The sequence below is a fragment of the Nonomuraea sp. NPDC049725 genome (assembly GCF_040674795.1).
Lineage (GTDB): Bacteria > Actinomycetota > Actinomycetes > Streptosporangiales > Streptosporangiaceae > Nonomuraea > Nonomuraea ceibae.
On the sequence record NZ_JBFANJ010000007.1, the window covers coordinates 109,137 to 332,982 of the forward strand.

The 223,846-nt window shown below is 73.3% G+C and carries 212 protein-coding genes, 1 tRNA gene and 1 riboswitch (2 of these 214 only partly in view); of the genes, 107 read left to right on the top strand and 106 right to left on the bottom strand.

Features of this window, described 5'->3' with window-relative positions:
* The 5 genes in view from AB0J53_RS19900 to AB0J53_RS19920 are tightly spaced (at most 53 nt apart) and all read right to left on the bottom strand, a layout consistent with a single transcriptional unit that may run on beyond the window.
* Window positions 1–195: the 5' portion of a hypothetical protein gene (locus AB0J53_RS19900; protein ID WP_364174107.1), read on the bottom strand. It extends 1,026 nt beyond the left edge of the window; the window shows 195 of its 1,221 coding nt (coding positions 1–195); it begins with the start codon at window positions 193–195; its stop codon lies beyond the left edge, outside the window.
* Complete coding sequence (locus tag AB0J53_RS19905) at window positions 192–695, bottom strand: SigE family RNA polymerase sigma factor (protein ID WP_364174110.1); 504 nt, start codon at window positions 693–695, stop codon at window positions 192–194. The genes AB0J53_RS19900 and AB0J53_RS19905 overlap by 4 nt, the downstream gene beginning before the upstream one ends.
* A gap of 42 nt (window positions 696–737) precedes the next feature.
* Window positions 738–2,306, bottom strand: coding sequence for a heparinase II/III family protein (locus AB0J53_RS19910; protein WP_364174112.1), 1,569 nt, complete (start codon window positions 2,304–2,306; stop codon window positions 738–740).
* Between the two features lie 53 nt (window positions 2,307–2,359).
* A complete protein-coding gene (locus AB0J53_RS19915) occupies window positions 2,360–3,121 on the bottom strand; it encodes a CU044_5270 family protein (protein ID WP_364174115.1) in 762 nt (253 codons plus the stop codon).
* Window positions 3,114–3,686, bottom strand: coding sequence for an RNA polymerase sigma factor (locus AB0J53_RS19920; RefSeq protein ID WP_219502770.1), 573 nt, complete (start codon window positions 3,684–3,686; stop codon window positions 3,114–3,116). Before AB0J53_RS19920 ends, AB0J53_RS19915 begins: the two co-directional genes overlap by 8 nt.
* Before the next feature lie 123 nt (window positions 3,687–3,809).
* Between AB0J53_RS19920 and AB0J53_RS19925 the strand changes: the two genes are divergently transcribed.
* Window positions 3,810–4,766, top strand: coding sequence for a cyclase family protein (locus tag AB0J53_RS19925; protein WP_364174118.1), 957 nt, complete (start codon window positions 3,810–3,812; stop codon window positions 4,764–4,766).
* 160 nt (window positions 4,767–4,926) lie between these two features.
* Here the strand turns inward: AB0J53_RS19925 and AB0J53_RS19930 are convergent, their stop codons facing one another.
* The 3 genes from AB0J53_RS19930 to AB0J53_RS19940 all read right to left on the bottom strand — a co-directional run bounded on the left by AB0J53_RS19930 (window position 4,927) and on the right by AB0J53_RS19940 (window position 7,698).
* Complete coding sequence (locus AB0J53_RS19930) at window positions 4,927–6,180, bottom strand: alpha/beta hydrolase (RefSeq protein ID WP_364174121.1); 1,254 nt, start codon at window positions 6,178–6,180, stop codon at window positions 4,927–4,929.
* A gap of 46 nt (window positions 6,181–6,226) precedes the next feature.
* Window positions 6,227–6,598: a hypothetical protein gene (locus AB0J53_RS19935; protein WP_364174123.1), complete on the bottom strand. Its 372-nt coding sequence runs from the start codon at window positions 6,596–6,598 to the stop codon at window positions 6,227–6,229.
* 104 nt (window positions 6,599–6,702) lie between these two features.
* Window positions 6,703–7,698 carry a hypothetical protein gene (locus tag AB0J53_RS19940; protein ID WP_364174126.1) on the bottom strand — a complete coding sequence of 332 codons (996 nt, stop codon included), beginning with the start codon at window positions 7,696–7,698 and terminating at the stop codon, window positions 6,703–6,705.
* A gap of 151 nt (window positions 7,699–7,849) precedes the next feature.
* On the opposite strand from AB0J53_RS19940, the gene AB0J53_RS19945 reads away from it, so the two are divergent.
* From AB0J53_RS19945 to AB0J53_RS19955, 3 genes are all read left to right on the top strand, one after another.
* On the top strand, window positions 7,850–8,347 hold the full coding sequence (locus tag AB0J53_RS19945; protein ID WP_364174129.1) for a pyridoxamine 5'-phosphate oxidase family protein: 498 nt from the start codon (window positions 7,850–7,852) through the stop codon (window positions 8,345–8,347).
* 90 nt (window positions 8,348–8,437) lie between these two features.
* Window positions 8,438–9,700, top strand: a complete 1,263-nt coding sequence (locus AB0J53_RS19950) for an FAD-dependent monooxygenase (protein WP_364174132.1) — start codon at window positions 8,438–8,440, stop codon at window positions 9,698–9,700.
* A gap of 78 nt (window positions 9,701–9,778) precedes the next feature.
* Window positions 9,779–10,501 (top strand): helix-turn-helix domain-containing protein, encoded by a 723-nt coding sequence (locus AB0J53_RS19955; RefSeq protein WP_364174135.1) that lies wholly within the window; start codon window positions 9,779–9,781, stop codon window positions 10,499–10,501.
* Here the strand turns inward: AB0J53_RS19955 and AB0J53_RS19960 are convergent.
* From AB0J53_RS19960 to AB0J53_RS19970, 3 genes are read right to left on the bottom strand one after another with little or no spacing between them, the layout of a single operon-like run.
* On the bottom strand, window positions 10,488–11,750 hold the full coding sequence (locus AB0J53_RS19960) for a SpoIIE family protein phosphatase (protein WP_364174138.1): 1,263 nt from the start codon (window positions 11,748–11,750) through the stop codon (window positions 10,488–10,490). The genes AB0J53_RS19955 and AB0J53_RS19960 overlap by 14 nt on opposite strands.
* A 15-nt stretch (window positions 11,751–11,765) precedes the next feature.
* The gene (locus AB0J53_RS19965; protein WP_364174141.1) at window positions 11,766–12,569 is read right to left on the bottom strand and encodes an alpha/beta hydrolase; all 804 of its coding nucleotides are present in this window, start codon (window positions 12,567–12,569) and stop codon (window positions 11,766–11,768) included.
* A gap of 26 nt (window positions 12,570–12,595) precedes the next feature.
* Window positions 12,596–13,546 (bottom strand): helix-turn-helix domain-containing protein, encoded by a 951-nt coding sequence (locus AB0J53_RS19970; protein WP_364174143.1) that lies wholly within the window; start codon window positions 13,544–13,546, stop codon window positions 12,596–12,598.
* 71 nt (window positions 13,547–13,617) lie between these two features.
* Between AB0J53_RS19970 and AB0J53_RS19975 the strand changes: the two genes are divergently transcribed.
* The gene (locus tag AB0J53_RS19975) at window positions 13,618–13,998 is read left to right on the top strand and encodes a cupin domain-containing protein (RefSeq protein WP_364174146.1); all 381 of its coding nucleotides are present in this window, start codon (window positions 13,618–13,620) and stop codon (window positions 13,996–13,998) included.
* Here AB0J53_RS19975 and AB0J53_RS19980 read toward each other — a convergent pair.
* The 3 genes from AB0J53_RS19980 to AB0J53_RS19990 all read right to left on the bottom strand — a co-directional run bounded on the left by AB0J53_RS19980 (window position 13,947) and on the right by AB0J53_RS19990 (window position 16,725).
* Entirely contained in the window at window positions 13,947–15,107 is a 1,161-nt protein-coding gene (locus AB0J53_RS19980) for a hypothetical protein (protein WP_364174149.1), read from the bottom strand. The genes AB0J53_RS19975 and AB0J53_RS19980 overlap by 52 nt on opposite strands.
* An 88-nt stretch (window positions 15,108–15,195) precedes the next feature.
* Window positions 15,196–16,290: a serine hydrolase domain-containing protein gene (locus AB0J53_RS19985; RefSeq protein WP_364174151.1), complete on the bottom strand. Its 1,095-nt coding sequence runs from the start codon at window positions 16,288–16,290 to the stop codon at window positions 15,196–15,198.
* 30 nt (window positions 16,291–16,320) lie between these two features.
* The gene (locus AB0J53_RS19990; RefSeq protein ID WP_364174154.1) at window positions 16,321–16,725 is read right to left on the bottom strand and encodes a hypothetical protein; all 405 of its coding nucleotides are present in this window, start codon (window positions 16,723–16,725) and stop codon (window positions 16,321–16,323) included.
* A gap of 134 nt (window positions 16,726–16,859) precedes the next feature.
* On the opposite strand from AB0J53_RS19990, the gene AB0J53_RS19995 reads away from it, so the two are divergent.
* Together AB0J53_RS19995 and AB0J53_RS20000 are read left to right on the top strand one after the other, a co-directional pair.
* Complete coding sequence (locus tag AB0J53_RS19995) at window positions 16,860–17,339, top strand: ATP-binding protein (protein ID WP_364174821.1); 480 nt, start codon at window positions 16,860–16,862, stop codon at window positions 17,337–17,339.
* A 109-nt stretch (window positions 17,340–17,448) separates the two neighbouring features.
* On the top strand, window positions 17,449–17,907 hold the full coding sequence (locus AB0J53_RS20000) for a hypothetical protein (protein ID WP_364174156.1): 459 nt from the start codon (window positions 17,449–17,451) through the stop codon (window positions 17,905–17,907).
* A 5-nt stretch (window positions 17,908–17,912) separates the two neighbouring features.
* Here the strand turns inward: AB0J53_RS20000 and AB0J53_RS20005 are convergent, their stop codons facing one another.
* Entirely contained in the window at window positions 17,913–18,302 is a 390-nt protein-coding gene (locus AB0J53_RS20005) for a helix-turn-helix domain-containing protein (RefSeq protein ID WP_364174159.1), read from the bottom strand.
* A gap of 78 nt (window positions 18,303–18,380) precedes the next feature.
* On the opposite strand from AB0J53_RS20005, the gene AB0J53_RS20010 reads away from it, so the two are divergent.
* On the top strand, window positions 18,381–18,755 hold the full coding sequence (locus AB0J53_RS20010) for an STAS domain-containing protein (RefSeq protein WP_364174162.1): 375 nt from the start codon (window positions 18,381–18,383) through the stop codon (window positions 18,753–18,755).
* Here AB0J53_RS20010 and AB0J53_RS20015 read toward each other — a convergent pair.
* The gene (locus AB0J53_RS20015) at window positions 18,733–20,874 is read right to left on the bottom strand and encodes a GAF domain-containing SpoIIE family protein phosphatase (protein WP_364174165.1); all 2,142 of its coding nucleotides are present in this window, start codon (window positions 20,872–20,874) and stop codon (window positions 18,733–18,735) included. The two genes, AB0J53_RS20010 and AB0J53_RS20015, sit on opposite strands and share 23 nt — an antisense overlap.
* A gap of 201 nt (window positions 20,875–21,075) precedes the next feature.
* Between AB0J53_RS20015 and AB0J53_RS20020 the strand changes: the two genes are divergently transcribed.
* Window positions 21,076–22,320, top strand: coding sequence for a cellulose binding domain-containing protein (locus AB0J53_RS20020; RefSeq protein WP_364174168.1), 1,245 nt, complete (start codon window positions 21,076–21,078; stop codon window positions 22,318–22,320).
* 37 nt (window positions 22,321–22,357) lie between these two features.
* Here the strand turns inward: AB0J53_RS20020 and AB0J53_RS20025 are convergent, their stop codons facing one another.
* The 5 genes from AB0J53_RS20025 to AB0J53_RS20045 form a co-directional block, all read right to left on the bottom strand.
* A complete protein-coding gene (locus AB0J53_RS20025; protein ID WP_364174170.1) occupies window positions 22,358–26,404 on the bottom strand; it encodes a S8 family serine peptidase in 4,047 nt (1,348 codons plus the stop codon).
* A 210-nt stretch (window positions 26,405–26,614) separates the two neighbouring features.
* Window positions 26,615–29,449, bottom strand: coding sequence for an AAA family ATPase (locus tag AB0J53_RS20030; RefSeq protein WP_364174173.1), 2,835 nt, complete (start codon window positions 29,447–29,449; stop codon window positions 26,615–26,617).
* A gap of 101 nt (window positions 29,450–29,550) precedes the next feature.
* Window positions 29,551–30,033: a CoA-binding protein gene (locus AB0J53_RS20035; RefSeq protein ID WP_364174176.1), complete on the bottom strand. Its 483-nt coding sequence runs from the start codon at window positions 30,031–30,033 to the stop codon at window positions 29,551–29,553.
* Window positions 30,030–31,367: an O-acetylhomoserine aminocarboxypropyltransferase/cysteine synthase family protein gene (locus AB0J53_RS20040; RefSeq protein ID WP_364174179.1), complete on the bottom strand. Its 1,338-nt coding sequence runs from the start codon at window positions 31,365–31,367 to the stop codon at window positions 30,030–30,032. Before AB0J53_RS20040 ends, AB0J53_RS20035 begins: the two co-directional genes overlap by 4 nt.
* Before the next feature lie 19 nt (window positions 31,368–31,386).
* Complete coding sequence (locus AB0J53_RS20045) at window positions 31,387–32,604, bottom strand: homoserine O-acetyltransferase (protein ID WP_364174182.1); 1,218 nt, start codon at window positions 32,602–32,604, stop codon at window positions 31,387–31,389.
* Between the two features lie 72 nt (window positions 32,605–32,676).
* Here AB0J53_RS20045 and AB0J53_RS20050 point away from each other — a divergent pair, with 72 nt between their 5' ends.
* From AB0J53_RS20050 to AB0J53_RS20065, 4 genes are all read left to right on the top strand, one after another.
* A complete protein-coding gene (locus AB0J53_RS20050; RefSeq protein WP_219517866.1) occupies window positions 32,677–33,228 on the top strand; it encodes an OsmC family protein in 552 nt (183 codons plus the stop codon).
* A 36-nt stretch (window positions 33,229–33,264) separates the two neighbouring features.
* A complete protein-coding gene (locus AB0J53_RS20055) occupies window positions 33,265–34,482 on the top strand; it encodes an NAD(P)-binding domain-containing protein (RefSeq protein WP_364174824.1) in 1,218 nt (405 codons plus the stop codon).
* A 76-nt stretch (window positions 34,483–34,558) separates the two neighbouring features.
* The gene (locus AB0J53_RS20060) at window positions 34,559–37,564 is read left to right on the top strand and encodes a BTAD domain-containing putative transcriptional regulator (protein WP_364174185.1); all 3,006 of its coding nucleotides are present in this window, start codon (window positions 34,559–34,561) and stop codon (window positions 37,562–37,564) included.
* Between the two features lie 80 nt (window positions 37,565–37,644).
* Window positions 37,645–38,202, top strand: a complete 558-nt coding sequence (locus AB0J53_RS20065) for a hypothetical protein (protein WP_364174188.1) — start codon at window positions 37,645–37,647, stop codon at window positions 38,200–38,202.
* On the opposite strand, the gene AB0J53_RS20070 is transcribed toward AB0J53_RS20065, so the two are convergent.
* The 5 genes from AB0J53_RS20070 to AB0J53_RS20090 form a co-directional block, all read right to left on the bottom strand.
* Window positions 38,144–39,751: a thiopeptide-type bacteriocin biosynthesis protein gene (locus tag AB0J53_RS20070; RefSeq protein WP_364174191.1), complete on the bottom strand. Its 1,608-nt coding sequence runs from the start codon at window positions 39,749–39,751 to the stop codon at window positions 38,144–38,146. The genes AB0J53_RS20065 and AB0J53_RS20070 overlap by 59 nt on opposite strands.
* 18 nt (window positions 39,752–39,769) lie before the next feature.
* Complete coding sequence (locus AB0J53_RS20075) at window positions 39,770–41,653, bottom strand: TOMM precursor leader peptide-binding protein (protein ID WP_364174194.1); 1,884 nt, start codon at window positions 41,651–41,653, stop codon at window positions 39,770–39,772.
* Complete coding sequence (locus AB0J53_RS20080) at window positions 41,650–43,236, bottom strand: hypothetical protein (RefSeq protein WP_364174197.1); 1,587 nt, start codon at window positions 43,234–43,236, stop codon at window positions 41,650–41,652. Before AB0J53_RS20080 ends, AB0J53_RS20075 begins: the two co-directional genes overlap by 4 nt.
* On the bottom strand, window positions 43,233–44,423 hold the full coding sequence (locus tag AB0J53_RS20085; protein WP_364174200.1) for a hypothetical protein: 1,191 nt from the start codon (window positions 44,421–44,423) through the stop codon (window positions 43,233–43,235). The genes AB0J53_RS20080 and AB0J53_RS20085 overlap by 4 nt, the downstream gene beginning before the upstream one ends.
* Window positions 44,424–44,513: 90 nt before the next feature.
* Window positions 44,514–44,690 (bottom strand): thiazolylpeptide-type bacteriocin, encoded by a 177-nt coding sequence (locus tag AB0J53_RS20090; RefSeq protein ID WP_219519431.1) that lies wholly within the window; start codon window positions 44,688–44,690, stop codon window positions 44,514–44,516.
* 220 nt (window positions 44,691–44,910) lie between these two features.
* Here AB0J53_RS20090 and AB0J53_RS20095 point away from each other — a divergent pair, with 220 nt between their 5' ends.
* From AB0J53_RS20095 to AB0J53_RS20135, 9 genes are all read left to right on the top strand, one after another.
* A complete protein-coding gene (locus AB0J53_RS20095) occupies window positions 44,911–45,864 on the top strand; it encodes an ABC transporter ATP-binding protein (protein ID WP_364174204.1) in 954 nt (317 codons plus the stop codon).
* Complete coding sequence (locus tag AB0J53_RS20100; protein WP_364174207.1) at window positions 45,861–46,652, top strand: ABC transporter permease; 792 nt, start codon at window positions 45,861–45,863, stop codon at window positions 46,650–46,652. Before AB0J53_RS20095 ends, AB0J53_RS20100 begins: the two co-directional genes overlap by 4 nt.
* 74 nt (window positions 46,653–46,726) lie before the next feature.
* On the top strand, window positions 46,727–46,888 hold the full coding sequence (locus AB0J53_RS20105) for a thiazolylpeptide-type bacteriocin (RefSeq protein ID WP_219519441.1): 162 nt from the start codon (window positions 46,727–46,729) through the stop codon (window positions 46,886–46,888).
* 23 nt (window positions 46,889–46,911) lie between these two features.
* Entirely contained in the window at window positions 46,912–47,073 is a 162-nt protein-coding gene (locus tag AB0J53_RS20110; protein WP_219519446.1) for a thiazolylpeptide-type bacteriocin, read from the top strand.
* 59 nt (window positions 47,074–47,132) lie between these two features.
* A complete protein-coding gene (locus AB0J53_RS20115) occupies window positions 47,133–49,706 on the top strand; it encodes a lantibiotic dehydratase (protein ID WP_364174212.1) in 2,574 nt (857 codons plus the stop codon).
* Window positions 49,703–50,815: a hypothetical protein gene (locus AB0J53_RS20120; protein ID WP_364174215.1), complete on the top strand. Its 1,113-nt coding sequence runs from the start codon at window positions 49,703–49,705 to the stop codon at window positions 50,813–50,815. The genes AB0J53_RS20115 and AB0J53_RS20120 overlap by 4 nt, the downstream gene beginning before the upstream one ends.
* Window positions 50,816–50,820: 5 nt before the next feature.
* A complete protein-coding gene (locus AB0J53_RS20125; protein ID WP_364174218.1) occupies window positions 50,821–52,710 on the top strand; it encodes a hypothetical protein in 1,890 nt (629 codons plus the stop codon).
* The gene (locus tag AB0J53_RS20130; protein ID WP_364174221.1) at window positions 52,707–54,527 is read left to right on the top strand and encodes a TOMM precursor leader peptide-binding protein; all 1,821 of its coding nucleotides are present in this window, start codon (window positions 52,707–52,709) and stop codon (window positions 54,525–54,527) included. The genes AB0J53_RS20125 and AB0J53_RS20130 overlap by 4 nt, the downstream gene beginning before the upstream one ends.
* A gap of 11 nt (window positions 54,528–54,538) precedes the next feature.
* Window positions 54,539–55,711, top strand: coding sequence for a hypothetical protein (locus tag AB0J53_RS20135; RefSeq protein ID WP_364174224.1), 1,173 nt, complete (start codon window positions 54,539–54,541; stop codon window positions 55,709–55,711).
* Window positions 55,712–55,753: 42 nt separating this feature from the next.
* On the opposite strand, the gene AB0J53_RS20140 is transcribed toward AB0J53_RS20135, so the two are convergent.
* The 5 genes from AB0J53_RS20140 to AB0J53_RS20160 all read right to left on the bottom strand — a co-directional run bounded on the left by AB0J53_RS20140 (window position 55,754) and on the right by AB0J53_RS20160 (window position 59,115).
* Entirely contained in the window at window positions 55,754–56,194 is a 441-nt protein-coding gene (locus tag AB0J53_RS20140; protein ID WP_364174226.1) for a VOC family protein, read from the bottom strand.
* 111 nt (window positions 56,195–56,305) lie between these two features.
* A complete protein-coding gene (locus tag AB0J53_RS20145) occupies window positions 56,306–57,604 on the bottom strand; it encodes an MFS transporter (protein WP_364174228.1) in 1,299 nt (432 codons plus the stop codon).
* Window positions 57,601–58,173, bottom strand: coding sequence for a helix-turn-helix domain-containing protein (locus AB0J53_RS20150; protein WP_364174230.1), 573 nt, complete (start codon window positions 58,171–58,173; stop codon window positions 57,601–57,603). The genes AB0J53_RS20145 and AB0J53_RS20150 overlap by 4 nt, the downstream gene beginning before the upstream one ends.
* A 64-nt stretch (window positions 58,174–58,237) precedes the next feature.
* On the bottom strand, window positions 58,238–58,636 hold the full coding sequence (locus AB0J53_RS20155) for an ATP-binding protein (protein ID WP_364174233.1): 399 nt from the start codon (window positions 58,634–58,636) through the stop codon (window positions 58,238–58,240).
* 113 nt (window positions 58,637–58,749) lie between these two features.
* The gene (locus AB0J53_RS20160; RefSeq protein WP_364174236.1) at window positions 58,750–59,115 is read right to left on the bottom strand and encodes a DUF4267 domain-containing protein; all 366 of its coding nucleotides are present in this window, start codon (window positions 59,113–59,115) and stop codon (window positions 58,750–58,752) included.
* 91 nt (window positions 59,116–59,206) lie between these two features.
* Between AB0J53_RS20160 and AB0J53_RS20165 the strand changes: the two genes are divergently transcribed.
* From AB0J53_RS20165 to AB0J53_RS20185, 5 genes are all read left to right on the top strand, one after another.
* Complete coding sequence (locus tag AB0J53_RS20165; protein WP_219516712.1) at window positions 59,207–59,785, top strand: TetR/AcrR family transcriptional regulator; 579 nt, start codon at window positions 59,207–59,209, stop codon at window positions 59,783–59,785.
* 153 nt (window positions 59,786–59,938) lie between these two features.
* Window positions 59,939–60,853, top strand: a complete 915-nt coding sequence (locus tag AB0J53_RS20170; protein ID WP_364174238.1) for an RNA polymerase sigma-70 factor — start codon at window positions 59,939–59,941, stop codon at window positions 60,851–60,853.
* Window positions 60,854–60,864: 11 nt separating this feature from the next.
* Complete coding sequence (locus tag AB0J53_RS20175; protein ID WP_364174240.1) at window positions 60,865–61,236, top strand: hypothetical protein; 372 nt, start codon at window positions 60,865–60,867, stop codon at window positions 61,234–61,236.
* 76 nt (window positions 61,237–61,312) lie between these two features.
* Window positions 61,313–61,681, top strand: a complete 369-nt coding sequence (locus tag AB0J53_RS20180; RefSeq protein ID WP_219516725.1) for a nuclear transport factor 2 family protein — start codon at window positions 61,313–61,315, stop codon at window positions 61,679–61,681.
* A 37-nt stretch (window positions 61,682–61,718) separates the two neighbouring features.
* Window positions 61,719–62,075 (top strand): DUF1330 domain-containing protein, encoded by a 357-nt coding sequence (locus AB0J53_RS20185; protein ID WP_364174242.1) that lies wholly within the window; start codon window positions 61,719–61,721, stop codon window positions 62,073–62,075.
* 8 nt (window positions 62,076–62,083) lie between these two features.
* Here AB0J53_RS20185 and AB0J53_RS20190 read toward each other — a convergent pair whose 3' ends face one another.
* Window positions 62,084–62,644 (bottom strand): CGNR zinc finger domain-containing protein, encoded by a 561-nt coding sequence (locus AB0J53_RS20190; RefSeq protein ID WP_364174245.1) that lies wholly within the window; start codon window positions 62,642–62,644, stop codon window positions 62,084–62,086.
* A gap of 132 nt (window positions 62,645–62,776) precedes the next feature.
* On the opposite strand from AB0J53_RS20190, the gene AB0J53_RS20195 reads away from it, so the two are divergent.
* A complete protein-coding gene (locus AB0J53_RS20195; RefSeq protein WP_364174248.1) occupies window positions 62,777–64,003 on the top strand; it encodes an MFS transporter in 1,227 nt (408 codons plus the stop codon).
* A gap of 31 nt (window positions 64,004–64,034) precedes the next feature.
* Here AB0J53_RS20195 and AB0J53_RS20200 read toward each other — a convergent pair whose 3' ends face one another.
* Window positions 64,035–64,679, bottom strand: a complete 645-nt coding sequence (locus tag AB0J53_RS20200; protein WP_219516749.1) for a response regulator transcription factor — start codon at window positions 64,677–64,679, stop codon at window positions 64,035–64,037.
* Window positions 64,676–65,776: a histidine kinase gene (locus AB0J53_RS20205; RefSeq protein WP_364174251.1), complete on the bottom strand. Its 1,101-nt coding sequence runs from the start codon at window positions 65,774–65,776 to the stop codon at window positions 64,676–64,678. The genes AB0J53_RS20200 and AB0J53_RS20205 overlap by 4 nt, the downstream gene beginning before the upstream one ends.
* Window positions 65,777–65,997: 221 nt before the next feature.
* On the opposite strand from AB0J53_RS20205, the gene AB0J53_RS20210 reads away from it, so the two are divergent.
* From AB0J53_RS20210 to AB0J53_RS20260, 11 genes are all read left to right on the top strand, one after another.
* The gene (locus AB0J53_RS20210) at window positions 65,998–67,089 is read left to right on the top strand and encodes a hypothetical protein (RefSeq protein ID WP_364174254.1); all 1,092 of its coding nucleotides are present in this window, start codon (window positions 65,998–66,000) and stop codon (window positions 67,087–67,089) included.
* Complete coding sequence (locus tag AB0J53_RS20215) at window positions 67,076–67,786, top strand: ubiquinone/menaquinone biosynthesis methyltransferase (protein WP_364174257.1); 711 nt, start codon at window positions 67,076–67,078, stop codon at window positions 67,784–67,786. The genes AB0J53_RS20210 and AB0J53_RS20215 overlap by 14 nt, the downstream gene beginning before the upstream one ends.
* A gap of 34 nt (window positions 67,787–67,820) precedes the next feature.
* Complete coding sequence (locus AB0J53_RS20220; protein ID WP_364174260.1) at window positions 67,821–68,819, top strand: hypothetical protein; 999 nt, start codon at window positions 67,821–67,823, stop codon at window positions 68,817–68,819.
* 9 nt (window positions 68,820–68,828) lie between these two features.
* The gene (locus AB0J53_RS20225; protein WP_364174263.1) at window positions 68,829–69,065 is read left to right on the top strand and encodes a hypothetical protein; all 237 of its coding nucleotides are present in this window, start codon (window positions 68,829–68,831) and stop codon (window positions 69,063–69,065) included.
* 121 nt (window positions 69,066–69,186) lie between these two features.
* Window positions 69,187–70,323, top strand: coding sequence for a hypothetical protein (locus AB0J53_RS20230; protein WP_364174266.1), 1,137 nt, complete (start codon window positions 69,187–69,189; stop codon window positions 70,321–70,323).
* Window positions 70,320–71,591 carry a hypothetical protein gene (locus AB0J53_RS20235; RefSeq protein WP_364174269.1) on the top strand — a complete coding sequence of 424 codons (1,272 nt, stop codon included), beginning with the start codon at window positions 70,320–70,322 and terminating at the stop codon, window positions 71,589–71,591. The genes AB0J53_RS20230 and AB0J53_RS20235 overlap by 4 nt, the downstream gene beginning before the upstream one ends.
* A complete protein-coding gene (locus AB0J53_RS20240; protein WP_219516789.1) occupies window positions 71,588–71,974 on the top strand; it encodes a hypothetical protein in 387 nt (128 codons plus the stop codon). The genes AB0J53_RS20235 and AB0J53_RS20240 overlap by 4 nt, the downstream gene beginning before the upstream one ends.
* Before the next feature lie 72 nt (window positions 71,975–72,046).
* Window positions 72,047–73,834 (top strand): ATP-binding protein, encoded by a 1,788-nt coding sequence (locus AB0J53_RS20245; protein ID WP_357585545.1) that lies wholly within the window; start codon window positions 72,047–72,049, stop codon window positions 73,832–73,834.
* A gap of 15 nt (window positions 73,835–73,849) precedes the next feature.
* A complete protein-coding gene (locus AB0J53_RS20250) occupies window positions 73,850–74,989 on the top strand; it encodes an exonuclease SbcCD subunit D (protein WP_357585547.1) in 1,140 nt (379 codons plus the stop codon).
* Complete coding sequence (locus AB0J53_RS20255) at window positions 74,989–77,841, top strand: AAA family ATPase (protein ID WP_364174274.1); 2,853 nt, start codon at window positions 74,989–74,991, stop codon at window positions 77,839–77,841. Before AB0J53_RS20250 ends, AB0J53_RS20255 begins: the two co-directional genes overlap by 1 nt.
* Window positions 77,838–78,782, top strand: a complete 945-nt coding sequence (locus AB0J53_RS20260; RefSeq protein ID WP_364174277.1) for a hypothetical protein — start codon at window positions 77,838–77,840, stop codon at window positions 78,780–78,782. The genes AB0J53_RS20255 and AB0J53_RS20260 overlap by 4 nt, the downstream gene beginning before the upstream one ends.
* A 5-nt stretch (window positions 78,783–78,787) precedes the next feature.
* Here the strand turns inward: AB0J53_RS20260 and AB0J53_RS20265 are convergent, their stop codons facing one another.
* Window positions 78,788–79,756, bottom strand: a complete 969-nt coding sequence (locus AB0J53_RS20265; protein ID WP_364174280.1) for a rod shape-determining protein — start codon at window positions 79,754–79,756, stop codon at window positions 78,788–78,790.
* A 43-nt stretch (window positions 79,757–79,799) separates the two neighbouring features.
* On the bottom strand, window positions 79,800–80,243 hold the full coding sequence (locus AB0J53_RS20270) for a CBS domain-containing protein (RefSeq protein ID WP_219513741.1): 444 nt from the start codon (window positions 80,241–80,243) through the stop codon (window positions 79,800–79,802).
* A 95-nt stretch (window positions 80,244–80,338) separates the two neighbouring features.
* On the opposite strand from AB0J53_RS20270, the gene AB0J53_RS20275 reads away from it, so the two are divergent.
* The 3 genes from AB0J53_RS20275 to AB0J53_RS20285 all read left to right on the top strand — a co-directional run bounded on the left by AB0J53_RS20275 (window position 80,339) and on the right by AB0J53_RS20285 (window position 82,780).
* Window positions 80,339–80,539, top strand: a complete 201-nt coding sequence (locus tag AB0J53_RS20275; RefSeq protein ID WP_219513739.1) for a DUF5302 domain-containing protein — start codon at window positions 80,339–80,341, stop codon at window positions 80,537–80,539.
* Between the two features lie 167 nt (window positions 80,540–80,706).
* Window positions 80,707–80,838: riboswitch (cyclic di-AMP (ydaO/yuaA leader) on the top strand.
* Window positions 80,839–81,006: 168 nt separating this feature from the next.
* The gene (locus AB0J53_RS20280; protein ID WP_364174284.1) at window positions 81,007–81,801 is read left to right on the top strand and encodes a hypothetical protein; all 795 of its coding nucleotides are present in this window, start codon (window positions 81,007–81,009) and stop codon (window positions 81,799–81,801) included.
* 130 nt (window positions 81,802–81,931) lie between these two features.
* Window positions 81,932–82,780, top strand: a complete 849-nt coding sequence (locus AB0J53_RS20285) for an alpha/beta hydrolase (RefSeq protein ID WP_364174287.1) — start codon at window positions 81,932–81,934, stop codon at window positions 82,778–82,780.
* Between the two features lie 45 nt (window positions 82,781–82,825).
* Here AB0J53_RS20285 and AB0J53_RS20290 read toward each other — a convergent pair whose 3' ends face one another.
* The 4 genes from AB0J53_RS20290 to AB0J53_RS20305 all read right to left on the bottom strand — a co-directional run bounded on the left by AB0J53_RS20290 (window position 82,826) and on the right by AB0J53_RS20305 (window position 85,727).
* On the bottom strand, window positions 82,826–83,197 hold the full coding sequence (locus AB0J53_RS20290; protein ID WP_357585559.1) for a hypothetical protein: 372 nt from the start codon (window positions 83,195–83,197) through the stop codon (window positions 82,826–82,828).
* 42 nt (window positions 83,198–83,239) lie between these two features.
* A complete protein-coding gene (locus AB0J53_RS20295) occupies window positions 83,240–84,019 on the bottom strand; it encodes a hypothetical protein (protein WP_364174290.1) in 780 nt (259 codons plus the stop codon).
* Window positions 84,020–84,023: 4 nt separating this feature from the next.
* Complete coding sequence (locus AB0J53_RS20300) at window positions 84,024–84,401, bottom strand: roadblock/LC7 domain-containing protein (protein ID WP_219513725.1); 378 nt, start codon at window positions 84,399–84,401, stop codon at window positions 84,024–84,026.
* A gap of 111 nt (window positions 84,402–84,512) precedes the next feature.
* Entirely contained in the window at window positions 84,513–85,727 is a 1,215-nt protein-coding gene (locus AB0J53_RS20305; protein ID WP_219513719.1) for a DUF4032 domain-containing protein, read from the bottom strand.
* A gap of 22 nt (window positions 85,728–85,749) precedes the next feature.
* On the opposite strand from AB0J53_RS20305, the gene AB0J53_RS20310 reads away from it, so the two are divergent.
* Window positions 85,750–87,336 (top strand): DUF885 domain-containing protein, encoded by a 1,587-nt coding sequence (locus AB0J53_RS20310; protein WP_364174294.1) that lies wholly within the window; start codon window positions 85,750–85,752, stop codon window positions 87,334–87,336.
* Here the strand turns inward: AB0J53_RS20310 and AB0J53_RS20315 are convergent.
* Together AB0J53_RS20315 and AB0J53_RS20320 are read right to left on the bottom strand one after the other, a co-directional pair.
* Complete coding sequence (locus AB0J53_RS20315; protein ID WP_364174297.1) at window positions 87,308–87,940, bottom strand: class II aldolase/adducin family protein; 633 nt, start codon at window positions 87,938–87,940, stop codon at window positions 87,308–87,310. The genes AB0J53_RS20310 and AB0J53_RS20315 overlap by 29 nt on opposite strands.
* 33 nt (window positions 87,941–87,973) lie before the next feature.
* Window positions 87,974–88,558 (bottom strand): TetR/AcrR family transcriptional regulator, encoded by a 585-nt coding sequence (locus tag AB0J53_RS20320; RefSeq protein ID WP_364174300.1) that lies wholly within the window; start codon window positions 88,556–88,558, stop codon window positions 87,974–87,976.
* 65 nt (window positions 88,559–88,623) lie between these two features.
* Between AB0J53_RS20320 and AB0J53_RS20325 the strand changes: the two genes are divergently transcribed.
* Together AB0J53_RS20325 and AB0J53_RS20330 are read left to right on the top strand one after the other, a co-directional pair.
* Window positions 88,624–89,541 carry a carbohydrate kinase family protein gene (locus AB0J53_RS20325; protein ID WP_219513710.1) on the top strand — a complete coding sequence of 306 codons (918 nt, stop codon included), beginning with the start codon at window positions 88,624–88,626 and terminating at the stop codon, window positions 89,539–89,541.
* A gap of 10 nt (window positions 89,542–89,551) precedes the next feature.
* Window positions 89,552–90,781: an aminotransferase class III-fold pyridoxal phosphate-dependent enzyme gene (locus AB0J53_RS20330; protein ID WP_364174303.1), complete on the top strand. Its 1,230-nt coding sequence runs from the start codon at window positions 89,552–89,554 to the stop codon at window positions 90,779–90,781.
* Here AB0J53_RS20330 and AB0J53_RS20335 read toward each other — a convergent pair.
* Window positions 90,758–91,990 (bottom strand): alkyl sulfatase dimerization domain-containing protein, encoded by a 1,233-nt coding sequence (locus tag AB0J53_RS20335; RefSeq protein ID WP_364174305.1) that lies wholly within the window; start codon window positions 91,988–91,990, stop codon window positions 90,758–90,760. The genes AB0J53_RS20330 and AB0J53_RS20335 overlap by 24 nt on opposite strands.
* A gap of 159 nt (window positions 91,991–92,149) precedes the next feature.
* Between AB0J53_RS20335 and ngcE the strand changes: the two genes are divergently transcribed.
* The 5 genes from ngcE (at window position 92,150) to AB0J53_RS20360 (ending at window position 96,269) form a co-directional block, all read left to right on the top strand.
* The gene (ngcE, locus tag AB0J53_RS20340) at window positions 92,150–93,598 is read left to right on the top strand and encodes an N-acetylglucosamine/diacetylchitobiose ABC transporter substrate-binding protein (protein ID WP_364174308.1); all 1,449 of its coding nucleotides are present in this window, start codon (window positions 92,150–92,152) and stop codon (window positions 93,596–93,598) included.
* Window positions 93,599–93,602: 4 nt separating this feature from the next.
* Window positions 93,603–94,517, top strand: coding sequence for a sugar ABC transporter permease (locus AB0J53_RS20345; RefSeq protein WP_219513690.1), 915 nt, complete (start codon window positions 93,603–93,605; stop codon window positions 94,515–94,517).
* A complete protein-coding gene (locus AB0J53_RS20350) occupies window positions 94,517–95,377 on the top strand; it encodes a carbohydrate ABC transporter permease (RefSeq protein ID WP_364174312.1) in 861 nt (286 codons plus the stop codon). Before AB0J53_RS20345 ends, AB0J53_RS20350 begins: the two co-directional genes overlap by 1 nt.
* A gap of 9 nt (window positions 95,378–95,386) precedes the next feature.
* Window positions 95,387–95,662, top strand: coding sequence for a 4a-hydroxytetrahydrobiopterin dehydratase (locus AB0J53_RS20355; RefSeq protein WP_219513680.1), 276 nt, complete (start codon window positions 95,387–95,389; stop codon window positions 95,660–95,662).
* Between the two features lie 73 nt (window positions 95,663–95,735).
* A complete protein-coding gene (locus tag AB0J53_RS20360) occupies window positions 95,736–96,269 on the top strand; it encodes a superoxide dismutase (RefSeq protein WP_364174315.1) in 534 nt (177 codons plus the stop codon).
* Here AB0J53_RS20360 and AB0J53_RS20365 read toward each other — a convergent pair.
* From AB0J53_RS20365 to AB0J53_RS20375, 3 genes are all read right to left on the bottom strand, one after another.
* Window positions 96,262–96,729, bottom strand: a complete 468-nt coding sequence (locus AB0J53_RS20365) for a hypothetical protein (RefSeq protein WP_364174318.1) — start codon at window positions 96,727–96,729, stop codon at window positions 96,262–96,264. The genes AB0J53_RS20360 and AB0J53_RS20365 overlap by 8 nt on opposite strands.
* Before the next feature lie 66 nt (window positions 96,730–96,795).
* On the bottom strand, window positions 96,796–97,761 hold the full coding sequence (locus tag AB0J53_RS20370) for a pirin family protein (protein ID WP_219513668.1): 966 nt from the start codon (window positions 97,759–97,761) through the stop codon (window positions 96,796–96,798).
* 55 nt (window positions 97,762–97,816) lie between these two features.
* Window positions 97,817–99,172, bottom strand: a complete 1,356-nt coding sequence (locus AB0J53_RS20375; RefSeq protein WP_364174321.1) for a serine hydrolase — start codon at window positions 99,170–99,172, stop codon at window positions 97,817–97,819.
* A gap of 157 nt (window positions 99,173–99,329) precedes the next feature.
* On the opposite strand from AB0J53_RS20375, the gene AB0J53_RS20380 reads away from it, so the two are divergent.
* On the top strand, window positions 99,330–101,042 hold the full coding sequence (locus AB0J53_RS20380; RefSeq protein ID WP_364174324.1) for a histidine kinase: 1,713 nt from the start codon (window positions 99,330–99,332) through the stop codon (window positions 101,040–101,042).
* Window positions 101,035–101,703, top strand: a complete 669-nt coding sequence (locus tag AB0J53_RS20385; RefSeq protein ID WP_364174327.1) for a response regulator transcription factor — start codon at window positions 101,035–101,037, stop codon at window positions 101,701–101,703. Before AB0J53_RS20380 ends, AB0J53_RS20385 begins: the two co-directional genes overlap by 8 nt.
* On the opposite strand, the gene AB0J53_RS20390 is transcribed toward AB0J53_RS20385, so the two are convergent.
* Window positions 101,700–102,548, bottom strand: coding sequence for a fused MFS/spermidine synthase (locus AB0J53_RS20390; RefSeq protein ID WP_364174330.1), 849 nt, complete (start codon window positions 102,546–102,548; stop codon window positions 101,700–101,702). The two genes, AB0J53_RS20385 and AB0J53_RS20390, sit on opposite strands and share 4 nt — an antisense overlap.
* Window positions 102,549–102,573: 25 nt before the next feature.
* Between AB0J53_RS20390 and AB0J53_RS20395 the strand changes: the two genes are divergently transcribed.
* The 4 genes from AB0J53_RS20395 (at window position 102,574) to lat (ending at window position 106,718) form a co-directional block, all read left to right on the top strand.
* Window positions 102,574–104,106, top strand: a complete 1,533-nt coding sequence (locus AB0J53_RS20395) for a penicillin-binding transpeptidase domain-containing protein (RefSeq protein WP_364174332.1) — start codon at window positions 102,574–102,576, stop codon at window positions 104,104–104,106.
* Between the two features lie 20 nt (window positions 104,107–104,126).
* Window positions 104,127–104,771, top strand: coding sequence for a hemolysin III family protein (locus AB0J53_RS20400; RefSeq protein ID WP_219513640.1), 645 nt, complete (start codon window positions 104,127–104,129; stop codon window positions 104,769–104,771).
* Window positions 104,772–104,822: 51 nt separating this feature from the next.
* Window positions 104,823–105,365 carry an HdeD family acid-resistance protein gene (locus tag AB0J53_RS20405; RefSeq protein WP_219513632.1) on the top strand — a complete coding sequence of 181 codons (543 nt, stop codon included), beginning with the start codon at window positions 104,823–104,825 and terminating at the stop codon, window positions 105,363–105,365.
* A gap of 66 nt (window positions 105,366–105,431) precedes the next feature.
* Window positions 105,432–106,718, top strand: a complete 1,287-nt coding sequence (gene lat, locus AB0J53_RS20410) for an L-lysine 6-transaminase (protein WP_364174337.1) — start codon at window positions 105,432–105,434, stop codon at window positions 106,716–106,718.
* Here lat and AB0J53_RS20415 read toward each other — a convergent pair.
* The 8 genes from AB0J53_RS20415 to AB0J53_RS20450 form a co-directional block, all read right to left on the bottom strand.
* On the bottom strand, window positions 106,704–106,925 hold the full coding sequence (locus tag AB0J53_RS20415; protein ID WP_049556178.1) for a LuxR C-terminal-related transcriptional regulator: 222 nt from the start codon (window positions 106,923–106,925) through the stop codon (window positions 106,704–106,706). The genes lat and AB0J53_RS20415 overlap by 15 nt on opposite strands.
* A 158-nt stretch (window positions 106,926–107,083) precedes the next feature.
* Window positions 107,084–107,156 (bottom strand) — tRNA-His (locus AB0J53_RS20420).
* Between the two features lie 67 nt (window positions 107,157–107,223).
* Entirely contained in the window at window positions 107,224–107,817 is a 594-nt protein-coding gene (gene orn / locus AB0J53_RS20425; RefSeq protein ID WP_219513622.1) for an oligoribonuclease, read from the bottom strand.
* A 71-nt stretch (window positions 107,818–107,888) separates the two neighbouring features.
* Window positions 107,889–108,995, bottom strand: a complete 1,107-nt coding sequence (locus AB0J53_RS20430; RefSeq protein ID WP_364174341.1) for a DUF2510 domain-containing protein — start codon at window positions 108,993–108,995, stop codon at window positions 107,889–107,891.
* 61 nt (window positions 108,996–109,056) lie between these two features.
* Entirely contained in the window at window positions 109,057–110,703 is a 1,647-nt protein-coding gene (locus tag AB0J53_RS20435) for a hypothetical protein (protein WP_364174344.1), read from the bottom strand.
* A gap of 24 nt (window positions 110,704–110,727) precedes the next feature.
* Complete coding sequence (locus tag AB0J53_RS20440) at window positions 110,728–112,410, bottom strand: serine/threonine-protein kinase (protein ID WP_364174347.1); 1,683 nt, start codon at window positions 112,408–112,410, stop codon at window positions 110,728–110,730.
* A gap of 113 nt (window positions 112,411–112,523) precedes the next feature.
* Complete coding sequence (locus tag AB0J53_RS20445; protein ID WP_364174349.1) at window positions 112,524–114,851, bottom strand: serine/threonine-protein kinase; 2,328 nt, start codon at window positions 114,849–114,851, stop codon at window positions 112,524–112,526.
* Window positions 114,852–114,937: 86 nt separating this feature from the next.
* Window positions 114,938–115,576: a pyridoxamine 5'-phosphate oxidase family protein gene (locus AB0J53_RS20450; protein WP_364174352.1), complete on the bottom strand. Its 639-nt coding sequence runs from the start codon at window positions 115,574–115,576 to the stop codon at window positions 114,938–114,940.
* Window positions 115,577–115,647: 71 nt separating this feature from the next.
* Here AB0J53_RS20450 and AB0J53_RS20455 point away from each other — a divergent pair, with 71 nt between their 5' ends.
* Window positions 115,648–117,027 carry a PLP-dependent aminotransferase family protein gene (locus tag AB0J53_RS20455; RefSeq protein ID WP_219517421.1) on the top strand — a complete coding sequence of 460 codons (1,380 nt, stop codon included), beginning with the start codon at window positions 115,648–115,650 and terminating at the stop codon, window positions 117,025–117,027.
* Here the strand turns inward: AB0J53_RS20455 and AB0J53_RS20460 are convergent.
* Window positions 117,014–118,120 carry a DegT/DnrJ/EryC1/StrS family aminotransferase gene (locus tag AB0J53_RS20460; protein ID WP_364174355.1) on the bottom strand — a complete coding sequence of 369 codons (1,107 nt, stop codon included), beginning with the start codon at window positions 118,118–118,120 and terminating at the stop codon, window positions 117,014–117,016. The two genes, AB0J53_RS20455 and AB0J53_RS20460, sit on opposite strands and share 14 nt — an antisense overlap.
* On the bottom strand, window positions 118,117–119,199 hold the full coding sequence (locus AB0J53_RS20465; protein ID WP_364174358.1) for a GNAT family N-acetyltransferase: 1,083 nt from the start codon (window positions 119,197–119,199) through the stop codon (window positions 118,117–118,119). Before AB0J53_RS20465 ends, AB0J53_RS20460 begins: the two co-directional genes overlap by 4 nt.
* A gap of 144 nt (window positions 119,200–119,343) precedes the next feature.
* Here AB0J53_RS20465 and AB0J53_RS20470 point away from each other — a divergent pair, with 144 nt between their 5' ends.
* The 3 genes from AB0J53_RS20470 to AB0J53_RS20480 all read left to right on the top strand — a co-directional run bounded on the left by AB0J53_RS20470 (window position 119,344) and on the right by AB0J53_RS20480 (window position 122,611).
* On the top strand, window positions 119,344–120,375 hold the full coding sequence (locus tag AB0J53_RS20470; protein WP_219517416.1) for a phosphotransferase family protein: 1,032 nt from the start codon (window positions 119,344–119,346) through the stop codon (window positions 120,373–120,375).
* 7 nt (window positions 120,376–120,382) lie between these two features.
* On the top strand, window positions 120,383–121,132 hold the full coding sequence (locus tag AB0J53_RS20475) for an SDR family oxidoreductase (protein WP_357585595.1): 750 nt from the start codon (window positions 120,383–120,385) through the stop codon (window positions 121,130–121,132).
* Between the two features lie 87 nt (window positions 121,133–121,219).
* Window positions 121,220–122,611 carry a xylan 1,4-beta-xylosidase gene (locus AB0J53_RS20480; RefSeq protein WP_308126174.1) on the top strand — a complete coding sequence of 464 codons (1,392 nt, stop codon included), beginning with the start codon at window positions 121,220–121,222 and terminating at the stop codon, window positions 122,609–122,611.
* On the opposite strand, the gene AB0J53_RS20485 is transcribed toward AB0J53_RS20480, so the two are convergent.
* From AB0J53_RS20485 to AB0J53_RS20535, 11 genes are all read right to left on the bottom strand, one after another.
* Complete coding sequence (locus tag AB0J53_RS20485) at window positions 122,568–123,692, bottom strand: DUF418 domain-containing protein (RefSeq protein ID WP_364174362.1); 1,125 nt, start codon at window positions 123,690–123,692, stop codon at window positions 122,568–122,570. The two genes, AB0J53_RS20480 and AB0J53_RS20485, sit on opposite strands and share 44 nt — an antisense overlap.
* Before the next feature lie 138 nt (window positions 123,693–123,830).
* The gene (locus tag AB0J53_RS20490) at window positions 123,831–126,569 is read right to left on the bottom strand and encodes a hypothetical protein (protein ID WP_364174364.1); all 2,739 of its coding nucleotides are present in this window, start codon (window positions 126,567–126,569) and stop codon (window positions 123,831–123,833) included.
* Window positions 126,570–126,661: 92 nt separating this feature from the next.
* On the bottom strand, window positions 126,662–127,981 hold the full coding sequence (locus tag AB0J53_RS20495) for a hypothetical protein (protein WP_364174367.1): 1,320 nt from the start codon (window positions 127,979–127,981) through the stop codon (window positions 126,662–126,664).
* Entirely contained in the window at window positions 127,974–128,777 is an 804-nt protein-coding gene (locus AB0J53_RS20500) for a polysaccharide deacetylase family protein (protein ID WP_364174370.1), read from the bottom strand. The genes AB0J53_RS20495 and AB0J53_RS20500 overlap by 8 nt, the downstream gene beginning before the upstream one ends.
* Entirely contained in the window at window positions 128,774–129,715 is a 942-nt protein-coding gene (locus tag AB0J53_RS20505; protein ID WP_364174373.1) for a glycosyltransferase family 2 protein, read from the bottom strand. Before AB0J53_RS20505 ends, AB0J53_RS20500 begins: the two co-directional genes overlap by 4 nt.
* Window positions 129,716–129,739: 24 nt before the next feature.
* Window positions 129,740–130,573, bottom strand: a complete 834-nt coding sequence (locus AB0J53_RS20510; protein ID WP_364174376.1) for a glycosyltransferase family 2 protein — start codon at window positions 130,571–130,573, stop codon at window positions 129,740–129,742.
* A 166-nt stretch (window positions 130,574–130,739) separates the two neighbouring features.
* Window positions 130,740–131,852, bottom strand: a complete 1,113-nt coding sequence (locus AB0J53_RS20515) for a GNAT family N-acetyltransferase (protein ID WP_364174378.1) — start codon at window positions 131,850–131,852, stop codon at window positions 130,740–130,742.
* Entirely contained in the window at window positions 131,849–132,217 is a 369-nt protein-coding gene (locus tag AB0J53_RS20520) for a hypothetical protein (RefSeq protein ID WP_219517401.1), read from the bottom strand. The genes AB0J53_RS20515 and AB0J53_RS20520 overlap by 4 nt, the downstream gene beginning before the upstream one ends.
* 226 nt (window positions 132,218–132,443) lie before the next feature.
* A complete protein-coding gene (locus tag AB0J53_RS20525) occupies window positions 132,444–134,000 on the bottom strand; it encodes a sigma-70 family RNA polymerase sigma factor (protein ID WP_364174381.1) in 1,557 nt (518 codons plus the stop codon).
* A gap of 101 nt (window positions 134,001–134,101) precedes the next feature.
* Window positions 134,102–135,781 carry a substrate-binding domain-containing protein gene (locus AB0J53_RS20530; RefSeq protein ID WP_364174384.1) on the bottom strand — a complete coding sequence of 560 codons (1,680 nt, stop codon included), beginning with the start codon at window positions 135,779–135,781 and terminating at the stop codon, window positions 134,102–134,104.
* A gap of 233 nt (window positions 135,782–136,014) precedes the next feature.
* Complete coding sequence (locus AB0J53_RS20535) at window positions 136,015–136,569, bottom strand: cation transporter (RefSeq protein ID WP_308126271.1); 555 nt, start codon at window positions 136,567–136,569, stop codon at window positions 136,015–136,017.
* A 227-nt stretch (window positions 136,570–136,796) separates the two neighbouring features.
* On the opposite strand from AB0J53_RS20535, the gene AB0J53_RS20540 reads away from it, so the two are divergent.
* The 3 genes from AB0J53_RS20540 to AB0J53_RS20550 are packed head-to-tail and all read left to right on the top strand — an operon-like array spanning window position 136,797 to window position 138,667.
* A complete protein-coding gene (locus AB0J53_RS20540) occupies window positions 136,797–137,579 on the top strand; it encodes a DUF4184 family protein (protein WP_364174387.1) in 783 nt (260 codons plus the stop codon).
* On the top strand, window positions 137,572–138,381 hold the full coding sequence (locus AB0J53_RS20545) for an RNA methyltransferase (RefSeq protein WP_364174390.1): 810 nt from the start codon (window positions 137,572–137,574) through the stop codon (window positions 138,379–138,381). Before AB0J53_RS20540 ends, AB0J53_RS20545 begins: the two co-directional genes overlap by 8 nt.
* 28 nt (window positions 138,382–138,409) lie before the next feature.
* Entirely contained in the window at window positions 138,410–138,667 is a 258-nt protein-coding gene (locus tag AB0J53_RS20550) for a DUF4235 domain-containing protein (RefSeq protein ID WP_219510249.1), read from the top strand.
* Between the two features lie 9 nt (window positions 138,668–138,676).
* Here AB0J53_RS20550 and AB0J53_RS20555 read toward each other — a convergent pair whose 3' ends face one another.
* The 5 genes from AB0J53_RS20555 to AB0J53_RS20575 all read right to left on the bottom strand — a co-directional run bounded on the left by AB0J53_RS20555 (window position 138,677) and on the right by AB0J53_RS20575 (window position 143,321).
* A complete protein-coding gene (locus AB0J53_RS20555; RefSeq protein WP_364174394.1) occupies window positions 138,677–139,459 on the bottom strand; it encodes a neutral zinc metallopeptidase in 783 nt (260 codons plus the stop codon).
* Window positions 139,460–139,502: 43 nt separating this feature from the next.
* Window positions 139,503–140,228 (bottom strand): ThuA domain-containing protein, encoded by a 726-nt coding sequence (locus AB0J53_RS20560; protein ID WP_364174397.1) that lies wholly within the window; start codon window positions 140,226–140,228, stop codon window positions 139,503–139,505.
* Between the two features lie 19 nt (window positions 140,229–140,247).
* The gene (locus AB0J53_RS20565) at window positions 140,248–141,330 is read right to left on the bottom strand and encodes a Gfo/Idh/MocA family oxidoreductase (RefSeq protein WP_364174400.1); all 1,083 of its coding nucleotides are present in this window, start codon (window positions 141,328–141,330) and stop codon (window positions 140,248–140,250) included.
* Window positions 141,331–141,332: 2 nt separating this feature from the next.
* Window positions 141,333–142,139, bottom strand: a complete 807-nt coding sequence (locus AB0J53_RS20570; RefSeq protein WP_364174403.1) for a sugar phosphate isomerase/epimerase — start codon at window positions 142,137–142,139, stop codon at window positions 141,333–141,335.
* A 135-nt stretch (window positions 142,140–142,274) separates the two neighbouring features.
* Complete coding sequence (locus AB0J53_RS20575) at window positions 142,275–143,321, bottom strand: LacI family DNA-binding transcriptional regulator (RefSeq protein ID WP_364174406.1); 1,047 nt, start codon at window positions 143,319–143,321, stop codon at window positions 142,275–142,277.
* 74 nt (window positions 143,322–143,395) lie between these two features.
* On the opposite strand from AB0J53_RS20575, the gene AB0J53_RS20580 reads away from it, so the two are divergent.
* Window positions 143,396–143,584, top strand: coding sequence for a hypothetical protein (locus AB0J53_RS20580; protein ID WP_364174409.1), 189 nt, complete (start codon window positions 143,396–143,398; stop codon window positions 143,582–143,584).
* Here AB0J53_RS20580 and AB0J53_RS20585 read toward each other — a convergent pair.
* Both AB0J53_RS20585 and AB0J53_RS20590 read right to left on the bottom strand, forming a co-directional pair.
* Window positions 143,577–144,416, bottom strand: coding sequence for a serine hydrolase (locus tag AB0J53_RS20585; RefSeq protein ID WP_364174412.1), 840 nt, complete (start codon window positions 144,414–144,416; stop codon window positions 143,577–143,579). The genes AB0J53_RS20580 and AB0J53_RS20585 overlap by 8 nt on opposite strands.
* A 75-nt stretch (window positions 144,417–144,491) precedes the next feature.
* Window positions 144,492–145,001, bottom strand: coding sequence for a VTT domain-containing protein (locus tag AB0J53_RS20590; RefSeq protein ID WP_246646103.1), 510 nt, complete (start codon window positions 144,999–145,001; stop codon window positions 144,492–144,494).
* A gap of 149 nt (window positions 145,002–145,150) precedes the next feature.
* Between AB0J53_RS20590 and AB0J53_RS20595 the strand changes: the two genes are divergently transcribed.
* Window positions 145,151–145,693: a hypothetical protein gene (locus AB0J53_RS20595; RefSeq protein WP_364174417.1), complete on the top strand. Its 543-nt coding sequence runs from the start codon at window positions 145,151–145,153 to the stop codon at window positions 145,691–145,693.
* Here AB0J53_RS20595 and AB0J53_RS20600 read toward each other — a convergent pair.
* The 3 genes from AB0J53_RS20600 to AB0J53_RS20610 all read right to left on the bottom strand — a co-directional run bounded on the left by AB0J53_RS20600 (window position 145,662) and on the right by AB0J53_RS20610 (window position 151,002).
* Complete coding sequence (locus AB0J53_RS20600; RefSeq protein ID WP_219510238.1) at window positions 145,662–149,024, bottom strand: BTAD domain-containing putative transcriptional regulator; 3,363 nt, start codon at window positions 149,022–149,024, stop codon at window positions 145,662–145,664. The two genes, AB0J53_RS20595 and AB0J53_RS20600, sit on opposite strands and share 32 nt — an antisense overlap.
* A gap of 75 nt (window positions 149,025–149,099) precedes the next feature.
* Window positions 149,100–150,158 carry a lysylphosphatidylglycerol synthase domain-containing protein gene (locus tag AB0J53_RS20605; RefSeq protein ID WP_364174420.1) on the bottom strand — a complete coding sequence of 353 codons (1,059 nt, stop codon included), beginning with the start codon at window positions 150,156–150,158 and terminating at the stop codon, window positions 149,100–149,102.
* A gap of 25 nt (window positions 150,159–150,183) precedes the next feature.
* Window positions 150,184–151,002 carry a PIG-L family deacetylase gene (locus AB0J53_RS20610; protein ID WP_308126012.1) on the bottom strand — a complete coding sequence of 273 codons (819 nt, stop codon included), beginning with the start codon at window positions 151,000–151,002 and terminating at the stop codon, window positions 150,184–150,186.
* A gap of 38 nt (window positions 151,003–151,040) precedes the next feature.
* Here AB0J53_RS20610 and AB0J53_RS20615 point away from each other — a divergent pair, with 38 nt between their 5' ends.
* From AB0J53_RS20615 to AB0J53_RS20625, 3 genes are read left to right on the top strand one after another with little or no spacing between them, the layout of a single operon-like run.
* Window positions 151,041–152,147 carry a glycosyltransferase family 4 protein gene (locus AB0J53_RS20615; RefSeq protein ID WP_364174424.1) on the top strand — a complete coding sequence of 369 codons (1,107 nt, stop codon included), beginning with the start codon at window positions 151,041–151,043 and terminating at the stop codon, window positions 152,145–152,147.
* Window positions 152,148–152,170: 23 nt separating this feature from the next.
* Window positions 152,171–152,404 (top strand): hypothetical protein, encoded by a 234-nt coding sequence (locus AB0J53_RS20620; RefSeq protein ID WP_364174427.1) that lies wholly within the window; start codon window positions 152,171–152,173, stop codon window positions 152,402–152,404.
* Window positions 152,401–152,862: a hypothetical protein gene (locus AB0J53_RS20625; RefSeq protein ID WP_364174429.1), complete on the top strand. Its 462-nt coding sequence runs from the start codon at window positions 152,401–152,403 to the stop codon at window positions 152,860–152,862. The genes AB0J53_RS20620 and AB0J53_RS20625 overlap by 4 nt, the downstream gene beginning before the upstream one ends.
* A 2-nt stretch (window positions 152,863–152,864) precedes the next feature.
* Here AB0J53_RS20625 and AB0J53_RS20630 read toward each other — a convergent pair whose 3' ends face one another.
* Window positions 152,865–154,355, bottom strand: a complete 1,491-nt coding sequence (locus AB0J53_RS20630) for a DUF2079 domain-containing protein (protein WP_308126010.1) — start codon at window positions 154,353–154,355, stop codon at window positions 152,865–152,867.
* Window positions 154,356–154,392: 37 nt separating this feature from the next.
* Window positions 154,393–154,770 (bottom strand): hypothetical protein, encoded by a 378-nt coding sequence (locus tag AB0J53_RS20635; RefSeq protein ID WP_219510233.1) that lies wholly within the window; start codon window positions 154,768–154,770, stop codon window positions 154,393–154,395.
* A gap of 120 nt (window positions 154,771–154,890) precedes the next feature.
* Between AB0J53_RS20635 and AB0J53_RS20640 the strand changes: the two genes are divergently transcribed.
* Both AB0J53_RS20640 and AB0J53_RS20645 read left to right on the top strand, forming a co-directional pair.
* Window positions 154,891–155,985, top strand: coding sequence for an NAD(P)/FAD-dependent oxidoreductase (locus tag AB0J53_RS20640; protein WP_364174434.1), 1,095 nt, complete (start codon window positions 154,891–154,893; stop codon window positions 155,983–155,985).
* Window positions 155,986–156,046: 61 nt separating this feature from the next.
* A complete protein-coding gene (locus AB0J53_RS20645) occupies window positions 156,047–157,159 on the top strand; it encodes an aromatic ring-hydroxylating dioxygenase subunit alpha (protein ID WP_364174437.1) in 1,113 nt (370 codons plus the stop codon).
* On the opposite strand, the gene AB0J53_RS20650 is transcribed toward AB0J53_RS20645, so the two are convergent.
* On the bottom strand, window positions 157,126–157,683 hold the full coding sequence (locus tag AB0J53_RS20650) for a DUF1707 domain-containing protein (RefSeq protein ID WP_246646102.1): 558 nt from the start codon (window positions 157,681–157,683) through the stop codon (window positions 157,126–157,128). The genes AB0J53_RS20645 and AB0J53_RS20650 overlap by 34 nt on opposite strands.
* 180 nt (window positions 157,684–157,863) lie before the next feature.
* Here AB0J53_RS20650 and AB0J53_RS20655 point away from each other — a divergent pair, with 180 nt between their 5' ends.
* On the top strand, window positions 157,864–158,817 hold the full coding sequence (locus tag AB0J53_RS20655; protein WP_364174440.1) for an anti-sigma factor RsbA family regulatory protein: 954 nt from the start codon (window positions 157,864–157,866) through the stop codon (window positions 158,815–158,817).
* On the opposite strand, the gene AB0J53_RS20660 is transcribed toward AB0J53_RS20655, so the two are convergent.
* Window positions 158,802–159,776 (bottom strand): aldo/keto reductase, encoded by a 975-nt coding sequence (locus AB0J53_RS20660; protein WP_364174443.1) that lies wholly within the window; start codon window positions 159,774–159,776, stop codon window positions 158,802–158,804. The two genes, AB0J53_RS20655 and AB0J53_RS20660, sit on opposite strands and share 16 nt — an antisense overlap.
* A 279-nt stretch (window positions 159,777–160,055) precedes the next feature.
* On the opposite strand from AB0J53_RS20660, the gene AB0J53_RS20665 reads away from it, so the two are divergent.
* The 9 genes from AB0J53_RS20665 to AB0J53_RS20705 all read left to right on the top strand — a co-directional run bounded on the left by AB0J53_RS20665 (window position 160,056) and on the right by AB0J53_RS20705 (window position 166,949).
* Window positions 160,056–160,682, top strand: coding sequence for a DUF998 domain-containing protein (locus AB0J53_RS20665; protein WP_364174446.1), 627 nt, complete (start codon window positions 160,056–160,058; stop codon window positions 160,680–160,682).
* Between the two features lie 81 nt (window positions 160,683–160,763).
* Window positions 160,764–161,222 (top strand): universal stress protein, encoded by a 459-nt coding sequence (locus AB0J53_RS20670; protein ID WP_219510226.1) that lies wholly within the window; start codon window positions 160,764–160,766, stop codon window positions 161,220–161,222.
* 176 nt (window positions 161,223–161,398) lie between these two features.
* A complete protein-coding gene (locus tag AB0J53_RS20675) occupies window positions 161,399–162,676 on the top strand; it encodes an APC family permease (protein ID WP_364174449.1) in 1,278 nt (425 codons plus the stop codon).
* 119 nt (window positions 162,677–162,795) lie between these two features.
* Entirely contained in the window at window positions 162,796–163,308 is a 513-nt protein-coding gene (locus AB0J53_RS20680; RefSeq protein ID WP_219510224.1) for a TrmH family RNA methyltransferase, read from the top strand.
* Between the two features lie 44 nt (window positions 163,309–163,352).
* Window positions 163,353–163,976, top strand: coding sequence for a DsbA family oxidoreductase (locus tag AB0J53_RS20685; RefSeq protein WP_364174453.1), 624 nt, complete (start codon window positions 163,353–163,355; stop codon window positions 163,974–163,976).
* 104 nt (window positions 163,977–164,080) lie between these two features.
* Window positions 164,081–165,058: a phosphotriesterase-related protein gene (locus AB0J53_RS20690; RefSeq protein WP_364174456.1), complete on the top strand. Its 978-nt coding sequence runs from the start codon at window positions 164,081–164,083 to the stop codon at window positions 165,056–165,058.
* 41 nt (window positions 165,059–165,099) lie between these two features.
* Window positions 165,100–165,486 carry an STAS domain-containing protein gene (locus tag AB0J53_RS20695; protein ID WP_219510221.1) on the top strand — a complete coding sequence of 129 codons (387 nt, stop codon included), beginning with the start codon at window positions 165,100–165,102 and terminating at the stop codon, window positions 165,484–165,486.
* Window positions 165,487–165,496: 10 nt separating this feature from the next.
* Window positions 165,497–166,390 carry a sigma-70 family RNA polymerase sigma factor gene (locus tag AB0J53_RS20700; RefSeq protein ID WP_364174459.1) on the top strand — a complete coding sequence of 298 codons (894 nt, stop codon included), beginning with the start codon at window positions 165,497–165,499 and terminating at the stop codon, window positions 166,388–166,390.
* A 97-nt stretch (window positions 166,391–166,487) separates the two neighbouring features.
* Window positions 166,488–166,949, top strand: a complete 462-nt coding sequence (locus AB0J53_RS20705; protein ID WP_364174462.1) for a hypothetical protein — start codon at window positions 166,488–166,490, stop codon at window positions 166,947–166,949.
* A 643-nt stretch (window positions 166,950–167,592) separates the two neighbouring features.
* Here the strand turns inward: AB0J53_RS20705 and AB0J53_RS20710 are convergent.
* The 5 genes from AB0J53_RS20710 to AB0J53_RS20730 form a co-directional block, all read right to left on the bottom strand.
* On the bottom strand, window positions 167,593–168,651 hold the full coding sequence (locus tag AB0J53_RS20710; protein ID WP_364174465.1) for a hypothetical protein: 1,059 nt from the start codon (window positions 168,649–168,651) through the stop codon (window positions 167,593–167,595).
* 114 nt (window positions 168,652–168,765) lie between these two features.
* A complete protein-coding gene (locus AB0J53_RS20715) occupies window positions 168,766–171,372 on the bottom strand; it encodes a Tex family protein (RefSeq protein WP_364174468.1) in 2,607 nt (868 codons plus the stop codon).
* Window positions 171,373–171,399: 27 nt separating this feature from the next.
* Window positions 171,400–171,549 carry a hypothetical protein gene (locus tag AB0J53_RS20720; RefSeq protein WP_364174471.1) on the bottom strand — a complete coding sequence of 50 codons (150 nt, stop codon included), beginning with the start codon at window positions 171,547–171,549 and terminating at the stop codon, window positions 171,400–171,402.
* Window positions 171,550–171,588: 39 nt separating this feature from the next.
* A complete protein-coding gene (locus tag AB0J53_RS20725) occupies window positions 171,589–171,813 on the bottom strand; it encodes a hypothetical protein (RefSeq protein WP_219510217.1) in 225 nt (74 codons plus the stop codon).
* Window positions 171,806–172,261 carry an RpiB/LacA/LacB family sugar-phosphate isomerase gene (locus AB0J53_RS20730; protein ID WP_364174474.1) on the bottom strand — a complete coding sequence of 152 codons (456 nt, stop codon included), beginning with the start codon at window positions 172,259–172,261 and terminating at the stop codon, window positions 171,806–171,808. The genes AB0J53_RS20725 and AB0J53_RS20730 overlap by 8 nt, the downstream gene beginning before the upstream one ends.
* Before the next feature lie 122 nt (window positions 172,262–172,383).
* Between AB0J53_RS20730 and AB0J53_RS20735 the strand changes: the two genes are divergently transcribed.
* From AB0J53_RS20735 to AB0J53_RS20765, 7 genes are read left to right on the top strand one after another with little or no spacing between them, the layout of a single operon-like run.
* Window positions 172,384–173,457, top strand: a complete 1,074-nt coding sequence (locus tag AB0J53_RS20735) for a DUF917 domain-containing protein (RefSeq protein WP_364174477.1) — start codon at window positions 172,384–172,386, stop codon at window positions 173,455–173,457.
* Window positions 173,450–174,997 carry a hydantoinase/oxoprolinase family protein gene (locus AB0J53_RS20740; protein ID WP_364174479.1) on the top strand — a complete coding sequence of 516 codons (1,548 nt, stop codon included), beginning with the start codon at window positions 173,450–173,452 and terminating at the stop codon, window positions 174,995–174,997. Before AB0J53_RS20735 ends, AB0J53_RS20740 begins: the two co-directional genes overlap by 8 nt.
* A gap of 18 nt (window positions 174,998–175,015) precedes the next feature.
* A complete protein-coding gene (locus AB0J53_RS20745; protein WP_364174482.1) occupies window positions 175,016–176,653 on the top strand; it encodes an ABC transporter substrate-binding protein in 1,638 nt (545 codons plus the stop codon).
* Between the two features lie 3 nt (window positions 176,654–176,656).
* Window positions 176,657–177,673, top strand: a complete 1,017-nt coding sequence (locus tag AB0J53_RS20750; RefSeq protein WP_364174485.1) for an ABC transporter permease — start codon at window positions 176,657–176,659, stop codon at window positions 177,671–177,673.
* Window positions 177,670–178,515, top strand: a complete 846-nt coding sequence (locus AB0J53_RS20755; protein WP_364174488.1) for an ABC transporter permease — start codon at window positions 177,670–177,672, stop codon at window positions 178,513–178,515. The genes AB0J53_RS20750 and AB0J53_RS20755 overlap by 4 nt, the downstream gene beginning before the upstream one ends.
* Window positions 178,512–179,249, top strand: a complete 738-nt coding sequence (locus AB0J53_RS20760) for an ATP-binding cassette domain-containing protein (RefSeq protein ID WP_364174491.1) — start codon at window positions 178,512–178,514, stop codon at window positions 179,247–179,249. The genes AB0J53_RS20755 and AB0J53_RS20760 overlap by 4 nt, the downstream gene beginning before the upstream one ends.
* Window positions 179,246–180,121, top strand: a complete 876-nt coding sequence (locus AB0J53_RS20765; protein ID WP_364174494.1) for an ABC transporter ATP-binding protein — start codon at window positions 179,246–179,248, stop codon at window positions 180,119–180,121. The genes AB0J53_RS20760 and AB0J53_RS20765 overlap by 4 nt, the downstream gene beginning before the upstream one ends.
* A gap of 55 nt (window positions 180,122–180,176) precedes the next feature.
* Here the strand turns inward: AB0J53_RS20765 and AB0J53_RS20770 are convergent, their stop codons facing one another.
* Window positions 180,177–180,533, bottom strand: coding sequence for a DUF742 domain-containing protein (locus tag AB0J53_RS20770; RefSeq protein ID WP_219510209.1), 357 nt, complete (start codon window positions 180,531–180,533; stop codon window positions 180,177–180,179).
* Window positions 180,526–182,424, bottom strand: a complete 1,899-nt coding sequence (locus AB0J53_RS20775; protein WP_364174497.1) for a nitrate- and nitrite sensing domain-containing protein — start codon at window positions 182,422–182,424, stop codon at window positions 180,526–180,528. Before AB0J53_RS20775 ends, AB0J53_RS20770 begins: the two co-directional genes overlap by 8 nt.
* A gap of 162 nt (window positions 182,425–182,586) precedes the next feature.
* Between AB0J53_RS20775 and AB0J53_RS20780 the strand changes: the two genes are divergently transcribed.
* Window positions 182,587–184,149 (top strand): ABC transporter substrate-binding protein, encoded by a 1,563-nt coding sequence (locus AB0J53_RS20780; RefSeq protein ID WP_364174500.1) that lies wholly within the window; start codon window positions 182,587–182,589, stop codon window positions 184,147–184,149.
* Here AB0J53_RS20780 and AB0J53_RS20785 read toward each other — a convergent pair.
* On the bottom strand, window positions 184,125–184,289 hold the full coding sequence (locus AB0J53_RS20785; RefSeq protein ID WP_219510205.1) for a hypothetical protein: 165 nt from the start codon (window positions 184,287–184,289) through the stop codon (window positions 184,125–184,127). The two genes, AB0J53_RS20780 and AB0J53_RS20785, sit on opposite strands and share 25 nt — an antisense overlap.
* 20 nt (window positions 184,290–184,309) lie before the next feature.
* Here AB0J53_RS20785 and AB0J53_RS20790 point away from each other — a divergent pair, with 20 nt between their 5' ends.
* Complete coding sequence (locus AB0J53_RS20790; protein WP_364174827.1) at window positions 184,310–184,954, top strand: hypothetical protein; 645 nt, start codon at window positions 184,310–184,312, stop codon at window positions 184,952–184,954.
* Here the strand turns inward: AB0J53_RS20790 and AB0J53_RS20795 are convergent.
* Window positions 184,908–186,248: an NAD(P)/FAD-dependent oxidoreductase gene (locus tag AB0J53_RS20795; protein ID WP_219510204.1), complete on the bottom strand. Its 1,341-nt coding sequence runs from the start codon at window positions 186,246–186,248 to the stop codon at window positions 184,908–184,910. The genes AB0J53_RS20790 and AB0J53_RS20795 overlap by 47 nt on opposite strands.
* A gap of 59 nt (window positions 186,249–186,307) precedes the next feature.
* On the opposite strand from AB0J53_RS20795, the gene AB0J53_RS20800 reads away from it, so the two are divergent.
* Window positions 186,308–187,210 (top strand): inositol-3-phosphate synthase, encoded by a 903-nt coding sequence (locus AB0J53_RS20800; RefSeq protein WP_364174504.1) that lies wholly within the window; start codon window positions 186,308–186,310, stop codon window positions 187,208–187,210.
* A 41-nt stretch (window positions 187,211–187,251) separates the two neighbouring features.
* The gene (locus AB0J53_RS20805) at window positions 187,252–190,617 is read left to right on the top strand and encodes a BTAD domain-containing putative transcriptional regulator (protein ID WP_364174507.1); all 3,366 of its coding nucleotides are present in this window, start codon (window positions 187,252–187,254) and stop codon (window positions 190,615–190,617) included.
* A 262-nt stretch (window positions 190,618–190,879) separates the two neighbouring features.
* Here the strand turns inward: AB0J53_RS20805 and AB0J53_RS20810 are convergent, their stop codons facing one another.
* Window positions 190,880–191,593, bottom strand: a complete 714-nt coding sequence (locus AB0J53_RS20810) for an AfsR/SARP family transcriptional regulator (protein ID WP_357585662.1) — start codon at window positions 191,591–191,593, stop codon at window positions 190,880–190,882.
* A 132-nt stretch (window positions 191,594–191,725) separates the two neighbouring features.
* Here AB0J53_RS20810 and AB0J53_RS20815 point away from each other — a divergent pair, with 132 nt between their 5' ends.
* Both AB0J53_RS20815 and AB0J53_RS20820 read left to right on the top strand, forming a co-directional pair.
* A complete protein-coding gene (locus tag AB0J53_RS20815) occupies window positions 191,726–192,523 on the top strand; it encodes a hypothetical protein (RefSeq protein ID WP_364174511.1) in 798 nt (265 codons plus the stop codon).
* Between the two features lie 124 nt (window positions 192,524–192,647).
* Window positions 192,648–194,054 (top strand): DHA2 family efflux MFS transporter permease subunit, encoded by a 1,407-nt coding sequence (locus AB0J53_RS20820; protein WP_364174514.1) that lies wholly within the window; start codon window positions 192,648–192,650, stop codon window positions 194,052–194,054.
* A 1-nt stretch (window position 194,055) separates the two neighbouring features.
* Here AB0J53_RS20820 and AB0J53_RS20825 read toward each other — a convergent pair whose 3' ends face one another.
* Window positions 194,056–195,069, bottom strand: a complete 1,014-nt coding sequence (locus tag AB0J53_RS20825) for a LacI family DNA-binding transcriptional regulator (protein WP_364174517.1) — start codon at window positions 195,067–195,069, stop codon at window positions 194,056–194,058.
* Between the two features lie 197 nt (window positions 195,070–195,266).
* Here AB0J53_RS20825 and AB0J53_RS20830 point away from each other — a divergent pair, with 197 nt between their 5' ends.
* From AB0J53_RS20830 to AB0J53_RS20850, 5 genes are read left to right on the top strand one after another with little or no spacing between them, the layout of a single operon-like run.
* The gene (locus AB0J53_RS20830) at window positions 195,267–197,588 is read left to right on the top strand and encodes a glycoside hydrolase family 3 N-terminal domain-containing protein (protein WP_364174520.1); all 2,322 of its coding nucleotides are present in this window, start codon (window positions 195,267–195,269) and stop codon (window positions 197,586–197,588) included.
* Window positions 197,585–198,499, top strand: coding sequence for an ABC transporter permease subunit (locus AB0J53_RS20835; RefSeq protein ID WP_364174523.1), 915 nt, complete (start codon window positions 197,585–197,587; stop codon window positions 198,497–198,499). The genes AB0J53_RS20830 and AB0J53_RS20835 overlap by 4 nt, the downstream gene beginning before the upstream one ends.
* Window positions 198,496–199,371, top strand: coding sequence for a carbohydrate ABC transporter permease (locus AB0J53_RS20840; RefSeq protein ID WP_364174526.1), 876 nt, complete (start codon window positions 198,496–198,498; stop codon window positions 199,369–199,371). The genes AB0J53_RS20835 and AB0J53_RS20840 overlap by 4 nt, the downstream gene beginning before the upstream one ends.
* Window positions 199,372–199,406: 35 nt before the next feature.
* The gene (locus tag AB0J53_RS20845) at window positions 199,407–201,050 is read left to right on the top strand and encodes an extracellular solute-binding protein (protein ID WP_364174529.1); all 1,644 of its coding nucleotides are present in this window, start codon (window positions 199,407–199,409) and stop codon (window positions 201,048–201,050) included.
* A 2-nt stretch (window positions 201,051–201,052) separates the two neighbouring features.
* A complete protein-coding gene (locus AB0J53_RS20850; RefSeq protein ID WP_364174531.1) occupies window positions 201,053–201,742 on the top strand; it encodes a hypothetical protein in 690 nt (229 codons plus the stop codon).
* A gap of 48 nt (window positions 201,743–201,790) precedes the next feature.
* On the opposite strand, the gene AB0J53_RS20855 is transcribed toward AB0J53_RS20850, so the two are convergent.
* From AB0J53_RS20855 to AB0J53_RS20875, 5 genes are all read right to left on the bottom strand, one after another.
* Window positions 201,791–203,770, bottom strand: coding sequence for an alpha-glucuronidase (locus AB0J53_RS20855; protein ID WP_364174533.1), 1,980 nt, complete (start codon window positions 203,768–203,770; stop codon window positions 201,791–201,793).
* A 64-nt stretch (window positions 203,771–203,834) separates the two neighbouring features.
* A complete protein-coding gene (locus tag AB0J53_RS20860; protein ID WP_219518246.1) occupies window positions 203,835–205,109 on the bottom strand; it encodes a cytochrome P450 in 1,275 nt (424 codons plus the stop codon).
* Between the two features lies 1 nt (window position 205,110).
* The gene (locus AB0J53_RS20865) at window positions 205,111–205,302 is read right to left on the bottom strand and encodes a ferredoxin (protein ID WP_364174537.1); all 192 of its coding nucleotides are present in this window, start codon (window positions 205,300–205,302) and stop codon (window positions 205,111–205,113) included.
* A complete protein-coding gene (locus AB0J53_RS20870; protein ID WP_219518249.1) occupies window positions 205,299–205,916 on the bottom strand; it encodes a TetR/AcrR family transcriptional regulator in 618 nt (205 codons plus the stop codon). The genes AB0J53_RS20865 and AB0J53_RS20870 overlap by 4 nt, the downstream gene beginning before the upstream one ends.
* Window positions 205,917–206,005: 89 nt before the next feature.
* The gene (locus AB0J53_RS20875; RefSeq protein ID WP_364174540.1) at window positions 206,006–207,049 is read right to left on the bottom strand and encodes a DUF5937 family protein; all 1,044 of its coding nucleotides are present in this window, start codon (window positions 207,047–207,049) and stop codon (window positions 206,006–206,008) included.
* A 60-nt stretch (window positions 207,050–207,109) separates the two neighbouring features.
* Here AB0J53_RS20875 and AB0J53_RS20880 point away from each other — a divergent pair, with 60 nt between their 5' ends.
* Window positions 207,110–208,327, top strand: a complete 1,218-nt coding sequence (locus AB0J53_RS20880; protein WP_364174543.1) for an MFS transporter — start codon at window positions 207,110–207,112, stop codon at window positions 208,325–208,327.
* Window positions 208,328–208,550: 223 nt separating this feature from the next.
* Window positions 208,551–210,194, top strand: a complete 1,644-nt coding sequence (locus AB0J53_RS20885) for a GMC family oxidoreductase N-terminal domain-containing protein (RefSeq protein WP_364174546.1) — start codon at window positions 208,551–208,553, stop codon at window positions 210,192–210,194.
* Between the two features lie 9 nt (window positions 210,195–210,203).
* Here the strand turns inward: AB0J53_RS20885 and AB0J53_RS20890 are convergent, their stop codons facing one another.
* The 3 genes from AB0J53_RS20890 to AB0J53_RS20900 are packed head-to-tail and all read right to left on the bottom strand — an operon-like array spanning window position 210,204 to window position 212,859.
* The gene (locus AB0J53_RS20890; protein ID WP_364174549.1) at window positions 210,204–210,692 is read right to left on the bottom strand and encodes a hypothetical protein; all 489 of its coding nucleotides are present in this window, start codon (window positions 210,690–210,692) and stop codon (window positions 210,204–210,206) included.
* Window positions 210,689–212,188 carry a HAMP domain-containing sensor histidine kinase gene (locus AB0J53_RS20895; RefSeq protein WP_364174552.1) on the bottom strand — a complete coding sequence of 500 codons (1,500 nt, stop codon included), beginning with the start codon at window positions 212,186–212,188 and terminating at the stop codon, window positions 210,689–210,691. Before AB0J53_RS20895 ends, AB0J53_RS20890 begins: the two co-directional genes overlap by 4 nt.
* Window positions 212,185–212,859, bottom strand: coding sequence for a response regulator transcription factor (locus AB0J53_RS20900; RefSeq protein WP_219518256.1), 675 nt, complete (start codon window positions 212,857–212,859; stop codon window positions 212,185–212,187). Before AB0J53_RS20900 ends, AB0J53_RS20895 begins: the two co-directional genes overlap by 4 nt.
* 212 nt (window positions 212,860–213,071) lie before the next feature.
* On the opposite strand from AB0J53_RS20900, the gene vanY-N reads away from it, so the two are divergent.
* Together vanY-N and AB0J53_RS20910 are read left to right on the top strand one after the other, a co-directional pair.
* Window positions 213,072–213,635, top strand: a complete 564-nt coding sequence (vanY-N, locus tag AB0J53_RS20905) for a D,D-peptidase/D,D-carboxypeptidase VanY-N (RefSeq protein WP_364174555.1) — start codon at window positions 213,072–213,074, stop codon at window positions 213,633–213,635.
* Between the two features lie 128 nt (window positions 213,636–213,763).
* Window positions 213,764–214,426: a hypothetical protein gene (locus tag AB0J53_RS20910; RefSeq protein WP_364174558.1), complete on the top strand. Its 663-nt coding sequence runs from the start codon at window positions 213,764–213,766 to the stop codon at window positions 214,424–214,426.
* Here AB0J53_RS20910 and AB0J53_RS20915 read toward each other — a convergent pair.
* A complete protein-coding gene (locus AB0J53_RS20915; RefSeq protein WP_364174561.1) occupies window positions 214,349–214,999 on the bottom strand; it encodes a DedA family protein in 651 nt (216 codons plus the stop codon). The two genes, AB0J53_RS20910 and AB0J53_RS20915, sit on opposite strands and share 78 nt — an antisense overlap.
* Before the next feature lie 134 nt (window positions 215,000–215,133).
* On the opposite strand from AB0J53_RS20915, the gene AB0J53_RS20920 reads away from it, so the two are divergent.
* Complete coding sequence (locus tag AB0J53_RS20920) at window positions 215,134–215,421, top strand: hypothetical protein (protein WP_364174564.1); 288 nt, start codon at window positions 215,134–215,136, stop codon at window positions 215,419–215,421.
* A 26-nt stretch (window positions 215,422–215,447) separates the two neighbouring features.
* Here AB0J53_RS20920 and AB0J53_RS20925 read toward each other — a convergent pair whose 3' ends face one another.
* Entirely contained in the window at window positions 215,448–218,741 is a 3,294-nt protein-coding gene (locus AB0J53_RS20925; protein WP_364174567.1) for a BTAD domain-containing putative transcriptional regulator, read from the bottom strand.
* Between the two features lie 134 nt (window positions 218,742–218,875).
* Between AB0J53_RS20925 and AB0J53_RS20930 the strand changes: the two genes are divergently transcribed.
* Both AB0J53_RS20930 and AB0J53_RS20935 read left to right on the top strand, forming a co-directional pair.
* On the top strand, window positions 218,876–219,754 hold the full coding sequence (locus AB0J53_RS20930; protein WP_364174570.1) for an alpha/beta hydrolase: 879 nt from the start codon (window positions 218,876–218,878) through the stop codon (window positions 219,752–219,754).
* Window positions 219,755–219,785: 31 nt separating this feature from the next.
* Window positions 219,786–220,676, top strand: coding sequence for a hypothetical protein (locus tag AB0J53_RS20935; protein WP_364174573.1), 891 nt, complete (start codon window positions 219,786–219,788; stop codon window positions 220,674–220,676).
* Window positions 220,677–220,691: 15 nt separating this feature from the next.
* Here the strand turns inward: AB0J53_RS20935 and AB0J53_RS20940 are convergent, their stop codons facing one another.
* From AB0J53_RS20940 to AB0J53_RS20950, 3 genes are all read right to left on the bottom strand, one after another.
* Complete coding sequence (locus AB0J53_RS20940; RefSeq protein WP_364174576.1) at window positions 220,692–221,618, bottom strand: hypothetical protein; 927 nt, start codon at window positions 221,616–221,618, stop codon at window positions 220,692–220,694.
* Window positions 221,615–222,391 carry a hypothetical protein gene (locus AB0J53_RS20945; RefSeq protein ID WP_364174578.1) on the bottom strand — a complete coding sequence of 259 codons (777 nt, stop codon included), beginning with the start codon at window positions 222,389–222,391 and terminating at the stop codon, window positions 221,615–221,617. Before AB0J53_RS20945 ends, AB0J53_RS20940 begins: the two co-directional genes overlap by 4 nt.
* 78 nt (window positions 222,392–222,469) lie before the next feature.
* Window positions 222,470–223,213: an SDR family oxidoreductase gene (locus AB0J53_RS20950; protein ID WP_364174580.1), complete on the bottom strand. Its 744-nt coding sequence runs from the start codon at window positions 223,211–223,213 to the stop codon at window positions 222,470–222,472.
* Between the two features lie 81 nt (window positions 223,214–223,294).
* On the opposite strand from AB0J53_RS20950, the gene AB0J53_RS20955 reads away from it, so the two are divergent.
* Both AB0J53_RS20955 and AB0J53_RS20960 read left to right on the top strand, forming a co-directional pair.
* Window positions 223,295–223,765 (top strand): Rrf2 family transcriptional regulator, encoded by a 471-nt coding sequence (locus AB0J53_RS20955; RefSeq protein ID WP_364174583.1) that lies wholly within the window; start codon window positions 223,295–223,297, stop codon window positions 223,763–223,765.
* A gap of 46 nt (window positions 223,766–223,811) precedes the next feature.
* Window positions 223,812–223,846, top strand: the 5' portion of a protein-coding gene (locus AB0J53_RS20960; protein WP_364174586.1) for a molybdopterin-dependent oxidoreductase. It continues 2,053 nt past the right edge of the window; only the first 35 of its 2,088 coding nucleotides appear in the window; its start codon is at window positions 223,812–223,814; the stop codon falls past the right edge of the window.

Genomic DNA, 223,846 nt, shown 5'->3' on the forward strand with positions numbered 1-223,846 from the left:
GATCCCGCCTCCTCCCGCGACGACCACCACGGCGACGGCCGCGAGGATGGCCTGGGTCCGGGCCCTGCGGCGGCGGGAGCGGGTCAGGACCTGGGCGGCGTATCCGCCCGGCGCGCGGGGGGCGCGCCGCGCGGCACCCCCGATGACCTGGGCGAGCTCACGTTCGTACGCTGTTCTCGTCGCGTCGTCGCTCATCGGGGCGTCCTCCTCCGGGCGGGCATGAGGTGCGGCATGGCGGTGCGGAGCCTGCTCAGCCCGAGTGAGGCATGGCTGCGCACGGTTCCCTGGGAGATCCCCAGGAGCGCGGCGATCTCGGCGTCGGTGAGCTGCTCGTAGAAGCGCAGGACGAGCACGGTGCGCTGCTTGCGCGGCAGGCCGCAGAGCGCCTGCCACAGCTCCTGGTCGCCCTCGTACGGCAGCGCGTCCTCCAGCGGGATCTCCGGCACGGCCCACGTGAGGTGCTCGCGGCGCCGGCGCCGCCAGACGCTGATGTGCAGCCGGGCCATGATCATTTTGGTGTAGCTCTCCGGGTCGTCCTTCTTGCGCACCCGTGACCAGGCCCGGTGCAGCCTGACGAGGGCCTCCTGCGTCAGGTCGGCCGCGTCGTGCGCGTTGCCGCTCAGCGCGTAGCCGTAACGCAGCAGCGCGTCGGCACGCTCAGTGACAAACTCGACGAAACGCGAGTCGTCTTCCACTTTGGGTTCGCCTTTCCGTGGTCCTTCACCACGTAGACGGCCTCACCCTCCGATTCGTTGAATCGCCCTCCCGCCGTCGATCGTGACCGGGCCGCCGGGCGTCCCGACGGTCAGCTCGGAGCCCGCGATCGCGACTTCGGGGGCGGCGGTGCCCGGCACGATCAGGGTCAGGACGTCGGACGCCTCCGCCGACTCCACGGTGACGGTCCCGGCGGTGCGCAGGTAGCCGGGCGAGACCGTACCGGGGCGCAGCCGCAGGCCATCGGCGGGGAACTGCAGGAGCGTCACCCGCCAGTCCCCGTCGCCCAGCACCACCGCGCCGCCGGTCCGGGAGACGACCGTGAGCGCGGGATCGAAGTGCCACAGGCTGCGCAGGGACCCGGCGGGCACGCTGTCGTGCACGGCCAGCAGGTCCGGCGCGTGGCTGACCAGGACCCGCCTGGTCCTGGGCACCCCGTAGGCGTCGTCGGACAGCTCGAAGCACTGGCGGGCGGGCCCGATCGACGACTCCAGCAGGCGGGTGCGTGTGCCCGGCCGGAAGACACCGGTGACGACGGGCACGTTGTGCGCCTCCGGCGAGCGCGTCCAGTCCACGTACGGAGTCCGCTCGTAGGAGTGGAAACCGGCCTCCACCAGGATCCGGCGCCCCTGGGCGCTGTAGGTGACGCCGAGGTGGTCCTCGTGCCCGTGCAACGCGCGTCCCGGCCCGAACCGGATCGAGTAGTAGGCCGAGTCTGGATCGTTCCAGGCCGTGCGGCCGAAGACGTACCCGGCGTCGAACACCCGCACCACCGGCCCCTCCTGCGCGAACCCGGTCGCGCGGGCGTCGGCCGGGCTGTCCCCGATGGGGACGAGGCGGCCGTCGGGCTGGGTGGCGTGGGCCACGTACGCCTCCAGCGCGGACCTCCTGGCCACCAGCCGCGGGGGCGGTTCGGCGCCGCTCTCCCTGATGGCCCGCAGCGCCACGCCGAGCCGCCGGTGCACGTACAGGCCGTAGCGGGGAGCCTGCTCGTGCAGCGCGCCCTGGTCGTCGACGGCGAGCTCGGCGGAGACGGTCATCCTGTGTATGGCGAGGTCCCGCCACTTCACCCGGCCGAGGCGGCAGCCGACGACCAGGAGCGCGATGTCCTGGTCGAGGCCGTGGTTGTGGCCCGCGCGGTAGAGCGCCGGATCGGCCAGGACCTCGCCGTGCTCGGCCAGGCAGTCCAGGAGCCACCGGGCCCGGACGTGCTCGCTCAGGCAGACGAGCACCGGGGCGCGCAACGCCACCGGGTGCTCGGCCCAGGCCCACGGGCTGACGCCGCGGCCGCCGCGCGGGTTCGCCCGCGCCCACTGCCCGGCCAGGTCGGTGGCCCGTCGCAGGTACGCCGCTTCCCCCGAACGCTCGTACTCGGCGACCAGGCGGCCCGCCCAGCGCAACGCGTGCAGGTTCAGCGCCCAGGAGCGGTTGCCGTGCGGGTTCGCCGTCCAGTCGACGACCGCGCCGAGGTCGACCGGCGGCTGCCCGGCGAACGTGACGCGCCCGAGCATCACCTCCTCCACGTTGCTCAGCGGGAACTGGTCGCTCAGGCAGATGGCCTTGCCTGAGGTCGTGCGGGCATGCCAGAACACGTCATGGCTCCTGATTTCGGGCACGCGGCAGCCACGCGCCGCGCGGGGATGAGTCAGCGGGGGCCTTGGTCCGTCCAGCCGGCCACCAGGACGATCTCGGAACGTCCCGCCCGGTCGTCCGTGCTCGACAGCACCTGCGAGGTGGCCGGGTCGATGATCAGCGTGCGCCGGGCGCCCGACGGCAGCCCGAAGGAGAACGCCGCACCGCGACGCCCGCGCGCGTCCGCACGCTCGCCCAGGTAGCGGACGCCGGGCAGGTCGGCGAGCGCGCGGTAGGCGGCGGCGCGGACCTGCGGCGGCGACGGCTTGGTCCAGAGCAGCCCGCCGAGCGCGTCGGCGAGCAGCCCCGCGTCCGGCAGCATCGCGGCCACCCGCTCCCGCAGCGCCGCCGGGTCGGCCGGCAGGTCCCGGATCTGCGCGTACGTCATGGCCCGCCCCGCCATGCTGAACGGCGACCCGCCCTCGACCCGGGTCACCCGGCCGTCCTCGGAGATCCACGCCCGGCCGTCCCTGGTCGCCCAGAGCTCGGTCTCCTTCGTGCCGTCGCGCAGCTTCCTGACGTGCCAGTACGTGCCCTCCGCCGACGTGGACGCCGCCGTGGTGGCCGCCGCGAGCAGGATCGACCGGCCGGGCAGCGGCTGCTCGGGCGCGCCGGGGACGATCAGGAACAGCGCGAGCGCCGCCGCCACGACCGGGACCGCCAGCCACGGCAGCCGCCTGCGCCTGCGCCGGGCCGCCAGCTGCCGCCACACCCTGGCCTGGGCCTGCGGGTCCGGGCGAGGCTCGCCGTACAGATCGCGTACGAGGTCATCCACGGTCGGCCACCCCGCCCAGCCGGGCCCGCAGCTTCTTTCTCGCCCGGTTCAGGCGGGAACCGACGGTGCCGTACGGGATGCCGAGCGCGTTGGCGACCTCCTCGTGGCTCAGCCCGGCCAGGGCGACCAGCAGCAGCGCGTCGCGGTCACGCAGAGCCAGCTCGGCCAGGGCGGCGGCCAGCTCCGGGCGCAGGCTCTGGGCGCTGACGCGGACGGCCACGGAGTCCTCGTGCCCCGGGGAGTCGGCCTCGGGACCGAGCCGGCCCAGGGCGCGCAGGGTGCGGGCCTCCAGGCGGCGGTGCTTGCCGATGAGGTTCGTGGCGATGCCGTACAGCCAGGCCCGGACGCTCGCGCGGTCCGGGTCGTACTGCGCGCGCTTGCGGTACGCGGTGAAGAACGTCTCCGCGACGATGTCCTCGGCGTGGTCCTGGCCGAGCCGCTGGGCGACGTACGTGTGGATCTCCCCGTAGTACGTGCCGAACACCTCCTCGAACCGTTCAGCGTCGAGCGCCCCTCGCGCGCGGGCCGCCCAGGGCACAGGGGTCAGGATGGCCTCCGCCGTCATGTGCTGCCTTCCGATGCATCAATGGTCATCGTTTATCACCCGATGCCCCGGATTCCTTTCACACGGGTCGCTTCATGTGCCGATCACCGGGACTCGGGAGGACGGGCGGGATAGCCTGCCGGGATGACGGCAGAGCGACCGATGCCCACACAGGACGACGTGCTCGGCTACTTCGACACGCTGTCGAACTGGGGCCGGTGGGGCGACGACGACGAGCTCGGCACCCTGAACCACATCACCGACGACGTCCGGCTGGCGGCGGCCCGGGCCGTGCGCCACGGCAGGAGCGTGTCATGCGCATGGGACGTCGCCGTGCCCGAGGACATGGAGCGGGCGACGACCGCGTGCCCGTGCGCCGCCGACATGCCGGGCGCCGAGAACATGCCGGCGCCCGGATTCCGCAACGACCGGCGCTGGGGCTTCTCCACCGAGCGGCTCGGCCTCATGTTCCACGGCAACACCATCACCCACATCGACTCGCCGTGCCACATCCTCTGGGACGGCACGATGTACAACGGGCGCCCGCACGCGCTGGTCGACGCCGCGACCGGATCGGCGTGGGCGTCCGTCACCGCGGCGGCGAACGGGATCGTCACCCGCGGCGTCCTGCTGGACGTCGCCGCCGTCCGCGACGTGCCCTGGCTCGAACCCGGCCAGGGCGTCTTCCCCGACGACCTCGAGGCGGCCGAGCGTCGCCAGGGCGTGCGCGTACGAGCCGGCGACGCGGTGCTCCTGCGGACCGGCTACGGCCGCTTCCGCCACGAGAGCGGCGCGGCCGGCGGCTTCACGCAGGCCGGATGGCACGCCGCCAGCCTGCCGTGGCTGCACGAACGGCAGGTCGCGCTGATCGGCGCCGACACCCCCCAGGACGTGCAGCCGTCGGGGTACGACGACGTGCTGATGCCGGTCCACGCCGTGAGCCTGGTCGCGATGGGGCTGTGGATGCTCGACAACTGCGACCTGGAGGCGTGCGCGGCCACGGCCGCCGAACTCGGCCAGTGGGACTTCCACCTCGCCGTCGCCCCGGTCCGCTTCGCCGGCACCTCCGGCAGCCCGGTCAACCCGATCGCCACCTTCTGACGCGGCCCTCCCACAGCCCGACGACCTCCCGTGGATGGGCACCTACGTCGTCAGCCTCCTGGAACACCCGGTCTACTTCGACGTGCACACCGAGACTTCGGGGACGGGGGATGGTCGCCGCGCGGGGTTCTCGTGCGGGGACGTTCGGCTGTCGCCGGGGTTAGGCGCAGGTCTTCTTCTCCGGGGTGCAGAACGTGACCTCGGGGTAGCTCGCCGAGGGCTTGTCCAGCAAGGGCTGCGGCTTCTTGCGCAGGTGCTGGTCGAAGAAGGCCGCCACGTACTGACGGGTGATGGCCAGGGCACGGACGCCGGAGATGTCGGAGCCGTCGTCGAACCCGATCTGGTCCGCCAGCACGCCGAGGTCGGTGAAGGACGTGTGGGCGGCCCCGGTCACGAGCAGCCAGCGCTTCCAGCCGTGCAGCCCCGCCCAGACGCGCTCCCAGCTCGCGGCGGAGCCGGGCTGTCCGGGCGTGAACGTGGCGGGCTTGCCCAGCAGGAGGAACGGCCGGGACAGCCCATCCTTGGGGAGCACGGTCTCCACGCTGCCGTCGACGTCGATGCCGGCGCGCAGCCGGCGGTCGGCGGCCAGGGCCGCGAGTGCGCTCGCGCCGCCTGCGGACTGGCCGGACATGGCGATCCTGGCGGTGTCGATCAGGCGCGCCCCCTTCCACTTCGGGCGCGCCCCGGTCAGTTCGTCGAGGACGAAGGAGACGTCGGCGGCCCGTCCCTTCTCCAGCTTCTGCCAGACGGTCGGGTCCTTCTTCATCTCGCAGGTGACGCAGGTGGTGACCCGCCCGTCGGGGAAGGTCTGGGCGACGTTCTCGTACGTGTGGTCGATGGCTGCCACCATGTACCCCCGGCTGGCCAGGTCCTCGGCCAGGGCCGTCAGCTCGGACCTGGGCTTGCTGTGCCCGGGGGACAGCACGACGAGGGGCAGGCTGCGGGCGCGTCCCGCGGGGCGGGCGTCGGTGAAGGCGTTGGTGCGCACCTTGCTCAGCGTGTCGGCGGGGATGCTGGTGAGGCCCCCGTCCTTGAGGAGCAGTTCGGACTCCTTGGGCGTCATGTACTGCGCGCGATGGCGGCCCGGCGCCTTGGCCGGGTACCACAGCGAGACCATGAGCTCGCGGGCCTTGGCGCTGGGGACCCAGGGGTCGGCGCGCGAGGTGTCCTTGAGGTGCAGGGACGTGGTGCCGACCGGCAGGGAGCCGGTGGGCGCGGGCAGGTGCGGCTCGGCGGCGCTCGCGGCGCTGCCGGTGAAGGCGGGGCCGGTTAGGGCGAAGGCGGGGGCGGCCGGGCCGACTCCGAGACCGGTGGCGGTGATGGCGAGGACGAGCCCGGCGGCAGCGGTGAGCCGCCAGGGCCGGCGCGTCGCGCGGGGGGTGGCCCGGGTCTGGCGGTCGATCATCTGACTCATGCCGAGCGACTATACCTCAGGGCTATACACTCGATGTATAGCCCCGCTAGTTGGGCCAGCGGCCGGTGGCCTTGGCGGCCTCGATCGCGGCGCGGCCCGCCGGGCGCATCCGGCCGGCGGCCGTCAGCGCCTCGGCCTTCGCGACGTTGATGCGGGACCACGGGCTCCGGCGGGCGCGCGGCGAGTAGCGCTGCAGGTAGTAGTCGCCGTCGTAGGCCCGGCGGTGGCTGTCGATCCAGCCGTGGCACAGCGCCTCGTCCAGCGCCTCGTCGAGGGTGACGGTCCTGGCGCGGCTGTTCTTCTTGGCGATCAGCAGCCAGACGTCGCGGGCGCTGTCGTGGTGCTCGGCGAGCCAGGCCCGCCAGGCGTCGGCGTCGTCCAGGATCAGGGCGTTCAGCGTCGGGGCGGTGTCGGTCATCGTGCTCAGCCCTTCCGTCCCGTGAGGACGTCCGTTCGGCGGCTTGTGAGATCCATGCTTCCAGGCAAAGTGCTCAACGAGTGAGCACTTTGCCTGGGCGAATCTCAGGAGCAGCGCCAGACGGCCGCGGCCGGCAGGTGGTTCGGGCCGGTCGTCGCGCCGCCGATGGTGTCGTCGTCCCCGACCGTCGTGACGGAGGCCGCGCCGGGCAGCTCGCCCACCGGCGTCCCGAACCGCCAGACCTGGTACGGCGTGGCCGTCAGCGCGCTGACGACGAGCCCGTTCCTGTTGATCTGCTCGGCCCGCGCGCCCTCGGGCATCAGGTGCGGCTGCCCGTCCCGGTCCCAGTACGCCGGGCGGTTCGGCTCGGAGCCCACCCGGAGCGATCCGGCCACGAGCCCGTCGGAGATCGCCAGGGCGTACCCGAACTGCAGGTCCGGCGGCTCCGACAGGCGGATGAGCCGGCCGTCACGCCACAGGTGCGGCCACGGATCGGCCGAGCTGCGCTCCATCAGCAGGGTGCCGTCGCGGTCCACGCCGACCACCCTCATGTCCTCGGGCAGGCCCGTCACCTCCTCGACGACGCCGGGCCGGTCGTACGGCCAGCGCACCACCACGTGGGTCATGGTCCTGCCCTCCCAGACCACGGCGCGGCCGTACACGTCGCCGTTGCCGGTGATCCCGAAGGCCCGGCTGTTCAGCTCCGCGCCGGGCAGCGGGGTCAGCCGCTCCCGCCGGCCGTCGCGGATGCGGAAGGAGATCGCCGAGGCCTGCCACAGGCCCGTCACGGACAGTCCCGCGATGGTGCCGTCGCCGTTCTGGGCCACGACCCGGTCGGCGCCGTGGCCGGACGACCCGTAGTCGATGACCTGGCCGTTCTTCCAGGAGATGATGTGCCAGCCGGAGTCGGGGAAGTAGGCGCTGCCGGAGTAGCCGCCGTGGTGGTCGGTGGCCTGGACCTGGTGCTGCGTCGAGCCCGCGGGCGCCGGGAGGGCCTGCATCCGCCAGGTGCACGCCGATCCGGACGCCGCCGCTGCCTGGGGCGTGGCGACGAACGCGGCGACGACCAGCATCGCCGCCATCACGATTCTGCCTGTCATGACACCAGTCGATCGCGATCGGCGGGGGCGGGCATCTCCCTGAATGCGCCGGTATCGGCCCGCCGGAGATTTTTCGTGGCCGGATGTCGAGAACCCGGCGCCGGCTCCGTCCCTGGAGTGAAGTGACGACGACGACACCGGAGGAACCGCCATGCGAGCGAACGAGATCACCGAGATCCTGAACCGGCCCATCAGCCAGGAGCTGCTGGCACGCGACGTGACCCGGCTGGCGTACGTGGCCAAGGACGGCACGCCGCGCAACGTCCCGATCGCGTTCGTCTGGAACGGCTCGGAGATCGTCCTCTGCACCGCGACGAACGCCCCGAAGCTTCCGGCCCTGCGCGCCAACCCGATGGTCGCGCTGACCATCGACACCGAGGTGCACCCGCCCAAGATCCTGCTCATCCGGGGCCGGGCCGAGCTGGAGGTGGTCGACGGCATCCCGGACGAGTACCTGCAGATCAACGGCTCGTACGAGATGACGCCCGAGCAGCGGGTCGAGTGGGAGGCCGAGGTGCGGGCGCTCTACGACCGGATGGTCCGGATCGTGGTGACCCCGACCTGGGTGAAGCTGATCGACTTCGAGACGACCCTGCCGAGCGCGGTCGAGGAGCTGATCCGGCAGCGGGCCGAGCGCCAGAGCGCCTGACGGCGCGGGCTTCGCGGCACCGGTGGGGAGTGTCGCACATCACGTTCTGACCGAATGAGCGAAATGGTCAGTCGGTCGTACCGTGGAATCATGGACATCACGAAGCAAGATCGCCGGGTCCTGGTCGTCGGGCTGGGCATCAGCGGGATCGCGACCGCGCTGCGGCTGCGGCAGATCGGCTGGAAGCCGGTCATCGTCGAGCGCGCCCGGGAAAGGCGGCAGGGCGGGCACTTCATCGCGCTGTTCGGCGCGGGCCGGGCCGCCGCCGGCCGCCTGGGCGTCCTGGACGCGATGACCGATCGCGGCGCCGACGGCGCCAGCTACGACATCGACCGCTCCGGCAGGCGGCGGCCCGGGCTGAGCTTCAAGGACTTCCCCGGCCGGCCGTGGGTGATGACGCGCGGCGACGTGGAGGAGGCCGCGTTCGCCGCGCTGCCGCCGGACGTGGAGATCCGCTACTCCACCGTCCCGGCGCGGATCGAGCAGGACGCCGGCGGGGTGGACGTGACGCTGACCGACACCGTCACGGACACCTCGACCGTCGAGCGCTTCGACCTGGTCGTCGGCGCGGACGGGCTGCGCTCCACCGTGCGCCGGCTGGTGTTCGGGCCGCCCGAGGCGTACCTGCGCCGGATGAACTACATGGCCGTCGCCTTCCAGCTGACCGGCCCGCTCCCGGGGTTCGGCCAGGGCGACTCCGTGGTCCTGACCGAGCCGGGGCGATCCATGTGGATCTTCCCGTTCCGGCACCGGCCGCCGATGGTGCTGCTGAGCTACCGTACCGACGACGTGGACGCCGAGTTCACCTCGACGGTCGCCGAGCGCGTACGCGCGGCGTTCGGCCCGGAGCCCGCCGGCCCCGCGCTGGGGGCGGCCCTCGACAGGCTGGAGTCGGCCGATCAGGTGCTGTTCGACTCGGTCGAGCAGGTGCGCATGGACCGCTGGCACCGCGGCCGGGTGGTGCTCGTCGGCGACGCGGCCTGGTGCGTGAGCCTGTACGCGGGGATGGGGGCGTCGGCCGGGATGGCCGGGGCCGACCTGCTGGGCACCATGCTGGCCCGCCACCCCGGCAGCGTCACCGAGGCGCTGACCCGCTGGGAACGGCGGCTGCGTCCCACGATCGAGTACTTCCAGGGCAACGGGATGCAGATGCGCAGCCTGTTCGTCCCCGCCACCCGGTACGAGCTGGCGCTGCGCCGCGTGATGCTGCGGGCGAGCAAGCTGCCGGTGACCTCCTCGCTGTTCGTCCTGTGGCAGTCCAGGGGCAAGGCCGCCCGGACGAAGGAGACGGACTTCGCCCACCCCGGCCTCGTCCGGCAGCCCTTCGCCGGGCCACGACCCGCGCGGGTGTGACGCCGATGGCGTGCGAGCGCGTGCCGGCACGGCACAATCGTTCGCACACCCCTTCGGCAGCGGCAACGGGAGCGAACGATGAAACGCCCGGCGGACCACGACTCGGACAAGGCCCCGGACAAGGCCGCCCGGATCCTGGCCGTCACCCGGGACCTGGTGCTCCGGCGCGGCGTCAAGGGCGTGACCGTGGCCGAGATCGCGGAGAAGGCGCACGTCGGCAAGGGCACCGCGTACCTGTACTGGGCGACCAAGGAAGACCTGCTCATCGACCTGTTCGCCCGGGAGTTCCTGGAGGTGCTGGAGGCCGACATCGCGGCCCTGAGCGCCGATCCGGACCTGGCCCGGCCGCAGCGGTTCTGCCCCCGCCTGATCCGCAACGCTGTCGAACGCCCGTTCATGCGGGCCCTCCAGGCGAACGACGGCGACCTGCTCGGCGTGCTGGCCGGGCATCCGCGCACCAAGGAGCTGCTCGTCCACGTGGGCCCGGCCGCGCTGATGTACACGGTGCTGCCGGTGTGGCGCGAGCACCGCCTGGCCCGCGCCGACTGGGCGCTGGACGCGCAGGCGTACGCGCTGCGGGCGGTCATGGCCGGGTTCCTGGACTCGGCCACCAGCGGGGGCGCCCCGGGCGGCATCACGGTCGCCGACGCCGACGCCGTCATGGCCGCGACGGTGACGGCCCTGCTGGGGGGCGAGCGGGCGAGCGCGGCCGACGTCCACGCGACCGCCGCGGAAGGGCTGCGGCTGCTGCGCGAGAAGCGCGAGATCCTGCTCTCCCTGCTCGCCGTCAAGCGCGAGTAGGCGCGTCCCGGTCCGGCGCCACGCCCAGGGCCAGCAGCGCGGTGTCGTCGTCGACGCCCTCGCCCAGCTCTTCCAGCAGCCCGCTCATCGCGGCGATCGCGGCGGCGGGCGTGGCCGGGGCGATGCGCCCGGCGAAGGCGAGCAGGGCCTGGTCGCCGTAGCGGCCGTCGTCGCCGGAGCCGTCGGCGGTGCGCGCCTCGATCAGCCCGTCGGTGTAGAACAGCAGCGTGTCGCCGGGCCGGAGCTCGGCGTGCACGGTGACCGAGGGCGCCTCGGGCAGCAGGCCGATGAGCACGCCGCCGGTCGTCGGCAGGTAGTCGGCCCCGCCCCCGGCACGCAGCAGGATCGGCGACGGGTGACCGCCGCCCGCGAACGTCACCGCGAACCCGTCGCCGGTGCGCGTGAGCACGCCCGCGATGACCGTGCAGTAGTACGTCTCCTCGTCGACCTGGCGGTCGTACATGGCGGTGTTGAGGATGGCCAGGAGGCTCGTGGGGTCGGGGTCGTGCATGGCGGAGGCCCGCAGCGTGTAGCGGGCCAGCGACGCGACGGCCGCGGCGCCGGGGCCGTGACCGCTCACGTCGCCGAGGAAGAACCCCCAGCGCCCGTCCCCCAGCGGGTAGAGGTCGTAGAAGTCGCCGCCCAGGTCGTCGGGCGAGGCCGTGTGGTAGTGGGCGACGGCCTCCAGCCCCGGCACGTCCGGCAGCGCCGGCGGCACCAGGCTGCGCCGGAGCGTGGCGAGCACGTCCTGCAGCCGCCGCCGCTCGGCCTGGGCGGCCTCGCGCGCCCGGTCGGCGAGGGCGCGGGCGGTCTCGGCCTCCTCGCGGGCGCGCAACAGCTCGATCTCGTACGCGCGCCGGTCGCCCCCGTCGAAGACGGTGCTGCGGATCAGCAACGGCCTGCCGTCGGGGCCCGCCCTGACCTTGGAGGTCACCAGGACCGGCAGCCGCTCCCCGCCCGCGGTCCTGAGCTCCAGCGCGATGCCGCCGATCTCCCCCTGCATGCGCAGCAGCGGGGCGAAATGGGTCTCGTGGTAGAGCTTGCCGCCGACGGTGAGCAGGTCGGCGAAGCGCATCCGGCCGACGACCTCGTCACGGGCGCGGCCGAGCCACGTCAGCAGCGTTTGGTTGATCTTGACGATCCGGCCGTCCATCAGCGTGGACACGTAGCCGCAGGGCGCGTTCTCGTACAGGTCCACGGGGCTGTCCTCCAGCAGCGCCGCGAACTCCGGTTCCGCAGGTCGGTCCATCTCCGTCACACCGCGTCACACGCTTTCACGGGCGAAGGCGGCGATGGCGGCGGCCGTGGCGTCGGGGGCGCTGAGCTGGGGGCAGTGCCCGGTGGCCGACAGCGTGACGATCCGGCTGCCGGTGATCGCCCGGTGCACGTACGCGCCCACCTCGCGCGGGGCGATCAGGTCCTCGGCGCAGTCCAGGATGAGCGTCGGCACCCGGACGCCGGCGAGGTCGGCGCGGCTGTCGCTGAGGAAGGTGGCGCGCGCGAACGTCCGGGCGATGTTCGGGTCGGTGCGGCAGAAGCTGTTGGTCAGCTCTTCCCCCAGCTCCGGCCGGTCCGGGTTGCCCATGATCAGCGGCGCCATCGTGGCCGACCAGCCCAGGTAGTTGGCCTCCAGGGAGGCGAGCAGCTCGTCGATGTCCTCGGCGCTGAACCCGCCCCGGTAGCCCTCGTCGTCGACGTAGCGGGGCGAGGGGACGAGCAGCACCAGGCCCGCGAACCGGCCGGGCTCGCGCGCCGCGCTCATCACGCCGACCATGGCGCTGACCGAGTGGCCGACGAACACCAGGTCGCGCAGGTCGAGATCGCGGCAGATGTCGAGCACGTCGGCGGCGTAACCGTCGAGGGTGGCGTACCGCTCCTCGCTCCAGGCGGACAGGTCGGAGCGGCCGGAGCCCACGTAGTCGAACAGCACCACCCGGAACTCCTGGGCGAGGACGGGCGCGACCAGCCGCCACAGATTCTGGTCGCAGCCGAATCCGTGGGCGAGCATGACGACCCGCCCGTCCTGCGGTCCGATGACCCGGACGTTGTTCCTGCTCCGCACGTCCATAACCCGAATTATCACATCCGCGCACGTCAGAGCCCGCGGAAGGAGCGCCGGTAGGCGGCCGGGGTGGTGCGGACCAGGGCGTGGAAGCGCCTGCGGAGGTTGGCGGCCGAGGAGAGGCCGACGCGGGCGGCGATCGTCTCCACGGGCAGGTCGGTCTCCTCCAGCAGCGTCCGGGCGGCCGTGACGCGCTGCTGGAGCAGCCAGCGGCCGGGGCTGACGCCGAGCTGGCCGGCGAACCTGCGGGCCAGCGTCCGGGGCGCGATCCCGGCCTGTCCGGCCAGGTCGTCGAGGGTGAGGGGCTCGTGCAGGCGTTCGGCGGCCCAGTCGAGGACGGGGGCCAGCGACTGCGACGGGGGAGCGGCGGGCGGCACGGTGCTGTACTGGAGCTGCCCGCCTTCGCGGTGCGGGGGCATGACCATGTGCCGGGCGACGTGCGTCGCGTAGGCGGCGCCGTGGTCGGCCCGCGCCAGGTGCAGGCACAGGTCGATGCCCGCCGCGGTGCCGGCGCTGGTGGCGACGTCGCCCAGGTCGACGTAGAGCGTGTCGGGCTCGACCCGCACGTCGGGGAAGCGGGCGGCGAGCGCGCCGGCGAGCCTCCAGTGCGTGGTCGCCCTGCGGTGGTCCAGCAGCCCGGCCTCGGCCAGGAGGAAGGCGCCCGAGCAGATCGCTACGATCCGGGCGCCACGCCGGTGCGCGCCGCGCAGCGCGTCGAGCACGGCGGGCGGGGCGGCCTCCCGGTGGCGGTGCCAGCCCGGGACCACCACCGTGTCCGCCGCGCCGAGTGCCGACAGGTCCTGGCCGACGACCATGTCGTAGCCCGCCAGGGTCGGCACGGCCCCGGGCCGTTCGGCGCACACGGTGAACGCGTATCGTCCCGGCAGGCCGGGGCGCGACAGGCCGAACACCTCCGCCGCGCACGCCAGCTCGAACGTGGACTGCGGCGGCAGGACCAGCGCCACCACCCGATGCATTCGCATGGCAAGAAAATACCTGTAGGAGACAATCGTGACACTGGCCCCTAGGCGGTTGCCTTCACCACGATGGGGACATGACGCACGACGCCCCTGACATGCAGGTCCTGAACGTCGACGAGGTCGAACCCGTCGAGGTCGTCCCCGGCATCATCCGGCGGCGGCTCCCGGCGACCGCCTGGGCCCGCGGCTGGATGTACGACTTCGCCCCCGGCGCCGAGTGGCCCGAGGTCGACGTCCACGAGAGCGAGGAACGCTACTACGTGATCTCGGGAGAGTTCGTCGACCGGGGCCGGCGGCTCGGGCCGGGCAGCTACGTGGTGTTCGCGCCGGGCAGCACGCACCGCCCGCGCACCGAGACCGGCGCCCGCATGCTGGGCATCAGCATCCTCGCCGGCCCCCTGGATCAGGCGGGCGTGAGCGGCCTCGACTCCGGCGCCGGCCGGCCACCCGCGTAGCGGGCGGGCAGGATCAGCAGCGGGTTGTCGTCGAGGAGCACGTCCGGCGGGCCGAACCGGGCGGCGACCTCCCGCAGGTCCGGATCGTCGAGGAGGAGCAGGCGTCCCCGGTCCACGAACAGCTCGCCGTCGAGGTGGACCGTCGGCCGGTCGATCTGGCAGTCGCAGTGCGCGAACCCCGGAGCGGTGGTCTCCGCCACGCCGCCGGTCAGGGCGTCGAGCCCGCAGTAGAACGCGCCAGCGTGCTTCTCGCGCTCGAACTGGGTGCCGCCGGCGATCCGGACCTTCGGGTTGAGGCCGATGAGCGCGTGCCGCATGTAGTAGCCGCCCGGCGCGCGGCGGCGGATCTGCTCGGCCGCCGCCCCGCCCTCGATCGCGCTGACCCGGTTGTCCCGCAGCGTCACCCGTACGGGCTCGTCCGGGACCCCGGTGAAGGTGGAGTCCTCGACGACGAGCACGCCCTCGGTGTGGGTCGGCCAGAAGTTGGCGCCGCCGTACGGGAAGGGCTGCCAGGTGCCCGTCTGGATCGGGCCGCCGTCGGGGGCGAAGGTGAGCCCCGACATGGTCAGGTCCGTGCCCGAGGCGGAGGTCACCCGGATCGTCGCCGCCTCGGTGAGTCGGCTCAGCGCGCGCTGCTTGAGCGCGTAGAAGAGCTCGTTGGGGAACCGGGCCCCGGTGAGGAACGCCCCCGCGGTGGCGGCCATGTGCAGCGACGCGAAGCGCACGGGCATGGCCATGACCTGGTCGAAGAAGAGCGGCGCGGTGTGCACCTCGGCCCACCAGGTGGCGCTGACGACCACGTCGGCCTGGCCGACCGCGGCCACCTCGACCTGCAGCGAGGGCTCGGCGTCCCACCCGCCGGGGCTGAACGGCGGCACCGACAGGATGCGCACGTCCGCGCCCTCGTAGGCGGCGCCGGCGGCGACGGCCTGGATCACGACCGGGTCGGCGGTGTGCTCGGTCAGGATCAGGACCCGGTCGTCCGGCCGGAGCTGGACGTGCCGCAGCAGGTTGCGGACCCCCGGCATCAGCTCCGCGATCGCGTTGGGGGCGGCGGGCGGCTCGGAGACATAGCTGAACGGCGACGATGCGTACGGAGTCGTGGTCACCCGGGTTTCCCCTCTTCGCGGCCGGTCCGGTGGTGGCGGGGGAAGCCCGGCGAAACTACTCTTCGTGGTTGTCATCTTACGGTACGCGTTAGGGAGCCGGGGTGCCGAAGACCTCGGTGACCAGGCGCTGGGTCGCCTGCTGGAAGGCCGGGCCGAGCGACAGGGCGGCGTCGTCGACGTAGTTGAGGGCGGCGGTGAGGGTCGTGCCGCCGTCGGGGGTGCTGTACATCAGCGCCGCGTGCCCGGCCATGCCGCCGTTGTGGGTGATGACGGTGCCGCCGCCCGGCACCTCCTGGACGAACACGCCCAGGCCGTAGCCGGCCTTGGACTCCGGCGTCAGCATCTCGGCCAGCAGCTCGGCGGGCAGGAGCCTGCCGCCGACCAGCGCGGAGATGAACGTGTGCAGGTCGGCGGTGGTGGAGATCATGTCGCCGCCGCTGGAGATCCACGACGGGTTCTGCGCGGTGACGTCGACGGTCCGGGCCTGGCCGTCCTCCTCGTAGCGGTAGTAGGCGTGGGCGTGCGGGGCGGGGACGCCGGTCTCGGCGGTCGGCTGGAGGGTGCCGGTCAGGCCGAGCGGGTCCAGGATCAGCCGCCGCATCTCCTCGGCCACTGGGCGGCCGGTGACCTGCTCGATCAGCAGCCTGGCCAGCACGTAGTTGGTGTTGGAGTAGCTCCAGTCGGCGCCCGGCTCGAACCGGGCGGGCTTGGCCAGCGCCACCCGTACCAGCTCCTCGGGCGCGTAGGTGGTGAACCGGCCCTCCACCCACTCCTGGCCCGCGGTGGTGGCGGGGATGCCGGGCACGTACGTGCCGTCGGGGTCGAAGTCGCCGGTGAAGTTGAAGATCCCGCTGGTGTGCTGGAGCAGCATCCGCACCGTGATGCGCCGGTCGAGCCCGAACTCCGGCAGGTGGTCGTCGACCGGGGTGTCGAGGGCGATGCGGCCCTCGGCCACCAGTCCCAGCACCACGGTGGCGGTGAAGGTCTTGGTGTTGCTGCCGATCCGCACGTGTCCGCCGGCGGGCGGCCGGGCGGCGCCGCCCAGCTCGCTCGCTCCGGCGCTGCCGGTCCACGTGCCCCGCTCGTCGTGTACGCGCAGCGACACTCCGACGAATCCGGAATCGACCATCTCCTGGATGGCCTTCCGCAGCTCCGGGCGGTCCTGCTGGATGGGGGAAGACATGGCGGTGTGGCTCCTTCGCGTGGGGTGAAGTCAGGCGGCGTCGAGGGCTTCGGTGATCTTGCGGGCCATGTCCGCCAGGGCGGGGCTGGGCTCGCCCTTGTGGATCTGGGCCGCCGCGTCCACGGCGACGAGGACGGTGCCGCGGAAGTTGGCCGCCTCGGCCGGGTCCTGCTGGTTGAGCAGGCGCATCGACTCCGTCAGCGCGGGCAGCACCTGGTCGGCCAGCTCGGCGACGGTCCTGCCGTACTTGACGCCCTTGGGGGCCTTGGCGAGCACGTGCCCGACCGGGCCGGTCGCCGAGGTCAGCGCGATGGACCCCTCGGTGGCGACCCTGTGGGCCGAACCGGCGGCGCCGGCGGCGGACATCAGGGAGACGGCGCCCCAGGCGGCGACGCGGAGGGTGAGCTGGTCCTGGTCGGTGAGGGTGATCGACATGGTGGCGGGTTCCTTTTCCTGGGTGGTTCCGGGTGATGGCTCAACCATCGCGGGCCGCCCTGACAGCGGGCCGCCTTCGCGCTGACGCGGCCGCTGACACCCGGGATCGCTGCCATGCTGTCTGTGTGGTGCCGATGGAGACGGGCCCGGGGCCCAGGCTGATCCTGCTGTGCGGGCTGCCCGGCGCGGGGAAGACGACGCTGGCCAGGCGGCTGGAGCGGGAGATCCCGGCGGTGCGGCTGTGCCCGGACGAATGGCTGGCCGATCTCGGCGTCGACCTGTTCGACGAGGACGTGCGCGAACGGCTGGAGCGGCGGTTCTCGCGGCACGCCGAGGAGCTGCTGAGGCTCGGGCAGACCGTAGTTCTGGAGTTCGGCTTCTGGACGCGGGCCGAACGCGAGGAGAAGCGGCTGCGCGCGCGTGCGCTCGGCGTCCCCGTCGAGCTGCGCTACCTCGCCGCGCCGCTCGACGAGCTGTGCCGCCGCCTGGAGGCCCGCGTCAGGGAGGGCGCGCCGGGGACGGTTGCGATCGGCCGGGAGCTGCTGGAGGCGTACGCGAAGCTCTTCCAGGCCCCCGACGCTGACGAGCTCGCCCTCTACGACCCGGGCGCCTGACGCTTCAGGCGGGCTGCAGGCGCCGCGCAAGCGACGGCTGGTCCACTGCCGGTGTCGGATCGGACAGGGCCGGCCCCCGTGCCCCGCCCTTCAACGTGAGGGATGAACGATGGCGTCGACCGTCTTCGGGCTGTTCGCCGTGATCGCGGTGATCGTCGCGGTGGTGATGTTCCTCGTGCTGAGGCGGCGTCCGCAGACCCGGGTCGGCGCGTACGTCACGGCCCTGTTCTCGCTGCTGGCCGCGGGGATCCTCGCCCTGGGGCACTTCTCGTTCGCGAGCCTGGAGTCGGCCGCGCTGAGCACCTTCACGGCGGAGGAGCGCGTGGCGGCGCTGCCGTGCGAGGCGGCGGTGCTGCGGGCCGACCAGACCGACAACAAGCTCAACGGGCGCTACATCTGGTGGCTGCGGCTGCGGGTCACCCCTCGGAACGGCAGCCCGTACGAGATCGACCGGACGGCCCGGCTCACCTCGTCGACGGGGGAGCGCCTGGAACGGGGGAACGTCGTGCTGCCGTGCCTGACGGCGCCCGCCGACCGCACCCGGATCGAGATCGCCGCCCTCGCCTGACCCCGTCAGGCGGCGCCGGGGGAGAGCGGGGCGGCGACCTGGCGCAGCTCGGACCGCATCGTCCGCTGGTCGTCGTCGCGCATCGCCCGCTGGTGGTCGTCGCGCTGGGTGAACATGTCGATCAGCGCCTGGACGGGCATGCCTGCCTCGGTGGGGTGCCGGAACTGCCGCTCGGGCCTGAGCCGGTAGTGGTTGCGGCGGCCGACCCGGATGCGCTCCAGGTAGCCGCCGTCCTCCAGGTCGCTCACGATGCCCTGCGCGGCCCGTTCGGTGATGCCGATCCGGGCGGCGATGTCGCGCATGCGAAGCTCTGGGTCCGCCGCTATCGCCAACAGCACGCGGGCGTGGTTGGTGAGGAACGTCCAGGAGGAACGCCTGCCAGCATCGTGGTCCATCGCCAGAACATGGTACAGGAGGAAGCTTCAACGACAGAAGGATGTCTACGGAAAATTTTTTCCGGTAAACTTCTCCCTATGACGGTGAACGGAATCGGCGAGCCAACGCGGTCTGGCGAGTGCGTTGCCGTCCGTTCCCTGGTCCCGCCCGAGCAGGTGCTGTACGTCGACCACCAGTTGCGCATCACGTGCACCCTGACGCCCGAGTCGACGGTGATCCGGCTCGCCGGCGAGATCGACGTCACCAACAGGCGCGAGGCGATGTCCACGCTGACCCAGGCCCGGCGCATCGACGACCAGCTCATCGTCGACCTCGGCCGGGTGACGTTCGCCGACATCTCGGTCGTCAGGGCCCTGACCGCCTTCGCCGCCGACGGCGCGGCCCACATCCGCAACGTCCCCGCCCAGATAGCCAGACTGCTGGACCTGCTCAACCTCCCCGCCTTCGACTGACCCCCTCCGGCGTGCTGCGGAGCAGGAGGAGGGCGGTGTCGTCCATGCGGTGTCTCGTGACCTGGCCGATGAGCGATTCGGCCAGGCTGTGCAGGGGCCGGCCGGGCGCCGGGGTGAAGCGGGCGGCCAGGGCGGCGATGGCGTCGCCGAGGTCCTGGCCGGGCTCCTCGACGAGGCCGTCGGTGTAGAGGGTCAGCGTGGAGCCCGGCGGCACGTGCAGGTTCAGGGTCGTGTACTCGGCGTCGGGGTCGATGCCGAGCAGCAGGCCGGGCGGGGCGTCGATCACCTGGGTGGGGGCGCCGGGGCGGCTGATCAGGGGCGGCGGGTGCCCGGCGCTGGCCAGGCAGGCGATGTGGCGGTCGAGGTCGAGCGTGAGGTAGAGGCAGCTGGTGAAGCGGTCGGGGGCGAGCTCGGTCATCATGCGGTTGGTGTAGGCGAGCACGTCGCCGCAGGTGGCGCCGGCGGTGCCGTGGGTGCGGATGGCGGTGCGCACCTGGCCCATGAGGGCGGCGGCGGTCATGTCGTGGCCCTGGACGTCGCCGATGACGGCGGCGGCCTGGGAGTCGCCGAGCCGGATGAGGTCGTAGAAGTCGCCGCCGATGTCCATGCCGGGGGTGGCGGGCACGTACCGGGCGGCCACGTCCAGCCCGGGGATCCTGGGCAGCGCGTGCGGCAGCAGGCTGGCCTGCATCGACTGGGCGAGCTGATGCTTGTTGTCGTAGAGCCAGGCGCGCTCGAACGCCTGGGCGATCAGCCCGCCGAGCGCGGTGAACGCCGCCCGCTCCTCCTCGCTGAACCGGTGCGGGCGGTCGAAGGCCAGCACGCAGGTGCCGATGGGGCGGCCCGAGGTGACCAGCGGGAGCACCGCCCAGGCTTCCATGACGGCGGACTCGGGCAGGTCCGGGTACGTCTGGAAGAGCTCGTCCCTGGTCGCGTAGAAGGACGGCCTGCCCGGGTCGGAGCCGCCGGGCGGGCTGACGCGGCGCAGCGCCGGGCGGCCGTCGAACTCCTCGATGAGCTGCCGGGTGTAGCCGCGCGCGGCGACCACGCGCATGCGGCCGCTCTCCCAGGTGATGATGGCCAGGCCCTGCGCCCCGTAGACGGGCACGACGTGGTCGGCGACGAGGTCGATCACGTCCTGGGCGCTCGTCGCCTGGGCCAGGCTGGTCGCCAGGTGCAGCAGCTCGTGCAGCCCGGCCGTGCGCAGCGGCTGCCCGCCGCCGGCGGCCGGCGGCAGCGCGGCCGCCGCGGTCGGCGTGATGCGCAGGGTCATGCCCGGCACGCTCGGGAACCACTGCAGCAGCAGTTGCCTGCCGTCGGGGCGGCGGGCGGTGACCCGGGTGGGCTGGTGGCTGACGACCGCGAGCCGGTACTGCTCCTCGTAGACCGGATCTCCCAGCCAGGGCACGGCCACGCCCAGCCGCCGGCCCACCAGCTCCGACGGGGTCGCGTCGAGCAGCTGCGCGCCCTGCGCGGTGACGAACGCCACGCGCGCCTGGGCGTCCAGGTGGCAGTAGCCCTCCGGCAGGGCGTCGAAGGCCCGCAGCGCGGCCTGCGCGGCACGCGGTTCGCGCTGGTGGGCGCGTACCGGGTCGAGGATCCGGGGATGATCCTCCGCGGTGATCGGACGGCCGCGCTCGCTGGCCCGGCGCAGCAGGTCGCCCATCGCGCCGCAGCAGTCGTCGACGACCTTGAGCTGGCGTACGGTGAGGTCGGCCGGGTGACCGGCGGGCCAGGCGAGGACGATCCCGCCCCACACGGCGCCCCCCGAGCCGAGCGGCGCGGTCGCCATCGCGAACGGGTACGGCAGCGTCAGCGCCACCCCGGGGAACTCCCTGGCCAGCGCCTCCCGGTCGCCGAACCACAGCAGCCGCCGGTCGCGCACCGACACCGAGACCGGCGCCGCGTCGTTGAGCCTGATGCTCGCCCACACGCGGGCGATGGAGACCGGCAGCCCCATGGCCGACACCATCCGCAGGACCTGGCCGTCCTCGTCGAGGACGTACGCGATGCCGATGTGGGCTCCCGCGCCGAAGACCGTCTCGATCAGCACCTCGTCCAGGCGGGACGCCTCGGTCGCCGCACCCGGAGCCGGGCCGTCGCCATCGTGCCGCGTCACGGCCAGCCGGGTTCATTCCACCGCATACCGCCAGGTTAGGAGGATGTGGGCATTGGGCTCTTTAACGCCGGGTTCGGATTCCCCCACGAGCCGGACGGCGAGCACCAACCACACGTCCGCTATCCCCGAAATCGTATCTATGCCCGATGCCGGAAATGCCGCAGAATCACCGCGGGGGGACACGATGCGATAGGGGAAGTCATGCGCACCGGAAGCCGGTCTGCGGGAGCGGTCCTCCTCACCCTCGGGTTCGTCACGCTGGCGCTGCTCGTCGCCTCCCTGGCGATCGGCCCGGCAGGCCAGGCGGCCGCCGCCCCGCCCCACCTGGCCGCCGCCGCACCGGCGCCCACAGGCCCGCCGCCCGGCCCGGCCGCCGGGGAGGCCGCTGACGGGGAGGCCACTGGAGGGGAAGCCGCTGGCGGGGAAGCCGCTGGCGGGGAGGCCGCTGGCGGGGAGGCCGTGGACACGACGCCGCCGACCCGGCCGGCCGGGGAGCGGCCGTGCCCGGTGCCGCTGGCGCCGTCCCCCACCGGCTACGCCTCCATCTGCTGGAACGCCTCCTCCGACGACACCGGCGTCGTCGCGTACGACCTCTACCGGCTGGACCCCGACGGGTTCACCCGCGCCGCCACCACGACCGGCACGGTCGGCGGCTTCTCCGGCGAGCTCGGCCGCGCCTACACGATGTACGTCGTCGCCAGGGACGCCGCGGGCAACGTCAGCCGCCCCTCCGGCCTGATCACGGTGACCGCGGTGACCGGCATGTCGCCCACCTCGACGCCCACCCCGCCGCCCGGCGACCGCCTGCCGCCGAGCAAGCCGACCGGCCTGCGTGACGCCTGCCTCCAGGACTACCACGGCGTCACCTTCTGCTGGCAGCCGTCGGCCGACAACGTGGCGGTGACCGCGTACGACGTCTACCGCGAGAGCGCCACCGGGTACGTCAAGGCCGGCACGCTCGCCGCCTCGACGTTCCCGAACTTCGCCGAATCCGGCCTTGTCACCGGGCAGCGCTACACGTACGTGGTGGTCGCGAGGGACGCGGCCGGCAACCTCAGCGCGCCGTCGGACCCGCTGTCGGCGCTGGCCAGGCCGGGCCTGCCCTCGCCCACCTCGTCACCCGGCCTGGAGTGCGCGGTGTCCTACCGGGCGGCGACGTGGGGCCCGACGCTGAGCGCCGAGATCACCGTGCGCAACACCGGCACGGCGGTGATCGACGGCTGGACGCTGACCCTGGACTACCCGGAGCCCGCCCCGCGCCTGGTCGCCGGCTGGTCGGCCGACTGGACCCAGAGCGGAGCGCGGTTCTCCGGCGCCGCGCGGTCGTGGAACAAGGTGCTGCGCCCGGGCTCGTCCACCCAGGTCGGCTTCACCGCCTCCCACACCGCCCCGGCCCCGGCCCCGGTGAGCTTCACCCTCAACGGCAGGCCCTGCACCGCGGCCTGACCGCGGCCGCCCGGTCAGGCGGCCGCGGCTGGGCTGGTCAGCGCAGGGCGAAGGCGCGGAGGGTGGTCTGCTTGACGCGGTTGCCCGCCGCGTCCCACGCCTCCGCCTTCAGGCTCACCGCGCCCTTGGTGGCGTGGTGGGCCGGGTACCTCACCCGGGCGGTGTGGACGCCGTCCCGGCCCCGCCTGAGGTCGGCCGGCTGCCAGGTGGCGCCGTCGTCGGTGCTGGTCCACAGCCGCACGCCCGCGATCGCCGGCATCTTCGCCGCCGACGGCCCGTGGTAGGCCTCCAGCTCGAACGTGTGCCTGCGCCCGGACGCCACCGTGTTGTCAGCGGACAGGCTGTCGCCGAGGTCGTAGCTGACGTAGACCGCCGGGGTGGTGCGGCACTGCTCGAGCGGCCCGTCGACGAACCAGGCGTAGCAGTTGGAGCCCGGCAGCACCTGGTCCCTGGCCGGCGGGGCGGTGAACGTCCACTCGATGTCCTGCAGCTCGTTCTTGGCCGTCAGCCGGTAGACGCCCTGCCCCTCGGGCAGCGGGTAGCGCGGCAGCTTGTCGAACCCGGCCACCGGGGCGTTCGGGATCTCCTTGCCGTCGCGGTAGAGGTGCAGGTCGTACCGGGGCGCCAGGTCGCCGAACGCGACGCCGTCGTCGCGCCGCTCCCCGACCCCGTTGACCATGGACGGGGTCACCCACAGGTTGCCGTCGTGCACGCAGATCGCGCACGGCAGCCCGATCACGAGCTTCTCCAGCGGGACGTCGTCCGGGCCGCCGCCGAGCGCGTACAGCTTGCCGGAGGCGGTCGCGGCCCCCGGCGTGCTCGGGGTGGCGAACCACTGCTGGCGGGTGCTGCCCGGCCGGTCGAACACGTCGGTGCGGTAGCGGGTCTCCTCCACCTCCGCGCCCGGCTCGGACGGCAGGAGCGCGGAGATCCCGGCCTGGCTCACGATCGTGGGGTCCAGCGGCCAGACCCACTGCGGCCTGCGCTCGGGCATCGGGGACGACCAGTGCAGCATGTTGGTGCCGGTGCCCGTGTAGGTGATGTCGTCGGTCCGCCACGTGCTGCGCCAGTTCATGTACTTCGTGTACGGCCCGGCGTGCACGTCGAGGTCGACCCGGTGGAGCTGGCGCTCGGTCACCTTGTAGCGCATCGACGCCGGGATGCGCCCGTCGGCGTACGGCTTGAAGACGTACGAGTACGGGGTGTTCGGCGTGCCCTCGGCCCGTACGGTCACCTCGCCGCGGCCGGCCGCCTCGCGGATCTTCTGGCCTTCGGCGTTGGAGACGTACGCGACGGGGATGTTGACCGGCTTGAACGGGCCGCTGAACGGCTTCTGCGTGATCGGCAGCGGGATCGGGCAGATGGACGCCCGCTCGTTGAAGGCGAGGACGCCGGCGGCGCCCGCGTCCCTGATCGGGCCCACGCGCTCGATCTGGAGTCCGCACGCCGTGCCGAAGATGCCCTCGGCGGGCTCCGCGTCGATCAGCACGAGCGCGCCGCGCAGGTCCTTGCCCGCGAGGTCCTCGGGACGGCCCTTGCCGGCGTCGACCACCCGCAGGTCCTTGACGCCGTCGAACGGGACGTACCCTCCGTGCACCTCGCCCGCGTCGATCATGTGGACCCGGGAGACCGGGTGCAGGGTGGTGCGCTTCGCCGCCCGTCCGGAGGCGCGCATGGTCATGGTGACCTCGGGGACGCCGAGCTCCCACTGGCCGGTGAACCGGAAGCCGCCCTTGGTGACCTTCTTCGTGGGCAGCGCCCACACCTTCTCCCATCCGCCGAGCGGGCGGCTCGACAGGAGTGAGCCGCCGAAGACCTCGCCGTTCGGCAGCGTGCGCTGGAAGAAGAGGTCGTAGGTGTTGTTCAGCGGCTGCGCGGTCTTGGGAGCGCTGAAGCCGATCTCGGTGGCCTTGCGGGCGTCGAGGGTGACCTCGGTGTCGCCGGTGATGGTCAGCTCGGGCTCGAACAGCCAGGCCCGGTTGGCGCGGTCGTCGCCGTCCACCCAGTCGAGCACCTGCAGCAGGCTGACGGTGCCCGCCGGGACGCGGGTGACGACCAGGCCGACGTCGTCGATGCGGTGCGGGCCGAGCTCGCCCTTGGCGCCGTCGACGTCCACGACGCTCATGGCCGTCGGCGTGCGCGGCTTGCCGTCCCGGTCGAGCGTGCGGATGGTCAGGTCGTACTTGGGGACGTCGCGGACCGCGCCGAGCGGTGTGGTGAGCCGGACGCCGTCGGCCTCGGCCGTCACCGCGCCGCTGTAGGTGCCGATGGGGAGCTCGGCCGGGTCGAGCGTGACGGTGGTGCCGGCCGTGCCTCCGGCGGGGACGGTCAGCGTCGTGTCGGCGAGCACCGGCTCGGCGTCGCCGCTCATCGCCGCCTTGAGCGTGAGCGTGACGGGCGCGTCGCCCAGGTTGCGGTAGGAGATCTGGCCGGTCTTCGGCGCGCTGCCGGTCTCCAGCAGGCCGAAGTCCACGCCGCCGCTGTCGGCGAACACCTGCTGCCGGGTCGCGCGGTCCAGGTCCACCCGGCCGGCGCCCTGCTCGTAGACGGTGAAGCCGTCGTCCTTGGCGGTGGACATCAGCGCGGCCTTGAGCTGCCGCGCCGTCCAGTCCGGGTGCCGCTGCGCCATGATCGCGACGGCGCCGGCGACGTGCGGCGTGGCCATCGAGGTGCCGGAGGAGCCGGTGTAGTGCTCGTCCACCGGGGTGCCCATGGCGGTGCCGGCCGCCCGCGCGGCCACGATGTCGACGCCCGGCGCGGCGATGTCGGGCTTGAGCCCGCCGCCGGGACGCGGGCCGCGGCTGGAGAACCCGGCGAGCTGGTCCTGCTTGTCCACCGCGCCCACGGTCAGCGCGGCGTCGGCGGCGCCGGGCGTGCTGATCGTCTCGGCCTCGTACAGATTGCCCGCGGCGATCACGAACAGCGCGCCGGTCTCGGCGGTCAGGTCGTTCACGGCCTGGCTGAGCGGGTCGGTGCCGTCGCTGGGCAAACCGCCGAGGCTCATGCTGACGGCCTTGGCGCCGCTGCGCGCCGCCCACTCCATGCCCTCGATGATCCACGACTCCTGGCCGGAGCCGCTGTCGTCGAGGACCTTGCCGACGACGAGCTGCGCGCCGGGGGCGACGCCCTTGTGCTTGCCGCCCGAGGCCGCGCCGGTGCCGGCGATGGTCGAGGCGACGTGCGTGCCATGCCCGTGCCCGTCCTGCACGGCCTGATCGGGGACGAACGACCGGCTGTCGGCGATCTTCCCGGCCAGGTCGGGGTGTCCGGTGTCGGCGCCGGTGTCGAGAACGGCGATCTTCACGCCGGTCCCGTCCTGGCCGCGCTCCCACGCCTGGTGGGCGCCGATCATCGGGACGCTCACGTCCAGGTCGGCCTTGACCTTGGCGTCCAGCCAGAGTTTGGCGATGCCGCCGCCCAGCGTGGCGGGAGCCTTGGCCAGGCCCTGCCCGGAGTCCTGCCCGGCGCGTACGGCCTGCCAGAACGTGCCCGCCTCGGCCTTGGCGACGTCGAGGGCGGAGGCGTGGATGCTCTCCAGCGTGCGGGTGGGCTCGGCGGCGGGGACGGCGGCGGCCGAGCGCTTGACCTCGGCCTCGGCCTGGGTGCCGGGGTACTGCACGATCACCGGCAGCCGCTTGGCCACGTCGTCGGCGTAGCCGTTCTCGGCCAGGTACTTGACGTCGAACAGCCGCCGGTCGACCAGCCCCGCCTGGACGGCGGCGACCGCGTCGTCCGGCAGCACGAAGACGCCGTCCGGGGTGAACTGGGTGAACAGGTTGATCCGGCGGCCGTCCTGGCGGGTGCCGGGGGCCGGCTCGACGCGGTAGCGGCCGGCGGGGGAGCGGGTGAGCTGGACCTTGTCGCCGGTGATCAGCGTGACGACGAGCTTCCGGGCGCGCACCCCGGACAGGGCGACGTCCTTGGCGGGCTGCATATCAGAGGCCGGCGAGCCGGCGGGGGATGCGGCGGGGGTGTCCGGCGGCGTGGCGGTCGCCGGGCCGGCGGTCAGCACGCCGGCGAGCGTGGTGACCGCGGTCAGCAGGACCGCTGTCCGGCGCGCCAGCGGGGGGCGGGGCAGTGCCATGGTGGCCTTTCTGGCGGGGGAAGTGAGGGGTCAGACGGGTTCGAAGCCGTCCGGCGGGCGGGGCGGCTCCTGGGGCTCGCCGGTGTCGGAGGGGTCGTCCGGGTCCGGCTGCCCGGGTTCGTCGATGGTTTCGGACATGCCGAAAGTGTCGTGCAGCGGGATGGGGTGGGGTATGGGGTGCCCTATGGGGAAAAATCCCCAATTGGTGGGTCAGTCGCTGGGGAGGAGGTGGCGGGCCAGCTCGGTCCGCGACCGCGCCCCGACCTTCCGCATGGCCGCGCTCACGTGCTTGTCCACCGTCTTCGGCGACAGGAAGAGCTGCCTGGCGATCTGCTGGTTCGTCAGCCCCTCCGCCGCCAGCCGGGCCACCTGCTCCTGCCTGGCCGACAGCGCGTGGTCGCCGCCGCCCGGAGCGGGCGCGCCCTGCGCCGCCGCCCGGACGCCCCACCTGCGGCCCAGGCCGGTCGCGCGGTCCAGGTCCCAGCGCGCCCCGAGATCCGCGTACGCCGCGACGGCCCGGCCGAGCCGGACGGCGGCCTCGGGGGCGTCGAGGGCGAACAGGCAGGCAGCCGCCTTCTCGTGGGCCTGCGCGGCCTCGTAGCGGGCCGGGACCAGCTCGAAGGCGTCGGCGGCGGCGGCGAACTCCACGGCGGCCCGCCCCCACTCCTCGCCCGCCTCGGCCAGCAGCCCGCGGGCGTGCGCGAGCGCGGGCGCGGCCAGCGGCGCGTCGAGCCCGGCCAGCCGGGCGGCGTGCCGGGCGACGACGCCGCCCGCCTCGTCCGGACGGCCCGCCGCCAGCAGCGCCTCGGTCAGCGCGGGTAGCGCCCGGACCGCCACCGGCCACAGCTCGCTCGCCTCCCAGTGGTGGCCCGCCTCGACGGCCGCCTCGATCGCCGGCTCCGGCTCGCCCCGCGCGGCGGCCAGCCTGAGCAGCATCGCCAGCGGCACCACGAGGTCGTCGAACTGCCCCCGGGCCCGGGCCTCGGCCGCGGCGTCGAGCAGCGGCGCCAGCGCGGCCTCCTGGCGGCCCTGCACCGCGGCCAGGCAGGCGGTCACGATGTCGACGAGGATGCGCTCGTGCGGCTCGTCGCCGAACTGGTCGCGCAGCTCCTGCATCCGGTCCGGCAGCCCGCGCCAGGAGCCCTCGAAGTAGTCGGCCGCGGCCAGGTTGACCAGGCAGCGCAGTTCGAGCCGCCCGCGCAGGTCGGGCTCGGCGCCCTCCTCGACCGCCGCGGTCAGCAGCTGGCGGCCCTCCCGGTGGTGCCCGCTGAACAGGGCGGCGCCGCCGATCGAGCGGTACGCGTTCACCTCGCGGCGCAGCAGCCGCCGCCCGCCGGTCTCCCGCAGCAGGTCACCGGCCAGCGCGGCCCAGCGCGGGTCGCCCATCACCACGAAGATCATCGCGATCTTGCCGAGCACCAGCATGCGCATCGCCGGATCGGCCACGGCGGGCAGGGTCGCGAGCGCCCGCTCCAGCCACGACCGGCTCTCCTCGGGCGGCAGGCCGCTCGGCGGGCGGCCCACCCCGGCCATCGCCCACGCGGCCAGCCCCGGCTCCCCGGCCAGGTCCTCGGCGGCCCGGGCGAACGCCTCGCCGATGCGGGCGCTGTCGGTGCGGGTCCGCTCCAGGTGCAGCGCCAGCAGCATCCGCAACTGGCCGCGCAGCGGGGGCGGCACGTCCTGCTCCAGCGCGCCGGTGACCAGGTCGGCGACCGGCGGCGGGCGCAGCAGTTCCAGGGCGGCCCAGCCGAGCTTCACCGTCAGCTCCGCCCGCCGCGCCGCCGGCAGGTCGGCGTCGCGCAGCACCTCCTCCAGCAGGCGCGCGGCCTCGGCGTCGTCGCCCAGCCGCGATGCCTGCTCGGCCGCCTCGATGGCGGCCTCGACCCACTGCCCGGCCCGGCCCGCCCGGCGCAGGTGGTGGGCCAGCCGGCCCAGCGGCACCGGCCGCAGCCCCCGTACGGTGTCGGCGGCGGCGGCGTGCAGCGCCTGACGGCGGCCCAGCGGGATCGCCCCGTAGACCGCCTGCGCCGCCAGCACGTGACGGAACCCGACCAGCCCGCCGGTGTCGGCGAACAGCCCGGAGCCGAGCACCTCGTCGATCGCCCCGACGTCGTCCGGCCCCGACAGCAGCGCGAGCGGCACCGGGAGCTGCAGTACGGCGGCGCGCTCGGCCACCTCCTTGGCGCCGGGGGACAGCCGGGCCACCCGCTCGCGCACCGAGGCGCGCACGCCGCTCGGCACGTCCAGCTCCTCCAGCGCCCGCCGCGCCCAGCCGCCCTCCCAGCGGATGAGCGTGCCGCGGTCGCGCAGCAGCGCCAGCAACTCCTGCACGGCCAGCGGCAGGCCGGAGGCCCGCAGGCACAGATGCTCGGCGAACTCGGCCGTCACCTCCTCGGCCCCGAGGATCGCCGAGGCCATCACCCGCGTCTGGGCGGCGTCGAGCGGCGGCAGCACCAGATGCTCGGCCCTGATCGTGTCGGGGGCGCGCGCCGTGATCGCCCGCACCGCCTCGGACGCCTCCTCGCCCCGGTACGTCAGCACCACCCGCAACGTGCCGGGCAGCACGGACATCAGGTACGTCAGGAACTCCACCGTCTGCCCGTCGGCCCAGTGCAGGTCCTCCACCACGAGGACGGCCGGGCCCAGCGCGGTCAGCACCTCGGCCAGCCCCCGGAACACCCGGTGCCGCTCGGCCGCCCGGTCGTCGAGCGGCGGCGGCGTCGGCGGCAGCTCGGCGGCCAGCTCCGGCAGCAGCTCGCGCAGCGCCCCGGCGACCGGCGACAGCGCCGCCCCGGCCAGCTCGGACGCGCGCCCGCGCAGAGCCTCCACGACGGGACCCAGCGGGAACGGCTCCCTGATCTGCACGCAGGCCCCGGCCAGCACCCGCAGGCCCGCCACCGCGGGACCGCCCAGCAGCTCGGCCGTCAGCCGCGACTTCCCGATGCCGGCCTCGCCCTCGACGACGGCGACGGCGGGAGCCCCCTCGACCAGCGCGACGAGCCGGGCGAGCTCCTTCTCCCGCGCCACCAGAACAGGGGAGACCACCCGCCCACCACGCACCCGCTCATTCAACTGCACGCCCAGTCATAGATCAATGTCACCCCGGCCGCCCGGCTGCTTCCACGGCGGCCGGGCGGGGGCGTGGACTACTGGAGGCCGCCGCGCACGGAGGTGATGCGCCGGGTGTTGAAGCCGAGCCAGTGCATCCGGCCCGCGTAACGCGCGTGCTCGACCTTGAGGCAGCGGTCCATGATCACGGTGACGCCGCCGTCCTCGGCGATCCGCGCGGCCTCCTCGTTGACGACGCCGAACTGGCCCCAGAGGGCCGCGGCGCCGATCTCCACCGTGTCGCGGGCGATCTCCGGCAGGGCGTCCGGCGCGCGGAAGACGTTGACCAGGTCGACCGGGACGGGCACGTCGAGCAGGCTCGGGTAGCTGGGCTCGCCGAGGATCTCCGTCTCGCGCGGGTTCACCGGGACGATCCGGTAGCCGTGCCGCTTGAGGTAGTAGCCGACGAAGTGGCTGGCCCGCAGCTCGTTGCCCGACAGGCCGACGATCGCGATCGTCCGGGTGGCGTGCAGGACGCGCTGGATCGTCAGGGCGTCCTGGTAACGGTCGGGCGCGGTCATGCCGAGGCCGCCTTCACGCCGATCGTGGCCGCCACCTGGGCCAGGCCCTGTTCCAGGTCCCAGATCAGGTCGTCGACCGACTCGGTGCCGACCGACAGCCGCACGGTGCCGGGGCCGACGCCGGCCGCCCGCAGCTCCTCGTCGCCGAGCTGGCGGTGTGTCGTGCTGGCGGGGTGGATGACGAGGCTCTTGGCGTCGCCGACGTTCGCCAGGTGGGACCAGAGCGTCAGGCCGCGGATGAGGCCCTGCCCGCCCTCCCGGCCGCCGGCGCAGTCGAACGAGAACACCGCGCCGGCGCCGCGCGGCAGGTACTTGTCCGCCAGCGGCCGGTAGCGGCTCTCCGGCAGGCCGGGGTAGGTCACGCCGGAGGCCAGCTCGTGCGACTGCAGGAACGCCGCGACCGCCCGCGCGTTGCCGACGTGGCGGTCCATCCGCAGCGACAGCGTCTCCAGGCCCTGCAGCAGCAGGAAGGCGTTGAACGGCGACAGCGCCGCGCCCAGGTCGCGCAGGGTCTCGGCGCGCAGCTTCATCAGGAAGCCGTACTCGCCGAACGTCTCGTGGAAGCGCAGCCCGTGGTAGGCGGGCGACGGCTCCGCGATCACCGGGAAGCGCCCGTTCGACCAGTCGAACGTGCCCGCCTCGACGACGACGCCGCCCATGCTGGTGCCGTGGCCGCCGATGAACTTGGTCGCCGAGTGGATGACGACGTCGGCGCCCCACTCGATCGGCCGGCACAGGTACGGGGTGGCGAACGTGTTGTCCACGATCAGCGGCAGCCCGTGCTCGTGCGCGATGCCGGCCAGCGTCTCGATGTCGAGCACGTTCCCTGCGGGGTTGCCGATCGTCTCGCCGAAGAACGCCTTCGTCGCCGGCCGCACCGCCCGTCGCCAGGCGTCCGGGTCGTCGGGGTCGGCCCAGGTCAGGTCCACGTTCATCTTGCGCAGCAGGTGCTTGAGCTGGTTCACCGTCCCGCCGTAGAGGGCCGAGGACGACACGACGTGGTCGCCCGGCTGGAGCAGCGTGAACAGCGTCGCCGCCTGCGCGGCGATCCCGCTGGCGAACGCCACCGCGCCGGACCCGCCCTCCAGGTTCGCCACCCGCTCCTCGAACACGGCGACGGTCGGGTTCATGATGCGCGAGTACGTGTTGCCGTACTCCTGGAGGTTGAAGTACGCCGCCGCGGACTCGGGGTCCTCGAAGACGTAGCTGGTCGTCTGGAAGATCGGCACCGCGCGGGCGCCGGTGTTGGGGTCCGGCCGCTGCCCGGCGTGCAGCTGCCGGGTCTCGAAGCCGAACTCGCGGTCGTGTTCCGTACGGGGGATCCGGTCGTTCACCTGGGCCTCTTCCTCGACATCAAGCGGCCCCTCCGGGGGCCAGGAACCGGCGGATGACGGGCGTCTGCCGCGCCTCCTCCAGCAGGAAGCAGTCGTGGCCGTACGGCGCGTCGATGACCTCGAGCTCGACCGGCTTGCCGAGCGCGCGCAGCGCCTGCTCGATCTCCTGCGACGCCGACGGCGGGTAGAGCCAGTCGGAGCTGAAGGCGATCAGCAGCGTGCGCGCCGACACCCCGTCGAGCGCCCGCGTGAGCTGCCCGCCGTGCTGCCTGGCCAGGTCGAAGTACGTCAGCGCGCGCGAGGTGTAGAGGTAGGTGTTGGCGTCGAAGCGCTTGACGAACGCGTCGGCCTGGTGGCGCAGGTAGCTCTCCACCTCGAACTCCGGCTCGCTGATCGTGTAGCGCAGGTCGTCGGCGAACTGCAGCCGCCGGCCGAACTTGGTCTCCAGCGCGGGCGCGGACAGGTAGGTGACGTGGCCGACCATCCGCGCCACGCCCATGCCGGCGTCGGGCGCGCGGCCGGTGCCGTAGTAGCGGCCGCCCTGCCAGGCCGGGTCGCGCATGATCGAGTCGCGGGCGATCGCGTTCCAGGCGACGCCCTGCGGGTGCAGCGCGTGCGTGCTGGCGATCACCACGACGGCGTCGACCTGGCCGGGGTAGCGGACGGCCCACTCCAGCGCCTGCATGCCGCCGAGCGAGCCCCCGGCCACCGCCGCGAGCCGTTCGACGCCCAGGGCGTCGAGGAACGCGCGCTGCGTGCGCACCATGTCCGCGACCGTGATCACGGGGAAGTCCGGTCCGTACGGCCGTCCGGTCGCCGGGTCGATCGACGACGGCCCGGTCGTCCCCCGGCAGCCGCCGAGCAGGTTCGTGCAGACGACGAAGAAGCGGTCGGTGTCGAACGCCTTGCCGGGGCCGATCATGCCGTCCCACCAGCCGAGCCCCTTGCCGCCCGCGCTGTCGCGGTCCTGGGCGCCGAACCCGTCGCGCGTGCTCTCCGGCGGCGGCGCCTTGGCCCGGCCCGCCGCGTGGGCGTCACCGCTGAGGGCGTGGCACACGAGGATCACGTTGTCACGCCGGGGCGACAGCACGCCATAGGTCTCGTACGCGACCCGTACGGGATGCAGCTCCCGGCCGCAGTCGAGGGGCACCGGTCGCGGCAGGTCGAGGTATCGGGTCTCCACGGTGCCGACGCTGCCGGCCTGGTCGGCCGCGAACGTCGTGGCTGGCTGCGACATGGGGCTTATCCAACCGCCACCGGGGGTGTATGGTCAAATCCCTACCAGTAATACAGGGAGTGAGGGCGGGACATGACGACCACGGTCGCCAACGGAGTGAACGTGCAGGCACTGCTGGACGCGCGCGAGGCGCTGAAGGACGCGCCCGAGGCCGCGCAGTTCGTCTGGCGGGCCTCGTCCACCTGGCGCAACGGCGTCCACAGCACCACGACCGTCAAGGAGTTCTACGGTCTCGGGGAGGAGCGCGCCCACAAGAGCGAGGCGGTCTTCGACGCCGACCACCCCGAGGTCTTCGCCGCCGAGGACAACGGCGTCACGCCCATCGAATACCTCCTCGTCGGCCTGGCGAGCTGCCTGACGGCCGGCGTCGCGTCCGTCGCGCAGAACCGCGGCATCCAGCTCCGCTCGGTCGAGGCGACGCTCGAAGGCGCGCACGACATCCGCGGCATCCTCGGCGTCGACCCCGACGTCCGCAACGGCTTCAACGACATCAAGGTGACGTTCCACATCGACGCGGACGCCTCGAAGCAGGACATCGAGGCGCTGGTGGCCCAGTCCCAGAAGCGCTCGGCCGTGTTCGACGCCCTGACGAACCCGACGAACGTCACCGTCGACGTCGCCTGAGAGGGCCGAGCCATCGAGCACGTCACCACCGTCGTCATCGGCGCGGGGCACGCGGGCCTCGCGGCGAGCCACTTCCTCGGCGCGAGGTCGATCGACCACCTGGTGATCGAGCGCGGCGAGGTGGCCAACTCCTGGCGGCGCGAACGCTGGGACTCCTTCCGGCTGCTCACCCCCAACTGGCAGAGCCGCCTGCCCGGCCTCGCCTACGAAGGCCCGGACCCCGACGGCTACATGACCGCGAAGGAGGTGACGCAGTTCGTCGAGGGCTTCGCCGCGCTCACCCGGGCTCCCGTGCGGACCGGGACGGAGGTCACGTCCGTGCGGCAGGCCGGTGACGGCTACCGGGTGACGACCAGTCACGGCGAGATCGCCTGCCGGACGGTGGTCATCGCCAGCGGCGCGTGCAACCTGCCGTCGGTGCCGCCGTTCGCCGAGGCGGTGCCGCCGTCCGTCGAGCAGCTCACGCCGTACGACTACCGCGAGCCCGGCCGGCTCCCCGACGGCGGCGTGCTCGTCGTGGGCGCGTCGGCGACCGGCGTGCAGCTCGCCGCCGAGCTGCGCCGGTCGGGCCGGCCGGTGATCCTCTCGGTGGGCGAGCACGTACGGCTGCCCCGCACCTACCGGGGGCGCGACGTGCTGTGGTGGATGGACGCCTCGGGCGTGTGGGACCAGCGGCACGACGAGGTGCCGGACCTCGCGCGGGCCAGGCGGCTGCCCTCGCCCCAGCTCGTCGGCGCCCCCGGCCGCACGACGCTCGACCTCAACGCGCTCACCTCGATGGGCGTCGAGCTGGTGGGCCGCTGGGCCGCCGTCCGCGACGGCCACGCGCTGTTCTCCGGCGGGCTGCGGAACGTGTTCTCGCTCGCCGACCTCAAGATGGAACGCCTGCTCGACACGTTCGACGCCTGGGCCGGCGCCCACGGGCCCGACGTCGGCCCGCCCGAACGGTTCGAGCCGACGCGGGTGCCCGAGTCGGCGCGCCTGCGGCTGGACCTGCGCGGCGGCGAGATCGGCACGATCGTGTGGGCGACCGGCTTCCGCCCCGACTACCGGTGGCTCGACGTCGCGGTGCTCGACGGGAAGGGGCGGCTGCGGCACGACGGCGGCGTCGCCGACAGCCCCGGGCTGTACGCGCTCGGGCTGCCGCTGCTGCGGCGGCGCAAATCCACGTTCATCCACGGGATCGAGGCCGACGCCCGCGAGGTGATCGACCACCTGGCCGGTCACCTGGCCGGACGGGAGGCGGGCCGCTGAACCCCGGCCTTGGCGGGGCGGACCGATAGGGCCCAGGCATTGGATCTCCGGTGCCGGGCCGCCATACTTGCCTGGCGTGACTCTACGGATGGCGATCCTCGGACCCCTCGTCGCCTCGAGAGCGGGGGTCCCCGTCGATCTGGGCTCCACCCGGCAGCGCTGCGTGCTCGCCAGCCTCGTCCTCGCCGAGGGCAGGCCGGTGCGGATCCAGGAGCTGGCGGGCACCCTGTGGGGCGAGGAGGTCCCGGCCAGCGCCGTCAACGTCGTCCAGACCTACGTGAAACGATTACGCCACGCGCTGGAGCCCGATCGGGCCAGCCGCGCGTCCAGCCCGCTGCTGCCCCGGGTCGGCGACGGCTACGCCCTGGACCCGGGCCTGGTCGAGGTCGACGTGGCGCGGTTCCGTGAGCTCGCCGCGCACCCGGCCGGCTACGACCAGGTGGCGCGGGCGCTGGCGCTCTGGCGGGGCGAACCCCTCGCCGAGCTGCCCCTGCTGGCCGGGCATCCCCGGCTGACCAGCCTGGCGGGGGAGCTGGTCGACGCGCTCGGCCGCTTCGCCGGCGTGGCCGTTCGCGAGGGCAGAGCGGCCGACCTCCTGCCGTTCGCCGAGGACATCGCCCGCATGCTCCCGCTGGACGAGCGCGTCCACAGCGTCCTCATCCGGCTCTGCCTCGAAGGCGGCCGGCGCACCGACGCCCTGCTGCACTACCGGGAGATCAGCCGGCGCCTGGAGCGGGAGCTCGGCGTCCGCCCCGGCCCCGAGCTGAGCGCGGTCCACGCCACGGCGCTCCACGACGAGCCGGCCGCCCCGCCGGGCCCCGCCCGGCTCCCCGCGCCCGCCCAGCTTCCTCCCGACATCAGCGACTTCAGCGGCCGGCTCGAACAGGTGTCGGCGCTGACCCGCATGCTCGGCCCGGGGGAGCGGACCGCGATGCCGCTGGTCGTCATCACCGGCATGGGCGGGGTCGGCAAGACCACGCTCGCCGTGCACGCCGGTCACCGGCTGCGCGAGAGCCACCCCGACGGCCAGCTGTACGTGGACCTGCACGGGACCGACGGCAACGCGGTGGACCCCGCGTCCGTGCTGAACCGCATGCTGCTCGCGCTGGGCGTGGACGGCTCGGTGATCCCCGCCGAGCTGGACGAGCGCGCGACGCTCTACCGCAGCCGCCTGGCGGGCCGCCGGGTGCTCGTCGTGCTGGACAACGCCCTCGACGAGGCGCAGGTGCGCCCGCTCCTGCCCGGCGCGCCCACCTGCGCGACGGTCGTCACCAGCAGATCCAGGCTGCGCGGGCTGAGCGGCGGCCACCACGTCGACCTGGACGTCTTCCACCCCCAGGAGGCGCTCGACCTGCTCATCCACCTGGTCGGCGAGTCCAGGGTGCGGACCGACCAGGCGACCGCCAGGGCGATCGTGGAGGCGTGCGGCCACATCCCGCTCGCGGTCCGGGTGACCGGCGCCCGGATCGCCGCCCAGCCCCGGCTCAGCCTGGGCCGGTTCCACCGGGAACTGGGCGACGAGCGGCGCCGGCTCGACCAGCTCGCCGCCGGCGACCTGGCCGTGCGCGCGTCCTTCCGGCTCAGCTACGCCTCCCTGCCGGCCGCCGCGCGGCGCGGGTTCCGGCTGCTCGGGCTGCTGGACGTGCCCGACTTCGCCGACTGGGTGCTCGCGACCCTCCTCGACGCGCCGCAGGGCGAGACGGCGAAGATCCTCGACCTGCTCGTGGACGCCCACCTGGTGACCGTGGCCGGTGAGGACGAGACGGGCGAGTCGCGCTACCGCATGCACGACCTGATCCGCCTGTACGCCAGGGAGCGCACCGAGGCGGAGGACAGCGCCGAGGACCGCCGGGCCGCGCGGCGGCGCGCCTTCGCCACCTGGCTCGCGCTCGCCGAGGACGCCGACCGGCTGCTCGCCTACCGGACGCTGCTCCCGCTCCAGGGTGAGGCGCCGCGCAGGCGGCTGCCGGGAGGCAGGGCGGAGGCCATGCTCGCCGACCCCGTGCGCTGGTTCCAGAGCGAACGCGCCAACCTGGCGGCGGCGATCGCGCAGTGCGCCGACGACGGCCACCCCGACCTCTGCTGGAACCTCGCCGAAGCCTGCGTCGGCTTCTACGAGATGCGCGACCTGCTCACCGAGTGGCGCGCCGTGCACACCGTGGCGCTGTCCGCGTGCGAGCCGGAGCCGCGCGGGCGGGCGGTCCTGGCCCGCAGCCTCGCCTACCTGTCGTGCCTGCCCGTGGTGCGCCCGCAGGTCATGCGCGAGCACGCCGAGCTGTCCTTGCGGCTGTTCAGGGAGGTGGGCGACCGGCACGGGGAGGTCGACGCGCAGGTGCTGCTCGGCACCGCCCTGGTCGCCGGCGGGCTGGGCGAGGAGGGGCTGGAGCAGCTCCGGCGGGCCGAGGCGCTGGCCGTGACCCTCGGGCACGACGCCGAGCTGGACTTCCTCCACTCCGCGCTCGGCTTCATCTACCGCGAGCAGGGCAAGCTGGAGCTCGCCTCCCACCACCTGGAGCGCGTGCTGGAGCGGACCGAGGGCCGGCGGCTCAGCCGGTTGCGGCTGATGGCGCTGCGCTCGCTCGGGATGGTCCGCTTCTACCAGGGCCGGACCGAGGAGTCCCGGCACCTGCTGCTGGAGATGCTGAGGCTCGCCCGGCTGCTCGGCGTGCGGGTGAAGGAGCTGCTGGCCCTGCTCGTGCTCGGCGAGAGCGGGGTGCTGCTCGGCAGGCCCGACGCCGCGGGCTACCTCGACCAGGCGGAGGTGCTCGCCACGGACATGGGCGGCGAGTTCGCGCTCGCCCTGGTGCGGCGCGGCAAGGCCACCCGCGACCTGCTGGAGGGGCACGCCGGGCAGGCTCGGGACGCGCTGCTGGTCGCGCTGGAGGTCTTCCGCGGCCACGGGGTGCTGCACCTTCAGGCGATGGTGCTGAAGGCGCTCGGGCACGCGCACGCCCTGCTCGGGGAGTCCGGCGCGGCCCTGGCGGCCTGGCGGGAGGCGGAGAGCCTGTTCCGGCGCATGGGCAACGTCAGCGAGGCGGGCGAGCTGGCGAAGCTCGGCGAGAGCGTGTCCGGGCCGGGGTGATCCATTCGCCGTCCAGTCCCCGTCCAATCCGGGCTCCTACCGTGTGACAAGGATTTGTCAGGACACGTATGGAGCTTCGTATGATCTCGGTGTCTCTTGTGATCGACGATCCCGGCACGCTCGTCGCGGCCATGACCTCGCTGGCGGCCGATCCCGGCCTGTGCCTGCTGACCCGCGCCGGCTCCCTGGAGGAGCTGCGCCGCGCCGAGAGCGTCCCGGCCCACGTCGTCGTGGTCCACGCCGCGGTGAGCGGCCCGCCCGGCGGCGCGGAGACCGTACGCCTGCTCCGGGAGGAGGGACGGCTGGTCCTGTCCCTGGGGGACGGCGGGCCGCCGGGTGGCCGGCTCGCCGCCGCCATCCGCGCGATGGCGTCCGCCGGGCCGAGGCTGTCCGGCCAGGAGCGGGCGGTGCTGCTCGGCTACGCCTCCGGGCTGACCCTCGCCGCCGCCGCCCGGCGGGCCGGCATCCGGCCCGCGACGGCCAAGAAGTACCTGGAGAGGATCAAGCAGAAGTACGCCGACTGCGGCCGGAACGCCTACACCAAGCTGGACCTCGCCACCCGGGCCAGGGAGGACGGGCTCATCGGCTGGCCTCGTCCGGGACGCCCAGCGGGAGCAGGTAGAGCGCGACCTCGGTGACCCCGTCCACCGCGAACAGCTCGTGCGCCAGATCGTCGTAGAAGCCGCCGACGGGGATCGTGGCCAGCCCGAGGCCGGTCGCGGCCAGGGCCAGGTTCTGGGCGACGTGCCCGGCCTCCAGCAGCGCGAAGCGCAGGGCGCGCAGCCCGTACTTCGCCCGGAGCGCGTCGGTGTGCACGGTGAGCGCCAGCAGGGCGGGCACCCGGGTCAGGTCGACCAGCAGCGGGTGCCGCTCGGGGTGGCCGGTGGTGAACCACATGGACGTGGCCGCCGCCTCCGCCTGGCCGGGCGCGTCCGCGTACCGGTGCAGGCGGTCCCCCTGCCCGCCCACGCCGTACGTGCCCGGCGCCAGGCCGTCGACGGACCAGGCGATGAGCCGCAGCCGCACGGCGTACTTGCTGCCCGCGCTGGGGAAGGTGCGCGTGGCCCAGCCGCCGGCGCCGGGCCGCGCCGGCCCGCCGAACGCCTCGCGCAGGAGGGCGCCCAGCGTGGCGGCGGCGACCGGGCCGGTGTAGTGGCGGCAGGAGCGGCGCTCCCGCAGCGCCCGGCCGAGCGGCATGTCCAGGGCGGGGCCCGGGGGCAGCGCCACCGTGGTGGCCCGCCAGCCCGGATGGCCGGCGGCCGGCTCGCCGCGCTCGTCGTCGCCCAGCTCGGGCAGTTGCCCGGGCGGGTACTTCGAGGCTTCCAGGTAGCGCTGGTCCAGCCCGGCCTCGGGGGCCAGCGCGCCGGCGACCACCCAGCACAGCGCCCGTTCCTCGTCCGGTTGCACGCCCAGCCGGTTGCACAGCATGTGCAGCTGCGAGGCCCACACCGCCAGGCGGCGCCCGGCCGCGACGCCCCGGTCCGCCAGCTCGGCGTCCGCCCGCGCGACCACCTGAGCCCAGCGGGCGGCGAGCCCGTCGCCGTCGCGCACCGCGGCGCGGGTGCCGGTCAGCACGCCCAGCACCTTGTCCCGCTGCCGGGCGAGCATGGCCTCGGCGCGGGCCAGCGGGACGGCCGGGGGCAGCTTGGGCGTGTCGACGGCCAGCCGCCAGGCCGCGGCGTGCCTTCTCAGCCATGCCGCGCAGGCGCGCTCGTCCAGGCCCAGGCCGAGCGCGGTCGCGTACATCAGCGGGAGCGCGGTGTTCATCCGCGAGGCCGGGGAGCCCCGCAGCGCCTCCAGGACGATCTCGCTGGAGCGGCAGAAGACCTCCTCGGCCACGGAGATCGCCTCCGCCCCGCCGTAGCGCTCGGTCTCGGGCTCGTAGGCGATCTCGGCCACCGTCCCGTGCGGGGTCCAGCCCTCAGCAGCCGGGAACTCGGCGTCGCCGACGAGCGAGGCGAGCGCCTGCCGCAGCCCCTCGGGGTCGGCGACGGCGCGGGCGCGCACGCGCAGGTGCGGGCCGCCCTCCCCGTACCTGATGAAGAACCAGTCCTCCAGCAGGCCGTCGGCGCGCAGGCCGTCGAGCAGCGGGCCGGCCGAGCCGGTGAGGAAGGCGTCGTTGCGCTCCGCGTCCCAGTGCAGGAAGCAGTGCAGGCTCGTCCAGAGGTCGACAGCGGGCGTGGTCATCGGCGGGTCCACCTCGGCTCAGGGGAAGGGGTGCGGATGGAACGGCAGGTCCTCGTAACGGGCGGGCGCGGGCAGCCGGCCCAGCCGGGCGGGCACCTCCAGGAGCCGGGGCAGGTTCCTGGTGCGCCGGTAGACGTGACCGAACGTCATGGGCAGGGAGCCCGGCACGATCACCTTGGCGGCGTGCAGCCCGAGCCGGTCGCGCGTGACCGGCTCCGACTGGTCCGCGGCGATCACCTCCAGGCCCGCCGAGGCCAGCCGGTCCACCCACTCCTCCAGGTAGGCGCCCAGATCGCGGCAGGGCGGGGGCTCGGGCCACAGCTCGCGCCACGGCGCGGCAGAGTCGCCGCCGAGCAGGAACTCGTACCGGTCGCGCGCCTCGTCGAGCGCGTTCATGAAGACGTGGTCGTCGAGGGTGCGCACGAGGAACGGATCGTCGATCATGGGCAGCAGCCGGTCCCGGTCGAACGCGGCGATCCGGCTGTCGGCCTTGTTCCGGACGTTGATGTACACCTCGGTCGCGGCCGAGCGCATGGCCTGGACCGGGTGCCGGTTCGCCCCGGCCGCGAACAGCGCGTCGGGCAGGCGCGGGTCGGGGACGCGGCGGCGCGTCATGCTGAGCACCACGGGCACGCCGAAGTCGTTGGAGGCGTCGAACAGCAGCAGGTCGTGGCCCATGCTGCCCAGCCGGTCGATGAGACGGCCGAGCTCCGGGTCGTCCGCGGGCGGCGCGATGCGGCGCAGCGGCGTGCGCGCGTGCCAGGCCATCAGGAAGGCGTCGCGCTCGGCCACCTCGAACAGGCCGTGCAGCACGGCCTCGGCCTGGCTGGAGCCGAGCCCGCAGCCGTTGGAGGAGTCGTAGAGCATCCGCTGCCTGCGGCCGTCGAACCAGCCGCGTGAGTCCCAGTAGACGAGCTGCTCGGGGACGAGCCTGTCGCGGGAGTGCGTCAGCGACCAGCCGTACACCCAGTGCACCGGGTTGTCCGGCGAGTAGGGCTCCAGGAGGAAGTCCGGGTGGCGTTCCAGCTCGGGCTCGTGCAGGCCCAGCAGGGCCGGGTCCAGCGCTACGGCCGGGTCGAGCTCGGCGCGGGTGGCGTACACGTGGGGGCGGACGCCGCGCGGGCGCATGCCGGTCAGGCGCTCGACGGCCTCGAACAGCGCCACCCGCTCGGCCTCGGCGAAGTCCTCCGCCCTGCCGTAGCCGGTGCCGATCAGGCCCGCGCTGCCCGCCAGCTGGGCGCTGGCCAGCGGCAGGGTGCGGGCCTCCCAGCGATACAGCCGCAGGACGGGGCCGAGCCGCCAGTCCACCAGGGCGTCACGGAGCTGGGCGGCCGTCTCGGTGCGCGGATTGTCCTCACGCAGCGAGGATCCGGAGACCGGATGGCGCCCGGCGCCGACCGGCCTGGGGGCGTCCGCCTGCAGCGGGGCGCACACCGCGCAGCCGCCGAACGGCAGCACCCGATGCGCCGAGACCTCCAGGTCCTCCCCGCGCAGCGCCCACAGCACGCCGGTCGTCCCCGCCGTGACGACGTCCGAGGCCAGCGCCGCCACCAGCCCGGCGGCCTGCGGGGGCACCGTGCCGCCCATCGTCTGCGGCACGCCCGCCGGGACGCGGCCCGGAAGCGCGTCCAGCCGCGCGCGTTCGGCGCAGGCCAGGCAGCCCGTGGCGGCCGGCCCGGCCAGCGGACCGACGAGCACCAGGCCGCCGTCGCAGCGCACCGGCAGCACGGTCGCGCCCGCCGCCCTGGCCCGTGCCGCCAGCTCCGTGACGGAAGCGAGGGTCCAGGAGTCCAGCACCACGACGGCGGTCTCCCCGGCGGACAGGCCGTCGCCGTCGCGGACGGTCAGCGCGGCCCCGGCCAGCGCCTCCCGGAGCAGCCGCGCCGCTTCGTTCACGTTCATCCCTCTCCTCGCCAGATCTGGAACCCCGCCGCCGCCAGGTCGGTGTCGGAGTCGTCGAGGCGGGGGCGGCAGCCGGTCACCCGGCTCAGCACCTCCTGCAGCGCCTCCTCGTCCCGGGAGATCGGGGCCGGCCACAGCCAGCGGCCCAGGTCCTCGTCCATCTCCTCGCCGGTGATGTCGGGCGGGGGCAGGGCGCCGCAGACGGCCGCCGCCCGCATCGACGGGCCCGCGTACGACGCGCCGGCCGCGGCGAGCGCCGCCATCGCCACCGCGCTGTCGCGCTCCAGCTCCACCGCCCACGCCAGGCGGTCGCCGCCGGTGTCGTGGATCTCCGCGTGCCAGGCGCCGCCGAGGTCGCGGACCTGGAGCCGGACGGGCTCGCGCAGCCGTTCCGCCAGCGTCCGCCACCAGTGCGCGGCGATCGGGTCGTGCGTCACGCAGTCACCCGGCCGCACGCGCCCGGCCGCCCGGTCCGCGCGGTGCCTGAGCAGGACGCCCCGGGCGTGCAGCTCGTCGGCGCCCACCGCAGCCACGGCCGGGTCGGCGCCGAGACGCGCCTGCGCCGCCGCCCGGACCGCCTCCAGGCGCGCGGCCTCCACGGTCGGGCCGATCCCGGCGACCGGCAGCCCGGGCACGTCGCAGACGGCCATCGAGACCGGCAACTGCGCCAGGCCGTCGACGCGGACCTCCGGGAGCAGGCCGAGCTCGGGGTCCGTGACCAGCCCGGCGCGGCGCAGCGCCTCCTCCAGCGTGATCCGCCGGGCGCGGGGCGCGGGATCGGCGGGCGGCCAGGGGCGGTACGCGGCGGTGAGCTGCCCGGGACGTACCAGGAGGATCTCCCCGGGCCTGCCGGGCAGGCCCGCGCAGGCACGCAGCAGCCGGTCGACGGCCGCCGCCGCGAGCAGCTCCGCCGCCGCGGGCGTCCAGGGCCGCGCCGGCAGCCGCCCCAGCCGCTCGGCCACCACCCCCGCCGGCCCGCCGACCGTCCCCGCCTCTGCGGCGCCGTCCGTCTGTGCGGGCTCGCCGGATTCGATCGGGTACGTGATGAAGCCGGCGCCGGGCAGGTGACCGGCGTGGACCACGAGACCGGCGGCCCGCAGCCGCAGGTGGCCCGGTGGGACGCCGGGGCGGGCGGTCCGGTGCGCCGACATGCGGCAGCGGGCGAGCGCGGCCAGGGCGGCGTCGGCGACGGGGCCCTCGCCGTCCACGCTCACCCACAGGTCGCGCAGGGCGGCCCAGGCGGCGTCGGGATCGGGCGCCGCCGACTCCAGCCAGGACCGCACGGCAGGGGGCGCCGGCTCGCCGGGCGCGACCCGTACCAGCAGGTCGTTCTCCTGGAGCTGACCGACGAGCACGCCGGCGGCGCGGCGGGTGCCCGGGTCCGGGCAGAGGGCGTCCAGGCCCGCATCCGTCACCCCCGCCTCCAGGAGCGGGCGCAGGTGCTCCCACAGCGGCCACAGGCCCGCCGCGCCCTCCAGGCTCACCGACGTGCCCCAGGCCCGCAGATGGATGCCGTCCGGCAGGCGGCTGGCCCGCACGACCGGCCTGAGCCGCAGCACGGCGGCGTCCGGCGAGCCGTTCACCGGGACCTCACCACGGGCTCCAGGAGCTCACGCCAGCTCATCCCGTTGATCTCCTCCACGGCCCGGCTGAACAGGTAGGCCGCCAGGTAGCGCTCCACGGGCCGCAGCTCGCACAGGGCGAGCAGCCGGTAGAGCACGTTCGTGGCGAACCGGTACAGGCCGAACTCCCGGCTGACCGCGATCCGGGGGAAGTTCGACCGGTTGAGCAGCTCGTGGTAGTCGCTGAAGCGGCGGCGGGAGAAGTCCCAGCGGATCTCCGTCTCGCCGCCGAACCCGGCCGCGACCGCCGCGTGCCCGTTGCGGCTGCCGATCAGCGCCCCGGTGTCCAGCGTGGCGTCCGCGTGCCGCCAGGCGGCCGCCGACCAGTCCCGCCAGCCCGCCGCCAGCGCCCGCAGGTCGTCGGGCACAGGCTCGGCGGGGTCGGCGGCGGGGGCGGGGTCGAGGGCGGGGTCGGGGGTGGGTTCAGCGTGGTCAAGGGCGGCCACGGCGGGGTCATGGGCGGCGGCGGCGCGGACGATGGCGCTCACGCCGGGCCCGTGCGCCGACCAGTGGCGGTCGAAGGCGGCCCGCAGCGTCCCGCCCGGGTCGTCGTGGGCGAGGAAGTCCTCGACGTGCGACAGGAACGACTGGTAGCCCCGGCCGAGCCCGGCCGGATAGTTCGCGCTGTGGGCGGTCATCGCGGCCAGGGCGACCGTGATCCTGGCGCCGGCGGTGTCGCCCCGGTCGGCGAGGTAGCTCAGGGAGCCGGCCACGGCGTCGAGCCCCAGCGCGAGCAGCGCACAGCGCCCGGCCACCGCCTGCGGCGAGCCCAGCAGCGCCGTCAGCGCGCCGAGATCGGCCTCACGCACCAGGACGGTGTTGTCCGGCCGGATCGGCGTGTAGGGCCCGGGGACGAGCTCGGCCCGACCGGCCGCCTCCGCCTCCGCGAGCAGCGCCGCCTCGTCCACGGCCACGGTGGAGGGATGCTCCGCCAGGTGGCGGCGGCACGCGTCGGCCGCCCGCTCCGCCGCCGCCTCGGCCCCCGCCCCGGGCTCGAACCGCAGCAGGACGTGCGGCCCGTGCAGCCAGTGGCGGTCGAGGTGGACGGCGAATCCCTCGGCGGACAGCGAACGCGCCAGCGGAATGAAATGGCGGCGCAGCAACGGCGCCTTTTCCGGGTCGAAATAATGGCACACGACGTCGATCATGTGTGCGCTCCACTGAGTCGTTGCGAACAATGGCGCCCGTGCGGCCAGGCGCCGATGGAAAAGCGCCCGGCCGCAGGACGATGCGGAAAACTACTGCTGCTCGACGGACGAGCAGCACGACGACGACCCGCAGGTCGAGCTGGAGTCGCTGCTCGACGAGCCGGACGTGGCCCCGCCCTCGGGCACGGCCACGGCGTCACGCATCACCGTCACCTGGAGCCCGCTCAGGTCCAGGTCGGCGAGGTCGAACCGGGTGGTCACGGACATGTTCTTCACCTCCTCCGCGTCACGGTGGGCCGAAACGACATCCGCAGTATGGGCGGGCCCGGCCGGCCGCCGCCTGACAGGAGAAAGGCGGTATTGACACGGCCCGGCCGCGCGAAGTAAAGGCCGATAAATCGCCGGAATTGCCGTCTTGACGCTGCGAATTGACCGTGAATACGCTGCAGCCGTTTTCATCGGGAACCTGACTGGCATGGGCGGGCACATGAATGCCGTAGAGGTCGAGAATCTCACCAAGAAATACCCGGGCGCGCCGCAGCCCGCGGTCGACTCGCTCAGCTTCCGCGTGAATTCCGGCGAGGTGTTCGGCGTGCTCGGGCCCAACGGCGCGGGCAAGACCACGACCGTCGGCGTACTGACCACCCGGATGCGCCCGACGGGCGGCCTGGCGAGAGTCGGCGGCGTGGACGTGGCGAAGGAGCCCACCCGGGTCCGGCGGCTGCTCGGCGTCGTCCCCCAGCGCAACAACCTGGACCGGTCGCTCAGCATCCGCCAGAACCTGCTCTTCCACGCCGCCTACCACGGCGTGCGGCGGGCCGAGCGGCGGCGGCGCGCCGGGGAGCTGCTGGAGCGCATGGGGCTCGCGGAGCGCGGCGACGACCGGCTCGACAACGTGTCGGGCGGCCAGGCCCAGCGCGTCATGATCGCGCGGGCGCTGATGCACGAGCCGCGGGTGCTCTTCCTGGACGAGCCGTCCACCGGGCTGGACCCGCAGTCGCGCATCTTCGTCCACGCCTGCGTACGGGAGCTCAAGGAGCGGGGCGTCACCGTCGTCCTCACCACCCACCAGATGGAGGAGGCGGCCAAGCTCTGCGACCGGGTCGCCATCGTGGACCGGGGCCGGCTGCTGGCCCTGGACGCCCCCGCCGCCCTGGTCCGCGAGCTGCCGGGCAGCACCACGCTCACGCTCTCGTTCGAGCCCGGCCGGGCCCCGGCCGAGGACGTGGACGCGGCGCTGACGGCCGTCGAGACCGTCGAACGGGTCGAGGCGATGCCCGGCGGGCGCGTCAGGCTCTACACCTCCCGCGAGCCGGGCGAGGTCCTGCCCGCCGTGCTCAAGGCGCTCGCCGGGAACGGCATCGCGCTGACCGGCCTGGACGTGGCCCAGCTCGGCCTGGAGGACGTCTTCCTCCGCCTGACCGGACGGGAGCTGCGATGAGCGTCCTCGACGAGCGCCCGCCCACCGCGCGCGCCTTCGCCGCCGTGCTCGGCCGCGACCTCGTGGTCACCGGCCGGGAGCTGCCGGCCTTCCTGGCGCAGGTCCTGCTCCAGCCGCTGTTCATCCTGTTCGTCTTCGGCAAGGTGCTGGCCGACCTCGGCTACGTCGGCGGCGGGTTCGGCGACGTCCTGCTGCCTGGCGTCATCGCCCTGAACGCCTTCGTCGGCGGGCTGCAGAACACCGCTCTGCCGCTCACCCTCGACTTCTCCTTCAGCAGGGAGATCGAGGACCGGCTCCTGTCGCCCCTGCCGACCCGGCTGGTGGCGATGGAGAAGATCGTGTTCGGCACGATCCGCGGCGTCGTGGCCGGCGCCGTGATGATCCCGCTCGGCCTGCTGATCCTGCCGGACGCCACACTGGCGCCCGCGTCCCTCCTGCCCGCGCTCGCCGTGATGGCGCTCGGCGCCTTCGTCGGCTCGGCCGTCGGCATGGTCGTGGGCACGGCGGTCTCCCCGCGCGGGATCAACGTCGTCTTCACGGTGGTGCTCACACCGCTGATGTTCACCGGCGCCACCCAGTTCCCGTGGCCCGGCCTGGACCGCCTGCCGTGGTTCCAGATCGTGTGCGCGGTCAACCCGCTCACGTACGTCAGCGAGGGGATGCGCGCGGTGATGGTGCCGCGGATCCCGCACATCCCGCTGTGGCTCTGCCTTCTGGTCCTGGCCGTCGCCGGCGCGGTGGCGGCCGAGGCGGGCATGCGCGGCTTCGGCCGCCGTGCCGTCGATTGAGAAGGGAGGCCCGTCCCACACCGCAGAACCGCATCGAACAGCACGAACCACTGATGAAAAGGGAGAAACCCCCCATGAACGCACTGGCCTTCGATGTCGAAGACCTGGCCCTGGACGAGCTCTCGGTGACGACCGTGCGTGACGGCGTCGCGCTGCCCGACACCGGCGCGTCCTCGTCGAGCTGCATCTCCTGGATGTCCTCGTCCTCGTGCTGCTGCTGCACCGAGCCCCAGTGACCGCCCAGAAGGGAACCCCGCCCATGTCCAGCCTCTCCTTCCAGGTCGAGGACCTCGACCTGAACGAGCTGTCCGTCACCACCATGCGCGACGGCTTCGCGGTGCCCGACACCGGCGCATCGGCCGTGAGCTGCTCCTACCTGACGGACTCGTGCAGCTCCTGCTGCTCGATCAACCCGAGGTAGGTCATCCTCCCGGCCGTCTCACGGCGGCCGGGAGGTCACCCGCGAACGAGGAAACATCGATGACCAGCACTGTCGAGAACCCCGTAGCAGTGGGCGCGGGACAGTTCGAGGCCGCGCCCTTCGCCGTGGTCAGGCGCGCCGCCCTGCCCTACCCCGAACGGCCCGCGGCGGCCGAGCCCTTCCGCGCCGCGGTGCGCGCGCTGACCGAGGCGCTGCGAACCGCCGCCTCCGCCGCGCCCGCCCTGGCCGACGCGCTGGCCGCCAGCCTGCCCGGCCACCCGGCCGCCTTCCACCGCGGCGTCGTCCTGCCGCTGCGCCGCGACGTGCACAACGGCCGCGTCCCGCGCGAGTCGCTGCTGCGTGAGCTCGGCGACCTGCCCGGCCGGGTCGCCGGGCTGGCGGCCTGGCTGGACGCCGTCCGCGACCGCAAGGCCCTGAGTGACCTGCTCGCCGCGCCGGACGGCCCCTGGGAGGACGCGCTGGCCGCCGAACGCGCCGTGCTCGCGGACCTGTGCCGGGCCGAACCGCTCCGACTGGCCGTCACGCTCACCGGCCGGGACCTGCTCCACGGCGTGGACAGGACGGCCGCCCGCCAAGGCCGGCCCGACAAGCGGGCGCGCAAGGCCGAGCCGACCGTCCTGCGGTACGCCCTCCGCGCCACCTCCAAGACCAGCCCGCTCTCCTGGTACACGCTGGTCGGCCTGGGCTGGTGGGACGCGGCCCCGGACCCACGCCCCGCTGGGCCCGCCGCCGGCCCCGCCGTTGGGCCCGCCGTTGGGCCCGCCGCCGCCGTGCAGGCCAACCGGGTGCTCGTCACCAGGCTGATGGCCGCCCTGCTCGGGCAGGCGCAGTGCCCGCACCGCCTCGCGCCCGGCCTGCGGGAGGACGGCGACCGGGTGCTCTTCCACCGCGACGTGCCGCTCCCCGACTCCAGCCACCTCTACGGCACCACGGAAGAGCTCGTCGACGTGGGCCTGACCGGGCCCATCCGCTTCCTGATCGAACGGCTAGGCGACACGCCGGACGGCCTGACCCCCCGGGAGCTGGCCGCCGCGCTGGCCGTCCACATCCAGAGCGCCGACGCCGACGCCATCGCCACCCGCTACGTGCGGAAGATGACCGAGATGGGACTCCTCGTCCCGGTCTGGCCCGTACACGTCCAGGACCCCGACATCCTGCGCTCCCTCGCCCGCTGGTGCCGCGAGCAGGACCTGACGGATGTGGCCGCGCGCCTCACCGCCATCCGGGACGCCACCCGCTCCTTCACCGGCCTGCCCCCCGCGAGCAGGCGCGACCGGCTCGAAGCCCTCGCCGACGACTGGCGGCTCCTCGGGGAGCGGGCCGGCGCCGACCTGACCGGGGCGCCCGTGCTCACCGAGGACGTCACGCTGCCCGGCCCGCTGAGCCTGCGCGCCCGCCACGGGCGCGACCAGGTCCCGGCCCTCACCCGGCTCACCCCGCTCGTCATGCTGTACGACCACCACCTGGCCATCCGGCGGCTGGTCGCCGACACGTTCACCGCCCGCCACGGCGCCGGCGGGCGCGCCCCGATGATCGCCGGCGCGGCCATGATGTCGGAGGTCTGGCGCGACCTGCTCCAAGGAGACCCCCGCGAGCGGCGCGTGCCGGAGGACCTGCGGAGCGCCCGCGAGATCGTGGCCGAGATCATCGCCGCCGCCAACGGCCCGGACGCGGCCGACGTCGTCATCCCCGAGGAAGCCGTCACGGCCGCGCGCGACCTGCTGCCCGGCTGGGCGCGGGCCCGCCCCGCCTCCTACTCCTTCTTCGCGCAGCCCCTCCCCGGCGGCCTGGCGATCAACCACGTCTACGCGGGATTCGCCCGCTTCACCAGCCGGTTCCTGCCCCACCTGGACCCCTCCGCGGCCACCGCCGTGGCCGGCTGGCTGCGCCACCTCCTCGGCGAGGACGTCGCCCAGTTCCGGCCGCTGATGGGGTTCAACGCCAACCTGCACCCGATGGTGCTGCCCGAGGAGGTGGGCGAGGACCCGCGCTGGGCCGGCCTCACCCTCGACGACCTGGAGATGGTCCACGACGAGCACACCGGCCTGGTCCGCATCCGGCATCGCGGCACCGGCCGCGAGGTGAGCGTCCTCTACCTGGGCTTCCTCGTCCCGTTCGTGCTCCCGTACCGGACTGCTCCGCTGACCGGCGACCTGAGCTGCGGGTTCCCCTCGCTGACCAGGTTCGTCACCAAACGCACCGTGGACGGCGTGACCGCGAGCGGACGCCTCACCTACGACGGCATCGTGCTCAACCGCCGCCGCTGGGCCTTCGACGACGACGCGGCGGCGCGGCTGCGCGAGCAGTGGGCGGCCGAGCACCCCGCCGTCGCCGCCGCGCACCTGCGAGCCCGGCACGACCTGCCCGAACACGTCTTCCTCGAAGCCGGGGGGAGCGCCGCCTCCCTGGAGGGCTTCCTGCGCCGGCTGCGCGCCGCCAAGCCGCAGTACGTCGACCTCGGCAACGCCCTGCACCTGCGGTGCCTGCCCACCTACCTGGCCCGATACCCCCACGAGCCGGCCTTCGTCGAGGCGCTGCCCGTCCCGGGCGCGGCGGGCGACGGCGAGCCGGTGACCGAGCTCATCATCGAGACCTGCTGGAGACCACAGTGACCGAGCTCGACGTCGTCTGCTACTACCACGACCCGGTCAAGGCGCCGCTGGTCAGGGCGGCGGTCATCCCCGGGCTGCGCGCCGCCCTCGCCGCCCGCCCCGGCGTGCGCGGCCACCTGGAACGCCACTGGCTGCACGGCCCCCACGTACGGGTCCGGCTGCGCGGCCCCGACGGGCCCGTCGCCGCCGCGGCGGACCAGCTCGCCGCACGGCTGCGCGAACACCTGCGCCTGCACCCCTCCACCGGCTCGCCCGGCACCCCCGAACTCCTCGCCCACGCGCGCAAGGCCGGGCTCCTGGAGCTGGTCCCCCCGCCGTACGAGCCCATCCACGCCGACAACACCGTCACCGTCGGCCCCGCCGAGACCGGCCGCGTCGCCGCCCTGCTCGGCTCGGCCGCATCGGTACGGCTGCGCGCCGACTCCCTCGAAGCCGGGCTCCCGGCGCTGGAACACTCCCTCGACCGGCTGGCCGGAACCGGCGACAGCGCGGCGGGACGCATCGAGCTCGCGGTGACCGCCATGGCCGTGCACGCCGCCCGCTACCCCCGCGGCCAGGCGCTCGGCTACCACTCCTTCCTCTCCCACGTCGAGGACTTCCTGTTCCACCACGACCCCGACGGGCGGCTGCGCCGAACGTTCGAGGCGGGCTGGACGCGCAACCGTACCCAGTTGCTCGAACTCGTCGGCCGCGTGGCCGACGGTCACCCGACCGACCAGGTGGAAGCCGCCTGGCAGCACTGGACCATCACCGCCCGCCTCCTGGCCGAACCCGCCTTCGACGGCGGCAGCCTGGCCGTCGAGCTCGGCCGCGGCTACACCGAGCAGGCGGCCAGGCTCGGCGACCCCGACACCGCGCGGCGCTGGAACCCCGCCGAACGCACCGCCCTCAGCGACTACCACCGCGCCCTGCGGGTCGTCGACTTCTCCCGGCCGGAGCTCGCCCGCGCGTTCGCCGTCTACCGGTTCGGCACCAACGTGCTGTACCAGCTCCTGGCCGTGTGCGACGTCACGCCCGTCGAGCGCTACCTGGCGGCGAGCATGGTCGCCGCCGCCGTGCAGGAGCTCAACGGCACCACGTGGCGCGCCCAGCTCGGCGAGACGGGATGAGGCCGATGCTGCTCCGCCTGCGCCCCGTCGTCCACGCCACCCCCACCCCCACCGGCCTGCACGTACGCGGCTGGACCTCCAGCTTCACCGCCGAAGGCGGCGCCGGGCTGTGGCGGCTGTGGGAACGCCTGTCCGTCCTGCTCGCCGACGGGGTGCCCGCCGCCGAGCTGACCGCCCCCGCCGGGCTGCCCGAACCGGTCGCCAAGGCGCTGGAGCTCATCATCGCCCAGCTCCGCGAGCACGACATGCTCGTCGAGGTGCCGCCCGGCTGGGGGAGCCCGGGGCCCGGGCTGCCGCCCGCCCGGGTGGCCGCCTGGCTGGAGTCCGCCGCCGCCGACCCGGCGCACGCCTGGGAGCGCCTGTCGGGGGCCGCCTACGCGGTCCGCGGCGGCGGCCCCCTGGCCGAGGCCGCCGCCCGCGCCCTCGCCGCCGCCGGCTGCCACCCGGCCACCCTCCCGGGCGCGACCCCCACCGACCTCGAACTCACCGCCACCCCACCCTCCGGCCCCCCGGTGACCGTACGGGCCGGCTGCCTCCCGGAAGCCGGCTACGCCCTGCCGCCGACCACCCCCGGCACCCCGGCTCCCGACCCCACCGCCATTCGCCACCGCCTCCTCCACGGCCCCACCTCCCTCCTGACCACCCAAACCCCACCGCCCCCGACCACGCCGACCCCGTGCGGGTCGACGGCGAGCGTGCCGGTGCCGGGCGCGCCGACCCCGGGCGCTCAGACCCCGGGCGCGTCGGCCCCGGGCGGGGCGACCGCGCCCCCAGCGACCCCGAGCACCCCGGCTCCAGCGGGCACGCCGGCTGCGGGGTTCGGTGGGGCGCGGGTGCCGGAGGTTCTGTGGGCGCTGGTGGGCGGGGCGGCGGCGCATCGGCTGCTGTGTGCCGTGGCGGGTATGCCGGATCCGGTGGAGGAGGCGGCGGCCCGTTCGCCCGAGGGCGTGGGGCGGGGGCTTTCGGTCATGGTGGCGAAAGCCGAGCCGCTGGGGGTCACGCATCACCGGTGGCCCGTCGGCGAGCCGGCCGGTGCGGACCCGTGGGAGCGGGCGGCGGCGATGCTCGAAGTGCTGGGCGATCCGGAGCTGGGCATGGTGGCGCCTCCGGAGGCGGGGGAGCTGCCGCAGGTGCCGGTGAGCCTGGCGGCGTGCGGCGAGGCGGTGGGGTTCGGCACCGGCCTGGAGTCGGCGCGGCTGCACGCGGCGCTGTCCGCCGTGCGGTCCGCGCTTCCGGCCGGGACCGTCGTGGGCGCCGATCGGCTGCACGCGCGCGGCCTCGGCCTGCGCGAGGCCGTGCACCGCGATCTCGCTGATCTCCCGGGCACCGCGGTGGGCGAGGGCGAGTGGGCGGCGGACCCGGCCGCGCGGCGCTGGTGGAAGGCGCTCACGCTGCGGTTCGCCGTACCGGCCGAGGTCGAGGTGGTACGCGTCGCCGAGGGAGTCGCGCACGCCCGGGTCAGCGCGGCGGGCCGTACCCTCGCCTGGGCGGTGGAGCCGGAGGCGGGCACGGCGGCGGCGTTCGCGCTGCTGGCGGCCACGGCGGCGGCGCAGGCGCGGGCAGCGGGCCGGGAGTTCGGCGACCCGGTGGTGCCCTGCGGGGCGGCTCCGGTCTGGTCGCCGCCGGAGGAGCCGCCGGTGCCGTGGGAGACGCGCTTCTGGTTCTGGCCCGCCGGGACGCGGGACGGCGAGGAGCGGTTCCAGGCGGCGATGGAGGCGCTGGTGCCGGGCCCGGAGCCGGCGCCGCTGGGCCCGCTGCTCGCGGCGGCCGGCCTGGCCGCAGTGACGGTGCCGCCCGCAGCGAGGGCGCCGGCCGCCGTAGCAGTGCCCGCCGCCGCGACGGTGCCGCCCGCCGCGACGGTGCCCGCCACCGTCCGGGCCGGGAGCGTCGCATGAGGAACGGCATCGGTGAGCTGCGCGACGACCGGCCCGAGGCCGTGCTGATCAGCGGGTACGGGCTCGCGGACCTGGAAGAGGTCGGCCGCCTCGCGCGCGGACGCCGCCACCCGCTGCTCCCCGTGCTCCTCGACGGCGCGCTCGCCCTGGCCGGCCCGGTGCAGGGGCCGGGGGAGGGCGTCTGCGTGGCCTGCGCGGAGTCGCAGCGGCTGGCGGCGTTCGGCGCGGCGGTGCCCGTGCGGCTGCCGGAGCTGCGGGTGGGCGGGCTCGCGGCTCCGGCCTTCCATGACACGCTGTCCGCGCTGGCCGCGCTGCTGCTGGCCGAGCCGGAGCGGCACGGGGACGTCGTTCTCGCGCTCCGTACCGACCACGGCTCGCTCACCCGGCACCGCGTGATGCCGCGGCCGCAGGGCTGCCGGGTGTGCGGGCCTGCCGAGCCGTACGCGCCGGCTGCCCGGGAGCCCGTGGCCGTGCAGCCAGGGTCGCTGCGCTCGCCGAACCCGCGCACCGACGGAGCCCGGCTGCGCGAGGCCCTGGTGGACTCGCGCTACGGCCCGGTGACCACGGTGCGCCGGAGCGGCCACCTGCCGCTGGCCACCGTCGCCGCCGTCCTGGCGGGCGACCCGGACGGGAACGCGGCAGGCTACGGCCGCACCCCCGCCTTCGCCCAGTCCGAACGCGTCGCGCTCTTCGAGGCGGTGGAGCGGCTCGGCGGGATCGCGGCGAGTGGCCGGCCGGTGACCGAGGCCGCGTTCGAGGCGCTGGGCCCGGACCGGGCGCTCGATCCGGCACGACTGGGCCCGCACGAGCCGGAGTGCTACGCCGATCCGGGCAGCGGCCTCACCGCCTACGCCCCGGGCGTGCCCACCACCTGGGTGGACGGCTGGTCCTGCACGCGCACGGCCCCGATCCTGGTGCCGGAGCACGTCGCGTACTGGGGGGTCCGCAAGCCGGGCACGCCCCGATTCGTGGCGGAGACCTCCAGCGGGTGCGGTCTGGGCAACAGCCTGGCCGAGGCGGTGCTGCACGGCCTGTTCGAGGTGGCCGAGCGGGACGCGTTCCTGATGGCCTGGTACGCGGGCACGCCGCTGCGCCGCGTCGCCGTGCCGCCGGACGATCCCGTGCTGCCCCACCTGTCCGACCGGCTGGAGTGCCTGGGCTACGAGCTGCTGTTCTTCGACGCGACCAACGACCTGGGCATCCCGGTCGTGCTCACGCTCGCGTGGCGGGACGACGGCGCGGCCCCGGCGGCCTTCTTCGCGGCGGGGGCGCACCCGGACCCGGTCGCCGCGATGCGGTCGGCCGCCGCCGAGCTGGCCGTGGACGTCGAGTCGTCGGCCGACCGCGCCCGCCGCTCTCCCGCTGGCCACCGCCGCGAACGCCTCCTGCGCCTGCTGGCGGACCCGGATTCCGTACGGGCCATGCACGATCACGTCGCCCTGTACAGCCTGCCCGAGGCCGCGGCGGGCTACCGCTTCCTGCTGTCGGGGCAGGCGGGGACCGTGGACCCGGCGGAGCTCGGCGGCGACCTCCCGGGGACGGCCACGGACCTGTGGACCGTCCTCGACCACCACGTGGACCGCCTGCGCGGGCAGGGGCTGGAGGTGATCGCGGTCGACCAGAGTGATCGGCGGATCCGCGACCGTCTCGGCCTGCACGCGGCGAAGGTCGTCGTGCCCGGCACGCTCCCCATGACGTTCGGGCACCGCAACCGCCGCGTCCGCGGCCTGCCCCGGCTGTGGGAGGTGCCGCACCGCCTGGGCCGGAGCCCCACGCGTTCCGCCGGCGATCCCGTGCTTCCCCATCCCTTCCCGTGACTGGAGTCGCCGTGGCGCATCACGACGAGGTTGCCCTGGCGCTGGCCGCCGCCTACGCGCACGGGCCGGGCAAGGCCCCGATCCCGGGCGCGGCCGTCCACCGTGAGCCCGCCCGTGCCGGGGAGGGGACGCGTACCCCGCTGCGCGACCTGGCGGCGTGGGGGGAGTTCGGCGCGGCCGTGGCGGAGCTGCTGGTCTCCGCCCTGACCCCGCAGCGCTGGGAGCCGTACAACCCGTACAACGACCACCGCGCCTACCCGTCACCGCGCGCCGCGTACCTGGTGGACGTGGGGGTGCGGACGGAGCGGGGGCGGTGGCGTCTCGACCCGGTCCGGCGCGAGCTGGTGGGGGCGGCGCCGCCGGCACCGGCCGGTACCGTGTGGCTGGACCTGGCGCAGCGGCCGGAACGGCTCCGTCCCGGTTACGGCGAGCTCGCCGACGCGCTGGCGGAGCTGGAGACCGGCCACCTGGCCGCCGCGGTGGCCGAGCACGCCGCGGCGCTGCCGCTCACCGTGGCGTACGGGCCGGCCGGCGTCACCCTGGCTCCCGGCGTGCCGTCCAGGCCGGGACAGGCGGTCGCGGGCGGGGAACGGCGCAGCGCCGGGCTCGGTCCCCGGGGTCTTTCCGCCGATCCGCGCCCCCTGCCCGGGGAGGCGGCGCGGGCGTTCGCCGCCGCGGTCGCCGATCCGCCCCCGGGCTCCCCGGCGGCCGGTGGCGGGGTGTGGTGCCGCCTGGCGGTCCGCAACGTGACGGGGCTGGCGGACGGCTGGTACGTCCCGGCCCCGCTGAGCCCCGTGGCCGGGCGGGCCGGGGCGGCGATGGCCGCCGTGCAGGCCGCCTACAGCTACCCCCGCACCCAGTTCGACGTCGGCGGGACCAACCTCGCGCTGCTCGTCGCCGCCGACGTCGGCTCGGCGGTGCGGGCGAGCGGCGCGGCCGGCTACCGCGCCCTCCTGCGGACGGCCGGCGCGGTCGCCCAGCACGTCTGCTCGGCCGCGGCGGGGGCCGGCCTGTTCTGCCGCCCGGTCCGGGCCATCAGGGAGGGGCTGCTGGAGGCCGCCGCCGGTGCCCCCGCCTCGCACGACGCCCTCTACCTGGTCCTGGCCGGACGCCCCCGCTTCACCTGGTTCGACTACGACCTGACCCCCGTCACAGCAGACCCGGCAGGAGAGGAACGGCGTTGAGCGCGCCGGCGCGACCTGCCCGCACCCTTCATGCCCGGGAGCTCAGCTGAGTTGCTGGGCCAGGCCGACGATGATGCCCTCGGGGCCGCGGACGTAGCAGAGCCGGTAGCTGTCCTCGAACTGCGCCATCTCGCCGACGAGCTCGGCGCCGTGGGCGCGCAGCCGGGACAGGACGTCCTCGATGTCGTCGACGGCGAACATGATGCGGCGGATGCCCAGCGTGTTCGCCGGGGCGATCTTCGGCTCGGCGCTGATCGCCTTCGGCGTGAAGAACATCCCCAGCTCGATCCGCCCGTGACCGTCCGGCGTGCGGAGCATCGCGATCTCCTGCTGGACGTCGTCGAGGCCGAGCACGTTCTCCACCCACGCGCCCCCGATCGGCCCCCTGCCCTCCAGTTCCATGCCGAGTTCGACGAAGAACGCGACGGCGGCGTCGAGATCGTCGACGATGATGAGGACGTTGTCCATCCGCTGGATCGTCATGCTGGGTCTCCTTGGTGGGATACGGGCCGCGGTGGCCGTATGCGCCCCTGGGACGGAGCTGCCAGGCCGTTCTCGACATCGTCTGCGAGCTTTTGACCTGGGAGTGCCCCGTCACGCGCCGGTCGTAACGCTTCCCGCGCAGGTCGGCGCTCCTCCGGCCCAGGTCAGGCGGCCTGTGGGCAGGTCGCGGCGGCGGCCCAGCGTGAGGAGCAGGATCACACCGCTCGCCACGAACACGGCCAGCATCGCCCACAGCGCGGCCCGTACGCCCGCCAGTTCCGCCAGTGCGCCGGCCAGCAGCGCGCCGAGCGGGATGGCGCCGTAGTTGACGACCTGGACGCTGGTCGTGACCCGGCCCATCAGCTCGCCGGGCACGTAGCTCTGGACGAATCCGGAGAAGATCACGTTGCCCGCCACGATGCCGCCGACGATGACGATGCTGCCGGTGAGGAACAGGGCCATCCCCAGCTCCCGGTCGGCGAGCGGGATGAGCAGCCCGAACGGCGCGAGCCCGGCCTTGGCCGCCAGCACCGCCCTGGCGCTGCCCAGCCTGGCGGCCAGCGGTCTGGCCAGTGCCGCTCCGGCGATCCCGCCCACGCCGGTGGCGGCCATCAGGACGCCGGTCTGTGCCGGGGCGAGCCCGAGGTCGGTGACGAGGAAGACGACGATCAGCGACTGGTAGCCGGTGAGCGCCAGGTTGGCGGCGCAGCCGTACAGGGTGTTGCCGCGCAGCAGCCGGTCGCGGGCGACCAGGCGCAGGCCCTCGCGGATGTCGTTGCGCAGCCGCCGCCGCGGCGGGCGGGTCACGGTCTCGGCGCGTCTGATCCGCATGAGGCAGATCGCGGAGACGGCGAAGCTGGCCGCGTCCACGAGCAGGCCGCCGATCGCGGAGAACGCCTGGGCGAGCAGTCCGGCGACGCCGGGGCCGGCCAGGTTCGCCACCTGCTCGCTGCCCTGGAGCTTGGCGTTGGCCTCCAGCAGGTCGGGGGCGTCGACCAGGGTGGGCAGGTAGGCGCGGTAGGCGGTGGCGAAGAACACCTTGGCGGTGCCGGCGGCCAGCGCCACGGCGATCAGGTGGCCGACCGTCAGCACGCCGAGCAGCGCCGCGGCCGGGATGCTGAGGAAGGCGGCCAGCGACGCCCAGTCGGCGGCCAGCATGACCCGGCGGCGGGAGAGCCGGTCCACCCAGACCCCGGCGGGCAGGCCGATGAGCAGCCACGGAAGCCAGGCGGCGGCGGCCAGCAGGCTGACCGCGAGCGGGGAGGCGTCCAGGACGGTGACCGCTACCAGCGGCAGCGCGACGGAGGTGACGGAGCTGCCCAGGCTGCTGGCGCTCTCCCCGATCCACAGCAGCCGGAAGTCGCGCTGCGCCAGCAACCCGAGGCGGGGCCGGCGCGGGCGGAGGTTCACGGGCGGGCGGGGACGGCGCGGGCGAAGGTGAACACGGTGGCGCGCTCGCGGCCGTCGTCGGGCACGTTTCGCTCGGACCACCTGGTGATCACTTCGGTGATCTCGGCCGCGAACTCGGCCAGTTCCTCGTCCGTCACCCGCAGCCATCCCTCGGCCGAGAAGGGGCCGAGCGGCCAGCGGGCCTGCACGTCCTGCGGCTGGTCGGCCCAGCGCCGGACGTGGCCGGTCTGGCGGTCGAGGTTGAGCGAGTCGGCGGCCCGCGCGATCGCCTCGCCCGACGCGTCGCCGTCGAAGTCGGCCGAGGACCAGGACAGGGTGGGCACGATGCGGCGCCACCAGCGTTCGCGGCGGTCGCGGGCGAGCTCGGGGGCCTCCTCGATGAGGCCGGCGGCGGCCAGGGCGCGCAGGTGGTGGCTGACGTTGCCGACGGCCTCCCCGGTCTGTTCGGCCAGCACGCTGGCGGTGCTGGGGCCGTCGAGCTTGAGCAGGTCGAGGAGGCGGCGGCGGACGGGGTGCGTCATGGCGGCGAGGACCCGGGCATCCGTGATCGCACGCTGGAATTCGGACATGCCGGTCAAGCTATATGCACAACAGCTCTTGTGCAACAGCTCTTGTGCATCTCGCCCGTGCTGGTCAGTGGGGCTGGGGGGTGGTGCGCATGCGCAGGTGCAGCCGGGCGCTGCCCGCCTCGTGCTCCACGCGGACCTCGTCGCACAGGGTGCGCACCAGCAGCAACCCGACGCCGCCGCCCCGGTCGGGGTCGGGCCTGGCGTTCCTCAGGTGGGCCTCGGTCAGGGTGCCGGCCGCGTCGACCACGTCCAGGCTGACTCCGTGGGCGTCGCGCCACGCGATCAGTGAGCCACGGCCGCCGCCGTGCCGCAGCACGTTGACGGCGGCCTCGTGGGCGGCGATCACCAGGTCCTGCAAGCGCTGCCCGTACAGCCCGGCGCTGGTCCCGAAGGCGTGCACCCGTTCGCGCAGCACGGCGAGCTCTGAGGTGATCGGCCACTGCATCCGGAATCCGGGAATCATGTCGGGCCTGCCTTTCGCCGCGTGATCTTCCCATGCCCGAAACGGCGGCCGGCATGCCCGGTGGCGTGCCGGCCCGCCCCGTTCAGCCCGATTCAGCACGGAAGAAGGCGTCATCAGACGGCGAACAGCAGGCCCGCGCAGAGCAGTATGAGCACGGCGGTGGCGAAGTGGATGCCGAACGCGACCGCCTTGGTGCCGCCGTTGCGCAGCACGATGAGGGTGTCGCCGAGCGGCAACAGGGCGACGACCAGCATGAACCAGGCCTCGGCCTGGGGCCCGGCGAAGGCCAGCAGGGCCAGGCCGACCAGCCCGTACGTGCCGTCGCGCAGGCCCTTGATCGTCAGGTAGGCGCGGTCGGTCGTGGCGGGCACCCCGTAGCCCGTGGCGGCGGCGTGCGGCGTGAGCAGGAACCGGGCCCCGATGAGCAGGCACAGCAGGTTGAGAACGATGGCCAGGCCGTACGCGACGGTGGTGAGCATGTCGTGACTCCAGAAAAACTAGCAGCGCTAGGAACGAGGACGACGCTAGCAGAGCATCGACACAAGTGCTAGCGGTGCTAGATTCAGGAGCATGTCCATCCAGAGCCGCAAGGAACGCGAACGCGCCCACCGGGAGCAACTCATCGTCACCGCAGCCCGGGAGCTGGCCGAGGCCGAAGGCTGGGAGGCCGTCACCACCCGGCGGCTCGCCGAGCAGGTCGAATACAGCCAGCCGGTCCTCTACAGCCACTTCAAGGGCAAGGACGCGATCGTGACCGCCGTCGCGCTCGAAGGCATCACCGAGATGGCCGCCGACCTGCGCGCCGCCCGCCTCGCCGCCTCCGGCCCCGAGGCCGCCGTCGCCGCGCTCGCCGCCGCGTACGTGACCTTCGCCGAGGAGCGGCCGGCCCTCTACGACGCCATGTTCAGCCAGCGCGTCGACCTGCCCTTCGCCACCCCCGAGGCCCCGCCCGCCCTGCACGCCGCGTTCGGCGAGTTCGCCGAGGCCGTCCGCCCGTACGCGCACGGCGACGAACCCGCGCTGCTGGCGGAGACCCTCTGGGCGGCACTCCACGGCCTGGTGACGCTGATGCGCGGCGGCCGCATCCCCCGCGAGTTCCACGAGCACCGTCTCGCCCTCCTCCTGGCCCGGTTCACGGCGAGCCCGTGACGCCGTCCTCGACGGTCATGAGGCACCGGCGATCCTGGCTGTGTGACAGCGGGGTCCTGTGACGTACGCCACCGGGCCGGGGTGTCACACGGCCGGGAGGAGCGGTGTCCTGTGCGCGGAGCAGGACGAGAGACGAACCGGCGGGAGCGAGCGATGAACGAGCACGACGAGGCGACGACGGACCCGGTGGACGCCGCCACCGCGGCCTTCGTCGCCCACCGCAACCTGCTGTTCACGGTCGCGTACGAGATGCTCGGGTCGGCGGCCGACGCCGAGGACGTCCTCCAGGAGACCTGGCTGCGCTGGATCAAGGTGGACCTCGGGCAGGTGTCGGACCGGCGCGCCTACCTCGTCCGGATCGTCACCCGGCAGTCGCTCAACCGGTTGCGCACGATGAAACGCCGCAAGGAGACGTACATCGGCTCGTGGCTGCCCGAGCCGCTGCTCACCACGCCGGACGTGGCCGAGGACGCCGATCTCGCCGAGAGCCTGTCGATGGCGCTGATGCTCGTCCTGGAGAGCCTCTCGCCGACCGAGCGCGCCGTCTTCGTGCTGCGCGAGGTCTTCGACGTCGGCTACGACGAGATCGCCGCCGCCGTCGGCAAGAACGCCGCGGCCGTCCGCCAGATCGCGCACCGGGCCCGCAAGCACGTCGAGGCCCGCCGCCCGCGCGAGACCGTCTCCCCGGGCCAGGCCCGGGCGGTCCTGGAGACGTTCAAGCGGGCGCTCGAGACCCGGGACCTGCGGATCCTCCTGGACGTGCTCGCCCCCGACGTCGTCCTGGTCAGCGACGGCGGCGGCGTGAAACTGGCCGCGCCCCGGCCGGTCGTCGGCGCGGAGAAGGTGGTCCGCTTCTACCTGGGCGAGGCCGCCGTGGTGCGCGCGGCGATCACCTGCGAGGCCACCGTGGTCAACGGCAACCCGGCGCTGCTCGTCCACCTGGACGGCGCGTTCGACGGCGTGCTCGCGACCCGCGTCGAGGACGGCCGCATCACCGGCCTCTACTACGTCCGCAACCCGCACAAGCTGACCCGCGTCGCCTCCGAGACCCCGCTCACCCTCCGATGAAAGGCCCCGGCATGACCGTGCACGGCCCCGCCATCCTCAAGATCGCAGTCGCGCTGCAGACCCTGAGCATCTTCTTCCAGGCGGCCACCGCCGGGATCCTCATGTCCTCCCGCGGCTCGGAGCTGCACCACATCGGATCACCCGTGATGTACGGCGCGACCGTGCTGTACGTGATCGCCGCGATCCTGGCCTGGCGTCCGGGCGGTGGCACGCCACGCCCCATCCTGTACGCGGCCGGCTTCCTCGTCCTCGCGTCGGCGCAGGTCGCGCTGGGCATCGCGGGCATGACCCCGCTCCACGTCCCGCTGGGCGTCCTGATGTTCGGGCTCAGCCTGCTGACCCTGGCCCGGATGCGTACCGAAAGCAGGGGAGAAACTACCTAAGCACGTCAGATTCCGCGTCGTCGCCGTCTCCCTAACGTGGTGGTCACAAGAGAGCACGACCACTGAGGAGACGAACATGAGCGACACGAACGAGCTGGTCCAGCGCTACCTCGCCGCCTGGAACGAGACCGACGCCGCCGCCCGCCGGGCCGCCCTGGAGGAGGTCTTCGCCGAGGACGCCGGCTACACCGACCCGCTGGTCTCCGTACGCGGCATCGACGGGCTGGACGCCACCATCGCCGCGGTGCAGGCGCAGTTCGGCGGGCTCGTCTTCAGCCTCGGCGGCGCCGTGGACGCCCACCACGACATCGCCCGGTTCACCTGGCACCTGGGCCCGGAGGGCGCCGAGCCGGTCGCCGTCGGCTTCGACGTCGCGGTGTTCGGCGCGGACGGGCGGATCAGCCAGGTGCTCGGCTTCCTGGACAAGGTGCCGGCCCAGGCCTGACCCGCTCCCGTCTGAACCGGACAACACAGGAGGAATCATGACCGCGTACGTCATCGCCCACCTTCAGGACGCCGCCCCGCACCCGGAGATCGCCGAGTACATGGAGCGCCTGCCCGGCACCTTCGAGCCGTACGGCGGCCGCTACCTGGTGCACGCAACCCAGCACGAGGTGCTGGACGGCCGGTGGCCGGGAGCGGTCGTGATGCTCGCCTTCCCCGACGCGGCCCGGGCGCGGGCGTGGTGGGACTCGCCCGAGTACCGGGAGATCGCGCCGATGCGCTCGCGGCACATCGAGGGCGACATCATCGTGGTCGAGGGCGTCCCCGACGGCTACCGGCCGGTCGCCGCCGCGAGCGCGGTGCGCGAGGCGGCGGCCGGGGGCGCGGCCACCTGAAGCCCTGCTCAGGGGCGCTGGGGGCGCTGGGGGCGCTGCCGGGCGGCGTAGCGGCGGGCCTTGGTGCGGTTGCCGCACAGGCGCATCGAGCACCAGCGGCGGCTGTGGTTCCTGGAGGAGTCCCAGAAGGCGCCCTGGCAGGTGTGCTCGGCGCACCGTTTGAGCCGGTGGATCTGGCCGGTCAGCACCAGCTCGGCCCACGCCACGGCCAGCCGCGCCAGGGCCGTACGGGCCTCGGGCAGGCCGGGGGCGGGCGCGAGCGGCCGCTCCGGCCCGGCCCGGGTCACGGTGACCAGGACAGGCGCGTCGGCCAGGATCGCGTCGGCCCGCGCCAGGTGGTGCGGGAACACGGGATGGCCGGGGTCGAGCGCCTCCCGGAACCCGGCACGCAGCTCCAGGAAGACGGCGTGCTGCTCGTCGGTGAGCCGCAGCGACGCCGGGCCGAGCTGACGGGCCGCCAGCCAGCGGGCCAGCTCGTCCGGGCTCGCCACGTCGTCCTGCCCGTTCTCCAGGTCGACGGTGTTGACGAACGCCTTGATCAGCTGGGCGGCCGGAGTGGGCTCGATCACGCCGCATCACCTTCCGGGTCCCTGCCTGGGTAACCTGCTAACCGAATTTACCAGTTATCACCCCTGGTGCCGCCGCCCCTTTCCGGGCAAGATAACCACCTATAGCTGATAGGGGGTTACATGGTGGACGGCGTGCTGAAGGCGGATCGCAGCGGGCGCAACACCGCGGTGCTGGTGAGTTTCACGGCGATCACGAACCTGGCCGACGGCGTGACCAAGATGGCGCTGCCGCTGATGGCGGCCCGGCTGACCGACTCCCCGGCGCAGGTCGCCGGGGTCGGGCTCACCCTCACCCTGCCGTGGCTGCTGATCGCCCTGCACGTCGGCGTCCTCGTCGACCGCTTCGACCGGCGCCTGCTGCTGTGGCTGGCCGACGCCGCCCGCATCCTGGTCGTCGCCGGGCTGCTCGCCCTCACCCTCACCGGCGGCGTCACCCTGCCCGCCCTCTACGCCGGAGGTCTCGCGCTCGGGATCGCCGAGGTCGTCGCCCTCACCTCGGCCGCGACCCTCGTCCCGGCCGCCGTGGCCCCCGCCGGACGCGAACGCGCCAACGCCTGGGTCGCCGGGGCCGAGACCGTGTGCAACGAGTTCTGCGGACCCTTCGTCGGCGGCCTCCTCATCGCCGCCGGGTCCGCCGCCGCCCTCGGCTGGACCGGCGCCGGCTACCTGATCGGCACCGCCGTCCTGGTCTTCCTGGCCGGCCGCTTCAGGCCGCGACCGGCCGGCGAGCGCCCGGACGCCACCGTCAACCAGCGCATCGCCGAAGGGCTCCGCTGCCTGTGGCAGCAGCCGCTGCTCCGCCTGATGGCGCTCGCCCTGAGCGTGCTGTCCGCCTGCTGGGGCGCCTGGCTGGCGCTCATCCCGCTGGTCGCCACCCGGCTCATGGGCCTGGACGCGAGCGAGTACGGCTTCCTGCTGAGCGCACTCGGCGCGGGCGGGCTCGTCGGCGCGCTCACCGTGACCACCGTCAACCGCCTGCTGGGCCGCCGCTGGGCCATGCTCGCCGACCTCATCGGCACCGCCGCGATGGTCGCCGCCCCCGTCCTCACCACCAACCTGTGGATCGTCGGCCTCGGCGCCTTCCTCGGCGGGATGGGCGGCACCCTGTGGACCGTCAACTCCCGCACCCTCAGCCAGCGTCTCGTCGACCCCGGCGTGCTCGGCCGCTACAACGCGGCCGCCCGCCTGTTCAGCTGGGGCGCCATGCCGCTGGGTGCCGGGCTCGTGGGGCTCCTCGCCGAATGGCTCGGCATCCGCGCCGCCTTCGCCCTCTTCGCCGTCGCCGCCCTGCTCGTCGTCGTGCCCTTCCTCAAGATCGCCACCCCCGCCGCCCTCGACCCACCCCCGCACCCGGCCTGAACCCCGGGCGGCGGATCGGAGGTCAACCGGGTCACGGGGGATCGACGCCGTGGAGGATCAGGCCGAGTTCGTAGGCCAGGACGGCGGCGTGGGTGCGGTCGCGGGCGCCGAGCTTGTCCAGGACGTTGGTCACGTGGGTCTTGATCGTCTCGCGGGACACGTGCAGGGCGGCGGCGATCTCCGGGTTGGCCTGGCCGAGCGTGATGTGCCGCAGCACCTCCAGCTCGCGGGGCGTCAGCGTGACGGGGCGGCGCGGCCGGGCGCTGCCGTGGTGCGGGGAGGCGATGCGGCGCAGCGCGTCGGGGAAGAGCACCGCGCGCCGCGAGTGCACGAGCCGGACGGCTTCCACGAGCTCGCCGGCCGGGGCGCGTTTGAGCACGTACCCGGCGGCTCCGGCGCGCAGGGCGGCCCACACGAGCTGGTCGTTCTCGAAGGTGGTGACGACGACGACGCGGGTGGCGGGGGAGCGGCGGGTCAGCTCGACGGTGGCGGCGAGGCCGTCCATGCGGGGCATGCGGATGTCCATCAGCACGACGTCGGCGCCCGCGCCGGCCTCGACGGCCTCCTGCCCGTCGGCGGCCTGGCCGACGACCGTGAGGTCGTCGTGGAGGGAGAGCATGGCGGCCCAGCCCTCGCGGATCAGCGGCTCGTCGTCGGCCAGGACGACGCGGATCACAGCGGCAGCCTCGCCTCGACGCGCCAGGTCGTCCCGGCCTGCCCGGTGGTGCACGTCCCGCCGGCGAGGCGGGCGCGCATGCGCATGCCCGTCAGGCCGCGCCGGGGCCCGGCAGGGGGCCCGGTGGTGCCGGTGGTGCCGGGGGCGCCGGTGGTGGCGTTCTCGACGGTCAGCACCAGCTCGCCGGTGGCGTCGGTGCCGACGTCGAGCGTGACGGGGCCGGAGCCGTGGCGCAGGGCGTTGGTGAGCGCCTCGCGGGCGATGGCGTAGGCGGTGCGGGAGGTGGCCGGAGGGACGCGGCCGAGGGGGCCGGTCGTGACCTGTACGTCGAGCCCGCGGGTGAGGGTGCCGAGCGAGTCGAGCGTGGGCGTGCGGGCCGCCTCGCCGTCGCCGAGGACGCCGAGCAGCACGTCGAGGTCCTCCTGGGCGGCACGGGCGGTGTCGAGCAGGTGGTCCAGCGAGCGGGTGGCGTGCTCGGCGCGCGGGCTGGGCCGCTGGAGCGCGGCCTGCGCGGCCATGCCCTGCACCAGGACGACGCTGAGCGCGTGCCCGACGGCGTCGTGCAGCTCCAGCGCGAGGGCCTGGCGGCGGCCGAGCTCCTCCAGCTTGCGGGACGGCTCGGCGCGCAGCAGGCGGCGTGCCGCCCACCGCTGCCCGAACCCGGCCGCGACCATGGCGGCGGCCAGCGCGAGCAGGGCGGCCAGCGGTTCGGCCTGGACGGCGGGGCTGTCGCGCCACAGCGCCGGATCGCCCAGCCGGACCAGTCCCGGCGACAGCATGAGCACGCCCGCGCCCAGCGTCGCGCCCCCGTACAGGTGCAGGCTCGTCAGCGCCACCAGGTAGACCCGGTCGGCCCGGTCGGAGACCCGGACGTCGAGCAGCTCGGCCAGGGCGGCGATCTCGATGCGCCGCACCAGCGGGGCGAGGGCGAGCAGCACCGAGGCGGGCAGGCACGCCGCCCACAGCACCAGGACGCGCGCCGGCGTCGGCTCGCCCAGGACGAGCAGGCCGAGCACCACGGCGACCGGGGTCAGCAGCGCCGCGCCCAGCACCTGGTAGAGGAGCGCCCGCACGGCGCGTCCGGCATGTCGGGTCACGTCGGCGATGCTAGCCCGGGAGGCCGGGCCGGCCCTTCCCCCACCTGGGGGAGGTTCGCCGGCCGCCGGGCTGTGAGGCTCACAGTCATGAAGAGCGCAACCACGAGACCGCACGATCCGCGTCCCGGGCTCACCCGGACAGATCCCCCCGGCGGGGGATCCGCCGGGCCGGGCCGGTGGACAGACTCGGCGGGTGAGTCCGGGATCGGGGGGAGTTGAGCATGCGTCGTCTCACGGCATCGGCGATCTCCGCGGCGACGCTCGCGGTGGCCGCCCTGTGGTGCTTCGTCCCCGGCAGCTATCCGTACGGCTCGGCGGCCAAGGTCACGGTGGGCGTCAACCACTGGATCGAACGCGGGCCGGGTGTGGGCCTGATGGCGGCCGCCGGCGTGCTGGGGGTGCTGGTGGCGCTCGGCGTCCGGTCCTGGCCCAGGGCCGCCGGCGCGGTCGCCGGGGTCATGAGCGCCTTCTTCCTCCTGGTGATGTCCGACGCCTCCGTGCTGTCGTCCATCGGGTACGCCCTGATCCCCGCCGCCCTGCTGGGGATCGCCGGGCTGGTGGCGCTGGGCTGCGTCCGCCGCAGGCCCGTCGCGTACGTGCTGGCGGTGCTGCTCCCGGCCGGGCTCGTCGCGTCGCTCACCATGACCGACGCGGTCGCCCGCTACCTGGTCAACGTGGCCTCCGGGTTCGGCGAGTTCGGCGGGCGGATCGCCTGGTCGTGGGCGATGGCGATCGCCGCGGTCGGCTGGGCGTGGCTGGCCTACGGTTCGTTCGCGCGCGAGCGGAAGGCGGCGGTCCCGGGGTGGGGGAAGGCGGTCACGATCGCGGCCGCCCTCTGTCCCGTGCCGTACGGGGTGACGCGGCTGACGTGGGCGACGCCGTGGCCGCTCGGCGGCTACGACCCGCGCACCGGCCACATCACGCTGTTCGCCGTGGAGGCCGGCGACGCGGCCACCCGCATCCAGGGGTTCCTGATCGGCCTGAGCGCCGTCCTGGCCCTCGTGCTGACGCTCGGCCTGATCAGCCGGTGGGGCGAGACCGTGCCGCGCTGGGTGCCCCGGCTGGGCGGGCGGCCCGTCCCGGTGATGCTGGCCGTCGGGCCGGGCGTGTTCGGCGCGGTCGCGCTGTCCGTCTCGGCCCCCGGGGTGCTGGCCGGGGCCGTCCAGATGGGCTCGTGGCTGGACGGCGTCCTGTTCGTCGTGATGTTCCCGTGCCCGATCTGGGGTCCGTTGCTGGGGGCCGCGGTGTTCGCCTACTGGGCGCGCCGCAGAACCGCCGAGAAACCGAGGAGTGCCGCAGTTGCCATCGCATGAAACGCCGTCGCCCAAGGGCCTGGAGGTCCAGCGGACGTTCGACAGGATCACCGGCTACTACGACCGGATGAACCGGATCATGACGCTTGGGCGGCACGCCGCGTGGTGCCGCGAGGTGGCGGCGGGCGCGCACCTCCCGCCTGGGGGAAGCCTGCTCGACATCGCCACCGGCACCGGCGTCATCGCGCTCGCCGTACGGGACCGGCATCCGGACGCGACCGTCCACGCCGTGGACTTCTCCGGGCGGATGCTCCAGGAGGCGGCCCGCAAACCGGGCGCCGAGAGCGTCACCTGGCAGTACGCGGACGCCAACGACCTGCCGTTCGGCGACGCGAGCTTCGACGCCGTCACGCACGGCTACCTGCTGCGCAACGTGGAGGACGCCGAGCGGGTGCTGAGGGAGCAGCACCGGGTGCTGAAGCCGGGCGGCCGGGTCGTCATCCTGGAGACCTGCCCGCCGCGCGGGCCGCTGCGCTATCCGGTGGAGCTGGGCGTCCGGATGATGATCCCCCTGCTCGGGCAGGCGGTCGCCGGGGACCGCGAGTCGTACACGTATCTGAAGGAGTCGACGCTCGGCTTCATGCCGCCGCAGCAGGTCGCCGCCGTGCTCCGCCGGGCCGGCTTCGAGTCGGTCGCGTGGAGGAAGAAGTTCTTCGGGACCAACATGATCATCACTGCCCGGAAGCCGCCGGCTTGAGGCTGACACCGTGTCAGGCGCCAAGGTGGCCGGCATGTCGATTCCTTATGTGGGTTCCGGCCCCTACTGCTACGCCAATTCGCTGGCCATGATCCTCGGCGACGAGGCTCCCTCCGCCTCGGTCGTCGAGGTGCTGACCGGCTCCCCGTACGGGATGGAGCTGATCAGCGGGCGGCTGCCGCTGTTCGACCCGTTCGGCTGGGATCCCGAGCAGGGGCTCGACGCCGCGATCGAGCTGCTGGGCTGGTCGTGCGCGCGCGAGGACGGCGGCTCGGCGGACGAGGCCGTCGAACGCCTGCGCCGGGCCTGCGCGGCAGGGCCGGTGCTGGCCGGGCCGCTGGAGCTGGGGCTGCTGCGCTACCAGCCCGGCTCCGGGCAGGCGGTCGGCGCCGACCACTACCTGGTGGTGCTGGAGGTCACGGACGACACCGTGCTCGTGCACGACCCGCAGGGCTACCCGTACGCCACCCTCCCGGTCGCGGAGTTCGCCGAGTCGTGGCGGGGCGAGCTGATCAGTTACCTGCCCCGCCCGTTCACCATGCGCTCCGCCTTCGTACGGGAGGCCCGGGTGAGCCCCGAGGAGGCGTTGCGCCGCTCGCTGCCCGCGGCGCTCGCCTGGCTGGGCGGCCGGACGGACGTGCCCGTCGCCCCCGGCACGCTGGGCCAGGCGGAGGCCGCGGAACGGACCGCCGAGCTGGTGGCCGAGGGGCGGCTCGACCCGCAGGCGCGGGAGCTCCTGCGGGCGTTCGCCGTCCGCGTCGGCGCTCGCCGGGCGAACGACCTGGCCGCCTGCCTGGCCTCGCTGGGCCTGGCGGAGGGCGCCGCCGTCGCCGCCGAACAGGCCCGCCTCGTGGGCGCGCTCCAACTCCCCGTCGTGACCGGGGACGACGCCGCGCTCGCGGCCGGTCTGCGCGCGCTGGCCCCGACCTACGAACGGCTGCGCGCGGCCCTGGCCGATGAGCCTTCGAGGGCATTGCCCGGACCCCGCACCCACGCCCCGGAGAGCATTGCCCGGACCCCGGTAATTAGTTAACTTTCTTTCATGAAGTCGCGTCTGTTAGCCGCGCTCGTCCTGACCGCGGCCGCCCTCGTCGCCACGTCCGCCCCCGCCCAGGCCGCCTCCTACGTCAAGCACGCCTCCTACGGCTGGCCCGACCAGTGCCAGTGGTTCGGCAACCAGGGCACGGTCTACCACACCTGGAGCTCGTACTACTGCGAGACCGTCATCCCCACCAACTGGATGGCGCCCGGCCTCTACAACCTGTGGGTCCAGTACTGACGAACGGACGGCCCGGTGTTCCGGCCGGGCCGTAAACAGGCAGCTCACCGGGCTTTATGCGCGGCTGACCTCCCGTCTGACACGATCTCCGCGCTCGGTGGACGGGAGAAGGGGGCAACAGATGGCCACGACGAACGCCGGCATAAGGCGATTACTGGCGGACTCCGGAGAGGCCCGCACCTGGGTCTCGCCCCGGACGGACCTGGTCACGGCGCTGCTCGGCGTCTGGTTCGGCGTCGGGCTGATGATCGACGCCTGGGCCCACACCCAGCTCTCGGCCGAGCTGGAGACGTTCTTCACCCCCTGGCACGCGGTGTTCTACTCGGGGTTCGCGGCGGTGTCCGCCTGGCTCATCTGGCAGGTGCTCCGCAACACCCGCACCGGGCGGCAAGGAGTGGCCGCGGTGCCGATGGGCTACCTGGCCGGGCTGGTGGCGGTGCCCGCGTTCGCCGCGTTCGGGTTCGCCGACATGATGTGGCACACGGTGCTCGGCATCGAGACCTCGCTCGACATCCTGTTCAGCCCCTCGCATCTCGGGCTCATCCTGACGATGCTGCTCATCATCACCACCCCGCTCCGCTCGGCCTGGAAGGCGCCGGACGTGGGGGACCGGCCGTCGCTCGGGCGGCTGCTGCCCGCGCTGATCGGGCTGGCGTTCGCGACCACGCTCGTGTCGCTGTTCCTGTCGTACGGCGACGCGATGCAGTGGGACGGCGACAGCGTCGTGGCCGCCTTCTCCAACGAGGAGATGCCCGGCCACCTGGCCGCGTCGATGGTCATGACCAACGTGATCATGTTGGCTCCGGTGCTGCTGCTCGTGCGCCGCTGGGAGCTGCCGTTCGGCAGCATGACCGTGATGTACGGGATCGCCGTCCTGATGCCGGGCGCGCAGACGGCGTTCGGCAACGTGCCGATCCTGCTCTCGTTCGTGGCGGCCGGGCTGGCCGGCGACGTGCTGATCCGGTTGCTGCGTCCCTCGGCGCGGCGGCGGGGCGCCTACTGGGCGTTCGCCGGGCTGTCGGCGTTCGTGACCTGGTCGCTGTACATGGGGGTGGCCTCGGCGGTGGCCGGGCGGCTGCCCACGGTGCCCGAGCTGTGGACCGGCTCGCCCATCGTCGCCGGGCTGGTCGGCCTGGCGCTCGGCGCGCTGTTCCTGCCCAACGCCGCCGGCGACGACCCCGCCGGCCACAATCCCGCCGGCCACAATGCCGCCGGTGACAGCTCCGCCGCGTCCCGTCCCGGCGTCGCGCGAGGATGATCAGGGCGTTCCTGCTCGCCGCCGTCCTGGTGGTGGTGTTCGCCGCTCCGGCCGCCGCGCACAACGTCACGGCCGGGGCGGACCTGCGGATCGCGCAGACGATCGCGGGCGCCGAGGTCACGCTGGTGATCAAGGGGACGTCGCGCGTGCCCGGCCCGCTGCGCATCGGCGTCGTCGCCTACGAACGCGCCGACGGGCTGCCGGTGAGCCTGGAGGTCCGCTCGCTGACCGGTGGCCACACGGTCACGGGCACGGCGCGGGCGGCGGCGGAGCCCGCGTACACCGAGCTCAGGGTCGAGGAGACGGGCCCGCACCAGCTCACGCTGCGCGCCGGGAGCGAGGTCGCGGTGGTGCCGTTCCGCGTCCTGGTGGAGCGCGGGTCGGCGGGGGACTTCCTCGTCTACGGCGGGCTGTTCGCGGCCGGGCTGCTGCTGGTGGGCGGCCTGCTCACAGGCGCGACCTCGCGGCGCGGCCCGGCGATGCTGCTGTCCGCCGGAGCCGCGGCCGGGGTGACGGTGGCGGCCATGGTCGTCGTCTTCGAGCCGATGCTGCCGCCCGGCCCGCCCGACGGCGCCGCCCCGACCGCCACCGCCCAGCCGGCGGGCGGCCGCCCGTTCGCGCAGGCGCGGATGGAGACCGCCCCGGCCCGCCCGGCCCCGGGTCAGGAGTTCACGCTGCGCGTCGACCTCACCGACGGCTCCACCGGCAGGCCGGTCGACGACCTCGTCTCCCACCACGAGGCGCTCGCTCACGTGGTGGTGACCAGCGAGGACGGCCGCTACTTCCGCCACGTCCACCCGCTGCGCACCGCCCCGGGCCGTCTGGAGGTCAGGCTGCGCGCCGACCGCCCCGGCCGCTACCTCGCCTACGCCGAGCTGGAACGCGAGGACTCCGGCGGCCAGCTCCTCACCGGCAGCTTTGCTGTCGAGGGGGAACCGGCGGTCGCCGCCGTCGAGGAGGCCGTCGCCCCCACGCTGCGGCCCGCCGCCCCGGTCGCGGGCCGCCCGGCGACGATCGAGCTGCCCGCCGAGGGCCGGGTGCGGCCCTGGCTCGGCATGGCCGGCCACCTGATCGTACGGAACCAGGACGGATCATTCCTCGGCCACGTCCACGAGATGGGCACGGCCGGGGACCGCCTCCGCTTCACCTTCAGCTTCCCCCGCCCGGGACGGTACCTGGCCTGGGCCCAGCACGCCACGGACGGCCGCATCGTGACCATGCCCTTCACCGTCGACGTGACCGGACCCGGATCGGCGTCCGCCGGATGAGACGCCTGATCGCCCTCGCCGCCCTCCTGGTGGCCGCCGCCGCGCTCTTCGTCGCCGGCCGGGCCCTGGGCGCCGAGCCGCTGACCCTGACCATCGCCGGCTCCCGCTACACCGCCACCGTCGTGATCGACCCGCCCAGGACCGGGGCCGTCGTCGTCGAGACGCGCGTGACCTCGGGCGACGCGGACGGCCTCGCCTTTTCGGCGGTCATGCCCGACATGGGCCACGCCATGCCCGAGCTCAGCGCGGCGGAACGGGAGCCGGGCCGGTTCGTCGCCGAGGGCGAGCTGTTCACCATGTCCGGCGTGTGGGACGTGTCCATCCGCCTGACCGGCCCGGCAGGAGAAGAGACCCTCACCGCCAAGGCCCTCATCAGCGGCTAGCCCGGCCGTCCCGGCCAGGCCGGACGCCGAAGCTGTCCGTCATAGTCGGTGGCGCCGGTTACGCTGCGGTGGATGACGACGGTGGGGGTGGAGAGACACGTGACGGTCAACGGGGTGACGAGCGCCGCGGTGGCGGTCCCGGCAGGCGAAGCGGTCGGCCGGGTGCTCGGCACGCAGTCGGCCTCACCGCTGTCGTTCTGGATCGGGCTGGAGCCCGGCAAGGTCGTCCAGCTCGACGACGTGGTCGTGACCAGGCGCGAGGTGCCCGGCCACGGGCCGGTCCTGATGGCGGGCGTGGTCAGCACCGTCGAGGCCCGCCACGAGGGCGCCGCCTACGACTCCGACGTGTTCCTCATCGCCGACGGCGCGCTGCCCGCCGCCGTCGTCGAGGTCGCCGAGGTGCGCGTCACCCGGGTCGAGCCCGAGGTGTTCGTGCCGCCGCTGCCCGGCGCGCAGGTCTACCTGGCCGGCGCCGGCGACCGCGACCAGGCGCTCTACTTCGACGTGATGGACCGCCGCATCCCCATCGGCACCGGCCGCGACGGCCAGCCGCTGTACGTGAACTTCGACTTCCTCGACGGCACCCGCGGCGCCCACGTGTCGATCTCCGGCGTGTCCGGCGTGGCGACCAAGACCTCGTTCGCCACGTTCATGCTCTACTCGATCTTCAACTCGGGCGTGCTCGGCGGCGAGGCGGCCAACACCAAGGCGCTGATCTTCTCCGTCAAGGGCGAGGACCTGCTCTTCCTCGACCACGACAACAGTCGCCTCGACGAGGCCGCCCGCAGCGTCTACGGGCGGCTCGGGCTGCCCGCCAGGCCCTTCTCCAGCGTCCACGTCTTCGCCCCGCCCCGGCCCGGCGACCCCAACGGCGTCCCCCACGTCTCCGCCCGCACCCAGGGGGTCAGCTCGTTCTTCTGGACCCTGGTGGAGTTCTGCCAGGAGGAGCTGCTGCGGTTCGTCTTCGCCGACGCCGACGACGAGCGCGCCGGCTACTCGCTGCTCGTCGGCCAGGTCGCCGCCCGGCTGCACTCCTGGGCCGAGCCCGTCGGCGACGGCGGCGCCGTCCGCATCAGGGGCACCGCCTGCCGCACCTTCTCCGACCTGGTCGAGCTGCTGTCCGACCAGCTCCAGGACGAGGCCTCCCGCCACGAGTGGACCGGCGCGACCACGCCCCTCGGCACCGTCAACGCCTTCCTGCGCCGCCTGCGCAGCGCCGTACGCCCCCTGTCGCCCATCGTCCGCGGCGACCTGCCGTTCTTCCGCGCCCACACCATCCGCACCTCCGACGCCCAGGTGTCCATCGTCGACCTGCACAACCTGCCCGAGCGGGCGCAGCGGTTCGTGGTCGGCGTGGTGCTGCGCGGCGAGTTCCACCGCAAGGAGTCGTCCGGCACCGCCAAGCCGCTGCTGTTCGTGGTGCTCGACGAGCTCAACAAGTACGCCCCGCGCGAGGGCGAGTCGCCCATCAAGGAGATCCTGCTCGACGTCGCCGAACGCGGCCGCAGCCTCGGCGTCATCCTCATCGGAGCCCAGCAGACCGCCTCCGAGGTCGAACGCCGCATCGTCGCCAACAGCGCCGTGCGCGTCGCCGGCCGCCTCGACTCCGCCGAGGCCACCAGGTCCGAGTACGGCTGGCTGCCCCCGGCCGTGCGCGAGCGCGCCACGATCGCCAAGCCCGGCACCATGTTCGTGGCCCAGCCGGAGATCCCGGTGCCGCTCGCCGTCGCGTTCCCCTTCCCCGCCTGGGCCACCCGGCCGTCCGAGGCGGTGGCCGTGACGAGACCCGGGGCCCCCGCGACCCCGGCGGACCCGTTCCAGGGGCTGCCCGGCCCCGAAGACGACATCCCGCCGTTCTGACGAGGAGGTGACCACGTGAAGATCCTGCACACCGCCGACTGGCACGTGGGCAAGGTGCTCAAAGGCCGCTCGCGCGCCGACGAGCACCGGCAGGTGCTGCGCGAGCTGGTCGCCACCGCCCGCGCCGAGGACGTCGACGCCGTCATCGTCGCCGGCGACCTGTTCGACACCTCCGCGCCCACCCCCGAGGCGCAGTCCCTGGTGCTGCCCGCCCTCATGGCGCTGCGCGAGGACGGCCGCGACGTGGTGGTGCTGGCCGGAAACCACGACAGCGCGCCGCTGTTCGAGGTCTACCGGCCGGTGCTCGGCGCGCTCGGCCTGCACGTCGTGGGCGCCTTCCGCCGCCCCGACGCCGGGGGCACGCTCTCCTTCACCGCGCGCTCCGGCGAGCCGGTGCGGCTGGCCGTGCTGCCCTTCCTGTCCCACCGCTACGTGGTGCGCGCCGCCGAGGTGCTCACCGGCACCGCCGCCGAGCACAACCGCGACTACGCCGCCCGCATCGGCGAGCTCATCGGCGCGCTCACCGCGAGCTTCACCGGCGACACCGTCAACCTGATCACCACCCACGGCACCCTGCCCGGCGGCCGGTTCGGCGGCGGCGAACGCGAAGCCCAGTCGATCTTCTCCTACTACTTCGAGCCGACCGCCTTCCCGCCCGCCACCCAGTACGCCGCCCTCGGCCACCTGCACCGCCGCCAGCAGATCCCCGGCCCCTGCCCGATCTGGTACAGCGGCTCGCCCATCGCCGTCGACTTCGGCGAGGAGGGCAACGAGCCCGGCGCGCTGCTCGTCGACGTCGCCCCCGGCCGCCCCGCCGTGGTCCGCGAGGTCGCCTTCCCCGGCGCCCGCCGGCTCCGCACCGTACGGGGCACGCTGGAACAGCTGGAGACCGTCGAGGCGGGCGACGACTGGCTCAAGGTGGTCGTCGAGGAGAAACCCCGCGTCGGCCTCGCCGACCAGGTGCGCGAACTGCTGCCCGGCGCCGTCGACGTGGTGATCGACGAACGGTTCCGGCCCGTGCACGCCGTACGCAGGCCGGGCTCCGCCGCCCGCAGCCCGCGCGAGCTGTTCCGCGCCTACCTAGCCGACTCCGGGCGCGAGGACGAGCGCGTGGCCACCCTGTTCGACCGCCTGCACGACGAGGTGACCGGCTGATGCGACCCCTGCTGCTGCACGTCGAAGGCTTCGGCAGCTTCCGCGGCGCGACCGAGATCTCCTTCGCCGACACCGACTACTTCGCCCTCGTCGGCCCCACCGGCGCGGGCAAGAGCACGATCATCGACGCCCTCTGCTTCGCCCTGTACGGGACGGTCCCGCGCTGGGGCAAGGAGAACGTGATCGCCCACGCGCTCGCCCCCTCCGCCGCCGCCGGCAAGGTCGGCCTCGTCTTCGAAAGCGGCGGACGCCGCTACGGCGTCGTGCGCGCCCTGGTCCGCGACAGCAAGGGCACCGTGCGCACCAAGGAGGCCAGGCTCGACGAGCTGACCCCCGGCGCCACCGGCTTCGACGAGGTCGCCAGGCCCGTCGCCGAAGGCGAGAACGTCACCACCGAGGTCCAGCGCGTCACCGGGCTCGAATACCGGTTCTTCACCCAGTGCGTGGTGCTGCCCCAGGGCCGCTTCGCCGAGTTCCTGCACGCCGCCCCCCGCGAGCGCCAGGACCTGCTCGTCCAGCTGCTCGACGCCGACGTCTACGACCGCATCCGGCAGCGCGCGGCGGCCGAGGAGGAGCAGGCCAGGCAGGCGGCCACCTTCGCCCGCAACCAGCTCGCCAAGCTGTCCGGCGCCACCGACGAGGCCGAGCGCGAGGCGCGGGAGCGCGCCGGCTCGCTGCGCGCGCTAGCCGACGGCATCGGCGCCGACCTGGAGCTGCTGCGCGCCAGGGACGCCGAACACCAGCGCACCCGCGAGGCGCTCGCCGCGCTCACCGACCGCATCACCGCGCTCCGCTCGCTCACCATGCCGCCCGAGGTGCCCACCCTCGCCGCCACCGCCCGCGAGGCCGCCGACGCCGTCACCGCGCTGGAGGCCGAGGCCGCCACGCTCGCCGCCGACGAGCAGGCCGCCGAGGCGGCGCTCGCCGGCCTGGGCGACCGCGCCGCGTTCGTTGCCGCGCTGGCCGCCCTCGACGCCCTCGACCGCGCCGAACGGGCCGCCGCCGCCGCGCACGCCACCGCCGCCGAGACGGCCGCCCGCGTCCCCGCGCTCGCCGCCCGCCTCGCCGAGGCCCGCGACCGGCTCGCCGCCGCCGAGACCGCCCGCGACCGGCTCCGCGACGCCCAGGCGGGCGCCGGGCTCGCCGCCCGCCTGACCGCCGGTGACCCCTGCCCCGTCTGCCTGCGCCCCGTCACCGACCCGCCCAGCCACGGCGCCCTGTCCGACCTCGGTACGGCCGAGCGCGCCGTGTCCGTCGCCCGCGGCGACGCCGACCAGGCGCGGGCCGAGCACGGCAAGGCCGAGACGTCCGCCGCGATGCTCGCCGACCAGGCCGCCCGCCTCGACGCCGACCTCGCCCACCACCGCGCCGCCTGCGCCGCCGCCCTCCACCCCCTCCACCCCTACGGCCTCCCCACCCCCACCAACCCCGACGGAACCACCGCATCCGACGGGGCCTCCGCGCCCGGCGGGGCCTCCGCGCCCGGCGGGGCCTCCGCGCCCGGCGGGGTGGCCTCCCCGGAGGGCGCCCGCCCCGTAAGCGGCGCCGCCCCTTCGGACGGGGCTGGTCCTGGACTCGACGCCGCCACCCCAGAGGACGCTGCCCCTTCGGGTGGGGCTTCCGCGTCCGGCGGGGCCTCTGCGTCTGGCGGGGTCGGCGCTCCGGAGGGGGACCGCTCCGTAGACGGGGTCGCCCCTTCGGGTGGTGCCGTCCTGGGCGCCGCCCCTTCCGGTGGGGCGGTCTCTTCCGGGGGTGGCCGGTCCGTACGGGGTGCCGTCCCTGTGGAGGGCTCGCGGGGGTCGCGTGGCGACGTGGTCCGGGGGTTCATCGAAACGCGGCTGGCCGACATGGGGAAGGCGGAGAAGGTGGCCGCGGAGGCGCGGGCGGCGGCGCGGGGCTGCCGGACCCGGCTGGAGCAGGCACGGACGCGCGCGGTGCGGGCGGCGCGGCAGGGCGAGGACGCCTGGCGCGCCCTGGAGGCCGCCCGGGACCGGCTGCTCACGCTGGGCGGGCACGCGGAGGCGCCGCCACCGGTGGACCGGGCCGATCTGCATCACGCCTGGAGCGACCTGATCGAGTGGCGCAACCAGGCGGGCATCGCCACCCGGGTGGTCGTCGACGAGACGGAGCGGGCCCTGGCCGAGCTGGCGGCCAGGCGTGACGCCGAACGGGCCGCGCTCCTCGACCGCCTCACCGCCCACGGCGTCCCCGTACCGGGAGGTGGGGCCGGGGGGCCGGACCAGCTCGCCGCCGCGGTGGCGGCGGCCGTGACCAGGTCGGAGGCGGCGCTGGAGCGCATCCGCGAGGATCGCGCGAAGGTGGCCGAGCTGACCGCGGAGGTGACCGAGCACGACCAGGCGGCCCAGGTGGCGCACGAGCTGGACCTGCGGTTGCGCGCCAACGCGTTCGAGCGCTGGCTGTGCGCCGAGGCGCTGGCGCTGCTGGTCGCCACCGCGTCCGACACGTTGCGGGAGCTGTCCGACGGGCAGTACGAGCTCGTTCTGGGCAGCCGCAGCGAGATCGAGGTGATCGACCACGCGGAGGCGGGGATGCGGCGCAGCGCCCGCACGCTGTCGGGCGGCGAGACGTTCCAGGCGGCGCTGGCGCTGGCCCTGGCGCTGTCGGGCACGGTCGCCCGCGGGCTGGAGTCGATCTTCCTGGACGAGGGCTTCGGCACCCTGGACCCTGCCACGCTCGACACGGTGGCCACCACGCTCGAACGGCTCGCCTCGGGCCAGGAGCGCATGGTGGGCGTCGTCACGCACGTCCCGGCGCTGGCGGAGCGCGTGCCCGTACGGTTCGAGGTCAGCCGTGACACCGAGGGCTCGCACGTGCGCCGGGTGGGCCCATGACCGGGTTCACCGTCGACCCGTGGGATCCGGGCTACGCGGCGGCGCTGGCCGTGGAGGCCCTGTCGGAGCTGGGCACGACGAGCGCCGAGCTGATCCTGGACGTCGAGCGCCCGGCGGCCGACTGGAAGCCCGTCCGGCCGGGCCCCGGCGTGGACGCGCCCGACACGCTGCTGGTGGCCGACGGGGTGCGGCGGATCGACGCCCGCGTGTGGGTGTCGGACGCCGACGCGCCGATGCCGCTGCCGGGCATCGCGGCCTCGTTCGCGGCGGGCATCGTCCGCTGCGGGCCGGGTGGCGCGGATCTGGCGGCGATCGAGATCGGCCGTTCGCTGATCAGCGCGTCGCCGTACGCGCCGGAGGTCAAGACGGCGCACGCCGTCTACCGGCCCGGGCGGGCGGCCGACTCCAGCATGGAGGAGCTGTCGCTGGCGCTCCAGCGCCAGGTGACCCAGCTGGAGGTGGACCTGGCCGTCAGGCACCGGGCCGGCACGAGTGACCTGCTGCTGGTCGACGGCCCGCTGCGCGGGCGCACCCATCTGCCCAACACGGTCGGCTACATCAAGACCCACCACACCGCCTACCTGCCGCCGCCGCAGTCGGCGGTCGTGTCGGCGCTCGCGCCGGGGGAGCGCACGCCGGTGTTCCTCATGGGGACGAGCTGGCGGCGGCACGCCTGGTACGTCCGGCTTCCGGTACGGTCCTCGACCCCGTGGGCGGGGATCGCGCGGTGCGAGGCGAGCGCCGAGCTGGAGCCCGCCCAGGTGACGCGGCTGGCCGACGAGCTCACGCTGGCGCTGCCGCCGCTGGCGGGCGTCGACTACAAGGACCCGCGCGCCCCGCAGAACCTCGTCCCGATCGGCGGCCTGGAGAAGCTGCTGCGCCACCATCTGGGCGACCCGCGCCTGCTCTACCGGGCGTTGCGCACGGCCTCCCAGGAGTAGACCGGCTAGGGCGTGCGTCCGGGCCGTCGGCGGTCGACGTAGCGGGCCAGGCCCAGGGCGACGGTCTCGACCGGCTGGTCGGCGCGGCGGACCGGGATGGCCAGGGCGGTGCGCAGCCGCCGGGCCAGGCCGCGCAGCAGGGAGCCGCCACCCGCGAGCGTGGCGCCGCGCTCGCCGAGGTCCGCGGCCAGCTCGGGCGGGCAGTGCTCCACGGCGCGGCTGGCGGCCCGGACGATCGCGTCGACCGGCTGCCTGGTCGCCTCGTAGAGATCGTGCACCGGGACCGCGACCACGCGCTCGCACCCGGTCTCCGGGTCGCGGCCGTGGACGAGGACCTGGCGGTGCAGCGGCTTCCAGGCGGTTCCGGCGTCGCGTTTGACCGCCTCGGCCTCGCTCTCGCTGATGAGGATGCCGTGCCGGTGTTCGACGAGGCGGGCGATGGCGCGGTTCATGTCGTCGCCGCCGACGCCGGTGGACGCGGCCGTCACCACGTCGCCGCCCGCCAGGACGGCGATCCTGGTGAGGCCGGGGCCGATGTCGACGACCATCGCGCCGGCGGGCTCGTCCAGCGCCACTCCGGCCCCGAGGGCCACCGCCAGCGCGTGCGGCACGAGGACCACGCCGCGCGCGTCGGCCTCGTACGCCAGGTCGCCGAGCGTCCGCGCGACGATCGGCGAGCAGCCGTCGGGCAGGGCCATGACCAGGCGCGGCCTGGTGAACTTGTGCACCCTGTGCACGAAGTGGCGGATGAGGAGCCGGGCCAGCTCGGGGTCTCCCGGCATGCCGCCGCGCACCGGCCAGCAGGTGTCGCCGCAGCAGACGGCCTGGGCGCCGAACCTGACAGCCCGGCCCGTCTCGGGACTTCGCGCGACGGCCGTGGGCTCGTTGAGCACGATGCCCCGGCCTCGTGCGTGGATCTGGGTGCTGACACTGCCGAGATCGATCGCGAGATCCCGGCCGAGCGGGCTCACCATGACCGGAATCTGCCCGCCATCGGGTCAAGGCAACACCAAGGAGCTAGTGCGGCAGCGACTGGCCCATCAGCGCCTGGAGCGTGACGCCGCCCAGCAGGGCGCCGTCGTCGACGACGGCGACGAGCGGGCTGTGCGTGCGGGCCATGAGCGCGGCCAGCTCCAGCAGGGTGGCGTCGCCGTCGGCGATGGGCAGCTCGCGCGGCTGCTCGGGCAGGGTCTCGCGGACCGTGCGCTCGCCGAGGCCGCGCATGAACGCGTCGGCGTGCTCCTCGTCGACGACCCTGGCCAGGGCGGGGTCGTCGAGGCAGTAGCGGGGGACGGCCAGGCGCAGCACCTGGGTGCCGGGCAGGATCGTGCGCGGACGGCCGTCGTCGTCGAGCACGATGAGCCCCGGCAGCCCGTGCTCGGCCAGCAGCCGGGCGGCGTCGGCCGCGCGGGTGTCGAGCGTCACGGTCGGGAAGTCGCTGACGAGATCGCGTGCGCGCACAGGCTCACCCTAACCGCTGGGCGGCCGTCCCGGTTTCGCGCCGTGTGGGCGATCGTGCGAAGCTGTGTACGTCCCTCAACACCAGGAGGTCCTCCATGGCGGAAACACCGGAGCCGGAAGTCAGCGAGACTCCCGAGGACGAGATGAAGCGCAAGTTCCGCGAGGCGCTGGAGCGCAAGCGCAACCAGGCCGCGGGCACGAGCGCGGGTGGCAGGGGCGCCGACGCCGCGAAGATTCACGGGGCACACGGGCCGGCTGCCAGCAAGCGATCTTTCAGGCGCAAGAGCGGCGGCTGAGATCCTGGCGTTTCAGGGGGGTACGGCAATGCCGTGCCCCCCCTTTTCTTGACCCTCCTAGGTAGATCTTCGCCTGATTCATGGTGTTACCTTTGCGTTTGTCCGGTTTGGCATATACATTGGGTGGCGTTACCAGGTGGTGACCTAGCCCTTCACCAGGAAGAGGCGGCCACCTGGCGCCGAATCCCTCACGGGAACCGGGGACCCAACTTCTGGGGTGAATCCGGCCCTCGCGGCCGGTAGGGCATCTCCACGCCCGAACCCGTCAGCTAACCCGGTAGGCGAGATGGAGAGGACACCCTACCTGTGATGTACCGCTGCGTCGTACCCCCAGCCCGCGCCCGCTGAGCGGCACCACTTCCCCGAACTTCTCGCGCTCCGCGTAGCGACCGTTTGGCGTTCTGCCCGGCTACGCCCTTCTGAGTGAGCGCTTTTCCCCATTGCCTAACAAAGGACTTTACTTTTTCATGTCTGCTCGTATCGGCATGCGTTCCTTCGCCCTGCTCACCGCCACCGCCGCCGGCGCCCTCGCCTTCGGGGCCGGCGCCGCCCACGCCGACGTCGACGAGAGCCAGAAGGTGCTGCTGAAGGGCGCGACCACCGCGTCCTACTTCTGGGACGACTCCTCCGGCCGCGCCGGTGACACGGGTCTGCCCGCCAGTGGCAAGCCCATGCAGAAGGGCCTGGCCGCCAGCCCGAGCTGGCCGCTGATGACCGAGGGCTACGTCGTCTACAAGGGCAAGAAGATGCCCTTCTTCGTGGGTGACCGCGGTCCCGGCAACCCGTCCAACAACGGCGTCATGCTCGACCTGGACGCCAAGACGTTCGCCGAGCTGACCGGCGGCAAGTTCAACTCCAACACGCTGATGGTCGACGGCAACGGCGGCAAGGGCCACATCGAGGTCCAGTACGTCATCACCAAGTGGGGCGACGGCGTGGGCAAGAAGAACCACCCCGTGGCCTTCTCGACCGGCGCCTGGTCGCGCGTGGACCGCAACCCGGCCCAGCCGCCGACCATCCTGGCCGAGAAGAAGACCGAGGAGAACAAGCCCCGCGTCGAGGCTCCCGGCAGCGGCGGCGTCGCCCCGGCCGCGTACACCGCGAGCGAGCGCCCCGCGGGCGGCGGCTCCAAGCCCGCCGCCGCGGCGGCCGGCGAGGAGACCGGTGGCGTCGGCGGCGCCGTGCTGGCCGGCGGTCTCGCCCTGGCCGGTGGCGGCGTGATCCTGGGCCGTGACCGTCTCCGCAAGCTGATGGGCCGCTGACCCTGACGGGCAGCTGACCCAGCCAGGAGCTCAGGCGTCCGAGCCGTCCCCCGGCCGGGCGCCTGAGCCTTCCGCAGGGGAGGCCGGGCGCGCTTTACGCGGGACGAATTAGAAGGTAATTCTAGTATCCGTGACCACCCACGCCTCGGCGAACGGCATCGACCTCGCCTACGAGAGCTTCGGCTCACCTGACGGGCGCCCGCTCCTGCTCATCATGGGGCTGGGCGCCCAGCTCATCCACTGGGACGACGACCTCTGCACGGCCCTGGCCGACCAGGGGCATCACGTCGTCCGGTTCGACAACCGCGACGCCGGTCTGTCCACGCACTTCCACGAGGCGGGCGTGCCCGACTTCCGGGGCGCCGCCCCGTACCTGCTGGACGACATGGCCGACGACGCCGCCGGGCTCATGGACGCGCTCGGCTGGCCCGCGGCGCACGTCATGGGCGCGTCGATGGGCGGCATGATCGCCCAGACGCTGGCCATCCGCCACCCGGAACGGGTGCTCACCCTCACCTCGATCATGTCGACCACCGGCCCCGCGGTCGCCCCGCCGACCGAGGCCGCGGGCGCGGTGCTGTTCGGCGCGCCGCCGGCCGACCGGGAGGCGGTCCTGGAGCAGGCGCTCAAGACCTGGTCGGTGATCGGCTCGCCGGGCTACGAGATGGACCGCGAGCGCGTCCTGCGGCTGGCCGGCCTGGCCTTCGACCGCTGCTTCGACCCGCCGGGCACGGCCCGCCAGCTCGCCGCGATCATGGCCTCCGGCGACCGCACCGAGGGCCTGGCGGCCGTCAAGGTGCCGACGCTGGTCGTGCACGGCGAGGACGACCAGCTCGTCCCGGTCGAGGGCGGGCGCGCCACGGCGGCGGCCATCGAGGGGGCCGAGCTGCTGACGTTCCCCGGCATGGGGCACGACCTTCCCCGCGCGCTCTGGCCCGGGATCGTCGCCGCCGTGACGCGGCTCACCTCCCGCGTGTGACGGTGGCTCGTGCCCGCCGACGCCCCGGGCACGAGCCACCGGGTCTCAGACCTCCAGCTTCTCCTCGATGGCCCGGAGCTGGTGCCTGGCCAGGGCCAGATTGGCCCGGCTCCGGTCGAGGGCCAGGTAGAGGAACAGGCCCTTGCCGCCGCGCCCGGTCAGCGGCCGGATGATGTGATACTGGCCGCTGAGCGAGATGAGGATGTCCTCGATCGCGTCCTTGAGCCCGAGCGAGTCCATCGTGCGCAGCTTGGCCTTGACGACCTCGGTGTTGCCGGCCGCCGCCACCTGGAGGTCCAGGTCCTTGGAGCCGCCGAGCGTGCCCAGCGCCATGCCGCTGCCGTGGTCGACGATCGCCGCGCCGATCGAGCCGTCGATCGTCATCATCTCCTTGAGCGAGATGTCCATGCCGGCCATGTCGTCCTCCGTTCGTTGTGATCGTCCCGGCGTGAGCGATCCTCACGCCAGTTCTTCCAGCGCCTTCCTCAGCCGCAGCAGCAGGGCCACGTCCACCTGCTGCCTGGGCTCCGCGGGCTCCCCGGCGTCCTGCGGGCCCGGCTTCGGCTGCCGCTTGGCGCGTCTGGGCAGGGCGGCCCGCTCGTCGGGGAGCAGCAGCCCGGCCGCGGCCAGCCGCCGCACCGCGAGCATGACCGCGTAGCCCGTCCGGCCCAGCCGCCTGGCCAGGTCGAGCGGCGTGGCCTCCTGGTCGGCGGCGACCACGACCTCCCACTGCACGTCGGTGAGCGTCACGCCCTGCCCGCGCAGCCGGGGCGAGACCCGTACCGGTGAGGTGTCGACGGCGGCGTCGGGCCAGACGCTCGCCAGGTGGGCGCGGCGGCGCGCGCACTCGCGGACCAGCCCCGCCACGTCGAAGTACCAGCGCCCGCCCAGCCAGTGCCGCTCGCCCGGCCGGAACTTCGGCCGCGGCCCCGCCGCGGGCAGCAGGAAGAACGCCGCGTCCAGCACCGCGCCGAGCACGCAGTACTGCAGCTCGCCGAGCGTGACCGGCCCCTCCCGCAGCAGCCGCTCGCACCCGCCGTCGGCCTGCGTGCGCCGCAGCGCGGCCTCCGACACGCGCCCCCGGGAGGCGAGCAGCCGCTCGGCGCCCGGCGTGCGGGCGCACTCCATGTACGTGATCCGCCCGGCGTCGAGGTAGATCGTGCCGGCCCGGCCGACCCGCAGCGCGCCCGTGGAGCGTTCGCGGGCCAGCCCGGCCAGGTGCGTGTCCAGGGGTGGCATGCCGTCACGCCAGCAGTTCGGCGGAGATAGCGCGCAGCCGGTGCCGCGCCAGGGCGATGTTCGCGCGTTCCAGGTCCAGCCGGACGTAGATCACCAGCGGCCCGTCGAAGAGCGTGTCCAGCGGACGCAGCAGGTGGTGGCCCTTGTCCGTGGTGATGAGCACGTCCTCGACGCGCACGGTGTCGCCCGGGCAGGCGCGCGCCAGCCCGTCGACGGTGGCGCGCAGCGTCTCCGTCAGCGCGGCGGCGGACTTCTCCGCGTCCGCGCCGGGCGGGAAGGCGCTGGCGGCCACCGCCATGCCGCTCGTGTGGTCCACGAGCATCGCGTCCAGCGCTCCCGGTATCGCCATGACCTCGGTCAGGCAGCCGTCCAGTCCCAGCACGCGATCAGCTTAGGGAGAGCGGACTGACAGCAATTTCCACAAGATAAGGATCTATATGGCCCGGAGTAAGAAAAACCCAACCGCGACGGATTTATCGTGCCATTGTGGAATTTAATTCATATTCGGAGTCTCGTCCGGCAGTAAAGCCTTCTCGTCAGGCTTGAACACCAGCACGTTGTCCACGTACGACTTGACCGCCGCCGCCAGCCCGACGTCGCCCCCCTCGGCCTCCGACAGGTACCACCGGTGGTCGAGGATCTCGTGGAAGAGCTGGGCGGTCTCCAGCTTGCCGCGCAGCTCGGCGGGGATGGCCGCGAGCGTGGGCTGGAACACCTCGGCCAGCCACCGGTGCGCCACGATGGCCTCGTCCTCGTGCCGCAGCCCCTTGGCCACGCGGAACCCGTCGAGGTCGTTGAGCAGCCGCCGCGCCTGGTTCTCCTCGGCGTCCAGGCCGGTCAGCCGGAGCAGCCGCCGCTGGTGGTGACCGGCGTCGACGACCTTGGGGCGGACGATGAGGCGCCCGGTGCCGACCTTGCGCCGGACCATCATCTCGGCCACGTCGAAGCCGAGCAGGTTGAGCCGCCGGATGCGCTGCTCGACGCGGTGCCAGTCGACCTCCTCGATGATCTCGTCCTGGGTGATCTCCGCCCACAGCCGGTGATAGCGGTTGACCACGTCCTCGGCGGTCTCCATCGGGTCGATCGACGGGTGCAGCAGCCCGCCGGCCTCCAGGTCGAGCATCTCCCCGAAGATGTTCGTGTGCGCCGCGTCGATGTCGCCGAGCCGCTGGCCCTCACTGATCATCGGGTGCATCTCGCCGGTCTCCGCGTCGACCAGGTAGGCGGCGAACGCGCCCGCGTCCCGGCGGAACAGCGTGTTGGACAGCGAGCAGTCCCCCCAGAAGAACCCGTTCAGGTGCAGCCGCACCAGCAGCACCGCGAGCGCGTCCAGCAGCCGGGTGAGCGTGTCGGGCCGCAGCGTGCCGGACATGACGGCCCGGTAGGGGAGCGAGAACTGCAGGTGCCGGGTGATCAGCGCCGCGTCCAGCCCCTCGTCGCGGCCGGTGACGTACGCGACGGGCTCGACGGCGGGGGCGTCGAGCCGGGCCAGGTCCCACAGGAGCTGGTACTCGCGCTTGGCGTAGCGCTCGCTGATCTCCTTGATCGCGTACACCTTGCCGGAGAGCCGGGCGAAGCGCACCACGTGCCGCGAGATGCCGCGCGGGAGGTCGACGAGATGGTGCTGGGGCCACTGTTCGAGGGGAAGCTCCCAGGGGAGCCTGATCAGGTCGGGATCGCCTAGCGCGCCGGTGATCTGAAGGGGCATTTGCTCAGGATATTGTGCGTTGGTGGACGACTTTCTCAATTGGTACTTTTCCGGACGTCCGGTCATCGCCAGCACCCTCGGGGCCGACGGCTACGACCACACGCTCGGCGACTTCACCGCCGAGGGCTTCACCGCCCGCGAACGCGAGCAGGTGCTCTGGCTGCAGCGCCTGCGCACCCGCGAGGCGGCCACCCTGGACGACGCGATCGACCGCGACCTGGTCCTGTCCCACCTGAGAGGGTCCATCGCCCTGGCCAACTGGGCCGAGTGGCGCCGCGACCCCGCCGCCTACCTGGCGCCGGTCTTCTCCTCCTTCTTCACGCCCTTCCAGCAGCGGCTCAAGCCCGAGCCCGAGCTGGTGGCCGCCGCGATCTCCCGGCTGGCCGAGGTGCCCGGCGTGCTCGCCGCCTGCCGCGCCAACCTCGACCCCGTCCTGGCCGCGCCCCTGCTCGTCGAGCGCGGGCTCAAGCAGGCGCGCACCGGCCGCGCGTTCCTCACCGAGACCGTCCCCGGCATGGTCGCCGACCCCGACCTGCGCGCCAAGCTGGCCGACGCCGCCGCCCCGGCCGCCGACGCCTTCGACGACCTCGTCGCCTTCCTCGACGGCTTCTCCTGCGGCGGCACCTGGCGGATGGGCGAGCACCTCTACAGCACGCTGCTGCGCGAGCGCGAACTGCTCGGCTACGGCGCCGCCGAGCTGCACGAGAAGGGCAAGGCCGCCTGGGACTCCCTCGACGAGCGGATGCGCGAGGTGTCGGTGCGCGTCAACGGCTCCCAGGACTGGCGGGCCGCCATGGAGACGCTGATGGACGACCACCCGGCGACCCTGGAGGAGATGCGCGCCGAGTACGAGGCCGAGACGCTGCGCGCCCGCGACTTCGTCCGCGACCGCGACCTCGTCACCTTCCCCGAGGGCGAGGAGTGCCTGGTCCTGCCGTCGGCCGTCTACAGCCGCCCCGTCCTGTCGGTGGCCCACTACCTGGCCCCGCCGCCCCTCACCTGCTCACGCACCGGCGTCTTCTTCGTCCCGTACACGCCCGACGGGTTCACCCCCGAGCAGGTACGCCAGCGCCTGCGGACCAACAGCCGGGCCCAGATGCCCTCGATCGCCGTGCACGAGGCGTACCCGGGGCACCACTGGCACCTGTCGCACATGGCGGCCAACCCGCGCGCGGTGCGCAAGGTGTTCAGGACGCCGTACTTCAGCGAGGGGTGGGCGCTCTACGTCGAGAAGCTGCTGCACGAGCAGGGCTACTTCGACACGCCCGCGACCGAGCTGGCCCACCTCGACTGCCGGATCTTCCGCGCCGCCCGCATCGTCGTCGACACCGCGCTGCACTGCGACGACATGACGATCGAGCAGGCCGAGACGTTCATGGCCACCAAGGCGTCGCTGTCGCCCGGCACCGCCCAGGGCGAGGTCAACCGCTACTGCGCCTGGCCCACGCAGGCGCCGTCCTACCTGACCGGGGCGATCGAGATCGACCGCATCCGGGAGTCGTACCAGGGGTCGCTGAAGTCCTTCCACGACCGGATCGCGGGGTCCGGCGGGCTGCCGCTGGGGCTGGCGGAGATCGCGGCTAACGGCGCGGGAACCGCGGCGGGTTGAGCGCGCGCTCGACCACGGCGGCGAGCTGGTCCTCGGTGAGGACGGCGGGCCTGCCCACGCCGAGGCCGCGCACGTAGAGCTCGCACAGCCACTCCAGCAGGCGGGCCGCCTCGAACGCCTCCTCCAGGGTCGCGCCGATGGTCACGCCGCCGTGGTTGGCCATCAGCGCGGCCCGCTTGCCCGCCAGCGCCTCGCGCACGCCGGCGGCCAGCTCGGGCGTGCCGTAGGTGGCGTACGGGGCGACCCTGACCGTGCCGCCGAGCGTCAGGGCGTTGTAGTGCACCGGCGGCAGCTCGGTCATCGTCGTGGCCACCACGGCGCCGAACATCGAGTGGGTGTGGACGACGGCCCGAGCGTCGGTGGCCTCGTAGATCGCCAGGTGCATGGGCGTCTCGGAGGACGGCTGCAGCTCGCCCTCCAGCAGGTGCCCCTCGACGTCGACGACCGGGCACATGTCGGGGGTGAGCCGGTCGAGCGCCGCCCCGGACGGCGTCACCGCGACCCGGTCGCCGTCGCGCACGCTCAGGTTGCCCGACGTGCCGATGACCAGGCCGAGCTCGACGGCCCTGCGGCCGTAGGCGCACAGCTCCTCGCGCAGGTTCATGCCCGGCAACCTAGTCGGTCGTCCGACTTACGGCTAGAGCTGGTCGACGAACTGCAGGAGCAGCCGCTCCAGGTCCACCCGGCGCAGCCGCTCGGGGTAGAGCAGCAGATGCAGGCTGAGCCCGTCGACCAGGGCGAGCAACTGCTCGGCCACGTCGTCGAGGTTGGCCTCGGTGGTCAGCTCGCCCGCGAGCCTGGCCTGGGCGAGCAGGGCGCGCACGGCGGTGCGCAGCTCGGCGGCCTCGGCCCGCTGCACGTCGGCCAGGAGCTCGGAGGCCAGGCTGCGGCTCCAGAAGCTCACCTCCAGGCGCGTCTCCTGGGTGCGCTCGGCGTCCAGCGGCAGGTTGTCGAGCAGCAGCTCGCGCAGCGCGGCCAGCCCGGACACGCCCTCGACCTTGCGCGCCAGGCGCTCGCGGATGCGCTGGTGCGACTGGCGCAGCGCCGAGAGCAGGATCTCGTCCTTGTCGGTGAAGTAGTGCGCCAGGACGCCGTTGGAATAGCCGGCCTCCTTGGCGATCGCGCGGGTGGTGGCGGCGTCGATGCCGTCCCTGACGATCACCCGGCGGGCCGCCGACAGCACCTCGCGGCGGCGCTGCTCATGGTCGACGATCTTCGGCATGGGCCCCTCCTTCGTCCCGTCCCCAGCATATTGACTTTTTATTCGGACGTCTGTCTATTTAGTCCATGACCGTCGTCACGGTCGGCGTGCACATCGTCGACATCCTCGCCAGGCCCGTCGAGCGCATCCCCGACGGGCAGGACACCGTCCTGGTCGACCAGATCAGGCTAACCGCCGCGGGCGCCGCCGCCGGGACCGCCGTCGACCTGGTCAAGCTGGGCCACGAGGTCGTCTCGATGGGCGCCGTCGGCGACGACGAGCTCGGCGACTTCCTGATCGCCACCATGACCAGGCGCGGCGTGGACGTCACCCGGCTGGCGCGCCGGCCCGGCGAGCAGACGGCCGCCTCCATCCTGCCGATCAGGCCCGACGGCGGCCGGCCCAGCTTCCACGTGCCCGGCGCCAACCTCGGCCTCACGCCCGCCGACCTCGACACCGAGGCGCTGCGCGCCGCCCGCGCGATCCATCTCGGCGGCGTGGACGTGACGTTCGGCCTGGGCGACCCGGCGTTCTTCGCGCTGCTCGACGAGGTGCGCGCCGGCGGCACGATCGTCACGATGGACCCGCTGTCGGAGATGGCCGACCTGCTCGGCCCGGCGCGGGCCTTCCTGCCGCACGTCGACTACGTGCTGCCCAACGACGCCCAGGCGCTGCTCATGACCGGCGAGCGCGACGTGCGGGCCGCCGCCGCCGCGCTGCTGGCCGACGGGCCGCGCGGCGTCCTGGTGACGCTGGGGGCGGGCGGCAGCCTCGTCGTCACCGCCGAGGCCGACGAGCTCGTCCCGGCGCTCGACACGCCGGTGGCCGACACCACGGGCTGCGGCGACGCGTACTGCGCGGGCTTCATCACCGGCCTGCTGCACGGGCGGGACGTGCGCACGGCGGCCCGCTGGGGCACCGCGGCGGCGGGCCGCGTGGCCACCGGGCTCGGCTCCGACGCCGGCCTGAAGGACCTCGACTCGACCCTGGCCCTCCTCACCTGAAGGAAGCTCCATGACTGACGCCGAACTCCGGCAGCGGGCGCTGAAGGTCGTCCCCGGAGGCATGTACGGGCACCTCAACGCGGCCATCTTCGCCCCGGGCTACCCGCAGTTCTTCGAGCGCGGCGAGGGCTGCCGGCAGTGGGACGCGGACGGGCGCGAGTACATCGACTTCATGTGCAGCTGGGGCCCCGTCGTGCTGGGCCACCGGCACCCGCGCGTGGAGGAGGCCGCGGCGAGGCAGCTCGCCCGCGGCGACTGCCTCAACGGGCCGGGGCCGATCATGGTGGAGCTGGCGGAGCTGCTGGTCGACACCGTGCCGAGCGCCGACTGGGCGATGTTCTCCAAGAACGGCACCGACGCCACCACCCAGGCGCTCATGGTCGCCAGGGCCGCCACCGGGCGCGCCAAGGTGCTCATGGCGCACGGCGCCTACCACGGCGCCGACCCGTGGTGCACGCCCTCCACCGCGGGCACGACCCCGAACGAGCGGGCCGACCTCGTCGAGTTCGCCTACAACTCGCTGGAGTCGCTGGAGGCCGCCGCGGCCACCGTCGAGGGCGACGTGGCGGCGATCATCGTGACGCCGTTCAAGCACGACTCGTTCGAGGACCAGGAGCTGGTGGAGCCCGCGTTCGCGCGCGGCGCGCGGGCGCTGGCCGACCGGCTCGGGGCGGCGCTGGTGATCGACGACGTGCGGGCCGGGTTCCGGATCGACCTGCGCGGGTCGTGGGAGCCGTACGGGGTGAGGCCCGACCTGACGGCCTGGTCGAAGGCGATGGCCAACGGCTACCCGATCGCCGCCGTGACCGGGACCGACGCGCTGCGCGGCGCGGCGCAGTCGCTGTACTCGACGGGGTCGTTCTGGTTCTCGGCGGTGGCCATGGCGGCGGCCAAGGCCACGATCGAGACGCTGCGCGACACCTCCGGCATCGCCCACATGGAACGGACCGGGACCCTGCTGCGCGAGGGCCTGTACGCGCAGGCCACGGCGCACGGGTTCGCCGTGAGGCAGACCGGGCCGGTGACGATCCCGTGGCTGAGCTTCGACGGCGACGCCGACCTGTCCACGGCCCTGTACTGGAGCGACGCCTGCCTGCGCCACGGGGTCTACGTGCACCCGTGGCACAACTGGTTCATGTCGGCCGCCCACACCGACGAGGACGTGGCCCGCGCCCTGGAGGGCACCGACCTGGCCTTCGCCGAGACCCGCGCGCACCTAGAGGCGGCCGCGCGACTCTGAGGCGGCCCACTCGAACACGCCCCTGGCCATCAGCGACGCCTCCCGCGCGGCTCTGGCGGCGAAGACCTCGGCGCGCACCCGGTGCACGCCCGTGTCGTCCGGAGCGGCCTGCGCGGCCATCTCGGCCAGATGGCCCGCCAGGCGGTCGTCGCCGTCCGAGAGGGCCTTCAGAGCCGCGTCCGCGAGCACCTGGGGGCCGCCGGACAGCTTCGCCACCGCCTTGGCCAGGACGGCGTCCGGGGCGGGCTTGAGCCGGGCCGGGTTGCCGTCGTACCAGCCGCCGTAGAGCCGCCACAGGTTGCGCACCACGAACTCGGGCTCGTCGTAGCGGGCCCGCAGGTACGGCCGGTCGGCCAGGTGGGCGGGCGGCCGTACGGCGTGGACGATGTCGTCGAGCCGGACGCCCGCGTTGAGCAGGTCGAGCGTCTGGGCGACCAGCGACTCCAGCCACTCGGCGGTCTCCAGCAGCGCCTGCCGGACGCGGTCGCGGCCGAAGACCGGCGCGCCGTGGCCGGGCAGCATGATCTCGGCGTCCAGGGCGGCCATCCGGCGCAGCGCTTGCGCCCACTCGCGCGGGTAGCGCTGCGCCTTCTGCGGGTTGCCGCAGTTGGGCGTCACCCAGACGAACAGGTCGCCGGGCAGCAGCAGCCGGTGTTCGGGCACGTAGGCGACGGTGGCGTCGTCGGTCTCGCCCTTGGCGTGGAACAGCTCGAAGGTGAGCCCGCCGAGCCGCACGGTGAGGGCGTCACGGTAGGTGACGTCGGGGTGGCGGTAGGCGGTGGGCCAGCGCAGGTTGCTTGCCTGGAACTGCCGCTGATTGATGACCGCATTGTAACCATTAGTGAGCAAATATCGTTGGAATCGGTCCAGCACCGCCTCGTGGGCGTACACCGTCGCCCTGGGGCCCGACTCCTCGAAAGGCCCGGTTCCGAAGACGTGGTCGATGTGCCCGTGGGAGTAGAACACCGCGGACAGCGGCGCCCGGCTCCACGCCCGGACGTCCTCGTGCAGCCTGCCCGCAGAGAACGGGCTGCCGGTGTCGAACAGCGCCAGCGAGCCCTCGGTCTCGAAGGCGGTCACGTTGCCGAAGCCGGACCACCACCCCAGGCCATCGCCTATATTGACGACACCCCGGCCACCCTGTCCCATGTCCACGATGCTGTCGTCGGCGTCGCCGCGCCAGACCCTGTCCGCGTACTCCTCGATCATGCGGACCACTCTGCTTCTAGAATCCGGTTCTAGGCAAGGGATCACGGCAAGGTCACGTCTCGATTGCACCCTCTTGACGCGTATCCAGGTGCGTTCGTACGTTCGGGCGCACGTTTAGGAAACTTTCCTAATTCGGTCCCTTCTCTTCAGGAGCCCCCCATGACCCACCCGGGAGAGATCACGCGGCGCCAGCTTCTGCGCCGGATCGGCCTCACCGCGTTCGTCGCAGGTCCCGGCGCGGGACTGCTGAGCGCTTGCGCGACGGCCGGCGGGGGCGGTACCCCGTCTTCTGCGGCCCCCGCCACGACGCTGGCGGCCTCGGCCGACCCGAAGAACCCCTTCGGCGTCGACCCGAACAAGCCGCTCGAGGTAACGATCTTCAGCGGCGGCTACACCGACGCCTACGCCAAGGAGATCCACGAGCCGCTGTACAAGAAGGCGTTCCCCGGTGCCACGATCAAGCACAACGCCACCCAGCAGATCGGCATCCAGCTCCGCCCGCGCTTCGTCAGCGGCGACGCGCCGGACGTGATCAACAACTCCGGCCCCGAGTCGATGGACCTCGTGGCGCTCGCCGGCCAGGGCCACCTGGCCGACCTCACGGTGCTGTTCGACGCGCCCTCCTACGACGACCCGAGCAAGAAGGTCCGCGACACGGTCACCCCGGCCGTGATCACCAACGCCAAGATCGACGGCAAGGACCTGGTGCTCAACTACACCGTGTCCCACCGGGCCCTGTGGTACAACGCCCGGCTCTTCGAGCAGAAGGGCTGGACCGTGCCGAAGACCTGGGCCGAGTTCACCGCCCTGGGCGAGCAGGCGAAGAAGGAGGGCATCGTCCTGTTCGCCTACCCCGGACAGGTCGGCCCGTACTACCAGACGTGGAACATGCTCTACACGGCCGCCAAGATCGGCGGCAACCAGGTCATCATCGACATCGACAACCTCGTCGACAACGCCTGGCTCGCCGACCCGGTCAAGAAGGCCGTCGCCGCCTGGGTCGACATCCAGGCGAAGTACGGCGACAAGGCGTACTTCGGCCTCGACCACACGCAGACGCAGGTCAAGCAGCTCCAGAACAAGGTGCTGTTCTACCCGACCGGCTCGTGGATCGAGAACGAGATGGTCAAGGACATCCCGGACGACTTCGAGTACGCCATCGCCCCCATCCCCGACGTGACCCCCAGCGACGTCATGCCGTACGGCGCCATCCAGGTCGGCGTGGGCGAGAACTTCGTCGTCGGCGCCAAGGGCAAGAACCCCCAGGGCGGCCTCGAGTACCTGCGCCTCATGCTGTCGAAGGAAGGCGCCAAGGGCTTCACCCAGAAGACCCAGAACCTCACCGTCGTCAACGGCGCCGCCGAGGGCGTCGACCTGCCCGCCGCGCTCCGGAGCGCCGCCAAGGCCCAGGACGCCGCCGGTCAGAACATCATCACCGACGCCCGGTTCGAAGGCTGGTACAAGGAGCTCTTCGACTACGCCACCGAGCAGATGAACGTGGTCATGGCCGGGCGCAGCACCCCCGAGGAGTTCTGCGTCAACGTGCAGAAGAAGGCCGACGAGATCAAGAAGGATTCGAAGGTCTCCAAGCAGACGCGGAGCGAATAGTTCGATGGAGCGGCTGCGCAAGTACGGATTCATCGCCGGGTTCCTGATCGTCCCCGTCGTCCTCTACTCGGTCTTCGTGATCAGCCCGTACATCCAGGCATTCCAGATCTCGCTGACCGACTGGGACGGGTACGCGGCGAGCCCGGCCTACGTGGGACTGGAGAACTTCGCCAAGCTCTTTGACGACGACGCGTTCTGGCAGGCGTTGCGCAACCACGGGATCCTGCTGCTGGTGCTGCCGCTCGCGACCATCGTCATCGCGCTGTTCTTCTCCTTCCTCATCAACCTGGGCGGAGGGTCGCACGGCGCGGGGATGCGCGGCATCTGGGGGTCGAAGTTCTACCGCGTCGTGTTCTTCTTCCCCCAGGTGCTGGCCGTGGCCGTGGTCGGCGTGCTCTTCAGGGCCATCTACCGGCCCGACGAGTACGGCGTCGTCAACGGGGTGCTGATCAAGCTGGGCTTCGACCCGGTGGGCTGGCTCGTCGAGCCGAGCATCGCCCTGTGGGCGGTCATCGCGGTGATGGTCTGGCAGGCCGTCGGCTTCTACGTGGTGCTGTTCTCGGCGGGCATGGCGGCCATCCCGAAGGACTACTTCGAGGCGGCCGCCCTCGACGGGGCCGGCCGGTTCCGGCTGTTCTTCTCCATCACGCTGCCCCTGCTGCGCGACACCGTCCAGGTCGGCTGGGTCTACCTGGGCATCGCCGCGTTCGACGGCTTCGCCCTGATCCAGGTGCTCACCGGTGACAAGGGCGAGCCCGACGGCACCACGCACGTGCTGCCCGTGCAGATCTGGAAGACCGCCTTCAACTACAGCGAGTACGGATACGCCTCCGCGATGGGCGTGGCGCTGTTCTTCCTCACGGTCACGTTCGCGGTGCTGACGCTGCGCACCACCCGGCGCGAAAGGATCGAGTTCTGATGGCCACGCGTCGTCGCCGCCTGTCGAGGCCCCGGCCGAGCCTGCTCAGCGGGCTGTCCCACGTCGCGCTGGTCATCTGGGCGCTGCTGATCATCCTGCCGCTGCTGTGGACGTTCCTGGCCTCGTTCAAGAACAACGCCGAGATCTTCGGCGACGCGCTGCAGCTCCCGGGCGCGCTGCGGTGGGAGGCGTGGGGGCGGGCCTGGGACAAGGCCCACGTCGGGCGCTACCTGCTGAACACGGTGATCGTGGTCTTCTTCAGCACGCTGGGCACGATGGTGTTCGGGTCGATGGCCGCCTACGTGCTGGCGCGCTACCGGTTCCCCGGCAACCGGCTGATCTACTACTTCTTCGTGGCGGGCATGGCGTTCCCGGTGTTCCTGGCGCTCGGGCCGCTGTTCTTCGTCGTGCAGCAGGTCGGCCTGCTCTACACGCACACGGGCCTGGTGCTGGTCTACATCGCCTACTCGCTGCCGTTCACGGTCTTCTTCCTGGCCGCCTTCTTCCGGGGGCTGCCGGAGTCGGTGGCCGAGGCGGCCAGGATCGACGGGGCCTCCCATACGCGGACGTTCTTCCAGATCATGGTGCCGATGGCCAAGCCCGGCCTGATCAGCATCACCATCTTCAACGTGCTCGGCCAGTGGAACCAGTATCTGCTGCCGCTCGTGCTCGTCGCCCGCGACGAGGAGGACTGGGTCATCACCCAGGGCATCGCCAGCATCTCCACGCTGGCGGGCGCCGACGCCGACTGGCCGAGCCTGTTCGCCGCGCTCAGCATGACGATCCTGCCGGTGCTCGTCGTGTACGTCATCTTCCAGCGCCAGATCCAGTCGGGGCTCGGCGCGGGGGCGCTGAAGTAACGTGGCCTCATGGACGTCGAGCAGAAGCTGCGCGAGCTGCCCCGGTGGCGGCGCGAGGGTGACGAGATCAGGCGCACGGTCAGCGCTCCCGACTTCCCCACGGCCATCCGGATCGTCGACGAGATCGCGGTCCGGGCCGAGGAGCTCAACCACCATCCCGACATCGACATCCGCTGGCGCGACCTGCACCTCGCGCTGACCACCCACGATCAGGGCGGCCTCACCGAGCTCGACTTCACCCTGGCCGCCCTGATCGACGACATCGCCGCGAAACACGGTGCGTAGCCGAGCGGCTACTGGTTAGAGTGGTGCCCTCGCCGAGCCCGGACCGTACGGGCTCCCGGACCGGGGGATCTCCATGCGCGTGCCCGCACTCCTGCTCGTCCTGCTCGCGGCCGGTTGCGCGGGCTCCCCGCCGCAGCTCGCGCACGCCCCCGACCCCGGCGACGTGCGCCTGACCGGCGGCGGCGAGCTCACCGACGGCGACACCGCCGCCATCGCCTACGACCGCAAGCTCGTCCCGGCCGGCGCGCAGGCCAGCGTCACCGCCGAGTCCACCGGCGGGCAGACGCTCACCTCCCTCGTCGTCGAGGGGCTGCTGCCGACCCGCCCCTACGGCGCCCACCTGCACACCAAGCCCTGCGGCAAGACCGGCGAGGACGCCGGCCCGCACTACCAGCACGAGCCCGGCCAGGCCAGCGTGCGCAACGAGGTGTGGCTCGACTTCACCACCGACAGCTCGGGGGCAGGCCGCGCCACGGCGCGCAACGCCTGGTCGCTCGACTCCGGCAGGCTGCCCGGCTCCCTGGTGATCCACACCCGCCACACCACGTCCTCGGGCCCCGACGCGGGCGCGGCGGGCGACCGGCTGGCCTGCGTGACGCTCAAGTGAGCGCGTGACGGCGCCTGATCACGACCGTGACCACGGCGATGAGCGCCACGCCGAGCGGGAGTGCGCCCAGCACCAGCGCCTGACGCCACACGCCGCGCGCCCCGGTCGGCAGCACCCGGTCACCGGCCGGCGTCAGCGCGGCGGGGAAGACCTCGCCCGCCTCGGCGTCCGGCACGGTGGCGACGACGATCGGCGCCTTCGACCGGTCGTCGAACACGAAGGACGCCCGGCAGTCGTAGCGCCCCTGGCCCAGGGCCTGGCAGGACACGACCGTCGCGGTGCCGGGCGTCCCGGCGTGGCCGAGCGCCACCTTCAGCTCCGGCAGGGCGACCAGGACGACGGTGGCCGCCAGCCAGATCAGCAGGGCTCCCGGGATCAGCAGCCCCAGCAGCCGCCCGGCGACCGCCGGGGCGGTGGTGGGTTCCGTGGTGAATTCCGTGGTGAGTTCCGTACGTGACACGCCGCCCACCCTGCCGCCGGGCGCTTGGAAGTCACCTGCATACCGCTGACCTCGTCGCGGCCCCGGTCAGGAGTGGCCGGCGGGGATGGTGCCGAGCCGGCCCGCCTGGAAGTCCTCGAAGGCCTGGACGAGCTCGGCGCGGGTGTTCATGACGAACGGGCCGTAGTGGGCCACCGGCTCGCCGATCGGCGCGCCGCCCAGCACGATCACCTCCAGCGTGTCCTTGGCGGTCAGCGTGATGCTCTCGCCGTCGGTGGTCAGGCCGGGCCGGTTGCCGAAGCCGTTGAACACCGCGAGCTGGCCGCCGTGCAGGGGCCGCCGGTCGGCGCCCGCCGTGCCGCGCCCCGACAGGGCGTAGGCCAGCGCGTTGAAGTCCTTGCGCCACGGCAGCGTGAGCCGGCCGCCGGGGCTGATCGTGGCGTGCAGCAGCGTGATCGGCGTCTGCGTGCTGCCGGGCCCGGAGTGACCGGCCAGGTCGCCGGCGATCAGGCGCACCAGCGCGCTGCCGTCGTGGCTGCTGAGCAGCACCACGGACGAGCGCCCGATGTCCTGATATTTCGGCGCGGTCATCTTCTTGGCGCCGGGCAGGTTGACCCACAGCTGGATGCCGTGGAACAGCCCGCCCTGCTGCACCAGCCACTCCGGCGGCGCCTCCTTGTGCAGGATGCCGGCCCCGGCGGTCATCCACTGGGTGTCGCCGTTGGTGATCGAGCCGCCGCCTCCGTTGGAGTCGAGGTGGTCCATCACCCCGTCGATCATGTACGTGACCGTCTCGAAGCCCCGGTGCGGATGCCAGGGGGTGCCCTTGGGCTCCCCGGCCGCGTAGTCGACCTCGCCCATCTGGTCCATCATCACGAACGGGTCCAGGTAGGCGGGCTTGATCGCGGCCAGCGCCCGGCGCACCGGGAAGCCCTCGCCCTCGAAGCCGCTGGGCGCCGTCTCGACGGCCAGCACCTTGCGCTGCGGCGTCCCGGCCACCGGCTCGGGCAGGCGGGGGAGGGTGAGGAGGTTGTCGACGGTCACGGCGGGCATCTCGGGCTCCTTACGGCCGGGGATCGTGCTCCGGTCAACCCAGTTTAGTTTTCAACTATTCCACCATGAGCCCGAACGCCCCCCGCGCCAGCGCCAGGAGCTCCTGGCCCGTCCGGTCGTCGTCGAACGGCGCGCCCGGGTTCACCGCCATGAGCGTCACGACGTACGTCCTGCCGTCCCTGGTGGTGGCGCTGAAGCTCATGTCGAGCAGCCCCGGCTCCGAGCCGCCCTTGTACCAGGCCGCCCGCCACCGGTCCGCCGGCAGCCCGAGCCCGGCGTCGTTCGCCGACATGATCTCGCCGATCCGGCCGTCGTCCAGCTTCGCCAGCCCCGCGTGGGCGCGGCAGACGTCCATCGGCGAGGCGAACCACTCGATCGTGTCCAGCTCGCGCGGCCGCGGCCACCCGGCGATCTCCCGCAGCGGCACCTTCGCCACCACGTCCGCCAGGAACGCGCGCCTGCCCCGGGTGTCCTCGGCCAGATAGCGCTCGGCCAGCTCCGGATAGCGGGCGCCCTTGAGCGCGAACAGCTCCCTGGTGGTCAGCAGCGGCTCGTTGCGCCGCTCGTGCCCCTTCGTCCAGGCGCGCATCGTCCGCTCGACCGCCCGCCGGCCCGCCCGGTGCACGAGCAGGTCCGTGGCGGTGTTGTCGCTGATCGAGATCATCAGCTTGGCGGCCTCCAGGACCGTCACCTTGCTGCCGTCGGGCAGGTCCTGCAACCGGCCGGTCGGCAGGCTCTTCAGCTCCGGCGTGATCGTCAGCTTCGTGTCCCAGCGGTAGGCGCCCTTCTTGATCTGCGCGGCGACCGTGCCGAGCACGAACAGCTTGACCATCGACCCCAGCGGCCGGCGCACGCCCGCCGCGGCGCCCCGCACCGGGCGGCAGGACCGGCCGGTGACCTCGGCCGCGACGAACCCGGTGCGCGGCGCGACCGCGCGCAGCCGCCGCTCCAGCTCGCCCCAGCTCGCCGGCGTGGGCCGCGGCTCGGGCGGCTCGGCCAGCAGCAGCCCGCTGATCAGCCCGGCGCCGTTCACGCCGAGCGTCAGCAGGTAGCGCCTGCCGCCCAGGTCCACGGCGGCCACGAGCGCGCCCGCGTGCTGGACGTGCACCGAACGCACCTGGATGCCCTTGTAGGCGGCCAGCGCCTCGTTGATCCGCTCGGCGGGGACCGCGGCGAGGAACCCGGGGGCGAAGCGCGCCTCCAGCTCGGCCTGCCCGATCGGCGTCCGCGTGGCGGCGTCCAGCACCCAGCGCAGCGCGTCGCCCAGCGGCGTGTCCGGGATCTCGGCGCCCGCGACCCGGACGGTATCGGTGGAGGAGACAGGCGTGGCCTGGGCGGGGACGGTCAGGGCGGGGACGGCCAGGGCGACGGCGCAGGCGACGGCAGCCAGGCTTCGTGTCCGGTGGTTCATGAGGAAGATCCCTTCCGCTCGACGGATCTCCAGCAAAGCCCGGACCGGCCCGCCCGGCCCACCGTGCGGGCCACCGTCCCGGCGGTGCGGACGGCCGTACGAAGTGTGCGGTCAACCGGATGGACGCCGTCCGGAAGGCTTGTGACGATGGTCGGATATGCGTACCAACCTGGCGGCGGTCCTGGCGGCCGCGACCGCGGCCGTGACGCTGGTGGCGGCCACCGTCGCGACGGGCGGGCCCCTCGCCTCGCAGGCGGCGTTCGTCGCCGTCGGCCTGATCCTCCCGGCGCTCGGCCTGCTGCTGGCCGTCCGGCGGCCCGACGTGCCCTACGGCAGGCTGCTGCTGGCCGCCGCCGTCTGCTTCGGCGTCGGCCTGTCCGGGGTCGCCCTGGCGGACGTCGCGCCGGGGCTCGCCCGGGCGGCCCTCGCCGCGATGGCCGTCTTCTACGGGCTGAGCTGGGTGTACGTGCCGCTGCTGTTCCCGGAGGGCCGGCTGCCGTCGCGGCGCTGGCGGCCCGTCGCCTGGCTCGCCGGGGTCGCGATCGCCCTGCACGCCGCCGGCAACCTGACGGTGTCGTTCCTGCCCGGCCGGCCCGTCGACGTGCACGGCCCCGTCCAGTGGGCCGGCGTCTTCGCCTCCGCGGCCGGGCAGTTCACGGTCTGGGTCCTCGGCCACGTGGTCCTCGCCGGGCTCGTGCTCCGCTGGTGGCGCAGCCGCCCGCCCGAGCGGGCCCAGTACGGCTGGATGGCCGCCGGCGCCGCCGCCAACCAGATCGGGATCGTGCTCGGCTACCTGTTCCTCAGCGGCGGCCAGGCTCCGGCGGTCGGCCTGGTCGGCATGCTGGCCGTGCTCGGCGCGCTGCCCGGCGCGATCGTCGTCGCGGTCGCCCGCCACCACCTGCTCGACATCCGCATCGGCCTGCGCGGCTCGCGCCTGCTCCTGGTGTTCGACGTACGGCCGACCGTGGGGGAGGTGCTGTCCGGCCTCGCCCCCGACCTGGAGGACAGCCCGGAACCCGTGGAGCAGCTCGGCAGGCTGGCCGAGGCCGTACGGACCGGCCTGGAGACGCGCTGGGCGGCCGTCACGCTCGCCGACGGCAGGCGGGTGGTGTCCGGGGCCGAGGACGGTCCCGCGGCCCTCACGCTGCCCGTACGGGGCGGCCAGGGGCGGCTCGAATGCGGCCCCCGCGTCTCCGGCCGCCTGACCCGCGAGGACCGGCGCTTCCTGGAAGCGCTCGCCGTGCCCGCCGGGCTCGCCATCCAGAGCGCCGGGCTGGCCACCCGCCTGGTCAACGCCCAGGAGGCCGAGCGGCGGCGCATCGAGCGCAACATCCACGACGGCGTCCAGCAGCAGCTCGTCGCCCTCATCGCCGGGATCGAGCTGGCCCGAGCCACCGGGGCCGGCGCCGCGACCCTCGCCGGCCTGCGCGAACAGGCCCGCCAGACCCTCGCCGACCTGCGCGAGCTGGCCGCCGGCATCCACCCGTCGGCGCTGAGCCAGGGCGGCCTCGTCGAGGCCGTCGAGGAGCGCTGCGCCCGGCTGCCCGTGCCCGTCCACGTCCACGCCGGGCGCGACCTGCGGGCCGAGCGCTTCCCCGACGAGGTCGAGGGCGCGATGTACTTCACGGTGAGCGAGGCCGTGGCCAACGCGCTCAAGCACGCCGCGGCGGCCAGGATAGAAGTGCGGCTGTCCAGGGACGACGGACGGCTCGGCGTGACCGTGGGCGACGACGGCGCCGGCTTCGAGGCCCGGCCCGGCGTGCTCGGCACGCTGACCGACCGGCTCACCGCGCTGGGCGGCGGGCTGCGGGTCGACAGCGAGCGGGGAAAGGGGACACGGGTGCACGCCTGGGTGCCGGTCGATGGGTGAGCCGATCAGGGCCGTCCTGGCCGACGACCACTACCTGGTGCGCGAGGGCACCCGGCGGCTGCTGGAGACCTCCAGCGAGGTCACCGTCGCCGCCGCCGTCGGCGACGCCGACCAGCTCCTCGACGCCGTCCGCAGGCTCCGGCCCGACGTGGTGGTCACCGACATCCGGATGCCCGGAGGGCGGTGGCGGCAGGGCTTCGAGGGCATCGACGCCGCCCACCGCGTGCGCGCCGCCCACCCGGGCGTCGGCATCGTCGTGCTGTCGCAGTACTCCGACGCGCTGTTCGCCCTGGAGCTGTTCAAGCACGGCACCGAGGGGCTGGCCTACCTGCTGAAGGACCGCGTCGGCGACCTCGACGAGCTGCTGGGCGCGATCAGGGCGGTCGCCTCCGGCGGCTCCGTCATCGACCCGAAGGTGGTCGAGGGCCTGATGGCCAGGCACGACGTGCGCGGCGAGCCGGAGTCGCTCACCCCGCGCGAGCGCGACGTGCTGCGCGAGATGGCCCACGGCAGGTCCAACGGCGCCATCGCCAGGGCGCTGCACCTGTCGGTGTCGTCGGTGGAGAAGAACGTCAACGCCATCTTCACCAAGCTCGGCCTGGAGAACAGCGGCGACGTGCACCGCAGGGTCGCCGCCGTCCTGGCCTACCTGCGCCCCTAGCCGAACACCGCGGGAGGCGGCACCGGTGCGAGCACCGCGTCGCCGTCCCTGATGGGCACGGCCCCGGCGATGAAGTTGACCAGCGCCTCGCCGTGCACGCACCGCGCCTGCGTGAGGCCGCCCGCCGCGCGTCGGGTGAGCAGCTCGACCGGCAGCTCCGTCCGGGAGGCGGCGACGATGAGGTTGCCGAACCGGCGTCCCCGCATCACCCCCGGCTCGGCCAGCAGCGCCACGTGCCGGAACGCGCCCGTCACCGTGGCCAGCAGCCGCCTGGCGAACGCCAGGCCCTTGCCGTCGGCCAGGTTGACCAGCAGCGTGCCCGAAGGCCGCAGCACCCGGGCGATGTCGCCCAGGTATTCCTCGGTGGCCAGCTCCACGGGCATCGTCGCGCCGCTGAAGGCGTCCAGGACCAGCAGGTCGGCCGTGGCGTCCCACACCTTCGCGGTGCCCTCGCGCCCACCGGCCACGATGACCTTCAGCCGGGGCACCGAGCGCAGCGCGAGCTGCTCGCGCACCAGGTCGACGAGCAGCCCGTCGGGCTCGATCACGATGTGCCGCGACCCCGGCCGGGTCGCCGTGACGTAACGGGGGATCGTGCACGCCCCGCCGCCCACGTGGACGCAGCTCAGCTCCCCTTCCGGAAGCAGGTCGATGACGTCCGCCATGAGGCGTACGTACTCGAATTCCAGGAATGTGGGGTCTTGTAGGTCGACATACGACTGCGGTACGCCATCCTTGGACAGCATCCAGCCGTCCTGCCTGTCCAGATCCCGGAGCAGTTCGACCTCGCCGAACGTCACCGAATACTGGCCGGGGGCCGGTTCCCGCTGCTGTCCACGTGCCACGCTGATCCCTCCCTGGGAGAACCGTATGCGACGCAGAAGGCTGATTGTGCTCCTCGGGGCGGTTCTCGCGGTGATGGCCGCGGTGGCCTTCGCCGTCGCCGCCGCCGGCGGGGTCCGGGGCAGCGCCGCCGCCACCGCGAAGGCGTACTTCGACGCCTGGCGGGCGGGCGACGTCGGGGCGATGAGCCGGCTGGTCGACCAGCCGCCGGGCGACTTCCGGGAGCGGCACCGGGCGATGGACGCCGAGCTCGGCGTCACCGGCCTGGAGTTACGTCCCGCGCCGGTGAAGAGCACCGGCGAGGAGAGCGCGGAGGCGCCGTTCAGCGGGGTGCGGACGCTGGACGAGCTGGGCGAGTGGCCGTTCGACGGGGTGCTGCGGCTGGCCGTGCGCGACGGGGAGTGGAAGGTGCTGTGGGCCCCGGAGACGCTGCACCCGGTGCTCAAGGGCGGCGCCACGGTGGAGCTGACCGACTTCGAGGGTCCGGCGGTCGAGCTGGTCACCCGGGAGGGCGATCCGATCCCGCGCGACAGTCACGTGGAGTCGTACCTGGCCAGGCTGCGGCCCGAGTTCGGGGACGTGAACCTGGGGCTGGCGCTGGTGGCCAAGGAGCCGGGCGGGGCCGAGCGGCGGCTGCTGACCGCCGAGCCGAAGCCGAACGTCGTGCGCCTCACGCTGTCGCGCCCCGTCCAGGCCGCCGCCGCGCGGGCGCTGGACGGCGTGGAGAACTCCTCGATCGTCGTGCTGCGTCCCGGCACCGGGGAGGTGCTGGCGGTGGCCGACCGGCTCAAGGACAACTTCAGCGCCTTCCACGACATGTTCCCGCCCGGCTCCACGTTCAAGACGATCGTGGCCGCCGCGCTGCTGAAGTCCGGGCTCCAGCCGGGCTCCCCGGTGCCGTGCCCGGCCAGGTACGCGATCCCCGGCCACCGGGGCTTCGGCAACGACGGGGAGAGGGACCGGGGCGTGGTCTCCTTCGCCGACGCGCTCGCGTACTCCTGCAACACCACGTTCGTCCAGCAGGGCACGACCCGGCTCGACGCCGAGGAGCTGCGGGAGACGGCGCTGGAGTGGGGGTTCGGGCGCAGCATGCCGACGGGCGCGCAGGGCGCGTGCGGCTCGATCGAGGACCCGCAGACGCCCGATGACGCAGGGGCGAACATCATCGGCCAGGGCAAGGTGCTGGCCACGCCGCTGTGCATGGCGGCGATCGCCGCCGCCGTGCAGGACGGCACGCTGCGCTCGCCCCGGCTGCTCGCCGAGAAGGAGGTGCGCCGGATCGACGGCCCGCCGCATCCGCCGGCGCCGATGGACTCGACGGTCGTGGCGGGGCTGCGGCAGATGATGCGGGCCGTCGTGGACCACGGCACGGCCAGTGGCGCGGGGCTGCCGCCGGGGGTGGCGGGCAAGACGGGGACGGCCGAGGTGCAGGGTCAGCGGCCGCACGCCTGGTTCATGGGATTCACCGACGACCTGGCGTTCTGCGTGTTCGTCAGGCACGGCGGATCGGGCGGCTCGGCGGCGGTGCCGATCGCGGTCCGCTTTCTCAACGGTCTCTAACCTACGGTACCGTAGGTTTCATGACGACGATCACCGTAAAGCCCCGGTTGCGCGGTTGGTTGCACGCGGGGGCGCTGCCCGTGACCCTGCTGGGCGGGTTCGCGCTCGTGGCGCTCGGCCCCACGCTCCAGGCCCGTCTCGCCGCCGCCGTCTACGCGATCACCTCGGGGCTGCTCTTCGGCATCTCGGCCACCTACCACCGCAGCACGCTCGGCCCCCGGCTGGCGGAGGTGCTGCGGCGCTGCGACCACGCGAACATCTACCTGATCATCGCGGGCACCTACACGCCGTTCGCGCTGCTGGCGCTCGACGGGGCCGCCCGGGTGGCGGTGCTCGGCGTGATCTGGGGCGGGGCGCTGGCCGGGGTGCTGTTCAGGGTGCTGTGGATGGGCGCGCCGCGCTGGCTCTACACCGTGCTCTACCTGGCGCTCGGCTGGACCGCGATCTTCGTGATGCCGCAGCTCCTGGAGGGCGCGGGGGTGGTCGCCGTGGTGCTCGTCGCCGTCGGCGGCGTCTTCTACAGCGCCGGCGCCGTCGTGTACGGGCTGCGCCGCCCCGACCCGTCGCCGCGCTGGTTCGGCTACCACGAGGTCTTCCACGCCTTCACGCTGGCCGCCTACCTGGTGCAGTACATCGCGGTGTCGATCGTGGTCTATTCACAGTGATTTGACCGCATGCGGGGCTATCCGGGAGTCGATCCTGGACAGCAGAGCGGAATGGAACGACTCGCAAGCACCTGGTGGCTGGTGCTCATCCGCGGCATCGCGGCGATCCTCTTCGGCATCCTCGCGCTGATCTGGCCGGGCATCACACTGCTGGTGCTGGTGGTCTTCTTCGGCGCGTACGCGATCGTCGACGGGATCTTCTCGATCTTCTCCGGGTTCCGGCACGGGGCGCGGTCGCGGGCGTGGCCGATCTTCATCGGCGTCGTCAGCGTCCTGGCCGGCATCGTGGCCCTGGTGTGGCCCGGCATCACCTCGCTGGCACTGCTGTACGTGGTCGCGTTCTGGGCGATCTTCCACGGGATCGCCGAGATCGTGGACGGGATCCAGCTCCGCAAGGTGATCGACAACGAGTGGATGCTCATCGTGGGCGGCATCCTGTCGGTGATCTTCGGCGTCCTGCTGCTGATCTGGCCGGGGGCGGGCCTGCTCACGCTGGCCTGGCTGATCGGGATCTTCGCCATCCTGTACGGCATCGCGATGGTGGCCCTGGCGTTCCGAGTGAAGAACCTCGCGCCGAAGGCCCATCATCCGTAAATCTTACGTATATATCGGGATGAAGGCGGGAAATGTACAGCATGTCCGGCTCATTGTGGAGGAGACATGGACGTACACGCCCGCCTCGCCCGCCACCTGCTCGTCGACGGTTACCGGCTCGTCCTCGACCTGGAGCTCAGCCAGGGCTCCTGGCTGGTCGACGCCCGCGACGGCCGCCGCTACCTGGACTTCTACACGTTCTTCGCATCCGCGCCCCTGGGCGTGAACCCGCCCTTCGACCCGGACTTCACCCGCCTGCTCGGCCAGGTCGCCCGGAACAAACCCGCCAACCCCGACATGTACACCGAGCACCTGGCGGACTTCGTCGACACCTTCACCCGCGTGTTCGGCGACCCGGCCCTTCCCCACCTGTTCTTCGTCGAGGGCGGCGCGCTGGCCGTCGAGAACGCGCTGAAGACGGCCTTCGACTACAAGAGCCGCCGCAACGAGGCCGCCGGCCGCTCACCCGCGCTCGGCACCCGCGTCCTGCACCTCACCCAGGCCTTCCACGGCCGCAGCGGCTACACGCTGAGCCTGACCAACACCGACCCGGTCAAGACCGAGCGCTTCCCCGTCTTCGACTGGCCGCGCGTGGACGTGCCCGCCATCCACTTCGGCGACGTCGAGGCGGCCGAGGAACGCGCGCTCGCCCAGGCCCGCGCCGCCTTCGAACGCCACCCGCACGACATCGCCTGCTTCATCGCCGAGCCCATCCAGGGCGAGGGCGGCGACAACCACATGCGGGCCGAGTTCCTCCAGGCGATGCAGCGGCTCTGCCACGAGCACGACGCGCTGTTCGTGCTGGACGAGGTGCAGACCGGCGGCGGCACCACCGGCACCCCGTGGGCCTACCAGCAGCTCGGCCTGGAGCCCGACATCGTGGCCTTCGCCAAGAAGGTCCAGGTGGGCGGCATCATGGCGGGCCGCCGGGTGGACCAGGTCGAGGACAACGTGTTCAGGCGCAGCGGGCGGATCAACTCCACCTGGGGCGGCGGGCTGGTCGACATGGTCCGCAGCCGCGGCCTGATGGAGATCATCGAACGCGACCGGCTGATCCCGCGCGCCGCCACCCTCGGCTCGGTCATCCTCGAACGCCTCACCAAGCTGGAGGCCGAGCACCCGGAGACCGTCGCGAACGTGCGCGGCCGGGGCCTGATGGCCGCCTTCGACCTGCCCGGCACGGCGGCGCGCGACGCGATGGTCACCGCGCTGCGCGAGGACGCGGGCGTGCTGGTGCTGCCGTGCGGCACCCGCTCGGTGCGGCTGCGCCCGGCGCTGAACATCCCCGAGCAGGACCTGGAGCACGGGCTCGACGCCCTGGCCACCACCCTGGAGGGGTCACTCACGCGATAGCCACAGGCCGATCGCGGTGACGCGCGAGTCCACGCCCAGCTTGGCGTAGATGCGGTTGACGTGGTTCTTGACCGTCTTCTCGCTGAGGAAAAGCCGTTGCGCGATCTGGCCGTTGGACTCGCCCTTCGCGATCAGGTCCATGACCTCGGCCTCGCGCTTGCTCAATGACGTGAACACGCTCTCGAACGCTGCGTCGTCGACTCTCATCCGGCCTCCGGGGCGCGTAGACAGTCAGGTCGCCGAGGGCCCCCGAGCTTCCGGCGTTGGCGGTAGACAGCGAGCATAACTCGCAATGTCGTGATTTGGGGACGATGCCGGAAGAAAACGGCAACGGCCGGTCCTATCGGACCGGCCGTTCGCGTCAGGGTGAGTGAAGGGACTTGAACCCTCGACATCCAGGACCACAACCTGGCGCTCTGCCAACTGAGCTACACCCACCATCGTGCCGCCCGTGAGAACGGCACAGCAAAAGTGTAGCGGTGTTCGGGAGTCTTCACGCCACCCATTAACCGCTGACACGCTCGGCGAGCGTCCGGGCCGTCGCCGAATCGGGCCCGGGCTGCCCCACGAACACGGCCGCACGGTAGTAGCGCAGCTCGCGGATGCTCTCGGTGATGTCGGCGAGAGCCCGGTGACCGCCCTGCTTCTCGGGCGCGGCGAAGTAGACCCGCGGATACCACCGGCGGACCAGCTCCTTGATCGACGACACGTCGATCATCCGATAGTGCAGGTAGGCGTCCACCGCCGGCATGTCACGCGACAGGAACGTGCGGTCCGTGCCGATCGAGTTGCCGCACAGCGGCGCCTTCTTCGGCTCGGCGATGTGCCGCCGCAGGTAGTCGAGCACCATGGACTCCGCCTCGGCCAGCGTCACCCCGCCGGCCAGCTCCGGCAGCAGCCCGGACGCGGTGTGCATCTCCCTGACCACCTGCGACATCTGCTCCAGCGACTCCGGCGGCGGCTTGATGACCACGTCGACGCCCTCGTCCAGCTGGTTGAGCTCGCTGTCGGTGACGATGCACGCCACCTCCACGAGCGCGTCGCGCCCGAGATCGAGCCCGGTCATCTCGCAGTCGATCCAGACCAGCAAGTCACTCATTCGTTCTCCTCGCCGCAGCGGCCCGGAGTGACCCGCCCCGCTTGCCTACCCCACCAGCCTAGTGCCACCGGTCAGGCGGGCTTGATAGAGCTGAGCACGTCACCGACCACGTCGGTGCCCAGGTTGTCCGGGACCGAGATGTAGACCAGCGCCGGACGCTCGCCCTCGCCCCGGTCCATCAGCACGACCGCGCCGCTCTCCTTCTTCCACTTGAAGTTCTTCTGCTCCGACACCTTGGTGAAGTCGTACTCGAACTGCACCACCCAGGCGTCCCGGTCACCGATCTTCATGGCCTTGTCGGCGACGATCTTGCTCTCGTGGGGGAGGTCGTAGTAACGGGCGAAGTCCGCCATCACCAGCTTGGCCGTGGTGCCCAGGCTCGGCACCCCGGCGTACGGGAAGCGCTCGATCAGCTCACCCGCGTAGATGTTGCCCACCCAGTCGCTCTCGCCGTCGAATTTCTCGTGCGCGACCTTGCCCACGCCGCTCGTCCACGACTGGATGGCCGGGTTGGTGCCGTTGATCGAGCTCGCCTCCGGCACCGTCCACCCATCCGGCACCTCGTACGAGAGGCCCGCGATGGGGTCGGTCACCGTGCCGTCCTGCGGCTGCGGCAGCTGGGCCGGGGTCGTCGGCCGATCCGTGGGCTGGTCGGTCGGCGGGTCGGAGGGCCGCTCGCTCGGCGGGTCCTCCGTCTCCGGCAGTGACTGCGTCGGCGAGTCGGTCGGCGCCGCCACCGGCGAGGAGCTGTTGGCCAGGTAGATGCCCGCCACCGCGATCAGCGCCACCACCACCAGCGCCGCCAGGCCGCCGAGCACCCACGGCAGCGGGTTGCTCTGCTTGGGCGGCGGCCCGTAACCGGGACCGGGCAGCGGCGCGCCGCCCCACTGACCGGGCTGCTGCGGGGGCTGCTGGGCCTGCTGGCCCTGCTGGGGCGGTTGCTGCTGCTGCGGCGGGGCCTGCGCGAACTGCGGCTGCTGGCCGTAGGCGAGCGTGGGATTCGCCGGGGCCGACGACCAGTCAGGCTGGCTCTGAGGCTGCTGCGGGCGGCTCTGGGGCTGCTGCGATCCCTGCTCCAGGGGGTGGGTGGCGTCCGTCCACTGGTTGCCGTCCCACCACCGCAACTGAGGGGATCCGTACGGGTCGGGGTACCAGCCCGCGGGGGTCTGCTGGGTCATGCCCGTCAGAGTAGTAAGAACGGCTTTGAGATGCATTGTTGCGCCGTTCGGCACTTGGGCTTCAGCACTTGTACGTGAAAGTCGCCTTGCCGCTGCGCGCCGGGCCCGGCGACAGCACCCGCAGCGTCGACGTCGCCTTCACCGTGCTCTCACCCTGCAACTCCCAGCGCAGCGTCAGGTCGTACGACGTCCTGTCCGCCCGGGTGCGCAGGGTGCCGCGCTCGACCTTCTTCTCCAGGTTCTGGTGCCACTCGTACCGGATCTCGCCCACGCCGCCGTTCGTGGTGATCGTGCCCGTGACGGTCACCACGGTGTCGCAGCCCTGGGTCTTCTTCGGCACGCGCACCGCCACCTCCGACACGGCCAGCTCCGGGCCGCCGCCGCCGTTCAGCCGCAGCCAGGCGAACGCCGCGCCCGCCAGCACCGCCGCCAGCACGACCGCGGACAGCACTGTCCGCCGCCGTCGCGCCCTGCCCCGCCGGCCCGCGCCGCGCCGCCCGCCCGGCCCGTCACGGCCCTCGCGCCAGATCCGCTCCGCCGCCGTCTCCGCCGGCGCCCCGACCCCCGGCCCGAACCGCACCTCCCCGTCCCCCTGCCGCCCCGGGCGCGTGGCCACCTCAGCCCCCGGCCGCGTCCCGGCCCCGGCGCCCGCCAAGCCGTCCGGGGCCGCCATGCCGTCCGGGCCTGCGGGGGTACGGGTTTCGGGGACGTGCAGAAGGGTGACGATGTCGCCCTCGTCCCGATCCTCCGGCGCCGGGGCGGCGGGCTGCCGGTACGCCGGGGGCTGGGCGAACACCGAACGGCCGCGCGCCGCCCGGGCCAGGCCGTCCCGGCTGACCGTCCCCGGGGGCAGCTCGGCCAGCAGCAGGTCCCGGGCCGCCGCCAGCCCCCTGGTGACCGCCGTGCCCGCCGCCCGTTCGAACAGCGCCGCCACCTGGGGCGCCTCCCTGGTGCTCGAGGCCGCCAGCCCGCGTGCCAGCGACGCCCACCCGGCGGCGTCCCGTTCCGGAGCGGACACCTGGCCCCGGATGGCGTCGGCCAGGCCGCGCTCCGACAGCAGCGCCTCCCCCTCGGCCGTGATCACCACGGTCCCCGGATGCACGGAGCCGTGGGTCACCCCGGCGGCGTGCAGCCCGAGCAGCGTCCGCGCCGTCTCCACCAGCACCGACGCCGCCCCACCGGCTTCCACACCCCCCAACAGCGACACCCCACCCCCATCCCCGTACGGGTGCCCGCCGTGAGCGGCGGAGTCTCCGAAGGGGCGCCCGCCTTGTGGGGCCGCGTCGCCGTACGGGTGCCCGCCCCGCCCGGGGGCGTCGCCGTACGGGTGCCCGCCCCGCCCGGGGGCGCCGCCGTAGGGGTGCCCGCCCCGCCCGGGGGTGTCGCTGGACGGGGGGATGGTGAGGAGGGTGGAGAGGGTGGGGGTGACCGCCTGGGCGGTCAGGAGCCACACCTGGTCACCGGCCGCCACGACGTCCGCCACCGGGATGAGCCCCGTGAGGCCGCCGAGGACGAGGCGGCGGTCGGTGAGGACGGCGGACACGACGCGCTCCCGCACCCCGGGCTGTTCGATGACGCGCGCGTCGAACAGCAGCGCCCCCGCCCGCCGCCCGTCGGGTGAGATCGCGTCGATCCAGTTGCCCAGCTCGGTGATCCACGTGTGCTCGGTCAGCCGGAACCCGGCAATACCGTTTCTCGGACTGCTCATCGCCGTCGCCCCCCGCCGCGTCTTCTAGCGCTTCCTGCGGTGCCGTCCCGCCATGCGGCGTTTCACCGCAAGTGTGACGGGAAGCGCGCCTGTCGTCACGAGCCCGGCCGCGAGCAGTGCCGCGGGGGCCGCCGCTGCCGTGGAGGGCTCGGGGCCGGGGAGTCCGGGCGTGGTCTCGCCGTCGCCCGTGGGCTCGTCGTCCGGGGTGGGGCTCTGGGACGTCGGGGTTCGGGTGGGCGTGGGGCGGGGCGGCCGGGTGGTCGCCTGGGTGGCGGTGGGGGTGGGGGTCGGCTTGGGGAGCGGCCCGGCGGTGCCGTTGTGGGCGTGGGCCCTGCCGGTGAGCTGCGGGTCGGCGGTCTTCGTGGGCTTGGGGGAGCGGGTCTTGGTGGCCGTGGGGGCGGCGGTGGCCGGCTTGGCCGTCTTGGTGGGGGCGGCGGTCGTGGGGGCGGGGTCCGGCGGTGGCGCTGCGGTGGCGGTCGTCGGGGCGGTGGTGGGGGCGACGGGCGGGCCGGTGTCCGGAAGCTCGGTGGCGGGCGGCTCCGAGGCCGGCGGTTCGGAGGCGGGCGGTTCGGAGAACGGAGGCTCGGAGAACTGCGGCTCCGAGGTGGCGGGCTCGGCCGGGGCCGAGGGCGACGGGGTGACCTCGGTGCTCTGGGCGGTCAGGGTGCGGTCGCCGTCGAGGGTGTTGGTGAGGACGAGCGCGGCGGTGATCACCGCCCCGGTGCAGACCGCGCCGATCGCGATCTTGCCGGTGAGCTTGGTCATCACCTTGCCCGGCTTGCCGAACCGGGTCCGGGCGAGCGTGGTGTGCACCTCCACGGGCGCGTCGGGCGCGGACGGGAACAGCAGGAGCAGCAGCCCCGCCAGCGCCGACAGCCGCCGCCTGCCGCGTTCCTCCCAGTCGTCGCCGTACGCGCCCGCCGCGACGGCCTCCAGCTCGGCCAGGAACGCCTCGGCGGAGGCGGGACGCGCGTCCGCCCGCTTGGCCAGGCCGCGCTCGACCAGCTCGCGCAGCGCGGCCGGGACCTCCTCGACGGGCGGCGCGGCGGCCTGGTGCTGGTGGGCGAGGGCGGCGACGTTCGAGGCGCGGAACGGCCTTGCGCCGGTGAGGCATTCGAAGAACACCACCGTGGCGGCGTACACGTCGGTGGCGGGCGAGGCGGGCAGCCCGGACCACTGTTCGGGCGCCATGTAGGGCGGGGTGCCGGCGGCGCTCGCGCCCTCGCCGGCCATGACCGCGATGCCGAAGTCGACGAGCTTGGTGTCGCCGTCGCCCTGGACGATGACGTTCTCGGGCTTGTAGTCGCGGTGCACGACGCCGATGGCGTGCGCGGCGGCCAGTCCCTGGAGCGAACCCTTGAGCACGGTCAGCGCGGCCTCTGGCCCGGTCGGGCCCTCCGACCTGAGCAGCTGCCGCAGTGACACGCCGTCGACGAGCTCCATGACGATGGCCGCGCCCCGCCCGGTCTCGACGTAGTCGATCAGGCGGGCGTTGTGCGGGCTGCGCAGCGTGCCGAGCAGCCTGGCCTCGTGACGGAAGCGGGCGACGAAGCTCACGTCGGACCGCAGCTCGTCGGAGAGGTACTTGATGGCGACCTCGGCGTCGTCGCGGTCGCGTCTTGCCAGGACCACGCGGCCGGCGGCGCCGCTGCCGAGTTCGCGAACCTCGGTGTAGCCGGGGACCCCCCACTGCCCATCACCGTACATAACGGTTCTCCTCTGGAGTCTTCTGGGCCCCCACCCTTAACAGACGAGGCGTAGCTTAACGGCCCGGCACCTCACCACGTCACCAGATATCCGTACATGGGGGTACATGCAGGTCAGCCGATGGTTCCCGGCCCCTCCGTGGGCTCCTCGGTGGGCTGCTCCGTGGGTTCCTCCGTCGGCTCCTCCGGCTCGCACGCCGGGGTCCGGCCGCCGTCCACCGCCGTGCCGCTGCCCGCCTCCGGCTCGGTGGAGGCGCGCACCTGCCAGGTCGTCCCGCAGGGCACCTGCCCGAACGCCTGCCGCACGGTCCTGACGTACGACGTGTCGCCGGCCAGCTCCAGCACCTGGCTCCCGGCGACCCTGTCGCCGAGCTGGAACGTCACGGTCAGCCTCACCGGCCTGGCGTTCCCGGTGCCCACGGCGACCGTGGCCGTGCCGTCGCCGTAGGCGCTCCGTACGATCGAGACGCTCTTCACCTCCGGCGGGCAGGTCACGCGCGCGCGGGCGGACGCCGTCCGGCCGCCGGCGCGCACGAGCACCGAGACGGTGGAGCCGCACGGGCGGGCGCGGAAGGCGTAGGTGAGGTCGCGGGTGTACGAGGTCCGTCCCGACAGGGTCGCCGAGCGGTCGGCCACCTGGTCGCCGTCGACCGCGAAGGCGGCGGAGACGGGCACCTCGGCGGTGCCGCTGGTGGTCATGAGGAGGCGGGCGCGGGCGGTGGCGCCGTCCATGCGGAGCGTCGCCCGTAACGCGGTGACCTCGGTGGGGCAGGGCGGCACGCTGACCGTGGCCGACCGGGCGCCGCCGGGGGCGGCCGGGGTGGACGCGACGGTCAACGTGACGTCCTGGCCGCACGGCCGTTCGGGGAAGGTGTGGCGCAGCGTGCGCGTGTAGGCGGTGTCGCCGCGCAGCCCCAGGCGTTCGACGTGCACGATCCGGCCGCCGGCCCGCCAGGTGGCCTCGACGGTGACGGCGGCGGCGCCGGTGGCGGCGAGCGTGAACGTCCCGGCGGCCGTGGCGCCGTCCACGGCGAGCCGCCCCACCCCGAGCCGCGACACCGAGGTCACGGGCGACGGGGTCGGGGTGACGGTGCTGGTCGGGGTGCGGGTCGGGGTGGGGGTGACGGTCCGCGTGGGCGTGGGCGTCGCCGTGCGCGTCGGGGTCGGGCGGGACGTGCGGGTGGCGCTCGGTCCGGCGGTACGGGTGGCGCTCGGCCCGGCGGTGGCCGTGAACGGCGGGGTGGCGGTGGGCGGCGGGTCGGAGTCGGTGCCGCCGGGCGGGTCCCCGGTGTCCTCAGGGGCCCCGGTGTCCTCAGGGTCACCGGTGTCCTCGGGCACGAGCTGGGGCGTGGTGCTCGGCGTTGGCGGGAGCGCGACGGGGACGCCGGACTCCGTGGGCGGTGCGGCGGCGACCGGCTCGAACGGCGTCGCCCGGTCCCGGTTGGCGATCACCAGCGCGGCCGACACGGCGACCAGCGCGGCCAGTGTCGCGCCCATCGCGGTCTTGGTGACGTGCCCGCGCACGCCGCGGAAGGTGGTGCGGGCCAGCGTGGTCGACACCTGCGGCTCGGCGGGCGGCGGCTCGGGCATGAGCACGGCGAGCAGCAGCACCAGCGCCGCCAGCCGCCGCCTGCCGCGCTCCTCCCAGTCGTCGCCGTAAGCCGACGCCGCGACGGCCTCCAGCTCGGCCACGAACGCCTCGGCGCCGGCCGGCCGGGCGGCGGGGTCCTTGGCCAGCCCGCGCTCGACGAGCCCGCGCACCGGCTCGGGCGCGTCCTGGACCGGGATGGGGGCGTGCACGTGCTGGTAGCCGAGCACGACGGGCTCGGTGGACCGGTAGGGCCGCTGCCCGGTCAGGCACTCGAAGAACACGGCCGTGGCCGCGTACACGTCGGTCGCCGCCGAGGACGGCTCCCCGGCCCACAGCTCCGGCGCCATGTACGGCGGCGTGCCCTCGGGGCGGGAGAGCGTCCCCTCCCGGACGGCGATGCCGAAGTCGACGAGCTTGCTGACGCCGTCGTCGCGGACGATGACGTTCTCCGGCTTGTAGTCGCGGTGCACGAGCCCCGTCTCGTGCGCCCTGGCCAGGCCGAGGAGTGAGCCCTTGAGGACGACCAGCGCCGCCTCCGGCCCGGTGGTGCCGTGCTCGCGCAGCAGGGCGCGCAGCGACACGCCGTTGACCAGCTCCATGACGATGGCGGCACCCTGCGGGTCCTGGATGTACTCCCACAGGGTGGCGATGTTCGGGTGGCGCAGCGTGGTCAGCGTGCGGGCCTCGGCCCGGAAGCGGGCGAGCGCCACCGGGTCGCGCCGCCAGCGGTCGGACAGGTACTTGACGGCGACGTGGATGCCCGTGTCGTCGTGCACGGCGAGGACGACCCGGCCGGCGGCGCCGGTGCCGAGCTGCCTGACTTCCGTATAACCAGGAGCTTCCCAGCCCATGTTGCCTCTCCCATCAGAGGCGGCCCACCTGATTGTGACGCACGATCGAGGCGATTGGTTTGCCGGATCGGTCCTGATTTATGGAACTACCTTCGGCCGCTGATGTGAACAGGTATGTCGATTCCCTCTGGAAGAGCCGGGTCGGGCACCGGCTCGCCCCACGTCGTCACGAGCGGCAGAACCCCGGCCCAGACGGGCAGCGCGTAGTCCTCCTCCTCGTCCGAGGGGGCGCCCCGGCGCATCTTGACCGACGCCTCCTCCAGCGACAGCGCGAGCACGGCGGTGGCGGCCAGCTCCTTGCGCGTCGGCTGCCGCGTGTAGTCCCACTGTCCGGGGGCGAGCTGCTCGGTCAGGGCGCGCAGGCCGAGCAGCCGCTCGTCCTCGTCGGTCACCAGCCTGGCCCGGCCGTAGATCACGGCGGAGCGGTAGTTGACCGAGTGGTTGAAGGACGAGCGGGCCAGCACGATGCCGTCGAGGTGGGTGACCGTGACGCACACGTCGCTGCCCTCGCCCGCGCGCAGCGACCGGGCGCCGGTGGAGCCGTGCAGGTAGAGGGTGTCGCCGACGCGCCCGTAGCCGGTGGGGATCACCATCGGGTGGCCGTCCACGACCACGCCCAGGTGGCACACGAGTCCGGTGTCGAGCACCTCGTACAGGTCGGCGCGGTCGTCGCTGCCGCGATGCTTCTCCCGGCCGAGCCGGGTGCGCGGGGTGGTGGAGAGCATGCTCCGAAGCTAGCGGGAAAGTGGACTTATCCTGTAGAGCCACTGTTTGCCGCTTCCTGGAGACCACTTGCGTGCGTACCCTCGTTGACCTGCCCGTATCGCTGTCCAGGGACGCCGCCGTGCCGCTCACGGCGCAGCTCGCGGCCTGGCTGCGTGACGCCATGCTGTCGGGGGCGCTCGCGCCGGGCGAGCGGCTGCCGTCCTCGCGCGGGCTGGCGGCGCAGCTCGACGTGAGCCGCACCGTGGTGACCGAGGCGTACCAGCAGCTCTACGCCGAGGGCTGGCTGGAGGGCCGCCACGGCTCGGGCACGTTCGTCGCCTCGCTGGAGACGCCGCGCCGCGCCGTCCCCGCGCCGCCCGCGCCACCGCCGCCGCCCGCCGTCGAGCCCGACGAGCGCACGATCAACCTCACGCCCGGCCACCCGTGGGTGCGCGACTACGACCGGGCCGCCTGGAAGCGCGCCTGGCGGCGGGCCGCCGAGCTGCCGCCCGGCGACTACCCCGACCCGTACGGGCTGCCGCACCTGAGGGAGCTGCTGGCCGCCCACCTGCGCCGCACCAGGGCGGTGGCCGTCGGCCCGGAGAACATCCTGGTCACCCGGGGCACCGGCAACGGGCTCGACCTGTGCGCGCTGGCCCTGCTCGGCCCCGGCACCAGGGCGGGCGTCGAGGACCCCGGCTACCGCACCGCGCGGGCCGTGTTCGCCGCCCGGGGCGCGGAGATCGTGCCGTGCCCGGTGGACGAGGACGGGGTGATCGTCGACGGGCTGCCCGACGGCCTGCGCGTCCTCTACACCACCCCGGCCCACCAGTTCCCGCTCGGCGGCCGGCTGCCGATCCCGCGCCGGGAGCGGCTGCTGTCGTGGGCCGCGCGGACCGGCGCGACCGTCGTGGAGGACGACTACGACGCCGAGTTCCGCTACGACGTGGCCCCCCTGCCCGCCCTGTACGGGCTGGACCCGTCCCGGGTGGTGCTGCTCGGCACGCTGTCGAAGTCGCTGGCTCCCGACATCGGCGTCGGCTGGCTGGTGGCCGCGCCCGAGACCGTCGACCGGATCGCCCGGGCCCGGCGCGCCATCGCCGACCGCACCAGCGGCCCCGTCCAGCACGCGGTGGCGACGCTGCTCGAACGCGGCGACCTCGACCGGCACCTGCGCCGGATGCGCCTGGAGTACGCGCGCCGCCGCGCCGTCGTGGTGGAGGTCCTCGGCGCGGCCTGCCGGCTGCGCGGCGACACGGCCGGGCTGCACGTGCTGGCCGAGCTGCCGCCCGGCGCCGCCCCGGAGATCGTGGCGCGGGCCGCCGAGCGCGGCGTCCTGCTCGACACCGTCGCCCGCCACCACCACGGCGCCGAACGCCTGCACGGCCTGGTGATCGGGTACGGGTCGGCGTCGCTGCCCGACGTCAGGCGGGGCTGCCGGATCGTCGCGGACCTGATCAGGCGGGTGTGAGCCCGGCGACCACCGGCAGCGCGCGGGAGGCGTGGACCGGGTCGACCGGCAGCACGTGCCGCGCCCACCGGCGGGCCGGCCCCGGGTCCGGCGAGGGCTCGGTGAACGGCCCGGCGTAGTCGTCGTAGGGCGGGTCGTACAGGTAGCCGGTGGCCACGCCGCGCCGCTCCAGCGCGGCGATCGCCGCGTCGCGGTCGCGCACCAGCAGCGGCACGCGGAACAGCGGCCGGCCCGGGTCGTCGCGCACGGCCGGGGCGGCCGAGGGGAGCGCGGCCAGCAGCTCGACGCCGGCCAGCCGCCTGGCCCGCTCGCGCGGCACCGCCGCCAGCCGCCTGCGCTGGTACCAGCGCGCCAGCGGCCCCCGCGCGGCACGGTAGTCGTGCAGGTCGGCGCGCACCCACGGGTCGAACGGCGGCAGCGACGGCGCCTGCGGCAGCGCCCGGGCCAGCGCCTCGGCCTCCAGCCGGATGCGGTAGCCCTCGCGCTCCTCCTGCAGCCCGAGCGCCCGCATCAGCCACAGCGCCGGGCGCACCAGGTCGAGCCGGAGCGCCGCCTGCCTGGCCATCGAGGTGGCCACCGCGAACAGCTCCGCCCGGAAGGAGCCCGGCTCCAGCAGCCGGTCGCGGGCGCGCTCCAGGGCCTTGAGGTCGGCGGCGTCCTCGACGGCCAGCACGCCGCCCGAGCCCGCGCCGGGATGCTTGGACAGGCTGAACACGCCCGCCTGCCCGAACGTGCCGAGCGGCCGGCCGCCGACGTCGGTCTCCATCGCGTGGGCCACGTCCTCCACCAGGATCTTCCCGGTGAACGCCGCCACCTGGTCGGGCAGCCCGTACAGGTTGGTGGTCAGGACGGCGTCGACGCGGGAGAGGTCGACCCGGGCGGCGTCGATGTTGCCGTCGCGCGGCGAGAGCGGCGCGATCACCGGGCGCAGCCCGGCCGCCAGCACGAGGAAGAGGATCTCGTCGGCCGAGATCGGCGACATGAGCAGCCGCTGGCCGGGCTCGCACCAGTGGCGTAACGCCAGGTAGAGGCCGAGCCGGTTGGAGGGGAGCAGCAGGCAGTGGCGGCCGGTCCGCTCGGCGATCGGCCTCATCCGGGGAGCGTGGCGCGCAGCCGCCCGTAGGTCTTGAGCGCCTTGTCGGCGGTCCTGAGCAGCACCGGGTTGGCCAGCACGGTGGCGCGGGCCTTGCGGGCGGGCACGCGCAGCATCCAGTGGACGCCGGCCGCCGGGCGCGCCCGGGCGACGCGGCCCTCGCAGACGGACAGCTCGCCGGTCTTCAGCTTGTCCTTGTACTCCTTGTCGCCCCGGCCCATGTCGATCGTCTGGATGCCGGTCTCGGCGGCCTTCTCGGCCATCGCCAGGTGGTGGATGAGGCCGGGGGAGTATTTGGCGAAGCGCGGGTCGTAGGCCGGGAACCAGCCGGCCAGCGTGGTGCGGGTGCGGATGCCGAAGTGGCCGGCCATCGGCTCGCCGTCGACGTAGACCATGTCGAGGACGCCGGCGAAGCTCTCGGTGCGGGTGGCCAGCAGCCGCTCGACCAGCTCGACGATCCACTGGTGGGCGAACCTGTCGGTGCGGCCGGTGCGCCGGTACTGGTCGGTCTTCCAGGCGAGCAGCGTGCGCAGCGGCTCCACGTCGGCGATGGCGTAGTCGTGGCGCACCTCGCCGATGTCGCGCCCCAGCTTGCGCGTCTTGGCCAGCGTGGACTTGTACGTCTTGCCGGAGTGGGCGCGCAGGTAGGCGGTGTAGGCGTCGAACCCGTCGCGCAGGCAGATCACCGGCGACGGGTAGGACTCGTGCCGCCTGCCGAGCAGCGGCTGGCCGGCGACGAGATGGTCGAACTCGTAGACCGACAGCCCGCACTGCGCTAGCAGCCACTGGGCGGGGATCAGGCAGTCCTTGGCGTGGATCATGCCCTGGGCGTCGGTCAGGCCGGCGGCCACCGGCTTGCCGATGCCCAGCGGGTGCCGCTCGAACGGGAAGAATCCCACGATGTCGGGCCCGTCGTGGATCACCGCGACCCGGACCCGGTCACGCAGCGCGCCGACCGTGATCGTGAACTCGGGCGACAGGAAGGGATTGTCGAAGGCGGCGTCGGCTTCCTGGAGGGTGCGCCAGCGGCTGACCTCGGTTGCTCCCAGCTCATCGGGGCGAACGATCGTGACGTGCATGGGCTCCTACTGTGGACATGCCTCGGTGGCAGACATGTTCTCCCAGGCTACGGGATGGGGGTCGTGCTCGCAGGCACGGGTCCGTAACGTTACGCAACTCTCATGTGTGGCGTTCGGCACCGAGTGACGTTCTAATAGTTGTCCATGACCGTACCTGGGATTGACCGGCCCCGGCTGTTCGCGTGGATGGGCAGGAACGTGCCCGACGCCGGCGAACCCCTGTCCGTCTCGCTGATCTCCGGCGGGCGGTCGAACCTGACCTACCTCGTCGAGACCCGGGAGCGCCGCGTGGTGCTGCGCCGGCCGCCGCTCGGCCACGTGCTGCCCACCGCCCACGACATGCGCCGCGAGTGGCGGGTCATCTCCGCGCTCGCCCCGACCCCGGTCCCGGTGCCCGAGCCGGTCGCGTTCTGCGCCGACGAGGACGTCGTCGGGGCGCCGTTCTACCTGATGGGGTACGTGGACGGCGCGGCGGTGCGCGGCCGGGACGAGCTCGGGGACACGGACCCGGCCGGGACCAGGCGGCTGGCCGGACGGCTGGCCGAGGTGCTGGCCGCCATCCACGCCGTGGACTACCGGGAGGCGGGCCTGGCGGACTTCGGCCGGCCCGACGGCTACCTGCCCCGGCAGCTCGACCGCTGGTGCCAGCAGTGGGAGCGGTCGAGGACCGCCGACAGGCCCGAGTTCGACCGGCTGGTGGCCCGGTTGCGCGAGCGGCTGCCGGCGCGCTCGGCAGGCACCCTCGTGCACGGCGACTACCGGCTGGACAACACGCTGGTACGGCTCGGCCCCGAGCCGGAGATCCTGGGCGTGGTGGACTGGGAGATGTCCACGCTCGGCGACCCGCTGGCCGACCTGGGGCTGACGCTGACCTACTGGCACGAGGCCGGGGACGAGGAGCGGGCGGGCATCCCGGTGGCGGGCGACGTCACGACGGCGCCGGGGTTCCTGAACGCCGCCGAGTTCGCCGCCCACTACGCCGAAGCCTCAGGTCGCGACATTGCAGATCTCGGGTTCTACGTGGCCTTCGGCAGCTTCAAGCTCGCCGTCATCGTGGAAGGCATCCACGCCCGCTTCCGCCAGGGCAAGACCGTGGGGGAGGGCTTCGACCGGATCGGCGCAGCCGTGCCCACCCTGATCGCCCGCGCGCACCGCATGCTCGACCAACCCGCATAGGAGAGCCATGAGCACAGTTGCACTGATCACCGGAGCCGCGAGCGGCATCGGGGCCTCGGTGGCCCGCAGGCTGGCGGCGGGCGGCGCCAAGTGCGTCCTCGTCGACCTCGACGGCGAGGGCGCGGAGCGGCTGGCCAAGGAGGTCGGCGGCGTGTGGCTGGCCGCCGACGTCAGCACCGAGCAGGCCTCGCACGACGCCGTCGAGCTGGCCGAGCGCACCTACGGGCGGCTCGACCTGGTCCACCTCAACGCCGGCGTCGCGGGCGGCCCCGACCTGGCCGCCTTCGACCTGGCGCGCTACCGCAGGATCGTCGGCGTGAACGTCGACGGCGTCGTCTTCGGCGCGGTGGCCGCCGTGCCGCTGCTCAGGCGCTCAGGCGGGGGCGCCATCGTGGTCACCGCCTCGCTGGCCGGGCTCGTCGGCTTCGACGGCGACCCCGTCTACACCATGACCAAGCACGCCGTCGTCGGCCTCGTCAGGGCGCTGGCCGGGCCGCTGGCCAGGGACGGCATCAGGATCGGCGCCGTCTGCCCCGGCTTCACCGACACCCCGCTCGTCGCCGGCGCCAAGGAGATGTTCGTCAACGCCGGATTCCCGCTGCTCACCGCCGACGACGTGGCCGCCGCCGTGGAGTCCGCCTTCTACGCCGAGGAGCCCGGCACCCTCCTCGTCGTGCAGCCCGGCAGGGAACCGGTGTCGTACCGTTATGCCGGAGTTCCTGGACCCGCGACCGGGCAGCGGCCACCATCGTCCTGATTCGTCCACGCAGGCGGGCGGATACGGTGTAAAAAGGCCGGGCCGGAGCGCTCGGCCTTTTGGAACGTTGCGTGAGAGGTGGATTCCGTGATTCCGACGGACGGCCGACATGCCCGCAGGCGGTCCCCGTGGCCGATCGCCGTAGGAGCCGGGGTCCTCGCCGTCCTGCTCGTCGCCGGGATCATGGTGTACGCGGGCTCCCGCTCGTCGGGCGGCGACCCGGCCGTCCAGTTCAACGGCGAGATCGCCCAGCCGGCGCCCACCTCGCCCGCGCCCTCCCTCGACCCGCCGCCCGTCGTGCCCGACTGGCCCCGCTGGGGCGTCACCCACACCCAGTACAGCGCCGACAACGACAACGCCCGGGTGCAGGAGCAGGCCAAGCACATGCTCGGCCGCGTCCCGATGCTGCAGAACCAGCACATCATGGGCTGGGGCGCCAACAACCCCGAGCCCAGCCCCGGCCAGTACAACTTCCGCGACCTCGACCGGCGGCTCAAGCTCATGGCCGACTCCCAGGCCATCCCCGTCATCACGCTGTGCTGCGCCCCCGACTGGATGAAGGGCGGGCAGCCCGGCCGCACCGACTGGAGCAAGAACCACACCGTCGCCCCCGACCCGGAGCACTTCGACGACTTCGCCAAGCTCGCCGCCCGGGTCGCCAAGCAGTACCCGACGGTCAAGCACTACCTGGTGTGGAACGAGTTCAAGGGCTTCTGGAACACCACCACCAACCGGTGGGACGCCGAGGGCTACACCGAGCTCTACAACAAGGTCTACGACGCGCTGAAGAAGGTCGACAGCGAGATCCAGGTCGGCGGCCCGTACGTGCCGATCGAGACCACCGCGCGCGGCGTCTCCGAGCTGTCGGGCCCCTACGGCGTGGTGGACCAGCGCGCGCTCGACGCCATCGAGTACTGGATCGAGCACAAGAAGGGCGCCGACTTCATCGTCGTCGACGGCGGCACGATGACGACCGACGGCGGCAACATCCCCGACGACTTCGGCGCCACCGGCAAGTTCGGCGCGATCACCCAGTGGCTGCGGCAGAAGAGCGGCAACCTGCCCGTGTGGTGGGCCGAGTGGTACGTCGAGCCGGAGGACTCCGGCTGGAGCGAGGAGCGGCGCACCGCCGTGCAGGCCACCGCGATGATGGAGTTCGCCAGGAGCGGCGCCACCACGGCCCTCTACTGGAACCCGCAGGCCAAGGGCGGAGCCGAGTGCCCCGGCTGCCTGTGGACCCCCGGGCGCGGCCAGGAGATGCCGATGGCCGGGCTGCTGAGCGGGTTCACCCGGTGGTTCCCCGCCGGGGTCGAGCTGCAGCAGGTGCCGAGCTCCGACCCGCGCGTCAGGGTGCTGGCCCAGCCGCGCCAGCTCGTCATGGTCAACACCTCCGACGCCGACGTGACCGCCACGGTCGACGGCAGGCAGGTGACGCTCAAACCGTACGAGATCCAGTGGAGCGGCCGGGGCGGGACCTGACCCCGGCGCCGCCGTACGTGAGCCGGCGCAGCAGCCACTCCGCCGGGCCGTAGCGGTGCGCCCGCAGCCACCGGCGGCTGACGACGACCTGCGCGGCGAAGACGGCGGCGGCGATCGCCACCTGGAGCGGCGGGCCCACCCGGTCGACCAGGGCGAGCCCGTACCCGGTGAAGATCAGCGAGCACACCAGCGACTGCGCCAGGTAGTTCGTCAGCGCCATGCGCCCGGCCCAGGCCAGCGCGCGGCCCAGGCGCGGCAGCAGGGGCAGCAGCCGCAGCAGCGTGGCCCCGTAGGCGGCGGCCAGCAGGGGAGCGGTGAGCAGCGTGGCGGCCTCGCCGGCGAAGCGGTGCACCGGGCCGTCCCAGACCGACATCGCGGCCACCACCGCGCCCGCCAGGCCCACCGGGAACCCGATCCACTGCACGCGCCGCAGCGTCGCCGTGCGCGGCCCGGACCCGGCCAGCAGGCCCGCCCGGCCGGCCGCCAGGCCGAGCAGGCAGGCGGCCAGCACGGCAGGCGCCTGGAAGAGCACCCGCCGGACGGCGATCACCGACAGTTCGCGCAGGTGCTCGCCGACGATCTGGGCCGCCGATCCCGACAGCGACCGGTCGACCTCCGACGCCTGGGCGGGCGGGTGCTCGGCGACGCCCGGCAGGTCCACCCCGTGCGCGGCCAGCCACGCCAGCGCCAGGAAGCCCAGCGCGAGCAGGCCGGTCAGCGCCGCCGACAGCGCCAGCGCCGTCCTGATCCGGATCCGGCGCAGCAGGAGCAGCGCCACCCCCACCACCGCGTACGTGGTCAGGATGTCGCCGGGGAACAGCAGCACCGCGTGCGCCGCGCCGATCAGGAACAGTCCCGCCAGCCGCCGCAGGAACATCGGCGTGAACGCCAGCCCCCGCCCGGCCGCCGACCCGATCTGCAGGGTCAGGCTGTAGCCGAACAGGAACGAGAACAGCAGGTAGAACTTGTTCTCCACGAGCAGCGTGACGCCCCACCGCACCGCCCAGTCGGCGGCGCCGTCGAAGCCCGGCTCCGCCAGCCCGGCCATCCGGTAACCCGAGGCCAGGAAGGCGATGTTCACCACGAGGATGCCCAGCAGGGCGAAACCCCGCAGGGCGTCAATCGCCGCGATCCGTGACGTTTCCTGATTGATGCGAAATGCCCCCTGAATCACCATCAGGGGACATCATCGCGCACAACCTACGAGTTTCCTGTGAATTCAGTTGATTCCTGCGATATAAACGAAGCGTTCGACGACCACGCCCACCGCCACCACGAACGTCGGCACCGCCACCCACAGCAGCCACCTGCGCGCCCGCGGAGCCCGCCGCGAGCCGTTCAGCCGGATCACCTCGTAGCCGAACAGCGCCGCCCAGCTCACCGCCAGCGCCCCGACCCCGAGCGGGGTCCACGGCGAGGTCGGCTCCCCGCGGCCCTGCCACGGCCGAGGCTCCGGGATCTCCGTGCCCCGGACGAACTTGCCCCACGTGTAGAGGGCGGCGTCCTCGTTCGCGTAGACCCGCTTCAGATCCGGCGAGGCGTCCAGCGCCGCCCGGAACCGCTCCCCCCAGTCGGCCGGGAAGCCGTCGTTGAGCTGCAGATAGCTGACCTGACCCTTGCTGACCACCAGATACGTGTTACGCGGGCTCTCCGGCCCCGGCCGCAGCCGGTCGACCACGTCCTTGATGTTGGCCGGGTCCTTGTGCACCAGCGCCTGGCCGGCGAAGTTGACCAGCTCGATGTCGCGCTCGCCCCACGGCAGCGTCGGCGTGACCTCCGGCCCCTCCTTCGGCACCAGGTAGACCACCCGCGCGCTCGGCTTGTCGTGCTCGTACACGTAGTGCATCGCCGCGACCTCGCCCGAGGTCACCCGCTCGAACTTCTCGTTGCCGTAGCGCGCCACCAGGAACGCCATCGAGAACATCACCGCGAAGCAGGCCGCCAGGACCAGCGACACCTTCTTCGTCAGCTCCGGGTCGAACCGCACGTTCAGCCTGCGTACGGGGACGGTCTCCTCGCGCACGTCGGCGCTGTCGGCCGGCAGGTTCGGGAAGAACGCGTACGCCGCCAGCAGGCACGCCCCCGGCAGCGCGAACATGTAGATGCGCAGCCCGATCTCGCCGCCGTAGCTCTGCAACGCCAGCGCCAGCACCGGCACGCAGAGCAGGATCAGCGCCGCCCGGTCGAACACCCCGCGCCGCAGCCGCCGCAGCAGGCCCACCGCCGCCAGCGCCAGGATCACCACCAGGATGCCCAGCCGCGCCTGCAGCACCATCGCGTGCAGCTCGTCGCTGCCCTCGATCCGGTCGCCCGTGTTGCGCTGCAGGTTGGACACGATGTCGCCCAGGCCGCCGAAGATCGCGTCGATCTGCCCGGCCCAGAAGCCCACCGTCTGGTAGCTGATCCACGCCAGCACCACCAGCCCGAGCCCGAACGGCAGCGCCCACGTCAGCGTCGTCCGCTTGAACAGCAGGAACGCGGTCAGCACGCCCAGCATCATGAACGGCGTGATCTGGTGCGACGCCGTCGCCGCCGCGAACAGCGCCACCATCAGCATGAGCATCAGCAGCTTGTCCGCGCGGAACATGCCGGTGTTGGCGAGCTCGCCCGGCGTCATCGCGTCCAGCCGCCCCAGCAGCCTGCGCAGCCCCTTGGCCGGCACCGGCTTCGTCCGCGGCTCCACCCGCCCGAACCAGCGCAGCAGGATCGCCACGAACACCAGATAGAGCGCGAACGTGAAGCCCTGCGGCGAGAAGTAGTCCTGCCCGATCCACTGCACGAGCACGAACAGCAGCGCCGCGAACCAGCGCGCCCGCGTCGTCGCCACCACCTGGCGCAGGATCAGCACGAACGGCAGCAGGTAGAGCAGGTTCGACAGCAGCGGCGTCCAGTTGAGGATGGGCGACAGATCGGTGATCCCCGCCGTCTTCGTCACGAACGCGAACAACGCGAAGAAGCCCGGCCAGCCCATCCGGCCGTCGATGCTGATCGCCGTGTCGCCGGTTCTCGCGATGAAGTCCACGAAACCGGCATGGATGTACGCGGTCGGGAAGCGTGGCTCCTCGGCCACCAGCGCCCCGGCCCCGTGCAACGCGAACGTGATCGCCGCGATCTGGAAGAGCAACAGGAACTTGCGGTCGGTGCTCTGCGCCACCGTGACGAAGAACGACACGATCATGATCAGGATCGCCGCGAACGCGCTGACCGGCAACGCCGAGATGAGGCCCAGGCCGTTGATGTCCGCCGGGTCGACGCCGCGCAGCGGCCCCGGGCTGACCTTGAGGGCCAGCACGTACATAAGGAGGCCTTCGAGCACCAGCACGACCGGCAGCCACTTCGGCGCGCCGGCCACCAGAGCCGCCAGCCGCGACGCCCTCGGCGGGGGCGCGGCCTGACGGACCGGACCGGGCGCGACCGCCTGCACGGCGGTGGCGGCCTCCACGGGCTCGGCGACCACCCGCTCGAACGGAGCCGTCTCCCCGACATCCGCCTCCTCGGGAGCCCCGACCTCCGTGGCGACGTCGGCCTGCTTGGCGGCGGCGCCCTCCACGGCGGCGGCGGGCTCCTCAGCGGTCCCGACCTCTTCAGAGGCGTCGGCCTCTCCGGAGGCGTCGGTCTCCTCGGGCTTGGTGTCGTCGGCCTCTTCCTCCGTGGGCTGGGGCACCGGGAGGGAGGGGAGCGTGTCGGTCTCCGAGGGCGGCGTGGCCGGGGGGCCGCCGATGCGCAGGGTGCTCGGCGTGGTGGGGATGCGGAAGGCGGCGGTGGTCTTCACCGCGTCGTCGCCCACCGCGTCCGGGTCCGCCTCCGAGCCCGCGTCCGAGTCGGCGTCCGAGTCGGCCTCCGAGCCGGCGTCCGGGGAGGGGTCCGGGGGCGTGTCGGTCTTCGCGTCCGGGGCCGCCTGCAGGGAGGCGGGGTCCAGGCGCGGGATGACCCCCGTCGCCTCCGGATCGAAAGGCACCTCCTGCTCCTCTCCCGTGTCCCCCCGCACACCGGAAGAGCCGGTGGTCCCCGCTGTCATGCCATCGCCGTCCCGTTGCCTCACGTTGACCATCATGGAGCCCCGGGCGACCCGTGAGCGACGCTCGCGTGTCGTGTTTCGTCGTATTTGAGAATTTTACGTAGCTTTCCGAAGATCAAAAGTGCGACCACCGTCTGGCTGAGCAGCATCCCGTACCCCACCGCGTTGACGCCCGCGAACGGGAACAGCGCCAGGATGGACGCCAGCACCAGCCCCGCCAGCCCGATCTGCACGGCGGCGAGCTTGCGCGCCTCGCTCTGGGCGCGCAGCGCGCTCAGATAGACCTCGATCAGCACCCGGGGCAGCACTGCCAGCGCCATCAGCCGCAGCAGCAGCGTGCCCTCGTCGGCGAACTTGGCCCCGAAGACCTGGAGGATGAGCGGCGCCGCCACGACGGCCACCACGATGATCGGCACGATGATGGTCAGCGCACGCCGCAACGCGTTGCGGCAGTTGGCCGCGAGCCTGGACCGGTCGAACGAGCCCTCGACGGTCAGCGACACGGCCATGTTCATGGCCAGCAGCTCGATCATGCAGCCGAGCGTGTGCGCCATCGAGAAGCGCCCGAACACGGCCTCGCCGACCTGCGTGGCGACGACCACGGGCACCAGGTAGACGATCGCCAGCACCGACAGCGTGCCGGGGAAGTCGCCCGCCAGGAACCGCCCGACCTCGCGCAGCCTCGGCGCCTCGCGGTGCACGCCGGCGGTCTGCCTGACGTGCCGGGGCACCACCACGCCGAAGATCAGCCAGTTGATCGGGATCAGCGCGATCGCGGTGGGCACGATCCACGAGACGAAGATGCCGCCGTCGGGCAGCGCCCCCGCCAGGGTGACCAGCAGCCCCATCTTGACCAGGCCGAAGACGAGGTTGTTGAACGGCACCCAGGTGGCGTTGCGCAGCCCGGTCAGCACCACGTCCTGGAGGGTGAAGACCGCCCACACCACGACGGCCGCGAGGAAGAACAGCCCGGGGCCGAACCCGGCGAGCACCGAGTACGTCTCGCCCCACAGCGGCAGCGTCAGCAGGAAGCCGACGGCGGCCGCGCCACCGGTGGCGGCGGCGATCCCGTACCCGCGCAGGATGAGCTCGGGCGTGCGGCGGCCCGCCACCGGCAGGAAGCGCGCGAACGCGCCCACCAGGCCGAGCGCGGTCAGCGACGCGAACAGCCGCATCAGCGTGATCACCGCCTGGCCGCGGCCGAACTCCTCCTCGGAGAAGTAGTGCGCCGCCAGCAGCCAGTAGCCCGCGCCGAGCACCGCGGTGATGCCCGTGTTGGCCATCAGCGCGTAGCCGTTCCGGAACAGGGGGTTGCGGAGGTCGCGCAGCAGCCTCCGCCAGAGGCTAGACATTGCCGCGGACCCGTCGCAGCCCGTAGCGGGTGCGCCTGACCACCGCGTAGCCCTTGGTCAGGATGCGTTCGCGCAGGTAGATCAGGGGCACGCCGGTGCCTTCGACCGCCCGCTTGAACATGCCGATCGTGGTGTGCCTGGCGACGGTCAGCCGGGGGATGGCGAGCATGTCGTGCCGGTCGGCGGCGATCGTGTTGCCGACGGCGCAGGCGGCGAAGTAGCCGGCCTTGCGCACCTCCCGGCGCACGCGGGCGCTGGAGTAGCCGTAGGGGTAGGCCATGGTGGCCACGGGCGTGCCGAGCGTGTCCTCCAGCAGGCCCTTGTTGCGCCGCAGCTCCTGGCGGAGCTGTTCGGTGGGGAGCTGGTCGAGCTGGGGGTGGCTGTGGCTGTGGCCGCCGATCTCGATGCCGCTCTGCGCGGCCTCGCGGGCCTGGCCCCAGCTGAGCATGTCGTCCAGCGGCCGGCCTGCCGCGTCGTCGCCGGCGTCGGCCACCCAGCCGCTGGTCAGGAAGACCGTGGCGGGGTGGCCGTACTTGTCGAGCAGCGGCAGCGCGCGGCTGTGGAAGTCGGCGTAGCCGTCGTCGAAGGTGAGCACGACGGGCTTGGCGGGCAGCGAGCGCCCGTTGTTCTTGTTCAGCGAGGCGACGAGGTCGCCCAGCGTGAGCGGGGTGAACCCGGCCTCCGACAGGTAGGCGAGCTGCTCGTCCAGGTCGCCGGGGCGTACGGAGTGCGGCCGGGTCTCGTCGTTGGGCCGGTCGTTGACCGAGTGGTACATCAGGATCGGCACCCGGATCATGACCGCACCGCCTTCAGCCGTACCGAGCCCACCAGGTATCCCCAGGCCGTCCAGGCGAGGCCGACGACGATGGCGCCGGCCCTGCCGAGGCCGCCCGGGTCGCCCTTGACGGCGTCGCCGAGGCCGCGCAGCGCGCCGAGCGGCAGCGTCCTGAGCGCGTGCGCCCGTTCGCTGGACAGCCCGTCCTGGGTGCCGACCTCCTGCGTGACCAAGGCCTTCGACAGCCCTTCGGCGTAGCAGCGGGAGCGGAAGTAGGCGAACCGCTCCCGTTGCCTGGACACCTTGTGCCCGATGAGCGCCTTCGGCTCGTACAGCATGATCGAGCCGGGCCGGCGCTGGCTCAGGCGGATGCAGAACTCGGTCTCCTCGCACCCCAGGGGGCGCGACTTGCGGCCCTGTACGCTGCGCCCGATGCCGCTGTGGAACCCGCCCACCTCGGACACCACCGTGCGCAGGAAGGCCGCGTTTCCTCCCATGACATTGCGGATCGGCGCCCGTACCGCGGGCATGCCGCGGTACGTGCAGCCGACCGTCCAGTCGAACTCCTGCGGGAACCAGCGCGGCCTGCGCTGGGACGCCCAGATGGGTTCGGTGCGACCGCCCACGCCGACGACTCCGGGATCCTGGAAGCCCTCCTCCAAAGCCTCCAGCCACCCGGGATCGGCGACCGCGTCGTCGTCGAGGAACGCGACGATGTCACCGGTGGCCGTGGCCACCCCGGTGTTCTTGCCGCCGGACAGCCCCTGCTCGTGCGTGTTCTCCACGACGATCGCGTCGGGATAGGCGCGCTTGAGCTTGAGGTGCAGGTCCGGATTGTGGTCGACGACCAGGATCAGCTCGTGCGGGCGGCGGCTCTGCTGCTCCACCGACTCGACGGCCTGCCTGATGTCCTCCCAGCGGTCCTCGGTGTAGACGCAGATGACGACAGACGTGTTCACGACGAATCCTTCAGGCGCTCAGGCTTACGCGACGCCCCGGTCGGCGGCGGGCTTCCTGGCGGGTTCGGGACGGGGCGGGGCGGGCTGGCGGCGCCATTCGCTCAGGATGGTCCTGAGCACCCGGAACCCGTCGCGCACGACGTGCAGGTTGCTCTCGCCGTGGATGCGGTTGCGCTCGTGGCTGGGCACCTCGTGCACCTTGAGCCCGGCCTTGGCGGCGCGGATGTTCATCAGCGTCTCCACCTCGAAGCCGTCGCAGTCGAGGTCGAGCACGTCGAGGTGCCTGGCCCAGAAGGCGTTGTAGCCGTAGCACAGGTCGGTGTAGGCGGTGCCGTACATCCGGTTGACGATCCCGGTGAGGATCTTGTTGCCGAGGCGGCGGTTGAAGGTGAGGTCGTCGCTGCCGCCGCCGGCGGCGTAGCGCGAGCCCTTGACGAAGTCGGCGCCCGTCACCAGCGCGCCGACGAACTGGATGATCTCGTGGCCGTCGGTGGAGCCGTCGGCGTCGATCATCACGATGATGTCGCCGGTGCACGCGGCGAACCCGGCGGCCAGGGCGTCGCCCTTGCCCTTGCCGGTCTGCGTTACGATCTTCACGTTGGGCCGCAGGCGGCGGGCCACCGCGACGGTGTCGTCGACGGAGTTGCCGTCGACGAGCACGATCTCGTCGATCCACTGCGGCAGGGTGGCGAACACGTGGGGCAGGTTCTCCGCCTCGTTCATCGCCGGCACCACGACACTCACCGTCGGTGAGATGGCCAGATGTGGTGTGACGGGAGTGAAGCGTTCGATAGGCGGCATCGATCGCAAAGGCGTGATCTGCGCCTTGCCGTTGGACTTGACGGACTCGGGACTCATGGCGAGGTTAATCCTTCCGGGACCCGCCTGGCGCAACGCGGTGACAGTTTCTCCCGGGTGCTGCGGGAGTGGCTGCTGGGGCGAACGATGCATCAGTGGGTCCAAGTGAGGGTTGTGCTGGGATCTGCTGCTGCTGCCTTGTGCCGGGGGGTCTTGAGTGCTCGGGTCAGCGTGCTCCGGTCGGTTCCTTGACGTCGTGCTGGATCGATCTGCGCATCCGGCCGAATCCCTTGAGGACGCGGTCGGCTGCCTTATAGAGAGACGGTCGGTCCAGGACAATTGTTCGGGCCTTGTTGAACGGGGTCCGCCCCATCCAGTGCACGGCGGCGGCCGGGGAGGGGCGGGAGACCCGGCCTTCGGCGACGTACAGGGTCCCGCTCTTGAGCCAGTCCTTGTACTCCTTGCCGCCTTTGCCCATGTCGACCATGTGCAGACCGCTGGCCGCGGCCGCCTCGGCCATCTGAAGGTGGTGCACGATTCCGGGGGAGTAGCGCGCGTAGGCGGTGTCGTAGGCGGGGAACCAGCCCACGAGCGTGGTGGCCGTGCGCAGGCCGAAGTGGCCGGCCACGGGCACGTCGCCCGAGTAGAGCATGGTCAGCACGCCGGAGAAGTCGGCGGACCGCTCGGCGTGCATGAGGTCGGTCAGCTCGACGATCCAGGGCTGGGCGAACCGGTCGACCCGGCCGGTGCGCTGATACTGGTCGGACTTCCAGGCCAGCAGCGTGCGCAGCACCTCGGGGTCGGGCGAGGCCCACTCGAACCGGAGCTCGCCCTGCTCCCTGCCGAGCTTGCGCTCCTTGTAGCGGACGGTCTTCAGGTTCTTCGGCGAGTTGGCCCTGACCTGCTCGATCCAGGCGTCGAAGCCGGCGGTGAAGTCCATGACGGGGGCGGGCCGCACGTCGCTCTCGTACGGGGCGAACGTCGGCTGCCCTGCCACCAGGTGGTCGAAGTCGAAGACGGTGAGCTTGCAGGCCCGCAGCAGCGCCCGCGCGTCTGCCTTCAGGCCGGGCTCCGCGATCAGGCCGTGGCACGTGGTGAGGAAGCCGCCGAGCGGCTTGCCGATGCCGAAGCTGTGCCTCTCGTAGGGGAAGAACCCGGCGATCCGGTCACCGTCCTGGAGGACGGCCACGCGCACGTAGTCGCGCAGGCGGTCCATGGCGACGGCGAACTCGACGGAGAGGAAGGGGTTGTCCAGGCTGGGGTCGGCCTTCTGAAGTTCGCGCCAGCGGGCCCGCTCCGGTGCTCCCAGCTCTCCGGGGCGAACGACGTTGATCTTCACCTTTGGCTGGCCCCCTGTTCGGTTTGCATGTTCTTCCCCCGGTAGAGCACGCGAAGCACGTACATGAACCCGCCGAGCACGGCGATCGTCGCCACCCCGGCCCGAGGCGACCACGCGTCGAAGAGCAGCATGGCCTGGGCGAGCAGCACGTTGAGCACGAGGCTCGCGGCGGCCCCTACCGATAGTGCCGCCAGAGGGTCACGATCACGCAACAGCCCGACCACCGCGGCGCCGGGCACGAGCAGAAGGAACATGGAGATCAGGAGCGGGCGCAGGGGAGTGTCGATGTCGAAGAGCGCGATCACCGCCCCCGCGATGCAGGCCAGCGCGAGCAGCCATGTGAGCGCTCTGCGGTGCTTGAGCATCTGCTGTTTCTCTCCCGGTTCCTGACGTGATCGCCAATTTCATGGGATCAATCCGTGCGCGTACGCGTCAACGCCGACGCTTGGCGGCACAGTCAGGTTTACCAGCGCCCATGTGAAGTTCAACACACTGCCAACGAGCCCCGGGTCCCCGACGTGCTCCCCAAGCACACCAGGATGCCTTATTTGTCACAGCAACATCGGCTTGACCCGGGAAATCGGGGCTTTCTCACATAACGGTGGCGAGGGTCGCCTCCGGTGTGCTGGACGGCTCCGGCGACGGAGTGGGCTCCTCCTCCGGAGGGTCGGACGGCGGTTCGGGCTGGCCTTCCCAGCTGAGCGCGCAGCGCGCGGCGCCGCCGTTGGAGGTGAACGTCACCGTGCCGCTGCCGGGCAGATCGGGGTCGTCCACCGTGACCCACACGGCCGCCGACGCGCCCGCCTTGATCGTCCCGCTCGCCGGCTTCAGGGTCAGGCCGTCCGTCGTGGTGGATGCCCAGGTGACGGCGGCGTTGCGGGCGCGCAGCGTGACCCGCGCCGCGCCCTGGATCGCCGCCGGGCAGGCGGCGGCGATCCGGGCGGGGCGGGCGGCCCGCCGGCGGGTGGGGGTGGGGGCGGCCGGCGGCCGGGTGGTGGCCACGCCGTCGGCGGGCCGCCGGGTCGGCGGCGTGACCGGCTCGGACGCGCCGGGCTCGGGGTCGGGCTCCGGCTCGACCTCGGGCTCGGGCTCGGGCTCGGTGTCCGTGGGCTCCCCGGTGTCGGCGACGGAGCCGGGGGCGTCGGTGGCGTAGTCCTCGTCGGGCGGCGCCGCGGGCGGGGGCGCGCTCAGCGCGGGGTGCGCCTCCTCCTGGGAGGTCAGCGCGATCGTCACGCTCGTCCCCGCCAGGAGCAGCGCGCCCGCCAGCAGCGCCGGGGCCAGCCTGCGCGGCCTGCGCCGCCGCGACCGGTGCCGGGGGGAGAGCGGGAACCCGGACCGGTCGAAGCTGTCGCCCCGGTCGACGATCAGCGTGCGGGTCTCGTTCCGCCCGGGGTCGAGGCAGGTGCCGATCACCCGCTCGCGCAGCGACAGCGGCGGGAAGGCCATCGGCACCAGGTCGAGCAGCCGTTCGGCGGAGATCGCCCGGCCGCGCCGCTCGGCGCACACCTCGCAGCCGCCGATGTGCCCCGACAGGCGGCGGCGCAGCGGCGTCGTGAGCGGGCCCTCCCAGGAGTCCAGCATCGCCGACAGGCCGGGGCAGTGCGCCCGGCCCGTCCTGGCTAGCACCACCGCGGCGGCGGCGTTCTCCAACTGGCCGCGGGCCCTGGCCAGCCGCCCGGCGGCCTGCCGCGCGGTGAGGCCGAGCACCGCGCTCACCTCGGCGAGCGCCAGCCCGTGCCGCAGCGACAGCTCCAGCACCTCGCGCTCGGCCCCGCGCAGCTCGCCGAGCGTCTCGTACACCAGGCCGGTCAGCTCCGGGTCGTCCGGCTCGCCGTCCGTCCGCCGCGCGGGCCGCTCCGCGCCCGGGTGACCCAGCCGCGCCACCGCCTGGAACCTGGTCAGCGCGTACAGCCAGGCCCGCAGCCGGTCGGCGTCGCGCAGCCGCCGCACCCGCCCGTGCGCGGTGACCAGCGCGTCGTGCACCGCGTCCGCCGCGCCGTCCCGCTCGCCCAGCAGCGAGCAGGCGTAGTCGTAGAGCCGCTCGGCGTAGGCGCCGTAGAGCCGGTCGGGGGCGTTCGGGTCGTCGTGGCGCAGCCCCGCCACGAGTTGCTCGTCGTCGTCACGCTCGACTGCCGGCCATCCAGGCACGAATACCCTCCCCGCGGGTTGCAGGACGTCCCCACGGCGGTAGGACGCCCGCCTCCTCCCGGCGGGTTGACGATCGGCCCCTCATTCATGCCGAACAGGCATCAACCATCGCAATTAGGCGAGCAGATGCGGCGCTCCATGCCCTGGAGGAAGAAGTCGCGGACCTGCAGCGGGTCCTTGGCGATGTACGCCTCGCCGCCCGTCGCCTTGGCGACCGCGTCCATCTGCCGCTTGCCCGCCTGCGCCTCCGGCCCGAACGCGATGAGCAGGATGCTCACCGGCCGCTCCGGGTCGTAGGCCGACTTCAGGTAGTCGAGGATCTGCGCGTCGGTGACGCCGCCGTCGGGGTCGTCGTTGCCCGCCCCGTCGGTCAGGATCAGCAGCGTGTTGATCTTGTCCCGCTTGTACGTCTCGGTCATGTGCGCGTAGGCGGCCTTGAGCGAGTCGTTCAGCCCGGTGTCGCCGGTCGCCTTCGCCTCGACGGTGGCGAGCTGCTGGGCCAGCACGTCCTTGCGCAGCGTGCCGCCGATGCTCTCGGTCAGCGGCCCGACGGGGACGACCTCCTGGTAGTCCTTGCCCCGGCCGTCCAGGTGGGTGGAGAAGTTCCACACGCCGATCTCGGAGTCGGGCGGGAACAGCGACAGCCCCTCCGTGGCGATCTTGCTGATGGCCTTCATGCGGGTCAGCCCCGTGCCGGGGTCGGGCAGCGCCATCGTGCCCGACACGTCCAGCAGCGTGAGCAGCCGGGTGCCGAGGTTGAGCCGGGACCAGGTCTGCGTCATGGTGGCGACGGTCTTGACGTCGGGGGCGCGCATGGCCTTGGGCGCCGCCGGGGTGAACCCCTTGTCCTCCGACAGCGCCTCGCCCGCCTTGCCGCCGGGATCGCGGAAGCCCTGGGCGCGCAGCACCTTGAGCGCCGACTCCTTGCCGAGCTCCTGCCGGAAGTCGGCGGCGGCCTTGAGCTTCGCGGCGTCCTTGGTGACGACGGTGAGCGGGTAGTCCAGGCTCAGCGTGCCCTCGCTCGGGTACAGCGCCACCACCGGCGTGTCCGGCTTTTTCGTGTTGTGTACGTGAATGGCCTGCTCGGACGTGACGCCGATCGGCACCCGGTCACCGGACTTCACGGTGAGGCTCGCCAGCAGCGCGGTCGGGTCGGCGACGAGCTGCCCGGACAGCTCCTTGAGCGCGCCCACCAGCGCCTTGTCCTGCTTGGCGGCCTTCGCGGTGCCCGCCGCCGCCAGCAGCGCGGCCAGCCCGGCGGAGTTCTTCTGCGGATCGAGGGCCAGCACGCGGACCTTCTTGCCGGGCCCGTCCACGTTCGCCACGTTGGCCGCCGCGACCATGCCGGACCAGCTCGGCTTGAGCGTGCCCTCCAGCTTGGCCGCCGAGCTCTTGGCCGTGGCCAGCACCACCGGCGAGGAGGCGACCGAGCCCGCGGGCTCGGGCAGCGTGACGGATTCCTGGCTGCGCACCCGTTCCACCACGAGGCTGGAGTCGGCCACCCACACGTCGCCCTTGAACTTGCCGGCGACCAGCGCGTTCTCCGTCCGGGCCGCGCTCTCTCTGGCCACCTTGACCTCGACGCACCTGCTGTCGATCGAGTGCAGCGCCTTGTTGTAGTTGCCCGCGATCTTGTTCAGGGCCGGCTGGACGTCCGGCGTCGCGACGACGGTCAGCGGCAGCTTGCCGCTGGAGCAGTCGTGCTCCCGGTTGAAGATGACGAACGCGGCCACACCGAGGAGCACGGCGAGCGCCACTGCTCCCGCGAGCGGGACGAGCACCCGGCCGCGTCCGCCGCGACCGGCCCGCCTTCTGCTGGGGGGTGGATCCTGGGCTCGGTAGCCGCCATCGAACTCGTCTGTGCGGTGTCGCCCCACGATGTCCTCTTGGTGTGTGTTTGGAAGCCTTTCGGAGACCCTAGCCGGTGATGCTCCGCAATACTCGGGAGACGATACTCGGTGTGCTTGCTGTGGCAAAACACCTGTTTTGGTGCGCTAATAACGCTCGGTGACGGTCAGTGGCAGCATGCGTGACCGTGCCACGCCCGCCATCCCTCACGCACGGCGACCACCGCCAGAGCGAGCGCCATCGCCGGATCGACCCACCACCAGCCGATCGTGCCCGCCCACAGGCCGGCCAGCACCCCGGCCGCCATCGCGCCGCAGATCAGGTTCTGCGCGGCCTCCCCGGCCGTCGCCCCCGAGGCCAGCCGCCGGGCCAGCCGCCGCTTGACCAGCCCGAGGATCGGCATGCTGACCAGGCTCACCGCCGTCACCACGATCCCCAGCACGGTCGGCACCGCCCGGTGCCCGGCATCCAGGTCGTGACCCACGTGCACGATCAGATAGGGCGCGAGCAGCCAGAAGCTCACCGCGATCGCCCGCCGCGCCCGATGCTCCGCGCTCGCCGACAGCGTCCGCTTCCCCGTGAACCGCCACACCACGATCAGGCTCGCCGCCACCTCCACCAGAGCCGACAGCCCCCACCCGATCAACGCCACCGAATGCGCCGCCAGCCCCGCCGCCAGCCCGAGCGAGCTCTCCACCGCCAGCCACACGATGGTGACCACGGAGAGTGAACGCGCCAGCCTCGCCGCCCTGATCCAATCGGCTGACGCGGCCGGATGCGCATGAACCCGCTGGTCAGGCACCTTGAACCTCCGCATTCTCGGCTTCCGGCCGTCGACAGCATTATGTGCCGTACCCATTACTTATCGTGACCTTAGAGGCCGGCGGCAAAGAATGTTCAAGCTTCCCGGGTAGTGTGCAGTGATCGTCGACGGGATATGGGGGGCCGATGCCGTTCACGCCCAGTCACATCGCGGCCGTGCTGCCGCTGGTGTCGTCACCGCGCATGCGCCGGTGGACCGACCCCTGGGCGCTCGCGGTCGGGGCGATGGTGCCCGACCTGCCGATCTTCCTGCCGTTCCTGCCCGACTACAGCGACTGGCACTCCTGGCAGGGCGTCGTCACCGTGGACCTGGCGGCGGTGCTGGTGCTGCTCGTGCTCTTCCACGGCCTGCTGCGCGACCCGCTGATCGGGCTGCTGCCGCCCGCGTTCGCCGGCCGCGCCGCGACCCTCCTGCCGACCCGCCGCGAACTGCTGTCCCGCCTGCCCGCCGTGGTCGCGGGCGCGCTGGTCGGCGCGGGCACGCACGTGCTGTGGGACTCCTTCACGCACTCCACCGGGCCGCAGGAGTGGGGCCACTGGCTCGGCGTCTCCGTCCTCGGCGTGCTGCCGCTGTTCCGCGTGCTGCAGTACGTGTCGTCGGCCGTCGGCCTGGCCGTCGTCGTGTGGTGGGCCTGGCGCGGCCTCGCCGCGATGCCGCCCGCGCCGGTGCCCGGCCGCCTGCGCGTCTCCGCCCGAGTGCGCGGCGGCGTCCTCGCCGGCGGCGCCGCCGGCATCCTGACCGGCGCGTTCGTCTGGCCGCTGGTCGACGAGCCCAACCCGGCGTATGGGCTGCCCGCCGTGATCACCAAGGTGGGCGCAGGCACCGTCGTCGGCCTGTGCCTGGTGCTCGTCTGCTACGCCGTCGGCTGGCAGCTCAGGCGGCTCGTGGCAGTATCGGAAGGTGCTTGAGTACGTAACCGACGCCGCCGACCCCCGCCTGGCCGACTACACCCGGCTGCGCGACGTGGAGCTCCGCAAGAGCCTCGAAGCCGAGCGCGGCCTGTTCCTGGCGGAAGGCGAGAAGGTGATCAGGCGCGCCATCGCCGCCGGCTATCCCGTCCGCTCCGTCCTGACGACCGGCCGCTGGCTCCAGCCCCTCGCCGACGTCCTCGGCGACGCCACCGTGTACGTCGTCAGCGACGAGATCATGTCGGGCATCGCCGGCTTCCAGGTCCACCGGGGCGCCCTCGCCTCCCTGGCCCGCCTGCCCCTGCCCGCCCTGGACACGGTCCTGGCCCCGGCCGCCCGCGTCGTCGTCCTGGAGGACATCGTCGACCACGCCAACGTCGGCGCGATCTTCCGGTGCGCCGCCGCCCTCGGCGTCGACGGCGTCGTCCTGTCGCCCCGCTGCGCCGATCCCCTCTACCGCCGCGCCGTCAAGGTCTCCATGGGAGCCGTCTTCTCGATCCCGTACGCCCGGATGGACAACTGGTACACCGGCCTGGACGAGCTGCGCGCGGCCGGGTTCCAGACCCTCGCCCTCACCCCCGACCAGTCCGTCACCCCGATCGACCGGGTCAAGCTCGGCGGCCGGGTCGCGCTGCTGCTCGGCGCCGAGGGCGACGGCCTGTCGTCCCGCTGGCTGCACGAGGCCGACGAGGCCGTGTGCATCGCGATGAGCCCGACGGCGATGGCCGCCGGCGTCGACTCGCTGAACGTCGTCGCCGCCGCCGCGATCGCCTGCCACGGACTGATGCGCGAAACCGTTTAGAGCCGCCACACGGGGCACTGACACAGCCATGCATGCTGTGGAGAAGGCTCTTTCGCTCGGGACGGGAATGCTCAGCGGCGCCCTGGCCGCCGCGATGTTCAAGCGGACGTGGAAGCTGGTGTCCGGCGACGACGACGCCCCGGACGCCGGTGACCTGGAACGCGGCTGGACGGAGGTGCTCGTCGCCGCCGCGATCCAGGGAGCCCTGTTCGGCCTGGTCAAGGCCGCCGTGCACCGCGCCGGCGCGCAGACGTTCCGGCACCGCGCCGTGACGGGCAGGACCTGACGGCGGCGGTCAGGCGACCTTCGACGCCGAGGCCGTCCAGGTGTTGCACGACCCGGGGTCCCCGGTGGCGAACCCGCGCTTGGTCCATGCCCGGATGTTGGCCGTCTTGCCGTAGACGCGATCGTCGCCGGGCTCGTCACCCAGGAGCAGGTTCAGCGAGGTCTTCCAGTCCTTGCCGGAGCGGCCCTTGAGCGGCCAGACGCTCTTCATGAACGCGCCGGCGAAGCAGTCGGACTGCAGGCTGTAGCGCCGTACCAGCTCCCGCTCCTCGGCGTCGTCGTCGTAGGACTCCTCGTCCAGGGCGGCGCCGATGCCCACGAGCTCCTGCACGTGGATCCCGTACATCCTGGACGTGATGCTGAACAGCCAGAGGTCGTGCGGGTCGTCGAGCCAGTCCTTGCCGAGCTGGAAGATCAGCGTGCGGTTCTTCTCGCAGTAGTACGCCTGCGCGTTGTAGTTGTCGATCTCCAGGTCGCAGTAGCCCTTGGGCACCTTGGCCAGATACTTCACCCGTGGCTTCTGGAACTCCAGGCCCGCGGCGGTGAGGTGCTTGCCCCAGGTCCTGTCCAGGCAGGCGACGACGGCGTTGATGTAGGCCCTGGCCATCGGCTTGTGGTTGCGCTTGACGGGCTTCTCGGCGCATGTGCTCCTGGGGAGTTGGCCGGCCTCGTAGAGGGCGTTGGCGACGAGGCCGGCGCCCTCGACCGGGTCCTGGCCGGAGGCCGCCGCGGCGGTGCCGGTCAACGGCAGCAGAGCGGCGGCGCTCAGCGCGGCGATCACGCGAATTTTCACAAAGCGTGACACTAGGGCGATCAAGGTCAACAGGGCAAGGGCGCTACCAGTGGATGGCGGTGTGGGCGTTGTCCAGGGGCGGGCCGACGGGGGCGGACGGCGCGGCCCAGCGCACCGCGTTCGCGAGCACCCGGTGCACGTCCGGGTCGTGGTAGACGGGATAGTTCTGGTCGCCGGGGCTGAAGTAGAAGATCCGGCCCAGGCCGCGGGTGTAGCAGCAGCCGCTGCGGAACACCTCGCCGCCGCTGAAGTTGCTGATGAACACCAGCTCGTCCGGCTCCGGGACGCCGAACGGCTCGCCGTACGTCTCCTGCTCCCCGATCACCAGCGGGCGCGGCACGCCCTGGGCGATGGGGTGGCCGGGGGCGACGGTCCACACGAGTTCGCGCTCGCCCGCGTCGCGCCAGTTGAGCGTGCAGGTGGTGCCCATCAGGCTGCGGAAGATCTTGGAGTAGTGGCCGGAGTGCAGCACCACCAGCCCCATGCCGCCGAGCACCCGCTGCCGCACCCGGGCGACGACCTCGTCGGCGACCTCCTCGTGCGCCATGTGCCCCCACCAGGTGAGCACGTCGGTCTCGGCCAGCTCCTTGTCGGACAGGCCGTGCTCGGGGTCGTCGAGCACGGCGGTGCGCACCCGCGCCTCGCCGCCCAGGTGCGCGTTCAGCCCGGCCGCGATCGCGCCGTGGATGCCGTCCGGGTAGCGGCGGCGTACGTCTTCTTCGCGCTGTTCGTGGTAGTTCTCGCTCCAGACGGTCACTCTGATCCGCATCTTGCTCCCCTCGTCCAGATCAGGCGTACCCATCCAGAGGCGCGGGAGGCTCGAAGACCGACGTCAGCTCCACCGGCCTGCCCTGCTCGTAGGAGGCGCGGGTGGCGCAGAGGATCTCCACCACGTGCGCGGCCTGCCGCCCGGTGGCCCGGTGCGGGCGGCCCTCGCGGACGGCCGCCGCCAGGTCCCGCACGGCCCGGCCCCACTCCACGCCCCGGTACGCGGGCCGCAGCGGCTCGACGGGACGCGGCTCCTCCCCGAAGGCGGCGACCTCCAGCGCGGAGTCGAAGTCGTGCCAGGAGCGCAGCAGCAGCGAGCCGGTGTCGCCGTGGAACTCCAGCCCGTGCTGTCGCGTGCCGTGACCGGGGACGTAGAAGTCGCAGGTCAGCCGGAGCAGGACGCCGCCGTCGAACTCGACGTTGGCCACCACGTAGTCGGGCGTGGTGATCGTGAACGGCCGCCCGTCGAGCCGCACCCGCTCGGGGTGCACGACGGAGGCGAACGCGGTCACCCGCCGGGCCGGGCCGAGCGCCGTCGTGACGATCGTCAGCGGGTAGACGCCCACGTCGAACAGCGGCCCGACCTCGTAGAAACCGACCGGGTCCGGGTGCCAGGTCTCGATGCGACCCCAGTTGACCTCGCCGTAGACGAGCCTGAGCCGGCCGGTGGCGTTCTCGCGCAGCAGCTTGAGCGCGGTCTGCTGGGCCTCGCCGAGGAACGTGGCGGGCGCCCCGCCCAGGCGCAGCCCCTTCCTGCCGGCCAGCTCGACCAGCTCGGCCGCCTCCTCGTAGCGCAGGGCGAGCGGCTTCTCGCTGTGCACGTGCCTGCCCGCCTCCAGGCAGCGGCGGATCACCTCGTAGTGGGCGTGGTGCGCGGTCAGGTTGACCACGATCGAGACGCCCGGGTCGGCCAGCAGCTCGTCCAGCGACGGGTAGGCGCGCACGCCGTGCGCCGCCGCCAGGATCGCGGCCCGCGCCGGGTCGACGTCCTGGACGCCGCGCAGCTCGATCTCGGGGTAGCCGGCGAGGTCGGCGGCGTAGCGCTGGGCGATGTTGCCGCAGCCGACGATCGCCACGCCGGTGGTCGCTCCGGTGCTCTGCATGCTCACGCCTCCAGCCACTGCCGCAGCCGCTCGCGCGACGTCAGCACCTCGGGGATCGGGTCGCGGTCCTCAGGCTCGTGCTCGATGCTGATCGTGCCCGTGTAGCCGATGCGCCGCAGCTCCTCCACGCACCGCCGCACCGGCACGCAGCCGTCGCCGAGCGCCACCGTGTCGTGCCCGCCGGGCGCCGCCACGTCCTTCAGGTGCACGTGGAAGATCCGGTCACCGAGCGCCTTGATCGCCTCGGCGGCGTCGTAGCCGTGGGTGCCGAACCAGCCGGTGTCGAGCGCCGCGCCGATCCGGCCGCCGGCGTCGTCGCCCATCGCCTCCAGGTACTCCTCGGGGGTGCGTTCGGGGTGGTTCTCCACGCCGAGCCGGAGATCGTGCTCCTCCAGCGCGGCGACCACCGCCTCGCGGTCGGTGCGCAGCACGGGCGCCATCCCGCCGATGACGGGCGCGCCGACGGCGCGCGCGATCCGGCACAGGCCGCGGAAGTACGCCACGTCGGCCCCGGCGGACCCGGCCAGGCTCGGTACGGACAGCTCGTGGTCGGCGAGCAGCCCGGCGGCGATCTCCAGGTGCTCGTCGGTGGCCCAGGCGGGGTTCAGGTGGGCGGTCCAGACGTCCATCGAGGTGAAGCCCAGCTCGGCGACCTCGGTGACGATGCCGCCGAACCGCCCGGCGAAGCCGTCGAGCGGGGCGAACCGCTCGTTGGTGACCCGGTCGGCCTCTCCCCAGCCGGGAGCGGGCATGCGGCTGCCGGTCTCCCTGGTGACGAAGTTGGCTCCCATGAACGCGATCGTGTTCACACGTCTCCTCGCGCGATTGCGATTTTCGGAGGCTTTTCAGTGAACTTACGTGCCCGCTGGAGGGGCGTCAATGGGGCGTTCGCGTGGAATTCATACCTTTTGGCGGCGTGTGGAGGCCAGAATTTCACTGAAATTTCAGTGAGGAGCCGCCGTGGACGAGCGGACGATCAGCTCGTGCGGGAAGATCAGCCGCTCCGGCGCGGCCGGCGGGTCGGACAGCAGCAGCCGCCCGGCCTTCTCGCCGATCTCCTGCTTGGCCTGCCGGATCGTCGTCAGCCCGGCCTCCTGCGCCGCGCTGTCGGAGAACCCGACCACCGACAGGTCCTCCGGCACCCGCAGCCCCAGGTCGGCGGCGGCGTCGAGGATGCCGAGCGCCAGCACGTCGGTGTTGGTCAGGACGGCGGTGGGCCGAGGGTCGGTCCGGAGCAGCGCGTGCCCGGCCTCCCGGCCCGCCTCCCGCGAGTTGCGGGACAGCTCGTAGAACGGCACGCCCGCCCAGTCGACCCCGGCGGCCACGCAGGCGCTCTCGTAGCCGCCCCGCCGGCCGCGCATCGCCTCGAACGTCGCCGCCCGCTGCCGCGCCGGGTCGGCCCAGCCGGTGCGGCCGTCGTCGTGCAGGCCCACCATCGCCACCCCGACGCGCCGGTGGCCCAGCTCCAGCACATGGCGGGCGGCCAGCGCCCCCGCCGCCGGCTCGTCGATGCCGACGAACGGGTGGCCCGGCACGTACGGCTCGTCGACCACCACCATCGGCAGCTTCCTGGCCAGCACCTCCGCCAGCGCGGGATGCCCGTCGGGCAGCGAGACCACGCAGAAGGCGTCGACCACCGCGTCACGCACCGGCACCGGGCGCTGCTCGCCGCGCGGCAGCGGCAGGATGAGCAGCCCGACGCCCGCGTCCTCGGCGGCGGCGGCCAGCCCCTGGAAGAACCCGACCGCGTACGGGTCGGCGAACGCGTAGGGCAGGGTCTCGCTGAACAGCAGGCCGAGCGCGCCGGCCCGGCCGAGCCGCAGGGAGCGCGCCGTCGCGTTGGGCCCGGCGTAGCCCAGCTCGTCGGCCACCTCCAGGATGCGCCGGCGCAGCCCGTCGCTGAGCTGGTCGGGCCGGGAGAAGGCGTAGGACACGGTGGCCCGCGACACGCCCACCCTGTCGGCGATCGTCTGCAGCGTGACCTTGGCCATCGTCCAACGGTATCGGAATCCCTTGCCGGAGCCCTCCTTAATCAATTAAGCTCTTAATTGATTAAGGAGGTGTCATGGACGCCATGCAGGTGCTGGCTCATCAGAGCGCGATGGGACACACGGGCACGCTGACCGAGGCGCTGCCGGGCGCGCCGGTGAAGCACTCCCGCGACAGGAGACGGGTGCGGGTGCGGCTCGCCTACACGCTCCGGGTGACGGCCGACCGGCTCGACCCCGCCTGTCCGGGCATGCCGGTCAGCTGACCTCGATCTGGCTGCCGGCATGGTCGAGCAGCCGTTCGGCGGTGCTGAAACGGCGCTCGTCCTGGTCGTTCAGCAGCACGCCGATCACCTGCCTGCCGCCCCGCTCACCCGCGAACAGCAGGCAGAACCCCGCCGCCCGCGTGTAACCGGTCTTCACCCCCGTCACGCCGTCGGCCCGGGTGAGCAGCTTGTTGGTGTTGCGCCAGATGTGCGCCCGGTGCGTGGACGTCTTCGGCACCCGGTGCACCTCGCGGCCGACGATCGTGCGGAAGACCGGGTTCTCCAGCGCCCGGCGCGCCAGCTCGGCCTGGTCCACGGCCGTAGAATAGCCGCCGAGCGACGGCTTCGGCAGGCCGTCGGCGTTCGTGTAGCGGGTGTCGCCCAGGCCGAGCGCGCGGGCGGTGGCGTTCATCTTGCGCACGAAGGCGTTCGTGCCCGGCCCGTAGCGGCGGGCCAGCGCGTGGGCCGCGTCGGCGCCCGAGGGCAGCATGAGCCCGTAGAGCAGGTCGCGCACGGTCAGCCGCTCGCCCTTCTTGAGCGCGGCCGAGGTGGCGCCGTTGCGCACCGCGTGACGCACGTCCGCGGCGGTCACGGTGACCGTGTCGCCCAGCCGGGCCTCGCGCAGCACCACGTAGGCGGTCATCACCTTGACCAGGCTGGCGACCGGCACCCGAGCGGTCTCCCGCTTGCCGAAGTGGATCGTTCCCGCCGAGTCGACCACGTAGCCGACCTTCGCCTTGACAGTGGGCGTATCCGCCGCGTACGCCGGAGTCCCGGCTATCAGGACGAGCAGCGCGGAACCTATACAGGCCGCGATTCGCATGACGAACATGACGGACATCGTGGCATCCGAACCACCCGGAGGCGCGCCAAACCCACCCCGAAAGGGGAAAACAACCGGAAAGCGTCAGCCGACGAAGGTCCGCTTCCTCCTGCGCCGCATCACGATCACCACGACCCCGGCCACCGCCGCCACCGCCAGCGCCCCGGCCGTGACAGGCGAGGACGCGGCGATCCGGAACCAGCCCCACACCAGCGCCGTCAGCCCGAACCACCACATCGGCGCCCACGTCAGGCAGCCGAGCGCGCTGGCCACCACGTACCACGGATAGGACACCCGCAGCGCCCCGGCCACCCACGGCAGCGTGTGGCGCAGCATCGGCACCCAGAAGCAGCCGTAGACGGCGAACGCCCCCCACCGCTCGACGACGCGCTCGACCTTCTCGATCCGCTCGCGGCCCACCTTGACGCCGATGCGGGAGTCGTACAGCTTCTCGCCGAGCCTGCGGCCCACCCAGTAGTAGACCTGGAACGCTCCGAACAGGGCGAGGATCAGGATCGCCCCCACCAGCCAGTAGGGAATCCCGAACAGGAAGGGGTCGGTGGGCGCGGGGACGGCCAGAACGCGTGATGCCATGAGCCGACTCCCCCCACGCCAAACCATTAGGTCAGGCTTACCTTAGTTCACCCCTTACGTTACCGCCACAGGCAGGTTGCAAGCGTGTGACAAGCGGCGCTCAATACCCGTGCCCCACGCTTGGCGGTGAGCGAAGAGAGGTGCTGACCGTGTTGACCGGGTTGAGCAAGGCGACGAGAAGCAGCCGTACGGCACTGGCCACCGGCGCGGCGAGCGCGGTGAAGTTCCTCGTGGCGGCCCTCGCCTTCGCCGCCGCCTACGCCGGCCTGACCGCGTACGGCGCCGCGAGCTCCGCGCCGCTGCCCGCGCCCGCCCCCGCCCGGGCGGTCACCCTGCCGGCACGCACAGTACCCGCCACGGTGCCCGCCACGGTGCCCGCAGCGGTGCCCGGCGAGGTCACGGTCACCGCCCTCGACAGCGCGCCGGACTGCCTGAAGACGTTCCTGGCCCGTACGGTGATCGTCAACCCCGACCCCGACGAGGCCGTCTCCTACCGCTGGCGGCTGGCCCGCTGGAACCCCGGCACCAACACCTGGGGCACCTACCTGGTGCACTACTCCGGGTTCGCGGGAGCCGAGGAGAGCGCCGCCTGGGACCCGGCCGTCTCCGACAACCCCGGCTGGTATCGCGTCGAGCTCAAGGCCGAGGGGCGCGAGGCGATCAGGAGCGACCGCTTCCAGGTGAGCTGCTGACCGAGCGCTGCGCCGCCTCCACCCAGCGCGGCACCCCGATCCGGTGCGCCACCTCCAGCGCCTTGCCGTAGTGCTCGCGGGCGGCGGCAGGCTGGCCCAGCCGGATCGCCAGGTCGCCCAGCGTCAGCGCCACCGGCCACAGCGCCACGACCCCGGTGCCGGCGCCCGCCACCCGGTCGGCGAACGGCTTGAGCTTGTCGTAGCAGTCGACCATCCGCTCCCGGTCGTCGAGCAGCATCCCGGCCAGCGCCCGCCACGTCATCGCGAGCTCGTACAGGAAGTCGGGCCGCACCGGCGGGCGGACGGCGGCGACCGCCTTGGCGTCGGCCACGTGACCGGCCGAGGCGAGCGCCAGCGCGTAGGCGTCGAGGGTCCACTTCGCGCCGCGCTGGTGGGCCTCGGCCAGCAGCTCGACCGTCTCGGCCGCCCGGCCGTCGACCAGGTGCAGGCAGAACGTGGTGATCAGCGGCAGGTCCTGGCGGCCCTCCAGCATGCCCGCCCGCGCCGTCATCCGGGCCGCGTCGCGGTAGGCGCGTTCGGCGCCCGTGTAGTCGCCGGCGATCATCTGCCGCTGCCCGGAATACCAGGCGTGGACGGCGGCCGGGGCCGGCAGGTCGTACTGCCGGGCCAGCCGGTCGGCGGCGGCCGCGTGCTCGTCGGCGACGCCGAACTCGCCGCGCGCCGCCGCGCACTCCAGCAGCACCAGATGGGCCAGCGCCTGGGTGGCGACCTGGCCGGAGCGCTGGGCCACGTCGAGCAGCTCGCGGCCGATGCTCTCGCGGGTGTCGACGGCCGGGATGTCGTAGGACTGGCGCAGCCGCCCGCTCAGCGCGACCGCGATCAGCACCGGGTCGCCGCTCTGCCGGGCCACCTCCAGCGCCTCCAGCGACGCCTGCCGGCCCCGCTCGGGCGAGGAGGAGCCCTCCAGCTCCAGCGCCAGCGTGGTGAGCAGGCTGGCCCGCAGCTGCTGCTCGCCCTCGGGCAGCTCGCTCAGCGCCCGCTCGGTGACGTCGACGATCTCCCACGCGGTGCGGGTGAAGTCACGCGCCATGCCCTTGTGCGGCACCGCGAGCGCCGCCGCGACCCGCGCGGTCAGCTCCAGGTCGCCCAGCGGCAGCGCGGCGTCCATCGCCTCGCGGCGCAGCAGCCGGGCCGTGTGCATGTCGCCGCACAGCGCCAGCGCCTTGATCCGGCGCAGCATGAGCCGCAGCCGCTGCTTGGTGTCGCCGCCGGTGCGGTCGAAGGCGGCGATGGCCTGCTCCCACAGCGTCGCCGCCTCGCGGTGCGCGAAGCGCCGCTCGGCCTGCTCGGCGGCCAGCCCCGAGTAGTGCACCGCCTTGTCGGCGGCGTCGGCCAGGAAATAGTGGTGGGCCAGCGCGGCCACGTCGGACGGCGCCCGCCGCTCGATCACCGCCGCCACGGCCGCGTGCAGCCGGGTGCGGCGCAGCCGCGAGGCGTCGGAGTAGAGCGTGTCACGCACCAGGTCGTGGTCGAACCGCAGCAGCCCCGGGCCCGGCTCGGTCACCAGCCCGGCCAGCAGCGCCGCCTCGACCGCCTCCACCACGGCGTCCTCGTCGCCGGCCACGTCGACCAGCACGTCCACGTCCACGTCGCGGCCGATCACCGCCGCCTGCAGCAGGATCTGCTGCGCGCCCGCGGGCAGCCGGGAGACGCGCCGCCGCAGCACGTCACGCACCCCCGAGGGCACCCGCGACAGCACCTCGGCCGCGCTCGCCCGGTCGGCCGCGCCCTCGGCGTCGAGCAGCCGGACGGTCTCGCGGACGAAGAACGGGTTGCCGCCGGTGCGCTCGACGATCGACTCGACGGCGTCCTCGTCGATCTCACGCACGCAGGTGGCCCGGACCAGCTCGGCCACGGCCTTCGGGGCGAGCCCGGACAGGCCCACCCGGACCGGGCCCAGCCTGGCCAGCGCGGCCAGCACGTCGGCCTGCCGGTCGTCGAGCTCGCTCTCGCGGCAGGTGACCACGAGCAGCACCCGGCTGGTGGCCAGCAGGCTCGGCAGCGCGCGCAGCAGCGCCAGCGTCTGATCGTCGGCCCAGTGCAGGTCCTCCAGCGTGAGTAGCACCGGGGCCCGGCGCGCGACGCCCGCCAGATAGCCGCCGACGGCCCGGTGCAGCCGGAACCCGCCGGACACCTCGTCGTCGTCGGGCGCGGGCGCGGCGTCGTCCAGCAGCGGGGCCAGGAGCTGCGCGTACTCGCCCGCGCCGGTCGTGCCGACGAGCGCGCGCAGGATCTCCACCCAGGCCCAGCCGGGCGGGGTGGCGCTGGAGTCGGGGCAGGCGCCGGAGGAGGTCATCCAGCCGTCGGCGGTCAGCCTGCTCTGCAACTGGCGCAGCAGCGTCGTCTTGCCCGCCCCGGCGACGCCGGTGACGATCGCCACCTGGAAGCGGCCGGTGCGGGCGGCGGCCGTGGTCAGCCTCGACAGCTCGGCGTCACGGCCGACGAACGGCTCGGGCTCCAGCGGCGGCGGCTCGATCGGGGTGGCGGGCCTGGGCGGCCACGTGTCGGCGGGCGGCACCGGCCGCGACGGGCGGGGCGGCGGGGCCAGCTCCAGCTCGGGCGCCTGGGCGAGGATGTCGGACTCCAGCTTGCGCAGCGCCGGCCCGGGGTCGATGCCGAGCTCGTCGGCCAGGATGTTGCGCGCCCGGCGCAGCGCCGCCAGCGCGTCGCCCTGCCGGCCGCACCGGTAGAGGCCCAGGCCGAGCAGCCGCCAGCCCTCCTCGCGCAGCGGGTGCTCGGTGGTGAGCGCCTCCAGGTCGGGCACGGTCTCGGCGGGCATGCCCAGGCGCAGGCCGGTGTCGGCATGCCGCTCGCGGGCCACCAGCCGCAGCTCGGTCAGCCGGTTGACCTCGGCCTCGGCCCACTGCTGGTCGGCGAAGTCGGAGTAGGGGGTGCCGCGCCACAGGCCCAGCGCCTTCTCCAGGCGGCCGCGCGCGGCCTGCGGGTCGCCGTCGTCGAGGTGCTCGCCCGCCGTCCGGACGAGCTGCTCGAAGCGGAGCGCGTCGACCTGCTCGGGCGCCACCCGCAGCGCGTAGCCGGAGGCGACGGTCACCAGCAGCCGGTTGGGCCCGCCGCGCGGGCGGCCCGGCTCCAGCACCCGGCGCAGCCGCGAGATGTAGACCTGCAGCCCCGACTGGGCGCCCTTGGCGGTGTCGTCGTCCCACAGGTCGTACAGCAGCGTGTCGACGGGCACCACCTGGCCCCTGGCCACGAGAAGCCGGGCGAGCACGGCCCGTTGCCGCAACCCGCCGAGGTCGAGTTCGTCGTTTTCGTACGCCTCGACTGGCCCCAGAACTCGGAACGCCACCATGTCAGCCGCCACGCTATGCGCGCTTCCGAATCACGCACAAGGCCCGGGGTTGATTACGTGGAGGGTTCGGGATAGTCACTGGGGGGCCTTCGAGATCGTGGACGGGGGATCCGCTGCGGCGCCTCGGCTGTTGCGCCTGCGCAGGAGCGCCCACGCCCCCAGCGCGAGGCCGCCGAACGGGATCTCGATAGTGTAAGTCCAGAAACCGAAGAGCAGTGCGGCGGCCGTCGCCGGCGGGGCCGCCACGCCGAACGTGGTCAGCAGCACGACCACCCCCGACTCCATGATCCCGGCGCCGCTCGGCGTGACGAGCACCGCCGTGAGCACCCGCGACAGCGCGAAGACGGCGATCGACTCGGCGAGCCCCGGCCAGGCGCCGGTGGCCAGCATGCAGGCGGCCATGATCGCCCACTGGAAGCCGAGGAAGAACACCATGCCGAACGACATGATCGGCCACCGGGTCCGCACGACGGTGGCGGTGTCGTGGCGCAGCCGCTCGAACGCCTGTGACGGGCGGACCTTGAGCCGCAGCAGCCTGGCCAGGAAGTCGAGCCCCCGGCCCAGTACGGCGGCGGCCCGGTCCCAGTAGAGGGCGGCGGCGACCACCGCGCACAGGGCCAGGATCGAGATCGCGCCGACCCAGCCGGCGTTGGCCACGGTCGCGTTGGGCGCCTGCCCGGCCAGCAGCAGCGCGATGATCCCGACGGCCGGCAGGATGAACCTGAACAGCGTGTTCCAGATCCCGCTGACGAGCGTCATGACCACGATCGGCCGGTTGGCGAACCCCCAGCCCCTGGTCATCGCGAACGTCAGCGCCACCCCGGCCGCGCCGCCGAACGGCAGCAGGTTGCTGACCGCGCTCCCGGCGGCGTTGAGCGTGAGCGCCTGCGTGTGGCCCAGCCCCGGCAGCGACCCGGTCAGCACGAACGTGTAGGCGAGCAGGCTCAGCAGCCACACGGCCGTCATCAGCGCGATCATGCCGGCGTCGAGCGTGCCGAACACGGCGCCGATCTCCTGCCAGGAGACGGGCTTGCCGGTCAGCGTCTGCACGATCTGCGGCAGATAGACCACCAGCAGCACCGCGAGCCCGAGCGACAGGACGGACAGCGTGATCTGGAGCCACTTGTTCTTCATCGGAGCCCAGTCTGCCGGTAGCCGGTTACTTGGGCCATCGGTCGAAGGGATGACGCAGCCTCGTACCCGGGGGCAGGTCGCGGCGGACGAACCACTCGGTGCCGAACACCAGCCGGTAGAGCGGCCCCGGCACCTTGAGCATCACGGCCAGCGTGCGGTCGGTGTCGCCGCCGGTCGCCTGCGAGGCGTGGGCCTCCATCGCCGCCCGCTTCTGCCGGGCGTAGCGGCGCACGTTGACGCGGTGGGTGATGGTCTCGCCGGAGGAGTAGGCGCTCTCGAACGTGCGCACGTCGAACTCCGGCGGGAACCGGTAGACCTTGCCCGCCGCCTTGAGCAGCTTGACCAGCGGGTCGCGGTTGACCGTCGCCTCCAGCACGACCCGCGTGCCGGCGATCTCCGCCGCGCGCCTGCCCACCCGGTGCACCTGCACGTGGTCGGGATGGCCGTAGCCGCCCGCCGGGTCGTAGATCGACAGCAGGTCGGCGTTCTCCTCCTGGAGGATGGCGGCCAGCGCGGTGGCGGCCTTCTCCGTGTCGGCGTCGATGAAGGCGTTGTCGGGCCGCTCCTCGGCGATGCCGCCCTTCGGGCTCAGGCCCGAGTCGCCGTAGCCCAGGCACTCGACGCGGGCGCAGCCGAGCGCGGCGGCCGAGGCGTAGAGCTCCTTCATGCGGGTCTCGCCGAGCGCCTCGCCCGGCCGGATCTCCGCCAGGCCGCGCTCGCCCGCGGTGGCCACCACGAGCACCACGCGGTGCCCTTCGGCCGCGAGCATCGCCATCGTGCCCGCCGTCAGCAGGGCCTCGTCGTCGGGGTGGGCATGGAAGAACACAGCGGTACGTGGAGGCACAGGCCCAGATTAGTCTGGGAGGGGTGCGGATCTTTCACGTGAGTGACTGTTACCTGCCGAGACTCGGGGGAATCGAGGTGCAGGTCGCCGATCTCGTGCGAATGCAGCGCGAGTCCGGACACGAGGTGGAGCTGGCCACCGCCACCCGGGGCGAGGTGCTGCCCGGTGTGCACCGGATCGTGGCGCGTGTCCCGTTCGACCTGCCGGTGCACCCGGCGGGCGTGAGGCATCTCACCCGCCGCCTGGCCGGGTCCCGGCCCGACGTGGTGCACGTGCACACGGGGGCCGTCTCGCCGTTCGCCTGGCAGGGCGTGCGCGCCGCCGTCCGGCTCGGGCTGCCGTGCGTGGTGACGGTCCACAGCATGTGGGATCCGGTCACGCGCGCCCTCTACCGGCTGCTCGGCACGGCGTACGGGTGGCAGCGGTGGGGGCTGGTGGCCACCACGGTCAGCAACGCGGCGGCGGTTCCGATCCGCGCGGTCGCCGGGCCCCGGGTGCCGGTGCACGTGGTGTCCAACGGGCTGGACCTGTCGGGCTGGCGCCGCTTCCCCGCCGAGAGCGGCCCCGACGACCGGGGCGAGGTGCACGTCGTGGCCGTCGGCAGGCTGGCCCCGCGCAAGCATCCGGTACGCCTGCTCAAGCTGCTGGAGCTGGCCAGGTCGCGGGTCCCGGCGGAGATCCCGCTGCGCGCGACCGTGGTCGGCGACGGCCCGGCCCGCGCCTCGATGGAGCGCTACCTGGCCCGGCACGACATGACCGGCTGGGTGTCGCTGCCGGGCCGCCACACCCGCGAGCAGATCGCCAAGGTGCTGGAGTCGGCCGACGTGTTCGTGGCCCCGGCGCCGCGCGAGTCGTTCGGCATCGCCGCCCTGGAGGCGCGCGCGGCCGGGCTGCCGGTGGTGGCGCGGTCGCAGAGCGGGGTGGCCGACTTCGTCAGCGACGGCACCGAGGGCCTGCTCGGCCCCGACGTGAACGCGCTGGCCGACGCCGTGGCCAGGCTCAGCGTGGACCGCGAGCTGCGTGAGCGGATCACCCGGCACAACCGCGCCACGCCGCCGGCGGCGGGCTCGTGGCCCGCGGTCCTGGCCGGGTTCGACCGGGCTTACGCGGAGGCGACCGCCCGACCGCCCGCCCGCCCGAATTGAGGTATATTGTTACCATGGTAACAGTGGAGCGGACCCAGACCGGTCTCCGGGTGGAGAAGAACCTGCTCAAGGTCCTCAAGGGTCTGGCGGAATACCTGGACATGTCCCTGGGCGACCTCGTCGAGGGCATCACGCTCCACGCCTTCGAGGGGCGGGCGCCGTTCTCGCCCGAGACGCTCGGCAAGATCGACCAGCTCAAGTCCGTCTACGGCCTCACCCTGACCGCCGACGACGCGCACCGGCTGGTCACCCGGTGACGGGGGTGCAGTATTCGCTCAGCGGCCTGGTCACGGTGCCGCTGCCGCCCGCCGAGGCGCTGCTGCTGTTCACGCCGCGCGGCGAGGAGCGCTGGGTCAAGGGCTGGCGGCCGCGCTTCCCGATGCCCGCCGACGACGACTGCGCGCCCGGCACGGTCTTCGAGACCGACACCCACGGCGAGCGCACCACCTGGATCGTGGTCGACCGCCAGGAGGGCCGCCGCGTCTGCTACGCCCGCGTCACGCCCGGCTCCCGGGCCGGCACGGTCACCGTGACCGTCACCGGCGACACCCGGGGCGGCAGCACGGCCGAGGTCGTCTACGACCTCACCGCCCTGTCCCCGCAGGGCGCCCGCGAGCTGCGCGGATTCGCCGACGGCTACGCCGACTACCTGCGCGGCTGGCAGACCGCCATCGCCGAGCACCTCAGCGCACCGGAGGCCGTGACCCCCGGCTGAGGTCATGGAGCCCGGTTGAGCACCACGTAGCCGTCACGCTCGAACACCTTCGTGTAGCCCTCCGCCATCAGCCTGCCCACCTGGGCGAACTGCTCCTCGGCGGTGCCGAACGGGAACTCCCAGCGGGCCGTGTCGGCCACCACCCAGGGCGCGCCCTGCGGCCGTCCCGTCCACAGCAGGACCGTGGCGCGGCTGCTCAGGGCGGGCCCGACGGAGTTGGCCGCCTCGACCGTCACCCCCGACGGCACGTGCGCGACCGCCGCCTCGGCCGCGGCCGTCTTGACCGGGTCGCCCTTGTAGAAGGCGGGATGGTAGAGCTGGTCCAGGGCGAACCTCGGCACCAGCGTGACCGCCACCGCGCACACCGCCACCGCCCACGCCAGCGTCAGCGACCGGTCGCCGGGCCGCTTGACCCAGCGCAGCAGCCGGGCCAGCCCGTCCACGCCCGCGCAGAACAGGATCGCCACCGTGAAGGCGTTGTACTGGAAGTCCGCCTGCCACCACAGATGACGGTCGGCCAGCATGCGTTCGAGCACGTGCGGCAGCGCCACCAGCGACAGCGGCGACAGCAGGCACAGCAGCAGCGTCGGCCACGCCAGCAGGAACAGCGTGTCGACCTTGGCCTCCTCGCTGAAGGGCAGCAGCAGCGCGGCGAGCGGATCGCGCAGCATCGTCAGCACCGCGCCCGGCACGTCCGGCCCGAGATGGCCGTAGGCCCAGAAGTCGGATGCCTGCCCGCCCAGCATCGGGACGAGCGCGCCCCGGGTCAGCATCACCCCGCCCAGCCCCACGGCCGCGCAGCACACGCCGCGGAAGCGGTCGCCCACGGCGAACAGGTAGGCGCCGAACCCGATCACCATCAGCCCCATGTCCTCCTTGACCAGGAGGAGCGTGAACAGGGCCACGAAGGCGGGCAGGTGCCGGCCGGCCTGGTAGCGCTCGATCGCGACGGCGGTCAGCAGCGGCACGAACATGACCTCGTGCGCGTCGAACGCCACCGCCTGCGCCACCGGCCACGACAGCGCGTAGGCCAGCGCGACCAGGTAGGCGGGGCCGAGACCCAGCACGCGGCGGGTGAACAGCCAGATGAACGGGATCGCCGCCGCGAACAGCAGCGCCTGCGCCACGATCAGCGACCCGGGCCCGTCGTGCACCCAGTAGAAAGGCGCCAGCAGCGCGTAGATGGGCGAGAAGTGGTCGGCGAGCTGGAGGTAGTCCAGCCCCCGGTCGTGGAAGGCGCCGAGGACCGGCGCGTACGGGAGCCGGAAGGACGCGTAGTTGCGCACGGTCTGGTCGAGGATGACCAGGTCGAAGGTGCTGGTGCGGTAGGTGGCCAGCTCCACCAGGCCGATCACGGCGTACGCGACGGCCGACACCAGGCTGAGGAGCCCGACCCGCAGGCGGTCGCCCCTCAGCCAGGGGTTGAACCGGGTCATGAAACCGGAGAGAGTGGCGCCGACCTTGGGCCGCCCCACCAGCGTGTCGCCCGTCACGGGCAGCAAGACTAGACCGGTTTCATGCGGAACGTCATCAGCTGCAGGCGCCCTGGATCTTCGTCGCGGAGCTCTGGAGCTTGGTGACGGCGTCCATGGCGGCGGTCGGGTTCGCAGCGTCGATCTTGATGCTCTCCATGCCGCTGGCCATCTCGTCGAGGGCCGAGCGGAGCTCGCCGTCATAGTCGGCGGCCAGGGTCTTGATCTTGCCGGCGGCCTCCTGGCCGGCCTTCTCCATGGCGGAGGGGTCGGTGGCGGCGCCCGCGACCGAGGTGCTGAAGCCGTTCATGATCGTGGTGACCTCGCTGGCGACCTTGTTGCAGTCGACCGCGGTGCCGATCGCGCCGCACGCGGTGGTGAGGCCGGCAAGGGTGAGCGTCGCGATCGCGATCGCGATGCGGCGAGGGGGAGTCATGGTCTTGCCCTTCGTTGGTGTAGGAACGAGGGGACAGTATGGCGCAAACCTTGACCGACGCTTGCACCCCACTAGCATCATCGATATCAAGCCGACGTAAAGCGGGTATCTGTCCTCTTCGTGAGAGTGGTCGTGATCGGGGCGGGCGTGGCGGGTCTCGCTCTCGCGCGCGCTCTGATGGGCGGCGGGCACGAGGTCGAGGTGTTCGAGGAGGCCCCGGAGCCGCGTACGGCCGGCGGGTCCGTCACGCTCTGGCCGGGCAGCACCGCGATCCTGCGCGAGCTCGGCATCGACGCCGCCGCCGCCGGGCGGCGGCTGGAGACGCTGGAGTCCTGGTCGGCGCGGGGGCGGATGCTCAGCGCCGCCGACCTCACCGACGCCGAGCGCGCCTACGGCCATCCCACCGTGCACGTGGCGCGCGGCGAGCTGGTCGCGCTGCTCGCCGAGGGCGTCCCGGTCACGTACGGCGCCGCCGCCGAGGACGTCGACCCCGGCGGCGCGCGGGCGCGGCTGGCCGGCGGCCGGACGGTCCGCGGCGACGTGCTGGTGGGCGCGGACGGGCGCCGGTCGGCGGTCCGGCACGCCATGCTGGGCGGCGATCCCGCGCGGCTCAGCGGCTGGGCGACCTGGCAGGGGTTCACCACCGAGCCGACCGCGCTCATGGGCGCGGGCCGGGCCGTCCTGATCTCCGGCGGGGGCGGGCTGTGCGGGCTGATCCCGGCGGGCGGCGGGCGGCTGCTGTGGTGGTTCGACGTGCGCACGGCTCCCGGCAGGCCGCTGTGGGGCGACGACCCCGACCCGGTGGGGAAGCTGCGGCGGCTGTTCGGCGACCTGCCCGACCCGGTGCCGCGCATCCTCGCCACGATGACCGCGCCCGAGTTCTTCCCGCACCACACGTGGAAGATCCCGGACGTGTGGGGGCGCGGGCCGACCACGCTGGCCGGCGACTCGGCGCACACCATGCCGCCGACCCTGGCGCAGGGCGCCAACCAGGCGCTGGAGGACGCCTGGCTGCTGGCGCGCTCCGTCACCGGCGACCTGCGCGCCTACGAGCGGGCCCGCGCCAGGATGGTGCGCCGCTCGGCCGTGCTCGCCGGGATCGAGATCACCAACCGGCACGAGCCGCTGGCCCGGCTGGTGCCGAAACGGGTCGCGACCGGCCTGTGCACCCGGTGGCTCAGGTGGGCCAGCGGCTACCTCTTGACAGCCTCCTAGGCCAAGCTGACTATTCGCATATAGGGCAACTCGGTGCGTATTACGCAACAAGGAGTGTCTGTTGACCAGCACATCGAGCCTGATCTCCACGCTGCCCGGACGCTCCTACACCGACCCCGAGGTGTTCGCCCGCGAGCAGGCCCTGATCTTCGAATCGCTCTGGTTCTGCGCGGTCAGATCCGCCGAGCTCGCTGCCCCGGGCGCGTTCCGCACCGTCCAGGCCGGGCGCGAGAGCGTCATCGTGGTGCGGGGCCGCGACGGGCTGCTGCGGGCCTTCCTCAACGTCTGCCGGCACCGCGGCGCGCGGCTGTGCCTGGAGGAGGGCGGCGAGGTCAGGCGGACGATCCGGTGCGCCTACCACGCCTGGTCCTACGACCTCGACGGCACGCTGGCGGCGGCGCCCAACCTGGCGAGGATGCCGGACGTCGACCGGGTCGCCTACGGCCTGGTGCCCGTGGCGCTGCGCGAATGGCTCGGCTACGCGTGGATCTGCCTGGCCGGCGAGCCGCCCCCGTTCGAGGAGAGCGTGACGCGCGCCGCCACCGAACGGCTCGGCGACCCGGCCGCCATCGAGCGCTACCACGCCGACGAGCTCGCCGTGGGCCGCCGCGTCCGCTACGACGTGCGCGCCAACTGGAAGCTCATCGTCGAGAACTTCATGGAGTGCTACCACTGCGCGACCATCCACCCCGAGCTCACGGCGGTGCTGCCGGAGTTCGCCGGAGGATACGCGGCCCAGTACTACGTCGGGCACGGCGCCGCGTTCGCCGAGCGGGCCGAGGGGTTCACCGTCGACGGCGCCGCCGGGTTCGGCAAGCTGCCCGGCGTCGCGCCCGAGCAGGACCGGCGCTACTACGCGGTCACCGTCAAGCCGCAGGTCTTCGTCAACCTGGTGCCCGACCACGTGATCGTGCACCGGATGTTCCCGCTGGCGGCCGACCGCACGATCGTGGAGTGCGACTGGCTCTACCACCCCGACGTGGTCGCCTCGGGGGCCGACCTGTCACGCTCCGTCGAGCTGTTCCACCGGGTCAACGAGCAGGACTTCGACGCCTGCGAGCGGACCCAGCTCGGCATGTCGTCACGCGCCTACGCCGACGGCGGCGTGCTGGTGCCCAGCGAGCACCACATCTCCGCGTTTCACGACTGGGTGAACCAGCGCTTGCGCGGATAGCGGACCGCGAGCGCGCCGTACTTGGTCTCGCCCGTCACCACCACGTGCAGCACCCCGGGCCGCTGACGCCCGGGCACGTCGGCGGTGGAGGTGGTGCCGTACGTGGTGCGGAACCCGTCGACGTTGGCCGAGGCGCCCGGCGGCAGCACGATCTTGGCCGAGCCGTACTTGAGATCGAGCTCGACCTCCACCACGGGATGGGCGATGACCGCCTGGCTGAAGTCGAGGTGGACGCCGCCGTGCTTGGAGACGGCCCGCAGCCGGCGCGGCACCGCCCAGTCGCCGGCGCGCTTGAGCTCGTCATGCTTGGTCTCCAGCACGACCACGTCGTCGGCCTGCGGCGTGTCGGCGGGCAGGTCCTCGACGACCTTGACCAGGTCGCTCTGGACCTTGGCACTCAGCGCCCGTTCGAGCCGGTCCTCCAGCTCGAACTGGTCCAGGCGCCCCTCGGTGAAGGCGCGCTGCAACTGCTGGGTGACGAGTTCCCGATCCGCGTCGGATGCGCGGATCTGCATTTCCGACATGTCTTGAGCATAGGGTCGCATCGGTCAGAACGGGAGTGGACGGCCTGCGGGGGTACGCAGATCGAGGGGGAGCGGGCGGCGAGGGGGCCGGGGCCGCTGTACGATCTGAAGTCTCTTCACACTGAATAGCTACCCAACACTCGGCCTTGATGACCCCAACGCCGGGTAGCGTGAAAGGCGATGTTGGCAGACCCGTTCGTGCACCCGGCACTCTTCTACAGAGGCGATCGGGAATACGTTGCTGCCACGACCCGGTTCATCCGCGAGGGCCTGGACGCCGGCGAGCCCGTGGCCGTCGCCGTTCCGGCGCGTAACCTCGAGCTGATCGAGGCCGTGCTGGGCGCCGATGCCGCCCGTGTGACCATGCTCGACATGCTCAAGGCGGGGCGCAATCCCGGCCGGATCATCCCCGGCGTGCTGCGCGACTTCGCCGACCGCCATCCCGGCGAGCACGTGCGCATCATCGGCGAGCCGATCTGGCCCGGGCGCAGCGCGACCGAATACCCGGCGTGCGCCCAGCACGAGGCGCTGATCAACTACGCGTTCCGGGGCAGGCAGGTCACGATCCTGTGCCCGTACGACCTGGACGGGCTCGACCCCGAGGTCATCCGCGAGGCCGAGCTCACCCACCCCGTGCTGCTCGACGAGGAGGGGGAGCGCGTCAGCGACCTCTACGCTCCTCAGGCGGTCGTCGACGGGCACAACCGCCCGCTCGACGAGCCGGGCGAGCACGTCGCGCTCCGCTTCGACCGCCACAACCTGGCGGCGGCCCGCCTGCTCGCCGGTGAGGTGGGCGACAAGCTGGGGTTCACCGGCGAGCGGCTCGACGACATCCGGCTGGTCGTCGCCGAGCTCAGCGCCAACAGCCTCGACCACGGCGGCGGCGCCGGCGTGATCCGCGTGTGGCACGCCGACGGCCGGCTGGTCTGCGAGGTGAGCGACGCCGGGCACATCACCGACCCGCTGGCCGGGCGCGCCCCCGTCGACCCGCGCGTGCCCGGCTCGCGCGGGCTGCTCATCGTCAACCTGCTGAGCGACCTTGTCCGCGTGCACACCCGGGCCGGGGCCACCGCCATCCGGGCCTACTTCGACCTGCCCGGACGGCGCTCCGTGCCCGCTCAGGACTCCAGGTAGGCCATGTCGGCGTAGCGGTCGCCGCGCACCGCGTCGGCGGGCACCGCCCGCTCCAGCGCGGCGAGCTGCTCGGCGGTCAGCTCGATGTCCGCGGCCGCCGCGTTCTCCTCCAGGTAGCGCAGCCGCTTGGTGCCCGGGATCGGCACCACGTCGCGCCCCTGGGCGAGCACCCAGGCCAGCGCGAGCTGCGCCGTCGTCACCCCGGCCGCCTCGGCGATCCTGGTGACCTCGGCGACCATGGCGGCGTTGTGCTCGGCGTTCTGTCCCGTGTTGCGCGGCATCCACTTGCGGAAGTCGTCGTCGGGCAGCTCGTCGGCCGGCGGCATGGCGCCGGTGAGGAAGCCCCGGCTGATCGGCGAGTAGGCGACCAGCGCCACGCCCAGCTCGCGGGCCGTGGGCAGGATCTCCGCCTCCAGGCCCCGGGTGAACAGCGAGTACTCGCTCTGCAGCGCGGCGATCGGGTGCACGGCCGCCGCCCGGCGCAGCGTCGCCGCGCTCACCTCCGACAGCCCGAGATGGCGTACCTTGCCCTGCTGGACGAGCTCGGCCATCGCGCCGACCGAGTCCTCGACGGGCACGTCCGGGTTGCGGCGGTGCATGTAGTAGAGGTCGATGTGGTCGACGCCGAGCCGGCGCAGCGAGGCGTCGCAGGCCGTCCGGATGTAGTCGGGGCTGTTCTCGATCGTGCGGGCGCCGCCGGCGCGGTTCACGCCGAACTTGGTGGCGAGCACGACCTCGTCCCGGCGGCCCTTGATCGCCCGGCCCACCAGCTCCTCGTTGTGCCCGCTGCCGTACATGTCGGCGGTGTCCAGAAAATTCATGCCCAGGTCGAGGGCGCGGTGAATGACCGAGATCGACTCCGCCTCGTCGCCCTTGCCGTAGAACTCCGACATGCCCATGCAGCCCAGCCCCAGAGCCGAGACCTCCGGGCCGTCCGTGCCGAGTGTGCGCCTGTTCATCCGTGTCCCCTGTACATGTCGATCGTGTGGTCCAGGGCCGCTCCCCGACCGCCTCCGGGCCTTCCTGAGCAGCTCATGCATCCAGGGTCGCCCTTTGAGCGCGCTCCAAGTCAAATCCCTACTCCCCCTGAGGGGGCAATCCCTACCAGGGTCTGTATCCCCGCAGGTCATCATGCCCCTGACAGGGGTATTAAGACCGAAGTAGTAGGGGATTCCTCAGGGCCCGCCGGGGGTGATCTCCGATACTCCGCGAAGCCGGATTCCGCCACGTTTGTAGGCATGAAGGGTTTGCTTGTCAGCGGATTCACGGCCATCGGCACCGGCGCGGGCGCCATGTTCACCCTGCACGCCGAGACGGGGCTGGACCCGATGCACACGGTGATCAGCGAGTACGCCTTCCAGGCGGCCGGCTGGCTGCTGCCGCTGTCGCTGACCCTGTTCGCCGTGGGCTCGACGCTGATCGCCGAGGCCGTGCGCCGGGCCGGGGCGGACCGCCGCGTCGTCGCCCTGCTGCTGGTGTGGGGCGCGAGCATGTTCCTCATCGGCGCGTTCCCGACCGACCCGCCAGGCGTCGAGCTGTCGCTGTCGGGCGCCGTCCACCGCTACGCCGCCTTCGTCGCCTTCCTGGTCATGCCCGTCGCGGGACTGCTGCTGGCCAGGGCCCGCGTCCGCCACGCCCGCGCCGTCCGCGTGCTCAGCACCATCGCCCTGGTCGCCCTGGTCGCCGTCGTGATCCCGTACGTGGTCCGGATGTTCGGCATCCCGCTGGCCAACGAGGACTTCCCCGCCGGGCTGATCCAGCGCACCGTGGTCGTCACCGAGCTCGCCGTCCTCGCCCTGGCCGGGATGTCGGCGCTCAACCCCGCCGCCCGCCGCGTGCCCGCCCTCGCCCGCCCCCTTGCCTGAGCCCTTGCCTGAGCAGGAGTGAACGGCTCTCCCTCGGTTAGAGGGGGAGCCTGACACTTTGCTTTGCACGGAGGTACCGGCATGACCATCCTGATCGCCTACGACGGCTCCGACGACGCCAAGGCCGCCATCGCCTTCGCCGGCAAGATGTTCCCCGGGCGGCACGCGGTGGTGCTGACCGTGTGGGAGCGGCTGGCGATGACCTCCGCCCGGGCGTCCGCCGGGCTCATCATGACGATCGACAACTCCGCCGCCGAGGACGAGGCCATCGGCAAGGCCATGCGCGAGCTCGCCGAGCACGGCGCCTCCCTCGCCACCGAGGCCGGCCTGGACGCCACCCCGCGCTGCTCCTCCGACGCCGTGGCCGTCTGGGCCACGATCGTCGACACGGCCGACGAGCTGGACGCCGAGCTGATCGTCACCGGCACCCGGGGGCTCGGCGGTGTGCGCTCGCTCCTGCTGGGCAGCACCTCCGACCGCGTCCTGCACCACTCCCGCCGCCCCGTCCTCGTCGTCCCCGGACCGGAGTCCGGGGCCTGATCGTCCCCGTCCGCTGTCCGGGGGTTGATCGTCCCCGGAGCCCACCGTCCACCCACACCCGCTGGGCTCCGGGGCGCTCGTCGAAACGCCGCCCGCCATTTCCCCCGCGTATCCCGGGCCGATGGGAAAGTGTCGGCCCGATGGTGCAGAGTTGCCTCCTGGAACGAGGAGGGCGCGTGGCCGCAGGGCTGGCGAGAAGGTTGGGCACCGGCGACGCGGTGGTCGTCGGGCTCAGTGCCATGGTGGGCGCCGGCGTGTTCGCGGCCTTCGCCCCCGCCGCGCGGGCGGCCGGCACGTGGCTGCTCGCCGCGCTCGCCCTGGCCGGCCTGGTGGCCTACTGCAACGCGACCTCCTCGGCGCGCCTGGCCGCGCTCTACCCCGAGTCCGGCGGCACGTACGTCTACGGCAGGCGTCGCCTCGGCCCGTTCTGGGGCTACCTCGCGGGCTGGGGCTTCACGATCGGCAAGACCGCCTCCTGCGCCGCGATGGCGCTCACCTTCGGCGCCTACGCGGCCCCCGCGCTCGCCCGCCCGCTGGCCATCGCCGCCGTGGTGGTGCTCACCGCGCTCAACCTGTTCGGGGTGCAGCGCTCCGCCGCCGCGGCCCGGGTGATGGTGGCGTTCGTCCTGCTGGTGCTGGCCGGGGTGGTGCTGGCGGCCTTCGCGGGCGGCACACCCGGCGCCTCCCAGGTCACGGCCCTGGCCGCCGGGGCGCCCGCCGGCCTGGCCGCCCCCGGGCTGTGGGGAGTGCTCCAGGGCGCCGGGCTGCTGTTCTTCGCGTTCGCCGGATATGCGCGGATCGCCACGCTGGGGGAGGAGGTGCGCGATCCCGCCCGGACCATCCCGCGTGCCATCGGCATCGCGCTGGCCGTCACGTTCGTCGTCTACGCCCTGGTGGCGGTGGCCGCGCTCGGCACGCTGACCGCGTGGGGGCTGGCTGGCTCCGGCGCGCCGCTGGCCGACGTGGTGAGCGCGGCCGGGGCGGAGTGGATGCGGCCGGTGGTCGTCGCCGGCGCGGCGGTGGCGGCCCTCGGCGCGCTGCTCGCGCTCATGCTCGGGGTGTCGCGCACGGTCCTGGCGATGGCCAGGGAGCGTGACCTGCCCGGCGTGTTCGCCGCCGTCCACCCCGGAGCGCAGGTGCCGCGCCGGGCCGAGCTCGCCGTCGCGGCGGCGGTGATCGTCCTGCTGCTGGTCGCCGACCTGCGCGGGGCCATCGGGTTCTCCTCCTTCGGCGTGCTCGTCTACTACGCCGTCGCCAACGCCTCCGCGTTCACCCTGCGCCGCGACGAGGGTGCGCCGCCGAAGGCCGTGCCGGTGCTCGGGCTGGCCCTGTGCCTGCTGCTCGCCGCCACCCTCCCGCTCGCCTCCGTGCTCGCGGGCCTGGCCGTCTTCGCGGCCGGCGCCGTCCTCTGGGCCGTACGCCACCGCCTCCGGCAGGGCCGGCCGTCACCCTGACGCGCCTGGGCCGGGCGGGTCCGGCGGGGTTATGCTGGAGGCTCCCGTCGATGGCTCGGGCGTGCCGCTGAAAGCGCCCATCACATGAAGACCTCCGCGGAGGAGATCCGCCCGCGCGCATGAGCGGGGTCAGGGTCCGTACGAGCAAGGACCTCAAGTCCGCCCGGCGACGACGGCCACCCCGGTGCCTGGGGCACCTGACCGTCGCGCCGCTGTGGCCGATGCACACCGCCAATCTGGGCACGCTGCTGCGCACCTGCGACGCCGTCGGCGCGTGCCTGGCCGTGCCCCGGCTGCCGTGGGTGCCGGAGGCGCTGGCCAAGGGCAACACGCTGCGCGCCGGGGCCTGCGTCCACTGGGTGCGGCCGCTGCGCTGGCTCGCCGAACGCCGCGAGCGGGGCGAGCAGGTCGTCGGCGTCGAGCTGGCCGAGGAGGCCGTCCGGCTGGCCGACCTGCCCATGGCCAGGCAGCCGACCGTCGTCGTGCTCGGCCACGAGGCCGACGGCATCCCGCCCGAGGCACTCGACCTGCTCGACCTGGTCGTCGAGATCCCCATGATCGGCACCGGCGCGAGCCTGAACGTGGCCGTCGCCGGGTCGCTCGTCCTCTACAAGCTGGCCGGGTTCAGCTGAGCGAGGTTGACCCCAACCGTGGTTGAGGTTGCAGGATCGGGCGCATGAAGGTGGAAATCTACGCCGATGTGCTCTGTCCGTGGTGCTACATCGGCAAGAGGCGGCTGACGGCCGCCCTGGAGGCGGTCGCCGGCCGGGAGTCCGTCGAGCTCGTCTGGCGCGCCTACGAGCTGGCGCCGGAGCAGGGCCGCGTCCCCGGCCCGACCGCCGCCGAGGCGATGAGCGAATGGTGGGGCGACCAGGCGCCGGCCAGGGTCGCGCACATCCAGGCCCTGGGCGCGGCCGAGGGCCTGGAGCTCAACCTGGGGCTGGCCAGGCCGGTGAGCACGTTCGACGCGCACCGGCTCAACCTCCTCGCCGCCCGGCACGGGCTGGCCGCCGAGATGATGGAACGGCTGCTGCGCGCCTACCACACCGAGGGCCTGAACGTGGCCGACCCGGACGTGCTGCGCCGCCTCGGCGCGGAGGCGGGCCTGGACGCCGGCGAGGTCGACGTGGTGCTGACCGGCGACGCGCACGCCGACGACGTACGCGCCGACCGGCGCAGCGCGGCCGAGCGGGGCATCACGGGCGTCCCGACCCTGGTGATCGACGGCGGCCCGCCGGTCCCCGGCGTCCAGCCCGTCGCCGACCTGCGCCGCCTGCTGGAGCTCGCGCTGGCCAGGTGACCCGCGCCGGGCGCTCGCTGCGGGGATTGCCGGGCGCGTACGTTGACGTGCATGTGAGGCGGCTTTACATTGGCGCGGTCGGCCCAGCAGGCACGGAGGCCCCCATGACCACAGTCAGCACCGTCCGCGGGCCCGTCGAGGTCGACCGGCTCGGCCAGACGCTCATGCACGAGCACGTGTTCGTCACCTCCACCGAGCACCTGGACAACTACGGCAAAGGCGCCTGGTGGGACGAGGAGTTCCGGGTCGCCGACGCGATCACGAAGCTCAACGCGGTGGCGGCCAAAGGGGTCAGGACGATCGTCGACCCCACGGTGTGGGGGCTCGGGCGCTACATCCCCCGCATCCAGCGCATAGCGGCTGAAGTGCCCGATCTGCACATCATCGTCGCCACCGGCCTCTACACCTTCGACGAACTGCCCCACCAGTACGAACACCGGGGGCCGGGGCTGCTCATCGACATGCCGGACCCGATGATCGAGGACTTCGTCCGCGACCTGACCGAAGGCATCGCCGACACGGGCGTCAAGGCGGCGTTCCTCAAGTGCGTCGTCGAGCACAAGGGCCTGACGCCCGGCGTCGAGCGGGTCTGCCGCGCCGTCGCCCAGGCCCACCTGCGCACAGGCGCGCCGATCACCGTCCACACGAACTCGTTCACCCAGAGCGGGCTCCCGGCGCTCGACCTGTTCGCCAAGGAGGGCGTGAACCTGGCCAAGGTCGTGGTCGGCCACGCCGGTGACAGTAACGATTTGGATTACTTGATGAAGCTGGCCGACACCGGCGCCACGCTCGGCATGGACCGGTTCGGGCTCGACCTCTACAACCCGACGGCGCAGCGCGTGGCCACGATCGCCGCGCTGTGCCGCCGCGGCTACGCCGACCGGATGGTGCTCAGTCACGACGCCGCCTGCTTCAACGACTACTTTCCCGAGGCGTGGGACGAGACCCGCGACGCCCTGGCGCCCAACTGGAGATACGATCACATCCACGACGACGTGCTGGCCGCGCTGACGGAGTCTGGTGTGACCGGCGAGCAGATAGAACGGATGCTGGTGTTCAACCCCCGTCAACTGTTCTCGTAAAGTGGGGGGAAGGTAAGAGCAACGCAGGTAGGTGGAACTGGGTGACTTCGGACCAGGCCTTGTCGATCAGCCTCGGGCTTCAGGGGCCGTGTGTCATCGCAAGGCTGACCGGCGACTTCGATTTCGGCTCCGCGGCCGAGGTCCGTGATCGCGTCACCAAGGCGCTCGACCTGACCCAGCCGCCGATGCTCGTCATCGACATGCAGGCCGTCGCGGTCTGCGACTCCTCGGGCCTGTCTGTCCTGGTCTACCTGCACAAGGCCGTCACCGCCTCCGGCGGGCGGCTGCTGCTGTCCGGGCTCAACGGCAGGTGCAAGCACCTGTTCGCGATCACCGCGCTCGACAAGTTCTTCGACATCCGCACCACCGCCGAGCTCGCCATCGCCGAACTCAGCGAAGACGGGAATTCACCGCCGTTTACCGGGTAGTCGCCTCGGCATGCCGGTCCAAGAGCCCGATCTGCTCGGCCTTTACCTGAAGCAGATCGGCACGACCCCCTTGCTCACCGCCGCGGACGAAGTGGAGCTGGCCCAGCGGATCGAAGCCGGGCTGTACGCCGGGCATCTCATCGCCTCCGGCGCGGGCACCGCCGAGCTCGACCTCGTCCGCCGCGACGGGCAGCGTGCCAAGGACCTGCTCATCGGGTCCAACCTCCGGCTGGTGGTCGCCGCCGCCCGACGCTACGCCCACCGCGGGCTGCCGCTCGTCGACGTCATCCAGGAGGGCAACCTCGGGCTGATCAGGGCGGTGGAGAAGTTCGACTACCGGCGCGGCTACAAGTTCTCCACGTACGCGATGTGGTGGATCCGCCAGGCGATCGAACGGGGCATCCACGACAAGAGCCGCACCGTACGGCTGCCCGTCCACGTGGCGGAGGAGCTGGCGCGGCTGCTGCGGGCCGAACGCGCGCTCGCCGCCTCGCTCGGCCGCACGCCCGGCGACGACGAGCTGGCCGAGGCCGCCGGGCGCACGCCGGAGCAGGTGGCGGGGCTGCGCGGGCTCGCCAGGGACCCGGTCAGCCTGGACACGCCCGTCGGCGAGAACGGCGAGAGCAGCATCGGCGACCTGCTCGCCGACGAGGACGGGCCGCAGGTGCAGGAGCTGGCCGAACGGCGGGCGCTGAGCGTCTCGGTGAACGAGGTGATCACGTCGCTGCCGCCGAGGGAGGCGGTGATCCTCAGACTCCGGTACGGGCTCGCCGGGGAAGAGGTTTGGACTTATAGCGATATTGCGCGACAAATGGGGCTGACCCGGGAGCGGATCCGCCAACTGGAGAAGCAGGCGCTCAAGCGGCTCAGCAAGGACGGGCCGCTGCTCGCCTGGGCTTCGTAACCGTCCCGCTCCTTGATGTCGCCCGGCTGCCGGTGGTCAATGGAGATGCCGCCTTCAACTGGGGGAGGCGGCCGAACCGGTTCGCCATGGGGGCAACATGATCAGAAGTCTTGCCGGCGCGCTCTTAATCGCCACGGCCGCCGCGGGAGTGCTCGTCCCACCCGCCGAAGCCGCTGCCACGCGGGCCGCTGCAACGCGGACCGCCGCCGTCGCGTCCGTCACCGAGGCCGCGGCCGCCGTCGCGGCGAAACCGCACCTCATCCGCTACAAGATCTACTTCGGCCGGTGCAAGAACACCTGCCGCATCAAGGTCCGCATCACCAACACATCCAGCAAGCGCCTCTACTCGGTGAGCGTGAACGCCCGCCTCAAGGTCAACAACCGTAAGGTCGGATCCTGCCACGACTACGTCGGCCAGATCCGACCCAAGGGCGTCCGGTGGGGCGGATGCACCGTCCGGACCAGATCGCTGTCGAAGATGTGGAACCGCTGGCTCGACGGTGAGATCCGCTTCGACAAGCAGGTCAACACCGTCGTGCACTACGAGTATTACCGCTGACCCTGCTGCGTCGTCAGGCGGTGATCATCAGGGCGAGACCGATGAGCACCACGATCGGCACGACCCAGACGACAGCCTCGGCGGCGAACTCCTTGTACATGCAGAATCAATCTCCCTGTGCAACGCCCGAGCGGGGGCAGCGTAAACGTCACTGCGCAGCATAGCCGTCCCCGCGCCATGCGCAGAGCCCACCATCCCGGCCACCACCCGCGCCCGGGTTCGCGTGAGGGGCTCGGCACGACGCCCACCCCTTACGAGGCCCGCGTACGACGACCCGACCACCCCTTCGTGCGGCCGGGCGACGGCCGGTCCGGCCGTCCGCCCTCTCCCGGGAGCGGGGCGTCCGCTCGAACCGGCCGTCCGCCCCTCAGGGGGAGGGGGCATCCGGCCCGACCGGCTCCCCGCTTCTCTGGAGGAGGGGGCGCCCCGCCGGGTAGGACGTCCGCCGCTCCGGAGGGGGGCGTCCGGGAGGGCCCGGCCCGCCGTCCCTCCGGGGAGTGGGCTTCCGGTCGGGTCGGCCCGCCGTCCCTCCGGGGAGAGGGGTCCGTCGTCCGCCCCTTTCCGGTGGGGTGGGGTGGGCCGGTCGTTTCCTTCGGGAGGGGAGCGTCCGTTCCCGGGCAGGTGTCCGAGAGAAGGCGGGGGCTCAGGGGTGGTGTTGCTGGGCGATGCGCTTGCCGAGGCTCGCGAGGGAGTCGTCGGCCATGAGCGCCGGCAGGTGCGGGGCGTCCTCGTCGATGCGGCGCAGGATCTCCGGGTGGTCGCCGTGGTGGCGGGTCCAGGCGCGTACGACGTCGGGCATCGCCGCGACGGCCGCGTCGGACAGGATCGCCTCACGGGGAAGCCACGAGGTGAGGAACCGCGTCACCCTGGCCGGGCTCCACCACAACGGCCGATCCCCCAGGAACTCGACGAGCTTCTCGAACGCCTCCCGAGCCCCGGGCACATCCGGAAGATCGTGGAATCGGGTGATCAGGTCGTCGGCCGGGTGGCGTACCGGGTCGGGGACGGCGCGGGCGCGTGACAGCGCTAGCGGGCGGACGGCGGGCAGCGTCTCCGCGACCTCCGCCCCCAGCACCAGGTCCGTCACCTCGAACGCGTCGAGGATCCGCCCGGCCACGACCCCCGGATCGGTGGGGGCGAGGTCGAGGTCGTCGAGGAACTTCGGCTCCTCCACGACCGCGTCGACGGCCAGCCCGCCGTGCACCTGGTCGATGGCCACCACGAGCAGGTGCGGCTCCTTGCCGTCGGTGTAGCGGAAGGCGAGCGCGGCCAGGGTCTGCTCGCCGTAGCGATCTGCCGGGCCGTACCATGCGCCGTCGCAGGTGACCTGCCCCATCCGCGCCACCCAGCCGGCCAGCGACCCCGTCGCCTCGACCCCGGCCTGCCGGTACGGCGCGACGACGGAGGTGTCGGCGGGGGAGTCAGTGGGTGCGTCGTCGCCGTCTGCGGTCTCGCCTTCGGCGGTGTCCGGTGGCGGTGCGGCGGCCTGGTCCTCGGTGGGGTGGAGGGCCGCCAGGGCGGCGAGGGTGAGGCGGGCTTCGGGGCGGTCGTCGCGTACGAGCTGGGCGAGGAGCCGGTCGTCCCCGGCCGCCTCCAGGTCGGCGGTGAGCCGGGCCGCCCACAACTCGGTGCGCAGCGGCGAACGCCACCTGAGCAGGTCGCGAGCCTGGTTGATCGTGGTGTCGAACGCTGTGGTGCTCACCCCTCGACCGTATCGCCCCGCACCTCCACGACAGGGCGTACGGCCTTCCGCTGAGGGCGATCATCCCGGGAGCCCGCCGTTCCGAGCCGGTGGAGGGAACGGCGGGCCCTGGGGTCAGCGGGTGGTGTCGCCGCCGAGGCCGGCCTTGCGGAGGGCTTCGGCCATGGCGCCCATCGGCTGCGGGCGGTCCTGGCGGCGCTGGCCGCCACGGTTGCCGTCGCCGCGACCGCGCTGTCCGTCACGTCCGCGCTGGCCGCCGTCGCCGCGACCGTTGTCGCCACGGCCACCGTCGCCCCGCCCACCGTTACCTCGGGCACCGTCACCCCGGCCGCCGTCGCCGCGACCACCGTCACGGCCGCCGTTGCCGTTGTTGCCTCGGCCGCCGCGGTTGCCGTCGCCGCGCTGGCCGTCGCCGCCGCGGCCACGCTGGGCGCCGTCGCCCCGGCCGCGGGAGCGGCCTTCCCCGCGGCCGCCGGTGCCGCCACCGGCCGCGCCGTTGCCGTTGCCGTTGTCGGAGGCGGAGGCGTCCGCGTCGGAGCGGCGGCCGTTGCGGCGGCCGTCGGCGCCGGTGGCCGTGGGGAGCTCGTCGTCGAGGCGGAGGGTCAGGCTGATGCGCTTGCGCGGGATGTCGACGTCGAGGACCTTGACGCGGACGATGTCGCCCGGCTTGGCCACCTCGCGGGGATCCTTCACGAAATTGTGGGACATGGCCGAGACGTGGACCAGCCCGTCCTGGTGGACGCCGACGTCCACGAACGCGCCGAACGCCGCGACGTTCGTGACCACGCCCTCCAGGATCATGCCCGGCTCCAGGTCGGACAGCTTCTCCACGCCCTCCTTGAACGTCGCCGTCTTGAAGGCCGGACGCGGGTCGCGGCCGGGCTTCTCCAGCTCGCGCAGGATGTCGGTGACGGTCGGGAGGCCGAAGGTGTCGTCGGTGAACTCCTCGGGCTTCAGGGCCTGCAGCGCCGACGTGTTGCCGATCAGCGACTTGAGGTCGGCGCCCGCCGAGCTGAGGATGCGCCGGACCACCGGGTAGGCCTCGGGGTGCACGCTGGAGGCGTCGAGCGGGTCGTCGCCGCCGGGGATGCGCAGGAAGCCCGCGCACTGCTCGAACGCCTTGGGGCCGAGCCGGGCGACGTCCTTGAGCGCGGTGCGGGTCTTGAACGGCCCGTTGGCGTCGCGGTGGCGCACGATGCTCTCGGCCAGCGTGGCGCCGATGCCCGACACGCGGGTGAGCAGCGGGGCCGAGGCGGTGTTGACGTCGACGCCGACCGCGTTGACACAGTCTTCGACGACGGCGTCGAGCGACCGGGACAGCTTGGTCTCGGCCAGGTCGTGCTGATACTGGCCGACGCCGATCGACTTGGGGTCGATCTTGACCAGCTCGGCGAGCGGGTCCTGCAGCCGGCGGGCGATGGAGACCGCGCCGCGCAGCGACACGTCGAGCTCGGGCAGCTCCTGCGAGGCGTAGGCGGAGGCGGAGTAGACGGACGCGCCCGCCTCCGACACCACGATCTTGGTGACCGACGGCATGAGCTTGACCAGCTCGCCCGCCAGCTTGTCGGTCTCGCGGGAGGCGGTGCCGTTGCCGATGGCGATCAGCTCGACGCCGTGCTTCTGCACGAGGGCGCCGAGCACGGCCAGCGACTGGTCCCACTGCTTCTTCGGCTCGTGCGGGTAGATGGTGGTGGTCTCGACGACCTTGCCGGTGGCGTCGACCACGGCCACCTTGACGCCGGTGCGCAGGCCCGGGTCGAGGCCCATCGTGGCGCGGGTGCCGGCCGGGGCGGCCAGCAGCAGGTCGCGCAGGTTGGCGGCGAACACACGCACGGCCTCGTCCTCGGCCGCCTGCCAGAGCCGCATGCGCAGGTCGATGCCCAGGTGGACGAGGATGCGGGTGCGCCAGGCCCAGCGGACCGTCTCGGTCAGCCACTTGTCGGCCGGACGGCCCCGGTCGGCGATGCCGAAGTGGCCGGCGATGCGCAGCTCGTAGGCGGCGGTCTCCTCGGGCTCCAGCGTGACCGTGAGCACTTCTTCCTTCTCGCCCCGGAACATCGCCAGGATCCGGTGCGAGGGCAGCTTGGTGAACGGCTCGCCGAACTCGAAGTAGTCGGAGAACTTGGCCCCCGCCTCCTCCTGTCCCTCGCGCACCTTGGAGACCAGCCGGCCGCGGCTCCACAGCTGCTCGCGCAGGCCGCCGATGAGGTCGGCGTCCTCGGCGAAGCGCTCGATCAGGATCGCCCTGGCGCCTTCGAGCGCCGCCGCGGCATCGGCGACGCCCTCGGTGACGAACGACTCCGCGAGCTGGGCCGGGTCGAGCGCCGGGTCGCCCAGCAGCTTGTCGGCCAGCGGCTCCAGCCCGAGCTCGCGGGCGATCTGGGCCTTGGTGCGCCGCTTGGGCTTGTAGGGGAGGTAGATGTCCTCCAGGCGGGCCTTGGTCTCGGCCGCCATGACCTGGGCGCGCAGGTCGTCGTCGAGCTTGCCCTGAGACTCGATCGACTCCAGGATCGCCGTCCTGCGCTCTTCGAGCTCGCGCAGGTAGCGCAGCCGCTCCTCGAGCGTGCGCAGCTGGGCGTCGTCGAGGGCGCCCGTGGCCTCCTTGCGGTATCGCGCGATGAACGGCACGGTCGCGCCGCCGTCGAGCAGCTCGATCGCCGCCCGCACCTGCCCCTCGCGCGCGCCGAGCTCTTCCGCGATCCGCTGGTGAATAGAGAGCACTTGCCTGCCTTTCGATGGTCCCGCCGGTCAATTGTGCAGGACGACGCCGTCTTCCATGACCAGGGTGCGCCGAGGGTGAACGGCCGCCTCCCCGCCGGGCCGCAGGTCGCGGGGCGGGTCGGCGGCCGGCCCGCCGAGCACCCGCGGGCGGCCGTCGCGCAGGAGGACGTCCGTCATGCCTGCACCCTAAAGCGCCGCACCGACGATTCGGCGCGGTCAGGCGGGGCGGCCGGCGAAGAGTTCGAGGTGGAAGCAGCGGGGGCAACGGTAGGCGTCGATCTCCCACCTCGGGCGGCCGGACAGCTTGGCCCCGCCGAAGACGCCGCGCTCCAGAGCGCCTTCCACCCAGTTGGCGAAGCCCTGGGAGTACTGCCCGCTGTCCATGACGAAGCCTGTCTGCAGCCCTGTCGCGCCGCAGTGGGTGCACCGGAAGTCAGCCATTGCCCGACGATATCGGGATCTCGGCGAGATGAGAGATGTTCGCCTGATCGACGGCATCGGCGCTCGGCCTGCTCGCGAACCAGGCGTCGAGGATCTCGTCGAGCACCACGGCGGAGGTGAGGCGGAGGCTGAGGGCGAGCACGTTGGCGTCGTTCCAGGTGCGGGCGCCGCCCGCGGTGTAGGCGTCGGCGCAGAGGGCGGCGCGGACGCCGGGCACCTTGTTGGCCGCGATCGACGCGCCGGTGCCGGTCCAGCAGCACACCACCGCCTGGTCGGCGCGGCCCTCGGCGACGTCGCGGGCCGCCGCCTCGCAGGCCCAGGCCCAGTCGGCGCGCTCGCCGTCGTTGAGCGCGCCGTGCGGGACGACCTCGTGACCGCGCTCGCGCAGCGCCGTCACCACCCGCTCGGCGATCCCGTCGAGGCTGTCGGCGGCCACCGCGATCCGCATGGCGCTCCTTCCGGGGGTCAGGTTTCAGGCAACGTGTTCAGCTCTATCAGACAACGGAATCAGCGACGAGAGGAGTAACCGGCTGGCGCGATCACCCCGTATGTGCTTGGTTGTGTCGCCATATGGACATCGTTGAAGATGATATTTCCGCTCTTGCGCGGGGATGTGCGGTCCTGGGCACCGGTGGCGGCGGTGACGTGCGGACCGGGGCGCTGGCCGCGCGGCGGGCCATCAGGACGTACGGCCCCGTCCCGCTGGTACGGCTCGCCGAGCTGCCGGAGGACGCGCTGATCGTCCCGCTGTCGGGCATCGGCGCGCCGACCGTCAGCCACGAGATGATCCACGGCGAGGACGAGCCCAGGCGCATCGCCGAGGAGGTCGAGCGGATCTTCGGCCGCCCTCCGGCGGCGGTGATGTCGTCCGAGATCGGCGGCGCGAACGGCGTCGCCCCCGTGGCGTGGGCGGCGCAGCTCGGCCTGCCGCTGCTCGACGCCGACGGGATGGGCCGGGCGTTCCCCGAGGTCCAGATGGTGTCCATGTACGTGGCGGGGCTGCCGGCCGACCTGGTGGTCATGGCGGACGTCGCGGGCAACGTGGTGACGATCCGCCCGGTGGACGGGCTGTGGTCGGAGCGGCTGGCGCGGGCGGTGTGCGTGGCCGCCGGGTCGCACGCGCTGATGGCCGACTACGTGATCACGGCCGGGCGGGCGCGCGGGGCGGTGATCGAGGGCACGGTGACGCGGGCGCTGAAGATCGGCCGGGCCACCGAGGGCGCCGCCGACCCGCTGGAGGCGCTGCGGAGCGAGCTGGGCGCGGTCCGGCTGATCACCGGCAAGCTCACCGACGTCGAGCGGCGCACCAGCGGCGGGTTCGTCAGGGGCACGGCCACGATCGAGGGCACCGGCGGCGACCGGGGCCGCACGCTCACGCTGGAGCTGCAGAACGAGAACCTGGTGGCGGTCGAGGACGGCCGGGTCAGGGCCATGGTGCCGGACCTGATCACGGTGGCCGACACCGAGACGGCCGCCGCCGTGCAGACCGAGGGCCTGCGTTACGGCCAGCGCGTGGCGGTGCTCGCCTGGCCATGCGACCCGCTGTGGCGCACCCCCAGGGGGCTGGAGACGGCCGGGCCTCGGGCGTTCGGCCACGACCTGGAGTACGTGCCCGTCGAAGAACTGGAGACGCAGCATGGCTGACTTGCGTGTCGGGGTCGACGTCGGCGGCACGAACACCGACGCCGTCGTGCTGGACGGCTCCGACCGGGTGATCGCCAAGGCCAAGCGGCCCACGAGCCGGGACGTGACCGAGGGCCTGCGCGCCGCCCTGGACGCCGTGCTCGCCGGGCTGGACCCGTACGCGAGGAAGCGGATCGGCCGGGTCATGCTGGGCACCACGCACGCCACGAACGCGATCCTGGAGCGTCGTGACCTGGGCCGGGTGGCCGTGCTGCGGCTGGGGGCGCCCGCGACCACGTCGGTGCCGCCGCTGTCGGACTGGCCGGATGAGCTGCGCGAGGTCGTGTCGGCGGGCGAGGCGGTGGTGCCGGGCGGGCACTACGTGGACGGCCGGGAGATCGGGCGGCTGGACCTGGACGCGATCCGGCGGTTCCTGGACGGGACGGACGCCGACGCGGTGGCGGTCACCGGGGTGTTCAGCCCGTCGAGCGCCGGGCACGAGCTGGCCGTGCGGGAGCTGGTCGAGGCCGAGTACGGGCTGCCGGTGTCGGCGAGCCACGAGATCGGCTCGCTGGGGCTGCTGGAGCGCGAGAACGCGACCGTGCTGAACGCGGCGCTGTACCGGGTGGCCGCGCAGGTGACCGGGGCGCTCACCGCGACGCTGGCCGAGCGCGGCCTGGACGCGCTGCCGTACCTGGCGCAGAACGACGGCACGCTGATGACGGTCGAGCAGGCGGCGCGGCTGCCGGTGTCGACCATCGGCTCCGGGCCGGCCAACTCGCTGCGCGGGGCCGCGTTCCTGTCGGGGGTGCCGGACGCGATCGTGGCGGACGTGGGCGGCACGTCGACGGACCTCGGGGTGCTGGCCGGCGGGTTCCCGCGCGAGTCGGCGGCGGCCGTGGAGATCGGCGGCGTGCTCACCAACTTCCGCATGCCGGACATCCTGGCGATCGCGCTCGGCGGCGGGACGGTGGTGCGCGGCCGGGCCGTGGGGCCGGACTCGGTCGGCTACCGGATCGCCGAGGAGGCGCTGGTGTTCGGCGGCCGGACCCCGACGCTCACGGACGCCGCCGTGGCCGCGGGCCGCCTGCCCGAGGGGCCGGCGGGCTGGGCGGACCGGCTGGCGGCGTCCGGCGCCGATCTCGCGGAGCTGCGCGCCGCGCTCGCGCTCGCCGACGCGGCGGCCGCGGACGCGGTGGACCGGATGGCGCTCGGCCGGGCGGGCCGGCCGCTGGTCGTCGTCGGGGGCGGCGCGTTCCTGCTGCCCGCCGACCTCCCGGGCGTGAGCCGGGTGATCAGGCCCGAGCACGCCGAGGTCGCCAACGCCGTCGGCGCCGCCATCGCCCTGGCGAGCGGCAGAGTCGATACGATCATGCCTGCGCACGAAAGCCGGGCAGAGGCTATCGAAAGGGTTAAAGAGGAGGCGGCTGCCCGAGCCGTCGCCGCGGGCGCGGATCCGGCCGGGGTCGAGATCGTCGACCTGCTGGAGGTGCCGCTGAGCTACCTCGCCGAACCCGCCGTGCGCGTACACGTCAAAGCCGCCGGACCCCTCGCGCGGTGACAGAGAAAGGATCCCCCCATGCGCTGGCACAAGCGCCTGCTGGTCGCCGGAGTCGTCGGAATCCTGTCCCTGGCCGCGTCCGCGTGCGCGGGCGGCCAGGTGCGCGGCGCCGGGGGCACCCCGCAGCCGACGGCGGGTGACGGCACGGGCGCCCCGACGGCGGCCCAGGCCGAGCCGGGCGGCAAGGAGAACGACGCCACGTTCGTCTACGCGCCGAACCTGGACGTGGTGACCGACTGGGACCCGGCGTCCTCGTACTCCAACGAGATCATCGCCATGTCCAACATCTACGAGGGCCTGACCCGCTACAACGCCGAGACGAAGAAGCCGGAGCCGCGCCTGGCCACCGAGTGGTCGTCGGCGGACGACGGCAAGCAGTGGACGTTCAAGCTGCGCCAGGGCGTGAAGTTCCACACCGGCGCGCCCATGGACGCCGAGGCGGCCAAGAAGGCCATCGAGCGCACGATCAAGAAGAACGCGGGCGCGGCCTACATCTGGGGGGCCGTCGACACGATCGAGGCGCCGGACGCCTCGACGCTGAAGTTCTCGCTCAAGTACGCGGCGCCGCTCGACCTGGTGGCCTCCTCCGGCTACGCGGCCTACATCTACGACACCGAGGCCGTGGACGCGGTCGCCGACGGCAAGAGCGACGCCGGGACCGGCCCGTACACGATCGACAGCTGGAGGAAGGGCCAGGAGACCGAGCTGACGCTGAAGGCGTTCGAGGACTACTGGGGCGGCTGGAAGCCCGAGCAGTACAAGAAGGTGGCCTTCCGGGTGACGCCGGAGATCACCACGGCCTGGCAGCTGCTCAAGCGGGGCGAGGTGAACTTCGTCCAGCGGCTCAACCCGCAGCTCTTCCAGCAGGCCGGGTCCACCGAGGGCGTGCAGGCGTCGCAGACGCCGTCGTTCCAGAACCTGCTGGTGCTGTTCAACACCGAGAGCGGGCCGACCAAGGACGTGCGGGTGCGGCAGGCGCTGCAGTACGCCATCGACTACGACGGCCTGGTGTCGGCGCTGAAGGGCTCCGGGCAGAAGGCGAGCGGGCTGGTGCCGCCGGGGCTGCTCGGCCACGTGTTCGGCATGGAGCCGGTGCACGACCTGTCCATGGCGCAGGAGCTGATGACGTCCGCCGGGTACGGGCCCGACAACCCCGAGCTCAAGCTGACCATGACCTACGCGCAGGGCGACGACGACCAGAAGCTGTTCGTGACGCTGCTCAGCTCGGCGCTGAAGAAGCTGAACGTGACCCTCCAGGCGCGGCCGATGGCCTGGAACGCGCAGTGGGACCTGGGCAAGAAGAAGGGCCAGGACGTGTTCGTCATGTACTGGTACCCGGACTACGCCGACCCGTACTCGTGGTTCCTCAACGTGTTCAGGAGCTCGGACAAGCCGGAGTTCAACCTGTCGTACCTGAAGGACGCCGGGATCGACGCGGCGATCGACGGGCTGCCGCGGCTCACGGCCACCGACCCGTTCGCCGCCGAGATGGCCTACGACAAGCTGCAGAAGCAGATCGTCAACGACAAGGCAGCGGTCGCCGTGCCGTACGTGCAGACCTACCAGCGGGCGCTGACGGCGGGCGTGCAGGGGTACAAGGACAACCCGGCCTATCCGAACGTGGTCTTCTTCTACGACCTGAAGCCCGCGGCCTGAGCCGTGGCCCGCTACCTGATCCGCCGGCTCGGCCAGGCGCTCCTGGTCGTGGCCGGCGTGATCGTGCTCACGTTCGTCATCATGCGGCTGGTGCCGGGCGATCCGGCGGTGGCGTACGCGGGGCCGAAGGCGACGCCGGAGCAGCTCGCGCAGGCGCGCGAGCGGTTCGGGCTGGACGAGCCGGTCTGGGTGCAGCTCGGGGCCTACGTCCGGGACCTGGTGACGGGCGACTGGGGCACCAGCCTGCGGACCCGGCAGCCGGTGCTGGACGACCTGGCGCTGGCGTTCCCGGCGAGCCTGGAGCTGGTGGGGGCCGCGCTGTTACTGGCCATCGCGGTGGGCGTCCCGGTCGGGGTGCTCGCCGCCCGCTACAAGACGAAATTTCCGGACCTGGGGGTGCGGGTGGCGAGCATGCTCGCCGTCTCCGTCCCCGTCTTCTGGCTGGCCCTCGCCCTCCAGACCGTCTTCGCCAGCAACCTCGGCTGGTTCCCCGTCGCCGGCGAGTACGACGACAGCCTCAACACGACCAGCCCGCTCACCCTCTGGACCAACATCACGATCGTGGACGCGCTCATCACCGGCAACTGGCCGATCTTCACCAGCACCCTGCGCCACCTGGTGCTGCCCGCGCTCGTCGTGGCCGCCTACCCGGCTGGCGTGATCGCCCAGATGGTCCGCGCCACGCTGATCGAGGAGGCGAGCCAGGACCACGCCCGGCTGGAACGCGCGCTCGGCTTCCGCGAGACGTCCATCCTGACCCGGTTCGCGCTGCGGCCCGCGCTCAACCCGGTGCTGTCACTGATCGCGCTCGTGTTCGCCTACGCGATCGTGAACGGGTTCCTGGTCGAGGCCGTCTTCAACTGGCCTGGCCTGGGCCGCTACGCGGTCGACTCGATCTTCTCCAGCGACACGCCGGCCATCGCGGGAGTCACGCTGCTCGTGGCGCTCGTGTACGTGCTGGCCAACCTGGTCGTCGACCTCCTCCAGGGCGTCGTCGACCCGAGGGCGAGGGCCCGGTGACCGCACTCGTGACGCGCCGCGCCCTGCCCGGCTCCGTCGACAGGCTCGCCTTCGCGGGCGCGGTGCTCATCGTGCTGGTCGTGCTCGCCGCCCTGCTGGCGCCGTGGATCGCGCCGTACCCGGCCGACGAGGTCGATCCGGTCAACGCCCTGCTGCCGCCGTCGGGCGCACACTGGTTCGGCACCGACCAGGTCGGCCGCGACGTGCTCACCCGGGTGCTGTACGGAGGCCGCACGTCGCTGTCGATCGCAGTGGCCGTGCTGGCGGTGTCGGCGGCCGTGGGCGTCACGCTGGGCGTGGTCGCCGGGTACGCGGGCGGCTGGGTGCGCGACGTGATCATGCGGGTCACCGACGTGTTGCTGGCCTTCCCGGCGCTGCTGCTGTCGCTGACCCTGGCCGTGGTGCTCCAGCCGAGCGTGACCACGGTCGTCGTGGCCATCGCCGTCACCTGGTGGCCCTGGTACGCGCGGCTGTCGGCCGCCACGGCCGCCTCCATCGCCAACCGCCCGTACGTGGACGCCGCCCGCTGCCTGGGCGTCCCCGCGCCGCTGGTCGTCGTCAGGCACGTGCTGCCCAACTCGCTCACGCCCGTCCTGGTCCAGCTCTCGCTCGACGCGGGCGGGGTGATCCTCACCGCGGCCGCGCTGTCGTACCTGGGGCTGGGCGCGCAGGAGCCGGTCGCCGAGTGGGGGCTGATGGTGCAGCAGGGCCAGACGCTGTTCACCACGAACTGGTGGGTCGTCACCTTCCCCGGGCTGGCGATCCTGGTGACGGCGTTCGCGTTCAACGTGCTGGGCGAGGGGCTGCGCGGCGCGCTCGACCCGCGGAGGATCGTGAAGTGATCGAGGTGCGCGATCTTCAGGTCGCCTACGGCGGGCGGGTCGCCGCCCGGGTGCCCGAGCTGGAGCTGCGCACGGGCGAGTGCGTGGCGGTCGTGGGGGAGAGCGGGTCGGGCAAGTCGACCACGCTGCTGTCGCTGCTCGGCCTCACCGAGGGGGCCGACGTCTCCGGCCACGTCAGGGTGTGCGGCGTGGACGTGCTGACGGCCACGCCGCGCGAGCTGCGCGCGATCAGGGGCGCCCGCGTGGCCCTCGTCATGCAGTCGCCGCAGGCGGCGCTCAGCCCCACCACCCGGCTGGGCGTCCTCATGCGGCGCGCGCTCCGCCTGCACGGGCTGCCGTCGGGCGAGCGCGTCCTGGCCGAGGCCGCCGAGGCGGTCATGCTCGACCCCGGCATCCTGCGCCGCTATCCGCACGAGATCTCCGGCGGCCAGGCGCAGCGGTTCGCGATCGCGCTGGCCATCGCGCTCGGCGCGGAGGCGATCCTGGCCGACGAGCCGACCAGCGCCCTGGACGTGACCGTGCAGGCCGAGGTGGTCGGCGTGCTGCGCCGGCTGCGCGAGGAACGCGGGCTGGCCCTGCTCCTCGTCTCGCACGACCTGGCCCTGGTCTCCACGATCGCCGACCGGGTGCTCGTGATGCGGGACGGCACGGTCGTGGAGAGCGGCCCCGCCGCCGAGGTGCTGTCGCGCCCGGCCCACCCCTACACCCGCGAGCTGCTGGAGGCCCTGCCGTGACCCTGCTGCGGGCGGAGGACGTGACGCTCGGCTACGGCCGCGCCCCGGTCGTGCACGGCGTGACGCTGGACCTCGCCGAGGGCGGGACCGGCCTGATCGGCGAGAGCGGGTCCGGCAAGACCACGCTGGCGCGCGCCTTCCTCGGCCTCCTCACCCCCATATCCGGAAATATCTGGTACGGCACGCAGAACCTCAGGAAAGCCGACCGGAAGGCGTTCCGGGCCGACGTCCAGCCCGTCTTCCAGGCCGAGTCGCTCGACCCCCGGATGCGCGTCGGCCGCTCGATCGCCGAGGCGCTGCCCAGGTCCGGCCGCCACCGCGTCCCCGAGCTGCTGGAACAGGTCGGCCTCGCGCCGGACCTGGCCACGCGCAGGCCGCACGAGCTCTCCGGCGGCCAGCGGCAGCGGGTGGTGATCGCCAGGGCGCTCGCCGTCCGGCCCCGGCTGCTCATCCTCGACGAGCCCACCAGCGCGCTGGACGTGACCGTCCAGGCCAGGATTCTCGACCTGCTCGCCGGGCTCGACACCGAACGGCTGCTCATCACGCACAACCTGGCCGTCGTGGAGCGGCTCTGCCGGACCTCGCACGTGCTGTTCGCGGGCCGGGTGGTGGAGTCGGGCCCGACGGCCGACCTGCTCGGCCGGCCCGCGCACCCGTACACGCTGGCCCTGCGCGACGCCGTGCCGAAGCTGGGCGGGCCGCCACCGGTGGCGCGGGGGCGGGCGGAGGCCAGGCCGGCGCCGTCGGGCTGCCCGTTCCGGCTGCGCTGCCCGCTCGCGGCGCCGCAGTGCGAGCGGGCGCCGGAGCCGCGCGAGGTGGCCGGCCGGAGGGTCGCCTGCCACCGCGCGGAGGACGTGCTCGCGGGCCCCTGAGGAGCCCGGTCACCGGGCCTGCGAGGAGGCGATCACAGGGCCTCCGAGGAGGCGATCACAGGGCCTTGAGGCCCGTGATCACCTCCAGGAGGACCGTGGCGTCCGGCGCCGGGGGCGGCGACTCGACCTGGACGAGCTGCTGCTCGTGCAGGTCGCCGACCAGCACCCGGACCACCCCGATGGGCAGGTTCAGCTCGGCCGCGACGTCCACCAGCCGGGTCGGCCGGGTGCACTTCTGCAGGATGATCAGGTGCTCGGGCCCCAGGCCGGACGGCGGCGCGAGACCGCCGGAGGTGATGATGACCGCGATGAGGTCGATGGCCTCGCTCGCGGGCACGGTGCGGCCTCGGGTCAGCAGGTAGGCCGGGACGATCGGACCGGCGTCCTCGTCCAGCCAGCGCTCGTCAGTCACCCTGCACCACCCGCATCGGACGGGCCGGCTGCCGGGTGGGCTCCTCCGGCTCGTCGGGAGGATCTGTCACATGCTCTGCCGGGATCAGCACGATGGCGGTGGTCCCTCCATATGGTGAACCGCGCAACGTCACGCGGATGTCATGCCTGGCGGCCAGGCGGGAAACGACGAAAAGACCGAGCCGCTCGCTGTCGGCCAGGTCGAACTCGGGCGGGCTGGCCAGCCGTTCGTTGAGGTCGGCCAGCTCCTCGGGGGTCAGGCCGACCCCGCGGTCCTCGACGTGCACGGCGAAGCCTCGGGCGGCCACCTCGCCGCGCACCACCACCGAGGTGTGCGGCGGCGAGTAGACGGTGGCGTTCTCGATGAGCTCGGCGATCAGATGGATGACGTCGCCGACCACGGGCCCGGCCAGCCGCTGGCCGGGCATCGGCTCGACGACGACCCTCGGGTACTCCTCCACCTCGGCGGTGGCGCCGCGGACCACGTCGAGCAGCGGGACGGGCTTGCTCCAGCCCCGGCCCGGGGTGGCGCCCGACAGGATGATCAGGCCCTCGGCGTGGCGGCGCATGCGGGTCGTCAGGTGGTCCAGGCGGAACAGGTCGTCCAGCGCCTCCGGGTCGGTCGCCCGGTGCTGCATGCCCTCCAGCTGGATGCGCTGGCGGTGCAGCAGCGCCTGGCTGCGCCTGGCCAGGTTGCGGAAGACGTGGCCGACGCCGTCGCGGAGCTGCGCCTGGCCGACGGCGGCCTCGACGGCGGTCTGCTGGACGGTGGAGAACGCCTGGCCCACGTCGTCGATCTCGACGGTGGTGCTGGTCACCGACAGCTCGGGCACCTCCACCGCCTCCCCTCTGCGCAGTTTGGCCACGACCTCGGGCAGCCGCTCCCTGGCGACCTCCAGCGCCGCCTCGCGCAGCGTGCCCAGCTCGCGCGAGAGCCGGTTGCCCATCCGCAGCGAGAACGCGATCGACACGACGATCAGCAGCAGCGCGGTGCCGGCCAGCAGCAGCGCCCGGGTGAGGACCGAGTCGGCCACCGGCTCGGACCGGGCCGACAGCGCCATGCTGGCCTTGAGCTGGGCGTCCTGGAACGACTTGGCCAGCCCTTCGGTGGTGTCGAGCCAGCCGAGCGGCGAGCCGCCCGCGATGATCTGGTCCTCCATCAGCCGCATCCGCTGGTAGTCGGGCGAGGTGATGATGGACACCTGCGCCTCGCGCAGCGCCGGGTCGAGCTCGCCGAGCGCGTGGTCGAGCAGGAAGCGCCGGTTGCCGACGATCTGGGTGAAGACCCGGCGCTCGGCGAGCGTGGTCGGGCCCAGGGCGAGGGCCTGCTCGCGGGTGAGCAGCTCCTTGGCGTAGCCGAGGTCGATGACCACGCGCGCCTGCTCGTAGATCGGGATCTCCTTGATGAACCCCACCCGGCGGTGCAGCCCGAAGAGCGAGTCCATGATCGCGTTGTACGCCTCGACCGCGCGCAGGCGGTCGGCCAGGCCCGTGTCGATCTCGCCCCTGATGGCGTCGAGCCCGTCCAGTTCGGTGTACACCGCGTCCACCTGTTTGCGGATCGCCTCCGACGTGTCCCGGGACCGGCCCGAGAGCATCCTGAATTGCTGCCTTGCCTTGTCGCTGCGGGCGCGCTGCTGGGTGAGGGCCGAACGGTCGGCCGCCCTCCCGGCGCGCAGCAGCTTCACCGAGGCGAGGCGCTCGCGCTGCAACTCGGTGCCGAGCTTGTAGGCGGGGTGACGCAGGTTGGTCCAGAGCGTGGTGTACTGGCGCAGCTCCAGGCTTTCGCCCGCGGTGACGACGGTGATGACGCCCCACAGCACCACCATCGAAGCGAGCGGAACCAGCAGCAGGCCGATGATCTTCATGCGGATCGTGCGGCTACGACCCATGACACCTCACTCCGGTCGGTCCCCTGCTGGCAACCCCGGACGGGACAAGCCATGAGAATAGCAATTCGATCTCCGGAATGCCCAATTTTTCGGCACTTTTGGACACTTGGCGTTGATCATGCAGTAGGTTTCGCCAGTAGATCGGTCACAGAGGGAGAAGCGTTGCGCCGTCGTCTCGCCGCGGTCGCCGCGCTGGTGATCACACTGGCGGCCTGCTCGGCTCAGGCGCCCGTCCCGAAGGCGTCACCGGGGGAGTCGGCGTTCGTCTACGTCGAGAACACCGGCGTGATCACGGAGTGGGACCCGTCCCGGTCCTACTCCAACGAGATCATCGCCATGCAGAACATCTACGAGACCCTCACCCTGTGGAACCCGGTCACGAAGAAGACCGGCCCCCGCCTGGCCACCTCGTGGCGCTCCTCCGCCGACGGCCGCACCTGGACGTTCACGCTGCGCCAGGGCGTCACCTTCCACACCGGCAGGCCGCTGGACGCCGCCGCGGTCAAGGCGTCGATCGAGCGCACCCGGCAACTCAAGGCCGGGGCCTACTACATCTGGGACTCCGTCGCCTCCATCCGGGCCGACGACCCGGCCACGGTCACGTTCTCGCTGCGCTACCCGGTCCCGCTGGACGTCGTGGCCTCCTCCGCCTACGCGGCCTACGTCTACGACACCCAGGCGGCCGGCGACCTGACCGCCTGGTTCGGCGCCGGCCGCGACGCCGGGACCGGGCCGTACACGGTGGCCTCCTGGCGGCGGGGCCAGGAGGAGGAGCTCACGCTGCGGTCGTACGACCGCTACTGGGGAGGCTGGGACCGGCCGCACTACCGCTCGGTCAAGTTCCGCGTGGTGCCCGAGCCCGAACGGGCCTTCCAGCTGCTGACGCGCGGTGAGGCGACGTTCGTGCACCGGCTCGCCCCGCGCCTGTACGCACGGGCCGAGCGCACGCCCGGCCTGCGCACGGTCGAGCGGCCCTCGTTCCAGACGGCGATGATGCTCTTCAACACCGCGACCGGCCCCATGAAGGACGTGCGGGTACGGCGGGCCGTCCAGAAGGCCGTCGACTACGAGGGCGTCGTCAGGGCGTTGCGCGGCGCGGTCACCCCCGCCAGCGGCATCGTGCCCGAAGGACTCGTCGGCCACGTGCCCGGCCGGACGCCGCGGCAGGACCTCGCGGGCGCCACCAGGCTGCTGCGCCAGGCCGGCTACGGGCCGGGCGGCAGGCCGCTGCGGCTCCTGCTCACCTACACCGAGGGCGACACCGACCAGCGGCTGCTGGCCCGCAGCCTGCGCACCACACTCGCCAGGCTCGGCATCACGCTGCGGGTGCGCGCCCTGCCCTGGACCCAGCAGTGGGAGCTGGGCAAGAAACGCGGCCAGGACATCCTCGTCATGTACTGGTGGCCCGACTACGCCGACGGCTACTCCTGGTTCGGCAACGTCTTCCGCAGCGCGAACCCGCCCGTCTTCAACCTGGCCTACCTCAACCACCCGGCGACCGACGCGCTGCTCGACTCGCTGCCCGAGCTCACCGTGACCGACAGGGCGACCGCCCAGCGGATGTTCGCCCGCGCCACCAAGCAGGTCCTCGACGACCAGGCCGCCGCCGCGATGCCGTGGGTGGTCAACTACCGCCGCGCCTACCTGGGCGGCGTGCAGGGCTACGACGACAACCCGGCCTACCCGGACGTCGTCTTCGTCTACGACCTGCGGCCCTCCGGCTGATCCCCGGCCCGCTCGCGCAACCGCTGCCTGATCTCCTCCGGGGTGTAGGCGCGGCGCCGCCGCTCGGCCCGCGCGATCGCCACCCCGGTCGCGGCCACTCCCGCCATCCCGGCCAGCCCGAGTATCTTCCACCAGCGCATGTGCCTAGGCTAGCCGTGTGCTGACTCTCGACGAGGCCGTTGAGCTGACCAGGACCGGTGACCTGTGGGTCTTCCGCGGGCGCTCGGTGCCCGACCGGGCCATCCAGACGATGACCAACAGCCCGGTCAACCACGTGGGCATGGCGATCGTCATCGAGGACCTGCCGCCCATGATGTGGCACGCCGAGCTCGGCAGGTCGCTGCCCGACCTGTGGGCCGGCGGCCACCACCGGGGCGTGCAGCTGCACGACCTGCGCGACGCCGTCACCGTCTGGGCCGCCCGCTACGGCCAGCGGGCCTGGCTGCGCCAGCTCGAACCGCAGGCCACCCGCGAGATGGAGGACGCGGCGCTGCGCGCGGTCGCCAGGCTCGACGGCACGCCGTTCCCCTCGACGGCCCGGCTGGCCGGGCGCTGGCTGCGCGGCCGGGTGCCCAGACTGCGCCGCCGCGAGCGCGAGCACACGCTGGAGCGCGCCTACTGCGCCGAGATCGTGGCCGTCACGTACGAGGAGATGGGGTTGCTGCCCGCGGGCCGGCGCCCCAACTGGTACGACCCGGGCCGGTTCTGGAGCGGCGACGACCTCGGGCTGCTCGGCGAGCACAAGCTCGGCAACGAGATCACCGTGGGGGTGCCCCTGCCCGCTCCCGGCTCTGGCCCCGCCTGATCGGCATGTGCTCCAGGTCGTCGAGCGTGCCGGGCGTGTCCTGGAGGAAGTCGAGCCTGATCAGGTCGTCGCCGGTGATCGCGTTCAGCAGCCAGTCGCCGCCGATGCGCAGCTTGGAACGGCCGGTGGGCGCCGTCAGCAGGTGATAGCCGCGCGTCACGAGCTGCGCGGGCGGGCCCGCCAGGTCGATCCCGAACGGCCTGGCCACCGCGTCCGCGCCGCCGAGGTCCACGACGAAGCCGATGTCGTGGTGCCGGTACTCGCGCAGCGGCCGCCCGCGCAGCGCCGCCACCACGTTGTACGCGGCCGTCGCCGCCTGCCGATGGGCGTGCTGCGCCGTCGGGGCGCAGGGCAGGCCGGAGGCGCTGGTCAGGTCCGGCACCGCCGCCGCGTCACCCAGCCCGAACACGCCGCCGTGCCCCGGCACCACCAGGTCGGTGCCGACCACCAGCCGTCCCTTGACCGTCTCGGTGCCCAGGCTCGCCACCACCGGCCTCGGCGTCACCCCGGCGGTCCAGACGACCGTCCGCGTGGGCAGCGTGGTGCCGTCGGTGAGCGCGGCCGACTCGCCCGTCAGCCGCTCCACCGTGACGCCCAGCCGCACGTCGATGCCGCGATGCCGCAGCAGCCGCATCGCGGCGGCGCCGAGCTGCTCGCCGAGCTCCGGCATCAGCTTGGGCGCGATGTCGATCAGCGTCCAGCGGACCAGCCCCGGGTCCAGACCGGGGAAGCGGTGCAGCGCCTTGCGGGTGACGAGCTGGAGCGTCGCCGCCGTCTCGACGCCCGAGTATCCGCCGCCCACCACCAGGAACCCGCACCGCGAGGCCCGCTCCTCGGCGTCGTGGGCGATCGCCGCCAGCTCCAGCTGGGCGATCACCTGGTCGCGCAGGTAGACGGCCTCGGCCAGCGTCTTCATGCCGCGCGCGTGCTCGGACAGGCCCGGGATGTCGAACGTGCGCGTCTTGCTGCCCGGAGCTAGCACGATCACGTCGAACGGCACCCGCACGGTCTCGCCGCTGATCTTGAACACCTCGCACGTGCGGGAGTCGAGATCCACGTCCATCGCGACGCCCGGCAGCAGCTTGGCGTGACGCAGCTTGGTGTGCAGCGGCGCCACGATCGAGCGCGGCTGCAGCACCCCGGCCGCGACCTGGGGCAGCAGGGGCAGGTAGAGGCTGTAGTCCTTGGGCGTGATGAGGACGATCTCCGCCTCGCCCGGCCGCAGCCGCCGTTCGAGGAGCCTGGCACAGGCGAAGCCGCCGAATCCGCTGCCCACGATCGCGATACGTGTCACGTGAAAGGCCCTTCCGTGGACTGGGCCACGCGAACCTGCGGATACGGGAAAATCCACGCATGACGACTGTGAACGTGGCCTTGATCGGCGTGGGCAACTGCGCGTCCTCCCTCGTCCAGGGGGTGGAGTACTACCGCGACGGCGACGCCCCCGGCCTGCGGAACCCGGTCTGCGCCGGCTACGCCGTCTCCCAGGTGCGCTTCACGGCCGCCTTCGACGCCGACCCCGGCAAGATCGGCCTCGACCTGTCCGAGGCGATTTGGGCGGCGCCCAACAACGCGCGCAAGTTCGCCGACGTGCCCCGCCTCGGCGTCGAGGTGGCCGCCCCGCAGGAGGCCGCGGAACGGCTGCGCGGCGCCCACGTCGCGGTCAGCTTCCTCCCGGCCGGCGCCCAGCGCGAGAGCGAGATGTACGCGGAGGCGGCCCTCGCGGCCGGCTGCGCCTACGTCAACTGCATGCCCGCCGTGCTCGCCCGCTCGCCCGAGTGGGCCGCCCGGTTCGCCGCCGCCGGGCTGCCGCTGGTCGGCGACGACCTGAAGAGCTCCTTCGGCGCCACGCTGGTGCACCGCGCGCTCGTCGACGCCCTCACCTCGGGAGGGGTACGGCTCGGCGACGGCTACCAGCTGCTCGGCGGCGGCAACATGGACTTCCTCAACCTGCTCGACCCCGCGAGCATGCAGACCAAGCGGGTCACCAAGGTCGCGGGCGCGGGCACCGCCACCCACGTCGGCGCCAATTACATCCCGTTCCTGGAGGACCGCAAGGTCGCCTACATCCGCCTCGAAGGCGAGGGGTTCGGCGGGTCGCCGCTGGAGGTCGAGGTGCGCATGAGCGTCGAGGACTCGCCCAGCGCCGCGGGCAACACGCTGGACGCCGTCCGCCACGCCAAGGCCGCCCTGGACCGGGGCGTCGGCGGCGTTCTCGGCGAGGTCTCACGCGAGCTGATGAAGGCGCCCGCCTGATCAACTCGCCCGGCTCGCCCGCGTGATTATGCTCGGACGTTGTGGACATCCGCGTGCTCGGCCCGGTGGAGGTGCGGGACGGCGGCGGTTCGGGGGTGCCGCTGGGGGGAGCCCAGCAGAGGTGCGTCGCCGGGCTGCTCGCCGCGCACCTCGGCGGCTACGTGTCCGTGGAGCGGCTGAGCGAGGCCCTGTGGGACGACGAACCGCCCAAGACCGCCAAGACCATCGTGCAGGGGCACGTGTCCCAGCTCCGCAAGGCCGCCGGTGACCTGATCGACAGCGGCGCGGCCGGCTACGCGCTGGCCGTGCCCGCCGACCGGGTCGACCTCGGCAGGTTCCGCCGCCTGGCCGCCGAAGGGCGCGCCGCCGCCCGGCCCGCCGACGCCGCCCGCGCCTGGTCACGGGCCCTGGACGAGTGGCGCGGCCAGCCGCTCCAGGGCATCGGCGGCGTCTGGGTCGACCAGCGGGTGCGCGGGCCGCTGCTGGAGGAGCGGTGGGCGCTGCTGGAGGAGTACGCCGCCGCGCTGGCCGAGCTGGGCCGCCACCACGAGGTGCCGGTCGTGCTGCGGGAGCTGCGGCACGAGCAGCCGTTCCGCGAACGGCCGCACGAGCTGGCCATGGTCGCGCTGTGGCACGGCGGGCGCGCGCCGGAGGCGCTGGAGCTGTTCCGGGAGGTCCGGCGGCTGTTCGCGGACGAGCTCGGCGTGGACCCCGGGCCCCGCCTGCGCGACCTGCACGCGAGCATCCTGTCCGGCGCCCCGCCGCCGTCGGCCGGGCGCGTGGTGCTGACGACCGGCCACCCGCAGACGTCGGCGCCCGGTTCGCGCGCGCCAGGGCCGCCCGCGCTGGGCTCGCCCGCGTCCGGCTCGTCCGCGTCCGGCTCGTCCGCGTCCAGCTCGCCCGCGCCCGGTTCGCCCGCTCCGGCGGGCGGGCGGGTGGTGCCGAGGCAGCTCCCCATGGAGACCGCCGGGTTCGCCGGCCGCCGGGCCGAGCTCGACCGGCTCTGCGCGCTGCTCCGCGAGCGCCAGATCGTGCTCGTCACCGGGGCCGCCGGGGCCGGGAAGTCGGCGCTGGCCGTGCGGGCCGGGCACCGGCTGGCGGCCGAGTTCCCCGACGGGCAGCTCCACGTCGACCTCAACGGCTACGGCCAGGGCGACCCGGTGCCCCCCGAACGCGCGCTCACCCGCTGCCTGCGGGCGCTCGGCGTCGGCTCCGTCCCGGCGGGCGCGACCGAACAGGCCGACCTCTACCGCTCTCTCACGGCAGGCCGGCGGCTGCTCGTCGTCCTCGACAACGCCGCGAACGCCGGCCAGGTGCGCCCCCTGCTGCCGGGCGGCACCGGCTGCGCCGTGATCGTCACCAGCCGCGACAGCCTGCGCGGCCTGGTCGCGCTGGAGGGCGCCCGCAGCCTGACACTCGGCACGCTCACCCCCGTCGAGGCCCGCGACCTGCTCGCCGACGTGGCCGGGCCCGACCGGATCGGCGCCGAGCCCGGGGCGGTCGCCGAGATGGCCGGGCTCTGCGGCCACCTGCCGCTCGCCCTGCGCATCGCGGGCGCCAACCTCGCCGCCCGGCCCGGTCTCGGCGTCGAGAGCTACACCGCGGAGCTGCGCGCCGACCGGTGGCGCACGCTCAGCGTCGAAGGCGACCCGCAGGCGGCCGTCGCCACCGCCTTCGGCCGCTCGTACGCCTCGCTCGCCCCCGACGCCGCGCTGCTGTTCCGCCGGTTCGGGCTGGCGCCGGGCTGCGACTTCACCGTGGCCACCGCGTCCCGGCTCGCCGCCGACGCTGCCACGGCCGCGCGGCTGCTGGGCGCGCTCGCCTCCGCCCACCTCATCGAGGAGCACGCGCCGGGCCGCTTCCGCCTGCACGACCTGATCCACCTGTACGCGCGCGAGCGGCGGCAGCCGGACGACGAGCCCGGCCGCACCCGCCTGCACGCCTACTACCTGCACACGGCGCGGGCCGCCGCCGCCCTCCTGGCGCCCGCCAACGAGCTGCTGCCGCTCACCGCCGACGACCCGCCGCTCGACGCCGAGCCGCTCGACGACCCCGCCCGGGCCCGCGCCTGGCTCGACGCCGAACAGCACAACCTGCTCGCCGTCCTCGACCAGGCGATCCAGCTCGGCGCGCATCGGATGCTGTGGCGGCTGATCGAGGTGCTGCGCGCGTTCATGAACGGGCGCGTCCACCTGGAGGTGATCGTCTCCCTGGCCCGCGCCGGGCTGCGCGCCGCCGAACAGGCCGGCGACACCGCCGGGCAGGGCAGCATGCACCACACGCTGGGCAACGCCCGGCTCGTGCTCAACGACCCGCACGCCGCCATCGCCCACTACGAGCGCGCCTCGGCCCACTACGAGGACATCGGCTGGACGCCCGGCGTGCTCATGACGCTGACCAACCTGGCCACGGCGGGCACCAGCCGCGGCGACCTCGCCGGCAGCACCCGCCACTACGAGCGCGTCATCCGCGTCTGGGAGAAGCTCGAACCGTCGGCCAAACTGGCCGCCACCCTGGAGAACCACGCCCTCGCCCTGCTGTGGCAGGGACGGGCCGAAGAGGCGCTGGAGCAGCAGCGGCGCGCCATCGACCTGTTCCTGGCGCTCGGCGGCAGCCGGTCGTGGCGCGGGCGCGCGTACGCGATCCTGGGGGACGTGCACCTGGCGCTCGGCGACCTGGGCGCGGCCGAGGAGGCGTTCGGGGTGGCGCTCGGTGGCGAGCCGGAGTTCGGCTCGCGCTTCCGCGAGGCGGCGGCCTACGGCAGCGTCGCCATGACCCACTACCTGCGTGGCGACGTCGGCGCGGCCGTGGAGCACGCGCGCCGGGCCGTCGAGGCCACGCGCGGCAGGGGGGTCGCGGGCGAGCACGACGAGGCGCTGTCCACTCTGGCCTGGGTGGACGAGACCGCGGACCTCGACGCCAGGTGCGCGCTCCTGGAGCGGGTGGTCGCCTCCTACGCCGAGCGGGGGGCGCACCCGTACCCCAAGACCCGCGCCCACCTTCTGCTGGCGACGCTGCGGCAGCGCGCGGGGACCTCGGGGGAGGCCGCCCGGCGCGTCTCGGAGGCGCTCGCGCTCGCCCGCGCGCACGGGCTGCGGCGGCTGGAAGGGCAGGCGCTCACGGTGTCGGCCCGCCTCCCGGAGGGGGCGGCCGGCGACGCGCTGCGAGCCGCCGAGCTGCACCGGGAGCTCGGCCACCGGCTCGACGAGGCCGACGCCATGCTGGCGGCGGCCGCCTGCCTCGTCCGCGACGGCCGCCCCGGCCAGGCGGCCCCCCTGGCCGCCCGCGCCCGCACCCGCCTCCGCGCGCTCGGCGCCCGCCCTCCCTGGCTCCACCCCACCCCCGACCCGAGGGACGACGCCCCCGCCCTGGAGAGCGGCGGCCTCGACCTGGGGATGACCCCCTGACCCAGGGCCCACCACCCCGCCCTGTGACGGACGGCCCCCACCCCGGGAAGACGCCGCGCCTGCCCCGACAGGCCGGCACCCCCGCCGGAGGGGAGGGCACCCCGCTTCCCCGAGGAGGGCGGCGTGCCTTCCCCCTCGGGGAGCTCCGCTGGGGTGGGGGCGCGGCTCCCGCCTCCGGGCTCCCGCTCGGCAGGCGGGGTGCCCCCGCCGTAGGGCGCTTCCGCTGGGAGGGCGGGTGTCTCCCTGTCTTGGGGGTCGGGTGTCAGAGGGTGCGTTGGAGGACGGCTTCGAAGGTGGAGCGGAGTTCGGGGCCCGGGTCGACGCCGAGGTCGGCGGCGAGGCCGGCGCGGGTGCGTTCGTAGAGGTCGAGGGCTTCGGCCTGGCGGCCCAGGCGGTAGAAGGCGGTCATGAGGAGGGCCACCAGCCGTTCCCGGTGGGGGCCGGCGGCGACGGCGGTGCGGAGCGCGGCCACCACCCGTTCAGGCTCGCCGAGCCGCAGGCGGCGCCGGGCCAGGTCCTCGACGGCGGCCAGCCTGGCTTCCTCCAGGTCGATGGCGGCGGCCAGCCCCGGTTCGCCGAGGGCGGGGCCGCGCCACAGCGACAGCGCCTCGTCGAGCAGGTCGGCGCCGCGCCGGTCGCCGGCCTGGGCGGCCTCGGCCACGAGCCGGCGGAACCGCAGCGCGTCGACCCGTTCGGGTTCGACGCGCAGCACGTAGCCGGTCGGCGTCGTCTCCAGCAGCTCGTCGCCGAGCAGTTTGCGCAGCCGGTAGACGTGGCCCTGCACGGTGACGCGGGCGCTGTCGGGCGGGCTGCCGTCCCATACGGCGCCGATCAGCCGGTCCACGGCCACGGGCGTGCCGGGCGTCAGCAGCAGCGCGGCGAGCACGTACCGCCGTTTGCGCGGCCCCAGCTCCAGCCTCTGTCCCCCGTTCCAGGCGTCGATGGACCCGAGCAGGCGAAACTCCAGGAGATCCATCCGCCACAGCATGGCGGGGGCCGCTAAGGGCGGGCTAAGGATCGGCTAGGAGCTGCGACGCCAACGAAACGCCAAGCCCGCCTGCCAGGGTTTCCACCCGTTGTATCGCCTACATGATCGGGGAAGGAAGCAGTGAAGGCTTTCAAGAAGGCGGTCGCGGGGGCGGCGGTCGTCGCGGCGGGTTCGTTGCTGGTCGCGGCGCAGTTCACCACGGCCGCGGCGGCGCAGCCGGCGGCGGCCGTGGCCGCCGGGACCGCGGTGGCCGCGAAGGACCGGCTGGGCGCGGGGGAGTGGCTGCTGCCCGGGCAGTCGCTCACGTCGGGCGGCGGCCGGTTCAAGCTGGTCCAGCAGCGTGAGGGCAACCTGGTGTTCTACGACGGCACCAGGGCGCTGTGGAGCTCGCCCACGTCCGGCAACCGGGGTGCGCGCACCACCATGCAGAAGGAGGGGAACCTCGTCATCTACGACGCCGGGAACAAGCCGCTGTGGTCCACGCCCACGGCCGGGAACCCGGGCGCGTACCTGAAGCTGCCCGCGCAGAGCGGCAACCTGGTGATCTACTCGCGGGAGAGCACGCCGCTGTGGTCGTCGCACACGTACTTCGGCAAGCTGCCGTCGGGCCACGTGCTGCGGCCGGGGCAGTGGGTGCAGTCGGCCAACGGCCGCTACAAGCTGATCCAGCAGGACGAGGGCAACGCGGTGCTGTACGACGGCACGCGGAGCCTGTGGACGACGCCGACGGCCGGTCACCCGGGCGCCCGCTCGATCATGCAGCGGGAGGGCAACTGGGTGGTCGTCGGCCGTGACGACAAGGCTCTGTGGACGAGCCCGACGGCTGGCAACCCGGGCGCGTGGCTGTCGGTGAGCAACGACGGCCGGGTCATCGTCTACTCGAAGGACAACAAGCCGCTCTGGTCCAGCCGCCGATAGGCGTCCCGCTTCACCGCCAAGGCCCCCCGGTCGCGTACCGGGGGGCCTTGTGGGTGCGGAACCGATCGTTCCGTTCTGCTAATATGGGAATGTAGCGTTCCGTTCCAATCGAAGGGCTGAGCACATGACCGTCCTCGCTCCCCCCGCGCCCGTCGCCGTCGCACCGCCCCGGCGCTGGACCGGGCTGTTCGCGATCCTCGCGGCCGACCTGCTCAACCTGCTCGACGGCACCGTCGGCAACGTGGCCGCCCCCGCCATCCGCGCCGAGCTGGGCGGCTCGGCCGCCACCATGCAGTGGATCGTCGCCGGCTACACGCTCGCCATGGCCGTCGGGCTGCTCACCGGCGGGCGGCTCGGCGACATGTACGGACGCAAGCGGATGATGATGGTCGGGGTGACCGGGTTCGTCGTCGCCTCCCTGGCCTGCGGGCTGGCGTTCTCGCCCGCGACGATGATCGCCGCCCGGGTGCTGCAGGGGCTGTTCGGCGCGCTCATGGTGCCGCAGTCGTTCGGCCTCATCCGCGACCTGTTCGGCGAGCGGACCGGCAAGGCGTTCGCCCTGCTAGGGCCGGTGATCGGGCTGGCCACCATCCTCGGGCCCATCGTGTCCGGGCTGCTCGTAGAGGCGGGCGGCTGGCGGTCGGTGTTCCTGATCAACGTGCCGCTGGGCGCGTTCGCGCTGGCCGTGGGCTGGAAGGTGCTGCCCGCCGTGCCGCCCACCGCCCGGGGCGCCCGGCTCGACACCACCGGCGCGCTGCTGGCGGGCGCGGGGCTGACCATGCTCGTCGTGCCGCTCGTCCAGGGCCACGAGCTCGGCTGGCCGGCCTGGACGCTCGTCCTGCTGGCCGCCTCGGTGCCCACGCTCGCCCTGTTCGTCCTGCACCAGCTCCGCCGCCGGGGCCGCGCGCCGCTGGTCGACCTCGGCGTCTTCGCCCGGCGCTCCTACGCCTCCGGGGTCGCGTTCGTGGTCGCCTTCTTCGGCTCGATCACCGGGTTCTCGCTCGTGGTGGCGCTGTTCCTGCAGGTGGGGCTCCGCTACTCGCCGCTGGACGCCAGCCTGGCCATGTCCGGCTGGGCGGTGGGCGCCTTCCTCGGCTCCGCCTTCGGCGGCGCGCTGATGAACCGGCTCGGCCGCCGCATCCTGCACCTCGGCCTCGCCCTGATGACCACCGGCCTCGGCTGGCTGTACGCGGTCTTCACCGGCATCGGCGTCGCGCTCGACGGCTGGGACCTGACCGGGCCGCTGGTCGTGTACGGGATCGGCATGGGAATGATCTTCGTGCCGCTGTTCGACATCATCGTCGGCGGGCTGCGCGACCACGAGGTCGGCTCGGGGTCCGGCATGCTGTCGGCCTTCCAGCAGGTCGGCGCGTCGCTGGGGGTGGCGGTGCTCGGCACCGTGTTCTTCTCCACGGCCGGGGCGGCGGGCTTCGCCGAGGCGGCGGCCCGGGTGACGCTGCTGGCCGCCGGGGCCACGGCCGTCACGTTCTGCCTGGGCTTCCTGCTCCCGAAGCGGGCCCGCCTGGAGTAGATCACGCCGGTGGTGGGGCGGTGCTGGCGCGGACGACGAGCTCGTTGACCAGGTCGATGCGGCTGCTGGCGAGCTCCGCGCCGCGCGCCAGGTCGAGCAGCATCTGGGCGGCCATCCCCGACATGTCGCGCAACGGCTGGTTGACGGTGGTCAGCGGCGGATCGATCCATTCGGACATCGGCAGGTTGTCGTACCCGATCACCGACAGCTCCCGGGGCACGTCGAGCCCGAGCCGCCGGGCCGCGCGCAGGACGCCGAGCGCCTGCATGTCGGCCCCGGCGAAGATCGCGGTCGGGCGGTCCTGGCGGGACAGCAGCTCCATGCCGTGCTCGTAGCCGGCGTCGATGTAGAAGTTGCCGTAGCGGACCAGCTCGGGGTCGGCCTCCAGCCCGGCCTCCTCGTGCGCCGAGCGGAACCCGGCCACGCGCGCCCGGCTGCACAGCACGTCCTCGGGACCGGAGACGATCGCGATGCGCTCGTGGCCGAGCTCCAGCAGGTGGCGGGTGGCGAGCAGGCCGCCGTCCCAGTTGTTGGAGCCGACCGTCGGCACGGAGGCGGCGGTCGCGCTGTCGGTGTCGACGACGACGACCGGGATGCCCTGCCGCTGGAGCCGTTCCTGCTGGGCCGGGGTGGGCCCGGACAGCACGAACACCACGCCGAGCGGCCGGCGGGCGAGCACGGCGTTGAGCCATTCGGCGGGCGGCCGGTGCTTGCCGCCGAGCTGGGACAGCACCACCTCGGCCTTCGCCGTGGCGGCCACGGCCTCGACCCCGCGGATGATCTCGACGGCCCAGGCCGAGTCGAGCTCGTGGAAGACCAGGTCGAGCTGGCCCGAGCCGGACGGCCGGCGCCGGGTCCGGCGCCGGTACTGGTGGCGGGCGAGGCTCGCCTCGACGCGGGCCCGGGTCTCGGGCGCGACGTCGGGATGCCCGTTGAGGACCTTGGAGACCGTCGTCACGGAGACGCCGACCTCGCCGGCCACGGTGGCGATCGTCGCGGAGCGGGGAGTGGTCATCGCCCGGCATCCTATTTTTTCGGAAACTTTCGGGCAACCCCTGCCGTCAGGGGCCGCAACTTTCGGCCTGACAGCCCCGAACTATACGCATAACGGCAGATGACGCAACTCTTGACACACCACGACGAGGCCCTTAGGTTGCCGCAATTAACGGAATCCCCTCGAAAGTTTCGTATTCCGTCGGCCGAAGGGATGGCATGCCAACCGACACCGCCCCCGAACCTTGGCGCGATCCCCGGCTGTCCCCCGCGGACCGCGCCGAGGCGCTGATCCCGCTCATGACGCTGGAGGAGAAGGTCGCCCAGCTCGCCGGGGTGTGGGTGGGCGCCGACGCGTCGGGGGGTGGCGTCGCCCCGCACCAGGAGGACATGGCGGGCGTCGAGTGGAGCGAGGTCATCGCCCACGGCCTGGGCCAGCTCACCCGCCCGTTCGGCACCGCCCCGGTCGACCCGGTCGCCGGCGCCCGCTCGCTGGCCGTCTCCCAGGCCGAGATCGTGGCCGCCGGCCGGTTCGGCATCCCCGCCCAGGTGCACGAGGAGTGCCTGACCGGCTTCGCCGCCTGGCGCGCGACCGTCTATCCCGCCCCGCTGAGCTGGGGCGCGAGCTTCGACCCGGCGCTGATCGAGGAGATGGCCGGGCACATCGGCCGCTCCCTGCGCGCCGCCGGCGTCCACCAGGGCCTGGCTCCGGTGGTGGACGTGACCAGGGACTACCGCTGGGGCCGCACCGAGGAGACGATCGGCGAGGACCCCTACCTCGTCGGCACGCTCGGCGCCGCCTACGTGCGCGGCCTGGAGGGCGCCGGGATCGTCGCCACGCTCAAGCACTTCGCCGGGTACGCCTCCTCCCGGGGCGGGCGCAACCTGGCCCCCGTGCCGATGGGGCCGCGCGAGCTGGCCGACGTGGTGCTGCCGCCGTTCGAGATGGCGCTGCGCCTGGGCGGCCCCCGCTCGGTGATGAACTCCTACTCCGAGATCGACGGCCTGCCCGTGGCCGCCGACGAGAGCCTGCTCACCGGCCTGCTCCGCGACGCCTGGGGCTTCACCGGCACGGTCGTCGCCGACTACTTCGCGGTCCGGTTCCTGCAGAAGCTGCACGGCGTGGCCGCCGACGGGGGACAGGCCGCCGGGCTGGCCCTGCGCGCCGGGATCGACGTCGAGCTGCCCACCGTCGACACGTTCGGCGCCCCGCTGATCGACGCGGTCAAGGCGGGCACGGTGAGCGAGGCGCTGATCGACCGGGCGCTGCGCCGGGTGCTGGCGCAGAAGGCCGAGCTCGGCCTGCTCGACCCGGACTGGCGGCCCCTGCCGGACGACGTCGAGAACCTGCGCCTGGACGACGACCGGGGCCGCGACATCGCGCTGCGCCTGGCCCGCCAGGCGGTCGTGCTGCTCCGCAACGGCGGCGGCGTCCTCCCGCTGGCCCCTGGCGCGCGGGTCGCGCTGGTCGGGCCGGTGGCCGACGACCCGATGGCGATGCTCGGCTGCTACTCCTTCCCCCTGCACGTCGGCGGCCACCCGGAGCACGGCCTCGGGCTGGAGGTCCCGTCGCTGCGCCAGGCGCTCGACGCCCTCGTTCCCGGCGTCGCGTACGCGCGGGGCTGTGACGTCAGCGGCGACGACACCTCCGGCATCGCGGCGGCGGTCGCCGCCGCCGAGGCCGCCGACGTGTGCGTGCTCGCCGTCGGCGACCGGGCCGGGCTGTTCGGGCGCGGCACCTCAGGCGAGGGCTGCGACGCCGCCGACCTCCGCCTGCCCGGCGTGCAGTCCGAGCTGGTGCGCGCGGTGCTCGCCACCGGCACCCCCGTGGTCCTGGTGCTGCTGGCCGGCCGCCCGTACGCGCTCGGCCCCGGGACGGACGCCGCCGCGGCCGTCGTCTGCGGCTTCTTCCCCGGCCAGCTCGGCGGCCAGGCGCTGGCCGAGGTGCTCACCGGCGCGGTGAACCCGTCCGGACGGCTGCCCATCAGCGTCCCGCGCGACGACGGCGGGCTGCCCGCCACGTACCTGTCGCCGCCGCTCGGCCGCCGCAGCGAGGTGTCGTCGGTCGACCCGACGCCGGCGTTCCCGTTCGGGCACGGGCTCGGCTACAGCGCGTTCGAGTGGAGCGGGGCGCGGGTGGTCGGGCCGGACGTCTGGCCCGTGGACGGCGAGGCGACGGTCGAGATCACCGTGCGCAACACGGGGGAGCGGCCGGGCGCCGAGGTCGTCCAGCTCTACCTGCACGACCCCGTCGCCCAGACGACCAGGCCGGTGGTCCGCCTGCTCGGCTTCGCCCGGGTGCCGCTGGAACCGGGCGACGGCGCGGTGGTGACGTTCACCGTCCCGGCGGACCTGACCGCGTTCACCGGCGTGCGCGGCCGCCGCGTCGTCGAGCCCGGCGACGTCGAGCTGCGGTTCGGGCGCTCGGCGGGCGACCTGGTGGCGGCGCTGCCGCTGCGCCTCGACGGCCGGGAACGCGAGGTGGGGCACGACCGGAAGCTGCGGCCGGTGACGCGGATCGCGCCCGAGGAGCGGTCGTGAAACCCCAGGACCGCACCTGGCGCCGGGCGCTGCGCCGCGACTGGCAGCTCTACACGCTGGCGATCCTGCCGCTGCTGTTCTTCCTGATCTTCCGCTACGCGCCGATGCTCGGCAACGTCATCGCCTTCCGCAAGTTCCAGCCCGGCGGCAACCTCTTCGGCGAGGAGTGGGTCGGCCTCCGCTACGTCAACATGTTCCTGTCCGACCCGACGTTCTGGACGGTGTTCACCAACACGCTCGTGCTCGGCGGGCTGACGCTGCTGTTCTGCTTCCCGCTGCCGATCGTGCTGGCGCTGCTGCTGAACGAGATCCGCACCCGCAGGCTCAAGCGGTTCTTGCAGTCGGTGTCCTACCTGCCGCACTTCCTGTCGGTCGTCATCGTGGCCGCGCTCGTCATGCAGATGACGGCCGTCGACGGCCCGATCAACCAGGCGCTCAAGTCGCTCGGCGAGGAGCCCGTCACGTTCCTGCAGCAGCCCGAGTGGTTCCGGACGATCTACGTCTCGTCCGAGGTGTGGCAGACCGTCGGCTGGGGGACCATCCTCTACCTCGCCGCCCTGACCACCATCGACGAGCAGCTGTACGAGGCCGCCCGGATGGACGGCGCCGGCCGGTGGCGGCAGATCTGGCACGTGACGCTGCCGGGCATCCGGCCCACGGCGGTCACCCTGATGATCCTCAACCTCGGCACGTTCCTGGCCGTGGGCTTCGAGAAGATCCTGCTGCTCTACAACCCGCTGACGTACCCCACCGCCGACGTGATCTCCACGTACCTGTTCCGGATGGGCGTGCTGTCCAGCAACTTCAGCTACGCGGCCGCCATCGGCCTGTTCGAGGCGCTCATCGGCCTGGTGCTGGTCGTGTCGGCGAACGTGATCTCCCGCCGCACAGTAGGGACGAGCCTGTGGTGACAGTCGGCACGAGCCGGGGCTACCGGGTCTTCCAGGCGGTCAACGCCGTCGTCCTCACCGGCGTCGTGGCCGTCACGCTCTACCCGTTCTTCAACATCCTGGCCCGCTCGTTCAGCGAGGAGACGTACATCCGCGCGGGCGAGGTGAACCTGATCCCGCGCGGCTTCAACCTGACCACGTACGAGATCGTCGCCTCCGACCCGATGTTCTGGCGCAATTACGGCAACACCGTGTACTACACGGTCGTCGCCACGCTGGTCGCGATCGTGCTGACCACCTGTTACGCCTACGTGCTGTCGAAGAAGCACCTCAAGGGCCGCACGGCGCTCATCTGGATCGCCGTCTTCACCATGATCTTCTCCGGCGGCCTGATCCCGAACTACGTCCTGGTCACCAGCCTCGGCCTGCGCAACTCCGTGTGGGCCATTGCGCTGCCCAACGCGATCAGCGTCTTCAACCTGCTGGTGATGAAGGCGTTCTTCGAGAGCCTGCCGGACGACCTGGAGGAGGCGGCCGCCATCGACGGGCTCAACACCTACGGCATCCTGTGGCGGATCACGCTGCCGCTGTCGAAGGCGGTGGTGGCCACGATGGTGCTCTTCTACGCGGTCTCGTTCTGGAACTCGTGGTTCGCGGCGTTCCTCTACATGAACGAGTCGGAGCTGTTCCCCGTGACGGTCTACCTGCGCAACCTCATCGCCGGAGCCACGGGCGTGGAGAACGCCGGCGCCGTGGCCGGGGAGCTGACGCAGGCCGCCGCCAACATCCAGTCGGTGACCATCGTGCTCACCGTCCTCCCCATCCTGGCCATCTATCCCTTCGTGCAGCGCTACTTCGTCTCGGGCGTCATGCTCGGAGCCGTCAAGGGATAGGGGCCGCCGTCTCCCCACGGGAAAGGCAACCCCCCATGCACAGAGTTACCCGCCGCCAGGCGCTCCTCACGTTCGGCGCGCTCGCCCTGGCCGCCACCGCCTGCAGCGGCGAGGACCCGGCCGCGCCCGCCGCCGGGAAGCCGGGCCTGGGCAACAAGGCGGGCGCGATGCCCAAGTACGCCGTCGGCGACCAGTTCAAGGCCACCGTGCCGCTGACCTTCTCCGTCCTGTACAACAACCACCCGAACTACGCGCTCAAGAAGGACTGGCTGTTCTGGTCGGAGCTGGAGAAGCGCACCAGCGTGACGTTCGACCCGGTCACGGTGCCGCTCAGCGACTACGAGAAGAAGCGCAGCCTGCTCATCGGCGCGGGAGACGCCCCCCTCATCATCCCCAAGACCTACCCGCACCAGGAGGAGCCGTTCGTTGCCTCCGGCGCGATCCTGCCCGTCAGCGACTACGTCGACCTGATGCCGCACTTCCAGGACAAGGTCGCCAAGTGGAACATGAAGGCCGACCTGGACACCCTCCGCCAGGCCGACGGCCGCTTCTACCTGCTGCCCGGCCTGCACGAGAACATCTGGCTCGACTACTCGCTGGCCGTCAGGGCCGACATCCTCGACAAGCACGGGCTCCAGGTCCCGAAGACCTGGGACGAGTTCCACACGCTGCTCAAGGCCATCAAGCAGGAGTATCCGGACCTCTACCCGATGACCGACCGGTGGGGTGTCCCGACGCCGGGCGGCAACCTGCTCAACATCGTCGGCACCGCGTACGGCGCGCCCGGCGGCTGGGGCTACCAGCACGCCACCTGGGACGCCGCCGCGGGGAAGTTCGCCTTCACCGGCAGCATGCCGCAGTACAAGGCCGTGCTGGAGTACCTGAACAAGCTGGTGGCCGAGAAGCTGCTCGACCCCGAGTCGTTCACCCAGTCGGACGACGCCGCCATCCAGAAGATCGTCGGCGGCAAGTCGTTCGTCATCAGCACGAACGCGCAGACGCTGGTCAACGACTACCGGCCGCCGCTGAAGAAGTTCGACCCGGACGCCAAGCTCGTCAAGATCCCGACGCCCACGGGCCCGCTCGGCGACGTCAAGGCAGGCAACCGCCTGGAGAACGGCATCATGATCTCCAAGAAGGCGCTGGACAGCGAGAACTTCGTCGCCATGATGCAGTTCATCGACTGGCTCTGGTACTCCGACGCCGGCCAGGAGTTCGCCAAGTGGGGCGTCGAGGGCGTCACCTACACCAAGGCCGGCGAGGGCGAGTACGAGCTGAACGAGGACGTCGACTTCATCGGGCTCAACCCCGACGGCTCCAAGCACCTGCAGAAGGACTTCGGCTTCAGCAACGGCGTGTTCGCCTACGGCGGCCGGACGTCGCTGCTCCAGTCCACCTTCTCCGACGAGGAGAAGGAGTTCCAGGCCGTGATCAACGCCCGTCAGGCGCTCCCGGTGCCGCCGCCGCGCCCGTTCACCGACGAGGAGCGCGAGCAGGCGGCGCTGTGGGAGACCGCGCTGCGCGACCACGTCGACCAGAACACGCTCAAGTTCATCCTGGGCGACCGGCCGCTGTCGGAGTGGGACGCCTACGTCAAGGAGCTGGAGGCGAAGAGCTCCACCAGCTACATCAACCTGGTCAACACCGCCTACGAGCGGTTCAAGAAGGAACACGGCTGAGCGTGACGAGGATCCCGGCGACGGGCGGGCGGTTCGGCGAGGGGGTGCTCTCCCGGGCCGCCGCGCTCGTCTACACCCTGCTGACGGTCGAGCTGCTGTTCCTGGCCGGGGTCGTGCCCGGCCTTGCGGGGCTGACCCTGCTCGAGCGCGACCCCGGCAACGTCCCGCTGGCCGTCGCCTGCCTGCTGCCGGTGGGCCCGGCGCTGTCCGCCGCCGTCTACGCGCTGCGCCGCCGCTCCCGCGACCTCGCCGACCTGCGGCCCGCCGCCGCGTTCTGGCGCGGCTACCGGGCCAACGCGGGCGGCGTGCTGAGGATCTGGACGCCGTGGCTGGCCTGGCTGGCCGTCGCGGGCCTCACCCTGGCCAACTTCGGCGCCTCCGGCCTGCCCGGCTGGTGGGCGGCGCTCCTGGTCGTGGTCGCGGTCGCCGCCACCCTGTGGGCCGCCAACGCCCTGGTGATCACCTCCCTGTACGCGTTCCGCACCGCCGACGTGGCGCGGCTGGCGGCGTACTTCCTGGTGCGCGCGCCCGGCGCCACGCTCGGCAACCTGTGCCTGCTGGTGCTGGCGGGCGGCGTCACGCTGGTCGCCTCGGAGGCGGCGCTGGCGCTGCTCGCCTTCGCGGTGGCGGCGGCGCTGCTGCGCAACAGCCGGCCGATGATCGCCGAGATCGAGGAGAGGTTCACCCGCTGAAGCCGCAGGACGCCCAGCGGCGTCCCGGTCCTGCGCGAGGACTGACCCTCAGGGGATGCGCCGGCCGTGCGCGTCCGGCACCCCCGACTTGCGGAAGAAGTAGGCGTTGACCTGGTCGCGCCACTCCTCGGCGCAGCGGACCTGCTCGTCGAGGAGCTCGCGCACCCGGGCGTGCAGCGCCGGGTCCACCAGCCCGGCCGCCTCCGCCCACCGCTCCCGGTAACCGGCCGCCTCCCGCGCCCCGGCGAAGTGCGTGTCGTAGATGTGCTGGATCACCGTCGACCCGCTGCGCAGCACGTGCCCGTACGGGACGTGGTGGAAGAACAGCAGCAGTTCGTCGGGGCACCGGTCGAGCGACTCGTACATCCCCGCCCACGGCTCCGGGTACTGCCCGGCGAAGCCGGTGCCGGTGGCGCGGGTCCGGTCCACGCCCACGCCGTCACGGTCGGCGAAGTGGTACGTGCCCCACGGCGAGTACTCGTAGCCGTCGACCGACGGGCCGTAGTGGTCGCCCGGGTTGACCATGAACCCGACGCCGAGCGGGGCGGTGTATCGCTCGTACGTCCGCCACGAGCCGTCCATGATCGCGTGCAGCGTCTCCCGCAGCGCGGCCGGGGCCTGCGGGAACGTGAGCCCGATCCACTCGTCCAGGATCGCGGCCGGGTCCGCCCGGGGCGCCCACGCCAGCCTGCCGAACGCGTACAGGTTCGCCTGGGCGAGCGGGTGGCCGGTCCAGTACGGGTCGTCGCCCACGTTGGAGACCGCGACCAGCCCGCCCCCGGCGGCCACGTCCGCGACGTCGGCGAAGGCCAGCACCTCGCTCCACATCGGCGCGAGATAGCACACGTGCCGCTGCTGGCCGGTGTACTCCTGCGTGACCTGGAGCTCCACCGCCAGGCGGGTGCGCGGCATGGCGGTGATCACGGGGGAGACCGGCTCGCGCGGCTGGAAGTCCATCGGGCCGTGCTTGACCTGCACGATCGCGTTGTCCCTGAACTGCCCGTCGAGCGGCGCGAAGTGGTCGTGGGCGGCGCGGGCCCGGTCGGTGGAGCGGTCGCGCCAGTCCTGGCGGTGGTTGTAGACGAACGCGCGCCAGTGCACCACGCCGCCGAACGGGGCCAGCGCGTCGGCCAGCATGTTCGCGCCGTCCGCGTGGGTGCGCCCGTAGGCGAACGGGCCCGGCTGCCCCTCGGAGTCGGCCTTGACCACGTAACCGCCGAAGTCCGGGATCGCCTCGTACACGCGTGCGGTCGTGCCCGCCCACCAGGCGCGCACGTCCTCGTCCAAGGGGTCGGCGACCGGCAGCCCGCCCAGCGCGACGGGCGCGGCGAAGTTCACCGACAGGTGCACGCGGATGCCGTACGGGCGCAGCTCGCCGGCGATCGCGGCGACGTCGCCGAGCCGGTCGGTCAGCAGCCTGGCCTCGGCGGCGTGCACGTTCACGTTGTTGACGGCGATGGCGTTGACGCCGATCGCGGCCAGCAGCCGCCCGTAGGCGCGCACCCGGGCCAGGTCGCCGCGCGGGCCGCCGTCCCGCCAGAAGATCGAACCGCCCGCGTAGCCGCGCTCGACCTGGCCCATCACCGGGTGCACGGCGACGTTGTCCCAGTGGTCGAGCATCCTGCGGCGCAGCGCGGGCCGGTGGTGCTCGACCGGCCGGTCCGCGCCGAACGCCGCCTCGCCCAGCCGCACCACGTGGAACAGCCCGTACAGCAGCCCGGCCGGGTCGCCGGCGAGCACGGTGGTGACGCCGTCGCGGCGGCCGAGCGCGTACCCCTCCGGGCCGATCCCGTCGGAGGCGGGAGCCCCCGCCGCGGACGTCAGCGCGAGCACGAGATCGGTGGCATCGCCGTCGTGCACGCCGTCGTTCACGCTGCCGCCGAACCGGGCGCAGGCCGCCGCCACCTCGTCGTGCACGGTGGCGACGCCGTCGCCGCCCAGCACGCGGGTGCGGCGCGAGCCGATCGCCCGGAACGCCTCCGGAGGCAGCCACGCGGCGTGGACGTCGGCCAGGTCGGAAATGCTCACGGGGGTCCTCCGGCGGGAAAGCGCTTCCTCGCGCCAACCTACCGGAGACCGGCTTCTCCCGGCATTACCGCCCCAGGGTCAGCGGCAGCGTGCGCGGCCCCCGCACCTGGCCGGCCGCCCACGTCACCGCCTCCGGATCGGCCAGGCCGAACACCGGGATGCGCTCCAGCCACACCTCCAGCGCCACCCGCAGCTCCATCCGGGCCAGATGCGAGCCCACGCAGCGGTGGATGCCCAGCCCGAACGCGGCGTGCCGGTTCACCTGACGGTCGATGACGACCTCGCCCGCCCGCTCGAACTGCGCCGGGTCCCGGTTCGCCGCCGGGAACGACAGCAGGACCCAGTCGTCGGCCTTCATGTCGACGCCGTGCCAGTGCATGTCCTCCTTGACCAGCCGCGCCATCGTCACCGGCGCGTAGACGCGCAGCAGCTCCTCCATCGCCGTCGGCAGCAGCCCCGGCTCGGCCACCAGGCGCTCCCGGTCGGCCGGCGTCTTGGCCAGATGCCACAGCGAGGCGCCGATCGCGCTCCACGTCGTGTCGATCCCCGCGATGAGCAGCAGCGCCATCGTGCCCGCCACGTGCGAGGGGTCCAGCTTCTGGCCGTAGAGCTCGGCGTTGATCAGGTACGTCGTCAGGTCGTCACGCGGCCGGTCGACGTGATCGCGGATCTGCTCCAGCAGGTAGTCGAAGAGCTGCTGCATCCGCTCGATCCGCTCCTCCGGCGGATGGTTGACGCCTTCGAGCACGTTCTCGATGAACTCGCGGAACCTCGGCCCGTCCTCGGCCGGGAAGCCGAGCATGGCGGCGATCACCCGCATCGGGATGTGCTGGGCGTAGTCGCGGGCGGCGTCGACCACGTCGCGGCCCTCGAACTCGTCGATCAGCGCGTGGCACAGCGCCCGCGTCGAGTCCACCTGCTTGGCGACCGCCGTCTTGGTGAACGCCGGCAGCAGCAGCTTGCGCGCGTCGTGGTGGAAGGGCGGGTCGGAGGAGATGGGCGGCGAGCCGCCCATCGGCGCCAGCTCGCGCGGCGGCCGGAAGTTGCTCATGATGATCGACCGCGACGAGAACCGCTCGGTGTCGTACGCCACCGCCGCCACGTCCTCGTACCGCGTCGGCAGCCAGCCGCCGCCGAACCGCTCGGTGTGCGCGATCGGGCAGCGCTGCCGCAGGTCGTCCTGGATCGGGTACGGGTCGGCCGCCCACTCCGGTTCCAAGTGGGAGAAATCGGTCGCCCAGTCGGAGACCGGGCCGGTGATGATCTCGTTCCGGGTGCCCAGGGGTTCCTCCCCGTCGGTCTCCCGGAAATCACGGGTGAAGCGGTCGTCAACGGTCATCTCATGCCTCCTCGACGGCCTTCTCGGGGCAGTTGGCCATCGCCAGCCGCGCCTCCTGCTCCCGCCCCGGTGGCACCAGGCCGTCGCCGACCACCGTCCCGTAGCCTTCGCCGTCCTCGCCGAACAGTGCGGGCGCCAGGTCGTAGCACCGGCCGTGGCCCTGGCACCGTTCGGGGTTGATCTGGACTTTCACGGTGTCGCCTCCGTGGCTGAGGTGGATCCGGTACGGGTGATCGCGGCGACGAGACGGGTGAGCAGCGCGACCCACTCCTCGTCGTCCACCGCGTGCTGGTCGGGGGTGACCAGCGCGCTGCCCATCGCGAGCAGGAAGCAGAAGTGCGCCAGCGCGTCGGGGGAGACCGCGGGGTCGAGCTCGCCCGCGTCCTGCCCGGCGCGCACCAGCCGGGTGATCCAGTCGGCGCGCTCGCGCACGTAGTCGCGCATCGGCCCGGCCACGTCCTCGTCGCGCCGGGCGGCCACCAGCGCCTCGACGATCAGGTAGCCGAGCGCGTCCCGCCGCCGGGGCAGCCGCCGCCCGCTCGCCACCAGCAGGTCCGTGATCGGCTCGTCCGGGTGGGCGGCGAACAGGTCCGCCATCAGCGTCGGCCCGTGCGCCCGCAGCGCGGCCACCAGCAGCTCCGCCTTCGACCCGAAGTGCGCGTACAGCGCGCCGTTGCTCACGCCCGCGGCGGCGGCGATGTCGGCCACGCGCGTGCCGTCGTAGCCGCGCTCGGCGAACGCGTCGGCCGCCGCGCGCAGCAGCCGCTTCCGCGTCTCCGCGGCGGTGACGCCTGCGATACGCCCCATAGGAGAATTGAAAGAACATTCATTTGATTCGTCAAGGGTTGCGGGCCGGGCAACTGGAATGTCTGACGCGGCGCTTGGGGGCCTGGTCGTCAGTGGGCGCGGGGCGGGTCGAGGACTTCGGCGGTTCCCGCCCGTTCGTACCGGTGACCGGTCGGCATGGGACTCGCGTCGCCGGCGAGCAGCGTCTCGGCGACGGCCGTACGGGCATAGAGCACATATCTCCCCGTGCGGTGCGCGCTGGCCAACCCGGCCCTGCGGAGAGCGGTGAGGTGCTGGTTCGCGCCTGGTTCCGACAGGTCGAGGCGGGCGGCCAGTTCCCTGGTCGAGGCGGGCTGGTCGAGTTCGGCCAGCAGTCGGGTGCGGGTCCGGCCGAGCACGGCGGCCAGCGCCTGTGGCGGGTCGCTCTCGCGGTGCTCCCAGAGCGTCGCGACGCCGCGCGGGGGGTAGCGGATCGTGGGCTGCCAGGGCGGGGTCGTGATGGAGAAGACCCGCGGCCAGGTGAACACCGACGGCACGAGCAACAGTCCCAGGCCGCCCAGCGGGCGCACGCCTTCGCAGACCGTCTTGGGCAGGCGCAGTGTCTCTCCCTCCCACGTCACGGCGGGGTCGAGGTCGCTGAGCATGCGCCGCAGGCCGCCCTCGGCCAGCAACCTGGCGCGGTAGAGCACATCGCCTTCGAGCAGGGCCCGTACGCGCGGCCAGTAGGGCGCGATGGCCGCTTCCCAGTAGCCGCGGATCTCCTCGGCCAGCCGTTCGAGGCCACCCACGGGGTCGGCGTAGAGCTCTTGGAGTGCTCGGGTGCGTGGACCGTCCCAGACGTCGAGGCCCTCCTGGACCAGGGATGCCATCGCCGTCATCCCGGCCAGCTCGACCTCCAGGTCGGGCACGGCGGTCGAGGGCGGCGGGCAGACGAAGCCGACGATCGAGACCGTCGGCACCGGCACCAGGTCGGACAGCAGCCGCCAGTCGACATCGGCGAGCCGCCGCCGCACCCGTTCGGCCCAGGGCTTGAGCACGGCATGCGCGGCCGGATTCTTCGCCACCCGCACGCTGGCGACGACCTCCCACAGAGGAGAAACCGCGAAACGGACATTGGCCGCATCCTGTGCGGTGAACGTCAGCTCAAGGCCCATCCGATTCGTCCTCTGCTTAATCAATGGCGCTCGGACGGACGATTCCATCATCTAGGTGCTATGACAACTGTCGCCGGGCCTCCGCTCCTGCATGACCCCTCCTTCAGAAATTTCTACCTGGCGTCGGCGGTCAGCCAGTTCGGCACCCAGGTCGGCTACGTGGCGATGCCCCTGCTCGCGGTGATCGCCCTTAACGCGGGGCCCGGTGAAGTGGGACTGCTCAGCGCCCTCACCACCATCACCGTGCTCGTGCTCGGCCTGCCCGCCGGAGCATGGGTGGACCGGGTCAGGCGCCGCCCGGTGATGATCGCGACGGACCTGGTTCGCGCCGTGCTCCTGCTGTCGGTAACGGTCACGTGGTGGCTGGACGCTCTCACGATGACCCAGCTGTACGGCGTCGCCATCGCGACGGGAATCGGCACGCTCTTCTTCGACGTCGCCTCGCAGAGCACGGTCCCGCACCTGGTCGGCCGCGACCGGCTCACCGCCGCGAACTCGGTGCTCGTCGGCACGAACGCGGCGATGGACGTGGGGGGCAGAAGCTCCGCCGGAGTGTTGGTGGCTCTCGCGGGCGCGCCGGTGGCGATCGTGCTCGACGCGCTCACCTACCTGTGGTCGGCCGTGTGGCTGCGCCGGATCAGCAAGCCCGAACCCGCGCCCGCCCCCGTACCCGGCGAGCGACTCGGACGGCAGATCGGCGAGGGGGTGCGATTCCTCTTCGGCAACCGGGTCCTCATCGCCATCGCGGCGCAAGGCGGCATGACGAACCTCGCCTTCCCGCTCTGCTCGACGCTGCTGCCCGTGCTGCTCGTCGACGAGCTCGGGCAGCCCGCCTGGGTGCTCGGGGCATACCTTGCCATCGGCGGGCTCGGTGTGCTGGCCGGTTCCTCGACGGCTCACCTGATCGGCCGGCGGTTCGGCCGCGGGCGTGCCGTGTGGATCGTCGGCATGACCACTGCGCCGTTCGCGCTTCTGGTGCCGTTCGTCGGCTGGAGCGTCTGGATCTCGGCGGCCGCATGGAGCATCCTGTGCTTCCGGACAGGGGTGAACAACGTGCTGCTCGTCAGCTTCCGGCAGGAAGTCACACCCGACCCGATGCTCGGCCGGATGAACGCCACCATGCGCCTGATCCTTATCGGTGCGGTCGGCGTCGGTGGTCTGCTGGCGGGCCTTCTCGGCGAGGTCTGGGGCATCGGGACGGCAATGTGGACGGGCGCAGCGATCATGGCGCTCAGCTGGATACCGATCTGGTTCAGCCCCCTCCGCCACGAGGTCTGACGCAGGCCGCCATCGTCATGACCACCTGGAGTGTCTTCGCCGCGCCGACCATCCCTCCGGCCCCATCCTGCAGTTGGTATGCACTCGGGGCCCGATCCGGCGCCGTTTCGCTTCGTATACTTCTGAACCCTGCCACCGCGACGTCGTCGGCCCTCGTTCGCGCACCAGCCCCCGTTCACGTCATCGGTGGCGCGGGCCGCCATTCCGACGCGAAGGGACGCTGATGTCCGGTAAGGATGGGAAAGCCTGGCGGGACCCCGACGAGATCGCTCGCCGGGTGCGGGACGGAAGCCTCACCAGACGCCATCTGCTCGCGATGTTCGGTGTGTCCGCGGCGTCGGCGGCCTTCGCCTCGGCCGCGGGGACGGCAGCCGCGGCCACGCGCCGCTACGACTACGTGATCGTGGGAGCCGGCTCGGCCGGGTGCACGCTGGCCGCGCGGCTGTTATCGGACTCGCGGGCGAGCGTGCTGCTGATCGAGGCCGGCGGCACGAACGACCTGCCGGTGGTGCGGGACTTCACCAAGTCGGCCCTGGCGGCGGCCCCGAACTCGGGGCTCGTCTGGCCGTACCAGTCGGTTCCGCAGCGGGAGCTGCTGCACGCGCGGCAGTCGTTCGTGTGCGGGAAGCTAGAAGGCGGTAGCAGCTCGGTGAACGGGATGGTGTGGGTCCTCGGCAACCCGGCCGACTACGACAGCTGGGCCGCCCAGGGCGCCACCGGCTGGGACTACGCGAGCGTGCGGCCCTCGCTGGAGGCGCTGTCCGGGCCCATCGAGCCGTCGGACGAGCTGACGCGGCGCAACCTGCTCTCCCAGGCCACGGTGGCAGCGGCCGTCGACCTCGGCTACACGTTCAACCCCGACTACAACGGCGCCACCCAGTTCGGCGTCTCCTACACGCGGCTCAACGTGGTGGACAAGATCCGCCAGGACGCGTTCACCTCGTTCCTGGTCCCGTACCTCACCGACCCGCGCCTGACGATCATGACGGACGCGGAGGTCGCGCGGCTGACGTTCGACCGCCGCGACGCGATCGACGGGGTCGTCATCCACGCCGGTCGCCGCCGGTTCACCGTCCGGGCCGAGCGGGAGGTGATCCTCAGCACGGGCACGGTCAACACGCCTCGCCTGCTCCAGTTGTCCGGCATCGGCGCGGCGCGGGACCTGCGACGGCTCGGCATCCCGGTCGTCGCCGACCTGCCCGGCGTCGGCGCCAACCTGCACGACCACCTGATCTCGGTGGCGTTGAAGAGGCTCCGCACCCCCGAGCCCGCGACGCATCTCACCTCGATGGACGTCAGCCTCTTCACCGGCAGCGGCCGGGTGCCTGGGACGCCGGCGTACCAGGGGCAGGTCTACTACATCGGCGAGGGCGGGTATCCGCCCTTCTCCGCGTTCTCGCAGGCGGTCGGCATGATCAACCTGCACCCCACCAGCCGGGGGTACGTCAGGCTGCGGTCGGCCGATCCCGCCGTGCCGCCGATCATCCAGCCGAACTTCCTGCGCACCGGAGAGGATCTCGAGGCGCAGCTCGACGGCTACCGGCTGGCCATCGAGCTGGTCAACGCGAAGGGACTGCGCGACTGGGTCATCGACGACGACGCCATCCCCGGCCCTGACGTCAACACCCGCAAGGAGCTGATCCGAGCGGTGCGCACCTATTCGCAGGCCGACTTCCACGCGGTCGGCACCTGCCGGATGGGCACGGACGCGCACGCCGTCGTGGACCCCCACCTGCGCGTACGCGGCGTCAGGGGGCTGCGGCTGGCCAGCGCCGCGATCATGCCCAGCATCACCTCCGGCAACACCAACGCCCCGTCGATGATGATCGGCGACCGGTGCGGACGGCTGATCCTGGGCGGCGCCTGACCACGCGGGTCACTCCGGGCAGTCGCGGGGGCCGACGCTCTGCCCGGCGCCGATGATGGTGACCTGGGCGGGGTGGTCCCGTTCCGGGGCGGTGATCGTGCACACGATCTGGTCGACCGCCAGCGGCGACAGCTCACCGGCCGGAGCCGACAGGGTCACCACCAGGTGGCCGGCCGTCACGGGGGTGACCGAGAACGGGCCGGCCCCGGCCGGGATGTCGGTGGTGAAGCCGTTCGCCCGTTCCCCGGCGGTGGGGCCGACGGCCAGCAGCGCCAGGATGTCCGCCCGGAACCACGGGCGGCTGTCGTCGGACCGCTTCACCGGGCTGGGCCGGCCGTTCTTGACCAGGTAGAGGGTGAGCGTCGTGTGCGTGGCGACGCCACCGCTCGGCGGGGCGCCGACGGAGATGGGGTCGCTGGGCCGCACGCCGCAGCCGGCGACGGCGACGAGCGCCGCCACGCCCAGGGCGAGCCCGAGACGGCCGGGTCCGGCTCTCACGCGGGACCTCCCGATTCGAGGTGCCCGTCCGGATCGTCCATCCGGCGCGGCAGGTGGAGCGTGAACACGGCGCCGCCGTCCGGGGCGTTGGCGACGGTGAGATCGCCCCGGTGCAGCCGCGCGTTCTCCCGCGCGATGGCCAGGCCGAGACCGCTGCCCTCGGACCTGGCCCGGGCCGCGCTGGCCTTGTAGAACCGGTCGAACACGTGCGGCAGCACCGCCTCGTCCAGCCCCGGCCCGTGGTCGCGCACCTCCAGGACGATCTCCTCCGCGCCGGCGGACAGCCGTACCGACACGGGCGGCTCGCCGTGCCGCAGGGCGTTGCCGACCAGGTTGGCCAGGACGACGTCCACCCGGCGCGGGTCCAGCCGCGCGCTCACCCCGGCGGGCAGCTCGGTGCGTACGGACTCCGACCAGCCACGGGCGTGCAGGGTCGCGCGCACCAGCTCGGCCACGTCGACCTCGTTCAGCGCGAGCGCCGCGACGCCGGAGTCGAACCTGCTGATCTCGATGAGGTCGTTCACCAGCCCGGTCAGGCTGAGCGTCTCCTGGCTGACCAGCCGCGCGGCGCGCCCGGCGGTCTCGGGCAGCTCGGCCGCCTCCTCGTCGAGGACGTCGGCGACCGCCGCGAGCGCGGCCAGCGGGGTGCGCAGCTCGTGGGACACGTCCGCCACGAACCGGCGCGCGTCGGCCTCCATCTCGCGCAGCTGCTCGACGTGCCGCTCCAGCTCCGCGGCCGTCTCGTTGAACGTACGCGCCACGTCCGCCAGCTCGTCGGAGCCGCGGACCGCGATCCTGGTCCGCAGATCGCCCTCGCCGAGCAGGCGGGCCGCCCGGCCCAGCTCGCGCACCGGGCGCAGCACGCCACGGGTGGCCAGCGACGCGAGGACGACCGAGAGCACCAGCGCCGCCCCGCCGGCGAGCCACGCCCGCGCGGCGAGGCTGTCGATGCTGAGCTGCTCGGGAGCCAGGCTGCGCGCGGTGTAGACCTCGATGCCCGACACCTGCGCCGTCCGGCCCGGCTCGGCGATCAGCAACGGCGCGCCGATGAGCAGGATAGGGTGGCCCCTCCACACCACGCGCTGCCACGCCATCTCGCCGCGCGCCACCGTCCCCCGCAGCCCCGCCGGGATCAGCTCCGGGTCCAGGACCGGCGTGTCCTCGCGCCGCAGCCGGGGGCCCGGCGCCGCGAGCAGCGTCGAGTGCGCGTCGCGGTAGACGGCGACCGCGAGGCCGCCCCCGTCGGCCATGACGCGGGCGATCTCGTCGAGGTCGGCCTGGCCCGGCGTCGCGGTCCGCAACGGGAAGAGGGTCGCCAGGCGTCCCCGCGTCGCCTCCACCGTGGCATCCTGGGCCCGCTGGAGGATCGAGGTGCGGGCCTCGACGTACATCGCACCGGCCACCGCCGCCGCCGTGACCACGCACAACAGGGCGAACGCGTACAGCAGCCGGGTCCGCAGCCCCAGACTCGGCCGGGACTCCACCAACCGGCTCACACCGGCCCGAACCGGTACCCGAACCCACGCACCGTCTGCACGTAGACCGGCGCCGCCGAGTCGTCCTCGATCTTCGCGCGCAACCGCTGCACGCACGCGTCCACCAGCCGCGAATCGCCGAAGTAGCCGTGCTCCCACACCGACTCCAGCAACTGCTGGCGGCTGTGCACCCGGCCCGGCGTGCCCGAGAGCTCCAGCAGCAGGCGCAGCTCGGTCGGCGCGAGGCTGACCGGCTCGCCGCGCCTGGTGACCACCAGCCCGGCCCGGTCGATGACCAGGTCCCCGTGCCGCTCCAGCTCCGCCTGGTCCCGGCCGATCCGCCGCAGCACCGCGCGCATGCGGGCCTCCAGCACCCTCGGCTGCACCGGCTTGACCACGTAGTCGTCGGCGCCCGCCTCCAGCCCCGCCACCACGTCCATGTCGTCACCGCGCGCCGTCAGCATGATGATCGGCGTCTCACCGGCCACCCGGATACGACGGCACACCTCGAAGCCATCCATGCCGGGCAGCATCAGGTCGAGCACCACCACGTCCGGGACGTCCGTACGCAGCCGCTCCAGCCCCTGCTCCCCGGACTCCACCGCGCGCACCCGGTGGCCGTGCCGGGTCAGGGCCAGCTCCAGCCCCTCCCGCACAGCCGGGTCATCCTCGATCAACAACACTCGCGACACGCTGCCGAGCATCTCAGCACGCTCCGTAACTCACCCGCCGGCCGACCCCGTCCACTGTCGACCGGCCGTGTCCGCGCCCCGTGCGCGCCGTGTCATCGTTGTGTCACGATCCCGCCCCGGCTCGCCCTCGGGCGCCACGGGCGCGCCGCCGTCGACGAACCATGACATACGGCTGACGACGCGCGCACATCCCCCGCCAATCGTAGTTCGTCATGAGCGAACCACACATCCTCCCGCCCCGGCCCCGCGACCGGCTGTACGCCGTGGTCACGCTGGTGCTCGCCGCGCTCCTGCTGCCCGTGGCCTTCGCCCGCCACCCCGGCCGCGCCCGCGAGCTCGCCTGCGGCTGGGCGCTGCGGCTGCGCTTCCCCGCCGAGGACCTCACCGGCCTCACCGACGGCGCCAAGGCCGCCTTCACCGCGGCGCGCACCGACGCCCTCTGGCGCCACGGCCAGCTCATCGGCCTCACCTCCGGCTACCGCGACCCCGCCGCCCAGCAACGGCTGTTCGACGACGAGGTACGCCGCTCCGGCTCCCCGGCCTCCGCCCGGATGCTCGTCCTGCCGCCGGCCGAATCGCGCCACGTCAAGGGCACCGCCCTGGACGTACGCCCCTACGAAGGCGCCCGCTGGCTGGAGGACCACGGCCCCCGCTACGCCCTCTACCGCATGTACGACAACGAGTGGTGGCACTTCGAACACCACCCCGCCGGCCCCCCACCCCGCCGCCCCCACCCCAACTGGCACCCCCTCCCCGCACCCGAGAACCACGCCTAGCTCTGGCGCTCGCCGGGCGTGTCACCGGCGTCGTGATCACGCAGGCGCACCTCGGCCGGCCCGTGCTGGGGGCGGTCGTGCGCGGGTGATCGTGCAATAGCGTGGGTGGGGAGCAGGAGGGACGTGGCATGGGGGCTGCCCGGAGGGTGGACGTGGCGGGGTTGCCCGAGGAGCTCGTGGCGCTCATCGACGGGCTCGAACCCGGTGAGGAGCTGGTCGTCACGCGGGACGGCGGGTCGATCGCGACGATCTCCAGCACCGTGGACGTGGTGCAGGGGGCCGTCGTCGGGCGCGGGACGCCGGACGAGGGGCACGGGCAGGGGCCGGCGAGCTACGAGGGCGTGACCGTGGTGGCGACCGCGATGGAGTTGTCCACCGCGGCCAGGGTGGCGCTGGCCGCGCAGCTCGGGGCCGACTACGTGGTGCTCGACATGCACGCGGCTCCCGTGACGGCCGACGTGCTGCTGGTGCCGGCGGGCAGTCCGCAGTTGATCGGGGCGTTGCGGTCGGCGTTCCCGAAGGCGCGCGTGGTCGTCACCGAGATCGAGGACGACGAGCTCGGGGTGCGGTACGACGGCCCGGTCCGCCGGTTGCTCGACGCCGGGGCCGACGCGTACCTGCCTCCCGCGTCCGTCCCGAACCTGGCCAGGCAGCTCGACCACGCGCTGAACCACGGGCGGGAGCTCGCGGGCGGGACCGCCGCGCCCCTGCAGCTAGCGGCGGCGGCGGAAGCGCCGGACCAGGCTCACCGCGACGACGAGGGCGACCAGCACGCCGAGCAGGACCCATGACGCCCGCCCGAGCAGCCGTTCCAGGTGGGCGGCGGAGGCGCCCGCGAACGCGCCCAGGCTGACGTACACCGCCGACCACAGCAGCGATCCGGCGAGCGAGGCGGGCAGGAAGCGCCCGTAACGCACCTGGGCGGCGCCCGCGGCGGCCGGGGTGAGCGTGCGCACCACGGGGATCAGCCGGGTGACGAACACCGCCGCCGCGCCGTACCTGAGCAGCGCCGTCGTGGCGCGGTCCCAGTGCCGTACGCCGAGCCGCCGCACCACCCGCAGCTCCCGCATCCGCACGCCGTAGCGGCGGCCGAGCAGGTAGCCGACGTGGTCACCCGCGGTCACGCCGAGGGCGACGACGAGGAGCATCACGACGTACCGTACGGGCGTGCCCGCGGCGGCCCCCAGCAGCAGCACGCCCGTCTCCCCTGGCACGATCGACCCGAGGCCCAGGCCGGATTCGGCGAACGCCATGGCCCCGGCCACGACCCCCACCACCGGGAACGGCAGATCGCTGATCGCCTGGACGACATCCGTGATCAGATCCACCGTGCGCCGCCCCCGTACATGTTCGTGAACCACCATGATCCCGGCTTCCCGGGACTGATGGCGCCAATCGCCGCCCGGGACGGCCTCGTCACCTCACAGTCAGTAGTTGAGTCATCGCTGTAAGTGAACAATGGCGGGGTCCCACCCGTTCGAGAACAGGAATCCAGACCATGCGACGCATCACCACAGCCCTCGCCGCCCTGGCCGCCGCCGGAGCGGTCCTGGCCCCGCTCACGCCCGCCCACGCCGCCGACGGCGTGCTCATCATCAACGACCACCCGTACTTCAACCCCAGCGGCTGCTACTCGAGCGACCGGTGGCCGCTGTCCGTCGCCAACCACACCAACGGGCTCGCGTACGTCTTCAGCTCGCCCGACTGCACCGGCGAGCTGCTCGAACTGGTCGAGCCGGGCGCCTCGACCGTCTCGGAGTTCGGCACGAGCGTGTACATCGACTGACCGAGCCCAGGGCCTGGGCTCGGCGTTCAGCGGCCGGTGCCGAGCTCGTCCAGGTAGCCCGCCACCGGGCCGAGGGTGAGCACGCCGCTGCCCGCCCCGGCCAGCTCTCCGGCGGCGGGCGCGAGCTCGCGGCGCAGGCGGGCCATGACGGCGCGGTCGCCGAGCGCGACGGCGGCGCGGGCCGCCAGGCACAGGCGCGCCTCGCGCATCAGGTCGTGGGGCGATTCGGGCAGGCCGCGCAGCGCCGCCGCGGCCTCCTCGCGCCGGCCGGCGTCCAGCAGGATCAGCGGGCGGACCCACGGCTCGTACGGGCCGTAGTCGCGGCCACGCCAGTTCCCCGCGTCCCCGTCCCGGCCGGTCGTCAGGCGCAGTGCCAGCAGGGCGAGCGGCAGCAGGCCCTCCTCCATGCCGGGCATGCCGCTCCCGGCCAGCCGGGCCTGCGCGTCCCGGTAGGCGGCCGCTGCCTTCTCCGGCCGTCCCGCCAGCGCGTGCCGCAGCCCCGCGTACCAGGCGGTGAACACCCCCACCAGCGGCAGCTCGTACCGGCTCGCGAGCGCGTCGGCGGCCTCGGCGTGCGCGTCGGCGGCGGCCAGGTCGCCCAGCGCGGCGCGCGCCTGGAGCTGGACGAGCCGCCCCAGCACCTCGAACGTCACCAGCTCGCCCCCGGCTGCCAGCTCGACCAGTTCGGCCCCGATCCGCGCCCGTTCGCCCGCCAGCCCGGCACGTCCGAACGCGTGCATGAACCGGGCGTTGAGCGCGAGCGCCAGCGACGCCCGGTCCCCGGACGCGCGGGCGATCGCCTCCGCCTCGCGGGCCGCCCGCCGGCCGCGATCCGACGTCGTGCCGCGCAGCTCCAGCGCCAGCGCGCTCCACAGCCGGCCCACCACGTCCCGGGGAGCGGACGGGTCGCCGGAGAGCGCGGCCAGCGTGCGCTCGGCGGCGGCGGCGATCCGGGCGGACAGGCGCTCGTCGTCGTTGCGCGTCCAGACGGCCGGCACGCCGAAGGCCGTGATCACGGCCGCCGTCAGGTCCGCGTCGCCGAGGCTCTCCGCCGTGTCCACCGCCTCCGCCCGCAGACGCCGCGCCTCCTCCATCCGTCCCGTCACGGCCAGCGCCCGCCCCAGCCCGAGATCCGCCTCCAGCCGATCCCGTACGGCGTCGCCGCCCGTGTGTGTGATCACCTGGCGCCAGAGCCGGGCGGCCTCGTGCGGATTGGAACGACGTTCGGCCAGCTCGGCAGCCGCGCGGGCATAACGGGCGGCCCTGGGCGAGACAGTCCCGCCCGCGGCCAGGGTGAAATGGTGGGCGAGCGCCGCCACGTCGTCCGGATGCAGCCGCTCCACCGCCTCCCCGACCTCCGCGTGCCACCGGGCCCGGCGCAACGCCGACAGATCCCCGTACAGCGTGTCGCGCACCAGGATGTGCGTGAACCGCAGCCCGCCCCGCTCGGTCAGGAACCCCGCCCGCAGCGCCCGCTCCACCGCGTCCAGCATCGGCCCCTCGCCCGCCAGCTCGGCCAGCACCTCCGGGTCCACGTCCCGCCCCGCGACCGCCGCCTGCATCAGCACGGTCCGCGTCTCCTCGGGCAGTTGCGCCAGGCGGTGCCGGATCACGTCCCGCACCCCCGCCGGGACCGCCTCCAGCCCCGCCTCGCCCTCGGCCGCGAACAGCCGGGCCAGCTCCCGTACGAAGAACGGGTTGCCGCCGCTGCGCCGATGGATCAGCCGCACCACCGGCCCGGCCGGCTCCCGCCCGGTGACAGCCCCGGCCAGCTCGCCCGTCGCCGCCTCGGTCAGCCCGCCCAGGTAGACCCGCACGGGCTCGGTGCGCGCCAGCCTGGCCAGCGCCGAGGTCAGCTCCGGGCCGACCTCCGTGGTCCGGAACGTGCCCACGACCAGCACCGGGCCCACCTCCGGCGCGGTGGCGACGGCGGTCAGCAGGTCGAGCGTGTCGGCGTCGGCCCGGTGCAGGTCGTCCAGCACCACCAGCACCGGCCCCCCGGCCGCCGCCCCCGCGACCCGCGCCACGACCGCCCGATGCCGCCGGAACCTCACCACCGCCGGATCCGCGCCCCGCCCCCCGCCGTCCGGCCCGAGCCCGCCCGATCCGAGCCCGCCCGATCCGGGCCCGCCCGATCCGGTCCCGTCCGATCCGGGCCCGCTCGACCCCTCCGGTCCGGGCCCGTCCGGCTCGGGGGGCGGGGGCAGCGCGCCGGTGACCTGGGTCCACGGCGCGGCGACGGGCGCGCCCTCGTACTCGGGGCTGCGGCCCCACGCCGTCACCCAGCCGCGCGCCGCCAGCCGCGCCGCGACGGCCTCGGCCAGCGCCGTCTTGCCCGCTCCGGCCTCCCCGGACACCAGGACGACCCCCGGCCCGCCCCGCCCGGCCACCTGCCCGGCCGCCTCCTCCAGCCGCGCCAGGTCCCCCTCCCGCCCCACGAACACCCGGCCGCCCGCCGCCGGCTCGGGAGCCCGTACGGGGGCCGGGTCGTCCTGGGTGAGGTGGGGCGCCTGGGTGAGGATGTCGGACTCCAGGCGGCGCAGCCGGGGCCCCGGGTCCACGCCCAGCTCGGTCACCAGCGTCTCGCGGACCCGGCGCAGCGCGGCCAGCGCGTCGGCCTGCCGCCCCGACCGGTAGAGCGCCGTGGCGAGCAGGTGCCAGGCGTCCTCGCGCAACGGCCGGTCACCGGCGTGCGCCTCCAGGTCGGAGACCGCCTCGGCGGAACGCCCCAGCGCCAGCAGCGCCCGCGCCCGCCGCTCCACGGCCAGCGCCAGCAGCTCGTCCAGCCGGTGGATCTCCGAACGGGCCCACTCCTCCCCGGCGTTCTCGGCGTACGCGGGCCCGCGCCACAGCGCCAGCGCCCCGTCCAGGCAGGCCAGCGCCCGCTCCGCCTGCTCCCGGCCGCGCACCGGACCCGTGGGCGCCGGGCCCCCGGGCGGCACGGCCGGCCGCCCGTCGGCCAGCAGCCGCCCCGCCTCGCCGACGGCCGCCTCGAAGCGCCAGGCGTCCACCGCGTCGGCCGCCGCCCGCAGCGCGTAGCCCGGCGCCGTCGTCACCAGCAGCCGCGCGGGCTCACGCGGCGGCCGATCGGGCTCCAGCGCCCGCCGCAGATCGGACACGAACGTCCGCAGCGCCGAAACCGCCCCCTCGCCCGGCTCCTCCCACAGATCCTCGACGAGCCGGTCGACCGGCACCACCCGCCCACGGGCGACCAGGAGCCGCGCCAGCACCGCCCGGTGCCGGGGCCCCCTGAGCGAGATCGGCCCGTGCTCGCCCACCGCCTCCAACGGCCCGAGCACGCCGAACGCCACCGTGGTCACGCCCCCAATCTACGCAGCTCCGGCCCCCTGTCCCGACCCGCTGACCCGGTCCGCTGATCCAACACTGACCGGCTGCTGACCCCCGCCGGGCACGCTGGACCGCGTACCACTGGAAGCACCACCGAAAGGCCCTCATGAACCCCCGGATCAGCGGATTCGACCACCACCGCGTCACCGTCGCCGACGGCGTGACGCTGAACGCCGCCGTCGGCGGCTCCGGCAGCCCGATCGTGCTGCTGCACGGCTTCCCGCAGACGCACCTCATGTGGCGGCACGTCGCCGCCGACCTGGCCGCCGACCACACCGTCATCTGCCCCGACCTGCGCGGCTACGGCGCCAGCGACAAGCCCGGCGACCCGGACGGCACCGCGTACGCCAAGCGCACCATGGCCGCCGACATCGTCACGCTCGCCCGCGAACTGGGCCACGACCGGTTCGCCCTGGCGGGGCACGACCGGGGCGCCCTCGTCGCCGTACGCGCCGGGCTCGACCACCCGGACGCCGTCACCCACCTGGCGTCCCTAGACGTCCTGCCCACGCTCGACATGTGGGACGTCATGCGCGGCGCCGGCGCGGCCGTCGGCTGGCACCTCTACCTGATGGCCCAGCCGCCCGGCCTGCCCGAACAGCTCATCTCCGCCGGCGCGGACGCCTTCTTCGGCCACTTCCTCGACGTCTGGACCACCGACCCGGAGGCGATCCCGGCGGACGTACGGGCCGCGTACCTGAAGGCGTCGCGCGAGGCCGTGCCGTCGATCGTCGCCGACTACCGCGCGACGGCCGGCATCGACCTGGACCACGACCGGGCCGACCGCGCGGCCGGCAACCGCCTGCGCATGCCCGTCACCGTGCTCCAGCAGGACTGGGGCGCCGCCCTCGGCTACGACGCGGAGGCGCTGTGGCGGGCCTGGGCGCCCGACCTGGTCCACCGCACCGTCACCTGCGGCCACTTCATGGCCGAGGAGGCCCCCGCCGTCGTCGTCAAGGAGCTGCGCGCGCTCCTGGCCAGGTAGACGTGTCGGCCGGGCCGCCTACCATACGGCCATGACCACGCACGGATTCACGCTGACCGCCGAGGGCCCGTTCGACTTCGGCGCGTCACTGCGGTTCGTCGAGGACTGGCCGGCCACCGCCGCGCTGCCCTCCGACGGGCGGGCGCTGCGCTTCGCCTACTGCGCGGAGTCGGACTGGCGGCCGATCGGCGTGACCGTGACCGCCGCGCCCGGCGGGGTCGCCGTCGCCACCACGCGCCCGGCGGGGCCGGCGATCCGGGGCGAGGTGGCGCGGATCCTGTCGCTCGACGTCGACGGCACCGGCTTCGCCGAGCTCGGCGCGAGCGACCCGATCCTCGGCGACCTGCAACGGCGCAGCCCCGGCCTGCGCCCGGTGTGCTTCTGGAGCCCCTGGGAGGCGGCCTGCTGGGCGGTGATCGTCCAGCGTTCGTCCATGCTCATCACCTCGCGCATCAAGCAGCGCATCGCCGAGCGTCACGGCGCCCGCGTCACCGTCGACGGCACCGCCTACGCGGCCTTCCCGCCGCCGGTCTCGCTGCTCGACGCGGGCGGGCTGGGCCTGCCCGCGCAGAAGGAGGAGTGGCTGCGCGGCCTGGCCCGCGCCGCGCTCGACGGCGTGCTCACCACCGAGCACCTGCGCGCCCTCGACCCGCGCGACGCCCTGGCCGAGCTGCGCGCCCTCCCCGGGGTGGGCCCGTTCTCGGCCGGCCTCATCCTCATCCGCGGCGCGGGCGCCCCGGACGCCTTCCCGGGCGACGAGCCGAGCCTGTTCGCCATCCTCCGGGAGGCGTACGGGCTGCCGGAGGACGCCCCGGCCGCCGCCTACCGCAAGGTCGCCGACGCCTGGCGCCCGTACCGCTCCTGGGCGTCCTTCCTGTTCCGCGCCTCCACCTACGGCACCCCGGCCGACCAGCCGTCCTGACCGGGCACGGCCTGGTCAGGGGCAGGGTGGGGGTGTGGTGACGTGGAAGAACTCCAGGCGGATCGACGGGTCGTCGTGCAGGGCGATGGCGCGGGCCTGGGGGGTCGTCGCCCAGCAGGACGGCAGCAGGAAGTAGCGCTGGTCGGCCCGGATCAGCAGCCGCAGCCCGGCGTAGCGGTAGCGGAACTTGGCCGTCTCGTCCGGCAGGCGGGTCTCGGTGACGCCGGGGCCCTCCAGGTAGAGGCGGTGGGGCGTGTAGATGACCACGCCGGGCAGCAGCGCCGGGCTGTGGCGGAGCTGCTCCACCGCCCGGAGGCCGCGTAGCTGCGCGTACACGGCGACGGACCACAGCAGCAGGACGGCGAGCAGGGCGACGAAGATGGCCCGCCGGACGACGCGGACCCCGTGGGGTTCGACGGCGTAGCCGGGCGGGCGGGGGAGGCTCCGGGCGCGCAGGGAGGCGGCGTAGCCGAGCGCGAGCACGCCGAGCCCCAGGCAGGCGGGGGCGACCGGGGCTCTGACCTTGTACTCGACCCAGCCGGCCAGCCCGAGCACGCCGACGACGACGGCGGCGAAGCCGAGCACGTCCAGCACGATCACGAACCTGCGCATGGCGGCCGGCCGGGCGGCCAGGCGGCGGACGAGCACCGCGTGCGCCGGCAGCGCGACGAGGACGGCCAGCAGGAGCACGGCCAGCGGTTCGATGGTGGAGGCGACGCTGCGCAGCGCGTAGTCCTGGATCGACAGGCCGAGCACGCTCTGGTCGACGCCGAGGCTGGCGAAGAAGGTGTTCGTGCGCACTGAGCCGAAGTAGACCATGAGCGCGGCGACGATCGTGGTCGGCGTGACGATGTGGGCCAGGACGCTGCCCAGCCGCGCCAGGTCCTGACTCACGCCGGGGCCGGCGTCGTCCTCGTCGGGGTTCTCGCCGAGTTTCTTCACGTTTCTTCGGGGAGGGGTTCGGGTTCGGGCTCCGGTTCGGGCTCCGGCTCAGGTTCCGTCTCGGGGGCCGTGGGCGGGGTGGTCCCGCCGGTTTCCGTCGGCACGGGGTCGTGGGTGGGCTCCGAGGGGCGCTCCTCCTCGCCGGTGGGGGAGCCGGTGGGGGAGCCGATGGGGGCGCCGGTGCACGCGGGCAGCGCGCCGGGCTTCTCCGCGCAGGCCTCCTTCAGGTACGGGCCCGTGTCCCGGCCGAGCCCGGCGAGCCGGGCCAGGCTCTCCTGGGCCTTGGCCGGCTCGCCGACGGCCGTGTAGCTGACGAGCTGGGCGTGGTACATGAGCTCCAGGAACTGGGGCCGCGTGTCGGCGGGCAGCTCGGCGTCCAGCCGGTCCGCCGCGTCGAGGCTCTTGATCGCCTCCTCGTAGCGGCCCAGGCTGGCCTTGGCCGCCCCCGCGCACACCAGCGCGACGGCCACCGTGCTGGAGTCGCCGCCCAGGTTCGCGGGCCGCTGGTTCGCGTGCCGGTCCATGCGCCGCGCCGCGAGCTCGTACTGGCCGGACGCCAGCAGCTTCTGGCACTCGCGGCACACGGCCACGGTCGTGTCGGGCACGTCGCCGCCGCCGGTGGACGGCACGAGCTCGCCGTTCGGCTTGATGGCCGGTTTCGCCGACACGCGCGGTGACGGCGCGGAGTCCTGGGAGCCGCCGCAGCCGCCCGCCAGCGCCGCGCCGGCGGCGAGCGCGAGCGCCGTCAGGGCCGCTGACCAGGTTCTCCCCACGGCTCCGGTCATACCGTCGCAGCGTGCCCCGCTCCCATCCGGCGTGGGAAAAACCTGGCCAAATCCGCGCACCGGAGGTCACCGGACGGTGGCCAGCCACTCCTCGAACGTGGTCGGCGCGATGCGGGCGCCCTCGCCGGGCAGCAGCACCTCACCGGCCATCGACGTGCCGAAGAGGCCCGACCACGTCGGCACCAGCTTGACCTCGCGGCCGCGGGCCTGGTGGGTGCGCCGGGCCATGTCGACGAGGTCCTGCGTCTCGGGCCCGGCGAGGTCGGCGTGGCGGCCCAGTGGCGCGCCGGTGGCGATCTCGGCCAGGACGGCGGCCACGTCGGCGGGCGCGACCGGCTGCACGAGCAGCGGCGCGATCGTGGCCACGCCGTCCTGCTCGGTCCAGCCCGCGACCATCTCGGCGAAGTCGTGGAACTGGGTGGCCGGGACGATCGTCCACGGCACCGGCCCGGCGGCCACCAGGCGCTCCTGCTCCCGCTTGCCGGCGTAGTGGGCGTTGCCCTCGACGCGGTGGATGCCGGCGATCGAGAGCAGCACGTGGTGCCGGACGCCGGCCCGCGCCTCGGCGGCGAGCAGGTTGCCCGTGGTGGTGGTGAAGAACTCCACCGCCTCCTCGCGGCGGCCGGCCGGGCCGTTGGTGGCGTCGACGACGGCCTCGACGCCGGTGAGCGCCGCGTCGAGCCCGTCGCCGGTCATGAGGTCGACGCCGAGCGCGCGGCTGATGCGCACGACGTCGTGCCCGTCGCGTTCGAGGGCGGCGACGGTCAGGGATCCGATGTTGCCGGTGGCGCCGGCGACGGCGATCCGCATGATGATCTCTCCTTCTTCCCGTGGGGTCACGACCATATCTCGGACTAAATGGATCTGCAATATCCGCGATATGCTGGTGGCGTGAAGCTGCCCGTGAGCACCGAATGGCTGTTGCACTGCGCCACCACGCTGGCCCAGCTGGAGCCAGGCGCCACCGCGTCGGCGGCTCAGCTCGCCGACTACTACGATCTGCCCGCCCCCTACCTGGCCAAGCAGTTGCAGGCGCTGGTCCGGGCCGGGGTGCTGGCGGCGACGACCGGCCCGCGCGGCGGGTTCCGGCTGGCCCGCCCGGCCGCCGACATCACGCTGCTGCGGATCGTCGAGGCCGTCGACGGCGCGGCCTCGCCGTACGAATGCCGTGAGATCCGCCAGCAGGGGAGAGGCGCGCTGCCGCCGGAGGACTGCCGGGACGCCTGCGTGCTGGCCGCGAAGATGGCCGACGCGCACCGGGCCTGGCGCGACAGCCTGCGCGGGGTCACGCTGGCCGACATCCTCGGCGAGCTGCCCCCGACGGCCCCGGCGCGCACCCGCTCGCGCCTCATGGTGAAGTGAGGGGCCGCCGCTACAGGTGTAGCAATCGGCTGCTACAACTGTAGTCATGACGAAGGCCATCACGTGCACGCTGTGCGAGGC

Bases quoted from the DNA above. Each gene is read 5' to 3' on its own strand.
- AB0J53_RS19920 (WP_219502770.1), bottom strand. From the start codon at position 3,686: ATGACGGCGGAGGCCATCCTGACCCCTGTGCCCTGGGCGGCCCGCGCG.
- AB0J53_RS19925 (WP_364174118.1), top strand. From the start codon at position 3,810: ATGACGGCAGAGCGACCGATGCCCACACAGGACGACGTGCTCGGCTAC.
- AB0J53_RS19930 (WP_364174121.1), bottom strand. From the start codon at position 6,180: ATGAGTCAGATGATCGACCGCCAGACCCGGGCCACCCCCCGCGCGACG.
- AB0J53_RS19935 (WP_364174123.1), bottom strand. From the start codon at position 6,598: ATGACCGACACCGCCCCGACGCTGAACGCCCTGATCCTGGACGACGCC.
- AB0J53_RS19940 (WP_364174126.1), bottom strand. From the start codon at position 7,698: ATGACAGGCAGAATCGTGATGGCGGCGATGCTGGTCGTCGCCGCGTTC.
- AB0J53_RS19945 (WP_364174129.1), top strand. From the start codon at position 7,850: ATGCGAGCGAACGAGATCACCGAGATCCTGAACCGGCCCATCAGCCAG.
- AB0J53_RS19950 (WP_364174132.1), top strand. From the start codon at position 8,438: ATGGACATCACGAAGCAAGATCGCCGGGTCCTGGTCGTCGGGCTGGGC.
- AB0J53_RS19955 (WP_364174135.1), top strand. From the start codon at position 9,779: ATGAAACGCCCGGCGGACCACGACTCGGACAAGGCCCCGGACAAGGCC.
- AB0J53_RS19960 (WP_364174138.1), bottom strand. From the start codon at position 11,750: ATGGACCGACCTGCGGAACCGGAGTTCGCGGCGCTGCTGGAGGACAGC.
- AB0J53_RS19965 (WP_364174141.1), bottom strand. From the start codon at position 12,569: ATGGACGTGCGGAGCAGGAACAACGTCCGGGTCATCGGACCGCAGGAC.
- AB0J53_RS19970 (WP_364174143.1), bottom strand. From the start codon at position 13,546: ATGCGAATGCATCGGGTGGTGGCGCTGGTCCTGCCGCCGCAGTCCACG.
- AB0J53_RS19975 (WP_364174146.1), top strand. From the start codon at position 13,618: ATGACGCACGACGCCCCTGACATGCAGGTCCTGAACGTCGACGAGGTC.
- AB0J53_RS19985 (WP_364174151.1), bottom strand. From the start codon at position 16,290: ATGTCTTCCCCCATCCAGCAGGACCGCCCGGAGCTGCGGAAGGCCATC.
- AB0J53_RS19990 (WP_364174154.1), bottom strand. From the start codon at position 16,725: ATGTCGATCACCCTCACCGACCAGGACCAGCTCACCCTCCGCGTCGCC.
- AB0J53_RS19995 (WP_364174821.1), top strand. From the start codon at position 16,860: ATGGAGACGGGCCCGGGGCCCAGGCTGATCCTGCTGTGCGGGCTGCCC.
- AB0J53_RS20000 (WP_364174156.1), top strand. From the start codon at position 17,449: ATGGCGTCGACCGTCTTCGGGCTGTTCGCCGTGATCGCGGTGATCGTC.
- AB0J53_RS20005 (WP_364174159.1), bottom strand. From the start codon at position 18,302: ATGGACCACGATGCTGGCAGGCGTTCCTCCTGGACGTTCCTCACCAAC.
- AB0J53_RS20010 (WP_364174162.1), top strand. From the start codon at position 18,381: ATGACGGTGAACGGAATCGGCGAGCCAACGCGGTCTGGCGAGTGCGTT.
- AB0J53_RS20020 (WP_364174168.1), top strand. From the start codon at position 21,076: ATGCGCACCGGAAGCCGGTCTGCGGGAGCGGTCCTCCTCACCCTCGGG.
- AB0J53_RS20025 (WP_364174170.1), bottom strand. From the start codon at position 26,404: ATGGCACTGCCCCGCCCCCCGCTGGCGCGCCGGACAGCGGTCCTGCTG.
- AB0J53_RS20035 (WP_364174176.1), bottom strand. From the start codon at position 30,033: ATGACCGCGCCCGACCGTTACCAGGACGCCCTGACGATCCAGCGCGTC.
- AB0J53_RS20045 (WP_364174182.1), bottom strand. From the start codon at position 32,604: ATGTCGCAGCCAGCCACGACGTTCGCGGCCGACCAGGCCGGCAGCGTC.
- AB0J53_RS20050 (WP_219517866.1), top strand. From the start codon at position 32,677: ATGACGACCACGGTCGCCAACGGAGTGAACGTGCAGGCACTGCTGGAC.
- AB0J53_RS20065 (WP_364174188.1), top strand. From the start codon at position 37,645: ATGATCTCGGTGTCTCTTGTGATCGACGATCCCGGCACGCTCGTCGCG.
- AB0J53_RS20070 (WP_364174191.1), bottom strand. From the start codon at position 39,751: ATGACCACGCCCGCTGTCGACCTCTGGACGAGCCTGCACTGCTTCCTG.
- AB0J53_RS20075 (WP_364174194.1), bottom strand. From the start codon at position 41,653: ATGAACGTGAACGAAGCGGCGCGGCTGCTCCGGGAGGCGCTGGCCGGG.
- AB0J53_RS20085 (WP_364174200.1), bottom strand. From the start codon at position 44,423: ATGATCGACGTCGTGTGCCATTATTTCGACCCGGAAAAGGCGCCGTTG.
- AB0J53_RS20090 (WP_219519431.1), bottom strand. From the start codon at position 44,690: ATGTCCGTGACCACCCGGTTCGACCTCGCCGACCTGGACCTGAGCGGG.
- AB0J53_RS20095 (WP_364174204.1), top strand. From the start codon at position 44,911: ATGAATGCCGTAGAGGTCGAGAATCTCACCAAGAAATACCCGGGCGCG.
- AB0J53_RS20100 (WP_364174207.1), top strand. From the start codon at position 45,861: ATGAGCGTCCTCGACGAGCGCCCGCCCACCGCGCGCGCCTTCGCCGCC.
- AB0J53_RS20105 (WP_219519441.1), top strand. From the start codon at position 46,727: ATGAACGCACTGGCCTTCGATGTCGAAGACCTGGCCCTGGACGAGCTC.
- AB0J53_RS20110 (WP_219519446.1), top strand. From the start codon at position 46,912: ATGTCCAGCCTCTCCTTCCAGGTCGAGGACCTCGACCTGAACGAGCTG.
- AB0J53_RS20115 (WP_364174212.1), top strand. From the start codon at position 47,133: ATGACCAGCACTGTCGAGAACCCCGTAGCAGTGGGCGCGGGACAGTTC.
- AB0J53_RS20125 (WP_364174218.1), top strand. From the start codon at position 50,821: ATGCTGCTCCGCCTGCGCCCCGTCGTCCACGCCACCCCCACCCCCACC.
- AB0J53_RS20130 (WP_364174221.1), top strand. From the start codon at position 52,707: ATGAGGAACGGCATCGGTGAGCTGCGCGACGACCGGCCCGAGGCCGTG.
- AB0J53_RS20140 (WP_364174226.1), bottom strand. From the start codon at position 56,194: ATGACGATCCAGCGGATGGACAACGTCCTCATCATCGTCGACGATCTC.
- AB0J53_RS20150 (WP_364174230.1), bottom strand. From the start codon at position 58,173: ATGTCCGAATTCCAGCGTGCGATCACGGATGCCCGGGTCCTCGCCGCC.
- AB0J53_RS20155 (WP_364174233.1), bottom strand. From the start codon at position 58,636: ATGATTCCCGGATTCCGGATGCAGTGGCCGATCACCTCAGAGCTCGCC.
- AB0J53_RS20160 (WP_364174236.1), bottom strand. From the start codon at position 59,115: ATGCTCACCACCGTCGCGTACGGCCTGGCCATCGTTCTCAACCTGCTG.
- AB0J53_RS20165 (WP_219516712.1), top strand. From the start codon at position 59,207: ATGTCCATCCAGAGCCGCAAGGAACGCGAACGCGCCCACCGGGAGCAA.
- AB0J53_RS20170 (WP_364174238.1), top strand. From the start codon at position 59,939: ATGAACGAGCACGACGAGGCGACGACGGACCCGGTGGACGCCGCCACC.
- AB0J53_RS20175 (WP_364174240.1), top strand. From the start codon at position 60,865: ATGACCGTGCACGGCCCCGCCATCCTCAAGATCGCAGTCGCGCTGCAG.
- AB0J53_RS20180 (WP_219516725.1), top strand. From the start codon at position 61,313: ATGAGCGACACGAACGAGCTGGTCCAGCGCTACCTCGCCGCCTGGAAC.
- AB0J53_RS20185 (WP_364174242.1), top strand. From the start codon at position 61,719: ATGACCGCGTACGTCATCGCCCACCTTCAGGACGCCGCCCCGCACCCG.
- AB0J53_RS20210 (WP_364174254.1), top strand. From the start codon at position 65,998: ATGCGTCGTCTCACGGCATCGGCGATCTCCGCGGCGACGCTCGCGGTG.
- AB0J53_RS20220 (WP_364174260.1), top strand. From the start codon at position 67,821: ATGTCGATTCCTTATGTGGGTTCCGGCCCCTACTGCTACGCCAATTCG.
- AB0J53_RS20225 (WP_364174263.1), top strand. From the start codon at position 68,829: ATGAAGTCGCGTCTGTTAGCCGCGCTCGTCCTGACCGCGGCCGCCCTC.
- AB0J53_RS20230 (WP_364174266.1), top strand. From the start codon at position 69,187: ATGGCCACGACGAACGCCGGCATAAGGCGATTACTGGCGGACTCCGGA.
- AB0J53_RS20235 (WP_364174269.1), top strand. From the start codon at position 70,320: ATGATCAGGGCGTTCCTGCTCGCCGCCGTCCTGGTGGTGGTGTTCGCC.
- AB0J53_RS20240 (WP_219516789.1), top strand. From the start codon at position 71,588: ATGAGACGCCTGATCGCCCTCGCCGCCCTCCTGGTGGCCGCCGCCGCG.
- AB0J53_RS20245 (WP_357585545.1), top strand. From the start codon at position 72,047: ATGACGACGGTGGGGGTGGAGAGACACGTGACGGTCAACGGGGTGACG.
- AB0J53_RS20255 (WP_364174274.1), top strand. From the start codon at position 74,989: ATGCGACCCCTGCTGCTGCACGTCGAAGGCTTCGGCAGCTTCCGCGGC.
- AB0J53_RS20260 (WP_364174277.1), top strand. From the start codon at position 77,838: ATGACCGGGTTCACCGTCGACCCGTGGGATCCGGGCTACGCGGCGGCG.
- AB0J53_RS20265 (WP_364174280.1), bottom strand. From the start codon at position 79,756: ATGGTGAGCCCGCTCGGCCGGGATCTCGCGATCGATCTCGGCAGTGTC.
- AB0J53_RS20275 (WP_219513739.1), top strand. From the start codon at position 80,339: ATGGCGGAAACACCGGAGCCGGAAGTCAGCGAGACTCCCGAGGACGAG.
- AB0J53_RS20280 (WP_364174284.1), top strand. From the start codon at position 81,007: ATGTCTGCTCGTATCGGCATGCGTTCCTTCGCCCTGCTCACCGCCACC.
- AB0J53_RS20290 (WP_357585559.1), bottom strand. From the start codon at position 83,197: ATGGCCGGCATGGACATCTCGCTCAAGGAGATGATGACGATCGACGGC.
- AB0J53_RS20295 (WP_364174290.1), bottom strand. From the start codon at position 84,019: ATGCCACCCCTGGACACGCACCTGGCCGGGCTGGCCCGCGAACGCTCC.
- AB0J53_RS20305 (WP_219513719.1), bottom strand. From the start codon at position 85,727: ATGCCCCTTCAGATCACCGGCGCGCTAGGCGATCCCGACCTGATCAGG.
- AB0J53_RS20315 (WP_364174297.1), bottom strand. From the start codon at position 87,940: ATGAACCTGCGCGAGGAGCTGTGCGCCTACGGCCGCAGGGCCGTCGAG.
- AB0J53_RS20320 (WP_364174300.1), bottom strand. From the start codon at position 88,558: ATGCCGAAGATCGTCGACCATGAGCAGCGCCGCCGCGAGGTGCTGTCG.
- AB0J53_RS20325 (WP_219513710.1), top strand. From the start codon at position 88,624: ATGACCGTCGTCACGGTCGGCGTGCACATCGTCGACATCCTCGCCAGG.
- AB0J53_RS20330 (WP_364174303.1), top strand. From the start codon at position 89,552: ATGACTGACGCCGAACTCCGGCAGCGGGCGCTGAAGGTCGTCCCCGGA.
- AB0J53_RS20335 (WP_364174305.1), bottom strand. From the start codon at position 91,990: ATGATCGAGGAGTACGCGGACAGGGTCTGGCGCGGCGACGCCGACGAC.
- ngcE (WP_364174308.1), top strand. From the start codon at position 92,150: ATGACCCACCCGGGAGAGATCACGCGGCGCCAGCTTCTGCGCCGGATC.
- AB0J53_RS20345 (WP_219513690.1), top strand. From the start codon at position 93,603: ATGGAGCGGCTGCGCAAGTACGGATTCATCGCCGGGTTCCTGATCGTC.
- AB0J53_RS20350 (WP_364174312.1), top strand. From the start codon at position 94,517: ATGGCCACGCGTCGTCGCCGCCTGTCGAGGCCCCGGCCGAGCCTGCTC.
- AB0J53_RS20355 (WP_219513680.1), top strand. From the start codon at position 95,387: ATGGACGTCGAGCAGAAGCTGCGCGAGCTGCCCCGGTGGCGGCGCGAG.
- AB0J53_RS20360 (WP_364174315.1), top strand. From the start codon at position 95,736: ATGCGCGTGCCCGCACTCCTGCTCGTCCTGCTCGCGGCCGGTTGCGCG.
- AB0J53_RS20370 (WP_219513668.1), bottom strand. From the start codon at position 97,761: ATGCCCGCCGTGACCGTCGACAACCTCCTCACCCTCCCCCGCCTGCCC.
- AB0J53_RS20375 (WP_364174321.1), bottom strand. From the start codon at position 99,172: ATGAACCACCGGACACGAAGCCTGGCTGCCGTCGCCTGCGCCGTCGCC.
- AB0J53_RS20380 (WP_364174324.1), top strand. From the start codon at position 99,330: ATGCGTACCAACCTGGCGGCGGTCCTGGCGGCCGCGACCGCGGCCGTG.
- AB0J53_RS20385 (WP_364174327.1), top strand. From the start codon at position 101,035: ATGGGTGAGCCGATCAGGGCCGTCCTGGCCGACGACCACTACCTGGTG.
- AB0J53_RS20395 (WP_364174332.1), top strand. From the start codon at position 102,574: ATGCGACGCAGAAGGCTGATTGTGCTCCTCGGGGCGGTTCTCGCGGTG.
- AB0J53_RS20400 (WP_219513640.1), top strand. From the start codon at position 104,127: ATGACGACGATCACCGTAAAGCCCCGGTTGCGCGGTTGGTTGCACGCG.
- AB0J53_RS20405 (WP_219513632.1), top strand. From the start codon at position 104,823: ATGGAACGACTCGCAAGCACCTGGTGGCTGGTGCTCATCCGCGGCATC.
- lat (WP_364174337.1), top strand. From the start codon at position 105,432: ATGGACGTACACGCCCGCCTCGCCCGCCACCTGCTCGTCGACGGTTAC.
- AB0J53_RS20415 (WP_049556178.1), bottom strand. From the start codon at position 106,925: ATGAGAGTCGACGACGCAGCGTTCGAGAGCGTGTTCACGTCATTGAGC.
- orn (WP_219513622.1), bottom strand. From the start codon at position 107,817: ATGAGTGACTTGCTGGTCTGGATCGACTGCGAGATGACCGGGCTCGAT.
- AB0J53_RS20430 (WP_364174341.1), bottom strand. From the start codon at position 108,995: ATGACCCAGCAGACCCCCGCGGGCTGGTACCCCGACCCGTACGGATCC.
- AB0J53_RS20435 (WP_364174344.1), bottom strand. From the start codon at position 110,703: ATGAGCAGTCCGAGAAACGGTATTGCCGGGTTCCGGCTGACCGAGCAC.
- AB0J53_RS20440 (WP_364174347.1), bottom strand. From the start codon at position 112,410: ATGTACGGTGATGGGCAGTGGGGGGTCCCCGGCTACACCGAGGTTCGC.
- AB0J53_RS20445 (WP_364174349.1), bottom strand. From the start codon at position 114,851: ATGGGCTGGGAAGCTCCTGGTTATACGGAAGTCAGGCAGCTCGGCACC.
- AB0J53_RS20450 (WP_364174352.1), bottom strand. From the start codon at position 115,576: ATGCTCTCCACCACCCCGCGCACCCGGCTCGGCCGGGAGAAGCATCGC.
- AB0J53_RS20460 (WP_364174355.1), bottom strand. From the start codon at position 118,120: ATGAGGCCGATCGCCGAGCGGACCGGCCGCCACTGCCTGCTGCTCCCC.
- AB0J53_RS20465 (WP_364174358.1), bottom strand. From the start codon at position 119,199: ATGCACGTCACGATCGTTCGCCCCGATGAGCTGGGAGCAACCGAGGTC.
- AB0J53_RS20470 (WP_219517416.1), top strand. From the start codon at position 119,344: ATGACCGTACCTGGGATTGACCGGCCCCGGCTGTTCGCGTGGATGGGC.
- AB0J53_RS20475 (WP_357585595.1), top strand. From the start codon at position 120,383: ATGAGCACAGTTGCACTGATCACCGGAGCCGCGAGCGGCATCGGGGCC.
- AB0J53_RS20495 (WP_364174367.1), bottom strand. From the start codon at position 127,981: ATGTCTAGCCTCTGGCGGAGGCTGCTGCGCGACCTCCGCAACCCCCTG.
- AB0J53_RS20500 (WP_364174370.1), bottom strand. From the start codon at position 128,777: ATGATCCGGGTGCCGATCCTGATGTACCACTCGGTCAACGACCGGCCC.
- AB0J53_RS20510 (WP_364174376.1), bottom strand. From the start codon at position 130,573: ATGAGTCCCGAGTCCGTCAAGTCCAACGGCAAGGCGCAGATCACGCCT.
- AB0J53_RS20520 (WP_219517401.1), bottom strand. From the start codon at position 132,217: ATGCTCAAGCACCGCAGAGCGCTCACATGGCTGCTCGCGCTGGCCTGC.
- AB0J53_RS20540 (WP_364174387.1), top strand. From the start codon at position 136,797: ATGCCGTTCACGCCCAGTCACATCGCGGCCGTGCTGCCGCTGGTGTCG.
- AB0J53_RS20550 (WP_219510249.1), top strand. From the start codon at position 138,410: ATGCATGCTGTGGAGAAGGCTCTTTCGCTCGGGACGGGAATGCTCAGC.
- AB0J53_RS20560 (WP_364174397.1), bottom strand. From the start codon at position 140,228: ATGCGGATCAGAGTGACCGTCTGGAGCGAGAACTACCACGAACAGCGC.
- AB0J53_RS20565 (WP_364174400.1), bottom strand. From the start codon at position 141,330: ATGCAGAGCACCGGAGCGACCACCGGCGTGGCGATCGTCGGCTGCGGC.
- AB0J53_RS20575 (WP_364174406.1), bottom strand. From the start codon at position 143,321: ATGGCCAAGGTCACGCTGCAGACGATCGCCGACAGGGTGGGCGTGTCG.
- AB0J53_RS20580 (WP_364174409.1), top strand. From the start codon at position 143,396: ATGGACGCCATGCAGGTGCTGGCTCATCAGAGCGCGATGGGACACACG.
- AB0J53_RS20585 (WP_364174412.1), bottom strand. From the start codon at position 144,416: ATGTTCGTCATGCGAATCGCGGCCTGTATAGGTTCCGCGCTGCTCGTC.
- AB0J53_RS20590 (WP_246646103.1), bottom strand. From the start codon at position 145,001: ATGGCATCACGCGTTCTGGCCGTCCCCGCGCCCACCGACCCCTTCCTG.
- AB0J53_RS20600 (WP_219510238.1), bottom strand. From the start codon at position 149,024: ATGGTGGCGTTCCGAGTTCTGGGGCCAGTCGAGGCGTACGAAAACGAC.
- AB0J53_RS20605 (WP_364174420.1), bottom strand. From the start codon at position 150,158: ATGAAGAACAAGTGGCTCCAGATCACGCTGTCCGTCCTGTCGCTCGGG.
- AB0J53_RS20635 (WP_219510233.1), bottom strand. From the start codon at position 154,770: ATGACTCCCCCTCGCCGCATCGCGATCGCGATCGCGACGCTCACCCTT.
- AB0J53_RS20650 (WP_246646102.1), bottom strand. From the start codon at position 157,683: ATGTCGGAAATGCAGATCCGCGCATCCGACGCGGATCGGGAACTCGTC.
- AB0J53_RS20655 (WP_364174440.1), top strand. From the start codon at position 157,864: ATGTTGGCAGACCCGTTCGTGCACCCGGCACTCTTCTACAGAGGCGAT.
- AB0J53_RS20660 (WP_364174443.1), bottom strand. From the start codon at position 159,776: ATGAACAGGCGCACACTCGGCACGGACGGCCCGGAGGTCTCGGCTCTG.
- AB0J53_RS20665 (WP_364174446.1), top strand. From the start codon at position 160,056: ATGAAGGGTTTGCTTGTCAGCGGATTCACGGCCATCGGCACCGGCGCG.
- AB0J53_RS20670 (WP_219510226.1), top strand. From the start codon at position 160,764: ATGACCATCCTGATCGCCTACGACGGCTCCGACGACGCCAAGGCCGCC.
- AB0J53_RS20680 (WP_219510224.1), top strand. From the start codon at position 162,796: ATGAGCGGGGTCAGGGTCCGTACGAGCAAGGACCTCAAGTCCGCCCGG.
- AB0J53_RS20685 (WP_364174453.1), top strand. From the start codon at position 163,353: ATGAAGGTGGAAATCTACGCCGATGTGCTCTGTCCGTGGTGCTACATC.
- AB0J53_RS20690 (WP_364174456.1), top strand. From the start codon at position 164,081: ATGACCACAGTCAGCACCGTCCGCGGGCCCGTCGAGGTCGACCGGCTC.
- AB0J53_RS20700 (WP_364174459.1), top strand. From the start codon at position 165,497: ATGCCGGTCCAAGAGCCCGATCTGCTCGGCCTTTACCTGAAGCAGATC.
- AB0J53_RS20705 (WP_364174462.1), top strand. From the start codon at position 166,488: ATGATCAGAAGTCTTGCCGGCGCGCTCTTAATCGCCACGGCCGCCGCG.
- AB0J53_RS20720 (WP_364174471.1), bottom strand. From the start codon at position 171,549: ATGACGGACGTCCTCCTGCGCGACGGCCGCCCGCGGGTGCTCGGCGGG.
- AB0J53_RS20725 (WP_219510217.1), bottom strand. From the start codon at position 171,813: ATGGCTGACTTCCGGTGCACCCACTGCGGCGCGACAGGGCTGCAGACA.
- AB0J53_RS20730 (WP_364174474.1), bottom strand. From the start codon at position 172,261: ATGCGGATCGCGGTGGCCGCCGACAGCCTCGACGGGATCGCCGAGCGG.
- AB0J53_RS20735 (WP_364174477.1), top strand. From the start codon at position 172,384: ATGGACATCGTTGAAGATGATATTTCCGCTCTTGCGCGGGGATGTGCG.
- AB0J53_RS20740 (WP_364174479.1), top strand. From the start codon at position 173,450: ATGGCTGACTTGCGTGTCGGGGTCGACGTCGGCGGCACGAACACCGAC.
- AB0J53_RS20745 (WP_364174482.1), top strand. From the start codon at position 175,016: ATGCGCTGGCACAAGCGCCTGCTGGTCGCCGGAGTCGTCGGAATCCTG.
- AB0J53_RS20775 (WP_364174497.1), bottom strand. From the start codon at position 182,424: ATGGGTCGTAGCCGCACGATCCGCATGAAGATCATCGGCCTGCTGCTG.
- AB0J53_RS20785 (WP_219510205.1), bottom strand. From the start codon at position 184,289: ATGCGCTGGTGGAAGATACTCGGGCTGGCCGGGATGGCGGGAGTGGCC.
- AB0J53_RS20800 (WP_364174504.1), top strand. From the start codon at position 186,308: ATGACGACTGTGAACGTGGCCTTGATCGGCGTGGGCAACTGCGCGTCC.
- AB0J53_RS20810 (WP_357585662.1), bottom strand. From the start codon at position 191,593: ATGGATCTCCTGGAGTTTCGCCTGCTCGGGTCCATCGACGCCTGGAAC.
- AB0J53_RS20820 (WP_364174514.1), top strand. From the start codon at position 192,648: ATGACCGTCCTCGCTCCCCCCGCGCCCGTCGCCGTCGCACCGCCCCGG.
- AB0J53_RS20825 (WP_364174517.1), bottom strand. From the start codon at position 195,069: ATGACCACTCCCCGCTCCGCGACGATCGCCACCGTGGCCGGCGAGGTC.
- AB0J53_RS20830 (WP_364174520.1), top strand. From the start codon at position 195,267: ATGCCAACCGACACCGCCCCCGAACCTTGGCGCGATCCCCGGCTGTCC.
- AB0J53_RS20845 (WP_364174529.1), top strand. From the start codon at position 199,407: ATGCACAGAGTTACCCGCCGCCAGGCGCTCCTCACGTTCGGCGCGCTC.
- AB0J53_RS20860 (WP_219518246.1), bottom strand. From the start codon at position 205,109: ATGACCGTTGACGACCGCTTCACCCGTGATTTCCGGGAGACCGACGGG.
- AB0J53_RS20870 (WP_219518249.1), bottom strand. From the start codon at position 205,916: ATGGGGCGTATCGCAGGCGTCACCGCCGCGGAGACGCGGAAGCGGCTG.
- AB0J53_RS20875 (WP_364174540.1), bottom strand. From the start codon at position 207,049: ATGGGCCTTGAGCTGACGTTCACCGCACAGGATGCGGCCAATGTCCGT.
- AB0J53_RS20880 (WP_364174543.1), top strand. From the start codon at position 207,110: ATGACAACTGTCGCCGGGCCTCCGCTCCTGCATGACCCCTCCTTCAGA.
- AB0J53_RS20885 (WP_364174546.1), top strand. From the start codon at position 208,551: ATGTCCGGTAAGGATGGGAAAGCCTGGCGGGACCCCGACGAGATCGCT.
- vanY-N (WP_364174555.1), top strand. From the start codon at position 213,072: ATGAGCGAACCACACATCCTCCCGCCCCGGCCCCGCGACCGGCTGTAC.
- AB0J53_RS20910 (WP_364174558.1), top strand. From the start codon at position 213,764: ATGGGGGCTGCCCGGAGGGTGGACGTGGCGGGGTTGCCCGAGGAGCTC.
- AB0J53_RS20915 (WP_364174561.1), bottom strand. From the start codon at position 214,999: ATGGTGGTTCACGAACATGTACGGGGGCGGCGCACGGTGGATCTGATC.
- AB0J53_RS20920 (WP_364174564.1), top strand. From the start codon at position 215,134: ATGCGACGCATCACCACAGCCCTCGCCGCCCTGGCCGCCGCCGGAGCG.
- AB0J53_RS20930 (WP_364174570.1), top strand. From the start codon at position 218,876: ATGAACCCCCGGATCAGCGGATTCGACCACCACCGCGTCACCGTCGCC.
- AB0J53_RS20935 (WP_364174573.1), top strand. From the start codon at position 219,786: ATGACCACGCACGGATTCACGCTGACCGCCGAGGGCCCGTTCGACTTC.
- AB0J53_RS20950 (WP_364174580.1), bottom strand. From the start codon at position 223,213: ATGCGGATCGCCGTCGCCGGCGCCACCGGCAACATCGGATCCCTGACC.